Consider the following 230686-nt stretch of genomic DNA (forward strand, 5'->3'; position numbering starts at 1 on the left):
CTCTGCTCAAGCCTGTGCTGGAAGATGCCGGGGTGCTCAAGGTCGGACAGAACATCAAATACGACATGATCGTCCTGGCCCGTTACGGCATTGAAATGGCGCCCATCGACGACACGATGCTGCTTTCCTACGTCATCGAGGGGGGCCTGCACGGCCACGGCATGGACGATCTGGCTCAGCTTCACTTCGGCCACAGCACCATTAAATTCAAAGATGTCGCAGGCAGCGGAAAGTCCCAGGTGACCTTCGACAAGGTGCCCCTGGACAAAGCCCTCGACTATGCAGCCGAGGACGCCGATATCACCGGGCGGCTGCACCGCCTGCTGAAGCCCCGCCTGGTTACCGACCGGATGACCACAGTCTATGAAACGATCGAACGCCCCCTGGTGCCGGTTCTGGCCAGAATGGAACGTACTGGGATCAAGGTCGACCGCGACGTCCTGCGGCGGATGTCCAATGACTTCGCTCAGCGTCTGGCGGAGCTGGAAACCCAGATCCACACACTGGCAGGCCGCAGCTTCACCATAGGCTCACCCAAGCAACTGGGTGAGATCCTGTTCGACGAAATGAGCCTGCCGGGCGGGAAAAAGGGCAAGAGCGGCGCTTATGCCACCGGTGCGGACATTCTGGAGAGCCTGGCGGCTCAGGGACACGACCTTCCGGCCCGCGTTCTCGACTGGCGGCAGTTGGCAAAGCTGAAAAGCACCTACACCGACTCGCTGCAGGAACAGATCAATCCGGAAACGGGCCGGATCCATACCTCCTACGCACAGGCGATCGCCTCGACAGGGCGCCTGTCCTCAAACGATCCCAACCTTCAGAATATTCCGATCCGCACGGAGGAAGGCCGCAAGATCCGCGAAGCCTTCGTGGCGGAAGAGGGCTGCAAACTGCTTTCAGTGGATTACAGTCAGATCGAGTTGCGCCTGGCCGCTGAGATCGCCGACATCGAGTCCCTGCGCCAGGCCTTCCTGGAGGGTCAGGACATCCATGCCATCACCGCCAGCCAGGTCTTCGGCGTGCCGGTGGAGGGCATGGATCCGATGATCCGGCGCCAGGCCAAAGCCATCAACTTCGGCATTATCTACGGTATCTCAGCGTTTGGCCTCGCCAATAACCTGCGAATCCCGCAAAACGAAGCCCGCAATTACATCGCCGCTTACTTCGAACGCTATCCCGGTATCAAAGCCTATATGGAGCGCGCCAAGGCGGATTGTAAAAAGCATGGTTTTGTGACGACTCTCTTCGGCCGCAAGATCCATATTCCGGCCATCGGCGAGAAGAACCCGGCCCGCAAAAACTTCGGAGAGCGGGCCGCGATCAATGCGCCGATCCAAGGCACAGCAGCGGACGTGATCAAGCGCGCCATGATCCGGGTGCCGCGCGCGCTTGCCACTGCGGGCCTGGACGCAAAGATGCTGTTGCAAGTCCACGATGAGCTACTGTTCGAGGTGCCCGAAGCCCAGATCGAGGAAACCACCGCGGTGGTGCGTGAGGTGATGGAAAAGGCCTGCGATCCAGCGCTGAAGCTCTCGGTCCCACTGGTCGCCGACGCCGGCGTCGGCAGAAATTGGGCCGAAGCGCATTAGCTTGAGATGAAATGGTCGCCGGGTCGTCCTGAAAAGCTTAATCCCGGAGTCGGTTAAGAAGCTCTGGGATTAAGCCGTTCGGCTGCGCTGGCGGAGGTTATCTCAAAAGTTCTATTCGGGAGCCGGTCGGCTTGGTATCCGTGTTGCACCCATTCCAGATGAATTCAATATTCTGCCCAACGCGGGCGGCCAACGACCGCTATACTGAAACTTAGTGGGTCGTGCTGCTGCTGAAGGTCGGATTATCGGCGTAGTAGGCGTCGTCCAAAGGCGCATAGGTCATTCCCTTGCCTGTCGCAAGGAAGGCGCGATCCTGATCCTGGATATGAATGGCGTGGAATTCCTCACGCAGGCCTTCGATCAGTCGGTCGGTTCCCTCGATCAAACGGCCGGTCCAGGCAAAGAAGGAAATGGATGAAGTTTTGGTAGCTGAAAGGTGCATTCTCGGGTGTTCCTCGGTACGGGTTAAATGTCGCTGCCGACACCCACCAATTAACGCCTCAGAAATTAATGCGAGCTTAACAAACCGGCCCGAAACGTACAGGAGTTCTGCATATCACAACGATGTCACGGCTAGACCACAATACCTCTAAAATTTCATACAAATTAGGTATTTACACGACCCTGGGTCATCGCAGGCCCGTCGTGGGTTCACCTCTTGTTCGTTAGCCTTTGCTTTTCCTTGAGAATTGCATGATCACGAATATTTAAAACAAAAAACGGCCCCCGCGAGGCGGAGGCTGTTTGAACAACTCTTTTTACCAAAGGTTGTTTTGGCAAGGCTTAATTCGGAAAACTACGCGGCCTCGTGAATTCCTGCCGCTTTTATCCTCTCATCGACATAGGGTTCGAACTGTTTGAAGTTCGTCGCAAAGCGCTTCGTCAAGTCCCGGGCGGTCTGATCATAGGAGGATTTGTCAGCCCAGGTCAGCCGCGGGTCGAGGACATCCGAGGGCACTTCGGGGCAGTTTTGGGGGATCAGGAGACCAAAGTCGGGATGGCGGACCGTATTCACACCTGCCAGCTTCCCATCCAGGGCTGCCCGCACCATGGCGCGGGTATGTGCGATACTCATCCGCTGACCCGTTCCGTAGGCGCCGCCCGTCCAGCCGGTATTGACCAGCCAGCACTTGGCGCCGCTCTTCCTGATCTTGTCTCCGAGCATACCCGCATAGACCGAGGGATGCCTGGGCATGAAGGGCGCTCCAAAGCATGTCGAGAAGGTCGCTTTGGGCTCGGTGACCCCCTTCTCGGTCCCGGCGACGCGCGCCGTGTAGCCTGAAAGGAAGTGATACATGGCCTGCTCAGCGGAAAGCTCGCTGATCGGCGGCAATACACCAAAAGCGTCAGCCGTCAGCATCACGATGTTCTTGGGCTGTCCGCCCCGGCCGTTCTCGGCAACGTTGGGAATGAAGTCTATTGGATAGCTGGCGCGCGTATTCTCAGTCAGGCTGCCGTCGTCGAAATCCAGTTGCCGGCTGAGGGGATCCATCACCACGTTCTCCAGCACAGTGCCGAACCGGTGTGTCGTGGCGTAGATCTCCGGTTCAGCCTGCGCCGAGAGATTGATCACCTTGGCATAACACCCGCCTTCAAAGTTGAAGACGCCGCCATCGGACCAGCCGTGCTCGTCATCACCAATGAGAGTGCGGTTGCCGTCGGCGGAAATGGTTGTCTTTCCCGTCCCCGAGAGCCCGAAGAAAATCGCCGCATCACCGCCGGCACCGATGTTGGCGGAACAATGCATGGGCAGGACGTCTCGTTCCGGCAGCAGGTAGTTCAGTATGGAGAAGATCGATTTCTTGATCTCACCGGCATAGATCGTGCCACCAATGATTACGACACGCTCAGCGAAATTGACCACCACAAAGCACTCTGAATTGGTTCCGTCGGTCGCCGGGTCGGCGTGGAGATAGGGCGCATGCAGGACCGTAAAGTCGGGCACGAAATCCGCAAGTTCAGCGAGCGGCGGCTGAATGAACATGTTGCGGGCGAAAAGACTGTGCCAGGGACTCTCGCTCACCACGCGGGCGCGCAGCCGGTACTCGGGATCGGCCCCCGCGTAGACATCCTGAACGAAGAGGTCCCGGCGTTGAAAATGGGCCTGAACCTTGCTGTAAAGGCGCACATAGTTCTCAGCCGTCATGGCCACATTGACATCACCCCACGCGATACTGCCGCTTGTCGAGGGTTCGTCTACGATAAATTTGTCCTTTGGGGAGCGCCCTGTGTGCTGGCCGGTCTGGACAACCAGCGCTCCACCCGGCGCAATCACCCCATCACCGCGCCGCACGGACATTTCGTAAAGTGCCGGCGCATCAAGGTTCCAATAAGCGGTATCGAAATTCCGGACAGCATGCCTGTCCAAGCCGTAGGTGCTGACGGCTGGGCCTGTGTTGGTCACGTAGTGTCTCCCTTTGCGCGGCCAAGTTATGGGCGCCCTTCATTTTCATAGACTTGCTTCGACCTTGAGCCTGAAAACGGGACGCCTTGATTTCGCACATAGAGGGGTAGCGCAGAATGAAAATAGATGCGAGTCCGGATCTTAGTTAACGAAGCAGTTTTTTCTGAATTCGACCGAACGAAAACTGTCGCTCACTTTATCTCTGAAAATAAGTAATATTTTTTAGCGTAAAATAATGAGTAACGGCAGAAATGAACCGAGAAAAATCCCTGATTTTTCAGCGAAAACCCGTACAGACCTGAGAGCTATACTTATAACAAATCCAAAATTGGCGATAAGCGGGGTCGCACCCCGCTCAAAGTCGGAATGGAGACAACCGTATCAAAATCCGCGGACAACCAACGCAGATTATGAGCCGGCATCCTTCTGCCGTGCCCGCTTGGTCAAACGGACCAGCTCGACTCTGGCCCTCTCTGCATCCAAGGCCGTCTTGTCGAAGTTTGCCCGCGTGAGGAGACTGCCACGGCGCAGATCGCAGCCCTCAGGATCGACCCCGGTCAGACTCCAGGGCGCTTCTTCGCTGCCTTCGGGATGCCCCAGAATCCGTGTGGCGATCAAGGCGACCGCATCCGCGTGATCCTCGTTCATGTGCGTGACGATATCTTCCTCGGCCTCGGCAAGCGCGACGGCTGGCTGGGCATCGAAGAGGACGTCCGCAGCTTCCACCCAGTGGATCTGGCCGAAGCCCGCCACCAGATGGGCCGTCTCGACGTGAAGACGATAGAGGTTGAAGTCCTTGAAGCCGGCGTAGAGTTCCGCGCCGGGATGGCGGCGGATGAAACGTGCGAGAAGCCGTGGGTCGTGGGCGACCTCCACAGCCCCCAAAACCGAGGCACGCGGTCCTGCCAGCGGATCTCGATAGCCTGAAGTTCCGTCAAACAGCAAGGCAAGCTGCGGCTTGGCCTTGAGATTGCTGGTATGGTCCGCGAGATCGGAAAGCAGCAGCAGCGGACTTGCATCGTGATCCAGCGCGACGAGCGCCAGAGAGACGTAGGGCCGCCCGGAGCCGTCGCGCGCCAGAGCCGTCGAGAGGCTGACCTGAGCCGCGGAACGCATAAGACCCCGGATGACAGTGCCGGGTGAGGGTTCCTGTTCGGTCATATCTCTCTCGATTCTGCCTTGGGTTGGGAACTGATACGCGACGGCTCTCAGCTGACCGGCACGCCTTTGGAGGTCGAATACTCGAAATGCAGTTCACGGTCCGGATAAACCAGTGGGTGGATGGCGTGCGCCGCCATGGCCGCCTCCGAGAAACCGGTCAGAATCAGTTTCAGTTTCCCTTTGTAGGTCGAGATATCCCCGATGGCGAAGATACCCGGATGGTTCGTCTCGCTTGACGCAGGGTCCACAAGGATATGATTTCGCTCGGCACTCAGCCCCCAATCGGCGATCGGACCGAGAGATGGCAGCAGCCCGTAAAAAGGTAAAAGAACGTCAGCCTCCAGAACCCTTTCCTCACCGTCCAGGGTCGAGACGCGCACAGCTGAAAGCTGCCCATCGCTGCCTTCAAGCCCGGAAAGCTGATAGGGCACCACCAGATCGAGCTTGTCCGTCTCCGCCAGCGCATGCAGCCGGTCCACGCTCTCCGGCGCCGCCCGGAAGCGGTCCCGGCGATGCACCACATAGACTTTTTCCGCCACTTCGGCGAGGGACAGAGCCCAATCCACGGCGGAATCCCCACCGCCGGCGACGACGACCCGCTTACCCCGCATGTCTTCACGCCGCCGGACCATGTAGAACACCGACTTGCCCTCGTAGTCTTTCAGGCCTTCCAGCGGCGGGCGGTTTGGTCCGAAAGCGCCGGCGCCGGCCGCGATCACAACCGCCCTGGCAGCAATCCGCGTTCCCTTGCTGGTTTGCAGGAGCCACTGCCCATCCTCGCGGCGCGTCAGGCCATCGACCTGCTGATCCAGGTGAAAGACCGGATCGAAGGGCGCCGCCTGAATCTCTAACTGGTCAATCAGCTCCGCCGCATGAACACAGGGGTAGCCGGGGATGTCATAGATCGGTTTTTCCGGATAGAGCGCCGTGCATTGACCGCCAATTCCCTCAAGAGAATCAATGACATGACAACGCATCTTGAGCATGCCGCACTCGAACACCGCAAAAAGCCCCACGGGCCCGGCGCCGATAATGGCAACATCGGTGGTTTGGATGTCCTTGGTCATGGCGCCATCTTTAGCGCTGCGGCGCGGCATTGGCCATAGGGGAAAAGCATGGCGGGCAGAAATATCGGGCTGCGCGCAATCTCCCGGGTAGTCTTGCGGTAAGTACGGCGCACCCCGCCACTGCAGACCGGACCGCAGGTTAAAGCGGTCTTCACCAATGATCCCCGTTGCGCCCAAGACTTGCCCCAAAACCGCCACAGTGTGGCGATTAGTGAGAGATGAAAAGACACAGAAATGCCTCAGCCACACTCAAGTTGTTCCCCAGGGGCGAAAAACACTATAAAGAGAGACGATGATGCAGCCGACAATTGCCCTGGTCGATGACGACCGCAACATTCTGACCTCGGTCTCGATCGCTCTCGAGGCCGAAGGTTTCAAGGTGCGCACCTACAACGATGGAACGGAAGCCATGCGCGGCATGTCCGCCAACCCGGTGGATCTGGCTGTCCTGGACATCAAGATGCCGCGGATGGACGGCATGGAACTGCTGGGACGCTTGCGCCAGAATTCCAATGTGCCCGTCATCTTTCTGACCTCGAAGGACGACGAGATCGACGAAGTCCTCGGGCTTCGGATGGGGGCGGACGACTACATCACCAAGCCTTTTTCTCAACGCCTTCTGATCGAGCGGATCCGGGCTCTGTTGCGGCGCGAACGCGCCACGCAGGAAGGCGGGGAGCAGGAGGGCGTGGAACCGCCGCTGGTGCGGGGCGATCTCATGCTGGATCCGGCACGTCATCTCTGCACCTGGAAAAGCGAACCCATCAACCTCACGGTTACCGAGTTCCTGATCCTGAAGGCCCTGGCGCAGCGTCCTGGGCATGTCAAAAACCGCGACCAGCTGATGGACTCGGCCTATGGCGACTCCATCTATGTCGATGACCGGACGATCGACAGCCACATCAAGCGGTTACGCAAGAAATTCAAGGATGCCGACGACGACTTCGCGCAGATCGAGACGCTCTACGGCGTGGGGTACCGGTACCGCGAGCAGTGACGGAACGGCGGGCCGGCAGCGCGGGAAGCCGCCGCGTCACCATTGACAGTGACGGCGGCATGCCGCCGAAGCCGCTGGTTGCGCCGCGCCGCGCACGCGAGACTCCCGCCCGGGATACTTCTAAAGCCCGCGAAACTTCGAAACCCAAAGAGACCTCGAAGCTCCGTAACAAAGACGCCGGAGTGAAGCCGGCGGCGCCCTCGACCTTGACGGTGGCCGCGGAGGATGCAGCGGCACCCGTCACCAAACGGCGGTGGCGCCGGTCATGGCGGTCGCCCCTGACCCGGCGTATTCTGGCACTCAATTCGCTGGTCCTGCTGATCCCGGTCTTCGGCCTGCTGCACCTTACCCAGTACCAAAGCTCGCTGATTCGCTCGGAACTCGACTCCCTGCGCATTCAGGCCCGCGCCTTTTCTCTCAGCCTGGCCAACGGCGCCGTTGTGACCACTCAGGTCGGCGACGAGCAGATCGTGCCGGAGCAGGCCCGCAGCCTGATGCGGGTGCTTCTGGCCGAAACCGGCGTCAGAGCGCGCCTGTTTACCGAAAACAAAGACATCCTGGCGGACAGCTACGTCTTGAGCGGACCCGGCGGACAGGTCCAGATGATCGAGCTGCCGCCGCCCGAGGGCGGGATACCCATGGGCTGGCTCGGACGCCATCTGGACCGCCTGGCGAATTGGCTTCCCGGCCAGGACAACCTCGAGCTCTACTCGGAGGCCTCTGTTCAAAATGCCGACGACTACAGTGAGGTGATGAGAGCCCTGCAGGGTGAGAGCCCTGGCATGGTGCGCCACGACCGGTCCGCACATCTTGTGCTCTCGGTCGCGGTTCCAGTCCAGCGTTACCGGCGCATTCTCGGTGCCCTGATGCTCTCGACCAGCGGCAAGAACATCGAGGCGGCGGTGCGGGACCGGCGGATCGATATTCTGATGGTCTGCGGCGTCGCGCTCGGCATGACCATCCTTATATCGCTGTTCCTGGCGGGCAATATCGCCCGCCCTCTGGTCCGGCTCGCCGAAGCCGCCGACCATGTCCGCACCGGGAAAGGCCGCCAGCACGAAATCCCCGACTTCACGTCGCGCCGGGATGAAATCGGCGAGCTGTCGGGTGCCCTGCGCGACATGACCGAGGCGCTGTGGAACCGGCTCGACGCCATCGAGGGCTTTGCCGCCGACGTGGCCCATGAAATTAAAAACCCTCTGACATCGCTGCGCAGTGCGGTCGAGACCGTCGCGCGCATCGAAGACCCCTCGCAGCAAAAGCGCCTCATGGCAATTATCCTGGACGATGTTCAGCGGCTGGATCGCCTGATCTCCGACATCTCGGACGCGTCGCGCCTGGATGCAGAGCTCTCCCGCGCCCACACGGAATCGGTCGACGTCGGACGCCTGCTCGACGCCCTGGTCGAGGTTCACCGCGCCACCGTTCCGGAAGACGGTCCCCGCTTCCAGGTCGAGGTCTCGGACAGTCTTCCGCTGATCGTCCAGGGAATCGAGGGACGGCTCGGACAGGTCCTGCGGAACCTGATCAGCAATGCCGTCACCTTCAGTCCGCCGGGCGGGCTGATCAGTCTGCGCGCCGAGCGGCAGGAGGAGGACATCGTTCTCTCGGTCTCGGATGAAGGGCCCGGCGTTCCTGACGGCAAGCTGGAGGCTATTTTCAATCGCTTCTACACCGAACGGCCGAAGTCTGAAAAGTTCGGCACACATTCGGGACTCGGACTGAGTATTTCGAAGCAGATCATCGAAGCACATGGCGGCGAGATTTTCGCGCAAAACCGCTACAACGGCTCCGGCGAGGTTGCCGGAACCCGCTTTACGATCGTCCTGCCCGCAGAGGATGCTTAGACAATGGCCGAGTCGCTGGTTCATGCCACCTGCGTGGCAGTGCCGGAAGATCGCGGTCAGGGAACCGGCATCCTGCTGCTCGGCCCTTCCGGCGCCGGTAAGTCGGACCTGGCGCTTCGGCTGATCGATCAGGGCGCGCAACTGGTCGCCGACGACCAGACCTGCCTCTCCCTCCAAGGTGAAAAGCTCTGGGCCGAAGCGCCTGCGAGCCTTGCCGGACGCATCGAGGTCAGGGGCCTGGGTATCCTTAAGATGCCTTATGTCGAGAAAATAGAACTTTCAGCCTGTTTCAATCTCGTCGAAGCGACAAAGATCGAACGTTTGCCCGAGTTGGAAACGCGCAGTTTTCTGGGCATTTCCCTCCCGAGTCTCGATTTGTTCCCGTTCGAAGCCTCCGCAAGCCTGAAGCTGCGGCTTGCCGTGCGGGAGATGAGCGGGTTTATTATGGATCAGGATTAAGAGACTCGGCGCGCAGATGCCGATCTCGTCTTTTTTCGAAAGTGTGTGACGAAATCGGATGCCCCAAGAAACGCCCCGAATGTGCGTAATATTAGTCACCGGTCTTTCCGGCGCCGGGCGCTCCTCGGCGTTGCGCATCCTGGAGGACGTCGGTTTTGAAGCGATCGACAACCTGCCGCTGAATCTCCTGGAGACCATGATCGACGAGGGGGGCGCCGAGCGCAAAGTCGCGGTCGGCGTGGACATTCGCACGCGCAACTTCGCAGTGGCGCCCTTTCTCCAGCAGCTCGATACCCTTGAAAACCGGGACGATCTGGACCTGAAGCTGCTGTTTCTGGATTGCGATGCCGAAGTCCTCAGCCGGCGTTTTACCGAGACCCGCCGCCGGCATCCCCTGTCACAGGATCGGCCGCTCCACGACGGCATCATGGCCGAACGCAGGCTGGTGTTTCCCCTGCGCAAACGCGCCGACTACGTGATCGATACCTCCAGCTTGACCCTGGGGGCGCTGCGCCAACAGATGGTCGGCCAGCTCGGTTTGTCCGAAGGTTCCGGCATGGCGATTTTCGTGACGTCATTCTCTTATCGCCTGGGTTTGCCCAGGGAAGCGGATCTGGTGTTCGACGTCCGCTTTCTGACCAATCCGCACTACGTTCAGGATCTCCGGCCTCTGTCGGGCCGTGATGCCGCCGTGGTCGATTACATCGCCACTGATTCAGCCTTTGAGCCCTTCTTCGAGCAGCTGACAGCCATGCTGCGGCCTCTTCTGCCGCGCTATGAGAGCGAGGGCAAAAGCTATCTGACGATTGCGTTCGGCTGCACCGGCGGTCGGCACCGCTCGGTCGCCCTGGCGGAACAACTGGCCGCCTGGCTGACCGACCACTGGGGAAAGGTCAGCCTGGTGCACCGGGACATCGACAGAGAGTCGCAAAGAGAACGGGCCGCGAACCCTGCTAAACCTGATCCACAGAAGACCCTGAAGGACGAACAATGATCGGAATGGTTTTGGTCACACATGGGCGGCTCGCTGAAGAGTTTGCCGATGCGCTTGTGCATGTGGTCGGGCCCCAGGCAAACATCGCCTGCATCTGTATCGGGGCCGAAGACGACATGGAAAAGCGGCGCCAGGACATTATCGAGAGTGTCAAAAAGGTTGATCAGGGCAAGGGGGTTGTTCTGCTGACGGATATGTTCGGTGGCACACCGTCCAATCTGGCCATATCGGTGCTGGATTATGGTGAAGTCGAAGTGATTGCGGGCATCAATCTGCCGATGCTGATCAAACTCGCAAGCCTGCGCGAAACCCACGACATGCGCTCGGCGGTCAAGGAAGCACAGGACGCCGGACGGAAATACATTAACGTCGCGTCACAGCTTCTGACCAACGAGCAGTCGTGAGTGTCCTCATGGTCAGCCGAGTGGTTACAATACAGAACCAGCGGGGCCTGCACGCAAGGGCATCGGCCAAGTTCGTCAAGGTTGCCGGGGCCTACGACGCCGAGGTGATGGTCCGCAAAAACGAGACAGAGGTCTCCGGCTGTTCGATCATGGGCCTGATGATGCTGGCGGCCTCACCGGGAAGCCAGATCGAGCTCCGCGCCACAGGCCCCGCCGCCGAGGATGTGGTGAATGCCCTGACGGCCCTTATTGTCAGTAAGTTCGATGAAGACTGAAACCAAAGCTCCTGATCAGGAAGTCCCGGATAACTCCGAGGACCTGGAGGAGCGCGTCTTCGAGGGGTTGGGGGTTTCGCCCGGAATCATCGTCGGCCCGGCGCATCTGCGCGATGGCGGCGATGTACAGGTTCTGGAATACCGGTTGCCCCAAGGCAAACTGAACGAGGAGGTCGAGCGCTTTCAGGACGCCGTCGAGCGGGCGCGCCGGCAGGTCGGCAATTTGAAATCCAAAGCCGAGAGCTACCATGGAGCGGCAGCCGAAGAGCTTGGCTATCTGCTGGACGCGCATCTTCAGATGCTCAAAAGCAACAGCCTGCTCGGTGCGGTGGAGCAACGGATACGGCGGGAGATGCTCAACGCCGAAGCTTCGGTGATGGCGGAAATCACCGAGATCTCGAAGAATTTCGCGGAGATGGACGACCCCTACTTGCGCGCTCGGGCGCAGGAGGTACGCGAGGTCGGACTGCGCATCGTCCGAAACCTCACCAAGACCGAGTATGGCGGCTTCGCTCATCTCGAACCCGGCAGCATCGTCATTGCCGAAGAGATCACACCCGCCGACACAGCGCTGATGGATCCGAAGCGGATCGGCGGTTTCGCGACGGATCTGGGCGGCGCCGAGGGCCATACGGCCATTATGGCCCGCTCACTCGGTATTCCGGCGGTGCTCGGCATCACCGGTCTTTTCGCCGGCATCAAGACCGGCGACAGCGTTCTGGTCGATGGCAGCAACGGACGGGTCATCGTCAACCCGACGGCAAAACGGCTGTCCGATTACAAGCTCCGGCGCCAGGCCCTGGCGCGCGAGACCCGTTCCCTTGCCCTCTTGCGGGACGTCGATGCGCGGACAAGAGACGGCGAGAACATCAGTCTGCAGGCCAACCTGGAACTGCCGCGCGACCTGGTCCAGGCCGTCGCCGCCGGTGCGCAAGGCGTGGGTCTGCTGCGGACGGAATTCATGTTCATGAACCGGGAGGATCTGCCCGCAGAAGACGAGCAGTATGATGCGCTGCGGACCATCGTCGAAGGTATGGACGGATACACGGTCACCATCCGCACCCTCGATGTGGGCGGCGAAAAACTGGCATCCTCGCTGGGAGATCATGTGGGAACCGGGGTCAACCCGGCTCTGGGCCTGCGGGCGATCCGCCTCTCGCTCAAAGAGATTTCCCTGCTCGAAACCCAGCTCGCCGCCATTCTCAGAGCCGGCGCTCACGGTCAGGTTCGTATTCTGCTGCCCATGATCTCGAGCACGAATGAGGTCAAAGAGGTCAAGAAGATCCTGTTTTCGGTCGCCGAGAGGCTTCAGGCTCAGGGGATCAGAATTGCCGATCCGCTGCCGCCGGTTGGAGCAATGATCGAAATTCCCGGTGCCGCACTCGCGGCCGATGCCTTGGCCCAGGTGGTCGACTTCTTCGCGATCGGCACCAACGACCTGACCATGTACACCCTGGCGATCGACCGCAGCGAAGAGCAGGTTGCGCACCTTTACAACCCGCTGCACCCCGCTGTCTTACGACTGATACAGTTCTCGGTCGGTGCCGCGCTCCGCGCCCGTATACCCGTCTCGGTTTGCGGCGAGATGGCGGGCGACCCCAGGTTCACCGCCTTGCTCCTCGGACTCGGCGTGCGCGACCTCTCCATGTCCGCAACCGGCCTGCCGCGTGTGAAAAAACGCGTTCTCAAGATTGACATGCGCGCCGCCAGCCACCGCGCCATGGCGATCATGGATCAGCATGACTCCGGCCGCATTTCGGCACTGCTCGACGACTTCAACGAGAGCCATTGACAGAGTCAATCACCCCCTGATTGGTTTAAGTCGGGGATGACGCCGTCTCGGGTGTTTTGGGAAAGACAGACTGTCGTAGCGGTGAAGCTACGCTAACCCTGTGATTCCGCACTAAGCAGCAAATCAAAGCATCATCTTTGATCGTGCCATGCGAAGGATTTCTTAAGGCTCTCGAATTACACCATCACGAACGATGGTCGCAATAGGATCACGTTTTGCAGCCTTGAAGCCGCAGGTTTTCGCTGTTACATCAGCGTCCAGAATTGACACCCACTTGTTTTGGCGCCCTCAGAACCGGCGCAGCTTTCCGGAGAAAGAATCAATGGTCGAGTTCTCAGACTATAAAGTCGCCGACATATCGCAGGCCGATTGGGGCCGCAAAGAGATCGAAATCGCTGAAACCGAGATGCCCGGCCTGATGGCCCTGCGCGAGGAGTACGGCGACAGCCAGCCGCTCAAGGACGCGCGGATCGTCGGCTGCCTGCACATGACCATTCAGACGGCCGTGCTGATCGAGACCTTGACCGCCCTTGGCGCATCCGTGCGCTGGTCCTCCTGCAACATCTTCTCGACCCAGGATCAGGCCGCAGCCGCCATCGCGGCCGCCGAAATCCCGGTCTTTGCCTGGAAGGGCGAGACGGAAGAGGAATTCTGGTGGTGCATCGAGCAGACCCTGACCGGGCCCGATGGCTGGAAGCCCAACATGATCCTGGACGACGGCGGCGATGCCACCGCGATCATGCACGAAAAGTATCCCGAATTGCTGGATGACGTCCGCGGCCTCTCGGAAGAGACCACGACCGGTGTGCTGCGCCTGTACGAGATGGCGAAAAAAGGCACGCTCAAGGTCCCAGCCATCAACGTGAACGACTCGGTGACCAAGTCGAAGTTCGACAATGTCTATGGCTGCCGTGAGAGCCTCGTGGACGGTATCCGCCGCGCCACCGACGTGATGATGGCCGGCAAGGTTGCCGTGGTCGCCGGTTTCGGCGACGTGGGTAAGGGATCCGCCGCTTCCCTGCGCAACGCCGGTTGCCGGGTTGCGGTCACCGAAGTCGACCCGATCTGCGCTCTGCAGGCCGCCATGGAGGGCTACGAGGTCGTCACCATGGACGACGCCTGCAAATACGGCGATCTCTTCGTAACCGCCACCGGCAATGTCGACGTCATCACCACCGACCACATGGCCGCCATGAAGGACCGGGCGATCGTCTGCAACATCGGCCACTTTGACTCCGAGATCCAGATCGAAGCCCTGCGGAACTACAAGTGGGATAACATCAAGCCGCAGGTCGACCAGATCGAATTCCCCGACGGCAAGAAGATCATCGTCCTGGCCGAAGGCCGCTTGGTGAACCTGGGCTGCGCCACAGGCCATCCCAGCTTCGTGATGAGCGCCAGCTTCTCCAACCAGGTGCTGGCACAGATCGAGCTTTGGCAGAACCATGCAAACTACGACAACGAAGTCTACGTTCTGCCCAAGAAGCTGGACGAGAAAGTCGCCGAGCTGCATCTGGCAAAGGTCGGCGCCACATTGACCAAGCTGTCCGACAAACAGTCCGAATACATTGGTGTAGGGTCCGAAGGCCCCTTCAAGCCGGAAACCTACCGCTACTAAAACAGATCAGAGTCAGGTTGGAGTGCGCCACTCGGCGCAGGTGAATTCAACCAAAGACATACACGGGGAGGCCTTCTCGGGTCTCCCCGTTTCTTTTGCAGTGGCGACAAACCCCTGACGGCTTGTCGCGGCGCGTGTAAACCCTTAGACTCATAGCATGAATCCGACTGATGGTCGTTTACCGGCAAGGTAAGTGGTCTGATGCTGCCGGATCATGATCATAAGCTGGGAGTGCAGTCGCACTCTGGAGGCTGATTGTTTCCAAGTTTTCAACGGGAACGTGGACCAGCCTCCAAAACATGTATTTGGAGAGCCGTCGCTCTCCAGCGTGTCCTCTGATCGGGTCCGTGAGAGCGGCGGGCTCGATCCGGTTGGTTGGGGGGAAGACAACTTGGCGGGACTGCCGGTATATCTACCGGGACTCTTATTCGCGGCGATCGGGATCGCGGGCGCAGCGCTGGTGGCATTCGTCTATCGCAAGCGCTGGCTCGAGGCTGAAGCGGCCGCAGAAAAGGGAACGAAACAGGCCAGGGTGCTCGGCAGCGTGCTCTCCTCCGCGCCTTTTGCCTGCCTGGCCTATCATCATGAGACCGCCCGCCTGAACCGAAGCGGCAATCTGACCGCCGTATTGGGCGCCGGGACCGAACAGGCAACGAGCCTGGAAGATGTCAGCGGAATCTTCACCGACCAGGATGCCCAACAACTCATTGCGGCGGAGCAGGCGCTGAGAACCGCCGGCGAGAGTTTCATTCTCAGCCTGCGGCACCGCGACGGCAATCGGATCTACGAAGCGCTGGGCATTCGCACAAAGGCCGATGACGGACAGGCGGTCGCCGACACGATCTGGTTCCGCGACGTCTCGGCGCAGCAAAGTGTTCTGAACAGCGCCATGCGCGAAACCGAGGATCTCAGCACCATCCTGGACGCGCTGCAGATTCCGATCTGGCGGCGCGACAGCGACCTGAACCTGACCTACTGCAATGCGGCTTATGCCGCCGCTCTCGACACGAAGGCCGAAAACGCCATCGCGGAGAGCCTGGAGCTTCTGGGACAGTCGCAGGGGCGTATCGGCCAGGCGATCGCGCAACGCGCCAAGGAAAGCGGCAAACAGGAAACCGAGAGCCATCATATCGTCGTCGGCGGTGCGCGCCGCCTCTATCAGGTCAATGAACGCCCCTTAAGAGACGGACGCCTGATCGGATATGCCTTTGACGACACCACGCGCGAAGACCTGCAGGTCGAGCTGACCCGGCATATCGAGGCGCAGGCGACGGTTTTGGAGAATCTGGGCACGGCCATCGCGATTCTTGGTCCGGATATGCGGCTGAAGTTTTTCAACTCGGCCTACGCATCGCTGTGGCGGATCGACGAAGCCTTCCTGAACAGCGGCCCCGATATGAGCGACATCCTGGATGCCGCGCGGGACGAGCGCCGGATGCCGGAGTACGCCAACTATCCGGAATTCAAGCAGCAGCGTCTGCGCGAATTCCGGACTATGATCGAACCCATGGAGGAACTGCAGCATCTGCCGGACGGCAATACTCTGCGGATGGTGGCGACGCCGCACCCCTTCGGCGGCGTACTCATGACTTTCGAGGACGTGACGGACCGGCTGACCCTGGAACGTTCCTACAACACCCTGATCGAAGTACAGCGCGAGACTCTCAACAACCTCTACGAAGGTGTGGCGGTGTACGGCGCCGATGGCCGGCTGAAGCTGTCCAATCCGGCCTTTGCCAGGATCTGGAACCTCCCGCCTGAACTCTTGTCCGGCGAACCCCACGCCCGGCAGGTGATCGACCGCATGCACGATTTCTTCGACATCTCAGCCGAAGAGTGGCCGAAAGTGCTCGAGACCATGGTCGCGCAGGCCACCGAGGCTGAATCCATGAGCGGACGGTTCGAGCGGGCCGACGGATCGATCGTGGATTGGGCGCAGGTGCCGCTTCCGGACGGGGCCTCGCTCTATACCTTCCTGGATGTCACGGATTCGATCCACGTGGAGCGTGCCCTGCTCGAACGGAACGAGGCCCTGGAGACCGCGGATCGCCTGAAGTCCGAGTTTATCGCCAATATTTCCTACGAACTGCGCACGCCGCTCAACGCCATCGTCGGCTTTGCCGAAATTCTCGAGAACCAATTCTTCGGCAGCCTGAACGAGCGGCAGCTGGAATACAGCCACGCAATCGTGGAATCCTCGCAGCGCCTCATGACGCTGATCAACGATATTCTGGATCTGGCCTCGATCGAAGCGGGTTACCTGCATCTGGATCGCAACGAAACCTCGGTCTGCGGCCTGCTGGAGACCATCGAGACCCTGGGCCACGAACGCGCCCTGAACCGGGATATCCGCCTGAAGCTCGAGTGCGCGGCGGACACGGGAACCGCCTTCGTCGACGAGCGCCGCCTCAAACAGGCGCTCTTCAACCTGCTGTCCAATGCCATCAAATTCACCCCGCAGGGCGGTTCCGTGACCCTCGGTGCCGAGCGGAAAGACAACATGATCCGTTTAAAAGTGACGGATACGGGTCCGGGGATTCCAGCCGACGATCAGGCGCGCGTCTTCGGAAAATTCGAAACCGGCAGTGGACAAGCACGGCAATCGGGCGCGGGACTGGGTCTGTCGCTGGTGAAAAGCCTGATCGAAATGCACGGTGGCTGGGTCGAGCTGGAATCCTTGGAAGGCACGGGAACCTCCGTCACCTGCCACATTCCGATCGATCCCAGCACAGCCACGGAGCCCGCGGAGTCCCCCTTACCGAAGCCCAGCAACCTGCCCGAACCCAGCTAAGTCTTGCGAGGCTCAAGAGTGGCTTCGAGAGCGGCCACTCCTTTGTTGCCGCCTAAGGGTCCGCCGGTTAAAACCTCTCCTATCATGAGACCTCTCGACACCACCACAAGCGCCATAACACTGCCGCTCGCCGGCGAGGCGGCGACCGCGTCTCTGGCCCGGGCCTTGAGCAGGCTTGTAGCGCCCGGCGACGTGATCGCGCTGTTTGGAGACCTCGGCGCCGGCAAGACCTCTTTTGCCAGGGCTTTCATCAATGCCCTTCCCCGTGAAAACGCAGATGCCGTGGAAAGCGAAGGTACCGTAGAACGCGAGGAGGAAGAAGTTCCCAGCCCGACCTTTACCCTGGTTCAACTTTATGAGCGCGTGCCTGCGACCATCTGGCACTTTGATCTTTACCGCCTGGAGCAGGCGGAAGAAGTCTACGAACTTGGCATTGAGGAAGCCTTCGCCGATGGCATCTCACTGATTGAATGGCCCGAGCGCCTGGGTGGCCTGCTGCCCGCCGACCGGCTCGAAGTTCATCTTGGGTTTGGATCAGGCCCGGATGCGCGAACCGCAGCCCTGACCGCTTTCGGATCCTGGACCAAGCGCAGGGAGAGCCTCGCGGCGCTTCAGGGAGATCTGGCCGGATGAACCAACGCGACAGCCAGATCGAGGATTTCCTTGCGCGGGCAGGCTGGCAGAGCGCGCGGCGGCAGCCCTTGCAGGGCGACGCTTCCAGCCGTCGTTACATACGTCTGAACCGCGACGGCGATGCGGCTATGCTGATGGATGCGCCGCCGCCGAGGGAAAAGGTCGCGCCCTTTTACGACATCGGCAGACTGCTTGACGAACTCGGCTTCAGCACACCGGCATTTCTGGCCGTCGACCTGGAACGCGGTTTTCTTCTGCTGGAAGACTTCGGCGACCGGACCTTCACGAACGAACTGGCCGACGGTCAGGACGAGGGCCGGCTTTACCGCCTGGCCGTGGATAACCTGATCGCGCTTCATCAACGCTGGAAACCGCAGACCACCGGCGGTCCCGCTCTTGTGGTTCCGCCCTACTCCGACCAGATCCTGCTGGAGGAAGTCGGACGCTTTGCCGAATGGTATCTTCCAGAAGTCCTTGGCGCCAAGAAGGCAGCCGCGCTGGAGGCGGAGTTTATGGCACTTTGGCGGGCGGCTCTGCCTAGGGCCCGCGCGGTGCCCGACAGCCTCGTGCTGCGTGACTATCATGTCGACAATCTGATGGTGCTTCCCGGGCGCGAGGGCCTCTCCGCCTGCGGTCTGCTCGACTTTCAGGACGCGGTGATCGGACCGCTGACCTACGACCTCATGTCACTGGTTTGCGATGTCAGGCGCGATGTGTCGCCCACCGTCGCCCAGGACGCGGTGGCGCGCTACCTCGCAGCCTTTCCCGAACTTCCGGACGCCGCCTTCAAGGAGTCTCTCGCCGTCATGTCAGCGCAGCGGAATGTGAAGATCCTGGGAAACTTCACCCGCCTGCTGATCCGTGACGGAAAACCAACCTATCTGAAATACATTCCCCGGACATGGCGCCTCATCGAAGAGGCCCTCGGACATCCGGCGTTGCAGGATCTGCGCGCCTGGTTCGATGAAACCATCCCGGCGGAACGGAGAATCGTGCCTGCAAGCCATGACGCGGCGGGCAATGGAGGACATGAATGACGACCGAGATCCCAAAACGGGCCATGGTGCTGGCGGCAGGCCTGGGGACGCGTATGAAGATGCTCACCGAGAACCTGCCGAAACCGCTGGTCGAAGTGTCGGGCCAGGCTATGCTGGATACCATTCTGGACCGCGTCGAAGCCGCCGGCATCCAGGAGGTGGTGATCAACCTGCACTACCTGGGCGAGCAGATCGTCGCGCACCTGGAAGGGCGGCCTTCGCCGAAAATCCTCTACTCCCGCGAGGAGGAACTGCTGGAAACGGGCGGCGGTGTCAAAAAGGCGTTGCCTCTGCTGGGCGAAGATCCCTTTTTCGTGACCAATGGCGATGTCTGCTGGCTGGACGGTTACGCGTCGGCCCTGGAGCGTTTGGCTGAGCAGTGGAACGAAGGCGAGATGGATGGGCTCCTGCTGCTGCATCCCACGGTGTACGCCTTCGGATACGACGGTGTGGGCGACTTCCATATGGATGCGGCGGGACGGATATCACGCCGCAAGGAGCGCGGCGTGGCTCCCTTTATCTACGCCGGGATCCAGATCCTGCATCCCCGCTTTTTTGACGATGCGCCCGACGGTCCCTTTTCGCTGAACCTGCTGTATGATCGCGCTATCGAGAATGAGCGTCTCTTCGGTATTCGCCACGACGGCGAATGGTTCCACATCGGAACTCCGGAACAGCTGCGCGAGACCGAATGGGCCCTGAAGGAACTCTCGTTCTCGTCGGTACAGACCTGAGCAACAAGGTGGCGTCGCGATGATCCCACGAGCCGGATGAGCACAGCAGACCCGAAGGTTCTGAACATCCCCGCGGGCGTCGCCTTTGCCGACGCTCTGGCAGAGGGCGTGATCCAGCGCTGGGGTCACGATCCGCTTACGCTTGCCAAGGTCAGGATCCTGCTGCCCAACCGGCGCGCCTGCCGGGTACTGCAGGAGGCCTTTCTGCGGATCTCCCAGGCCCGTGCGCTCCTGTTGCCGCGGCTCATGCCCCTGGGTGATCTGGATGCGGACGAGCTGGAACTGACCAGCGGCGATGTGACGGTGGATGCCAGTGCCGAGACCGAGATTCCACCGGCCATCCCACCCCTGCGGCGGCAACTTCTGCTGGCCCGGCTGATCATGAAATGGGGCGAAGTGGCGGCCGCCGACGACGGGATCGACGCGCCGAGCGAGGATCAGGCCGTACGTCTCGCCGCAGAGCTTGCGAGCCTTTTGGATCAGGTCGAGACCGAGGGTCTGGATCTGCGCGATCTGAAAAACCTGGTCCCGCAGGAATATGCCAGCCATTGGCAGATCACGCTCGATTTCCTCGAAATCCTCTCGGCGCAATGGCCTGCGATCCAAGCCGAAGCCGGTTGCGTCGGGATCGCCGAGCGGCGGCGTCTCCTGCTTGAAGCGCAGGCCGCCGCCTGGCAGGAGATCCCGCCGGATTTCCCCATTGTGGTGGCCGGTTCCACCGGTTCGATCCCTGCCACAGCGGCCCTTATAAAAGTCATCTCAAGCCTGCCGCAGGGCTACGTTGTCCTGCCGGGTGCAGACTTGAAAGCCGGCGAAAGGGCCTGGCAGGCGATCGGAACCGACCCGAGCCATCCGCAGTATGGCCTGCATCATCTGCTTGCGCGCCTGGAGACCGATCGAAATGATGTCGGAGCCTGGAGCACGAGGGAAGAGAGCGCCGCCGCGCAAGAGCGCGCAGGTCTGCTCGCCACGGCATTGCTGCCCGCCGACGTGACGCCGGAGTGGCTGGATGCCATCGAAAGCATGCCAAGCGAGGACATCGCAGCCGCGCTGGAGCCCTTGCAAAGGATCGACTGCCCGGGCGCATCCGAGGAAGCGATGGTCATCGCCCTCTTGATGCGGGAGAGCCTCGAGGAAGACGGACGGCGCGCGGCTCTGGTGACACCGGATCGCGCCCTGGCGCGACGGGTTGCGACCGAACTCGGACGCTGGGGCCTGACCGTTGACGATTCCGCAGGACAACCCCTTGCCACGTCACTCGCCGGAAGCTTCCTGCGGCTTACCGCAGAAATGATCGCAGGCAAACTGGAACCCCTCGCAACCCTCGCGGCTTTGAAGCACCCCATGGCGTCCGGCGGCCTGTCCCGGGAGCGTTATCTGGACAGGCTACGCCAGATGGAAAAGCTGGTCTGGCGCGGCGTACGTCCCGCCCCTGGTTTCTCCGGCCTCCTCGCCAGCCTTGACGAAGTCAGCGGTAATCCGAAGCAGGATGAGCAAAAGGCGGACTGTCGGCGCTTTGTCGAATGGCTCGCCCAAACCGCCGCTGATTTCGACCAGACCCTCGAGGCGGCCGAGAACCTCGAGAATATCATCGACGCGCACATTGCCTTCATGGAAGCCCTGGCGGCGAGCGATTCGGAAAGCGGCGCAGAACGCATCTGGCTCGGCGAGGCGGGGGCGGCGCTGGCCAACTTCGTCGATGAACTGCGCGACGCCGCCAACAGCCTGCCTTACGTCTCGCGCTGGCGCTATCCCGCGCTGTTGAGCAGTCTGCTGGAAGGCCGGGTCGTGCGCCAGTCCTTCAGCAGTCATCCCAGGCTTTCGATCCTCGGACCCCTGGAAGCGCGGCTGCTGCACCCGGACGTGATGATCCTGGGTGGCCTCAACGAAGGCACTTGGCCCATGGAAGTGGACTCGGGCCCCTGGCTCAGCCGGCCCATGCGCGCGGACTTCAACCTGCCCTCGCCGGAGCGCCGGATCGGCCTCTCCGCCCACGATTTCGCGCAGGCGGCCTCGGCGCCGAGGGTCTATATCACCCGCGCCACACGCGTTGACGGCACACCGACCGTACCCTCGCGGTGGCTTTTGCGGCTGGATGCTCTGCTCCAGGGCCTCGGCATTTCGGAAGCACTCACCAGCGAGGCACCGGACTGGCTGGCCTGGGCGGAGATGCTTGATAAGCCGGACCGGACCTCCCGTGGCAAACCACCTGCGCCCCGGCCGCCCCTCGCCGCACGGCCGCGCCGGCTCTCGGTTACCCGGATCGAAACCTGGCGGCGCGATCCCTATGCGCTCTATGCCCGTGAGATCCTGCGGCTCCGTCCGCTGGATCCCATCGATGCCGATCCCGGTGGCGCGGAAAAGGGCACGATCATACACGAAATTCTGGAACTCTTTCTGCAGGCCTATCCGGATCGCTGGCCCGCGGACCCCGAAGGAAAGCTGCTGGAGATCGGTGCGGAGGTTTTCGAGCGTGCCGCCGTGCGGCCCGGCCTGCGTGCGTTCTGGTGGCCCCGCTTTTTGAGGATCGCCGAATGGTTCGCCGGGGCCGAGGAGGCCTGGCGGGAACAGACCCGAAGATCATACCCGGAGGAAACCGGCAGACTGGTCCTGAGCGCGCCGGGCGGCGCCTTCGAACTTACGGCGAAAGCCGACCGTATCGATGCTCTGCGGGATGGCGGCTTCGCCATTCTCGACTACAAAACCGGCCGTATCCCGACGGATCCGGAAGTCGAGATGGGATATGCGCCCCAACTGCCGCTTGAAGCGGCGATGTTCAACGCAGGCGCCTTTGGTGATCTGCGCGGCGAGGTCACCCATCTGAGCTACTGGCGTCTTACCGGGGGCACCACCGCGGGCGAGATGAAACCGCTCAAACAATCCGCCGCAGACTCTGCGGAAGCCGCGATCACGGGACTGACAAGCCTGATCACCCGCTTCGACAATCCCGAAACGCCTTATCCCGCGCAGCCGCGTCACGACCGGCGCCTGCGCTTTAACGACTACGCCCATCTTGCGCGTATTAAAGAGTGGACAGCCGGCGAAGGAGGCTCGGACTGATGGCCCCCGCGGACAGCAGAGACCTCTTCAACGTCGGGATTTCGCAGCAGAGCGACAGGATCAAGCAGAGCGCCTCCCTTGCCCAGCGCCGGGCGGCCTCTCCCGCATCTTCCGTTTGGGTGGCGGCCTCCGCCGGTACAGGCAAAACCAAGGTGCTGACCGACCGGGTCCTCAGTCTCTTGCTCGAAGGCACCGCCCCGCCGCGCATTCTCTGTCTGACCTTCACGAAAGCCGCCGCCGCCGAGATGTCGAACCGGCTGGCCCTGCGGCTCGCGCGCTGGGCAACCCTGGAAGAGACGGCCCTGGCCAGAGAACTGCTGTCCCTGACCGGGTACACGCCTGACGACGCGCTGATCGAAACTGCGCGCCAGCTTTTTGCCCGTGTCCTCGATGCACCGGGTGGCATGAAGATTCTGACCATCCATTCTTTCTGCCAGTCGCTGCTCGGACGTTTTCCGCTGGAGGCAGGCGTGGCGCCGCATTTCCAGGTCCTCGATGACCGCTCCGCCGAGGAGCTTTTGCTGCAGGCGCGCGAGGTGATCCTGACCAAGGCCGGACAGACTCCGCAGGACCCGCTGGGCCGGGCGCTGACGGAAATCGCAACCCATGCGCAGGAACAGGGATTCGGGGATCTGATCGCGGAACTGATCATGGCGCGTGGACGGCTGAGACAGAGCCTGCAACGGCACGGCGGACTCGCAAGCCTGATCACGGCGATATACGCTTGTCTGGGTGTGAAAGAGAACGAAACCGCGGATGACCTGCTCGCCCAAGCCCTTCAGGATGAGGCCCTGGACCTGATCGGTTTGCGCCTCGCCTGCGATGCCTTCTCCGCCGGTTCAAAGACTGATATCGCCAAGGGGGAGACCCTCGCGGCCTGGCTCGCGAGCGGCTTGAAAGACCGGGTCGCAGGTTTCGACGCCTATGCTTCGATCTTCACGACCAAGAAGCGGGAGGTGGCGAAACGCCTGCTGACCAAGGGCGCAGCAGCGGCCGTTCCCAGCGCCCTGCCTGTTCTCGAAGTCGAGGCCCAACGTATTCTCGAGGTTCAAAAGCGGCTTGATGCGCTCGCGGTGGCGCATAAATCGGTGGCCCTGCTGCGTCTGGGTGCGGAGATGCTGACGCTTTACGAGGCCCTGAAATCCAACCGGGCCCTCCTCGACTACGACGACCTGATCTTTCATACCCGCGATCTGCTGCAACGTCCCGAAGTCGCCCCCTGGGTGCTCTTCAAACTCGACGGCGGTCTGGACCATATTCTGGTCGACGAAGCGCAGGACACGAACCCGGATCAATGGGCGGTCATCCGAAGCCTTGCCGATGAGTTTTTTCAGGGCGAGAGCGCCCGCGAGGACAATAGAACGCTTTTTGTCGTGGGCGACGCAAAACAGTCGATCTACAGTTTTCAGCGTGCCGATCCCGCCGCCTTCGAGGCCATGCGCGGTTATTTTGCACAGCGTGTCCTTGACGCCGGGCAAAGTTGGGATGAGGTGGGGCTGGGCGTTTCTTTCCGCTCCACCTCTGCCGTTCTAAGCTCGGTCGATGAGGTTTTCGCGCAACCGGAGGCCCTCGACGGCGTACGCTTCGGTGAGGAGTTGATCGAGCATCTTCCGGCGCGTGTGGGGCAGGGCGGACGCGTCGACATCTGGCCGCCCGTCGATCCGCAGGAAGAAACCCAGCCTGAACCCTGGGAACTGCCTGTCGCCGGGCAGCGGCTCAATTCGCCACGCAGCCGCTTGGCCCGCCTCGTCGCCCATAAGATTCATCATTGGACCCTTTCCAAGGCCGGCGCGGAGGATCCGGAGTCCTGGCTGGCCTCCAAGAATCGCCGGATGGATCCCGGCGACCTGCTGGTCCTGGTGCGCCGCCGAAACGACTTTGTCGAGGAACTGGTGCGTGAACTTAAGACGCTCCAAGTCCCCGTGGCCGGCGTCGACCGCATGGTCCTGACCGATCAGCTCGCGGTCATGGATCTGATTGCCTTGGGCCGCGTCCTGCTTTTGCCCGAGGACGATTTGACCTTGGCGACGGTCCTCAAGGGGCCCTTGCTCGATCTCAGCGAAGAACAGCTCTTTGCGCTGGCCCATGGCCGGGAGGCCTCACTCTGGTCGGCACTCAGGGAACGCGCTGCAAAGGAGCCTGCGTTCCAAGCCGCCCGCAACAGACTTGAGATGCTTCTCGCGCGTGCCGAAAACGTTCGGCCTTTTGAACTCTTTGCCGAGATTCTCGGGCCCCTTGGCGGGCGTAAAGCCCTGGTTGCCAGGCTGGGTCCGGACGCCAACGATCCGATCGATGAATTTCTGAACCTTGCGCTCAACTACGAGCGCGAGCAGACACCGACGCTCGAGGGTTTTCTCCACTGGCTGGAACGCGGCGAACAGGAAATCAAACGCGATATGGAGCATGGCGGCGGGGCAGTCCGTGTCATGACGGTTCATGGTTCGAAGGGCCTGCAGGCACCCGTCGTCTTTCTGCCCGATACGCTGCAGGGTCCCCTGCCACATCGTGGACTGATCTGGCTGAAGAACGAGGGAGATCTGCCGATCTGGTCGCTGGGTCAGGACTTTGCCGGTCTCGCCGAGTCCTCGGCCCGGCGCGCCATCGCGCAGGCCAATACCCGTGAGTACAAACGCCTGCTCTACGTGGCGATGACCCGGGCGGAAGACAGGCTGTTGCTCTGCGGGTGGAACGATAAGCGGCGCACGCCTCCTGACGACTGCTGGTACAACCTGGTGCAGTCGGGAATCGCGCCTCTGGCCGAGGAAGTCGAGTACGATTTCTCGCGCAGTATTGCCGAGGGGTGGTCGGGCACAGGCTGGCGCCTGGAGAGTCCGCAAGCCGCGGCAACGGAGAGCAGGAGCAGCTCCGCAGAAGTTCGGCGCAGTCCGGTAAAGCTGCCGGCCTGGGCGCAGGCACAGCCACCTGCAGAACCCTCACCACCGCGGCCTCTTGCCCCCTCCCGCCCGTCGGAAGTCGAGCCCGCCGTGCGCTCGCCCCTGGGCCTTGACCGCGGCAAACAATTCCGCAGAGGCCGCCTGATCCACCGTCTTCTGCAGACCCTGCCCGAGCTGCCTTTCGATCAGCGGACCGAGGCCGGCCACCGGTTTCTCGCACGCGCGCTCCATGACCTGACCGACGCGCAACAGGCCGAAATCCTCTCAGAGACTCTTGAAGTCATCGACGATCCACGTTTCAGCGCCCTTTTCGGCCCGGGCAGTCAGGCAGAGGTCCCCGTGGTCGGTGTGATTCCCGAAAGCCGAAAATCCGGCAAGCCGCGCAGCGCAGAGGTTATCTCCGGACAGGTTGACCGTCTGCTCGTGACGGATGAAAAAGTCTGGATCATTGACTACAAGACCAATCGGCCGCCACCTGTAGACCCCAAAGAGGTACCTGTTATCTATTTGAAACAAATGGCGTCTTACCAGGCGGTCCTGAAGCAGATCTATCCGGACAAGCAAATTGAAAGCCTGTTGCTCTGGACAGATGGCCCGCGTCTCATGCATCTCAGCGATGCTCTGCTTGCGGATCACGCGCCTTGACGGCGTGCCCCCCCGCTCCCTACATTTGAAACATGCTCGCGCAGTGGACCGGTGAGTCCGGCGCCAACAACAGGTCATAGAGGTTACAATGGTTACCAGTCCCGTCAGTGATTCTTCCTTCGAAGTCGATGTTATTAAGGCGGATGGACCCGTTCTCGTGGATTTCTGGGCCGAATGGTGCGGCCCGTGCAAGATGATCGCGCCGGCGCTTGAAGAGATCGCTCAGGAAATGGACGGCCGCTTGACTGTCGCGAAGATGAATATCGACGACAATCCGATGACGCCGCAAAAATATGGTGTGCGCGGTATCCCGACACTCATGCTGTTTAAAGACGGACAGGTGTCCGCGACGAAAATCGGTATGGTCGCGAAAAACCAACTCATCGAATGGGTTGAAGAGGTCATCTGACCCCTTCGCACCCGAGCTATCCAAAATGAAAACACCTCCGCTGTTCGCAACGGAGGTGTTTTTTTCGGCCGAATCCAGGATGGCTCTACATCATATAAGGTAGAGCAGATTCGCCGGTGCGGCGGATCACCGAAGGCGATTCCATCTAAACCGGATCTGCTCTAGGAATTATCCGCCAGGATATGTCCAGCCAGATAGAGCGAGCCGCAGACCAGAATACGTCCGCCCGGGAACCGCGCATTGATGTCGGAAATCGCCGCTTCGACAGAGGGGCTTGAGGTCGCGGCAAAGCCCTGTGCGACCGCATGGGATTTTGCCTCGTCAGCCGTCAGCGACGCTGTGGCATCCGGGATGGCGACCGCGTGAAGGCTGGATGCCTTTTCGGCGAGCGGCCGTACGAAATCCTCGGCGACTTTGGTGTTCAACATGCCGTAAATAAGATGCACAGGACGGTCATCCCACGCGGCAATGACCTCCGCCAGCGCTTCCCCCGCCGCCGCGTTGTGCCCGCCATCGATCCAGAGTTCCCAGCGGCGGTCCGCACCATCACCGCCATCGGGTTCAACGCCTAACAGCTCCAGGAGCGGCCCTTTGGTCAGGCGCTGCATACGCGCGGGCCAGACAGCCCCTGTGATCCCCTCGGCAGTCTTCGGATGGAATTCGCCCAACTGCTCAGCACAAGCAACCGCCACAGCGGCATTGACGACCTGATGGGCCCCCGGGAGTGCAGGCGTCGGGTAATGGAAAGAGCCCTTGCGTCCCGAAAAACGGAAACCGTCTTCCAGAGCTTCAACGTCCCAATCGATGCCGCCCCGATAGAGAGACACGCCGAGTTCCGCCGCCTTGGCTTCAAACACAGCCATGACAGACGGTTCCTGCGGCGCAACCACACAGGGCACACCGGCCTTGAGAATCCCTGCCTTCTCGGCAGCAATTGTCTCTTTTTCATTGCCCAGAAACTGCACGTGATCGATCGAGATCGGTGTGATCGCCGTCAAGCGCGGACGTTCCAGAACGTTCGTTGCGTCCAGGCGGCCGCCGAGACCGGTCTCAAGCAGCAGGACATCGGCCGGTGTTCTCGCGAACGCCAGAAAGGCGGCAACTGTCGTGATTTCAAAATAGGTAATGGACTCGCCGAGATTGGCCGTTTCGCATTCCTCAAGCAGCTCGACCAGCAAATCCTCGTCGATCAATTGACCATCGAGTTCAATCCGTTCGTGAAAACGAACCAGATGCGGTGACGTATAGGCGTGCACCCGATTGCTGCCCGCTTCCGGGTCACCTCCCAGCGCCAACATGGCGCGCAGGTAGGAAATCAGCGAACCCTTACCGTTCGTTCCCGCGACATGGATGGTCGGAGGCAAACTCCGCTCCGGATGATCCAAGCGCTCCAGCAGCGTCTCCACTCGTCCGAGGGAGAGGTCGATGATCTTGGGATGAAGACGGGTAAGGCGCTCTAGGACCGCGTCACTCCGTCTTGCCATCGGCGGACTCTTCCTTGCCGGACTCGGCTTTTTCTGGTTTTGGCTTAGGCTGGACATCGGCCTCGGGTTCCGAAGCGGCGTCCTCGCTCACCGGCAGCGTGACGATTTCAGCAGAGGGCGTCTTCACGCTCAGCAGGTTCAAGATCCGGCCCAGCGTAACCTTCAGTTCCTGCCGCGGCACGACCATGTCGACCATACCGTGATCGAGCAGATACTCGGCGCGCTGAAAACCCTCGGGCAGCGTCTCGCGGATGGTTTCTTCGATCACCCGCTTGCCGGCAAAGCCGATGGTCGCGCCCGGCTCAGCAATCGCGATGTCGCCCAGCATGGCAAAAGACGCCGAAACACCGCCCGTCGTCGGATCGCTCAACAGCACGATGTAAGGGAGCCCGGCCTCCTTGACCAGATCCACGGCGATCACCGACCGCGGCATCTGCATCAGCGAGAGGATTCCCTCCTGCATGCGGGCACCACCCGATGCGGGGACCACGATCAGCGCTGCATTCTGCAGCACGGCCAGACGGGCCGCTGCCAAAAGGCCCTCTCCGACCGCCATGCCCATGGAACCGCCCATGAAACTGAAATTGAAGGCCGCAACCACAACACTGGAACCGCCGATTTCGCCGTGAGCGACAACGATGGCTTCCTTGTCCTCGTTCTTCGCCTGTGCTTCCTTCAAACGATCCGTGTAACGCTTACGGTCCCGGAACTTCAGCGGATCGACGATGGTTTCGGGCAGTTCGATCGCCTTGTAGGCGCTATCGTCGAAAAGCCAATCGAGACGCTGGCGCGCCGTGATACGAAGGTGATGATTGCAATGCGGGCAGACGCGCTGATTGGCCTCCAACTCCCGATGAAAAACCATCTGCTCACAGCTTGGACACTTCTCCCAGAGATTATCGGGTACGTCCGGCTTGTTGACCAGAGCCCGGATTTTTGGGCGGACGAAGTTGGCAATCCAGTTCATAGCGTTTCGTTTTCTATACTCAGGTGACTTTGCTTAGGCTATTTCGCTCAGCGTGGCGAACAAATTCTCACGAACGGCCGCTGACAGCTTCCTCTGCTTTTACATCCGCTATCCCTGACGGGCGGCACGTACACCCTGCGCAAGCGACGCAACGTAATCGATGACACCGTCCACCAGGCCTTCTCCCGCAAGCCCATCCGGCCCCAGTCCGGCCTTAACCTGCTCGACAAGGGCGGTCCCGACAACCGCCGCATCGGCAACGGCGGCAACCTCCGCAGCCTGGTCCGGCGTCCGGATACCGAAGCCAACCGCAACCGGCAGATCGGTGTGGCCTTTCAGGCGGGTGACCGCAGCACGCACCGCGTCACCCGAGGCCGCCTTTGTACCTGTGATGCCCATGATCGAGACGTAGTAGATAAAGCCACTGGTGTTGGTCAGGACCTTCGGCAAGCGCGCATCGTCTGTCGTGGGTGTCGCGAGGCGGATAAAATGCAGTCCCGCGGCCACAGCCGGCTCGCAAAGCTCGTCGTCTTCCTCCGGCGGCAGATCCACGACGATCAATCCGTCGACACCGGCGTCCAGCGCAGCCTTTAGGAAGGCGTCAACGCCGTAAGAGTAGATCGGATTGTAATACCCCATAAGCACGATCGGCGTCACATCGTCTTCCGCGCGGAAACCGCGGACCATGTCCAGGGTCTTTTGCAGGGTCATCCCGGCATCAAGCGCCCGCAGACTGGCAGCCTGGATCGAAGGACCGTCGGCCATGGGGTCCGAAAAGGGCATGCCCAGCTCGATCACGTCGGCACCGGCCGCCGGGAGCCGCTGCAGGATTTTGCATGCCGTGTCATAGTCCGGGTCACCGGCTGTGGTAAAGGTGACAAGTCCTCCCCGGCCTTCGGCTTTCAATGCGGCGAAACGGCGCTCTAAACGGCTCTCGCTCATATCTCGACTCCGAGCGCTTCAGCGACCGTAAAGACATCCTTGTCTCCACGCCCGCACATGTTCATGACCAGCAGATGATCCCGCGGCAGATCGGGCGCGACCTTGCGCACATGCGCGAGTGCGTGGGAGGGCTCAAGGGCGGGGATAATGCCTTCCAGGCGGGAACAGAGCTGAAAACACTCCAGGGCTTCCTTGTCGGTCGCCGAGACGTAGTTCACGCGCCCGATGTCATTGAGCCAGGAGTGCTCGGGACCGATCCCCGGATAATCCAGGCCCGCCGAGATCGAATGCGCATCCTTGATCTGTCCGTCGTTGGTCTGGAGCAGATAGGTGCGGTTGCCGTGCAGGACGCCGGGACGCCCGCCCGTGAGCGAAGCGGCATGCTCGCCGGTTGGAATGCCATGCCCCGCCGCTTCGACGCCGGTGATCTGGACATCCTGGTCGTTCAGAAAGGGATGGAACAGGCCCAGGGCGTTGGAACCGCCACCGATGCAAGCCACTAAGCTATCAGGCAGGCGGCCCTCGGCCTCCATCATCTGCTCGCGCACTTCGCGGCCGATGACCGACTGAAAGTCGCGCACCATGGCCGGATAGGGATGGGGACCCGCCGCCGTACCGATAATGTAGAAGGTGGATTCCACATTGGCGACCCAGTCACGAAGGGCGTCGTTCATGGCGTCCTTGAGGGTTCCGGTCCCGCTGGTAACCGGCACGACCTCAGCGCCCAGAAGCTTCATGCGAAAGACGTTGGGAGCCTGCCGGGCAATATCCGTGGCCCCCATATAGACAATACAGGGCAGATTAAAGAGCGCGCAGACGGTCGCGGCCGCGACGCCGTGCTGGCCGGCACCGGTCTCGGCGATAATCCGGGTCTTGCCCATGCGCTTGGCCAGCAGAACCTGGCCCAGACAGTTGTTGATCTTGTGGGAGCCCGTGTGGTTCAGCTCATCGCGCTTGAAATAAACCTTCGCGCCGCCGAATTCCTGGGTCAGACGCTCCGCAAAATAGAGCGGGCTCGGGCGGCCGGTGTAATGCTTGGCATAGTAGTCGATATCGGCCTGATAGCTCGGATCGTTCTTGGCCGCATCATAGGCCTCTTCGACCTCCAGGATCAGCGGCATGAGCGTTTCAGCGACAAATCGGCCGCCGAAGTTGCCGAAATGGCCGCGCTCGTCGGGTCCGGTGGTATAGGAGTTGGGCGTTGTCATTTTGTTACTTCGGCCTCGTGCGCGCCCCGGCACCTGAATTCGTTCCCCGAAACTCAAAGCGCAAGGCGTAAATCATGTGAATCCGGTGCGATCCCAGCGTCCCTGCTCCACACAACCAAAGCTGCCGGGGCGGGCGCGTCACACCGAAAGGACGGCGGACTTTGCCGCAAAATCACGGCTACCGCAAGGCAAGCTAGAGGCTTTTGGCCTGTCGCACGAAAGCCCGAATCTTATCCGGGTTCTTCACGCCGGGCCGGTCCTCGACGCCCGAGGAGACATCGAGCGCAGGTGCTCCTGAAAGCTCCACGGCACGGGCCAGGTTTTCCACGGTCAGGCCGCCGGCCAGCATCCAGGGTTTTGACCAGCTTTTTCCCCTAAGATAGGTCCAGTCAAAGGAGACCGCATTGCCGCCGGGAAGCGGGTTTTCCAGATCGGCGGGGGGTGCCGCATCAAAGAGAATACGGTCCGAAACCTCCAGAAAGTCCTCGACCCGGGCAACATCCTCCGCGCCGCGGATCTTTATCACTTTCATAACCGGAACGCCGAAGCCAGTACGGATCGCTTCGACGCGCTCGACGGACTCACTCCCATGGAGCTGCAAGAGATCAAGGGACGCCGCGCGCAGCACCTCCTCAATGAAAGCATCCTCTGCGTCGACAAAAAGGCCCACCTTGACGGCCCGATCGCCGACCGGCCGCATCAATTCGCCCGCTAGCCCGGAGGTCACCGACCTCGGACTCGGCGGAAAGAAATTGACCGCGACGTAGTCGGCACCGGCATCCAGCGCGGCATCCATTGTCTCCGGCGTGGAGAGTCCGCAGATTTTGACTTCGATGCTCATGCTGCGGTTTTAATCGGTGAAGGCAGCCCATGCACATGGTTTTTTAGCGGCTCAAGGCTGCCAAAATCACTTTTTGAAGCTAAAGTCCGGGTCATTAGCAGCAGGAACTCAGAAAGCTAGGGTAGATTCCGGTATTGCGGCCGGTCATCATTCGAAGCGGAAACTCCCGCAAAAATTGAATGGCCGTGGTCAAAGGACTCAAACTCCACCGGTCGTCTGAGATTTCCGTAGCTCACAGTTGAATGGGAGAGTGTCTATGCCACGTCGGGCGATCAGGCGGCTGATGAGTCTTTGCCTCGTTCTTACGCTTACCGGCGTATTGGGATTTGGCGGTTTCGCCCTGGTCACGCAGTACTATTTCCAGGAGAGCGCACCTACCACATGGAGCAGGCTTCTGCAGCCGCAACTGGAGTGGCAGAGGGAAGCGCGCCCGTCGCTCAAGCCAATTCTCGACATTCTGGCATACTTTATGGTCGAAACTGATCCTCGAGATCAATTTGGTGTCCTCAGTCGCTCCTCTGCCCCCGCACGACCGGAAGACTGGAACAATGACATACTCGGCCCTCAAACCCCGGTGGGAGCCTTCTCACGAAATGGCACCGAGACTGTTTTTGTAACGACGGCCGAAGAGTTCAAAGCGGCCGTAAAGACAGCCCGTCCCGGAAACGTCATTCAACTGCAACCTGGCACTTACAGTTTTTCCGGAAAATCCATCGTGGCCGGCGTGCCGGGGACCGCCGGCCAACCGATCATCGTTCGGGCCGCAGAATTGGGAAGCGTTCAGTTAAACTTTTCGCTTCTGGAGGGCTTCCACGTCACCGCACCTTTCTGGATCTTCGAAAACCTAATGATCGACGGAGTGTGCGAAACGGATGCACGCTGCGAGCACGCCTTTCATATCGTTGGAGGCGCAGTCGGAACCATCGTTCGCAATAACTGGGTCACCAACTTCAACGCAGCCATCAAGGTCAACGGAACGGGAAATCAATTTCCGGACGACGGGCTTGTCGCGAGTAACGCATTTTTCAATGATCGCCCCAGGCAGACCTCCAATCCGGTTACCGTTCTCGACATCGTCGCCGCCAGCAATTGGGTGGTTCGGAAGAATATCATTTCTGATTTTGCGAAAGCGGAAGGCGATCGAATCAGCTATGGCGCATTCTTTAAGGGCGCCGGAGAGAATAATGTTTTCGAACAAAACCTGGTGCAGTGCCAACAGCGTCATTACGGCGGAACCCGGATCGGATTTTCATTTGGCGGCGGCGGAACAACGCGTTCGGTCTGCCGTGACGGCGCCTGCCCCATAGAGCACCGCAATGGGATCGTCCGAAACAACATCATTATGAACTGCCCGAATGACGTGGGTATCTATGTAAACAAGAGTGCGAAAACGCTGATTCACAACAATGCCCTCATCAATACGCGAGGCATCGACATCCGCTTCCCCGAGTCAGATGCTGTTATCGTAAATAATATACTGGACGGCAGAATTCTGGCCCGTGATGATGCTAACCAATTGGCAAAAAACAATCTTCAGAGTGCGGTCGAAGCCGCGTTTCTGCAAAAGATCAGCTTCAGCTTCTACGCGGATCCACAAAACGGTGATTTCCGGCTCGTCAATGCGGACGGCATATCGGGTTTTGGTGTTCCCTTAGCCAACGGAGGCCTGGATTTATGCGATCAGGCATTGAATTCAGAGCACCCGGATATCGGGCCAGTACAGTACAGTCCGAACATGAGTTGCATTCCAGTAATCAGCCCGTAGTTTCCAACGCCACCGGAATCAGCCGCCGGAACCATTCGAGAGAGCTCCACGAGCGAAGTCTGTAGATGAGAATCACATCGACAACAGGTCCACTCGACACCCTACGGTTAGTGCCCATGATCCTGATCGGATTTTGGCTCGCGTATCTTCTACTGACTCTTGTACCGAATGATGAACCACAAACGATCTCAGAGGCGATCACCCCCTACAGCGTTTCGGCGGGCTCAGCACCAGAGTTAAGTATAAAAAAAGCAACCTACCATGCGGTTGCCTGGTTGATTGTCGGCTATCTTCTTCAGGTTTGCCTGCCGGGTAAAAGGACGGGCCGGATGTTGCCCATTCTCTTTTTCGGCACCCTGGGATTAGAGATCTTTATTGCCAACAGCGCCTTGACATCCTCGAACGCCGTTGGCGGCATCGTTGCCATAGTGCTTCACTGGACTGTCTTTACCCGCCTGAAACGGATTGAGTTATCGCTTCTGATCCTTCTGTTGGCGATCAGTGCCTGGATCGATCTCACACCCCTTATCCTTCGGTCCGAATCCATCACCTTCAACTGGCTGCCGTTCCAAGGTGTCTTGGACGGATCCTTGTTCGTCAACGCGCAAGCGGCGGCCGGGAAGTTTTTCGCCTATGGCAGCATGGTCTACCTGCTGCAGCGTATGGGTGCAGGCGACTGGATCAGCGTTCTCGCCCCGACCGGTTGGGTTGCCGGCATCGAGGTTGCCCAGACTTACGTCGTCAACCACACGCCGGAAAGCACCAATCCCCTGCTGGTCGTTTTCGCTGCGCTGGCCATTCTCGCCATCGAGGGTCTTAACGCAAAGCAATCCCGCCTTCACACGCAGGCCGGGGAGACCGCGCATCGCGACGGTCACGACAGCAGCGGATATCAGAGCGGTTCCCACGCACGCGCCCATCCCGCCACAGACCACCAGCGCAAGCACCGTGCGGTGATCCAAAAGGTTAATCTGAACGCGGCTCAGGCGGAGCTTCTGGACCAGCTTGCAGAGAAAATGCAGGTCTCGGTCTCCGAAGCCAGCAGAAAGATCATCGGCAGCGCGATTGAAGAAGCAGGGCGGGAGACTCAGAACCCTGATGAACTGGTGCGCAGACTGCGGACCCTCTCCCTGCGGGGCGCAGCCGGTTTGATCACGCGCGAGAACGAGAACAATGGCTGGCTGGCGAGAGAAATCGAACTATACCCGGATCACTATGAAGTTCTGCAGGAGCTCTCGGCCGAATCCGGCAGCAGCATCTCGCGCGTGATCCGCCGCATCGTCGATCGCTTCTTCTCTCAATTGGAGTCCGAAACCGGCTGAAACCAAAGCGGTCCGCGTTATTCCGGCACTGGTGGCGTCGCCGGGACCCAGCCGCTACAGGTTTTGAACGCAATCGACAGATACGAGACCACCGCAAGGCCGTTCAAAAGGCTAAAGACAGTTACGAAAGCTTCGAGCCAGAAGGGGCGCGGCGTGATCTGCGCCTGACCGCTTGTCGCAAGCTGAACCACCGCATCCCAATTCACCAAAAAATAGAGCGCAAACGCCGGTAAGAAGCACAGAACGAAGCCCGCGACGAGGCGGAGCTCCTGGCCGCGCGACTGTTTCCAGGCATTCAATAGACCATAGTTCTCATCAACGGCTATCGCGGGGAAAACAAATGCGAACTTCACGAGAAGCGCGATGTATACGATGGACACCAGGAACGCCATAACGGCAGGCGGCATGATCGTCGTCAGAAGAAGCACCGTGAGAAAGACCGCGATGATGACAATCGTCAATACCAGCAGGGCATTGGCAAAAAACCGCCAATGCCTGCGTCTGATCGCATAGAGAAATCTTGGCCGGCCGTGTTCGGGCCCCAGCAAAGTCAGTCTGTGCCAGGCTACGTAGAGAAGGCTCATAGCAAAGGCCTGCACGGCGAAGGCCAGAAACAACAGGAAAAAGCCGGCCAGAGGATTCGATCGGCCCGAGCCGGCAAAAACGGCCAGGATACCGGTCGTGTGCAGCAGGAGATACCAGAGGAAATAGATCAAAACCGGCAGAAAAACCGCCGCCGGAACAGCCCAAAGATTCGAAAACAGAAGCCGATAAGACTCTTTCACGCTCGCGATGATCGGCAGAGAAGTCACAGCCTCTTCAGGCGGAGTCGAAGAATGGGTCATACAAGCCTATGCCTTGAGTCAACGACGACCCCGCAGTCCCGCGGGCATCATGCCGCAAAGTCGCATGCCCGGCACAAGCAATCAACCGGACGCCTTCAGGTCGCAAGTCAGGAACTCTCACTCCCGGACCGCGCCTGCACCCAGCCGGACTGGCCCTGGAAAACGAAGGTGATGAAGGTGACGGAAACCAGACTGCTGTAGGATAGGACGAAAAGGTTCGCGGCCTCCAGCCATAGAGGTACGCCGCCGTAGCCTCTGATGAAGTCTGAGAGGATCATGTTCATCGCCAGCAGCAAGAGCCCGCCAGGCAGGAAACACAACAAAAATCCGATGGCCAGAGGCCAGGTGATATGGGTGGTCTGGTGCCAGGAGTCGGCAATGCTGTAAGGCTCGTCCACTGCAATCGCAGGAAAAAGAAACGAGAGCCTGGCAAAGAGAACCACATATGCGGCCGGAAGCATCACGAGAAAGAGGTAGTGGAAAAGCAGGGCGATGGCCCCCAGCAGGCTTGCAAGAACAGCCAACACTATACTCGCCGCAATAATAGTGAACGCGACGGATACGAGACCGGCAAGAAGGCCGCCCGTCATGTAGCCGAAGTACTTCCAATGGCGTGTGCGCGGTGGATAGAGCCAGCGCGGTTGACCCTCGCTGCCCGCAAGCAGAATAAGCCTGTGCCAGGACACGAAAAGCAGTGATGCCGGAACAAAGACGACGAGAGTCAGGGCCACACCATTGACCGAGAAGCCCACGGTGTCCCGGCCACTCGCGCCGGTTTGCACTTCATCTGAGAACTCGAAGCCCCCGACATCGATGAAAAATGAGAGTATGAGATAGAGCAGGGCCGGCTGAAACAACACAAGAGGCAGGAAAGCTTTGTTTTCGAAGACAAATCTGTAGGACGCCCGAACCAGCACCAGGAGCGGGAACCTTGGCTTGACACTGGTGTTTTGCCCGCCATCCGTCACTTTAGACTATCCCGAAAATTCTACGCCACTCCTGATGATCAGAGCGCCTCGAGCTCCTCCACGACCCTGTCCGCCGCGGCAGCGGGATCTGAGGCCGCAACGATGGGGCGCGCTATGACGATATAGTCCGCCCCGGCCGCCACGGCATCGGCTGGGGTCATGATGCGCTTCTGATCGCCGGTCGCCGCCCAGACCGGGCGGATACCCGGCACAACAAGCTTAAAGTCCGGGCCGCACAATTTGCGAAGCGCAACAATCTCGCGGGGCGAGCAGACCACGCCATCCAAACCGCACTCCTGCGTCAAAGCGGCCAGTCGCTCAACCTGCTCCGAAGCGGGGCCCCGCTGCCCCACAGCGGCAAGATCCGCATCGTCCAGACTGGTCAGCACCGTTACGCCGATCACCAAGGGTTTTGCGACACCCAGCTTTGCCGCTTCTTCCGCAGCCGCCTGGGCTGCAGCCGTCATCATGGCCCGCCCGCCCGAGGCATGGATATTCACGATCGCGGGCCGCATGCGCAACGACGAGCGAAGCGCACCCGCCACGGTGTTGGGAATGTCATGGAACTTCAGATCCAGGAAGAGTTTTTGCTCACCAATCAGCTGACGGACCCGGTCCGGTCCCTGAGCCGTAAAGAATTCCTTGCCGATCTTGATCCCGCCGACCCGGCCCGTGACACTGCGTACGAGCGTCTCCGCGCGCTCGTAATCAGGCGTGTCGATACCTACAAGGATGCGGTCTTTGGGATCCATAGATAATTTCCTTCACTTCTACTTGGTTGGCGGGCGGGGAGCGGTCTCACGCTGCGTCGAGTGTTTTGACGAATTTCCCGGCCCCGCACAACCGCAGATCCTGCATATCAGCCCCCGGCACCTGCAAAGCCGTTCAAGCCCGCTCGAAGGTCAACTGCGCGGCGGCAAGATCCTCGATTGCCGTCCCAACAGATTTGAAGAGCGTAATCTGATCATAGTAGCGCCGCCCCGCGCGCGCGCCGCGGGTCATATCGAAGAAATCCCCGGCGATGTCCTCGGGATCAAAGACGCCATCGCGGATTGGCAGCAGTAAATCGCCTGCTTCCCGCAATGCGCCCTCACGCGTATCCACAAAAATGCGCGCGCGTTTGATCACGTCATCATCGCTCTCGCGCATATCGGGCCGGAAGGCCCCGACCAGGTCCACATGCTGTCCCGGACGCAACCAGCGCCCCTGAAGCAAAGGTTTAGAACTCAGAGTTGCGCAGGAGATAACATCAGCGCCTCGCACCGCGGCTTGCAGATCCGTGGTGAAATCGACGCGAAAGTCGCGCCGGTTTAATCGCTTTGCAAGCCGCTCGGCCTTGTCGGGGTTCCGGCCCCAAATGAGTACATTGCAGATCGGCCGCACGGATGCGTGCGCGGTGATCAGGTAAGGCGCCAAAGCACCGGTTCCAATCATGAGAAGGCGCTCACAGTCGGGCCGGGAGAGATACCGTGATGCGAGTGCGGAGGCGGCTGCGGTCCGTTTGACAGTCAGCGTGGGACCGTCGATCAAGGCTTTGGGCGAACCCGTTTTGGCGTCGAGCAGAAGATAAGCGCCCATGACGGAGGGCAAGCCTTGCGCAGCATTGTTCGGAAAGACCGTCATCAGCTTGACGCCGGCGCTTTGCCCCGCCTGCCAGGCCGGCATCAGCAACAGCGAGGCCTCGCCGCCATTTCCGTCGTCCAGGCTGTGTTGATACCGTGCCGGAACAACGGTGTCGCGCCGGAAAGCCTGACGCAGGCGTTCGACCAGACTGGTGAAGTCCAGTGCGCCTTCAACTTCTGCGGCCGAGATTATCCGCATTGGATAGCTTTATTCGTCCGGTAGCTGTTCAAAAACAGGTCCGCGTTTCCCCACAGCCCGCTGACCGATTTACAAACTTGCCCAGTTCAGGCTTCAGGTCCCGGTCAAACGAGTCGGTCCGGTGCCTGCGTTGGCCTGACCCAGTTGAGATCCGTCGGAGGAAGTTTGCCCGGACAGGCCGCCCGCAGCGATCTGCCGCTGCCCCTCAGAAAATCCTGCTCCGGATCTGTGCGCGTCCCGGGCCGCCTGTTGCGATACTCTCTGCTTCAGACTGGTAATTTCGCGTTTGTACCCGACAGCTTCGAACTCCAGCCTGCGCGCCTTGCGGCGGGTCTTGCCGGCAGAGAACCAGAGCACCACTCCGCCACAGACGAAACCAATCACGAAGGTCGCAAGCACAGCAATGTATAGCGGCAGCGAGAAGGTCTGTTCGAGCGGCCAAAACCCGACCGCAATACTGTGGAGGTTGCTGACCGCAAAGATCACCGCGATGACGGTCAGAGGCAGCGTGATGATCCAGGAGAGGTATTTCACATTCGGCTCGCTGATATTGCCTAAGGAATCCAAAGCCTAATCAGGCCCTTATCGTTCGCTCCAGAGCAGATTGAGCCAGAATGCCGAATTGCGATCGCGATCACGCGCGAACCGGTTCCACTCTCGACTGGCCCTGCCCCAGGACCGATGCAGGCGACGCAATCCAGCCGCATCGGCACCGCGTCGATGCTAGCACAGCTGCAACGCCACATGGAAGCGGCACAAGCATGGCTTTTACGCCATGAACAGGACCCGGCAAAAGCCTGCGCCGGCCGAAATACGGTCTCTTCCGCTCCCGGTCAGGAATCGCCGTTGAGGCGCTCGCGCAGCTGCTTGCCTGTTTTGAAGAAAGGAATGTGCTTTTCGGATACGCTGACTGCGTCGCCGGTGCGCGGGTTCCGCCCGACACGGGCTTCCCTGTGCTTTACCGAGAAGGCCCCGAAACCGCGGAGTTCCACCCGGTCTCCACGTGCAAGCGCCTCGGAAATTTCATCAAAAATTGTCGTAACAATCCGCTCCACATCGCGATGATAAAGATGTGGATTTAGTTCCGCGATATGCTGAATGAGCTCCGACTTGGTCATAATGCCCCTTCCCCCTGGCAAGCCATGCGTATGAAGACCTTGAGTTGGTCAAAGCCTAAACGCCCCATTTATCTGTTCAACCGCCAAAGTCGGGATTTTCGCGTGCCGTTTCGAATTCAGGTGAAGCGACAGAAGCAGGGAAACCGCTTTGGCTCTTTATCGTTATACCGAAGGTTGCCAGAGCGATGCAGAGGCGTCAAGTGTAACCCACTAAGATCAAAGGTTTTTTTAACAACAGAGTTAACAAGACCTTCACTATATACAGAAACGGCCCGGCAAATCTGCCGGGCCGCTTTGTCAGAACGCGACGCAGATGCGCCGGATCAGGTCGATCAGGCCTTGTCGCCGTCTTCCGCCTCTGCAGCTTCCGCTGGTGCTTCTTCAGCATCAGCGTCGGCAGCTTTGGCCTTTGCGGCGGCCTTTTTAGCGGGCTTAGGCGCCTCTTCATCACGGCTCTCCGCCGCTTTGGAAAGGGCCGCACCAAGGATATCACCAAGGCTGGCACCGGATTCGGTCGAACCGTAATCCGCCATAGCCTGTTTCTCTTCCTCGGCTTCACGCTGCTTGATCGAGAGCGAGATTTTGCGGGTCTTGCCGTCGATCGTGGTGATCTTGGCATCGACCTTTTCCCCAACCGCAAAACGGTCCGGGCGCTGCTCGCTGCGATCGCGGGAGAGTTCGGCCTTGCGGATGAAGCCCAGAGCGCCGTCGGCGAGCTGCACTTCGATGCCGCCGTCGGTGATCTGGTGAACCGTGACGGTCACCACATCGCCCTTCTTGATGTTCTGGGTCGAACCGGCGAAAGGATCGTCGGAAAGCTGCTTGATACCAAGGCTGATGCGCTCTTTGTCGACATCGACATCGAGAACCTTGACCTTGACCATTGCGCCCTTCTCGTACTCCTTGACGGCTTCTTCGCCGGAGAGGTTCCAATCCAGATCGGAGAGGTGAACCATACCGTCGATTTCGCCAGGCAGGCCAACGAAGAGACCGAACTCGGTGATGTTCTTGATCTCGCCCTCGATCTCGCTGCCTGTCGGATAGTTGTCGACGAAGGCATCCCAAGGGTTGGAACCGCACTGCTTGAGACCAAGGCTGATCCGGCGCTTCTGCTCATCCACGTCGAGAACCATGACCTCGACTTCCTGGCTGGTCGAGACGATCTTGCCAGGGTGGATGTTCTTCTTGGTCCAGCTCATCTCTGAAACGTGGACCAGGCCTTCGATACCGGGCTCGAGCTCGACGAAAGCACCGTAGTCGGTGATGTTGGTCACGCGGCCGACGAACTTGGCACCCATCGGGTACTTCGCCGACACACCTTCCCAGGGATCGGCTTCAAGCTGCTTCATGCCCAGGCTGATACGCTGGGTTTCAGCATTGAAACGGATGACCTGAACATCGACCTGCTGACCGATGGACAGAGCTTCCGTCGGGTGATTGATGCGCTTCCAGGAGATATCGGTGACATGCAAGAGGCCGTCGACACCGCCGAGATCGACGAAAGCGCCGTAGTCGGTGATGTTCTTGACCACACCTTGCAGGACCTGACCTTCCTTGAGGTTTGCCACCAGTTCCGAACGCTGCTCGGCGCGGGTCTCCTCAAGAACGGCACGGCGCGAAACAACGATGTTGCCGCGGGCACGGTCCATTTTCAGGATCTGGAAAGGCTGCGGCGTTCCCATCAGGGGCGAAACGTCGCGAACCGGACGAATGTCGACCTGGCTGCCGGGCAGGAAGGCCACGGCGCCCGAGAGATCAACAGTGAAACCGCCTTTGACGCGGCCGAAGATAACGCCGTTCACACGCTCGTTATCGTTGAAGGCCTTCTCGAGCTGGGTCCAGGCTTCCTCGCGCTTGGCTTTTTCGCGCGAGATCATAGCCTCGCCGTTTTTGTTCTCCATGCGCTCGAGGTAGACTTCGACGTCGTCGCCGACTTTCAGCTCGGGAACTTTTCCGGCCTCGGAAAATTCTTTGAGGGCAACGCGGCCTTCCGATTTCAGGCCGACGTCGACCATGACGGAATCGCTGTCCATCGAAACGATGGTGCCTTTGAGAACGGTACCCTCAAGGCTCGGGATCGTGCCGAGGGATTCTTCAAGAAGTGCTGCGAAGCTTTCCTTCGCTGGGGTTTGGGTTTCTACGGCTGCTTCAGCCATGTGTTAAAGTCCTTTCAAATCGCACTATACGGGCCGGCCGGTTGACTCCGGCGGTCTTCCCGGGACCATCCCGGGCTTACATTATGCCGTCCCGCCCCGCGGCACTTCCGGCCCACGGAAGACCACGTACCAGGCTGAACGACGACGGGGCGGCAAAGCCTGAGCCCACTGCCGCCGGTACAGATTCAATGCCTTCTGAAACCACCCTGAGGACATCAAGCCCCCGGCGGTAAACGGCCTGGAAAAGGGCGAGGCTAAAGGCCCCGCGACCGAATGACATCCAGTGCCGTTTCCAGGACCTTCCCGGCTTCCACTGTGCTGGTATCGAGATACACAGCATCTTCCGCCGGTTTCAAAGGAGCCGTGACACGCTGCGAGTCACGGGCATCCCGGTCTTTCAGATCCTGAAGAACGCGCGCGTATATAGACTCATCGCCGCGTTCAATCAACTCTTTATGACGCCTTTCGGCCCGGGCCTCCGGTGTCGCGGTCACAAAAAACTTCAAATCGGCGTCCGGACAGACCACGGTTCCGATATCCCGGCCATCCAAAACGGCGCCAGCGGCCGGCCCATCGGCTAAATCCGGAGGATTTTTGGCAAAATCCCGCTGAAATTCCAAAAGAGCCGCACGCACCTGTGTGTTCACGGCGACCGTCGAAGCCGCCAATCCGACCGATTCACGGCGCAGATCCGGGCGCTCAAGGTCCCCGGGACCAAGGGATTCCGCCACACTGAGCGCCGCGACCGGGTCGCCCGGATCCTGATCCGCTTCGAGAATCTTCGCCCCGACGGCCCGGTAGATGGATCCGGTATCCAGGTACGCGAGCCGGAGTTCCCTGGCCAGGCTCCGGGCCAGCGTCCCTTTTCCGGCAGCAACAGGACCATCAACCGCAATAATCATGCTGATCAGGCCCCTGACGGTACCGGCGCGTTTCTGGCGAAAACATGCGCGCCCAGGCCTGTCATCAAGCGCTGAAAATCAGGAAAGGAGGTATCTATCGCCGTCGCATCGTCAACTGTGACCGGCGCTTTGGACACCAGACCGAGCACCAGAAAGCTCATCGCGATCCGGTGATCGAAATGCGTCGCAACCGTCCCGCCGCCCTCCGGCCGATAGCCGGCCGCGGCTCCAACCCCGTGCACAATCAGGCTGTCCTCGCCCTCCTCGACTTTGACACCGCAGGCCTCAAGCCCGCGCGCGGTTGCCGCCAGACGGTCACACTCCTTGACCCGCAGCTCAGCAAGGCCCCGCATGACGGTCGTGCCCTCGGCACAGGCAGCCGCCATGGCCAGAACCGGATATTCATCGATCATGGAAGGCGCCCGCTCAGCCGGCACTTCAATCCCCTGCAGAGGTCCGGCCCGGACGATCAAATCGGCGACCGGCTCGCCGCCTTCTTCGCGTTCATTCGTAAATTCGATGTTCGCGCCCATTTCACGCAACGTGATGAACAGGCCGATGCGATGGGGGTTCATACCGACAGCGCGCAGGGTGATTTCGGATCCGGGACTCAAAAGGGCCGCAACCGACGGGAAGGCGGCAGAGGAGGGATCCGCGGGAACCGTGATATACCGACCGGTCAATTCGGGCTGTCCGGTCAGGGTCGTGGCACGCCCCTCGGATGTTTCCTCGACCTTTATCCGGGCACCGAAGTGCCGCAGCATTAATTCGCTATGGTCGCGGGTATGGGCAGGCTCGATCACCGTGGTCTCGCCGGGTGTATTCAGTCCGGCCAAGAGCACCGCCGATTTGACCTGCGCCGACGCCACCGGCAAGCGGTAAGTGATCGGAATTGGGCTGTCGCTTCCCTGAATGGTCAGGGGCAAAAGATCCCGTCCCTTCCCGGAAAGATCGGAACGACCGGTGAAGGCGGCCCCCATTTCACCCAAGGGCCTGGTCACCCGGCCCATCGGCCGCCCGCGCAGGGATTCATCCCCGGTCATCGTCGCGGTCAAAGGATGGGTCGCCAGGAGGCCGAGCAGCAAACGTGCGGCAGTGCCCGAATTGCCCATATCGAGGACATTGGCCGGCTCTTGAAGACCACCAACACCACGTCCCCAGATATGCCAGACTCCATTGTCGTCCCGCTCGATCTCAGCACCGAGCGCCCGCATTGCCGCCGCCGTGCAGAGGACATCCTCGCCCTCAAGCAACCCCTCGACCCGGCTTTCACCTACCGCAATCGCGGAAAGCATCAGCGCGCGATGGGAAATAGACTTATCGCCCGGCACACGCACGTCGCCTGTCAGCGGTCCAGATGCTGTTGCAGTTAGAGGTTTGACGGTCATTTTTCTCAACCCGGTTTCGGCCCCGGCTCCTGCGTAGATTTTTGCTCACTTCCAACTGCGGCACCTGCAGGCCCGCAATGGGAAACTCCCTGGCCCCTCTCTTCCCAGCAGTCGGCATAGCGAGAAGCGGCCCTGCTCTAGCATACCGAAGCAGGATGACAAGCCTTTCAAGCAGGCACCTTCGGGTCATGGTCACCAGATCCAGTCACGAAACAGACGCAAAAACCCGTTCCGGGCTCATCGCGGTTCACCTGTCCTCTTTTTAATGAAAAAGCGGTCAGTCTTGGATTGTGACGCGCCGGAACGAGGTGATACATTCAATTACCTTTTGACAGGCGCAGTCGAACATGGCAAACGCCACGCCCGTAGCCGTGTCGTAGTTGAGTGGAGAATTGGCCGTGGCCAAGCCGGAGTGGGGTCTTAAGCGCGTCTGCCAGAGTTGCAGCGCCAAGTTTTACGATATGCAGCGCAATCCGATCACCTGCCCGAAGTGCGGCGCAAACTTCGATCCGGATGCTCTGTTGAAGTCCAGGCGCCCGAGACCGGCTGCCAAGGCAACGCCGAAGGAAGCCGTCAAGAAGCCGGTCGAAAGCGTGGAAGATGACGTTCTTCTGGACGATTCCGACGACGACGATCTTAAAACCGACGACGATGATGACGATGCTGTCCTGACCAACACAGACGACTTGGGCGGCGACTCGGACCTCGCGGATGTCGTCATCGAGGGCAACGAAGAAGAGACCTGAGAGCGGTATAGCGCCGCCGGGCCGTCAATCATGGACGAACGCGGCCTTGAACGCCGCCGGTCGTTACCTCGCCCATCGTTAGCTCGGCAAAAGCCCGCAAAGCGGCCAAAAACGCCAGCTGCCTCATTGTAACTGCCGCGGAACTGCCGCCACGATTTTTCCCTTGCCTTGATCCGGTGAGGCACATATCTTCCCGCCGACCGCGCGAGCCGTTTCCCGAACGGCACCAGAGCTTCGCGCGCGGCAGATGGGGCCGTAGCTCAGTTGGGAGAGCGCTACAATGGCATTGTAGAGGTCAGGGGTTCGATTCCCCTCGGCTCCACCAAACTTCCGTGAAATTCAGTTCCGCCTCAGGTTTGTTGGTTCGAACTCAGTTCCCGGGGCTCCACCAAATTTCCATGAAATTCGGTTCTACCTCGGATCGTTTGGTTCGAACTGAAGCCTTGAGACTCAGGCGCATTTCCCCAACACATCGCCTCGCCCGCGAGGGGCCGGATCGGACTGCGTCTGCGTGCCGTCTTCAGCCAACCGCAGATTCCGCCCCGAAAGTCGTATGACGGCCCGGCGCAGCGGCGAGCAGCGATTTTGTGTAATCGTGGCTGGGCGAAGCATAGACCTGCGCAGTGGGTCCCTGTTCGACGACCTGTCCCCGCTGCATCACCATGATCCGGTCGCAGACCTGCGCGGCCACACGCAAGTCATGCGTGATGAAAAGCATGGCAAGATCGAAGCGTTTGCGGACGTCGTCCAGCAGCTCCAGCACCTGCGCCTGTACGGAGACATCCAAGGCCGACACCGCCTCGTCGGCGATCAGGACCTTTGGTTCCATGGCCAGCGCCCGGGCGATACAGATGCGTTGACGCTGACCGCCGGAGAACTGGTGCGGGAAGCGCTCCAGCGCATCGGGTGACAACCCGACGACATTCATGAGATCCCGGGCCCTTGCGAGTGCATCGTCCTTCGAAAGGCCAAAGTTCATCGGTCCCTCGACGATCGACTGTCCGACCGTGCGCCGGGGATTGAGGGAGCGGTAGGGGTCCTGAAACACGATCTGTACATCGCGGCGGTAAGGCCGCAGGGCTTTTTCGCCGAGGCCGGCGATGTTGTTGCCCGCAATCATGATTTCGCCGTCGGTCGGATCGATCAGACGGACGATGCAGCGGGCAACGGTCGATTTTCCCGATCCGGATTCGCCAACGACGCCGAGGGTTTCGCCGCGGTGCACGACTAGCTCGACATTCTGCGCCGCATGGACCTCACGTCCGCGCTTGAACCAGCCGCCGGAGCCGTAGGTCTTGTTGAGGTTCCGGGCAGACAGTGCCGGCCGCTCCCGATCAACCGGCTCGCGGACCGGCGGCGTCAGGCTGGGCACGGATGCCATCAACATCTTGGTGTAGGGATGCTGCGGCTTGCCGATAACCTCGCCCGCCGTACCCTGCTCGACCACCTTGCCGTGCTGCATCACGATTACCCGGTCGGCGATTTCGGCGACGACACCGAAGTCGTGGGTGATGAACATGACGCCGGTGCCATGGCGGCGCTGGATATCCTTGATCAGCTCCAGGATCTGCGCCTGCGTGGTCACATCGAGGGCCGTCGTCGGCTCATCCGCGATCAGCAGCCCGGGTTCCAGCGCCAGAGCCATGGCAATCATGATGCGCTGGCGTTGGCCGCCGGAAAGCTGATGCGGAAAGGAATGGAACAGCTGCTCGGGTTCGGGCAGACTGACGTCCTTCATCACTTCCAGAACCCGCTGATTGCGTGCCTGCGCGTTCATCGGACTGTGGATCTCCAGCATCTCGGCAATCTGCTCGCCGACTTTCATGACCGGGTTCAGCGCCGTCATCGGCTCTTGAAAAATCATCGCCATGCGTTCGCCGCGCAGGCGCCGCAGCTCCGTCTCGCTCTTGGTCAGGAGTTCGTCGCCCTGCAGCAGGATTTCGCCCGCAACCGGCGTCAGGTCCTTGCGCGGGATCAGGCCCATCACGGTGTGGGCTGTCACCGACTTGCCGGAACCGGACTCTCCGACCACACACACGATCTCGCCGGGCCCGACGTCAAAGGACACGTCCTCTACGGCGAAGTCCCGGTCGGCATCGTCCGGCAGGCGGACCGTCAGGCCACGGACCGTGAGGACAGGATGCGCGCTGGCGTTCATGTTCTCGCGGCCCATTACATTTTCCTCGCGATACGGGGATCCAATGTATCCCGTAGACCGTCACCCACAACGTTTACCGCCAGAACGGTTACAGCAAGGGCGATGCCGGGGTAAAAGATGATCCAGGGCGAAAGCTGAAAATAGGTCCGGCCCTCCGACATGATGTTGCCCCAGCTGGGGATCTCCGGCGGGATACCCGCGCCGATGAAGCCCAGGATTGATTCCGTCAGCATGGCCGAGCCGCAAATGTAGGTCGCCAGTACGATCAAGGGCGCGATGGTGTTTGGCAGGATATGCCGGATCAGGATCAGCGGCAGATTGGTGCCTGACGCGATCGCGGCCTCGACATAGGGTTCCTCGCGTACGGACAGAACGACGGAACGCACGAGACGCACCACCCGCGGAAGCTCGGGAATGGCGATCGCGATCACGACCGTCATGAGTGTCGCGCCGGAAAGCGAAATCAGCGCGATGGCCAGAAGGATCCCTGGGATCGACATCAGGCCGTCCATCACCCGCATCACCACCGCGTCGAGCACACGGATGTAGCCCGAGACCATGCCGATGATCAGACCGAGAGAAACCGCGAAAAGCGAAACCGCGAGACCGACGACGAGCGAAATGCGGGCACCGTAGATGACGCGCGCGAAGGTGTCGCGGCCCAGATAGTCGGTGCCGAACCAGTTGTCGCCGGACGGGACCTTCAGGCGGTTGAGCGGATTGAGAGCAATGGGATCGACCGTAAAGAGCGGGCCCAGAACTGCGACGATAACCATGAAGGCCAGCAGAACGCCGCCCCAGAAGATCGAGCGATGCCGCAGCAGAAGCACGAAGAGATGCGGGTCGCTCGACGCCGGTGCAACGAGGAGACCTGGCGCTTTGCCGGAAGTTGAAGGTGTATCCGTCAATATCTGATCCTCGGGTCAAAGAAGCAGTAGCTCAGATCGATCAGCAGATTGATCAGGATGTAGACGAAGCTGAAGAGCAGGATCAGCCCCTGGATGATCGGATAGTCCCGCTTCAGAACGGCATCCAATACCAGCCGCCCGAGGCCGGGAATGTTATAGACGCTCTCGGTCACCACCACGCCACCGATCAGCAGGGCAATCCCCAGGCCGATAACAGTGACAATCGGTACGGCGGCATTGCGCAGCGCATGGCGGAGCAGAACTTTGAACTCGCTCTGGCCTTTGGCGCGCGCGGTTCGGATATAGTCCTCCTGCAAAACCTCCATCACGGATGCCCGGGTCATACGGGAAACAAGCGCGATGAAAATGACGGACAGCGTCATGGTCGGCAGAGCGATATGCCGGAAGAAAGGCCCAACGCCGTCGAAGATGCTTTTGTATCCCTGAACCGGCAACCAGCGCAGTTCCATGGAGAGGAAATAAATCAGAATGTAGCCAAGCACGAAGACCGGAATCGAAAATCCACCGACCGAAAAGAGCATGACGAAGCGGTCGACCAGACTGCCTGATTTCCAGGCCGCAAGCGTACCCAGCGGAACGGCAACGATAATCGTGAAAAGCAGCGTCGTGATCGTAAGGGAAATTGTCGGCTCCAGGCGCTGCGCGATCAGCGTCGTGACCGGCAGGTTGGTGAAGATCGAGATCCCGAGGTCACCCTGTGCAAGGCTGCCGATCCAGGTGAAGAACTGCACGAAAATCGGCTCGTTGAGCCCAAGCTGTTCGCGGATGCGCGCGATGTCTTCCGCGGTTGCATAATCGCCTGCAATAACCGCAGCAGGGTCGCCAGGCGAGAGGCGCAGCATCAGAAAGACAAACAAGGCAACCACGCCCATGACGGGGACAGTCGCCAGAATACGTTTAAAGATATAGCCGGTCATATTGACTCAAGTCCTTCCGCGCCGCCGGCTAACACCGCAATAGAATACTCGGGTGTTGCCGGAGGCGCGGAAGCACATCCAGTTCTGTTAAAGGCTACGTGCCGGTTCAATCAACGGAGATGTTCCAGAAGAACTGGACCGGCGACTTGATCAACCCCTTCACGTTCGACCGGTAAGCCACCGGAACGAAGAACTGCCCGAGCTGGCCGGAAGCTCCAATCGACCAGAGCCGATCCTGAACCTTGGCCGCAATCTCCTTTTGCTCCTCGACGTTGGCTGCCCGTGCGAACGCTGCGCGCTGGGTTTCGAGTTCCGCATCGGTCGGCCAGCCGAACCAACCCTTGTCCGGATTGCCAGAGAATGCGATTGCCATCGGGTTGCTGACGTCGGCACCGATCCACCAGGTGTGGAACATGTTCCAGCCGCCGTCCGCGACCGGATCACGCTTGGCGCGGCGGGAGGTCAACGTCGACCAGTCCATGGCCTGCACTTCGACCGTCATGCCGATCTTGCGCAGTTTCTCTGCAGTGATCAGCGAGAAAGCGGAGAGCAACGGAATGTCGGTCGGCTGCATGATCACAACCGGCGTGCCATCGTAGCCTGCGTCTTTGAGTGCGGCTGCCGCCTTCTCAATATCGGCCGTCTGCATGACTTCGCTGCCGCTGTCGTTCTCGAGCGGCGTGGCGCAAGGATACACGCTGTAGCAGGTTTTCCAGAACTTCTGATCGCCAACCGCGCCGGCCATGTAGTCTTCCTGCTTCATCGCCATAATCGCAGCACGGCGAACATCCGCATTGTCGAAGGGCGGCAGAAGGTGGTTGAAGCGTGCGAAACCGATGTTCCCCAGCGGGTCATTGATCTCGACTGTGATCTCTTCCTGAATCTCCATGAGCGGCGCCAGGTCGTTGGCCGGCTGCTCGAAGAAATCGACCTCACCGCTGATCAGCGCGTTCATTGCCGTGGTCTGGTCCGGGAAGTAGGTCCACTCGACACGATCGACCTTGGCAACCTTGCCGCCCGCCGCAGCCGAAGGCGGCTCAGAACGCGGCACGTAGTCGTCGAACTTCTCGTAAACGACCTTGGAACCGGGAACCCATTCGTCCTTTTTGAACATGAAGGGGCCCGAGCCGATGTATTCCTCAATCTGTTTGAAGGGATCGGTTTTTGCAATCCGCTCCGGCATCATGAAGGGAACGTTGGAGGAGATCTTACCGATCGACTCCAGCACCAGGCCGTAGGGCTCGGTGAATTTCATGACGAAGGTTTTGTCGTTGGAGGCCGTTAGACTTTCCATCGCTTCGAAAAGCTGTTGTCCCATGCCGTCGCGTTGGCCCCAGCGGTTCAAGGATGCGATGACGTCCGCCGAGGTGACGTCGGCACCATCGTGCCATTTCAATCCGTCGCGCAGTGTGAAGGTCCAGGTCAGTTTGTCGTCCGACACGTCCCAGGTGTCGACCATCTGCGGCTGCGGGGTGAAGGATTCATCCATCGCGAACAGGGTATCGTAGATAAGATAGCCATGGTTGCGCGAGATGTAGGCCGTGGTCCAAATGGGATCCAGATTTTTCAGGTCAGCGTGCGGAATCACACGCAGCACCGTCTCAGCCGAAGCCGGTGTCACAGCCTGCGCAGCGCCCAACGAGAGCGGCAGCACGACGGCGGCAGCCGTCAGGAATTGTCGTTTTGTCCAACGTAACATCTTCCGGGTCTCCTGTTTTAGCCGGGTTCGAAATCGCCCGACCATTATGATTTTTTGATTTCAGAAAAAGACATCGTTATTGCCCCAATTGTACGGAGCTAAGCTATTGCAGAGTCAATGCCGTTTTTTGCGCTTGACCGAAAGTCTCTTCGCCAACACCCTAGTTTGAGACTGAGAAAATCGCCAAAAACGAGGGTGTTAATGCGAATCCTGGCCGCCATGATGAAGCACGAAACAAATTCCTTCTCTCCGGTCAAAACGGATCTCGCACGGTTTGAAGCCTGGGGATTGCATCTAAATGAAGCAGTCCTTGATGCTTATCGCGGCACCAACATGCCGATTGCCGCCTATATCGAACTCGCCGAGCGGCGCGGCGCCGAGCTTGTGACGCCGGTTGCTGCGGAAGCCATGCCCAGCGGACTGGTCGAACGTGAAGCCTATGAGACCCTTGTGGAGTGGATTCTGGCACCGATCGAAGCGGGCGATATCGATGCGGTTTTTCTGGATCTGCACGGCGCCATGACAGCCGAGCATTTACCTGACGGCGAGGGTCATCTGCTGCAACGCATCCGTGAAATCGCACCTGACATGCCGATAGCCGTCACGCTGGACATGCACACAAATCTGACCGCGGCAATGGTGGCCAATTGCGACGTCATGATCGGCTATAAATCCTACCCCCACACGGATATGTATGATGTGGGCAGACAGATTGCCGAGGTCCTTTGGGATAAGATCGAAGGCCGTGCGGATCCCGTCATGGCCTGGGGTCCAGCTCCGGTGCTTGCTCAGACGCTCTGTATGGGAAGCGACGACGAGCCAATGAAGTCGCTGCAGGAAGCAACCCGCCGTGAAGAGAAGGCGACGCCGATCCTTGCCGCCACCGTCTTTGGCGGGTTCCCCATGGTGGATGTCGAACACGCGGGGGCGTCGGTTGTCACCGTTGCCGATGGCGACTCCGCGGCAGCGGAAGCCTGCCGAGACCGGCTGCTCAGCCAGGTCTGGTCCGTGCATGAAGACCTTGTCTATGAACACCGCCCTGTTATGGCGGCATTAAAGGAAGCCAAAGAGCGCAATGTCGCACCCATCGTCCTGCTCGATCATGCGGACAATGTCGGCTCGGGCGGAACCTCTGACGTCATGACCGTGATCAAGTCCGTCATCGACTCCGGCCTGCAGGGTGTCGCCGTGGCAACGGTTTTCGATCCGGAAGCAGCCGCGCAGATGCACGCAGGAGGCGAGGGCGCGGAAATCACCGTTGATCTGGGCGGTAAGCTGGCGATGCCGTCGCTTGGCCTCGAAGGACAGCCTTTGCGGCTGACGGGCAAGGTCCTCAAGGTCACCGATGGCCGCTGGATCGTGCGGGGCCCCATGTACACCGGCGTCGAGGTCAACACCGGCCCGACCGCCGTGTTCGAAACCGGCGGTGTAAAGATCGTCGTAACCTCGGTCCATCATGAACCTTGGGATGCCGGCATTCTCTCAGAGAACGGCATCGATCCGCTTGCCTGCCGCTACATTCTGCTGAAGTCGCGAATCCACTACCGCGCGGGCTTCGCCCCCCTGGCAAAAGCGACCTACACGCTGGATGGACAGGGCGTCACGACCTCCGACAACTCAATCCTCACCTATAAAAATATCCGCCGCCCGATCTATCCTCTGGATCCTGCCGAATCGGTGGAGCAGGCCTGATCAAGCCACAAACGGCGCACAACCAACTTCAATTTTCTCAAGCCTTCGGAGACATCATGAGCCGCCCCAGAATTGCGATTGCCGGATTTCAGCACGAAACCAACACTTTTTCTCCGGCACCGACGCGAATGGAAAATTTCGAATCCGGCGGCGCCTGGCCGGCCCTGACCAGGGGCGCAGATCTTTTCGACGTCTTTCTCGGGCTGAACATCCCGCTCGGCGGTTTCATTGATGCGGCAAAGGATGATTGCGATCTGGTGCCGATCCTCTGGAGCAACGCGGAACCCGGAGGCTATGTGGCGCAGGACGCCTTCGATAGGATCTCCGCCATGATCGCAAGCGGCCTTGAAGAGGCCGGGGAACTCGACGGGCTCTATCTGGATCTGCACGGCGCCATGGTGACCGAGGATTTCGAAGACGGCGAGGGCGAACTGCTGCGCCGCCTGCGCGCAGTTGTCGGCCCGGATCTGCCGATTGCGGTCAGTCTCGATCTGCATGGCAACCTCACGAGGGAGTTCGTTGAACTTGCCTCCGTGCTGGCGATCTACCGGACCTACCCGCATGTCGATATGGCGGCGACCGGGGCAAGGGCCCATAAACTGCTGATGGAGACTCTTGCCAACGGCCGGCCCTTTGCCAAAGCCTTCCGGCAGCTCGAATACCTGATTCCCCTGCAGGCGCAATCGACAATGCGCGAACCCGGGCGGCGCATCTACGGATTGCTGCCAGGTTTTGAGAGTCCAGGCGTCGCATCGGTCGACCTGGCCTTCGGCTTCCCGCCCGCTGACATTCATCACTGCGGAACTTCAATCGTCGCCTTTGGCAGTGATCAGGATGCCGTCGATCAGGCTGCCGACAGCCTGTTGGAAACACTGCGGAAGAGCGAAAGCGAGTTTCATAATCCGCTTGTTCCGGCAAATGCCGCCGTTCGCCAGGCCATGGACGCCGCCAACGGCGCGGAAAAACCCATTGTGCTGGCGGACCCGCAGGATAATCCTGGGGCCGGTGCCGTCGGCGACACTACCGGGCTATTGAAAGCGCTGGTTCAGGAAGGTGCGAAAAAGGCCTGTCTGGGCATGCTCTGGGATCCGGAGAGCGCCCGCAAGGCGCACGAGACCGGTGTCGGCGGCACATTCGAAGCCTCGCTGGGAGACTGCCTGCCGCAGCCCGATTGCAGCAGCCTGGACATTGCCGTCCGGGTCGAGGCCGTTTCAGATGGACAGTTTCGCTTTACCGGGCCGATGTTCGGTGGCACCCATGCGGATCTGGGATTGATGGCGGTGCTTCTGATCCTGGATGATCATAGTGAAGTGCGTGTGGTCGTGGGGTCGCGCCGGGCACAGAACGCCGATCAGGCGATTTACCGCCACATTGGAATCGATCCCACGGAGCAGAAGATTGTCGCCGTGAAAAGCGCGGTGCACTTTCTGGCCGACTATCAGCCGATTGCCGAACAGGTCATCTTCACCGAGTCGCCCGGCGCCAATCCCTGCCAGCTTGATCGGATTCCCTTCAAGCGCCTGCGCTCCGGTGTGCGCCTGGGTCCGGAGGGGCCCGCCTACGCACCCGCGGCACAATAACGGGCGGCGGAATAACGGGCGGCGGGCCAAGGATCGCCAGGCTAACTGTTTCCAGAGACCTGCCTTCGGGCTTCGAACTTGAATTGAGACCTGAGACAGGCTGATTTTAGTTTCAAATGAAACCGATGGCGCCATTTCAGCGCGATTCAGGGCTTTGGCGCCAAAGCCTGCTCGAACCAGGAAGCGATCAACTGGCGCTCTTCACCACTGATCTCAGTCACATTGCCCGGTGGCATGGCGTTCGAGCGGCCGGCCTGAATGTAGATCTCGTGCGCGTGGCGCAGGATCTGTTCGTCGGTCTCCAGCACCACACCCTTGGGCGCCACGCCGATGCCCTCCCAGAAGGGTTCCTGCGCATGGCACATGCTGCAGCGCCCGATCACGGTTTCACGGACGTCTTCGAAGGAAGCCGAGAGGTAGAGCGGGTTTTGCGTGCCGCTGATGTCATACTCCTCGGGTGTCTCCGCGGGAAAAGTGGAAAGCCAGACGATCGCCGCGAAACAAAGCGCCGCGACACCCCAGGTCCACCAGGGCCTGCCCTTCTTGGCGTGCATGGAATTGAAAAAATGACGGATGATCGCCCCCATCACCAGCACCAGGGAGACGATCACCCAGTTCCACTTGGTCCCAAAGGCCAGGGGATAGTGGTTGGAGAGCATCAGGAAGATGACCGGCAGGGTCAGGTAGTTGTTGTGGGTTGAGCGCTGCTTGGCCTGCAGCCCGAGCTTCGCTTCCGGTGTGCCGCCGGCCCTCAAGGTCGCAACGACTTTTTTCTGATTGGGAATAATGATCATGAAGACGTTGGCCGACATGATGGTGGCGACCACAGCGCCGGTGTGCAGAAAGGCCGCCCGTCCGCTGAAAACCTGCGTGAAGCCCCAAGACAGCAAAACCAAAAAGCCAAACAGCGCCGCATAGAGCAGCCAGTCGTTCTTGCCAAGCGGTGAGCGGCAAAGCAGATCGTAGATGATCCAGCCCAGCGCCAGTCCGCCCAGACTGATCAGGACCGCACCCCAGGCGGGCACGTCCAGCACCGCCCGGTCGATGAGGTAAAGCTCTGCGCCAGCGTAATAGACCACCACCAGCAAGAAAAAGCCGGTCAGCCAGGTGCTGTAGGATTCCCATTTGAACCAGATCAGATGTTCCGGCATGGCCTCTGGTGCGATCATGTATTTCTGAATGTAGTAGAAACCACCCCCGTGAACCTGCCATTCCTCGCCGGTAACGCCCTCGGGCAGGCCCGGCCGCTTGCGGAGCCCCAGATCGAGGGCGATGAAGTAAAAGGACGACCCGATCCAGGCAATCGCGGTGATCACGTGCAGCCAGCGGACACCGAAGCTCAGCCATTCCCAAACCAACGGATCCATCAAAGTCCCCCTCATGCGCCCAAAATCCGGTCCCGGAGCTTCTGCGGGCCGATTCTTCCGTATAGCGGAATCCCGGGACCTTCCCAAGCGCCCGATCAAATGAGAGGACAGAATAGTGCCGGCGGACCGCGCAAAGAAGACCGGCGGCGTTGGGAGTACTTTCAAAAAAAACCGAAAGCCGATAGCCTATCTTCGGGAGAACAAAAAGATGTCGTTGTTGGAAAATATCCGGGTTTTCGTCCGGGTGGTGGAGCTGGGCTCGCTTTCGGCGGCGGGCCGGCACATGCGCGTCTCACCGGCTGTCGCCAGCCACCGGATGAAGGAGCTGGAGAAACATGTCGGTGTCCGGCTGTTCAACCGGACCACGCGGCAGCTGTCGCCAACTGAGCATGGCCGCCTTTTCTATGAAGGCTGTCTGGAGGTGCTGCACGCCCTGGAACAGGCGGAAGCAACGGTTGCAGCTGTCGGCGGGCGGCCTCGGGGCGCGATCCGCGTGACGGTGCCTCTGGGACTCGGACGCCGGGTCATAGGCCCGGCTATTCCGGATTTCTGCGCGCTCTATCCCGAGATCGAGGTGCGTCTGCGCCTGTCCGACTACGTGATCGATCTGGCGCGCGAGGGTGTCGAGGTCGCGATCCGGCTTGCCGTGCTGGGAGACTCGAGCCTGACCATGCGCAAGATCTGCGATTGCGAGCGCGTGCTCTGTGCCGCACCAGGCTACCTGGAAGCGCAGGGCATACCCCGCACGCCCGAAGAGCTTCTGAAACATCGCTGCCTGCTGCTGCGCTATCCCGGATCGACCCAATTCCGCTGGCCGTTGCAAACGAAAGATGGTCCCGCGAAGCTCTCGATCAGCGGACCTTTTGAGTCGGACGACGGGGATATCCTGACGGACTGGGCCCTGGCCGGACAGGGCATCGTGATGAAACCCCTGTTTGAAGTAGCCGAGCACCTGCGCTCAGGTGCGCTCTTGCCGGTCCTGACCGAAACACCACCGGAACCTGTGTCGCTGGCCATACTCTATCCGCACCGGCGTCTGCTTGCGCCCAAGATCAAGGCCTTCGCCGATTTCATGCATGAGAGGTGCCTGGATGATCTGGGCAAGACCCTGCAGGGTCTGTCCCTGGCCGAGCTTCAGGATACGGCGGCGTTGTAGGAGCGCAACAGACCGAAAGACTTTCAAAAAATATGTGGAAGCTCAGGCGGGCTTCGCGATTTAATCTAAAATCCGCTGAGCATCGAGATCTTGGGAAACGAATCTGTAATGACACCGCCTTATCCCCGCGACATGACCGGTTACGGCCGCGCGACCCCTGATCCGCGCTGGCCCGGTAATGCGGCCATCGCCGTGCAATTCGTCGTGAACTACGAAGAGGGCGGCGAAAACAACATCCTGCACGGCGACGCGGCCTCCGAGGCCTTTCTCTCCGAGATCGTCGGCGCGGCCGCCTGGCCCGGACAACGCCACATGAACATGGAGTCGATATACGAATACGGCGCCCGGGCCGGGTTCTGGCGGCTCTGGCGGCTCTTCACGGAGCGGAAGATCCCGGTCACCGTCTTCGGTGTCGCAACCGCCCTGGAGCGCGGGCCGGAACAGGTTGCTGCCATGCTGGAAGCCGATTGGGAGATCGCCTCGCACGGCTTGAAGTGGATCGAATACAAAGACTTCACCAAGGATGAAGAACGGGCCCACATGGAGCAGGCCATCGAGATCCACAGCCGTGTGACCGGGTCGCGACCGCTGGGCTGGTACACGGGACGGACATCGCTCCACACAAACAATCTGGTCGCGGAGAACGGCGGATTCCTCTATGGCGCGGACAGCTATGCGGATGAGCTGCCTTATTGGACAGCCGGTAAGGATGAAAACCGGGCTCCACAATTGATGGTGCCTTACACCCTTGACGCCAACGACATGCGCTTCGCGACCCCGCAGGGCTTCAATGCCGGAGATCAGTTTTTTACCTATCTTAAGGACTCGTTTGACTGCCTCTATGCCGAGGGTCTGGCGGGCGCGCCCAAGATGATGTCGGTCGGCCTGCACTGCCGGCTTGCGGGACGGCCCGGCCGTGCGGCGGCCCTGGCGCGTTTTCTCGATTATATCCAGGGCTTCGAGCGGGTCTGGGCCGCGCGGCGGATCGATATCGCCCGCCACTGGCACCAGGAACATCCCTGCAAATGAATGCACCGCCACAGACCAGCTTGCCCAGCGAGATGACCCAAGACGCCTTCGTGGCACAGTTCGGCGGCGTCTTCGAGCACTCTCGCTGGATCGCCGAACGGGCTTATCCAGGCCTGGCGGACGAAGACTGCGACAGCGCTGAAGGCTTGCATCGGCTGCTTTGCAGTGTCTTTCAGACAGCAAGTGATGCGGAAAAACGCGGCGTTCTGACCGCGCATCCCGATCTTGCGGGGCGCCTGGCGCTGGCGGGCCATCTCACCGGTGAATCCACGAAAGAACAGGCGTCCGCCGGTTTGGACAGCCTCAGCGAGAGCGAACTGCAGGTCTTCACCGAACTGAACGACCGCTACACCTCGAAATTTCACTTCCCCTTCATCATGGCCGTCAAAGGCCGCAACAAAGACGAGATCCTGGCGGCGTTCAAAAGCCGCGTGGAGAACAATGCCGAGACCGAATTTACGACGGCCTGCGGTCAAGTCGAGCGCATTGCTCTGCTGCGCCTGAAGGACATGCTGCCCTAACCGCCTTCGCGCTGAACCAGATAACTTGGAACACCCATGACCTCTGAAGCCATCACACCGATATCTGTCACACCGGCTCCGCCGTCGCCCGAAGCCGAAGCCTTCGCCGGAGACCGGGTGAACCTTCTCGACCCAAGGCTGGGCGCGCGCGCAGTTTCCTGCAGTGACGACTTCTTTGCGTCCATGGACCGCATGCTGTCCTCCTCGGCGCCGGTCTTCGCGGCAGGCAAGTACGACGAAAACGGCAAATGGATGGACGGCTGGGAGAGCCGGCGCCGGCGGAGCGGCGGAAACGACCACTGCATTGTTCGGCTGGGTCAACCGGGCCGCCCGGAGCGCGTCGATATCGACACCTCCTTTTTCACCGGCAACTATCCCCCCTCCGCGTCGATCGAAGCCTGCCTGAGTGAAAGCGAAATTCCAGGCGACGATGCGCAGTGGGTGACGATCCTGCCCGCGGTCGAACTCCGGGGTGATTCTCACAACCTGTTCGAAATTCCCCCATTCGAACTGGCAGGCGATCGCGCCGTCACCCACCTGCGGCTCTCGATTTATCCCGACGGCGGCGTCGCCCGATTGCGGGTTTACGGCGAGGTCGCTTGCGACTGGTCGAACGCCGGCGAAGAGACAACGGACCTCGCGGCCCTGCTGCAAGGCGGACGCCCGGTCGCCTGGAATGACAGCCACTATGGCCCGCCGCACCCGCTTCTGGCGCCGGGACGCGGCGAGAACATGGGCGACGGCTGGGAAACCCGGCGGCGCCGGGAGCCGGGCAACGACTGGATCATCATTGAACTGGGACATCCCGGCACAATCGAGAGCGCTCTCGTCGACACCGCGCACTTTAAGGGTAATTTCGCCGAGAGCTGCTCGCTTCAAGCCGCGATGGTGCCCGATATGAGCAAGGCCGCCCTGATCGCCTCATCACAGTTCTGGCCGGAACTGATGGACCGCAGGAAACTAAGCGCCGATGCGGAGCACCCCTTCGACCGGCTGAAAGACATCGGACAGGTCAACTACGTGCGCTTCAACATCTATCCCGACGGCGGCATCAGCCGCCTGCGGCTCTTCGGAAAGCCGGTCAAGTGACGCGCAGCCTTCGACCCCGAGCCCTCACACGGGAAGCCTTTGCCCCCTTCGGCGACGTGATCCAGACCGAAGGTGCAAAACACTTCCAGATCAACGAAGGCACCACCACGCGGTTTCACGATCTGGCCGAGATCGACACCTTGGAACAAGGCGGCCGGCCGATCATCTCGATCTTCCGGGGCGACCCGCGCCCCATGCCCTTCGAGATCCGGATCATGGAGCGTCACCCCTTGGCCTCGCAGGCCTTCGTTCCGCTCTTCGCGCGGCCGTATCTGGTTGTCGTGGCGAGACCTGAGATCGAGGACGGCGCGGACATCACAGCGGAAGATCTGCATGTTTTCGTCGCTCAGCCCGGTCAGGGCGTAAACTATGGCCGGAACGTCTGGCATCACCCTCTGATCGCCCTGGACGCCTCCTCGGATTTTCTGATCGTCGATCGTGGCGGCGAAGGAGACAATCTGGTCGAGGTTCACTTCGACAAAGCGATTGCCAGGATCGAACTATAACCTCGCCGGGCGGGTTTTGAGGCCGGCGATATAGTTCTCGATCAGCGCGGCGGTCAGGCTTTCAGCCGTCTCCACGCCGACCAGGGTCAACTTGTTGGTCAAAGTCAAGGCACAGATCCCATGGATGCTGGCCCAGAGCACCCGCGCTGTCTGACGCAGTTCGGCTTCATCCTCACCGACGACCGGTTTTAGCCGCGCCTCGATTAACGTAAAAAGAGCGCCGATCTTCTCGCCGTACCAGTCAGGAAGCGGCATATCGGGCGCGAGATTGTGCTCGAAAAGCGCGCTCCAGCAATTGTAATTCTCGCGGGCATAGTCAATGTAGCAGGCTGCCAGGGCTCTCAGGGCCTCGTAGTCATCGAGATCCGCGCTTGCATCGCCCGAGACGCCAAAACGACTCTCCATGACAGAGAGCAGATCTTCCAGGGTCACCGCGTTGATATGCAGTATAATGTCATCGTGGTTCTCGAAAACGTTATAGAGCGTGCCGACCGTGTAGCCGATGGCCGTGGCGACCTTGCGCGCACTGAAGCCCGCATAACCCGCATCCCGGATCAATTCCCGCCCGGCGGCAACCGCCATGGTCTTGATTTCCTCCCGGGTATGGTCGCTGCGACGCGCCATGATGACTGAACCCTTGCTTCAAAATCGGTTAATTAAACACTGTTCATTATTTTATTGAACGATGTTTAATTATGCCTTATGTTCCACAAGCCTGCAAGACAACACTGTTTTAACGCTGGGAAATATCGCCGTGTTCGATTCGATCGGAATCCTCATCATTTTTGCCCTCCTGTTCCTTTTGGCGTCCAGTATCGCCTCCTGGGTGGCCTTGAGCAGGGCCGGACATCTGCGGTCGGAAGTCCTTTTGCTCAAGAAGCGGATCGATGAATTGCTGCAAGACCTTCCCGGCGCAGAGCAAGACCCTGCGCAGAGGGACAGGTCACAAACGGCGGCGACAGACGCTGCGCCTGACAGGGCTCAAGACCCCAATCCGGCGGAGCCAGGTACCCCATCAATTGGCGAACGAACGGGCACGATGGTGCCGAAGCTTTCAGACCAAGCGAAAGACCCGGCAGAAAACCCACAACCTGCGGCATCCGAGGCACCCAAGGGAGTCTGGACCAATCAGCCGTCTCAACCCGCGTCGGGCGCCGCGAGCGAGACGCCATCTCGGGAGGAACCGGAGACAGACGCAGCAGGCAAACCAGGTGACGTCTGGACCAACGCAGGCGCACCGCCCGCCGCCGCTGTCGAAACTCCCGGGCAGGAAGCGCGGAGCGCCGGGGATGAGCGTATCGCCGCACGGCAGATGGGCGTTGACTTCGAGCCGGAGAAACAGTCTTTCGAGCACAACTTCGGGGCCCGCCTGCCGGTCTGGATCGGTGGAATTGCTTTTGCGCTCGGCGGCCTCTTTCTCGTCAAGTACTCCATCGACAACAACCTGCTGAGCCCCTTTGTCCGGGTCCTGCTCGGCGGACTGCTGGGTTTAGGTCTGCTTGCGGCCGGCGATATTGTGCGCAAACGCCCGAACTTTGCCAACGGACGGCGCATCGCGCAGTCGCTTTCGGGCGCGGGCATCGCCGTGCTTTATCTGGCAGTCTACGCCGCCACGAGCCTTTACGGACTGCTTTCGCCCACAGTCGGCTTCATCGGGATGGCGGCCGTTACGGCGACGGGGATCATGCTGTCACTGCGTTATGGCAAGCCGATCGCCTTGCTCGGACTGGTCTTCGGCTTCATCACACCGGCACTGATCCAATCGGATACGCCGTCTGCCCTTATTCTCTTTGCCTACCTCATCGTCCTCTCTGCGGGCGCCATGGCCCTGATCCGGCAACAGGGCTGGTGGGACCTGGCACTCCCGACCCTTGCGGCCAGTCTGGGTTGGGCACTGCTCTGGATCGTATCTTCGTTCGGCGACGATATGTTGGTTGTCGGTTTTTTCCTCATCGCCATCGCAGGTCTGGTCGCCTTCTTCAACCAGGGCCATCACTCCAAAGCCGCAAACGCCTGGGCACCCGAGTTCGATCAACGTACCGCGTTTGGCTACCTCGGCGTCGGCGGCGCGACGGTCGCGATGGCAACGGGCGTAGGTCTTGCCGGATATGGCCTGACTGAATGGGGCCTGACCGCGATCCTGGCAATCGGCGGCATCTATCTGGCCTATAGCGATGACCGGCAATATCGGCTGATTCCCTGGATTTCACTGGCCGCGACCAGTCTTCTCCTCTTTTTGTGGAAAGAAAACGACCTCGCCCTCTACGCCGGTACTTTGATCGGCTTCGCCGCGATTTACGCGGCCAGCGGTTATGCCCTGCTTTGGAAGGCGGATAACGCGGTGCCTTGGGCCGGTCTTACCGCTGCGACAAGTCTCGGCTTCTATCTCCTCGGTTACTTCAAACTGCACCTCGCGCCGGCATCCCCTGAAACCGCGGTAGACAGCACCTTGTTCTGGGGCGGACTCGCGCTGGCACTTGCAGCCATAGCGATCTATTCGGTCAGACGGGTTCAGGAACACTTCCGCGCAGAGGCACAAAAGGAGTATCTGCTGGCGATTTTCGCGGTCGCCGCGACGGCCTTTGTCTCGCTCGCCATGACGGTCCTTCTGGACGAAAAGAACCTGCCGCTGGCCTTTGCCGCGGAAGTCCTGGCCGTGGCCTGGATCAGCCGCCGAGCAGAGATTGCCGTCCTTCGGCCAGTGACGGGCATTCTGGCGGTGATCTTCGGGGGCCTTTTGGTTCCGCAGATTCTTCTGCTGGTCCAGTTGACGGCCTTCAGCCTGATCGAGCTGAAACTTCCGCTGCAAGCCAGTGTACCATTGGTCGAGCAGCCGTTGATCAGACTCGGCCTTCCCGCGCTCTTCTTCATCGGCGCCGCGACGTTGCTGCGCCAAAAAGCAGACGACTGGCTGGTGCGCGGGCTGGAGATCGCCGCCATCGCCTTGGGCGCGGTGATGGGCTACTACCTCACCCGCCACGTCATGAATGTGGACGCGAACGTGCTCTATGTGAAAGCGGGCTTCCTGGAGCGCGGGATCATCACTAACGTTCTCTTCTTCTATGGCCTCTTCTGCTTCTGGGCGGGGCGCCGCTTCCTGCGAGCGTCGGTTTCCTGGAGCGGCGCGGTTCTCTGCGCAGTGGCTCTATTCCGGATCGGATACTTCGATCTCTTCCTCTACAACCCGATCTGGTCGAATCAGGAAGTTGTCGGCTGGCCGGTGCTGAACGCCCTGATCCTGCCCTTCGGCCTGCCCATCCTCTGGTGCCTGCTCACCGCGCGTGAGATGGCCTTCCTGAGCAAGAGCGAAAGGACAGAATACTGGGCGCGATTCCTCAAACCCGTCGCATTGTTTCTTGCCTTCACCTGGGTCACCCTGATGATCCGCCAGGGCTTCCAGGGCAGCTTTCTGGACAGCTTCGTGGCTGGAGACGCCGAGGTTTACAGCTATTCGGTCGCGTGGATCCTCTTTGGCATCGGCCTGCTTGTCGCCGGCATCGTCACCAAGGACCAGTCGTTGCGCTATGCGTCATTGGCCGTGACGCTCCTGGCGGTCGGTAAGGTTTTCCTTTACGACACGGCGGAGCTCGAGGGCCTTTACCGCATCTTTTCCTTCTTCGGCCTTGGATTCTCGCTTCTGGGCCTCAGTTACGTTTACACCCGCTTCGTATTCGGCGGGAAAGAACATGCCGGCGGCGAAATTTCTTCGGAAAAGCCCTCGGGAAACCCTCGGTAGGTGCCCTTCGTGAAGCCGCTTATCTTGTAAGCGGAACCCTCAAGGTAACAGCCGAACTCGACACCAAGGTCCGCGCTCACACGGGCGTGGACCTTGCCCTGCTTATCAAAGAAACGCTGGCGATCCTGGACCGGGAAGATACCCTCGTGCCAGATGCCCGGGTGGATGTAGAGGCCCTGGCTGCCGTCACACCAAAACGCGACCACGTCCTCGAGCTTGAGGTCGTCGCCGGGAAGGGCGAGGGGGACGACGAAGGGATTCGGCTCAAGCGGAAAGAAGAGCTGTCCGCCGTCGGGATGATAGTTGAGATGCCAGAGCAGAACCTGCCGCCGCTCCACCGTCGCCTCGTCCATTGAGGCCCGCTGCGGATCACAGCTCCAACCAAGAACGTAATCACCGCCAACCGCCGCGTTGCAGCCGGTCAGGACATCACGGTCATGACAACACGCGCTCGGAATGATCGGATTCCAAGCAAACATCATACAGCTTTTGATGACAATTCAAGGACTGCAGCGTCGAGAAAATGGGATTCAGATGAATCCACAGTTTTTGTTCCGCGATCGAAGAATAGCCGGCCCTTAAGCCGCAACCAGTGTCCGGCGTTCAGCCAGGCGTCCGCTGTCAGTCATCACTTCATAACAATCGAAGTTATGCTCCCGCGAGGTCGCAACCATTTCCTCGATGTTCGCGGCGCAAGGCTGGCGCAGACCGTGATGCTCGATCAAGCCTCCGATCGGCGCGTAGAAAATGCCGACGCGCTGCAACAAGCGAAGAAGGGCGGGCTCCATGACCGCGAGCCAGTCAGTGATGTCGTGGGCACGGCTGATCTCCATGATCGCGCGCATCAGTCCGAGGGTGATGTGCTGCATGACGAGCGGGCGGCCTGGACTGTTGTCGCCATAAGCCGTATCGGAAAAGCGGCGCCGGAAGTCGCGCGAAATGGCGAAGCGCGAAACCTCCGCTGTGTGTGCCAGGGGAAAGCGCCGCCGGTCGCAAAAGGCCGGATCGTCGCTGAATTCCTGCAGTGGGAAACTTCGCAACGGGTCGTTCGGGCGGCTCCGAACCAGCCGCACGCCGCCGGCCACGTTTCCGCTTGCGCGGTGAATCAAAAGGCCATGCAGCGAATGCCCGTCGTAGATATCGCGCTCCAGGCCCTCGAGATTCTTGGGTTCAAAGGAGTTCTCAACACAATACACTTGATAGCGTAACCGGAACGCTTTCAACTTCAATTCGTCGGTTGTTGCTTCAGCAACCTCGAAATGATGGTGAAACAGATCGACAAGTCGTAGTTCCGACATAAAAAACGAAAACCCCCTCAGATGACCGAAACCTCGATTCCGGCCTGGCTTGTACCGCTCTTCCGGACATCCCTTCCCATTCTTCGGAAAAGGCCGGATTTACAAGATGGAAGCGCCAGGGAACACGTGATCTGCGATACCCAATCAACTCAAACCTTGGTACGAGAGGAACGCATCAAACCCCACCCCAGAATCAGGAAACCATTCCCGACCAGGGCCTTTGCACTTCATGGTAGTTAATACTTTATTATTCTTTTCTTCCCCATGAAACTAACAGACGAATGAAATAGCACGATGTGTTATTTTTGTGGTACGGAGCTTACTTTACAATTGTGAAGAGTTTTTTACTTCGAATTGATTTTGTTTTTTCTCACACAAACCCAGAACACTAATAGTAATTTGAATTATTAAACGCTCAGACACACAGCTTTATAGCGCGCAACTTACATGGCGTCAGCCCAGATTATTGCATAAAAACAATGCAATTATTATGGTTAACAACCCTGAGTTCTAAGCGAAGATATATGCGTTTCCGTTACACGCAAGGGAACATGGCCGCCAAATCTCCCTAAGACTTAATTCCCGAACCCAATATACTTGTTAATAGGTTTGCTTCCGTGGTTAACGCGAAGAGCCGTTAACAGCCATTTTCCGCTGCAACGGATCCATGTGACCACCAGCACCCGGCATCAAACACAACGCGCCAAGGTTCGGCACGAACTCATCCACTCAAGGATCAGTCGGGCGTGAGGAACCGGAGGTTCAAAAAAAGGTGAGAGTCGAGACCCTGCCATCCTCGCTCGGATTAAGACGGCAGATGGCGCCGCTCCGGAAGACAGTGAGCGGTCAACCCATGTCTCTGGTCCGGACCCACGTCATTGCGACGAAGGTGATTACTAGAGCAGATCCGGTTTAGATGGAATCGCCTTCGGCGATCCGTCGTACCGGTGAATCTGCTCGTACTATATGATGTAGAGCGGGTTCACATGTTTTAGCGAAAACACTCTGTGTTTCCGTTAAAACATGACGCGCTCTAGGAACCGAATTTGGAGGAGTTATGTTTTAAGAGTTGACGCTTGCGCTCCCATTCCAGCGCCGTGCGGACGATGAAATCCAGATCGTCATGGCGCGGCGCCCAGCCAAGCACCTTCCGGATCAAACCACTCTCCGCCGTAAGGGAGGGCGGATCGCCGGCCCGGCGCCCGTCAAGCTTCACCGGAAAATCAACGCCTGAAACGCGTTTCACAGCATCGATGACTTCAAGCACGCTGCTGCCGTGCCCGTAACCGCAGTTCATGATGCGGGACTCGCCGCCCGCGGCCAGATAGGCGAGAGCATCGACATGCGCACGCGCCAGATCCTCTACATGAATGTAATCGCGCACGCAGGTTCCGTCGTCCGTCGGATAGTCCGTGCCGAATACCGTCAGTCCGGGCCGCGCGCCAACAGCTGCCTCCGACGCCACCTTGATCAAATGGGTCGCGTCGGGCGTGGACTGTCCGATCCGGCCCTCCGGATCGGCACCCGCCACGTTAAAGTAGCGCAGAATAACGTGGCGCAGCGCCGAGGCGGCGGCAAGGTCGCGGATCATGCGCTCGCTCATCAGTTTTGAAGCGCCGTAGGGGTTGATCGGCAGGAGCGGGTCTGTCTCGCCGACCATGCTCTGGTCGGGAATCCCATAGACTGCGGCTGTCGAAGAGAAAACGATCTTATCCACCGCATGCGCGTCGCAGGTCTCCAGAAGCCCCAGGGTGTTGCGCGTGTTGTTGCCATAGTATTTGAGCGGATCGGCCACGGACTCCGGCACGACAATGTTTGCCGCAAAGTGCATGACCGCATCGAAACTCTCGGCCTCAAAAAGGGCGTTCAGTTTGCCAAGATCGGAAAGCTCGCCCTCAACCAATGTGCCGGCAAGCACGGCGTCGGAGTTCCCGGTCGAGAGGTTATCGTAGACCACCACTTCATGTCCGGCCTGATCGAGCTGTAAAACGACGTGGCTACCGATGTAACCCGCGCCCCCTGTCACCAAAACACGCATCTTTAAAATCTTCCTCTGGTTTGAAACATTCGATTCGTATTCTGCCGATAGCTCTATGATCGCACATTAGAGCAGGACCCCTTATAACGAAAACAGACATGCACCCGATTTAAGCCCAGCTGTCCGGGAGTCCGGACCCATCATCCCAGCCTCGGAGATAAAGAGTCCAAAGATTGTGCAAAAAAGCGTAAGGACGAGGATTGGTAGGCGGGGATAGGAATCGAACCTTCGACTTCTCTCGTGTTGCAAGAGCGCTCTGCCACTGAGCTACCCGCCTATCGCCAGCTGAGACCGCGCTCAACCGGGAAAATCAAATGTTAGAATAAAAAAACGAATCTAATCTTAAACGGCAAGAAAGAATCCACAGCGTCATCAAACCTTCTTCACAAGCGGGTTCCGCTTATCTCACCTGACCAAGAATGCCTGCCCAAAATAGAACAATGCGCCATAGCCGGAAAGCGACAAGGTAACCAAAACCAAAAGTGCGCAGCGGCCTCTGAGACTTTTCGGCTGACGGCGCATTTCCGGTGCGCGCTCCTCGCACACAGTATTCTCTGCGCCGGACATCTCAAACGGCAAAGACAACCCCTCTGCGTGCCCCATCTTATCTCCCCCCTATTGGTGAAGGCGATTTGTTAACCAAACAAACCTCTAAGTGTCAATAGCATAGCTCAGTTCAAGATCTGTCGCCTATGGCCGACGCGCGAGGCGCAAGCGCCAGTAAGACAAGCTCCTGAAGCCAGGTTGAGGGCTGATGTTACTTTACACCCCTGAGGCAGCAATCTAGTCCCGGCCGTAGGTGTCTTCGATTCTGATAATGTCATCCTCGCCGACATAATCGCCGACCTGCACCTCGATCAGATGCAGTGGCTCCACCTCTTTATTGGCGAGCCGGTGCACGACGCCTTTCGGAATGTAAACGGATTGGTTCTCCCGAAGGCTGGTCTCCTCCTCTCCGCAGGTGACCGTCGCGGTTCCCTTGACGACCACCCAATGCTCAGAGCGATGCTTGTGCTTCTGGAGGGAGAGGATACCGCCCGGCTTCACGATGATGCGCTTGACGCGAAAACGTTCTTCCTCGTCGATATCCTTGTAGTTACCCCAGGGGCGGTAAACCCGCCTGTGGTGAACCGCTTCGCTTCGATCCGAGGACTTCAGACTTTCCACCAGATCCTTGACCTCGGCCGCCCTGTCCTTCGGCGCGATCATCAAAGCATCATCGGTCGAGACAACGATCATGTCCTGGAGACCGACCGCGGCGATCAGGCGGTCATCCTCGCCGCGGATGTAAGAGTTGGCGACATCACGCAGCAGGTTGTCGCCCGCCGACACATTTCCGTGGTCATCTTTCTCAGCTATATCCCAGAGAGCCGGCCATGCACCGACATCATTCCAACCTATGTCCGCGGGCACCACCGCAGCATTGCCGGTATGTTCCATGACGGCATAGTCAATCGAATCGCTCGGACAGGCTGCGAAAGCCGGTTCGTCGAGGCGGACGAAATCCAGGTCGCGAAAACTTTTTTCCAGCGCCAGATTCGACTGCTTAAGTATTTCCGGCGCCAAACGACCGATTTCATCGAGGTAGACCTGAGCCGGCAGAACAAACATGCCGCTGTTCCAAAGGTAGTTGCCGGCGGAGAGATAACTCTGCGCCGTTGGAAGATCCGGCTTTTCGACGAAACCGGCAACGGAGAAGGCGCCATTCAAGGCCTCGAGGCCCTCTCCCTGCTTTATGTAACCATAACCGGTCTCGGGATGGCGCGGCGTGATGCCAAAGGTGACCAGTTTGCCCGCGCGCGCCGCTGCGCCGGCGCTATCCACAGCCGATGAGAAAGCTCTCAAGTCACCGACAACATGATCGGATGGCAGCAGAACCATGATGGCGTCCGGATCCTCGCGCTGAAGCATCAGAGCGGCAACCGTTACGGCTGGCGCCGTATTGCGGCCCAAAGGCTCAAGAACAATGGCCCTTGGCGAGACATCGGCCTGCTGCAGCTGCTCGGCAACGATAAAGCGATGCTCGTTGTTGGCGATGATCAACGGCGCGTGATAGCGGGCAGGATCCGATACCCGCAGGGCCGTATCCTGCAACATCGTATTCTCGCCGGAAAGCGGCAGAAGCTGTTTCGGATAGTGCGCCCGGGACAGAGGCCAAAGCCTTGAACCGGATCCGCCGGATAGAATAACCGGATAGAGCTTCGAATCGTTTGGCATTCAGCGCATCTTCCTCAATTACCTTGCCTCACAACAAAAGGCTATCTCTCGACAAACGGGCTTTTCCGCCGCACGGGTCCAAGGCAGCAGCTTCCATGACCTAAGCTTCGCGGGAGTCTTAGCCTGCAGCAAGAGCGTCGGACGAGACAAATAAACCAGGATTAACCGCCTAACACTAACCGGATGAAGCTGTTAAATCATTACCCACTTATCGCTTTGCGTCGAGTGACGCTTTCGGGTTCCACATTCCCGCCACACGGCGTTACGCCCTGGCAGTGCGATCGCAGGATAGCACTGCACGAATTCGACCCTTTTGAGTATCGGGGCGTCAAAACTTAGGGATGGCCGGAAAAGCATCACGAGTCGGCAGAATTTACAGGCTTCGTTACGCTTTCGCCGAGTGCGATTCTCTTATCAGATTCATATGCCTACGGTAATTCTCCAGGTAAAGTTCAGCGACGGGCTCAACATCGGCTCAGGGGCTGGACGCTGCAAAGAGACGACAGGTGTTGAGAATTTTTACACCCCGGCGGAAAATCTTAACACACTGTTAATATTAACCTTATTTCGGCCTATGCCGAGATGGGTCTGGATTTCTAAAGTCTTGGCCGATTCAAGACATAAAATTTATGTCGAAATTCCTTACAAACGCCATACGCTTGTATGAATTAACAAATTAATACACTGATTCTATTCATAAAATATAGTTGGCACGCGAATTGCTTGTAAACCCCAGAAAGCCTATTAACGCTTGTATGTCGTATTTAAGATTATCAGCGAGGGTAATAAGACCAATGTTAAAGTTTAGTAAAATTCTGGGCGGCACCGCGGTTGCGCTGACGCTCATGGCCGGCGCATCACAAGCCTCCGCCGGAACCTTGATCGACGACTGGAGCTATGAGATTCAAGCTGGCTTCGTCGCCTTTACACCACAGCCTGCAGTCTCTGGATCGGGTAACAACGGCGATCTTCCGGCTCCTTTCACGAATGCACCTACAGTCCTCAGTTGGGGCACAGGAGATGACGGCCCCAGCCAGCTGGAAGTTTCCAAAGAAGTTATCAGCACGACCGGCGGTCTCTTCACCAACGACCTTAGCGGTGTGAACGGAGCTTTGCTCACACACAGAAACCGCACCATTGCTGACGGCCCTTCGCTCGAAACCGCTACGATTTTCGCGCCTCTGACGCTCACCCCCTTCTCCCCTGCGGGACCTGCTCTCGAAGCGTTTGATATTTTCTTCAATATCGTTTTTGAAGAAACGGCTAATTTCGGGCTGGATGGTAATCCCGGACCCGGAGCTGGCGATTGTACTCCAGGCACAGGCAACGAGCCTTGCGCAGACATCTTCGTACTTCAGAACCCGGGTTCGCTGTCGACGTCCTTCATTCTGGATGGCTTCGAATACACCATTTCTCTCTTCTCGGAAGACCTTGGCCCACTGAGCGACGAAGCCTGTGCCGCAGCCGGTGCAGATCCGGAATGCATTGGTTTCATCACACCTGAAGGCATGGTCAACACCCTGCAGACCCAGTTCAACATTACGGCCCGCGCTGTTCCTGAGCCCGGCACCCTGGCCCTTCTCGGCCTCGGCCTGCTTGGTCTTGGTATCGCACGCCGCCGCAAGGTTGCTGCCTAAGTCTACCCCGACTTAGAGTTACCACTAAGAAGACCTCCCGCCACTTGGCGGGAGGTTTTTTGTTTCCTGCTGTGCCCAGACTCAAGATCTCATTTCGTCCGATACAGACGGGCGCACAAGAGATGCAAGGCTCTATCAACCGCATTGTTGATAAATTTTACAGCGGCATTCAACCTGGTTAATCATTGATTTACATATATTTTTTTCGAGTTATCAAAAAAACCGCGGCAAAACGCCGTTCGTTGTGACTTTTTTGAGGCCGGATTTTGTCGGCGCACTTTACAATCAAGCAGCCTCAATTTACACAAACCCGCACAAGCCGTTGTTTACAAACACTTTTTATTCTTGGCATGTGGATTGCTATGAAGGGCAGGGTATCCACACATGATTTTAGGATCGATTAACAATATGTCTAAGTTCACAAAGTTTTTGGGCGGTGCTGCGCTTGCAGTGACGCTCGCGGCAGGCGCCACGCAGGCATCTGCCGGAACCTTGATCACCGACTGGAGCTATGAAGTCCAAACCGGCTTCGTTGCCTTCACACCACAGCCTACGGTCACGGGATCGGGCAACAACGGCGATCTTCCGGCTCCTTTCACGAATGCACCTACAGTCCTCAGTTGGGGCACAGGCGATGACGGCCCCAGCCAGCTGGAAGTCTCCAAAGAGGTGATCAGCACAACCGGTGGCCTCATCACCAACGATCTTGGCGGCGTGAACGGCGCACTGCTTACGCACAGAAACCGGACCATCGGCCCGGGCCCGACACTTGAAACCGCTACGATTTTCGCACCCCTGACGCTCACTCCCTTCTCTCCCGCGGGACCTGCTCTCGATCCCTTCGACATCGCCTTCAATATCGTTTTTGAAGAAACCACGAACTTTCCTGCAAACGGGGGTGATTGCACACCCGGCACAGGCGGCACACCTTGTGCTGACATCTTCGTGCTTCTGAACCCAGGTTCGCTCTCGACGTCCTTCATTCTGGACGGCTTCGAATACACCATCTCTCTCTTTTCGGAAGACCTTGGCGTACTGAGCGATGAAGCCTGTGCCGCAGCCGGCGCAGAAGCGGGATGCATTGGTTTCATTACACCTGAAGGTGAGATCAGCACCCTGCAGACCAAGTTCAACATCACGGCCCGCGCTGTTCCTGAGCCCGGCACCCTGGCCCTTCTCGGCCTCGGACTGCTTGGCCTCGGTATCGCACGCCGCCGCAAGGTTGCTGCCTAAGTCCACCCCGGCTTAGAGTTACCACTAAGAAGACCTCCCGCCACTTGGCGGGAGGTTTTTTTATGCCTAGTAAGCTGCTCCGAGGGAAAACGCGCAAAGCGGCACAGCCTGCATCGAAACCCTTGTCCCGCAGGCTCCCGTGGGGCTCTCCTCAGGAAGATAGCGTATGCAGTGTTTTCTGGTGACCACCGCCCCTGGCCAGCGATCTGAGTAAGCCAGCTATCTCAATAAACCGTGCAGTCGCGGCTAGACTGTTGACCGCATCGGGCTCATAACACAGAAAGATCAGTAAAACTTGTTACTGACTACCTTTACGATTGCGGCACGCTTCGTCATCGTCACTGACTGGCCCGACCCTGACGAGTTTTCACTGCCGTTCGTTGACAGCCTAGATTGGTTGCAATGACTTTAAACAAGGCAAACGGGCGCCGACGCAGCAGCGGATCTGCCCTAGCTTTCGAAGGACCTTACCCCCATGTCGAGAGCAAAGCAGTTACGTGCAGCGGAATTGATGGATCAGACGTCTGATATGACACAAGCCTCGTGGAATGCGATACCTCACAAATTGAAGGTGTTTGCACCTTGTGGTGTGCCCTGGTGGTCTGGTATCGGCCTCATCATCAGCCTCATCCTTCTGCCGGCCTTACCGTCGTCAGCAGCTGCATCGAGCAGCTTGACGCTTTGCACAGCGGAAAGCGGTCTCCAGAACTGCCAGTTTCACTCCTTCAGCGAAGCCATCGCGGCACTAAATGATGGCGATCAGCTGCACATCGAGACTGGTGATTATCGAGAAGGCGCCGTGCTAACAGCTAACAGTGTCACCATTACAGCAGCAGAAGGCGCGGCCCTGCGCGACACCGCCGTGGAAGGCAAAGCTGCACTGGTGATACTGGGGAACGACACGGTCATCGAGGGGCTCGAGTGTTCAGGCATTAACGTCCCGGACTACAATGGCGCCTGCATCCGTTTGCGCGGACGAAACCTCACGCTGCGCAATGTCCACTTCCACGATTCCCAGCAGGGTCTGTTGTCGGGCGGAGAGGTCGGGGAAGTGATCGTCGAAGACAGTGTCTTTGAACGCCTGGGCGCTATCGGGCGGGCGCATGCAATCTATATGAGCGGCGGCGATCATCTGATCGTCAGAGACAGCCGGCTCGTATCCTCACGCGACGAAGGTCACGAAATCAAAAGCCGCGCCCGCAAGACAACCATTGAAAACAGCATCATAGGCTCGGAACTCGGTCGAGACAGCAGAACCATCGACTTACCCAACGGCGGCGAAATCACGATCGTGAATAACGTCATCCAGAAAGGGCCGAACAGCGCAAACCCCGACATGATTGGCATTGCGCTTGAGAAGGAAAAAAAACAGCACCCGCAAGGCAACATCCTCATCAGGGGCAATACGCTGATTATGGACCGGCCCGGCCGCGTTCTGCACTCCCTGGTTCCCGTCGAGATGACCGGAAACGCCATTGTTGCAGGCTCCCCCCACACCGGCAATAAGTGGTATCCGGACAGGATTGCAGCAGGCCTCCCCCCCATGCCGGCCCTGGAAATGGTTGTTGCCGGCCGTGATGAAGAGCTCCAGAGAGACCTACCCAGATTCCGGCCCGGTGAAGCGCCCCGGACAGATGGAACAGCTTTGACGACAGTCGATGGTGTTGTCACCTGGCAGGGACAACCGCTTTCGCTCACGGCTCACGAGACCTCGATTGTCGACCTCCTGTCGTCCCAACCCGGGGAAACAGCGTCCATCAACGAAATCTATCGACTCATCGAACCCCACAGAAGCAAGCCGGTGTCTTCAGCCAAAGAGCGTCAGACGATCGTATTGAACACGATCAAGACGCTGCGCAATAAATTCCGCGACGTTGATCAGGCCTTCAGCGCGATGACCTTCAGGCCCGGCCAGGGATTTGTCTGGGACGAGAGCCTGTAGGCGTGGGACGAAACCGGGTCGGTGGCGTTTTCGCCCCTGCTCCGCGGCGAATTCGGTTCAATGGGGGCTGCCGCCGGGTTCGGATCTATGGCGGCCTGTCACGATCAATCCGAGATACCAGAAAAACGCCGCCATCTCGTAAAGTGGGTAGTGCCACCATCTTCGGAAGGGACCCTGGCTCCAGGCACCTGAAACGCCGCGGACCCGGACCTTGATACCAAGCGAGCGGAACACGAGTGCCGCTCGGGGCAGGTGAATACGGTCAGATACGAGAACAGCCGAATTCCAGCCTCTGTCGGTCATGATTTTCGCCGAATTTACTGCGTTTTCCATCGTATTGCGCGACGCGCTTTCGACTTCGATCCGACTCGTGTCGATGCCCTCGTCGAGAGCGATCCGCCGCATCACCTCGGCTTCCGCAGGGGGATGCCGCCCAAGACCACCGGTGAAGAGAAGGCGGTCCGCCTCACCCGCGCGGAAAAGCTCGAGGCCACGCCTGACGCGCCTGTCAAGGGTAGGGCTTGGGCGGCCACGAGACCAGACCGCGGCGCCTAAGACCACGATCACATCATATTTCCGCTTTTTTCCGTTCAGCGGCCTGCTTTGCGACATTTACATAGGTCCAAGGCGCCGACACCACAGGCAGCGCCCAAAGTCGGCCGATCAGCCGGGCTTCGGCCAGACCGCGAGCCTGGCCGTTCCCCGTTTTTTATCCGCCAAGCTCGCTCAGCAGTTTCCGCGCCTCGGCCTCTGAAGAAAAACCGCTATGGGCCTCAAGCAAAGCGCTCACCCGGGTCTTCGCTTCTTCCGTTTTTCCGGTTTCCTTCAATGCATAGGCATAGTGAAACTGAACCTCGGGATCCTCGGGCAGCTTCGCGCTGGCATCAGCCAGCATCTCGACGCCGCGGGATGCTTCGCCGCGCTGCACAAGAATCCAACCCACTGTATCCATGATCGCGGGCTGTCCCGGCGCTGCCTCCAATGCCTGCTCGCCATATTCAAGGCCTTTGGGATCATTGCGCTCCTGGTAAAGCCAGGCGAGATTATTGAGGACGATAGGATTGCCCGGGCGTTTCTGGTTCAGCGCCTCGTAATTCTTGAGCGCTTCGTCGTGCTTATCGGTTTCAAGCTGGACCCCGGCCAAAACGAGACGCGCGGCATCGTCGTTGGCGTTCGCGTCAACCCAAGCCTTGAGATCCGGCAGAGCCTCAGACTTTTCCATCACCTGCGTGCGGGCCCGGAACAGCGCAATTGCGAGCGAGCCGCTGGGCCGCTTTTCCCAGGCCACCTCGTAAGCCTTTACAGCATCGGGGAAGTTACGGCTTTGCACGTGAACGTCAGCCATCAACTGATGACCATCTGCAGCATCCGGCAATTTGTCCCGAAGGGCCGTCGCCGTCTTCATCGCCGTGTCCAGATCACCCTTTCGGATATCGATTTCGACCAGTGCGCGATGGGCATCGCCATTGTCCGGTGCAATTCGCAGAACCTGCTCGAATGACGAGCGGGCCTCATCCATTTGGCCTGCCGAAGCCTGGGTGCGCGCCAAGAGGAAATGACCATTCAAATAGTCTGGAGCTCTAGAGACAAGCGTCTCGAATTTCTCGATTGCTGCCGGAAAATCGTTTTGCTCCACATAGAACTGTCCGATCAATTGGTAGATCTGCGGACGTTCACTGTTTCGTTTCTCTAGTTCCTCCAGCACAGGCACCGCGAGGTCAAACTCGTCTTGGTTGACGTACAAGTTCGCCAGGCGTAACCGCGGAGTAATGGCGTCAGGATTCAAGTCGATTGCCTTGTTGAGCCATTCGACGGCACCCTCCGTGTTGCCCGCGACAGCATCAAGTTCCCCCAAGGCGATCATGGCATTGACATAATCGGGTTCCAATTCGAGGACCTCAAGATACCTCTTGCGAGCATCTTCGGGTTTGTTTTCCACCATATCCAATCGGGCGACATTCATCCGCGCCGGCATATAATTGCTGTGCGCCGCAATGGCTTCTTCAAAGACCCGGCGCGCCTCACCGGTCTCGCCCTTTACACTCAGCGCGCTGCCCTGCAGGTTGTAGGGAATCGGGCTGTCGGGCAAATCCTGGCGAAGCTTGTTCGCGATTTCCAGGGCCTCATCGTAGCGACCGGTTCGAATCTGCATCTGGGCCAGAATAATCTTTGACGCGGAAGCATCAGGCCCCCCGACATCCGGGGATGCCTCCAGGACCTCGATGGCCTCTGCTGTCTGACCTGACCGTAAATGGCTGACCGCCAGTCCGCGGGCGATTTTCACGTCCTCAGGCGCCAGTTCGGTCGCGCGATCGAGATAGGTCGTGGCCTCGGTGTAGCGTTCCGCACGCAAATAGGCCTCACCAAGCATCGCGATCGCCTGCGCATCGCCCGGATTGGCTTCCGCAAGCGGCTCCAGAATGCCCAACGCTCTGTCGATCTCACCCTTGCGGAGGTAAGTTGCGGAGAGAACTTTCTGCGCCGGAACGTAATCAGGGAAGCGCGCGAGATACCCTGTGAGGTAACTTTGAGCCCGCTCCAACTCGTTGGTTGCATAACTAATCGCACCCGCGAGGTAGAGCGCTGGCCCAAAATTGTCCAGATAGGGGCCGATCTCCTGTATAGCGTCCCGGGCCGCAGAGAAGTCGCGTGCCTTGGTCAGCACCAGTGCGGTCAGGTAGTGGGCCGTGGGATGCCGCGGCGCAAACTGCTTCACTGCATCCAGATCGGCCTGTGCCTCGGTGTCTTTGTTTTGTGCGATCAGGGACGTCGCACGGCCGAGCAAGGCCGGTATGCTGCTGGCATTGATCTGGAGAACTTTGTCAAATGTCGTGATCGCACCGTCGAAATCACTCGCAAAACGGCGCAGTTCGGCCTTGACCAACAGGGCATCAACCGAATCCGGCGTCAACGCCAGAGCAGCATCGATCTTCGCTTCTGCCTCCGGATAATTCCGCTGGGCACCGTAAATCCGTCCCTGCAGGATTTTGGCACGTGCGTCCTGCGGGCTCATCTCAGCTGCGGCATCGGCTTCTGACAACGCTTCTTCGAACTGCGACAAGCCGAGATGCCCGCGCCCTCGGATCAGATGTACGTCGGTCTCAAACGCATTGTCGCGGCTGCCCGACTCGATCTCACGCAAGGCATCGGCAAACTTACGCTGTAGCAGGTAGGCCTGGCCCAGTGGAACAAGAATTGTGTCTCTGGAGACCCCGCGGGATTCCGCGGCTCGCAGTTCCTTCTCCGCGGACGCACCGTCGCCGATCTGCACGTAAATCCGACCGAGCAGCATACGCGCCTCAACATTATCGCGGTCCTGCTGCAGTGCGTTCTTCAATTGAATGATGGCCGGGTTGAGCTGGCCCTGCTGAAAATAAACCAGCGCTTCCTCGTAATAGGCAACGGATTTGCTGCTGTCCGTTGCACCCTGCACAGAGATCGGCGCAAGCAAAGCCAGCGTTACGGCTGCGGTCGCCAGAAAGCGGCTCCGCTTTGTTTTGGGCTTAGATTGGTTTGACATTGTCTTAATCCCTGCTCGTTCGCTATCCGGGTCGTTATACAACCTAAAGTTGGGTTGCGTCGCCATTGCGGCGCTCAGCTTATCTGATAACAAATCATCCGACGCTTTATCGTCCTTTGCCCGAGAGTAAGTACGCCGAACTCAGAGCCTTCAAGAACGCAAGTCATTTAGTACGCCAACTGAGATGTAGGCATAGCCGCCTACTAAAACAATACAATATCCTAATATCTTACGAGAGTTTAAACCATTCTGCTCCTCAGTAAATCCCCTGCCGATGCTTAACCTTATTCATTATCCATTTCAGACTCTGCCGCATTGAGCGCAGCTTCCGGCACAACCCCGCGATGATATCGGCCGGGAGAGAAAAGCTGATTTGGATCGAGGGCCTGTTTGACGCGCTCGACTGTGCGCCAGTAAACCGAGTTCTCGCGGTCCACATACAACCCCATGGACTTGAGGTTCATGCGATACGGCAAGAACCCCCGGCGCTGTCCCTCCTCGAACAAAGCCCGGTAGCAGGCTTGCGCCTGCTCACCTTCTGTTTGTAAATCGAAGAGGATAGGCACGGTGCTGTCAAAACAACGTTCGGAAATAGTTGTCAAAGTAATCAAAGGGTTAATACCGAACTTCGGGCAGATCTCAGTAATCATATCGACATAACTGCGCACCGACCGCGCCGTCATGGGCACCAGAGGAGCGTACCACATGATGCCGCAGCCATCCCGGGCGGGATCTAGTGGTTCGTCCGGGTCACGCGCGCTGGGGACGCCACCGGACTTCCAGTACGCCAGCTTCAACGCCGTTTCCCGGGGCCGCCCGAGCAGGATATCCAGGGTTTCATCCAAAGTGCGCAGGCGCTCTTGCATCACCTGGCCGAGCGTGCCCGGAACAAGCGACATCAGGGCCTGGAGAAGGCCAAGTCTGGATTTTGAGAAAAACAGCAGCCCCTTGCTGCGTGGCCCCAAAGTCTTTTTCACCCTGCGGCGCATGGCTGGAACCGTCTCTTTGGTTCCATAGAGCGCCCCGACCCCGAACCAATAGGGAAGCCGGCGGCGCTTCGCCATCGCCTCGATCATATCGCCGGGAATGACCTTGCCCTGCGCCGCAGCCTCCAACGGGTAGGGCTCGATCATCGATAAGACCCTCAAGCGGTTGAGGATATTGATCGCCCCCAGCCCGTCGCCCAGGCTTTGGCGCAGGGCGCGCACCGCATCGACACCACTCTCGAGATCCGCTTCCTCGGGTAAACCAAAGATGAAGAGTTCCACCCGTTCGGGAACCCGCGCCAGAGCAAGGGTCATCTGAGTGACGATACCCAGGCTGGACTGGGTAAAAATGCCATCGAGATAGGGGCCAACACCCCATTTGTACGCATGATCGACGTCTTTGCCGCCCGCTTCGGCAATGGCGGACTGATAGATCTCGCCACTCGGCAGAACCGCTCTGAGCGCCATCACGGCCGCAAAGTGATCTCCGTGAGGGGTTATGCCATAGCCGCGCTCCAAGGCGTTGCCCAAAAGGCTGCAGGTTGGCCCGGCTCCGGTCACCGGCACCAGGAAAGGAAGCTGGTGCTGGTCCAGATAGTCACGCAACTGCTGCTGTGTCACTCCGGGCTCCAGGGTCACGACACCAAGGACTGGATCAACCTCCAGAACCCGGTTCATGCGGCTCAAGTCAACGATAACGCTGTCGTCGGCCGCGGGTGCGGCACTGCCATAACCCCAGTTGTGCCCGGTGCTGATCGGATAGAGTGGTATCTTCTGATCGCGCGCGATTTTAACAACAATTTCCACCTCTGCTTCTGTGCACGGGCACACCACGGCTGAGATGCGCCGCGCAACAGCGATACAGTTTCGACCATATCGATCGCAGTCTTCGCCCGTTAACACCGCGTCCTTCCCAAGCGCCTGACGCCAGGAAGTGAGGGCAAGATCGAGTGAGCTGGGGTTAGATTCAGGCATCGCGGAACTCTGCAAAGCGGAAAAGATCAAGAGAACTTAGGGACTTATAAAACTCGGCTGGCTAAAATCGCGGAAAGAACATTAAACGAACCACGCAGACTTTCTGCAGACCATATCTAAAGCTTAATAAACTGTAGGTGTTGATATTTCTTTGACTCGGGGCTGCAAGTGGGAAAAAGACTATAACGACCTCGGATCAGTCGTAGGCTGAAAAGCGTTACGGCTGGCGTTTTGCAACCGGCCAGCTCTTCACTTCCAGTGCCACGGGCATCACTGCGTGATATAAGGGGGGAATGATCTTAGAGACCACTCTCATTGGCACCATCAGCTACTCAATCGGCGCTGGTGCTTTCCTGCTCCTGACCCTGCTGCTGGCAATCAATTTCGAACGACGGCTGCAAGGCAGCCTGTTGTTTCTGGCCTGTTTCGTTACCTTTATCTGGTTATCTCTGGCCGCATACCAAAACTGGAGCGGACTCCGCCTGACCTCGTTGATAGAGGCAATGGAAAACCTGCGGTCCGTCTGCTGGATTGCGTTTCTGTGGAGTGTCCTCCAGGGCGGAAGTTCGGACACAAATAAGGGCCTAGGCCGTTATATTGTCTCTATTTTCATCGCCTTTTCAGTCTTGCTTCTAGGGTACGAGCTTTACCAGCCGCTCTCGGGGGAATCGAGCTTCACAGTGCGCTGCCTCTTGCGGCTGATGCTTGTGATCGCGGGCCTAATGCTGATCGAGACCCTGTTCCGCAACACCAGCGAGGATGAGCGCTGGAAGATAAAGTTTCTCTGCATCGGCATTGGCGGCCTCTTTGCCTACGATCTCTTTTTCTATGCGGACGCGCTGCTGTTCGGCGAGGTAAACCCGGGTTTCCAGGAAGCGCGCGGCGGCGTCCAGGCCATGGTCGTACCCTTGCTGGCGATCTCATCGCGGCGCAATCAGATGTGGCGGACCAACATCACGGTCTCACGAAAAATCGCCTTCTACTCCACAACCCTCACCACGAGCGGCCTATACATCATCGGCATGGCCGGTGTCGGCTTCTTTCTCCAGCAGTTTGACGGCGCCTGGGGCACGATCATCCAGGCGACCTTTTTCTTCGGCGCTGTTATCGTCCTGGCGGTGTTGCTGATTTCCGGAACCGTCAGAGCACACATCAAAGTGCTGATCGGAAAACACTTTTATGCTTATCGCTATGACTATCGCGAAGAATGGCTGCGCTTCACCCGGACAGTTTCGGAATCCCAGGAGACTGAAGAACTGGGCGTGCGCGTTATCCAGGCCATCGCGGACATCGTCGAGAGCCCCGGCGGCGCCTTGTGGCTTCAGCAGGATGACCGCTACGTGGTTTACGCAGCCTGGAACATGGCTGTATCGAGCCTCCGTGCCGACGAAGCAACCCCGATGGCACGCTTTCTTGAAGAACGCCAGTGGCTGATCGACGTTGCTGAAGTCCAAGAGAACCCTGCCAAATACGGTGATCTGGCCCTGCCCGAGTCCCTAAGCCAGATGAAGAATGCCTGGATCATCATCCCTCTGACCCATCACGCCACCTTCATCGGCTTTCTGTTGCTCGCACGCCCGAGGGCCGTGCGCGCGTTGGGTTGGGAAGACTACGATCTGCTCAAAACGACCGGGCGCCAGGCTGCCAGCTATCTGGCCGAGCAAAAGAATGCCGTAGCGCTTGCCGAAGCACGGGAATTTGCCAAGTTCAACCGGCGTTTCGCGTTCGTCATCCACGACATCAAGAACCTTGTCAGCCAATTGGAGCTGCTCTCCAAAAACATGGAACGGCACGGTCACAACGAACAGTTCCGTGAAGACATGACCGATACACTGAATGATGCGGTTTCCAAAATGAGGCGCCTGATGGATCGTCTGGGCAACGACCAGCCAAGCGTCGAATCCAGTAATATCGTGCAAATCGGACCTTTGTTGGAGAAATTAACTCGAATTAAACAAAGCGATTCCATAGATTTATCTATTGATTGGAATGGTATCGACGTGACCGTGGCAGCCGATCAGGAACGTCTGAGCGCGATTATCAATCATCTTCTTCAGAATGCGATCGACGCCGTCGGGTCGGACGGCTGGGTCAAGATCAGCCTGAACCGAAAAGGCGACACAGCACTGATAGAGGTGGCCGACAACGGACCGGGAATGGATAGAAATTTTGTCATGAATGAACTTTTCACCCCCTTCCGTTCGACTAAGTCCCGTGGCATGGGCATCGGGGCGTACCAGTGCCGCGAATATGCCAGAGAACTTGGAGGCGACCTTGAAGTCATCAGCAATCCCGGCGCCGGCACGACAATGCGTATTTTCCTCCCCATCGTTGATGGGACCGACGCGAAAGAACTGGCCCCTGAACCCTCGGCCGCGGACATAACCGCAATGCCTGCAAACTGACAGCTCGAGCCGCCACCAACGATAAGAAACGCCACTGTTGCAATAGTTCTATAGAGATCTTTTTTTATGAGCGAACCGACTCACAAGCTTTTGGTCGTAGAAGACGATGACGGATTGCGGCGACAACTTCGTTGGGCCTTCGATAACTGCGAGGTTGTCCTGGCGGGCGACCGTGCATCGGCGGCGGCGGCAGTAGCCGAGCACCGGCCGCCGGTCGCTCTGGTCGATCTTGGACTGCCGCCCGATCCGGATGGACCGACGGAAGGCCTGGCGACACTGCAGGAAATCCTGTCGATCGCGCCTGAAACCAAGGTTGTCATGATGTCGGGACAGACCGAACGCGAGTACGCCGTTCAAGCGGTCGCCCTTGGCGCTTATGATTTCTATCAGAAGCCCATTGAAATCGACGTTGTTAATCTGACCATCCAACGCGCATACAATCTGCATGCCCTGGAGAGTGAGAACCGTCGGCTGGCCCGCTCCAAAACCGGCGCGGTCCTGCCAGGCGTAACCACCACAAACGCCGAAATGCTCCGGATCTGCGGTGAGGTGAAGCGCTTTGCCAGCGCAAACGTTGCGGTTGTGCTGATCGGTGAAAGCGGGACCGGTAAGGAACTGCTGGCCCGCGCGACTCACGAACTCAGCGAGAAGGCAAAGGGTCCCTACGTCGCCATCAACTGTGCGGCCATTCCCGAGCATCTGCTGGAGAGTGAGCTTTTCGGTCATGAAAAGGGCGCCTTTACCGGCGCCGTCAAGACCACGGTCGGCAAGGTCGAGCTGGCCAACGGCGGCACGCTCTTTTTGGACGAAATCGGTGATCTGCCAATGTCTCTTCAGGCCAAGCTCTTGAGATTCCTGCAAGAACGGGTGATTGAACGGATTGGCGGCCACAGACAGATCCCGGTCGATATCCGTCTGGTCTCGGCGACCAACAAGGATCTGCTGAAACTCACCGAAACCAATGAATTTCGGGAGGATCTCTACTATCGCTTGAGTGAGGCCGTTATCAAAATCCCGCCCCTCCGGGAGCGCCCGGACGACGCCGTTGTCATCGCCCACCAGCTTTTGAACAGCTTCGCCGAAGAGCAGGGCCGAAGCATTACGGCCTTTACCGCCGACGCCTTGGCTTCGATTTCGAGCTACGAATGGCCGGGGAACGTCCGCGAACTGCAAAACCGGGTAAAACGCGCGGTGGCTGCGGCAGCTGGCTCGAAAATCACGGTAACCGACCTTGATCTGCCGAGCTACGAGCAACCGGCCCCAAGCGGCACTCTGCGTGAATACCGGGAACAGGCCGAACGGACGGCCCTGACAAGGGCAATGGTCGAGGCACAGGGGAATATCTCCAAGGTCGCCAAACTCCTGGATGTCAGCCGTCCGACGGTCTATGACCTGATGCGTCAGCACAACATGAAGGTCTGACCATCCGCAGGCTATTTGACCAGCAGTCTGCTTGACCATCACCGCCGATAAAAGGTTTCCCGCTCCTGTTGCTCGTTTAGGCCAAGAACCGGCCGTGAATAAACAAATCAGCGTAAATTCAACGCTTTCCTAACCTCTTTATGGTGATCTTTCCGTCTGTTTTAAGCGGACGAAATGATCATCGAGATGGGGAAGTCACGGACTTGGCGGTTCTTCGAGACCGTCACGGCATTTCCAAAAACCGTTCTTGTGATCGTGGCAATCGTAACGATCGCCACGGCAAGCTTTTTGCCGCGCCTGACCAAAGACACCAGCGCCGATGCCTTCATGCCGGCCGAGCATCCAGCCGTTGTATATCGGGACAAAGTCAAAGATACCTTCGGCCTGAAAGACCCACTGGTCGTAGCCATCGTCAATGAGGGTCCCGAGGGTGTCTTCAATCCTGAAAGTCTCAAGCTGGTCAAGTGGCTGTCCGATCGGATCGCTGAGTTGCCCGGTGTTGACGCGGATCGGATCACCAGCCTGGCCAGTGAAAAGAACATCATTGGCGTACCCGAAGGCCTCCAGGTCGAGCCCTTTTTCGCCGATCCTCCAGAAACCCAGGAAGAGGCCGACGCGATCCGCGAGGCCGTCGCGGCCTTTCCGCTTTACCGGGGCAATCTCATCGGCGAAGACGGCCGTGCAACGCTGATCGCCGCGGAGCTTCTGGACGAGGAACAATCGCAGGAAGCTTACCGCCTGCTGCGCGAACTGGTCGACACTGCGCCTGTGACGAATGGAGAAGAAATCCATGTGGCCGGCCAGGGCGGTGTCATGGGTTATCTCGGCAAATATGTCGATACCGATGCTCAACGCCTCACGCCCCTGGCAGCGGTGATTATCGTCTTCATTCTGTTCCTTTGTTACCGGAACCTGCGCGGTGTGGTTCTGCCACTTCTGGTCGTGGGCGGAACCCTGGGTGTTGCCATGGGGGCCATGGCCGCCGCCGGGAAGCCCATCTACACCATAACCAACGCGCTGCCTGTCGTGCTGATCGGAATCGCGGTTGCCGACTCGATCCACATTCTCGGCCAGTATTACGATGAACTGAACCTGCGCCCCAAGGCACAGGCCCGGGAACTGGCCATCCGCACCATGATGGCCATGTGGCGGCCGGTTACCATTACGTCCCTGACGACCATCGCGGGCTTCACAGGCATCTATCTCTCCTCTTCGATGCCGCCCATGAAAGACTTCGGTCTCTTTGCGACGCTGGGGATCGCGACCGCGATGCTGCTCTCGCTGGTCGCCGTACCCGCCGGCCTCACTCTTCTGAAGCCCCGGATGTCGCCGGCTCTGAGAGCGGCCCGGCGTGCGAGCAAGACGCCTGATGCTCAAAAACCCGGAGAAACGGGCGAGAGCCGCGGCGCAGTCATGGGACGGCGCATTGGGCGGGCAGTCGCTGAGAACCCGAAGTCGGTCCTGACCCTGGGCGGGCTGGTTATCGCCGCCGGTGTAATCGGCCTCTCCCAACTGCGCGCCGACGAAGCGCCCATCGACAACTTCCAGGCGGACGCCCCCATTGCCATCGCCGACCGGGTGATCAATGAGTTGATGAACGGCACGACGACCCTGGATGTCGTGATCGAAACCCGAGAGGCCGAAGCACTCTTCGAGCCGGAGCGCCTGCGCCGTATCGAGGCCCTGCAACGCTTCATCGAAGGCCTGCCGTCGGTCCGCTCCACCGTCTCGATCGTCGACTACCTGAAGCAGATGAACCAGGCGCTCTTCGACAATGACGCCGATGCCTATGAGCTCCCGGAGACCGCCGATCAGGTCGCCCAGTACTTCCTGCTGTACTCCATGAGCGGCGATCCCACCGACTTTCAGGAAGAAGTCGACTACGATTATCGCCTCGCAAATCTGCGCGTCACCATGAACAACGGGCTGTACAGCAACGAGGCCAAAGTCATCGCGGCCCTGGAAGACTATATCGACAGCCAGTTCAACAGCGACGACATGACGGCCCGGCTCTCGGGTCATGCGACGGTCCACTACAACTGGATGAACCAGCTTCTCAGCGGCCATCTGGTCAGCGTGCTGATTTCCCTGATTGCCGTTTGGGTGATGTCGTCCCTGACCTTCCGTTCGGCCATCGCCGGCACTCTGACGCTGCTCCCGGTCGCGATCTCGGTTTTTCTGGTTTACGCGCTGATGGGGGCCACGGGTATCAGGCTGGCGATCGGAACTTCCATGTCAGCGGCCATCGCGATAGGCATCGGCGTGGATTTCGCCGTTCATGCCCTGGACCGCCTGATCCTGCTTGCCGGCGACCGTGCAAAAAGCCTGGATGAGGCCATCGAGGACCTCTTCCCAACCACCGGACGCGCGCTTCTGTTCAATTTTCTGACCGTGTTCTTCGGCTTCGGGGTGCTGGTCTCGAGCCAGGTGCCCGGCCTGATCCGCTTCGGCAGCCTGGTCGCCGTCGCTGTTTCCGCCAGCTTCATCGCCAGCATGACGGTTTTGCCGGCGCTGGTGAAGCTGCTGCCGCCGAGTTTCCTGACCGAACAGTTCAGGATTGCCAAGGCATCACGCGACATCTCCGTGCGCTGGGAACGCCTGGGTATCAGCGATGCACCCGATCGTGCCTGAACCAGGACGTGAAACCCGGACGTGAAGCCGGACCGAGCTTGAGAAAAGGAATGCTCTAAGATGAATACGCTGACTCGACGCCCTCTCACCGGCCTCCTCGCCGCCGCAGTCCTGACCGGCGGTCTGGCGGGGCCCGTGTTGGTGACGTCCGCCTGGTCCACAACCCCGGACACGGACGCTGTCAACGAACAGGCCCTGCTCAGCGGTGACGAGATCGCGGCGCGGATCAACGCGCGCGACGACGGTGATTCCGTCGCCCGCAGCATGACCATGGAACTGGTAGACAAACGCGGAAAGAAACGGACCCGCAAAACCCGGTCCTTCCGTAAATACTTCGAGACCGAAAAGCGCATCGCGATCTTCTTTGAAAAACCCAGGAACGTGCGCGACACGGCCTTCCTGACTTTCGATTATCTGGAGGACAGTGAAGAGGACGCCCAGTGGCTGTACCTTCCCGCGCTGCGCCGGGTCCGCCGCATCTCCGGTTCCGACCGTGGCGATTACTTCATGGGCACCGACTTCACCTATGACGATATCCGCCAGGACACCAAGGTCTCGCGCAGCGACTACAACCGTACGACCCTTGGCATGGGCGAGGTCGATGGGCGCGCCTGCTACGTGATGGAAGGGATCCCGGCCAGCGAAGATATCGCCGAACAGCTGGGCTACAGCCGGACCGTCAGCTGCGTGGACGCCGAAATCTGGATGGTGCTCAAATCCGAAATCTGGGATCTCCAGGGCAAGAAACTGAAAACCATCCATACCCGCGATATCCGCCAGGTCCAGGGTATCTGGACCGCGCATCTTCTGGAAGCCGAGAACCACAAAACGGGCCATAAAACGACCTTCATCATGAGTGAAGTGGATTACCTCGCCGACCTCAGTGACGACCTCTTCACACGCAGCGCCCTGAAACGCGGACTCTGAGGGAACTGTAATTATGATGACGCATCTTCGGCATATAACATCCTCGGGCATCCCCGGATGCTCCGTCAGGCGGTCCCGCAGCGCGTTGCTCGGCTCCGTGAGCTGGGGCACCGCCGCGCTCCTCGCGGTCTCGGTCATATCCGTGCCTGTTACAGCCGAAGATGACGGACTGGGAGGTTATCTCTCCGACACACTTGACGAGGCAGTCTTTTTCTCGGCAACACTCACACATGAATCGGCCCTCGACCTGAACGACGGCAACGGTCAGAAAGTCGAGACCATTCTGCAGCCCGAGCTCGAAATCGAACTCCCGGACGGCCTCAGCCTGACGGCGATCGGCCGGGCGAGATGGGATGTCCGTGATCGCCTTGAACCAGGCAGCCCAAGTCAAGACAGCACCGCAACGATCTCGCGGCGCTGGCTGGCGAGTGATGACGTTGATTTCGAGCTCCGGGAGTTCTACGTCGATGCGCCCACGAGCTTTGCCCATTTTAGAATCGGCAAACAACAGACTGTCTGGGGTCAGGCCGACGGCCTGAAGGTTCTCGATGTCGTCAATCCTCAGGATTTCCGCGAGTTTATTCTCGACGACTTCGAAGATTCGCGTATTCCGCTCTGGACTTTTGCGGCCGAAGTTCCCGTTGATGACTTTATGGCCGAATTCCTCTGGATCCCGGATCAGACCTACAACGATCTGCCGGAAGCGGACGCGCTCTATGCCTTGACGGCACCGCGTTTCGTGCCCGAAGCCATTCCGGGTTTCACGGTCATCCAGCGGGAACCGGACCGCCCCGACGACATCATTGCCGACTCCGATGCGGGGGCGCGGCTGCTCGGTATGGTCGACGGATGGGATTTCAGCCTCAACTACCTCTTTCATTACGATGACAATCCGGTATTGCGCCGCCGGGTCCAGGGCACGACGGTTACCATCAATCCGGTGTACGAACGCACCCACCTTCTTGGTGGAACCTTCAGCAACTCCTTCGGTGATTTCGTCCTGCGCGGTGAGCTCGGCTATTCCTTCGACCGCTTTTTCCTGACCGATGATCCCACCGACAGCGACGGCGTTGAGGAGAGCGATAACGTCTCCTCGGTGATCGGTCTGGACTGGAACGGCCTCGATGACACCTTCGTCAGTGCCCAGATTTTTGGCGATTACCTGACCAACGACATCAACGGCCTGGTCCGCGATCAGTTCGAAGCCACCACCAGCCTTCTGGTCCGCCGCAGCTTCCTGGACGAAGATCTGGTGGCGGAGGTGATCTGGCTGCAATCCGTCAACAGCGGTGACGGCCTCATCCGCCCGAAGATCACCTATCAGGTAGACGACAACGTCAAGCTCTGGGCCGGTGCCGATATCTTCTTCGGAACGTCAGACGGCGTCTTCGGCCAGTTCAACGACAACGACCGCTTCCTCTTCGGCGTTCAGTTCAGCTTTTAAGACGGGCTCACGAGCACGAGTGATCGCTCCCGGAGACCCGTTGGTCCCGTGGCTTGTCACTTGGAAAGCTGAAGGCGGAGAGACTGCGCAAACCGCATTGGGGCGGACGCAGATTCCACCGCGCCCGCCCCAATGCTGTAGGTTGAAATGTGAAGTCTGGTCTTAGTGATCGCCGGTAACGTTGCCCGGCAGAAGCTGCCCGTCGTCGGTACCAACCTCCCAAAACTCGCGGCTGGCTTCACGCGAGGTTCGCAGGAGCGTCTCCAGAGAAGCATAACAGGGCTGACGCCGGCCATGATAATCCACGACGGGACCGATCGGCTCGAAATGAAGGCCGAAGCGGCTGAGCAAACGAATGAGCGCAGGCTCCATCACAGCGCAAACATGAGTGATCTCATGCTCGATACACATCCGCAGAACACTCTTCATGAGACCGAGCGTGATATGGGGCAAAACGCGGCGCTCGAGCTTCCTCTGTTCGGCAGCCTTTTGCTGGCTATCGGCCCAACTGACGTCAGCATAGCGTTCTTCACCCGCACGGCGCCGGAACTCACGGGAAATAGCATAGCGCGAGATTTCCGCCGTCGTGGCCTCAGGATAAGGCACATGGTTCGTTTCCCACACATCCTGGATCGGCAAATGGTAAGCCGCGGTCGGAGAGGGCAGGATTAAACGCACCGCGCCCATCGTCGTATTGGTCGGACGATGAATCAGCAGGCTATGGACGGAGTGCGGGTCATACTCGTCCATCTCCATTTCATTAGGATTGTCTTTTGCATCCTCGAAAGGATTCTCAATGCAATAGACCTGGTAACGCAAACGATGCGCCTGCTCGATCTCTTCCTGAGTAAGCGCGGGTTTGGTCTCGAACCAATGTTTGAAAAGCTCTGCAAGTCGAGCATTTTCTGTAGGTGCCGCGGGCAGACCTGTCACAGACAATTGGTTCGGTATCCCGACTGTCTGCGATTGAACAACGGCCATTGGGAACTCCTTAGCGGAACCTGAATACAAAGACAGACCCTAGGCTTTACATCTTAAATTATCGTAAATGGCCTCACGGCAACTTCAGGCATTCGAGTAGTTTATTCGACATTTTAGAAAATCAATAAAACTCTTCTGTAAATATTGAGATCGCATTGAACCTGTAACTTAGTTAAAGTCGAATTAAACAACTTAATTACAAGTTGTGTTACCCAGTTGTATGGTTTTTTACTTTTGAGTGTTGAGTGTATGCACTAAAGCTTCGATCCGCCGCGCATTGTTCTCCCAGGTCAACGCCTTATCGGTAATAGCAGCGCGCGCCGCTTCGCCGATACGCTGCCGCAATCCATGGTCGTTACACACGCGCTCGATAGCGTCCCTGAAGCCGGTCTCCTTTTCAGGGTCGAAAAGCAGAGCATCGACACCATCCGAGAGGATCTCTTTTATATTCCGCATATCAGGCGCGACAATCGCACGGCCCAGCGCCATATACTCGAAGAGCTTCAAAGGCGAGGCATAATTGGTGACAGCCGGCTGGAGCGCCACGTCAAAGGCGGCGATGTAATCTGCAACCTCATCACGGCCAATGACGCCGGTAAAGGTCACCCTGTCAGACACGCCCAGTGACCGGGCCTGGGCCTCGAGGCTTTCCCTCGCCGGGCCATCACCCACCACCAGGAGATGGAGCCGGGTGCCGCTCCTGTCTTCGGCGAGAAGATCCACGACATGGTTCAAACCATGCCATTCCCGCACAAAGCCTGTAAATCCCAGCACCAGCTGCTCATTCAGATTCAGGCGCTGGCGCACAGCCGCGGTGTCGATATCCTTGAGAAAGCGATCTTGATTGATGCCGTTCGGGATCACCTTGATCCGCTCTTCGGGCACCCCCGCGCGGCGCAGGTGGTCCGCCAGAACATCGGTCACCGGCAGAGCGTAATCTGCTTCGCGCCAGGCCGTCTCCTCGGTCCAGCGGGCCAGGCGTTTGAGAGCGACCTGCCCAAACTTGCTGCGTTCTTCGAAAAGAGGCGCGTTGACCTCGAGCAACATCGGCAGCTTGTAGTGGCGCTTTAGCCAAACCCCGGACAGCAGGAACAGATTACTGCGCTCGTACAGCACATCCGGGCGATGTTCCAGATAGGCCCTCTTGAGGCGGCGGTAGGCGACCAGGGAGTAGGAAAACTCCATCAATTCGTAGACGGCTTGCGGCAAATGCCGTTTCAGAGCAGCGACAAGCGCATTTTCCTCGCCGAAATCCTGCTTCTCGCTACCACCCGGCGCCACTTTGATGATTTCGTGGCCAAGCGCCTTCAGTGCGGTCATCAGTTCTTCAATGTGAACCGCCTGCCCATCGGTCGAGCCGGTTCTGTGGTGGTAAAGTATTTTCATCTTCAACGCCGCCCGAGTATCGACTGGAAAAGATCGTACTGCCCTTGTGACGTTGCCTGCCAGCTGAAGAGCTCCGCATGCGCACGGGTCGCTTCGCGCGACGGCGGGTCTTTCAGGACCCTGAGAACCATCCGGGCAATGGCGTCAGGCGTCCGCTCCGGGATCAACGCGCCGGCGGCTGGGTCGGTGATGACCTCCGGTGCACCCCAGACATTCGTTGCCGCCGCGGGCGTGCCGCTGGCCATGGTTTCCAGAAGGACGTTCGCCCAGCCCTCCCGGCTCGACGCCAAAACCAGTACATCAGCGGCGCTGTAGAGTTCAGACATTTCCTGATGTGGAATAGCCCCCAGGAACCGAACGCGATCGGTTAGTCCGAGCGAGCCCGCCAAGGCCCACAGTTCCGCGTTATCCGGGCCCGTCCCCGCAATCAACAGCGTCGCATCGGGGATTTGAGGCATCGCCTCGATAATCAGATGGTGGCCTTTGCGCTCAATCAGATGACCGACCGACAAGAGAACCTTCCCGCTCACGCCGAACTTCTGTTTCGCGGCATCCCGGTCCCTGGGTTGAAAGAGCTCCAGATCCACGCCATTGCGCAAAACCTCGACCCTCTGATCCGCAATTCCCATCTTCACCAGTTCGTCCTTGAGCGCCTGGCAGACAGTGATCAGTCCGTCGGCCTGCTCCGCTGCTTCAATGATCAGACGGCGCGGGGTCGGATAGTTCGGGATCAGGTTCAAATCGGTGCCGCGGGCCGTAATCGTCAGCGGTTTCCGGAGCGCCCGCGCCAGATAGGCAGCAGCCACACCGTCGGGATAAAAGTAATGGGCATCGATGAGATCGAAATCGAAGCCGTCACGCAGAATACCTGCGACCACCGGCTTCACCGCCCGATACATCAGGGACGGCGTCAGGTTCATCCCGACCTTCGGGATCAGCGGATAGCGCGGGTAGATCACGTCAAGACCCGACCGATTGTCGCTCCTGGGCACCTTTGCGAAGGTCGCGTAATCACCAAACAGGGACGAAGTCGAAGGAAACCAGGGGACAGGCGCAACAACGCGCGCCGTAACCTCGTTGTTTTCCATCAGGTGGCGCAAGCGATTCTCCACGAAAACGCCGTGGTGTGGCTGCGCCTTGTTCGGAAAGAGAGTCGAAAAGGTCAGGATCTTCATTCTGCGATCCCCAGAGTCTTGAGGCAGTCATTATGAGCCGTCATGCATCAAATACCTTTTCATAGGCGGCAAACATCCGCTCCGCGGCGTAGACCTCTTCCGCCTGGGCACGGTTGGCCGCACCGCTCTGCTCACGCACGGCGGTGTCGCCAAGGAGCGTTTCCAGCGAACGACGAAGGGCGACGTCGCTCTCCTTAGGCGTCACGAAGTCCTTGTTCGCGTCTGGGAGCATGGCCTTCACGTCGCCGACATCGAATGAAGCGATGGCACGACCGGACGCCATCGCCTGGAGAATGGAATTCGGCATCTGTTCGGTATCGGATGTCATGACGAAGATATCAATCCAACCCAGCAGCTTATCGATCTCCTCGCAGTGACCGGCAAAAACAACGCGGTCCGCGACCCCCAGTTCCGCCGCCAGCGCTTCGAGATGCGGCCTTTGATCGCCATCACCGATCAGCAGCAACCGTGTGGCATGAGATTCCGGAAGCTGTGCAAAAACCTGCAGAAGCCGTGCGATATTTTTCTCTGCCCGCAGAGGCGCAACGGTGCCGAGGATCAACTCTCCGGGACGCTTCTCGAATCCGGGAGGAATGCCCTCAACCGGAGCCCGGGAAAAGGTGACGCAATCCACGCCGTTCGGAATGTGTGTGATCTTGCGCCGAGGTAACTTCCAAATGTCGCTTGCAATGCGGACAAGTGTGAAGGACGGGACCACGATCTGTGAAGCTCGTGCCAGCGCAAGACGACGAAAGTAAACCCGCCGCGGTATCTGACGCTCCGCCTCCTCGACACCGAAACCGCTCTCAAGGTGCACATGACGGCAGATTGGCGAGAGGGTATTCGCTAGCGCCCATTCCGTGGCGCCCCAGTTGAAGGTCAGAAGAAGATCGGGTGCCTGGGACTTGATGTAGCGCCGGATTGCGCGCAACCGCCCCGGTAAGCCCGTCGAGGGCCCGTCGTAGGCTTCGACCTTCGCGGGAATACCCGGCTTCAGGCGTGAACGGCAGTCGGTCGGGCCGTCCAAGGACAGCACGGTATGCCGATAACGGTCACCAAAGTGATTGATGATCGTGCTGATGCGAATCGGGACACCACCGTGGGCGAAGGTTGGGAAGACGTGCAGCAGGTGCGGTTGTGCCGGCATATTCAAGCCTCACCGGCAGGGGCTGCAACAAGCGGATCCGAGGTCAGATTTAGCTGTGGGTTAGCCGAGCTCATTGAGCCAACGCTCCAGTTCGTCGACCCGTCCGTCCCAGGAATTTTCCGATGCAACGCGCTGGCGCTCGGCCGGTGTGCTGACGCCGCCGTTTTCAATGGCATCCTCGAGCGCCGACAACCACTCGGCTTCGTTACCAGCGACAGCGACCACCTCGCTGAAAAGCTTGATCACACGGATATCAGCGCCGACGACCGGCTGACCGGTGGCGAGATACTCGTGCAGCTTCAGGGGATAGAGGTCGGTCCACCAGCCGCCTTTCTCGGAGCGATAGCACATCACGTTGACGTCCATGTGCGTGTTGTAGGCGGGCAGCCCGTGATACGGCTTGAAACCCAGGAAGTGGACATTGGGAAGCGCCTTGCAGGCGCGGTAGATCTCACCGGTTTCGGGGGTGAGGTGTTCCTCATGGACCAGGCCGATAAAGACCCATTGCCATTCCGGACGCTGCTGCGCGATCGACAGCACCAACGCCATGTTGACCTTTTCATTGATTTTGCCGACATAGCCGATGCGCGGATGGGGAACCGCGGCAAGATCTTCCGGGCACTCGCAGCCCCGCGCGTCGATAAAGGCCTGAGTGTCGGCACCATTGGGCAGCTGCTTCGCGCGCGTGGGTCCGTCTTTCGGCAAGGCCTCGGCCATCCCGGGCGAGCTCGCGATGATCAGATCCGCGCGGGCAACCAGCTTTTCCTGCATGCGTGCCTGCTCATCCGTCCAGCCCGGCATGGAAGAGAAAGTGTCATCCGCGTGATAAACGACCGAGCAATCCCCAAGGGCTTCCACATAGGGCCAGAAGATCGGATGAAAGACATAGACCAGCGGCCGCCGGGCGCTCGACCAGCCGACACGTTTTTTGAGGCCACCCAGATAGCTCCTCATAACCAAACGATCCCAGAGCGGCAGCTTCGGCCAGCGCAGCTGCCAGCGGCCCGGCATGTGGACGTCGACGTTGTAGAGGCGCTTGAAAGACGCGCGCCAGCCGGACTCCCGCCACTCGTCTGTGAAGCGATCCCAGACGAAGAGAGGACCCGTCGCATAGGCAACCGGCCAGCCGCGCTCTCCAAGCCTGGAGGTGAGCTGCTGGCGGGTTTGCCAGTCGTCGCCCCAACGGTTCGTCCCCATGACGATGATCGGTCGATCACGCTCGATATCTGCCATAGTGTTCAACTCACCGTCTTTCATGACCGCGTGGGGCGGAGATTGTTGTTCAATCGGATTAGGTTGCGATTTTGCAGGCGCCTTATAGGCCGAAAACCCTCAACGAACGCCTTGCGGCCAGAGAACCACTCGTACCGTCTGGGCGATGATGCTCAGATCGAGTAGGAGGCTGTAATATTTGATATAGTAAAGATCGTACTGAAGTTTATGGCGGGCATCGTCAATCGACGCGCCGTAAGGATAGTTCAACTGCGCCCAGCCGGTCACGCCGGGTTTCACCCGATGCCGCTCCGCGTAATACGGAATGACCTCGGCGAGCTGCTCGACGAAGAAGGGCCGCTCAGGCCGCGGGCCGACGAAACTCATATCCCCTTTCAGAACATTGATGATCTGAGGGATCTCGTCGATCCGCGTCTTACGCACAAAAGCTCCGACGGCGGTCACCCTGGTATCGTTCGCTGCAGCCCACTGTGGACCGTCGCGCTCGGCATCCACCCGCATGCTGCGGAATTTGTTCAGAACAAAGGGCTTTCCCCTGAACCCCATGCGCTCCTGCCGGTAAAAGATGGGGCCGGGACTGTCCAGGCGCACCGCGATAGCGGTTGCGATGATGATCGGCATCAAAAAGATCAGGAGCGCAAGACTGACGGCGATATCCAGGCCACGCTTGAGGGTCTGCTGCAGCCGGCCACCGGGAAAGCCCTCCGAAAACAGAAACCAGCTGGGATTCAAGGCCTTGAGATCGATATGAAGACTCTCACGCTCGCGGAAGCTCATGTAGTCGGTGATGGCGGTACCGTTCAGGCGGCAATTGACGAGAGACGGCAGCGGCAGATGCCCGCGCCGGTCCTGCACGGCGACAACGATCTCGTCAACATCATTGTTTTCCACGAACTCGGACAGTTCGGTACCGTCAGGCAGTATCCGTTCCGGCGTGACTTTGACCTGCTCACCGGGGATCTGAACAAAGCCCGCACAGATAAAGCGGCAAGAGCGTCCGTCATGCTCGCGCTCTTCCAGCTGAGCCGCGCGCTCTCCGACACCGATGATGACGATCTTATGCTTGAGCTGACTGATATCGACGATCTGCAGAAACACCAGCCGCACGATAATCAATGCCGGAAAGGCGGAAAACATCGCAACCGCAAGCGCAGAGCGCCAAATCTTGAGATCAGGAAGGGTGTAAAAGATAACCGAAAGCGCGAAAGTACTGAGCACAAAGCTCACGAACAACCGCGTGAAGATGTCGGAGAACTTGGAGGAGAATTGCCAGTTGTAAAGACCGAGCGAGAACATCGCCGTCATCACAACTGTCGTGAAAATCACCATCTCCGGAATGAATACGGAGACTGTCTGCAAAAAGTCAGGTCTGCCGTCTGCAGATACGCGCAAATAAATGCCCAGGCCCACGGATGACACCAGCGTGGAGCATTCCAAAGCCGCAAGAATGACAAGGGGACGAGAAAAATGCATGAGGCAGACTTATACTTTTGTTCCCTGGACGGCAACTCAGTGTCCTGGCTATGGGACACATCGCGGTCGAGCCGGCTTTCCTACGTTCAAGTTTGTTTGCGATCCACACCGACCGGAGCCGAGTGACGGCAGACGAATAATTCGCAAAAATTGTTACACAAAGTACTTAACGCTTTAACTACATTGCAAGATCCGCAGGCTCACGACCAGTGTCAAGAAGTGAACTTCTACAACTCCAGCAATAACGCGAGTGTTCTCCTGTTGCGCGCTTGCGCTCAAATGATCAAATTTTAGGCACGGATACGTGCAGGTTCCGATGGTGGCATGGAAGCCGGCGCATGTCCGCTGCCATGTACTTTCCGCAAGAAGGACTCAAACATCACAAGCGACCAAATCGCGGCGCTGTGTTCGCGTGCGCCAGACTGATGCTGGTTTACCAGAGTCTCGATGAAATTCATATCGAACAGACCGGTGTCACCGAGCGTTTCACTTGAAAGCGACTCGCGCACACGCTCGCGCAATGGTCCCCGGAACCACTGCGCCACGGGTACGGCAAAGCCCATCTTGTCACGATAAAGGATGTCGTGGGAAAGATGCGGCTCCAGCGCTTTTTTGAAGATGTGTTTACCTTCACGCCCTTTGAGTTTTTGTTGCGGCGCAATCCGGGCGGACCACTCTATGAACTTGTGATCAAGGATCGGGACCCGAACCTCGAGGGAGTTCGCCATACTGGCCCGGTCAACCTTGGTCAGGATATCACCGGGCAGATAGGTCTTCATGTCCGCATACTGTACACGGCTGAGATAATGATCCGTCGGCGCCTCGCGCATGAAACGGCCGACGACCTCAGAGGCATGATAGCCCTGAAGCTCACGGCGCATAGAGTTCGAATAGAGGCCGTGGCGCAGATCATCGTTCAGGATCGAGACCGAGTCGAAATAGCCACCAACCGTTCCCCGCGCCAGGGCCTGGAATGTGGTCTTGGCCCGCAACGGCTTGGGCGCCCAGTCCAGCTTCGGATAAAACCGTCCAAGCGCCGAGAAAAGCGGTGCCCGCAGGCCGGCAGGCACACGGCTGCGGACCTGCTCCTCGTAGTGATGCCAGCGATAGCGCCGGTAACCGGCAAAAAGCTCGTCCCCGCCGTCACCCGACAGAGCAACCGTGACCTTCTCACGGGCCAACTTGCAGACCTGATAGGTCGGCATGGCCGAACTATCAGCAAAGGGCTCGTCGTAGAAACCGATCAGATCGTCAACCAGATCGAAGGAATCCGGATCGACCTGGCGCACGTGGTGGCGGGTCCCGAACTGTTTCGAGACCTGGTCGGCATATTTCGATTCATCATAGTCGGGTTGTCCGAATCCGATCGAACAGGTGTCGACCGGTTTGTCCGACACGCCGGCCATCAAAGCAACCACCGCGCTTGAATCGACTCCGCCGGAGAGGAAGGCGCCCAGGGGCACTTCCGCGATCATCCGGATCTTGACCGCCTCGCGCAGTTCCTCGATCAGGGACTCGCAAATGTCGTCTTCGCTGAGGTTCTCGACATCATCGAAGCGCACGTCCCAATACTGACGCGGGTTCGCCGGCAGATCGTCGCGCCGCTGAATGAGAATATGGCCCGGCGCCAGCTTGTGGACGTTCTTGTAAATGGACTTGGGATCGGGAACGTAGCCGTAACCGAAATACTCTTCCACCGCGAAGGGATCGAGCTCGCGGCTCAGCTCCGGATGCAAAAGAAGAGACTTCAGCTCCGAGCCGAAGACCAGGGTGCCGCTGGGAAGGTACGAGTAATAGAGCGGCTTGATACCGAGCCGGTCGCGCGCGAGGAAGAGCGTCTCTTTGTTGCTGTCCCACAGCGCAAAGACGAACATGCCCCGGAACCGCTCGACGCAGGATTCGCCCCACTCAGCCCAGGCATGAACGATCACTTCGGTGTCGGAGTGTGTCTTGAAGCGATAGCCGGCCGCTTTCAGCTCCTCGGTCAGCTCTCTGAAGTTATAGATCTCGCCGTTGTAGATGACGACCACAGACCGGTCTTCATTGAACAGCGGCTGTTGCCCCTCTGCCAAATCGATAATGGCCAGCCGACGGTGTCCGAAACCGACGCCCGGTGCCGTGTAGAGGCCATCCTCATCCGGGCCGCGATGAACGATCGAATCGTTCATCTTGGCGAGCAGATCACGATCTATGGTGTTTTGGCCCCGCGTTTCGAAGAGCCCGACGATCCCACACACTTACTGATCTCCATCCAGATTACGTTCGTCTTTCAAGTTTCCCGCACTTTGCCGGCTGGTCGAGGTGCTGTTTATTATCGCTTTTTCAGCTTGCATCAAGTCCGCGTCTGTCTGTTGCAACAGGGCGCTGACCGATTCCATCTGCGAGGTGAATTCACGCAGCAAGTCATGCGCATCGACAGGCGCGTCTGTATAATCCGTTGCAACTGCAATGGCCGCCGCGGAGCGCACGCCACCGAGCAGGCGTGCCTTGACCTGCAGCAGCTTTGCGACATAGGGGTTCGAGGTAAAGCGGCCATCGACCCAATACCAATACCATACAACGCGACCTCTGCGATGGGTGAGCATCCGGACGTATCTTACTTTGCGCGCTTCGCCATCAATCGTTGCCTGGTAGGTGCCGCTGCCGGCCCGGTCCCAAAACACGCCATCCTCGAAACGGTTGTTCGAGTTCACGACCTCGGCGTCCTGCCGCTGAGACGCATAGAAGGCCAGGTAGACGTCGACCTGCTGCTCGTCACGGCGATAGCTGCTGTACAATTCTACATCCGCGCCAACAAAACTGGGGTTCCAGTTCGGTGTGGCCACATCGACTTGTTCCCAGGGGGCCGAAACCGCAATCGGCCGCAGCGGGATCATGGTGTCTTCCGCGATTTGATATTCGGTCAGGCGCTGACCGGCTTCGCCACTGACCGCAATCGCCAGGATTGCGACCGAGGCAAGAACCGGCATGGCAACGCGGCCATCCGTTGTTTCGAGAATCCCCTGGGCCGCCGCCCGGCGCCGATTGGACGGCAATGCCTCACGGAACGAAAAACCGATCGCGAGCAGCAGTATGGTCACGAAACTCAGGAAAATGAAGCCGTAGGTCAGATGATCTGCGCCAACGGCAACGGTAAAATCGCTCAAATGTGCGAGCATCACGATCCCGAAAGCACGGAATCCATTGGCAATGATCGGAATGGTGAAAGACAGCGCAATGAAGGCCAGACGGCGCTTGGTGCTGCGATACATCTGATTGGCGCCGATGAAACCCAGAGCAATCGTGCTGATCAGGAACCGCACGCCCGCACAGGCTTCCGCAACTTCGAAGCTGCCCGAGGGAATATGGATGAAGAGCCCGTCCAGATAGACAGGGATCCCCACCAATTGAAGCATGTAGACAACAAAGACCGCCGTCACGTCCTGGAGAGGAGCAATCGCGAATTCGCCGAAGGGAATGGTGAAAAACAAAAAGAAGAGGGGAAAGGCAATCCGCCAGGCGATCCGCCACCCCAGAATCGTAATCACCGAACCGACCAGCATGCTCACGAAGGCGAGCTGCTGCACTGCCTGGGTCCCAGACACGGCGCCAACAAGGCCGCCAAAAGCAAGAACCGCCAGAATCGGAAAGCCAAGCTTTGCAACTCTGGGCGCTAAACCGGAGAGCCGTTTACGCCGGATCCAGACCAGATAAGCCGAAACAGGTGGAATCAGGAAGCAATGGCCGAAGAGAGTCGAGGACAGCCAGGTTTCCACCATGGACTGTCCGGTTTCGAAAAACAGCAGGATCAAACCGACCCACGAGACGAAGATCGCGCCCAGGCTCCATTGCCACTGACGGCGCAAGGCAGCTTCCGCCTCAGGGTCCGGGGCAGCGGCCTGGACGGCCTCTATATCGAGTTTGCTTTCCAACATCTTCCCGTCTTCGTCAAACCGGCATGTTTTGCGCGGTGCCTTTCAGCATCACGGTTAAACGATCAATGTTCGCACTCCAGGCATAATCGCGCATCACGCGTGCGCGCGCCTTCTTTCCTAGCAGCGATTCCTTGTCCGAGTCTAAAAGCGCGATAATTTTTCCAATAAATTCATTGGGATCATCTGCTTTAAGGACTTCTTCACCATAACTCGCATCGATACCCTCGAGGGCTTGCGACGTGGCAACCACGGGCCTGGCCATCGCCATACCCTCAAGAACCTTATTCTGCACGCCCCGGCTGATGCGCAGCGGTGCAACCACCGCGGCGGCATGCGCTATATAGGGCCTGACGTCCTCAACCCGTCCGGTTACGGTGACGGCGTCCCGACGGGCCAGGGCTTTGACTTCGTTCCCCGGTTTCGAACCGACGACATAGAAACGGACGTCTTCGCGCTTTTCGCGAAGACGGGGCAGAATCTCCTCCGCAAACCAGATTACGGCATCCGCATTGGGCCAATAATCCATCGCGCCGGTGAACACCAGCGGGCGTTCATCCGCGCTGAAGGGACTCTCGAAAGCTTGCGCGGGATCAAAAAACTCGAAATCGACCCCATTGTTGATGTGTGAAATCTTATCGCTACTCTCGGGGGCCAGTTTGCGGAAAAACGCCGCTTCGGCAGGGGACACGAAAAGACCGGCGTCACTCTGCGCCGCAATCTTGCGCTCAAACTCCAGAAGCTTCCGGCCTTCGCGGTCGTAAATCCAACTGGCGGGCCAGGGCTTGCTGTCAGCGTATTGGCGCCATTTGTCGGAGTCGACATCAACGAAATCCACGATGCGGCGGACTTTTTCGTTCAAAGATGCCGGGATGTACTGAGCGACCGCACCCGAAAAGACGAACACGGACTCGAGATCGCGCTCTCTGGCCAAGTCATCGACCCAGCGCTGCAATCCCGCGTTCTTGTAATAACTCAGCGTCAAGGGATCCCCATTCAACAGGGCGGTCGACGACCAGAGCTTCGCGGTCAGGGGATTCAGCCGGGCAAAATGACAGCGATCGCAGACACCGCGCAAATGATCGGCGTACTTCAGATCTTCCTCGTCATCGATGAAACACCCCAGATGCACCCGGTACTGCTCCGCGAGCCCCTTGAGAATGTTCCAGGAACGGATCTTGTCGCCTTTGTCCGGTGGATAGGGGATCCTGTGCGACAGGAACAGAAGTTCAGGTTGCACGCTCATCCCAGGCTTCTCGAGATTAAGGGCCCAACCAGATTGGCCACCGGCAGCGGCAATTTGCGCCAGGCCGAAATGAACAGACTGTACTTGGGATTATTGGGATTGATCTCAGGCAAGTCGTTTATGCCCAGCAGCTTATACTCGTGCACCAAGGGCTCGGGTTCGAAACCCCAGTGCTTCTTGAAATTAAAGGCTCCTGTCCCGCGCTTGCTGCGGCCGAAGTCGAAAACCCGGTAACCCGCCTCGCACGCACGGCGCATCAAATCCCAATACATAAAGTCATTGATCGCGAGCTTTCGGTCAGTCGAGGTACCGCCGCCATAATAGGGCACGACCTCGTCGCGGAAGTAAAAGCTCATGACGCCCGCAACCGGACGCCCTTCATGGGTGATGGTCAGGACTTCGCAATCCTCGCCGAACACATCTTTCAGGGTCTGAAAGTATTTACGCGAAAAGACCGGTGTTCCCAGGTTTCTGACACTCTCGGCATAGACATTGTGAAGGCGCGACGTATCCTCATCGAGTTCGCCTGCAAGGCCGGATTTCAAACCCTTGCGCACCATCGCGCGCTGTTTTCGCGGGATGGCGGCGAGATTCTTCTCCGGATCCGGGTCCATGGTTTTGCGGAAGGTCACATAGAGATCGTCTTTGCGGGCCCAATCCTCGTGAACCGGGGTTCTCAGTCTCAACTCGAGATAGTCAACCCCCAGTGAAGCCGCCAGTTTCTCGGCCTCCGCATAGAGGGCAGCTTGTGCTTCGACATCGGAAGTAGCTGCGCCTCCATACACACAAAAGGCATTGGAAATCAGAGCATTACCGAAGAGGCGGCTATGCAGGTGCACCAGAGGCAGAACGCCGCAAATCTCGTCATCGCGCTCTGCATAGAGGAAATAGCAATCGTGCCCGAAACTCTCTTCAATTACGGTCTTCCAACCGGCCCGGTGAAAAAAAGTCGCCGATTCACAAGCCGATACAAAGCTGTCCCACTTGCCGCGCGCCGAGTCATCGAGACGCTTGATTGCGATCCCCCCTACCACGTAAACCTCACGCCGCCCGTCTGTGCCGGTCAAGAAAGACCTGATCGACCCGATCCCAGGAGAAATCCTTCAGGACTGTCCGCAAACGCGATTCCATGCGGCCCAGGTTCGTGTAGTGGCGGAAGTTCGACTTCGCCGAAGCGCCGGGAACCCTCGGCTGCTCGGGATCGATCTCCCAGGGGTGGAAGTAGAACATGCAGGGCTCACCGTCCTTACGGTTAACCCGCCGCATCGCCCAACGCGAATAGCTGTAGGGCAACAAGCGGAAGTACCCGCCACCGCCGCAAGGAAACTTCTTTTTACCGAGAGTCCAGGTGGTAACCGGAATTTCGAGCAAATCGTGATTTTTCGAGGGCGTAAAGGCAAAGCGGGGTGCTGCAGGCATGCCGTAGAGGTCATGGTTGATAGGATAAACGCTTGAGCTGTAGGCGTGGCCCTCACCGGCCAGGACATCGAAGGCCCAGGGCGTTCTCTCATCGATCGAGAAACTGGCCGCCCGGTAACCTGTAACGGCGCAGCCGCCGACATCCTCCAGAATAGCCTTCGTCTTACGTACGTCTGCCCGGAACTCACCTTCGGTCTGATGATGCACGCGGGTGTGTTCGTAGCCGTGGCTGGCCAGCTCGTGTCCCGCCTCGACCATCCGGCGGATCAGTTGGGGATAGCGCTCCGCTACCCAGCCCAGAGTGAAGAAGGTCGCGCGCACGTTATGGTCTGCAAACATCTGCATGATCGCGTCGCTATTCCGTTCGACCCGGCAGCTGTGATCGTCCCAATCGCTCCGCGTAATCTGATCCGCAAAAGCAGAGACCTGAAAATAATCCTCGACGTCCACCGACATGGCGTTGACGATGCCGTGCCGGGAGGGTGCGCCGCCACCCGATCCGGACTTTGCGTCAGACGCAACCGGTCCATTGACCGCTGTATCGGGCATATTTCTATACTGCTGCATTCACCGCCTCCGTGGCGCGCCTTGCCAATTCAACTCTCGTACCTTCGGACAGATCTGCACCGGATCAGCGAAACCCCGATTCAGTCTGGCCTTCAACACCGTGGACCGGATCATATCTTAGCGAGCCACTTCGTGGTTTCGCCGAAACATGTGGATCCGCTCTCACTCAAACACTCAGAGGCGATTTACCAGGACAGTGGACGCCATGAGCGATTCCATCCAACCAAGATCACCTCTAGTATCCCGAATCTGAAATTCACTTCATTGAATTTCAGATTCAACGGGACACTAACTCATTGAATCTAATGTGCTTCAGTTTCTGAAAATCGCCACACACTATGCGGCGAACTTCAGAAACATCACACTAGGGTCGAGGTCATGTTCTTAACCCTGTTTGTCAAGAACGCTCGCTTGCTACCCTGCCTAATTGGAGAGCGTTCTACCTCACCAGCACCTCTCGCCGACAAGCACCGCACTCCTGTGCGCAACCGACTGCGCCTTTCGGTTGCAAAAAACGACAGATGGCATCGATGCCAATTGTCAGGATTAATTCTTACTGCGGCTGCCTTCCAACGCCGAGACCCGCCTGAACAGCCTGTCCAAATCCGAATTCGCGCCCGATCCACTCTCCGGCAATCCGTTTGTTCCCACCGGAGGCTCCGCCGGTGACTGCACGATGCCGGTTTCTTCGCGGGCAATCGTCATGGGTGGCAACGCCGCGCCTTCTTTGCGCATATCGAGAACCACGTCCTCAACGTCAGCCGCGGAGATTTCATGCCGGTCTTCAAGATAGCTGGCAAGGAGCAAACGGTCGCAAAGAAGATTGATCCGGCGCGGAACGCCTGCAGTTTCGGAATAGATGATCGGGTACGCAGAGTCATCGATGCGCGGGTCGTTCTGCCAGCCGACCTGGATCAGACGGTGCTCGATGTAGGAACGGACTTCATCGAGATCCAAAGGCTGCAGGTGATAGGTCGCAATGACGCGCTGGCGGAGCTGCTCGAGGCTGGCGCTCGCCAGGGTCCGCCGAAATTCCGGCTGCCCGACCAAGTAAATCTGCAGCAATGATCTGTGTTCGCTCTGGAAATTTGAGAGCATGCGAAGCTCTTCAAGCGAGGAATGCTTGAGGCTTTGTACTTCGTCGATGATCAGGAGCGGGCGGCTGCCGTCCCGATGGCACTCCAGCAAAAAGGCTTCAATCCGTTTCAGGATCGTCGCTTTGTCCGCACCCTCCTGCGACAGGCCGAAAGAGGCGGCAACCAGGCGCAGCAGGTTGTCTGCTTCAATCTGGGTCGTCACCACACGCGCCGTGATTAAGCGCTGACCTTGCAGAGAAGATAAAAAATAATCCATCAGCGTGGTTTTACCCGCGCCGACTTCACCGGTGATCACGATGAAGCCTTCACCCTTGCTCAGACCGTAGGTGACATAGGCGACAGCCTTTTTGTGCGGCTGACTCGTGTAGAAAAACCGGTGGTCCGGGGTGAGCTGAAACGGTAGCCCTGTCAGATTGTAAAAATCTGTGTACATAACCTTAGGTCGGACCCTTTTGCTGCGTCGTGGCCCTTAGCTTAACCCCTGACGCCGCGGCTTGTGTGTGAAGCTTATGCGTTGTCGGTCGTATCGCCATAACCATAGTAGCCGCCATAGTATGACCCGAACTGGGTCGCACCGAACTGTGGGCGTGCCTTGTTAAGGATCAGGCCGATATTTGGACAGGTGCTGATCAGGTCCAGCGCCGATTTAACGGCGGACCTGCGCGTTCCCTCTGCTTCAACCACGAAAACGATCTGATCGGCGTGCCGCGCCAGGATCGAGGACTCGGTGGTCGCCAGCACAGGCGGGGCATCAAACACGATGATTCTGTCCGGATAGCGTTTGGAAATCTCCTCAACCAGACGCTTCATCCGGGTGCTGGCGAGCAATTCGGTCGACATGTGGTTCGGCTTACCCGCCGGTATGATCGAGAGCGACTCGACATTTGTCTTCAGAATAACATCGCCGACATCAAGCGACGGATCCTCCAACAGGTCCAAAAGACCCTTGTTGGCGGTGACTCCCAAACGCTTCACGATACTCGGACGCGACAGATCACCGTCAATCAGAAGCACCGTCAGATCTTTCTCTGTCGAGATGCTCATCGCGAGATTGATCGCGGTAAAGGTCTTGCCTTCGCCCGGCACGGCGGAGGTCACCATGATCAGGTTGTGCAGGTTGCTGTTTTCCTGCCAACGGTTGCGCAGGACCGAGTTCTTTATGATACGGAACTCTTCGGTCGTCAGCGAACGGCCGCGGTCAGGTGTGAGAATACCCTCGTGCCGCAGACGGTCAAAATCGATCCGGACTTCCCGGCTACCGCGCGCAGAACCGGATTGAGCAGAACCGGATTGAGCAGCTGCGGGCTGGGCCGCGTGGCCAGGAGCGGGCTGAACTGGCACCGGTTGAACGGGCATTGGCTGTGCAGGCGCCGCCTGTTGCGCGGGCATCGCTTGCGCGGAAGCCGCCGGCGCTGGCTGCTCTTGCTGTGTCTCAACTGACGAAAGAACGGTTTCGACAGGTGGGAAATTCTGATGCAGAGCCGACGAACCTAGCTTCGCGGCGGCCTTCTCAACTAGCGAATCGCCGCCACGCGCCTTGGCTTTAGACGTACTGCCGTCTGGACGGTCCATAACTCAGTAACCCTTCATCTCAAAACCTTAACTGCCGCCGAAAATTAACGGCACAATCTTGTTGGAAATCGTGTCGCTGACCGCTGCAGGAATCCCTGCGCCCTGCTGCACGATATCCAGATTGCTCAATCCAACTTGCTGCTCAATGCGCATCAAAGACCCATAGGCACCGACCATGGCAATCAGAACCACCGCCGTTCCGGCAAGTTTGGATAGGCCCCAACCTCGCCTCGTGAGGTCCTGAACCGCCGTGACCGTACCCAGTACCGGCATCGCGAAGGCAGAGCCCAGATTTGTGGCGTCATGGAAGGTATCCTGGATAAAGATCATCACCCAGGCGACCCCGACGCCCGCGCCGAGTCCCACAAAGAGAACCATGGTCAGAAAGAGCCCGCGATTCGGACCATCAGGCAGAGCAGGAATTTCCGGCGGATCGACAACACGGAACTGCACCGGTTCAGCGCTGACTTCCCGTTCTTGCGAGATTCGTGCTGATTCCCGACGCTTCAGCAACTCATCATAGTTTTCTTTAATGATGCCGTAGTCACGGTTGAGCTTCTTAAGTTCCGCCTCGACGGCCGGAACATTAGAGCGCAGCCGCTCCAGCTCTGCAATCTGCCCCTGGATCTGATCGACCCGGCGCTGATTGATCTGAATAATCGACTGCTGCTCGATGAGCCGCAGCTGCAGCTGCGCATAAAGCGGATTTGGAACGCCCGTTTCCGCCGTAGGCTCTTCACCGGCGCTCAATTCATTCTGCAGAGCCGCTTCCAGCTCACGCTCGTTCTTGGCCTCCAGGGCCTTTAACCTGCGTTGGGCGATCACGACGTCAGGATGTTTCTCGGTGTAGCGGGTCAGGAGCTCCTGTACCTGCGCTTCAATCTCAATGATACGCAGGGTGGTGTCAGAGGGCGGCCCTGAACCAATACCGATATTAGTGACGCCGCCGATCAACTCCGGCACAGAAGAGAGCTCTCTCTTGATAACCGCTTCCTGCGTCACTGCGTTGTTGAGGGCGTTCTCAGCTGCGATCAAGGCGCCCTCGGCACGCTCAACGCGGCCATGATATCCTGCAGCCCCCGGCAGAATGTCGAAATTCTGCTGCTTGAAGTTGGCGAGACGCTGCTCAGCCTGCTCAAGCTGGCGCTCGTAGTCTTTGATCTGATCGTTGATGAAGCGCTGCGCCTCATCCATGTCGTTCCGGCTTTGCCCCAGGTTGCCCTCGACGAAGATTGTCAGAAGCGCATCCACCACATTGCGTGCCCGGACCGGGTCGCCATCCTCAAAGCTGACTTTAAAGAGATTCCCGCCATTGCTTTGAACACTGGTCTTGTCATTCAAACGCGTGAGCAGGCGCTCCATCTGATCGGGGGTCGTTGCCGTGATATCCAGATCGGTCATCCGCGCGACCTTCTGCAGGTTCGGACGGCTGAGAAGCGTCTGCTGCATAATCTGGATTTCGGATCGAATATTGGTGTCGACTGCCAGCCCCTGCAGCAACGGCCGCAGCATGCTGGCGGTATCAACGTACAACCTGCCCGAGGACACAAAGACGTCAGGGATCGTGGCAACGTAGAACCAACCGGCAATACAGACGACCCATGCGGTGGACAGGGCATACCAGCGACGCTGCCAAACCGCATTACAATAGAAAATAAACTGTGCGTAGATGTCGTTCATCTCGACGTTCGACCGCCCTTCAAGTCCGTCCCAATCTCATACAACACGGGATCAATTTGCAATCTGAAGCTTAGCAATAGACGCGTTTTCGATCCGATTTGTTTAAAGATTTAATATTAACAATTCCTGACAGGAAGGTGACTTTTGCCGGTTCCGAGTCCGGTACGCCCAAAGACTAAGACGCCGAACAAGAAACTTACTGACTTAAATGCCATCCTGCTTTCCAGGTCAGTTACGTCCCAATTGTGGCACGACGATGACAACACTCCGTTTACATGCGCAATAATAATCTCACGAGACCGATGCGCCGGACTTTATCCTTCCAAGACCTGCATCCAGAGCAAGTCCGCATACGCCAATCATAACGTTCGTATACGTGTTTTAGCCCTTTGGTGTATAGAAAATCGAGAGGTTTTTTCGATCAGCTTTATGTGATGCCGTGGAAAAAACCCTGTAAACCAAGGAAAACATAGGATTCGAGTGGTCTGCCATACCCTTACCTATCTGCTCTAACGCACGCCTAAAAACACGTGAGGGGCGCCAACCGGCACCCCTCGCAAGACTGTTCAGCCTGTGGCTGCCTAAAATACACTTTCCGGCACGATCAGGACGTCACCCGGCAGAATTGCCACATTCGCCGTAATATCGCCGTCCTTAATCAAGTCATCCAGGCGAACCCGGAACTCTTTTTGCTCATCGTCGACAAGCCGCACGATCGTCGCGTCATTACCATCCGCGAACTGTGTCAGCCCGCCAACCGAGATCATAACGTCGAGCGCAGTCATATTGGCCCGATAGGGAATCGCCTGCGGGCGTGCTGCTTCGCCTAAAACCCGGACCTGCTGGGTGAAGGGACCGACGAAACCTGTCACGATAATGGTGACGATCGGGTCTTGTACAAAGACCGCCAACTTTTCCTCAATCTCGCGCGCAAGTTCGCTCGGCGTCTTGTTTGCCGCATCCAGATCCTCCATCAGAGGAACCGAAATCCGGCCGTCCGGCCGCACAGGAACTGAAATGGTCAGCTCAGCATTGCGCCAGACAAAAATGTTCAAGTTATCGCCAGCACCAATTTGGTACATGGGCGCAACGGAATCAGCGCCCAACTTTGCAGCCGGCAAATCCGCCTTGTCGCTGGAACAGCCGACAAGGAGCATACCCACTCCCACCATCAAGGCAGTAAAAGCCTTTTTCGCACCCAACGGACTAAGAAGCATCTGGACCCCCTCAAGTTTCTACAGTGGGTTTTACACCCAACCTCTTCGCTGGTAAAGGCGCGGTGAGCGAAACTTACTGTAAATCTGGTGACTTAACGAAAATATAATGGCCGATTCGCCCCTTAACCTTAACAAAAGACCTCACGAAAGGCTAAAAACATGCATTAACCTGCATTACATCCGACTCGGTCACAAATTCCGAAGAATCTCATGTAGCCGCAAAAACCTTGGTGTAGACAGTTTTGCCTCATTTCCAAAGTCTTTTCGGGCTTTGATGGACAAACAATCGCCGGGTAACCGACACGACACGTCTGATATCTTGCCGGCTGGAATGCCCCCCGGAAACCATTTCATTGACCGGCCAATCCGCCAATTGCCATAGAGCAAGGCACTCCCGGTCATTCCGTAAGTCTATTCCGGAGACCCGCTTCCGGCAGAGCGGGATAAGGGGCCAGGCCCGCATCTTCTCTGGTTTTATACCATTTGTTGCTGCTATCGGGTTTTCTGCCGCCGATGATTGTGTTGTTAGAGACTTTGGCCTCAGGAACATCACGGCTATGAACAAACCTGGTTTTCCGTCTCGAAGGTTCTATGACCACAACGTTGCCGGTGATCAGACTTGAGTTGACCGGATGGCCTTTCTTATTTTTGTACGCCAATTCCAGACCGATACCGATAATGTCTTGATTGCTGCTGTTGCTGCCCTCTTGCAGAACATTATTCCGGATGATGACCTCACCCCCGTTCGGAACATCGATCAGGCGGCTATCCTTGCCGTCCAGAGAGGCAATAACGTTTTCCTCAATCGTGGTGCGTGCTGCCCGACTTTTAATGGCGTGGCCTTCATCTTTTGAAGACAGGAAAACACTGTTGCGAACCGTGAGCTCTGTCGCCATACCGATATAGATTCCATGAGACCTGCCACATTTGATGCCACAGGCTCCGCCCAGGCGTTCGAATTTGCTGTTCTCAATGAGAATGCGGCCGCCACCCCTGGACTTGGTAAGGATACCCTGCTGACTGTCACGGAAGTAAACGTCACGCAGAGTCAGATTATCCCCCTCAAGCCTGATACAGGCACCGTTGCCATCCCCAACCTTAATACCTGAACACTCTATACCCTCAACAGTCGTGTTATTGCCTTTAATGACCAGATTGGCCTTGCCTTCGGCAGCTGTTTCGAGCAGGTGAGTGCCCTTCGAACCCCGGACAGTTACATTATTCGCCCTCAAAACTGCCGCTTCATAAAATACGGCACCACCGATCGTGATCACGGCGCCATCCTGAGCTGCCTTAAAAGCTTGCCCGAGCCGCTTGAACTGCCGGCAGTCTCCTCCGTTGCACGTCGACACCACACGATTAGGATCTACGGGCGGCGGCTCCGCCGGGAGCCGGTAAAGCCAAATTCCCTTGTTCGCAGTTCCATAGGCCGCGAAAACGTCCAGGTGCTCCAGATAAATGAACTTCGAGTACGGCCGGCTTCTCTGCGGGGCCGGCCCACCATGGTTTTCATACAGCGTCCATTCGTTGGTAACCGGGTCAAGAGTGAAAATCCGCCGGTCTCCGGACCAGTAAACCAGATTCTTGTCTCTTGAATTGTAGGCTGGGCCTGCGTTCTGGGAGAATGCGGGACGTTTCGTCTCGTTCTGCAGTTCGGATATGCGGAGACCGTCGCCAAGCTTGGCCGATCGCACGCCAGCCCGGTCACTCAAGACAAACAACCGCCGGACCGGATCGATTATGGCAGTGCCATCTGTTCCGGTTTTGCGCACCTTCCGCACCGAGCTGTATTCTCTTCGTTCGACATCCAGGACCCATAAGCGGGAGCGGGAGACCAAAATGATGTTGCCGGTCGCAGGATCCAGTTCCGCAGTCCGATAGCCCGCCATCTTTTGAGTCAGCTCCGGGCTGTGGCCCGTCCAGGTCTTGGTTTTGATGTCAAACTCCCACAGCGGAGCGCCGGACCGTCCCTGGCCGCCGATGCAAAACGCGACCTGTGGCCACACAAAGATGCTCTCGGTTTTGGGACTGTAGACGATGGTGTCGTAAGTGTGACCCGGCACCGGCGCATCGAATTTTCCGTCGCCGTCAAGATCGGGTACACGCGGGCAGGGATGCTGTTTACTCTTCGGCGCATCCCACGCACCGGTCTCCGGGTTTTTATACACGAAGGGGCTGGGCTCAGTGAGCCGGGACCAGCTCAAATCGACAAAATCAAAGGCGTATACCTCGTTACCACTGTAATCCCGGTGACCCCCGCCATGGAAGTACCAGAACCGGCCGTCAAAGGTCGCCCCGTTCCACGTCTTAACCACAGATTGGGGGCCGGTTACCCCCCCGTTCTCCGGGGTCATTTCCCTCGTTGCCAGCACCTGCCTGATCGCCGTGCCGGGCAATTCAAACCATTGCCCCGGCTCCAGGTTTGCCACGATCTCGGCCAGGTCCGGCATTTCGGCCTGTTTTACGGCAAACCGCATGGGATCCGGCAGACCCGCCGCTGTCTCGGTCTTTGGGACCGGCGCCGGCTTCCCGGCTTCCACGGCTTCAAGCGGCTGCGCACGCTTCGGGGCAGGCGTTGCTTCACTTGTCGTTGCTTTCCCAGGAGAGACCGGCGCACCGGGATCTCGAGATTTGTCGGTCGGAGTCGGTTTGGTTTTCTGCTGCGGCGAGGATTGAATTTGCGGCTGGCTCGGAGGCCGCTCGATCGTGAGACCGCCATCGTCGCCACGGCGGATCGCACCATCTTTCCATGTCGACCCTGCCGGCAACTCGGTCAGAAGGATTGTGCGTCCAGAAGTATCCGCATAACTCGCACTCAAAGCGCCGACAAATCCGGTAACGATGGCGCTAGAGACAAACAACACTGTACGGGACACATTTTGCCTCATGAGGCTATTCTCTCCATTGAACCGCTGCCGGCGTCCGGGACGGTCAATAAGCGGAACCGCCGTGATTCCGCGTCCCAGTATCCCGAATCTGAAATTCACTTCATTGAATTTCAGATTCAACGGGACACTCACTCATTGAATATATTGTGACTCAGTCTCGAAAACTTGCCGCGCATCATGCAGCGAACTTCAGAAACATCACACGAGTCACTCTAGGCAATTATCGAAGCTTAAATGAAACCCTGTGTAAACAGGAAGTGGGGATATTGTGACGGGACGAAACCGGCACAAGTTTGCAGGTTATTGAATTTTTCGTTAACTGTCTGGTTTCAGGTCAGCCAAGCGGGCCATCGATGCCCGGAAAAAACAAGCGGAGAGATAACTGGGATATGCTTGCGCAAGAGGCTCACAGACCGATTGATCTGCCGGATGATATGGCACCGTGCCTCACGGTGATCATTGATACTGAGGAAGAATTCGACTGGGACGCACCTTTCTCGCGCGATAATGTGTCGGTCGAGACGATCGCTGCACAACATGCCGCTCAGGATATCTTTGCGCGCTACGGCATCGTACCGACCTATGTGATCGACTATCCGGTCGCGTCAACGGCGTCCTCCGTGGCCGTACTGAAGCCCTTGATGGAAGCCGGAGCCTGCGAGGTCGGGGCGCACCTGCATCCCTGGGTCAGTCCGCCTTACGAGGAAGAAGTCTGCGTGCGCAATTCCTATCCGGGCAATTTGGCGCGGGATCTGGAACGCCGCAAACTGCTGGATCTGACCGAGACGATTGAGCGGAATTTTGGCCATCGCCCGACAGTTTACAAAGCCGGGCGTTATGGCGTGGGAGCCAATACTACCTCGATCTTGACAGAGTTGGGCTACAAGGTGGACGTGAGCGTCGTGCCCTACACGGACTTTACCGGAGACGGCGGCCCGGATTTCCGGCGCTTCGGTTTTCGGCCCTACTGGTTCGGAGACGAAGACAAGGCCCTGCTCGAGCTGCCTCTGAGCACCGGGTTTTACGGAGCCCTGGCGCCCCTGGGTCAGCAGCTATTTCCTCTGATCTCGGGATCTCTTGGTCTCTCTGTCCGCCTGCCCGGGATTCTCTCTCGGAGCAAGTTGCTTGAACGCATCCGCCTCTCTCCCGAGGGTGCGAACCACGCGGAACACCGGCGCCTGACCAAGAGCTTGCTGGCGCAGGGTTGCAGGATGTTTTCCTTTACCTATCACAGTCCGTCCCTGGCCGCCGGCCACACACCCTACGTCCGAAATCAGGCGGATCTCAGCGCTTTTCTCGACAGTCTGGACCGTTATTTCGATTTTTTCATGAATGAGTTGGGCGGACAGGCGACAACCCCTGCGCGTTTCCACGCCCGGCTGACTGAGCCCACGGCCGAAGTGAAGCGGTCGCAGGAGAAGATCGCTACGGCATAGGTCCTGGGACCGTTTTCCCGGGGTCTGAGTTTGGCGGCAACATAGTTTCACGCAGCCGTTACGCGGGCTCTCAGACTGGCGACTACACGCCCGGCAGTCTTGCCGTCCCACATTTCGATCTTTTTGGACTTGGGCCAGTTGCCACTCAAGACTTTGTCCACAGCCGCTTCGACACTGGCGGGAACGGTGAGCCGATTCGTGCCGTCCGTGACTGTGATCGGCCGTTCGGTATTGTCGCGGACGGTGATGCAGGGAATGTCCAGGTAGGTGGTTTCTTCCTGGATCCCGCCGGAGTCGGTGATGACCAGCTTGGCTTCACGCACCAGCCCCATGAACTCCACGTAACCCATGGGCTCCACCAAATGTACACCGGTGGCACCGCTGAGTTTTTCCAACAAACCAAAATCATTGAGCTTTTGCCGCGTTCTCGGATGTGCCGCGAAGACGAGATCGCAGCGCTGCGCAGCACTGACAATGCGGTCAACAAGAATTTCAAGCTTCTGCGCATCGTCAACGTTCGAGGGCCGGTGCAGGGTTACGACGCCATAGTCGCGCGGTCTCAGGCCCAGTTTTTGGTAGGTCGCGGCCGCCTCGATCTTCTCGCGCAGCATTTCATAGGCGTCGAGCATGATGTTGCCCACCCGCTCGATCCGGGCATCGTCTACACCGACGGCCTTGAGGTGCTCGTCGCCGTCGGGCGACGGCGTCCAGAGAAGATCCGCAATCGAATCCGTGACGATCCGATTGATTTCTTCCGGCATGGTCAGGTCGCCGCTGCGCAATCCCGCCTCCAGATGAGCGACCGGAATGCAGAGTTTCGCCGCGACGAGCGCACAGGCCAGTGTCGAGTTGATGTCACCGACCACCACCACCCAGTCGGGCCGCGCCTCGAAGCAGATCTTCTCGTAGGCCATCATCACGCGCCCGGTCTGCTCGGCGTGTGTGCCGCTGCCAACTTCCAAATGATGGTCCGGTTCCGGCAACTGCAGATCCTGGAAGAAAGCATCGGACATGTTGACGTCGTAATGCTGCCCGGTGTGCACGAGAACAGGACGGCACCAGTTCTCTCCCTTCAGGGCGTGAAACAGGGGGGCGACCTTCATGAAATTCGGCCGGGCGCCTGCGATAATGTGGATCTGCGTCGGGGTTTGTTCAGACATCAGCGGGACATATCCTTATTCACCGCGTGGGGGAATGATCTCCCCCAGAAATGCGTTGAGCTTGCGGTACTGATCGTCGCGTGCCAGTCCGCTGCGCGAAGACTCGGGCAACGGCGGGATGCCGCCTTTGCGTTTCATATCGATCCAGACTTCGAGCTGCTTCGCGATTACCTCGGGGTTGGCGCCGTAGAAGCCGGCCTCCCGTTCGCGCAGGAAAGCGGCTGGGACGCCATTTTCCAGACCCAGCAGAAGAATGGGCCGGCGTGCGCCCATATACTCGAACAGCTTTCCGGGCACATTGCCCTGCTCACGCGGGTCGTTCCACTGCATGAGCAGGAGTATATCGGCGTTTTGTTGCAGTTCGACCGCCTCGCGATGGGTGACAGGCGGTTGGACCTCAACCAGAGCTTCGACGTCATAGCGCTTCGCGATCGGCCAGACATGATCCGGATTTGTCCCGTAGAAGTCGATCCGGATGCGGTCCGGGCCGAGACCGAGACTTTGCATAGCGGCGAAGAGGGGCGCCGGATCGCGTTTGCCGGGATAGATACCGCCGGTGTAGACGATGCGCAGCGCCGGCTTGTCCGGCGATCCCAGGCTTGTCGCGTCCTTGAGAACTTCCGGATCGTATCCGTTGTAGACCACCGTGACCGGCTTGCCGTACTTGGCCCGGTAGTCCTCGGCCCAAGGCTCCGAGACCGTCACCAGGGCTGATGAGCGCGCAATCACACGTCGCTCGAGGATTCCGTCGATCCGCAGGCGCCACCCGGGAGGGGGGTCGTAGGGATCGTCAACCCAGCGGTCGCGCAGTTCGGTGACCAAGGGGACATTAAACTGCTTGCTCAAGCGGTAACCGATCAGAAGGCCTGTGAAAGGCGGTGCCGTCGCATAGATCACATCTGGCGTCCACCCCGACAAGAGCGTGCGGCCTTTGCGCACCGCGTGCGGCATCCAGCCGATTCGCGCATCCGGCAGGTTGACCGCATTGCTATAGAACCCGCCGAGCGTGGAGCGCAGGCGCTTTAGAGCCCCGGGAGACTCAGATGCTCCGCGGGAAGCGCTTGCCTGGTTTGCCATTTCGGTCACAGGCCCGCCTTCCGGAGCCTTCCCGGGAGAGAGAAATGGACGGAGCACCGCCTTTGCGGCATCCGTCAGTCGATCGGGGAGAGCGTTGACGTCAGACCAGCGGGCGTAGACCACTTGCTCTTCCGCGATTTCCAGTGGCAAGGTCTTGGGAAAGGGCAAGTCCGCCGCCGCCAGAACCTTCAGATCATGGCCCTGCTGCGAGAGAAAACGCGCCATTCGCCCCATGCGAACGGCGCCGATGGTATTGGCCGGCGGGAAAAACCAGGACACCATGAGTATCTTCACCAGGGACTCCAGTCTGGCGTTCGCGGATCTGAGAAATCTAATTCTTTACTGGCCTTCACGCTCTTTTGCTTTCCTTGGACTTCTCTTCGTGCTCGGCATCAATCGATGTCCCGGTTCTTCAGAACAAGTCTGGATGACGACCGGACCTTCCGGACTTTGTGACTTTCTTGAATTTGATCGTTCTGCAGTGCATCGAAGTCTGGATCAATCAACCTCGCAGTGCTTGAGTGGAGGGCCATTCCCCCGCGCGATCGCGCCATTGGGCGGATCTCAACGCGTGCTTTCTTATCTGTTTGATACTAAGAAATCATTTCGGGTCTGATATGCGGGCAAAGGAACAGGGGCGCCACTGGTCAAAGGAGGACGCATTTTGGCTTGCAGCGTCTCGTTCAGATTCTGTTGAACGAGGATTTTCGCCACCATGATGATCGTCAGCAGGTGATACAAGAGGTCGTAAAACGCCATATTCAGGAAAGCCCCACCAACCCCATAGGCAACAAAGCTCAAGAACATCATGTTCGATAATTCGTGCGCCCATTTGAGCTCGGGACGATATTTTGTCCGGACACGAATCCACCTGCAGTAGTAAGCGGCAGTAAGGCCCAGCATTCCAAACAGCGTGAAACCGATAAATCCGTGTTCGCCCAGCACCTCGAAGTAAATGCTGTGGAATGCTCTGGGTTTGTATGCTTCCGGGACATACTCCATAAAGAGTTCATGATCGAACTGGACAAGGAAGCCGCCCCCAAAGATGGGATTTGCCTTAGCAACTTCATATCCGAACTTCCAGGCATCGAAACGGCCGGATGCCGAACCATCCTCATCATATCGCTCGATCGTGCTCATGCGCTCGATCCATTGCTGAGGGGCAAACGATGCGCCGACGGCGAGCACGACAACCAAACCGAGGCTAATCAGGAACTTTCGTCTGGCTTTGAGCAACAACATCAACGCGACAACGGTTGCGGCAAGGAAAGCGCCGCGGGAGTAAGACGCGAAAACCGCGAGACCGGTGAGCAACAGGGAACAGCCCAAAGCCCGCCGGACCCATATGTTTTCGGTTGTGACCTGCAGATAACGGATGAGCGGCAGCACCACGAGCAGAGAAAAGGCCAGCTGGTTGTTATCCGCAATAAAGGAGTTTTGCGGACCCCACACACGATAGTTGCCGGCAGTTACGATGGCAAAGATGCCGCCTTTGACGCCGTAGTACCCCAGGGACAGAACGATAATCCAGATCAGGGCCTGAAGACGCTCGCGATTTGTGACCAGAACCATCGTCATAAAGGTCATGGCCAGGATTTTTATCGTGCGATCCCACTTTTCAGCCGCATAATCAGGCATAATCGCAAAAAGTGTCGTGAGACTGACCCAAAAGGCGATCATGACGACCAGAACGGAAATCCCATTTACGGGAAGGCGTTTCGGTTCCTTCGACAGCACCGTACCGATCATCGTCAAGAGAGCTACGGCAAGTGCAAACGGGAGGTAATATGCGAATCCCCAAGTCAATCTATGCGGATTCATGTAGGACAACCAACACCACATTGTGATGCCGATGTAGGGCCGCATAAGAATGACCGGAAAGGAGGCCAATATGTTGAGGGTTATGAAGAGATCCCGCATTGCGGCGCAAATTACCCAGCGATTGAAAAATTTTCGGCTCAGCGATTAAGCATGAGTTCGATTGTAAGGCATAAGGTCTTGACGGACCATAAATACCCGCGAGGCCGTTTGTAGGCAATAGCCTCCTGCTGTTCGTCGGCCCCAGGAACCTGCATCGTGATTGCAAAACGAACCCACAAGACTAGTAGACGTTAATCATTCTTGTGATATAGATGTTCGCAGAATCGCTGAAGATGAAGTCTGGGGCAGATTGTCCACAGCACTCGTCGGCCACAGCAACCGAGTGGTATTCGCTCAGGCGATAGAGCTATGGGAGCTGAGCGCCAATGCCCCTCTCGCTAACCATGCTTTGCCGGAATGCGGCGGGACCAAGTTGAAATTCGAACCCGGGACAGTCAAAAGTGGAAGTTTTAAGCAGCTTGATGAACGCAGGACTACTGCTCTCGACCATAGGCCTTGTCGGCCTGCTGATCCACTGGAGCATCAAGAACGACGGAGCCGGTTCAATTAAAGATCAAACTGGTCTGTTCAAGATGCGTGACTTCGAGGCCGAAGAGCAACGAAAGACGGAAAATAAACTTCGGAGAGTCGAGGACAGACTCCAGAAGCAAGACTTCAACTCGTAAAAGCCAGGCCGCGTGTGGTCGCAGTACGCCGGAGTTCTCTCAAGAGTCTCTGAAATCAAGGTCGTGTTTCGAACCGTCATCAGATAAAGCCACAAAAACAACCCTATCCAAACAGCATCCGGTCAAGGCCCGGTCGATCAAGACGGTTCGGAACCTATGCGGTAAACGACAAAATCCGCATTCCGAAACACCGCTGAAACCGATTCTTTGTGCCGCTCTGCAAACGCAATATGAAGCCTGTTCACATCGACGATATCGCGCGTGCCAAAATAACTCGCCACCATTCGAGGCTCGCTGTGCCGCAAGACGAGCGTCCGAACACCTCGATCGCGGAAATGCTGCCATAAAATCCTGTCAAACTCCTGCTCGGACAGATCTGCATCAACTTCCAGCAAATTGGCCGCTCTCAAGCCGGTCTGCAACCGCACTACACCTGTAATTGCGGGAAACCCGGTGGCGACAACTTCGCCAGGCTTAACGCTTGTCGAGAGGAAGTCGTACATCGCCAGCGCACTTGTCGAGGTGGGTCCCTCGTCTAAAGTGTGAAACGGCACCCGCGTCAGATATTGAGTTCCAAAGTTGGCGATAATCAGAGCAGATAATGCAACAACCCCGAACTTTCGGATCCGCTCGCCCAGGTTCAAGACTGTGCTGCAAAAGTTTATGCCTGCGAAGGCATAGTAAAGAATAAGAGGGTATGCCGGTATCAGATACCTCTGCCAAGCAGAGGTTGTGGGCGAGATGAGCAAGCCGGCAAAATAAACTACAATAAAAAATTCGAGAATTGTCGCTCGACCAAATAATCGAGAGAGATAACCGATCGCCACAAGCCCGAGCAAGCTTAGGTACGCCACCCAGGTAAATGCCGAGAAAACAGTGTTCTCCACAAATCTCTGAATGTTGTAATGATACTGCACCACATTCGTGTATACGCGCTCCAGATATACAGACAAATCCGTTGGAAAACTGGATGCATAACGACCGTCGCCTGAGGGAACCAACTTGCTTTGAAGCACGTAGAGTCCGATACCGACAGCCAAGGTCAGAAGAGAGACCAATCGAAGCTTTTTGTGGCGCCAGATGTCATATGCCACGATTGCCGGAAACAGCGCGAGACCAACCGACCGGTACCCGATTGAAAGATAACAGACTACTCCGCAGAGCATTGCGATCAGGAAATGAATCTTTCTGCGCTCCCCATCCTGATCCATTTCCATAAAAAGAACCATGGCGAGGAAAAGCAGAAAGAAAAATTGCAAATCCGAACGAATCTCTTCTTTGAAAGAAAAGAAGTAAGGCGAAAGCCCTATAGTTATTATTATCAATACTGAGCACAAAAGCCCCACCTGATTTCGGCTCAGACGATAGATCAAAGGCAGAGCGGCAAGAAAGCATACAACACCGGGAAGCTTGGAGATCCAAAAGTTCCCGTTACTTAGCTGATAGACCAACGCAATCTGCAGAGACGAGAGAGCCGGGAACACAACCTCAAGATCTTCACGCATCCCAAGGTGAGCCTCACTCAAGACCCGTTCCAAGTATCCCCAAGAATCGAGTATCTTGAGTCCGCTCAGAATGTAATTAAACGTGTCAGTTCCGCCGGACCACATAATGTTTGGCTGCAATGTCAGGACATAAAAAATCGCGACACTGGCAACGATCACAAACAGCAGCCCGTACTCGTAAGCGGGTCGTTCGATGCGTTTCCTGACCGGTTCGTCCATGTCTGTCTCCGAAAGCGTCTGAGAACTCATTTTGTTGATGTCCCGAATAAAACTCTTAGACAGCTTCTGACACCACGGAATAGGAGCATCAGCTGCCGACCGACCGGGCATCTTTGTACAGCGACAGACTGTCCGGCAGTGATCCGGTCGCGAGGAATGTCTGGTGAAGCTACAGTCTCGGGCTCAGTCTAACTGAACAGATAGTGATAACTGCTATCATTAATCCGGTCCAACTTCGAAACTATACTTCAGGTTTACGGAACACTCCCACCCAACTCTGACCAGGCAGAAAGCGGAGATGATCAAGCAGAGACAGGGCGGGAATTGCTATATTGATCAACTTTAGTGCGCCTGGAGAGAATGTCTGTGAGAAGTTGGATTTCTTCTCCCGCTTGGCCCGGTAGGCTATCGCGCCGAGCGGGTTAATTGGCCGGATCCAGACAGTTTCCAAACCTGCGGCCTCGACTACCTGCTTCAACTGGCTTCGGTCATACCGCCGGTAATGGCCTGAAGCTTTATCGATCTCCGAGAAGAGGTCAGCCTGTGCGGGCACTTTGATCGCGACATGTCCGCCAGGTTTGACACACCGGACAACCTTCCGCATCAATTCGGCATCGTCGTCGAAGTGCTCCAGAATATCCATCATTACGACAGCCTGAACCTCTAAACTCTCCAGATCAGCCCAGTCATCTGTCAGATCAAGACGATAGGTCTGCACCTTACCGGAGGGGAAGGCGGCATCTATCCTGTCCAGCAGTTCCTGATTGTAATCGACAGCATACACACGGGTCGCATTTTCTTCGTAAAACTGGATGCCCAGTCCTGCGCCGCACCCAAGTTCAATTACCTGCCCGTGAAGAAAAGGGAGGAATTGTTTGTAAGTCCAGCGGTAATAATTCGGCAACAACTCCATTTGGGACTGGGCTTCGTGATAGGTGCGGTTAGCTGACTCACGATCTGCGACTTCACTGGAGTTCATTTTGATCTTTCGGCCTCGTAAAGATTACGACTTGATAGATGAAAAACTTAGCGACGAAGGAAACACCGACAACGACGACAAGCGCCAGCGCATAGAAGATTCCGAACCCATCATGAAGCACCAAAAATGCCGCATACTCCGTTGCGCGAAACAGAGCTCCGGTAATCAGGTATTTGACCACTTGGGATTGCCAGCGCCCCTCGCTCCGATAGACGTAGAACTTCAATGTAACAAAATTGACGACAAGCGCGAGGCTGAAGGCGAAAGCCGAGGCAACTCTGGGCGTGATGCCGGCGAGTTCGACCAGCAGAACCGGTATCGCCAAGGTTACGGACACACTCAACCCGGTCGCGAGAAGATAACGGACCGTGGTTCGCTGGTGTAAACCCGGCACCCGACCGGCATATTTGGCGAACACAGAATTGACCGGCATTCAGCCTTACCTCGCTGAACGTTTGTCGATCATATCGGCAAGTAACGCAAACATCGCTGTGTTAAATGTGGCCAGGAACAACAGCGTTGTTTTGTCCGAGAGGTTCTGAAGCACAAAGGTATCGAAGGCGAGGCTGGCTGCCGACAAAGCCGCAAAAACCCATACGAAAGGCATAAGCACGCGCATCGGGGCAAAATACGTTCCCGTCCGCATGATCAGAGCACAAAAGCGAAGCGTATCGCGTATCGGCTTGATCTTGGAATTGCCTATGCGGGCCTTGTAGTTGATGGGTTCGAATAAGACGGCGCGATAGGTTGTGAGCATCGCAAGCGTGATTGTAATGGTGAAGCTGAACGAGTTTGGCAGAATACGAAAAAACCGCTGAGCCACATCCCTGCGGAAAACCCGTAGACCGGAGTTGATGTCCGGCACATGCTGACCCGCGATCCAGGAGACCCAAGCCTGCAAAAACACTTTCGGGATCTTGCGGATCTTTGAGTAGGTAACGTTTTCGCCGACCCTGGCTCCGACCACCATGTCATAGTCCTGACACAAGTCGACGAGCTCCGGAATACGCTCATTCGGATAGGTGCCATCCGCATCGGTAATGACAACGAGATCGCCTCGCGCGCGCCCAATCCCGGTTTTAAGCCCTGCGCCGTAACCTCGATTCTTCTGATGTGTCAGAACATTGAGATTTGTATGTTTGCTGGTCAGATCAGTTAATATTTTTCCTGTCTCATCTGTAGAGCCATCATTTACCACAATAATCTCGTAGTCTCTATCTTTCGATATTAGAGACGTTAAATGATCAATTGTCTCCTCGATTGCCCCCTCTTCGTTATAGCAGGGAACAACTATACTAAATTCAGGCTTATTTATTGTCATTTAACTTATCCGGTTAGAGCAAAACTCGAATTCTTCGAGCTCCATACTGGGCATTTTGCATTGCAGCGCGATCATCGATTATTTTTCACGGGAAGACTAGAGCAGAATTGCCTTTGGCGTGATCATGTCAGAAAAACCAAAAAGGTGATTTTGCAAACGAACACCACGCTTGCGAAACTCAGATCGCCTTATCAGCCGAAGCTTGGTGTACCCGGACTACAGACCGCTAGATCCTGCATCAGGTGATTACGGCATAAAGCTTTTGTTATCATTAAAATATGCATTGAGACCTTAGAAATCCGGGATTGCTCCGAATTCACAGGCCATCAAAACCCGCACGTCACTCTCAACTTTCTGAGATTCAATGCGGCAAATCTCCTGAAAACACCTATTTCCAGTAGTCTCCACGCGCCGGGTATTCAACGAACATCATTTTCCAGTGAACATTTTTGGCATTGGCGTTCCACGTAAATCCGGATTTGCTCGACCAGTAATGCACTGCATAGAAATAGTTAAAGTTGCTGCAACCCTCACTCCTGTTCGGATTGTTGGGTTTCTTGCCTTCCACGTTCCATACCCGCCCCCAATTCTGGAAACCGTCCCGTTTGTGCAATCGCCCGTTCGCCCAAATCAGACGGTTGTATTTACAAAGATACTGAAGACCGAACCAAGACGGCTGATCGGGTTTGAACGTGTCTCGTAAAAACGAATTGGTTGCCCTGTCACGAACAACGGCGAGCCTGCCGCGCCGACCTTTATAGCTCCGCTTTGCAGCTAGCTCCTTGACTGCAAGCCAGCTGGTTTCGTTACGGGCAAAACGTCCTGGGTACTGATTTTGCAGGCTCACAAGCTCGAAATAGCTGTCGCTCGGCTCATAATAGACCGGCGTGTCCAACAGAGGCGCCGCGAAGGTTGTCGTTGCGCCACCGACCAACAGCACCAACGCCAGGACTAGTTTTCGCATGATTTCACAGCCCAATTTGTATCTGATCACACAGTATAACTTACGCGTTCGGATTTTTGAGTCAACTCCGTGATATTTCGGAATCAACCGCACCTTGGTTAACAAAAGCAAGCAAAATCAAGGCGTGACGGACTTGGATCTTTTTTTTGGGACCCACGCCGGGATTTTGGCCGTCAGCGGCCGACCCATAGTTTCAACCGGCTCCCGCCCACATGTCGCAGCGCACCAATGGCGCCCGTGAGAGTGCGCGGGTTGAACGCGACGATTCCGCGGCGCTCGCGGCGCTGGCTCAGCCATTGCTTCTTGTAGGCATCATCGCCCCGGCCATAGTCGACTTCGACGATATCGTTGTGGTTCAGAACATGCTCGAGCAGCTTCACGGTGAGAACAGAGCCTGCGGAGAGCTTTTTGAATTCTTCGTCGTAGGCCAGCTTGAAGATCGTGGCGCGCCCGCCGGACACGATCCAGATTTGAGAAGCCGCAGGCCGGTCACCGAGAAAGACGGTGCCCATGCATAGGCACGCCGCCGCCGCCGCTTCTTTTACCAGCCGCCGGGTAAATTCCGGAAAAGGCTCGGGCTCCTTCCAGCTGTTGGCGTAGATCGCATCGTAGGCATCCATGGCCCGCCCCACGCCCTCATCATCCGTGATGATCTCAAAGGAGACATCCTCCATCTTTTCCAGTTTACGGCCCTTGCGCTTGACCGTATTGCGGAGAGCCGATGGTCTGCGCGCCATAAAGCTCTCCAGACTGTCGCCCTCGGTGCTCTCGTACCAGTTGCCGAAATGGGCGTAGCTCTGGACCACGAACCCGGCACCGCGCAAAGCCGTCTCGAAGGCCGGAAAGAATGGCTCGGCCGGATCAAGAGCATCGAAATTCATGACCTGCCAGGCGGGTTTCTCCGCCGCCAGTGCGCGGGCGAAGCCCTCAGCCGCGGCCTCCGGCGTCACTGCTGTCGGGTGAATCAGCGGCAGATAGTGCGTCGTATACATAGTGCTGAAACCGGAAAGAGCCCGGGGGTCGCCGGCCCGCCCGCCCGCAATACCACCCACGCCGTTACGGGCAACCAGCAAGGCAACCGCCGCACCGGCGTCGTCTTCCAGTCCGTAGAGCTGCAGCCCGTCGCCCGCCTCGCGCGTGGTTTCCACCAGTGTCCGGAACCAGGGCCGGCTCGCATAGAAGTTCTGGCGTGCCGTCGCTTCGAACAGCGCTGCATAGCACGCCGGCAGGTCGTTAAGGTCTTTATAGAGTTTCGATTGCATACTGAAGGGAACCGGCAAAATGATTGGCTGGAAAACAAATAGAGTGACAGTGTTTTTTAGATTTTAGGACCCGGCGAAGCGATTCGCGTGCAACAAGTAAGAAACTATTCACAGATCCACATAGCATTTCGTTAACGGCCTATGCTACGACCTTTCGCGGATTTGCGCTGTGCAGATCCGTAACAATTTGATGACAGTCACCGATTCGATCCCACTCCGAATCCCATTGAACCAGAACCCCTGCTAAAACCGAGGCCATGACCGCATCTTATCAGGTTTCCTGCGACGAGATCGCCGATTTGTCCGAGTTCGGCAACGCCTGGCAGGAACTGGAAGCAGGCGGCCACGCCTCATTTTTTCAATCCTGGTGCTGGGTCGGAACCTGGCTCTCCACCCTGCCGGACAGCTTTAAAGCCAAGGCCCTTAGGATTTCGCAAGGTGACCGGTTGGCCGGTCTGGGCGTTCTGATGTTTCACGCGGGGCACCGGCACCGGATCATGCCGGTTGGCCGGTTGCTCCTGAACGAAACCGGCGACGCTCACCATGACCGCCTGACCCTGGAGTATAGCGGCATCCTCTGCGACACGCGCGAGCGCCTGGGCATCACCGAAGCCGCTTTTCGCTGGCTCGACGGCACAGATCGGAGCTGGAGCGAGCTCTGCCTGAGCGGCCTCTTGCCTGAAACCATGTCGGATGTCTCGAAGGCCGCAGACGCTGTCGGGCTCATGCCCTGGATCCAGGACCTGAAACCCTGCGACTACGTCGATCTGAGCATCGTTCGGGACCGCAAAGAGGATTATCTCACGCAACTCAGCCGCAACACCCGGCAACAGTTGCGAAAAGCGTTGCGGCTCTATGAAGCCGATGGACCGCTCTCGTTGACGGCCCCGGATAACCTGGATGAGGCGCATCGGTTTCTGGACGAACTTACCCAGCTGCATCAAAGCTACTGGATTGCGCGCGGCGAAACGGGCTCTTTCTCCAACGACTACTTCAGAAAGTTCCACAGGGCCCTGGTCACGGCCGGCTTTCCCGAGGGCAAAATCCAACTGCTGCGCGCGTCCGCGGGCGACCAGCCTATCGGGTACCTCTATAACTTCCTTCACGACGGCACTGTTTACGGCTATCAGAGCGGCTTTCGCTACGACGATGACCCGAAACGCAAGCCGGGACTGGTCACCCACTATCTCGCGATTGAGCGGAATCTGGCGCAGGGTGCCGGGATCTACGACTTCATGGCGGGATACGGGCAGCATAAGCGCAGTCTCGGCAATGCGACGCAGGACATGACCTGGCTTGTATTGCAGCGCAATATACTCAAGAATCGCGTTGAACAGCGGCTTCGAGGCCTTAAACAACAGCTTGCGGAGCGGAAGAAAGCGCAAAGGCAGCCAGATTAATCGTTGGTGACCTGCAGGCTGTTAAGACTCCCGAAGGGTCGCCGCTGTAGGTGATGGAAGCGAGGTGCGCCGCAAAACCGGCGCGCCGGATATGGATGAGAGGTCAACGCCAGGTATGAGCGGGCTTTGCGGTTGGTTGGGCAGCGCCGTCGGTGAAGGAGACGCGAAGGGCGTTCTCACGGCCATGACGGACGGACTCTATGATTTCCCGGGGTCTCAGACGCAGGCAGACTACGGCGCGGGCTACGGCCTGTCGGCCAAAGGCAATAGGGCCTGCATCAGTGTGTTCGATGACGGATCGATTGCGGCCGCCATTGAGGGCTATCCACGTTGGCTGGACGCTGAGTTGGGCGCCCTCGCCGACCGCGAGGGCAACGCCGCGGCATTGGCCGCCGCCTACAAACGCTTGGGGCGTGACGCCCTGCAGCAGGTCATGGGCGGCTGGGCGCTCGCCATCATTGATAAGGAGCGGCAAACGGCGCTGATCGCGATCGATCGGCTCGGTATCCGTCCCCTCTGCTTTGCACGGCCCGGGTCGGGCAGGGGCGTCGTCTTCGGAACCACCACCGACAGTATCATGGCGCACCCGGAAATCACCGGCAGCCTGAGCCATCAGGCGATCTTCGACTATATGTTCTTTACCCGCTCGCCGGCGCCGGGAACGATCTTTCAGGAGGTCACCAAACTCCTGCCGGGACAGTGCCTCTGGTATGAGAATGGCGAGGCGAAGACCTCAACTTACTGGCGGGTGGACTACAGCGACGATCATCGCAGCCAGGATGAACTCTCGGAAGAGCTGATGGCCGTTATGCGCCGTGCTATGGCGCGCGCCACAACAGGCCGCGACTTTGAGACCACCGGCTCCTTCCTGAGCGGCGGTATCGACAGTTCGACCGTCACCGGGCTTCTGGCCGAACAAAGCGGACGAACCTCAAAGTCCTTCGGGGTCGGCTTTGATTCCGTCGAGCATAACGAGATGGGTTACGCACGGATCACCGCCAAGCACTATGGCGTCGAACATCTCGAGTACTACGTCACCCCGGCCGATATCGTCGACTTCATCCCGAAAATCGCCGATATCTATGACGAACCCTACGGAAACAGTTCGGCGGTTGCGGCTTACTACTGTGCCAAGATGGCGCGCGGGCACGGCATCGGTCTCTTGCTCGCCGGCGATGGTGGCGATGAGCTTTTCGCCGGGAATGAACGCTACGCCGACCAGAAGATCTTCGAAGCCTACGGATATATTCCCCGCTGGCTGCGCAGCGGCGTGCTGGAACCGATCCTCATGAACCTGCCGGGCGGCGACCGGGTCATGCCCTTGCGCAAGGCCCGCAGCTATATCCGCCGCGCCAAGGTTCCCCTGCCGGACCGGCTGGAAAGCTACAACTACTACAACGAAGTCGCGTTGACCGACTGTTTCATGCCGGCCGTTGCGGACAATATCGACCAGCAGAATCCCTATCACCTGCTGCGGATGCACTACGATGACTCCGGCGCGGCCTCCTCGCTAGATTCCATGCTTTATCTCGATGTGCGCACCACCCTGGCGGACGACGATCTGCGCAAAGTCGAACAGACCACGGCCCTTGCGGGTATTGCCGTGCGCTATCCGCTGCTCGACGAGGAGGTTCTCTCCTTCTCTGCAAAGATTCCGCCTGCGATGAAGCTGGAAGGCCGCAAGTTACGGTCCTTCTTCAAGTACGCGGTGCGCAACTTCCTGCCACCTGAGACACTTACCAAATCCAAGCATGGCTTCGGTCTGCCTTTCGGACTGTGGCTCAAAACCGACCCGGGCATGCAGGCCCTTGCGTACGACAACCTGGCAAGCCTTAAAAAACGCGACATCTTTCAGCCTGCGTTCCTGGATTCAGCGATTGAGACGCACCGCAGCGGACATTCGTCATTCCATGGCGAGCTGATCTGGGTGCTGATGCTGCTCGAACTCTGGTTCCAAAAGCACCAGGACCGAAGCCGCGTCGCATCGGCCGCCTAGGATGGAAGAGAGATCGCAGGCCATTAATCAGGTATAGACCAAGCGGTACCAAAGCTGGCCGAGCCATTCGTGCAGAGCGTAATAGCTCGCGTTGAGGGCACCGGCGTTCGGAATGAAATCGCCGACGCTCAGCTCAAATGGCCCACCAAGGCGCGTGGGCGCCGGAATGACGGTAAGACCCGTCTGCTCGAAGACCAGCACCGCCCGGCGCATGTGCCAGGAATGGGTGACCAGATAGACGGTAGAGATGCCTTTTTCACGCAGCAGGGTTTCAGAGAAAGCGGCATTCTGCTGCGTATTGAAGGCCTCGGTCTCCTGCCAGACCGTTCCGACCCCGAATTCATTGATTAAAACCTTGGCCATGGCCTCAGCCAGAGACGTCTCGACGTCTCCCAGAATGCCGCCGGTCGTCACCACAGGTAAGCCAAAATCGCGATGGAGTTTGGCAGCATAGCGCAGGCGTTCGAGTGTCAGGGAACCAACTGTGTCGTCGCCGTTATACTCCGGCGCATCCCGGTACATTCCGGCGGACAAGACGACGATCGCGGAATTCTCGGCGACGGGCCGCGTCGTATCGAGAACCGGATGGACTTCCAGACTGTGCAGGATCGAGCCGGCGAAGAGCGGGAGCGAGAGAATAAAGAGACCACCGAAAGCAATCTGGATCATCCTGCGCCCCAGGCGGGGCCAGCGCTTGATAAAAAGCCAACCCGCCAACGCCAGGAGGACGAGATTCAGGGGCGGCAGGAAAAGAGGCTTTATGTGGTAAAGAAAAGAAAGCATATCCGACCTTCAGATAACCCAACTGGCCAAACAACCCGACTGGCCAAACAACCCGACCAGCAAGAGATTCGGAAACTTTCGCTTTGAACACGCGGTCGAAGGCTGAAGCGAAGCCAGCCAATGTCACTTTCTGACAGCTTGCCGTCAAACCCTTCCTTAAGAGAGTGCCTCTACCTTCCTCACTCGGCAATCATTTGGATCGGCCTCTTGTGAAGCAGGCGAAAGCGCTGAAATTCAGGAGGCCACCTGGAATCCGCTTTTGAGCCTCTTGCCGTTTACATCCGACCTGATACAACTGTGTGCGCAAAAAGACAGAGGGATTTGAAGACGATGGCCTTCGTGGATACGCGCAGCCTTGGGAACGGAGACGTCATCGAGGCCGACATCTGCATCATCGGTGCCGGGCCCGCGGGCTTGGCCATAGCGACCGCGTTCGAAGGGGATTCCACACGCATTGCACTGCTTGAAAGCGGCGATATCGGCTACGACGAAGAGACTCAATCTCTGGCAGCGGGGGAGATCGTCGGGCTTCCATATCCCAACCTGGATAGCGCCAGACTACGCATGTTGGGCGGCAGCACGAATCACTGGGGCGGCAACATCGGGCTCATGGATGCCCTGGACTTTGAAGTCAGGGATTGGATACCCCATAGCGGCTGGCCGTTCGGACGCGAGGAACTCCTGCCTTACTATAAACGCGCGGCCACTTTCTGCGGCGTTCCGAATGAAGCGTTCGAGATCGAAAGCCAGCAATCGGCACTCGACGCCGACCCCTGGCTCTTCGTGGATGACGCCATCGTAAGCCAGGTTTTTCAAACCGTTGGCGGCGAAGCGCGTGCCTTGGGCCTTTACCACGAAGAAACGCTTGAGCGGGCGGCAAATGTCACCACCTATCTCTTCGCCAATGTCGTAGACATCGTGACCGATGCGCTCTCCAATCAGGTCCGCGAACTGACCATCAAGACTCTGAACGACAAGACACTGACAGCCCGGGCAAAATACTATGTGCTGGCGGCTGGCGGTATCGAAAACCCCAGGATCCTTCTGCTGGCCAACAAGACCAGGCCGGCCGGACTGGGCAATCAAAACGATCTTGTCGGCCGTTACTTCATGGAGCACCTGACAAGTCCCGATTTTGCGTTGTTGTTTCCCTCGGACCCCCAGTTGGACTTACGATTCTACAAAGACTTCGAAGCCGACTGGGGCGAAGCCTGGGGCATCCTGACCTTTTCTGAGGAGGTTCAGCGCCAGGCCGGGCTGGTAAACGCGCGCTTCCAGGCGGCCACCATCACCAACGAATTCAACAAGAACATCGCCAATCCGGGCATGCAATCGCTGGCGACCCTGGTCCGGTCGGGGTCGAGCGGCCGGGTTCCCGACGAGCTGGAACGACACCTGGCGAACGTGATCGCCGACATCGACGACGTAGCCGAGAGCGGGTATTACCGGTTGTTTCATCACCCCGATTACCCGCTGGTGTCTATCGACCTGGTAGTAATTTCCGAGCAAATCCCCAATCCGGAGAGCCGCGTGTATCTCAGCGACGACAAAGACCGTTTCGGCCAGAACCGCTGTGTGCTCGACTGGCGCATAACCGATTTGGACAGCGAGAACCTGACGCGGATTTCAGAGCAGGTGCAGCTCCAGTTTGGCCGCAGCGGACTGGGCCGGGTGCGGATCCGTTTGCCGGAGGGCGGCTATACCCAGATCAACCCGCACCCCCATTACCACCACATGGGCACGACGCGTATGGACAATGACCCCAAACACGGAGTCGTGGACGCCAATTGCCGCCTGCACGAGGCCTCCAATCTCTACCTGGCCGGCAGTTCGGTCTTTCCGACGGTCGGCAACGTGAACCCCACATTCACGATCATCGCCCTGGCCTATCGGCTGGCGGATCATCTTAAAGGTCTGAAATCATGACCCTCTATGCTGCGCCAAGCCGCCGAGCTCTATTCTCCACGCTGCTTGCGCTTCCGGCTTTAGGCAACGCAACATTGGCCTCGGCCAGTCGGAGCACAGACCAACTGACCGATCTCTTTTCCAACCGCCACAGTGCAGCGGTCCTCGGTCAGTTGTACCTGCAGCTTCGGCCCGAAGAGGCCGACACGCAGAAGCTGGAGACGCTGTTGCTCGCACCGGCCAATCTCGAGGTTCTCGCTCCGCAAGGTCCGGGTCACCGCGGCAGACCGGACAGCAGGCGCCTTAAAGCGGCCTTTCAGGAGCTCCGGCGGAGAGACTTTGATCAAGGCGCGGTGGTGCAGATCGGCGGCTGTATGCTGTCGGTGACGGAGCTGCGGCTCTGCGCCCTGATGGCCTTGAGCTGAGCTAAGGCTTATCATCATAGCATATCGACAAAACGGCGAATCCCCATGATCTCAAAAGCCCGGCCATTTTGGCGCTTCTTCCTGCTATCCGTCGCCGCCCTCTCGTTGATCTGGCTGGCCGGTGTCCTCTATCTGGACCTGGCCAACGCCATGTTTCCGCGCGTCCTGATCGGAGGATTGAAGATCCTGGCTGTTGGCTACCTCTGTCTGCTCATCCTGATTCTGCCGGTGCTGGCCGTTCGCAAACTCCTGAAACGGACCGGCTGACCAGAAACCTCAGGAAAAAACCGTCCAGCGCTTGAGATCGTAGAGGTCCTCGTCCACCCGGCCGATAGCCTTTTTGACACCCTGCTTCAGCTGATACATCAGTTTTGGCTGGTCGCCGAAGCGCGAGCGCGGTGGAACGGTGCGGTTATTGAGCAGCGGAAGCATTTCGCGATGCAAATTCTGCTCCGCCTTTTCCCTCGTGGTGTACTCGAAAATGCAGCCTGAGCCGACGAACAGCGTTTCGTGGCCGAAGTCACTCGAGAGGGTGCGTCTGAGATAGGACGACTGCGTGGTCAGGATAACGTCATAGCTCTGTCGGTCTAGGTCTGCGAGCTTGCGGGTCGCCAGTTCGATGGACTTACCCGTCTTGCAAATCTCAATTGCGCTTTCAGCGCCCCGGATGATCACCAAAAACCGGTAATCGCCGCTATATTCGACGAGGTAGGGCCGGCAAATCTCCAAACGCTCCAATAGCTGTTCACGAAGATAATCGACGAAATCCTCATCGACCGGCTGATGCGTGTTCACCTTCTCGATTTCGCGTTCGAAAATGGCCTTGAGATCGCTTTCCTTCACATCATGGAACCGGGTATCGTTTGTGATCTTGCCGTCTTCGATGACGAAGCCGGGGCCGATATCGACCACCTCGGTCCTCGAGCCGGGGTAGGCCGTGGCGTAATAGTCGGTTGGGCGCTCGCCATTGTGGGTCGGCTCATTCGCCCAAAAGAGGTCTTTTTCGAGAAACGCGACATCCGCGGCAAAGGGAAACCCGAAACGCGGGTTCAGTTCATTGACAATGCGCGCCCACTGGCGGTTGAAGTGCTTCTGGCGTTCGATTGCGGTCTTCGCATTGTCCTTGCCCGGAATCACGTAGCAGTTCGGGAAATGCGACGCGATACCATAGCCACAGAAAACATAGTCGATACTCGGGTAGAGCTGTTTCAGGCGCGCGACGATGCTGTCCTGGATATAGCCCGGCGAGGCATGAAGCGCATCATTGAGGTTGAGGGAAACCTCGTCGCCATCCGAAAGTGCCATCAGGGTGTCGTCCGCGTAGGTCGGAATGATGCGGCATTTCACGCCATCGCCCAGATCGACCTCTTCGTCCTGCCCGACTTCAATCACCTCAAAGCCGGCGCGGGTGAGAGACGGTGTCAGATCCAGGGTATCGGAGACCAGCACTTTGGTCGTTTTCGGAAAGCGGCGCAGTGTTCCAAGATGAAGATGGTCCGCGTGACCGTGGGAAATATAGATGTAGTCCACAGGCGCGGCATCGACAGCATCGAGTGAAGGTTTCGGGTAGACCCACCATTGGGCACCGAAACAGGGCCCCTGCCACCAGGGGTCAGAGAGAATTCGCAGTGATTTGGTCTCGACAAGTACCGCCGCGTGTCCAACGAAAGTTGTCTTCATCAGAAGGCCTTTTAATGCTCTTAAGGGTCGTGAAAATCGATCCGCAGATGGGGGTGATTGCTTTGTTTCTGTAACAGTTCTTCAATATATTATAGCTACGCAACAATCATTATTATTTGATGTAAATCACGCTGGCTTTATACAGGCATTCAGCGGTCGAAAGGATATGCCAAACAAGAGCTTTAGCGTATATCTTGGCTCACCCTTGAATCAGCCGCGCGGCTCGAAGGCCTCCGAATTCCTGTGGATAAGAATGTCATCTAACGTAACGGTCATTGTGCCGACGTTCAACCGGGCGAAATACCTGCCTGCCTGTCTTGAGAGCCTGCTCGCGCAATCGGACGCGGCCGATCGAATTATTGTCGTCGATGACGGCTCCACCGACGGCACTGCGGGTATTCTCAAAACCTTTCGTGACCGGATCGAGTGCGTCCGGCAGGACAATCAAGGCAAAGCCGCGGCTTTGAACCGGGCCATGCCTATGGTCGAAAGCGAATATGTTTGGGTCTTCGATGACGACGACGTGGCTTTACCAGACGCCATTACGCTTCACCTCAATGCCCTTGAAGGCAGCGGGCACGGCTTCAGCTATGCATCCTATCAGCGGGCGACCACAAACGAAGATGGCAGCCTTCAGCCCGGACCGGTCCGGCGCGCCGAAAGCTATGATGATCGCGCTCTCTTCATCGATCTTCTGGAAGAGAATCTGTTGCCCCAGCCCTCAATCATTGTCCGGAACGAGTGCTACAAAAGACTAGGGCCTTTTGATGAACGTCTCGTGCGCTCGCAGGACTACGATATGCTTTTACGCTTGAGCCGGAGCTACACCGCGGTGGCTGTCGCTGGCATTACCTACTACTACCGGCTGCACGACGGAGCACGAGGCAGTGGCAACGATAACTTTGCCTTCAGCGCGGTGAACGACAAGTGGATAAAATACGACCAGATCATCTTCGACGGGCTCTATGAAAAACTCGCACTCTGGGAATATCTGCCCGAAGTCAGCACCGAACACACGCTCACGCCCCAGCAGCGGCAACGTGCGCTGATCAAACGCTTTAGCGTCATGATGCGTTACTGCCTTTGGGACTCCGCCGTGGCGGATCTGACGGACCTGCTCCGCGAGAGCCTTGCGGATGCAAGCTTGAGCGATGGAGAGCGGCAAATCCTCCACCGTATTTTCGAAAACCGGGCTCTCTTGATGTTTCGCTGGGGATACGACGGCAGTCGCATAAGAAAAGAATTGCGCGGTGGGAACCGGAAGCTGGCTGATCAGATCCGCGTTGAGTTGTCGAAATCGCTTTACTACGAGCTGAACCGCGATCTCGCAGGCGGCAACAGGCGCGACGCCCTCCGGATTGCAGCCAGGTTGGTCCCTTTGCTGGGTGTGAGAGGTCTTCTCGCGGCCTCAAGCGCAAAGTAGAGTTAGGGCCGCAAGCGTCGTCACGTACCGCCGCGGCAGGTTTTAAACGCGTCACGCAACGAACACTTGTCATGTAGACTACAGACCGGTCATTTGGAGTAGAGAGTGGTCATGCTGAGTAGAGATAGAAATGCGCGCCGCTTCGGCTGTTAGAGAATTAGGGCGCAGTAGACATCGTTCCACAACCCAAAACTATAAAATGCGAGACCCTGTATGCGCGTACTCTTCGGGACTGGGCACAGTTATCTGCCGCAACGGTCCGGTGGATCAGAATCCAGCACCCACGACCTCTGTATTGAAATGCAAAAGCAGGGCATCGAGCCCGGCGTACTGGCGTCGATTGAACCCGAAGGGTGGCTTGGCCTGAAGAATCGCCTGCAACGCAGGGTCTTCTCGCAACGAGAGTTTCCCGCAGATAGAACGATGGGTTACCCGGTTTACCGCGGCTGGCACCCGGAAACCGGCATCGCGGAAGTTGCGATGCGCTTTAAGCCCGATGTCGCGATACTTCAAGCGGGGAGGCCGCTGCAGTTTGCCAGTCTTCTGCTGGATCAGGGCATTCCCTCAATTGTATACCTGCGCGACATACTCTTCGACAAACTGGGCGGTGACGTCGAGAAGCTGCCAGGCCTGCGCTATATTGCGAATTCCCGGTTCACCGCCGATACCTTCGAGGATCACACCGGAATCACTGCGCCGGTCGTACCACCACTGGTCCGGCCCGAAGCCTATCGGACCGAAACCGCCCGGCAGGCCGTTGTTTTCGTGAACCCGCATCCTTTTAAAGGCGCCGAAACCGCATTCATGATGGCGGAGCGTCGCCCGGACATTCCCTTTGACTTCGTCGAGGGCTGGCCACTTAAAGACGAGCTCCTGGCCGAATACCAGTCCAGGGCCCGCGCGCTCGGCAATATCCGCTGGATTCCGCGGCAAAACGACATGCGCAAGGTCTACGCCAACGCGCGGATTGTGCTGGCGCCCAGCCAGGCCGCCTACGAGGCCTGGGGCAGGATTGTCACCGAAGCACACTGTAGCGGCATCCCGGTCATCGCGAGTAAGTCGGGCGGACTGCCCGAATCCGTGGGCCCGGGTGGTCTACTGGTTGATCCTGAGGGCGCGCCGGAAAACTGGCTCAGTGCCCTCTCAGAGATCTGGGACGATCAGGACAGATATGAGAGCTACGCGTCATCAGCGCTGGAATATGGAAAGCGGGATGCGATACAGCCGGAAACACTGATCCGCAAGGTCATCGAAATCTGCGAAGACTGCCGGAACGCTTTTCAGAACACCGCTTCGTCCTGAGAGTTCGCTTGAGACGCACACCGCCTCAAGACTTGACCTTGCCAAACATACCGAGCGCTGACTGATAGGCATTTACGATCTCTCCGCTGAAGTCGTGCTTGAAGAGATAAATGCCCCCGAGCCAGCCCAGACCCATTCCGCAGGAGGCAACCAGCAGCGGCGGCCAGAGGTTCTCGGGCCCGGGCTGCATGTAAAAGAGCGCGAACGCTGGAACGATCGAACTGGTTACGGCCACCATCGCGCTTTTCCAGGTCGCCCGGAACATATCCATGTTCGTGATATAAACCAGAGGCTTCAGGGCCCGGTAAAAAACAAAATAGGTCAGGACGTAAAAGAAGATCTGCCCGACCGCGACATGGGTGATGCTGTAGCTGGCGGTGACAAAAACGATCACGATCCGGACCGACTGGAGCAGGATCTGGGCCTTGAGCAGTTCATTGATCCGACCCATACCCAGCAGGATCTGCCCGCAAAGCGCCCAGGTGGCGGCCGCGATCCCGGCGACCGACAAGATCTGGACGAGAGGGACGGCGGCATCCCATTGATCGCCGAACATGATCCGGATGATCGGATAGGCCATCAGCGCAAGAAAGCAGTAAAACGGCCAGGCGAAGAGAGTCAGGGTGCCGACCGATTTCAGATAGGGCTCTTTCAAATCAATGCCCGCACGATGCCCCGCGGCAAAGGCGGGCAGGGCAACCTGTGCCACCGCATTGGTGAATTCGCGAGAGAACATCGAGATCAGGCCTTGGGCGCGACTGAAAAGCCCGACCGCAGCAAAGCCGAGAAGTCGGCCTCCGATCAAATCAATCGCGTTCATGCCGATCTGCGTGATCAATGCGTCCACGCTCGATTTACCGCCGAAGGAGGCGACGTGACGCCACTCGACGAGATTCGGCCAGATAATGCCCATTTTAGGCCGGTGAAAGGCGGCAATCACCGCCGTGGTGGTTACGCCCGCGAGGGAGGCCCAGGCCAAGCTCTCAAAACTGTAGCCCTGCCAGGCGAGGCCGACAGCCACACTGGCGTGAACAATCGCGCTGACGATCCGGATCTGATAGAGCGCTTTGAACGCCATATTGCGCCGGAGAAGGGCCAAAGTGGGCGAGCTGAAGGGAATAATCACGAAGCTCAGGCTAAGGATTAACAAGACTGAGCGCATTTCCGGCTTACTGTAGATGTCTGCAATAACACTACTACCCAAGGCCAGAAGAAGGGCCAAAGACCACGCCAGGAGCAACGTCAGGCCCGCCGCTGTGCGAATGCGGTTCTCGGTGAGGTCTTTTTCCTGGATCAGATAGTTGCCAACGCCAAAATCGCGCAGGGTATGAGCGATAGCCACAAAGGCCAGCCCGACCGAATAAACGCCGATTTCTAGCGGCGTGAGCAGCCGCGCGATAATAACGGTCGAGCCGATATTTATAAGTGTAACGGAGTATTTTTCCGCTAGTGAAATCAGCAGTGAGAGCCGGACACTCGTCATAAACTTTCGCGGCGCTCAAACGGAGCCGCATTCCTCAGTCAACAGGCAGGATAGGAACATTCGACCTCACGGAACCGGCCATCGAGTCCGCGAAGGTGCAAAATAGTTCGAAAATCGATTGTAAATCCAGTCCAACCCGGGAGGCGTCGAAGAAAAGAAACAAACTTTCTCCAGATCTCTGTTCAAATGGCCATCGTTTCGCTTTGCCGAAGGCGGCCCGAACACCTGTAAAAGCCCGCCGCTACGCAGCATGGCAGTCCCTATTCTTTTTTGCCGTCACCCAGGATTCCGTCAGCCAGAATTTCGTCACCCGGAGACTAGGGGAACAGCTAAGAACTTTTGGTTAAAGTTCTGAAGTGATGTTGCGGTGCCGGCGAAAAGGCCTATCGGCGCCCGTAGCTTCTGGCCGCCTTGGCGAACCAGGTTTTGGCCTCCGCGGAGTCCGTCGGCACACCGCGTCCCGTGAGATACGCCTGCCCCAGCTTCGCCTGAGCATCGGCAATACCCTGCTCGGCAGCCAAACGGTAAAGGCGGGCCGCCTCCTCAAGGTCCTGCTCAATCCCGAGGCCTTTATCATACAAATTGGCGAGACCAAGCTGTCCTTGGCCATTCCCCTGCCCGCTTGCGAGACGATAGTACCGCAAGGCCTCGGAAAAATCGCGCTCCACAACAATTCCCTGCTCGTAGAGCTTGGCCAGTTCCACCTGTGCCCAGCTGAATCCCGCTTCGGCCGAGAGCCTGAAAAGACGCAGGGCTTCGACCTGATCCTGCTCGACACCAAGACCATCCAGGTGCAGCTTGCCGAGCTCGTATTGAGCTCCGGTGCGCCCCTGTTTTGAGGAGCGGCGAAACCACTTGGCAGCCTCGCTTAAGTCCTTTTGCGTTCCGCGCCCCTTCAAGTAGGCACGGCCGAGAAAGTATTGCGCGTAATCATCATCTTTTTCGGCCGCGAGGTGGAGGAGCCGCAAGGCTTCAACTCGATCTCGATCCGGTTCATCGGCATAGGTGTAGTAATAGGCCAGCTTTCGCTGCGCGACAGCGTAGCCTTGCTCGACGGCAAGTTTGTAAAGGCGTACGGCCTCACGGGTGTTTTGCTCGACACCCAGTCCATCTTCATAAAGCTCGGCAAGACTGGTTTGCGAATACTCACTGCCCTGATCGGCGGCCTGCCGGAAAAACCGCGCCGCCTCCGCGTAATCCTGGGCGACGCCCTTGCCATCTCTGTAGAGAAACCCGAGATAGTCCTGAGCGAGAGCATCTCCGGCATCCGCCGCCAGTTGAAAAAGCCGCGCGGCCTCGGAATAGTCATGCTTGACCCCCTTGCCCGAGAAGTAAAGGGTACCGAGCCTGTATTGAGCATTGGACTGGCCCTGCTCTGCAGCGAGATTGTAAAGACGCGCGGCTTCTTCGTAGCTCTGGAGAACCCCTTCACCGAATTCGTGGAGATACCCCAGATCATACTGAGCACGCGCGTAGCTCTGATCGGCAGCCAGCTTGTAGAGCCGGGCCGCCTCAGCAAAACTCTGCGCGACTCCCTTCCCCTCGTAAAAGAGGTCGCCGAGGTTGGTCTGGGCGCTCGCACGCCCCTGGTCGCTGGCAAGCCGATAGAAGCGGGCGGCCTCCTCATAGTCTTGCTCCACGCCGAGCCCGTGCTCATAGAGATTGCCCATAAAACTCTGGGCACGTGCATGATTCTGCCCTGCGGCAAGCCTCAGCAGGCGGGCAGATTCAGCATAGTCTTGCTCAACGCCTCTACCTCGGTAGTAAAGGTCAGCAAGATTGGTTCGAGCGTTAACGTTGCCCTGTTCGGCAGCGAGACGGTAGAAGTGAGCGGCTTTTAGGTAGTCTTGGGCAAATCCCTCGCCAAGCTCGTGAAGATAGCCGAGGTAATTCTGCGCGCGCGCGTAGTCCTGTTCCGCCGCCTCAGTGAGCAAGCGCACAGCCTCGGCAAGGTCCTGCTCAACACCCTGTCCTTCGTAGTAGAGATTAGCGAGACTGGTTAGTGCAAAGGGGTCTCCCTGTTCCACGGCCAAGCGGTACAGGCGGATGGCTTCGCCATAATCCTGTGGGACACCCTTGCCGGACTCGTAAAGGTAAGCCAGCGAACTCTGGCCACGGTCAAAACCCTGATCGCTGGCCAATGTGTATAGCTGCGCAGCCTTGGCATAATCCTGTTCGACACCATGACCTTCGTAATAGAGGTCGCCAAGGTTGACCTGCGCGTAAGCTTCGCCATGGGAGACCGCAAAGCGGTAGAGCCGGACGGCCTTCTCGTAGTCTTGCGGAACGCCTCTCCCGGTCTCGTAGAGATAGGCGAGAGAACTCTGGCCGTAGTAGTCGCCCTGATCCGCGGCCAGGCGATAGAGGCGCGCCGCCTCCTCATAGTCTTGTTCGACACCTTCGCCGAACTGGTAAAGCCGCCCCAGAAGGCTCTGTGCGTCCGCATTGTTCTGCGCGACAGACAGCCGCAGGTAATGCACGGCCGCGGGCAGATTCTGCCCGACTTCCCAGGCATAATAATAATGCCGCGCGAGCCAGTACTGAGCTTCCGCATCCCCCTGGTCGGCACCACGTTTGTAAAACCCGAATGACCGCTGGTTTTTCCGGTGACTGCCGTCGTGTTCGAAATCTTCGGCGAGACCGGCCAAAAACATTGGGTTTGCCGGCTTTTCCGTGGTTGGGATGTTGTACCACGGCATGGCTGCAACCGGCGTCAAAGTCCAGACGGCCATCATCGCCAAGCCGCCGCCCAAGGCACGCAACACCATCAACTCAACCCCAAAGCCGTAACGCCGAGAAACCGTGACACACCGGAAAACCCGAAGCATCCCGAACAGCAACTATGCCGCCGGCAGACCGGTTTTGCTACCCCCCTGCAACCCTGAAGAGCTTGATAGCCGCTCAACGGAAGCCTCCAAACCCCGGCACAAGAGCTCGGATGAACGCCCCCCGCGATCAGTGGTTTGCTGCGAGAAATTTATTTTCGCCTGTAACTCTTCGCAGCCTTGCCAAACCATTTTTTTGCCTCGTCAGCGTCTTCCGGCACGCCGTGCCCGCTCAAGTAGGCCTGTCCCAATTTGGCTTGCGCGACCGCAATTCCGCGCTCGGCTGCAATACGGTACATGCGGGCGGCTTCTTCCGGATCTTGATCGACACCCTGTCCCTGATCATACAGTTCAGCCAGGTGAACATACGACCAGACCTGACCGCCATCCGCGGCAAGACGCAACCAATGAATGGCTCGCTCGATATTCTTTTCCGTGCCGCGCTCTTCGATATAGGCCATAGCGAGCAGATACTGAGCATCGGCATCATTCTGCTCCGCCGCCAACTTGAACAAACGCAGTGCCTCGATGTAGTCGCTGTCGGGGCCCTCGGCAAAGGTGTAATGACGTGCCAACATGCGCTGCGCCCGCGCGTCATCTTGGTCGACGGCAAGCTTTAGGAGACGTATCGCCTCAGGGTTGCTTTGCGCAACGCCGTGACCGGTGAAGTGAAGCTCGGCAAGCTCAGTCTGCGCATACGCGTTCCCTTGCTCGACCGCCAGGCGATAGAGACGTGCAGCCTCCGTGTAGTCACGGCGAACACCCCTGCCTGTCTTGTACATGTGTCCCAGATGGCTGTGAGCTTGCACATGATCTTGCGCTGCAGCCAGTTTGAACAGCCGTGCGGCCTCGGCATAATCCCTCTCAACACCCGTACCGTGAAAGTGGAATTTGCCGAGTTCATATTGGGCATCTACGTTGCCCTGTTCCGCCGCCAGTCGATACCAGCGCGCAGCCGTGTGGTCGTCTTGTGGCACGCCTTTGCCGAGCTGGTAGAGGTACCCGAGGCCATATTGAGCGTCGGCGTTGTTCTGATTAGCCGCCAGCCCATATAACCGCGCAGACTCGGCAAAATCGATCTCCACGCCCTCGCCGTGATAGTAAAAACCGGCCAATTTCTCCTGTGACCAGGCATTCCCGCCGTCAGCCGCCTGACGGAACAAGCGCACTGCTTGCGCAAGATCCTGTTCAACGCCCTGACCTTCGTAAAAATGCACCCCCAGTTCGGCGAAGGAAGCGGCGTGGCCCTGTTCGGCGGCGAGACGGAAGAGCACCAGGGATTTCGCAAAATCGGGGGCGACGCCACGGCCGTATTTATAACCGTAGCCCAGTTGGTACTGCGCATAGGCACTGCCCTGTTCAGCCGCCCGCCGGAAGAGGCGCATGGCCTCAACGTCGTCCTGAGGGACGCCCTCTCCGAGTCTATGGAGAAATCCAAGCGAATTCTGGGCATCTACATCGCCCGCATCAGCCGCCAATTTGTAGTACTCGGCCGCAGAATGGTCATTGCCGGCGTATCGGTAATAATTTCCGATAACACGCTGGACCCTTGCTTTAAACTGCAAGAGGCTTTGCCAGTAGGACTCGGCGACCTTGCGAAGCTTCTGAAGAAAGCCTTTGTCATCGCTGCCGCTGGCAGAGCCATAGGGCTCAGGATCGGCTGCGCCTGCAGCAAGCTGCATACGGTACTCCTCCGCAGAAAAAGGCATTTCCGCTGCTTCTATCCGAATGGTTTTTTGTCCTGATTCCGTCGATCGTATCTCACTGACGTTTCCTGCCGTGAGCATCCCCATCGAAGCCCTGGAGTGGGGATTCGCGGTCGCATCGGCCACAGTTACGACAGTCAGTATCGTCAATCCCCCCGCAAAAGCACGCAGCAGCATCCCTTCAACCCCATGGCTATGAAACACCAATAAAACAGGCGGTCTTGCGGGATTTACGCAATCCCTGGCTGAAATTATGCAATCATGGGGTTAAAATTTCTCTACCCTGTGTTGTCCTACGAACAACCTCCACGTCTGTTATGAGACGACACTGAAAAGCAAAAGATTCCAGGTTGAGAACAGACACAATTCGATCAGGGCCACCGGAGTTTAAGAGCCTTCAGCGTGAAATAATGGGTGGAGACGCCTCTGTCCTGTCCGCCGCTGCTTTCACAACCTCTGCCTTAACAGCCTCCACATCCACGCCACCAGCGCGCATCTTCTGCTCCGCCTGCTGCTTGATCGCACCGCTCATGGCCTGCAGAAACGCATCGTGGGAACAGGGTTTGTCCATCTTGTTGTAGACGAGGCCATATTCTATCTCTTCCCAGGTCGAAAGATCCGCCAGATTGTGCTGGAGTTGCACCTCAAGATTATCAAGGGCGTCGGCAAACTTGGCCTCCGGTGTCTCGCGGGTCTCGAATTCCCACCAGAGCTCGGCGAGGTGCGCACCGCCCGCTCCGCCCAGCATATCCCTGATCGTTTCCATCGCAGCCGCCTCGCGCGCGGCTTTGTTCTTTTTGCGTTCCCCTGTCTCGAAGAAGGGCACGTCGCCGACGACGGCCTCAACCAGATCGTGAACGATGATCATCTGGAGAGACCGGCTGAGATCCACCGGATGTTCCAGATGCCGGTGCATGACCATCGCCATCAGAGCCATCTGCCAACTGTGTTCAGCGACGGATTCGCGGCGGCCGTCGGACAGCCAGCTATGTCGCAGCTCGCGTTTCAGGCCTTCCGAAAGCTTCATGAGTTCCAAGATCGGTGCGACGCTATCCATAGTCTGGGCTGCCCTGATTTTGTGACGGTAGAAAGGGAGCGGCAGCATAACAAAAAAAGGCCGGCAATAAGCCGGCCTTTTCGATCTGGATTTGAGGATCCTGCTACTTGGGCAACACGACCGTATCAATCACGTGAATCACGCCATTCGACGTTTCGATGTCGGCGGTGATCACCTGAGCGTCGTCGACCTTTACACCATCCATGGCGTCGACAGCGAGTTTGCCACCCTGAACGGTCTCGACGTCGGCGGTTTTGCCGGCGATGTCACCCGACATAATCTTTCCGGGCACAACGTGGTAGGTCAGGATCGCAACGAGTTGATCCTTGTTTTCGGGTTTCAGCAGGTTTTCCACCGTGCCCTCAGGCAGCTTCGCAAAAGCCTCATCAGTGGGTGCGAAAACCGTGAAAGGGCCGTCACCCTTCAGGGTCTCGACCAGTTCGGCAGCCTCAACGGCGGCAACGAGTGTCTTGAACTGTCCCGCCTCGACAGCTGTGTCGACGATATCTGCGGCTTTGGCAGCCAGACCGCCGAACAGAAGTGGCAGGGCAGCAAGCGTGGCGATAAGGGAAAGGCGTAGCTGTTTCACGTTCGTCCTCCTAGGGATTTCTGTTTGCTTGCCAGGAGATACGAGGCGGCGGCCAAGAAAGATCACCCTGCCACAAATAGGACACAACAGACGAGAGAAATGCCTTGTTCCTGTCCCCCCGCTATCAACGCTCCCAGCGAAACTCGCGATCTGATTCGGTGATTGGAGCATCGTTGATGCTCGCAATCCGGCGCTCCATCAGCCCGTTCTCATCGAATTCCCAGAGCTCGTTTCCATAGGAGCGGAACCATTGGCCGGAATCGTCATGCCATTCGTAGCGGAAGGTCACGCCGATGCGGTTGCCGGTGAAACACCAGAGTTCCTTGCGCAGGCGATAATCCAGTTCACGCTCCCATTTGCGCGTGAGAAAAGCGCGGATTTCCTCCCGGCCATTCAGAAACTCCGCGCGGTTGCGCCACTGCGAATCGATTGTATAGGCCTTGGAGACACGCTCTGGATCACGGGTGTTCCAGGCATCTTCGGCGGCCTGGACTTTCTGTCTGGCGGTCTCTTCGGTGAAGGGTGGTAAAGGCGGGCGCTGTTCCATGATGTGGTTTTCTCCAGTCACTCAATCAAAGTCCGATCTTGAAGTGGACCTTTTGTTACACAATGTACCAATCAGTACAATTGGCGATCAAGGCTTTCAATTCAAGCCTCCATCTCATAGGAGAAGGGTGTGACATGCTTGACGCAGGGCGAAGCCGGAGAGAGGGTCTCCGCAGTTTCCTTGCGGGACCGCTTTGAACCTCCGGCGGCTTCGTGAACGACGGCCGAAGAGAGGTGAGGCCTTCAGGATTTAGAGATGGCACGACTGGTTTCGGAACGCAGCGACGCGGTCATGGCTCTGGCCGAGGTCTTCAGAACGCATGGCTTTGAGGGCACGACCCTCTCGGTTATTACGGCGCAGACCAAGATGGGCAAGGGCAGCCTTTATCACTTCTTCCCCGGCGGGAAGGAAGAGATGGCCGAAGCCGTGCTCGAGGAGATTGGCGGATGGTTCGAAGATAAGGTCTTCAAGCCCTTGCGCGAAGACCGGGATGCGGATGCGGCAATCGCGAAAATGTTCGAAGCCGTCGACAGCTATTTCCGCTCGGGACGCCGGGTCTGCCTCGTGGGCACCTTTGCCCTGGGCCGGGAATGTGAGCGCTTCGAGGATCAGGTGCGCGGTTATTTCAAGACCTGGGTCACGGACCTGGAAGCCTGCCTGATCCGTGCCGGTCACAATCAGATCGTGGCACATGATCTCTCGGAAGAGGTGGTGGGCGGCATTCAGGGAGCTTTGGTGCTGGCCCGCAGCCTGGACCAGCCGGCGGTTTTCAGCCGTGCGCTCGCGCGCCTGAAGCAACGTCTGGAAGTACAGCGATAGAACCCGGAAACATCGGGTGGGTTAGATCTGATCTAATGCCCGCCGGATGCCGCACTCTCGGCAAGGACATAGCGGCGGCCGCAATAGGGACAATCGATCTGGCCCTTGCCCTCCATGTTGAGATAGACGCGGGGATGGCCGAGCGGGCCGTTACCGCCGTCACAGGCGACGATTTCGGACTCAACGGTCAAGGTTTCGGCCGGTTCCATTGTAACTCCCCCCTCTTCTTAATGCGACAGCTTCGCAGCCCAGTTTCGTAGCCCAGCATCGCAGCAGAGCGATGCTTACTCCTTAAATCCACGCAGGTCGATACCAGAAACTCTCCACAGCGCACATTAGAAGGCACAAGGGCTTTAACCGGCGCGATTTGACCCCTATCTCTGCGGATGATACCCATTGGCGCTGCAGGATCAATGGCGTTCACTGCGCAGTACCAAAACCCCAGGAACCTCTGAGCCGCGGAGCCGGCCACCGATTCAGCTCAAGAGCCTTACGTCTGTGATCCGCCATCATGCTGCCGGAAAACGGGAAACATCAACGATTAGGTCTGATGCCTTGAACGTTCAACAACTGGATGACGTCACCATGAATGCCGACGTCACGACCCTGCCGAACTATGCCGTCGAGTTGAAAGGTCTGACCAAGACCTATCAGGCCAGCGGCAAGAGCGAAGCCAAAAAGGCGCTGATCGACGTGGATCTGGCGATCCCGCGGGGATCGGTGTTCGGACTGCTGGGCCCGAACGGCGCGGGCAAATCGACCATGATCAACATCCTGGCCGGGCTGGTGAATAAAACCAGCGGCAGCGCACGCATCTGGGACCTGGACATCAACAGCGATACCCGGCAGGCCCGCGCGGCCATCGGCGTCGTGCCGCAGGAGCTGAATGTCGACCCCTTCTTCACTCCGCGCGAGCTCCTCGAGCTCCAGGCAGGTCTTTACGGCGTTCCCCCCCGCGAGCGGCAGTCGGACGAAATCCTGGCGGCACTGGGACTTTCGGACAAAGCCAACGCCTACGCCCGCACGCTCTCGGGCGGCATGCGCCGGCGCCTGATGGTGGCCAAAGCCATGGTTCACAATCCTCCGGTGCTGGTCCTGGATGAACCCACCGCAGGCGTCGATATAGAATTGCGCCAGCAACTCTGGGCGCACGTGCGCGAACTGAACGCGAACGGCACCACTGTTCTGCTGACCACCCACTATCTTGAAGAAGCCGAGGAACTCTGCGACCAGATCGCGATCATCAACCACGGCCGGGTGATCGCTTGCGACACGACGCCGGCATTGCTGGCGCGCCTGGACAACAAATCCCTCGCGATTGTGCTGGCCGAGGACCTGCAGCAGATTCCCGACTCGCTGACAACCTTCAACATTGATCACCCCGAGCCGCGCAAACTGGTGTTTCACTACCGCGCCAGCGAGAGCGCGGTTTCCGGAATTCTCGACGCGGTCTCCGCCGCAAACCTGAAGATTGCAGACGTGACGACGGATCAGTCGGATCTGGAGGACATTTTCCTGCAGCTCACCCGCGGTGCCCACGATGAGGGCGCACATTGAGGACCCGGACTCCAGCACAGCCAAGCAGATCATCTCAAGGGACCGGGTTGCAGGTCTTTGCCGCCGCCCTGGCCATGGTGTTTCTGGCGGCCTGTGCGCCCAACCTGGCGCCCCGCGGGCCAGGCAATATCGATGGGCCACTGATTGTCGAGGACAGCTTTACAACAGCCGACGGGCTGTCTCTGCCGCTACGGAAGTGGCTGCCGCCAACCACAACTGCAGGCATAGCTGCAAACAATGACGAGACCTCTCTCGAAAAGCAGGCGGAAATCAAAGCGGTGGTTCTGGCGCTGCACGGCTTCAACGACTACTCGAAGGCCTTCGAGAACCCGGGCCAGGTCTTCGCAGCACTGGGAATCGCGGTCTATGCATACGATCAGCGGGGATTTGGCGAGGCACCCCATCGGGGACTTTGGGCGGGCAGCGACGTCCTGACCGGCGATCTCGCGGACGCCAGCCGCGTCTTGCGGCAACGCCATCCCGGCAAACCACTTTACCTCCTGGGAGAATCCATGGGGGGAGCGGTCATTCTCGCGGCTTTCAACTCTCCCAATCCGCCTGAAGCCGACGGTGTGATCCTCTCTGCGCCCGCGGTTTGGGCCCGTTCGACCATGCCCTGGTATCAGCGCACGGCGCTGTGGCTAAGCGCGCACACAATCCCCTGGGCAAAGTTTACGGGTTCAGGCCTGAAGATCCAGGCGTCGGACAACATCGAAATGCTGCGCGGCCTCGGCCGCGATCCACTGGTCATCAAGGATACCCGGGTTGCAGCCATCCACGGGCTTGTCAATCTGATGGATCAGGCACTGACCGCCGCTCCCGCCCTGAACCGCCCGGCGCTCCTGTTGTACGGCGATAAGGATGAAATCGTCCCGCGCGAACCAACTTTGCAGCTCTGGAGCCTGTTGCCTGAGGAAAGGCGTCCTGAGCAGCGCCTGGCGCTTTACAGCAACGGCTGGCATATGTTGCTGCGGGATCTGGACGCCGGTCTCGTCATGGCGGATATCCTGCAATGGATCGAATTCCAGGTCGATGAGGCCGGTGATCTGGAAACACCGGAGCCTCTGGCTTCAGGCGCCGAAGCCCTGGCACGAGAGGCTTTGGAGGCCTTTCAGGAGCCGCTCGAGGACCCAGCCAGCACGGCAAACGCCGAAACCGCGGCTGAGTCATAAACTCACTCAGCCCTCGCTTCGGTCCTTGGCCTCTTCCGGCAAGGCATAGCGGTTCATCAGGGGAATTTGCGTAAGGACAAACAGGAAGGTCAGACCCATCAGTCCGAACACCTTGAAATTCACCCAGAACTCCTCGCTTTGAGTGCGCCAGACGACCTCGTTCAGAACAGCCATGGCCGCGAAAAACAAACCGAAATGCAGGGTCAACCGCCGCCAACCTGTCTCACTCATGGGCCAGGCCGACCCCATGACCGGCTTCAGCAACGCCTTACCGAAGGCAAGACCCCCCAGCAGGATCACCGCAAACAACGCCTGAACAATGGTTGGCTTCAATTTTATAAAGGTTTCGTCGTTCAAAAGCAGTGTCAGACCACCGAACACACCGACAATGATCGCGGTGATCAGCGGCATCATGGGGACTTTCTTGATCGTAACCAGAGAAAGAACCAGCGAAACCGCGGTCGCGGCCATCAAACCTCCGGTCGCAACCAACAGATCCTTCTGGAGGTAGTAGGCCAGGAAGAAAACCGCCAGCGGACCATATTCAGTCGTTGGCTTCAGCCATTTCGGAGCTTTGTCGGCACGGGGCGCTTGTTCGGTCATAACGGTCCGGAAAGTTAAAAAAGAAACAGCAGATCGGCAGTCCCACGAGGCCTTATGTTGGGGCGGCGCGGATAATGTCCAGATATCATTAGCAGAGATGGAAGCTTTGCTCAAAACCCTCCGATGCCCTGAAGCTGCGGAAAATTAGCGCAAAAGCGCTGACCAAAGGTGAACAGCCCGCCTGCTTCGGACCGTCCCCGCATCCGTATTGACGCGATCGGGTCCCGCGCTTACCTAATGGGACTCCTCCGGAGCGTTCCGATTTCCTAGGACTCGAAGTCATTGAGCTCAACAGACGCAACACCTGCCGCCCTGCCGCTGCTCGCGGATCGGCCGCCCTTGGCCCCGGGCGACCGCCTGGGCAATTTCCTACTGCCGGCCAGCGATGGCTATCTTTGGGTTTTCTATGAAAAGACCCGTGGCTTCCGGAATCTGGTCTTCCTGTTCCCGCAGGATACGGCCCGCAACACAAAGGCTTTGGCGGAACTGGCAGCGGCTCACCCGATCCTTCAGCAGTCCCGCATCGATGTCTTTGCCATTGGCAGACTACCGGTCGAATCCGTCAAGCGGCTTGGACAGCAACACGCAGTACCATTCCTGTTTTATGGCGATCCGGAGGGTAAAGTATCCTCCGAAATCACTCAAAAAAGCGGCTTCGCCCCCGATCAGGCCTTTTGCCTGCTGCTGGACGAGAACCAGCGGCTGCTTCAGAGCATTGCCCTGACGGATATCCCTGAAGGAACGCTGGGCGAGACAGTACTCGGCTTCTACTGCGACAGGCTGCCCGCCCCGCTCGAGGCCGAGCCGCAGCGGACGGCACCCGTCCTGATCGTGCCCAAGGTACTTGATCGCGCCGACTGCGATGCTTTGATTGCACGCTGGAAAGGGAAGAACGAAGAAGGCACCGTCACTACCCGGATCGACGGAAAAGACACCAGCCAGATCGATCCCGGGATGAAACAACGGCGCGATCACCAGGTCCACGATCCTGAGCTGGATACCTGGCTGTCCCAGATGGTGGGCCGCCGCATCGCACCCGAGCTGGCCAAGGCTTTTTACTTCCAGCGTTTCCGTTTCGATCGCTTCGTGATCACCTGCTACGACGCTGCGCGGGGCGACTATTTCCGGCCGCACCGGGACAACACCACACCGAGCACCCAGGCCCGCATGTTCGCGCTGACCCTCAACCTTAACACCGACGACTATGAGGGGGGCGGACTGCGATTCCCTGAATACGGACCGGAGGCCTACCGTCCAAAGAGCGGCGATGCGATCCTCTTTTCCTGCTCTTTGATTCATGAAGCGCTGCCGGTGACCAAGGGACGGCGTTTCACACTCCTCAGCTTCCTGCGGGATCCGGTTTTGCAGGAGCAGATTGACAGACAGGCCAAAGGCGGGGCGGCATAAGGTCGCCTTCGCGCTCTTGTGACTGGCATGTTACATAAAGATCATCCTAGTTTGAGCCTTCGGTCCTTGAACCAGATGAAACGGGAACCAGTCTTTTATGGGATAAATTTGAGACTGATTCTCGTCTTCAGAAAGCGGCAACCCTGAGCCTCTAACCTGAGGCAGAGAGCCGAAAAAAAACGCCAACCACAGCGCAGAACGCCGCAGGAGAGTCCCCATGCAACAAAGCAACGTCCGTTCGATTGATGTGAACCGCCGCAATCTTCTGGCAGGCCTTCTCTCGCTGACCGCCGCGGGCTCCGTTCTTGCGTTTGCCAGGCCCTCCGTCTCCGCTGAGAAAGATCCGAACCTGGCCGCCGTCGACAGCCGGAACATTACGGGTGTGGAAGCCCTCGCACGCGCGAAACGTGGTGAAGTCACCATCGTTGATGTCCGCTCGCCACAAGAATGGAAGCAAACCGGCGTTCCCGCAGGCGCGCGGTCCGTCACCATACACGGTCCGGAAGGTATCGAAGGTTTCGTTCGTGCCATGACACGCTCGGTGAACGGCCGGCTCGATACGCCGGTTGCCCTGATCTGCGCCCGGGGAAACCGCTCGACCCGGGCGTTAAATGCCTTGCAGGCCGCCGGTTTTACTCAGGTCTTGAATATCAAGGAAGGAATGCTGGGGGGCGCAAGCGGATCGGGCTGGCTGGCGCAGGATCTGCCGCTGGATCCCTGCATAAGCTGCTGACAGCCGGAGCGCCACGACCCAGAGACGCCCTCCGGCAGACGCCGTCTCGCACACGCGGCCCGGGTCACACGCCGTCCGGAACCAGGGTTTGCGACCTGTTAAAAGCGGTGAACAGCCCGCCATCCGGATCTACTATATCTGCACCGTAATATTCCTCACTTTACGCCGCGGGGCACGACAGGATAAAACCGGCGTTAACCAACTGACTGTATACTGCAGACACATCTTATCGATTTGAGACGTCCGCAGCGCTTGCATGCCAGAGAATTAGGGAAGCCATGGAGTCCTCGACCGCAAAATTCGGTATCGGTGAAATCGTCCGCCACAGGGTTTATCCCTTCCGCGGCGTGATCTTTGACGTGGATCCTGTCTTTTCCAACAGCGAAGAGTGGTACGACGCCATTCCCGAGGATCTGCGCCCGGCAAAAGATCAGCCGTTCTATCATCTCTTCGCCGAAAACGCGGACGGCCCGTACGTTGCGTACGTTTCCGAACAAAACCTGCTGCAGGACGAAGACGGCGGCCCGGTGCGCCATCCCAATGTGGAAGATGTTTTCGAGTGCATGAAAGATGGCCGCTACCGCCTGCGCGCGGGTCAGGCCAACTAAACGACCAAACCAACTTACAACCTGAGCCAACTGAGCGCTTGGACGAACTGAACGCCCGGGCCGACTGAACGCTTGGGCCAACTGAGCGCCCGGGTTAACCGAGAGCCTGCTTGACGCCCGTCGGACGCAGGTGCCAAAAGGGACAGCCCAGTGTTCAAGCCGTCCGGTCCGCGTCATGTCCTCACATATCAGCTCGGATACCTCCGCTCCACGATCTGAAACCTCGCCATCAGACCACCTTCGCATTCGCGACGCCGAGGCGGCCGATACCATGACTGTGGCCGGCCTGCACAGTGAAAGCTGGCAGAGCGCGTATCGTGGCCTTGCAAGCGACAGCTACCTCGACGGACCCCTGGCGGGAGAACACCGAAAACGCTGGCAGGGTCTGCTGGGAGACAATCCGGAAGATGCGGTCGAAAAGGCCACAAGACCGGCGGGGTTTATCCGTCTGGCCGAACAGGACGGCGCGCTCGTCGGCTTCATCGCGCTCTGGGTCAATTACAAAGAGGGCTACGACGCCTACGTCGAGAACCTGCATGTGCGTCCAGGCCTGCGCGGCGGCGGGATCGGCAGGCGCCTGCTCCAGGATGCCGCGAGCTGTGCAGCGGCTCAGGGCTGCAGAAACCTCTCTCTGGAGGTGCTTGAGGATAACGCTGGCGCTGTGCGTTTCTACGAACGACTGGGTGCGGCCAGCAAAGAGACTGCACAGGAGATGCTTGGCGACAGGCTGCTCGACTACCGCCTGATGGTCTGGGACGACATTACGAAACTGACGAGCCCAGAGTCGTCCTAGCCACGACGCAGAAGCCCTCTTTACCAAGCCCCCGGCTTGCAGTATGTTCCGCCGCGTCGCTTAAGAGCACGGTCGTTCTTGACCGCTTCCGTCAAGAACGTGAATCGTCCTCTAGCAATATACAACCGAGGCTGCTTAACGTTTTTCAGCATAGTCGTGAAAAACGATCAGACTCCAGGGACCCGTAGCTCAGCTGGATAGAGCGCTGCCCTCCGAAGGCAGAGGTCACAGGTTCGAATCCTGTCGGGTCCGCCACTGGCTTTTGGTCCATACCGGACACAGTTTACATTCTATGCCTGAGACATCGTTCACAGCTTTGCCGGTTCGACCGGGATCGTGACCGCTTCGACACGGCCCGCCATGCGGCCGCGAGCCCTGACATCAGCCCGGTACGCTTATGGGGCTCTCTTCACGGCGCGGTACATCAGGTAGCCTCCGGGCAAGGCCCCCAGATACATCAGGATACCGTAGACAGCGGCGGGCAGAGCGATGACCGGCAGCGCTTCCGGCCCGGCATGCAGAATGCCGGCCAGGGTGATCGCCACGGTGCTGTTCTGAATGCCTGTTTCCATCCCGATGGCCGCGCGGTCCGGGGCGGACAGGCCGACGAGGCGGGCAATGACCCAACCCAGGGCCAACAGGCACAGCACCATCAAGGCCGTCATCGGGGCCAGGGTGGCCCAGTTATCGGCCAGAACACTCCAGGATGCGGCAATCGCCCCGACAACAATGACCACGAAGAGAACCGCGGCGATCACCGAAAGCACCGGTTCGATGCGCAAGGCAAGATCCTTCGCAATCGCCCGGATGATCATCCCGATCGCGACAGGCACCGTCGTGATGGCAAACATCTTCAGGGCCAGACTGGTCACATCGACGGTGACGTCGCCGGCATTCAGGAACAGCCCCGCCCAGAACACCACCAGCAAGGGCACGGTGATGACCGACAAAAGGCTGATCAGCCCGGTCAGGGAAATGGACAACGCCAGCGTGCCGCCAACCAGTTTGGTCAGGATGTTCGACGTCACACCCCCCGGGCTGGCCGCCAGCAGCATGAACCCGAAGGCGAGTTCACCGCTGATCCCGAAAGCAATGACAAAGCTGTAAACAATGACCGGCAGCAGGATGACCTGCGCAGATAATCCCGCGATGACGGCACGGGGCTGGCGGACAATGCCTGCGAAATCCGCGACAGTGAGGCCGAGCCCCAACGACAGCATGATGATGCCCAAGGAGACCGGCAGAAAAACTGAGACAACTGCGTCCACGCTTTGAATCCCTGAGATGAACCTGTTGCGCACGACCATATCCGTGGATGGGGGATCTTTGTCAAACGTGAAGCGCGGTGAGATTCAGATTTCGCGCGTAAGCCGCGGTCTCGGGACGCCTGCCAAACCTGCCCGCACTCCAGTCCCAATCACAAAATAGGATGGATACGATCAGAATTGGTGATCAATAGTTACAAAAAATGACGATTTGATTTTATACCTCGACGACTGCACTCTCGATGAACAGGGGAATGCGGAATGGCACAGCAAACGATAAAAGGCGAGGCGGAGTATTCCAGCCTCCTGAACCAGCCGCTTGAGAGCGTTCGCGACGCGATCCGGGCGCAGGCCTACCGGGGGCACACCGCGGGGCTTTGCAGCGGGAACCTGCAGTGCAATCTGGTTATTCTGCCGCGTGCGCTCGCGGATGACTTTCAGCGCTTCTGCGAGACGAACCCGAAACCCTGCCCGCTGGTCGGGGTCTCTGAACCCGGCCGGCCCTGCTTTCAGGATCTCGGCCGCAACATCGATCTGCGGACCGACGTTCCCCGCTACTACATTTACAAGGACGGGCAGCGCGCCGGGCAAAGCCACGACATCTCGGACTATTGGCAGGATGACTCCGTCGCCTTTGCCATCGGCTGCTCCTTCACCTTCGAGGGCGCATTGGCCGCGGAGGGCATATCCCTGCGTCATGTAGAGCTCAACCGCACGGTGCCCATGTACCGGACCAACATCATGACCAAACCGGTCGGCAATTTTTCCGGACCGATGGTCGTCAGCATGCGCCCGATGAAGCAGGGGGATCTGCAGAAGGTCTGTGAGATCTGCGCCCGCTATCCCCACTCCCACGGCGAACCGGTCCACACCGGCGACCCGGCCGCGATCGGCATCGGCGATATCGGCGCGCCCGACTGGGGCGACGCGGTCCCGATCGCGGAGGACGAGGTCCCGGTCTTCTGGGGTTGCGGCGTGACCAGCCAGGTCGCGATCGGAAATGCCAAGCCGGCGCTCTGCATCACCCATGCACCGGGCTGTATGCTGATCACCGAAATCAACGAAACATCGACGATGCTCAAGGAACAAGCCGTAGCTCTTGAGCATGAAACTTCACTATAACGGCAAGGAAAAATGCAATGAAAATCGGAACAGGGTTACTGGCATTGAGTTTGACCGTGGCGAGCGCGGCGGCTGTTGCAGACGACGAGCTCGCGATTGTCGGAAGCTGGAGCGGTTTGCCGCTTCATAAGCAATATGAAGCGCCTTTCTGGAACGACAAACTTCCGGAGGCCAGCGGCGGGCGGATTTCGACATCTCTGACGACCCACGATCAGATGGGCATCAAGGGTTCGGATGTCTTCCGCATGCTCGGTGACGGCGTCTTCGATGTGGGCATGACGGTGGCGGACTACGCCGTTTCCGATGCGCCTGCCCTCGAAGGTCTGGACGTTCCCCTGATCGCGACGGACGCAGCCTCCGCCATGAAAATGGTGCAGGCAGCCCGTCCGCTGGTCGACGATATCTACAAGGATGTTTTCAACGCCAAGGTTCTGGGCATCGCCCCTTACCCACCGCAGGTCGTCTTCTGCAATGCTGAAATCAATGGCCTGGCGGACCTGGAAGGCAAAAAGATCCGCGCCTCGGGCCGCATGACCGCGAAGCTGCTGGAAGCCCTGGGCGCAGAAGGCGTCACCATCGGCTTCGGCGAAGTTCCCGGCGCACTGCAGCGCGGCGTGGTTGACTGCGCCGTCACCGGGGCGGGCTCTGGTTACAGTGCCGGCTGGTGGGAAGTCTCCACCCATCTGATGCCGATCCCGCTGGGCGGTTGGGATCCGGTGGTCACCGCGATCAACCTCGACAAGTGGAACGCCATGAGCGCCGACGACCAGGCCCTGCTGGAGAAGGAAGTTGCGTCCGGTCTGGAGCAACCTGCCTGGGAGACCGCCCAGAACGCCCTGGCCACGGACATTGCCTGCCTGACCGGCGAGGGCGACTGCCCGGGTGAGAAGCGCAGCATGAAGCTGGTCACGGTCTCGGATGCGGACATCGCGAAAGCGCGCGAAATCCTGATCTCGAAGGTGCTGCCGGACTGGTCCGAGCGGGCCGGCAAGGACTGGGGCGAGCGTTGGAACGGCACGGTGGGTAAAGCCACCGGCGTCGCCATCAAGCTTCAGTAAAGACGAACGCACAGACTGATGTCTCAACTGCTCTCCTGGCTACGGCGAATGAACGAGCGCCTGGCCGTGATCGCTGGCCTGCTTCTGCTGGCCAGCGTCACCGTCACCATCCTCGATATCATTGCCCGGCGCGTCGGCCTGTCGCTCGGCGGCACGGACGAATTCTCCGGCTACGCCATGGCCATCTCGACCAGTTGGGGCATCAGCTACGCGCTGACCTGCATGGCGCACGTGCGCATCGACCTGCTGCGGGCCAAGGCGGCCCCGGCCGGCCGGGCGCTCTTTGACGCCATCGCCATTCTCTCGCTCGCAGGGACGGCCCTCGTGATCGGCTACCGGGTTTGGCCGGTGCTGGCCAAGACCCTCAAAAGCGGCGCGACCGCGAACACGCCGCTGGAAACACCACTCTGGATTCCACAGTCCCTCTGGTTCGCCGGCTGGGCCTGGTTCGCGGTTTCCGCCGTTATCATCGCGCTCGCGGTTATCCTTCATATCGCCGGGCGGAAATTCGATGCAGTGGATGAAATCGCGGGTGTGAGGACCGAAGTATGATCCTCTTCACCTCCACGGGCCTGCTGGTCCTGCTCTCGTTCTCGATCCCGGTCGGCATTGTTCTCTTTCTGCTGGCCTTCGGCATCGATCATTTCTTCAGCCCCTTTCCGCTTATGCGCGGGCTGGGACAGGTCATCTGGTCCTCCTCGAACAGCGCGACCCTGATCGCGATTCCCTTCTTCGTCCTGCTGGGCGAGGTCCTGGTGCGCAGCGGTGTCGCGCGCCGCACCTACGCGGCCCTGGACGCCTGGGTTTCCTGGCTGCCCGGCGGCCTGATCCACGCGAACATTGCGACTGCGACGCTGTTCTCGGCCACTTCAGGTTCTTCCGTGGCCACTGCCGCCACGGTCGCCTCCGTCGCCATGCCGCAGGCCGAAAAACTCGGCTACGACGCGAAGCTCTTCTCCGGCGCCATCGCGGCGGGCGGCACCCTCGGGATCATGATCCCGCCCTCGATCAATCTCATTGTCTACGGCTTTCTGACCGAGACCTCGATCCCGAAGCTTTTCCTGGCGGGTCTGGTGCCGGGTCTTCTGCTGGCCCTTCTTTTCATGGCCATGACCGCCCTTGTCTGCGGGATCAAACCCTCGCTGGGGGGGCCCGGCACGAAGGTCAGCTGGGAGCGCCGGATCGCAAGCCTGAAAGACCTGCTGCCGCTGCTTGGTCTTTTCGGTGCCATCGTGGGCTCGATCTATGCCGGCTGGGCGACCCCGACCGAGGCTGCCGCCGTCGGTGTCGGAATTTCCTTTGTAATTGCGGGCACACAAAAAGCGCTCTCACGCGAGATGCTGCTAGAGAGTCTGAAGGGGACCGTGCGTACAACGGCTCTGATCATGCTGGTGGTCATCGGCGCCTACGTGCTGAACTTCGTCCTGACCGCCGCCGGTGTCAGCCGCGCACTGCAGGATCTTCTGCAAAACCTCGGGCTTGGCGCGGTCGGCACGCTGCTGGTCATCGTCCTGATCTACATTGTGCTGGGCTTCTTTATCGAGACCCTCTCCCTGATGGTCGCGACGATCCCTATTGTGGTTCCGGTCATCGTCCAGCTGGGATACGACCCGCTCTGGTTCGGCATTTTGATGATCCTTCTGGTCGAGATGGCGCTGATCACGCCGCCGGTCGGCCTCAACCTCTATGTCGTCCAAGCCGCCCGAAAGGCGGGCAGCTTTACCGATGTCATGATTGGCGCCGCACCCTATGCGGTGGCCATGCTGGTGATGGCCGGCCTGCTGATTCTCTTCCCGGCCATCGCCCTTTTTCTTCCCTCAAATCTGTAGAGAACCCCTTCATGAAGTTTATGTCGTCGGACCAGCCGGTCGATTTGGAAATCGAGCATCTTTTCGTGGCCGGATGGACCGGGCGCGATAAAGCCGCCGTGGATCACCACATCGAGGAACTCAAGGCTCTGGGTGTCGCACCGCCATCTCAGGTTCCGCTTTTTTACCGGGTCTCCGGTAATCTTCTGACGCAAGAGACGTCAATCGAGGTTCTCGGTGAAGGCACATCAGGTGAGGTCGAACCCCTTCTTATGCGATGCGGTGGCGAGACCTGGATCGGGCTGGCTTCGGATCATACAGACCGGGACCTGGAAACACATTCCGTCGCCTATTCGAAACAGTGCTGCGCGAAACCAGCCGCAGGCGAAGTCTGGAAGTTGGACTCAGTCGCGGACCATCTGGACGATCTCGTTCTGCGCTGCTCGATCGAAGAGGAGGGCACATGGACGCTCTATCAGGAAGGGCCGCTGTCGAACATTCGACCGCTTGCCGACCTGATCAGTGCCTCGGGTTTCGGCGACAATGCGGCGATGCTCTGCGGGACACTCGGCGCAATCGGCGGTGTGCGCCCGGCGCGCAACTACCGGATGGAACTGGAGGACCCGATCTTGGCCCGCAAGATTGCGATGGCTTACAGCGTAACGCCGCTGCCGGTCGTTTCCTGAGCGAAAAGCATAACTCGTGATCTCACCCTCCGCCGGACTGACCCCTGAAACCGCCGAAGCACGCAGAGCGCAAATTCTCGCTCGCGCGACTGACGCCGGAAATGACGCAGTCCTGGTTTTCGGCTACGGCAGCGCGCTGGGGGCGGGTTCCAAATCTCATGGCACCATGCGCTATCTCACAGGATGGGACAGTCATGAGGCGACGTCACTTCTTGTCATTAATAAAGGGGACAGAGTACTTTTCATCAGCAGTCCCTTTATGGTTCCGATCGCACGGGAGAGGCTCCAGGATGTCGAGATCATCGACCTGCGCCCATCCGAATGGGCAGCCGGCTTAAAAGCCCGATTGACCGCCACAAGGAACGTTGGAACGATTGGCTTCGACGAAATGCCGGTGTCGCTGTACCGGATGCTCACCCCGGCGCTCGAGCATCTGCGGCTACAAAGCATTGACCGCTTGCTCGGCGAGATGCAACTCATCAAGGACGAGGAAGCGCTTCAGCTTCACGTGACAGGAGCAAAGATCTGCGATGAACTCTTCGCTGCACTCCAGAAGGAGATATCGAAGGGGACGCCCTGCTGGCAGACCCAGCTTGCCTTGGAGACGAAGGCGCGCGGACTGGGCGCCGACTACTGCCGGACCTGGCTGACCGCAAGACCGTCCGCCGATCACCCCCGCTATTGGCCGGAGGAGGGTTTGCATGTTCCGCAGCCGGGGGATCAGGTTTTGTTCGGGATTGCGCTGACGGTGGCAGGTCACTGGGCGCACGGCATTCGCATGGGCTCCATGGGGCCGGCGCCCGAACCTCATAAGGCAATGTGGCGGCTCGCCTCTGAAATGCTGGCGGCGGGCGTGGCAGCCCTGACGCCCGGTCAGGCTTTGTCCGGCTGCATGGCCGCGATCAACCAGGTGTTGTGTCGCCATACAAGCGCGGAGGAGCGAACAAGCCTTAGCGGCTTTCGCTATGGCCATGGCTTGGGCCTGTCGTACGAAGACCCCTTCATCACCGACTGCTTTCCCCAATCCTTTGGAGCTGCAGCACCCTCCGGAATTTCCGGACCAGCCGAAGATCAGGTGCAGCCTGATTTAACGCTTCAGCCGGGCATGTTGATGGAGTTGCATCCGAACTTTTTCTCTCCGGAAAGAGGTGGCGCGGCAATCGGCGAGATGATCGTGATCCGGGAGAGCGGGGCGGAAGCTCTTCTGAAATTTCCCACCAGCTTCATGGAGCTTTGAGCTTCACTCCGGGAAAGCGATGATAAAGTGATTGATTCAACCCGCGTAAATTCGGACATTCCTATCACTTTAAGTGATCGCGTGCGCGGGCGTGCAAACATGACATTGGATCAGCTCAAGACATTCCTCTGGGTGTCCCGGCTCGGCGGCGTCCGGCGGGCGTCCCAGGAGATGAACATTTCCCAGCCCGCGGTCTCGGCCCGCATCGCGGCTCTGGAGGAATCCCTCGGCACCACACTCTTCGAGCGCGCCCAGCGCGGCGTGACCCTGACCAAGCAAGGCGTTCTGCTGCGCGACTATGCCGAGAAGATCGCCGATCTGATCGAACGCATCAAAGCCGATGTGGTGCCCGCCGAGAGCGTGAACAGCCTTTTGCGGATCGGCGTTGCCGAAACCATCGTCCAGCTCTGGCTACCGGTATTTCTTTCCGAACTCTATGCAAAGTTCCCGCAGATCAACGTCGAGGTCTCCGTCGACGTCACCGTCAATCTGCGGCAGCAACTGCTGGAGCGCTCGCTCGATTTCGCGATTCTGATGGGCCCGGTCTCGGAATTCACGGTGGATAACATCGATCTTCCGCCGGTCGAACTCTCGTGGTTCCGCGCCACGCAGCGTGAAGAACCGGACCTGCAAACCACGCCGGTCGTGTCCTATAATCGCAATTCGCGCCCTTACCGAGAACTGCGGCGGCAACTGACGGACCGCTACGGCGACAACACCCAGATCTTTCCCTCAAGTTCGATCTTCGCGGGTCTCGAAATGGTCGCATCGGGGATCGGCGTGGGTGTCTTCCCCCGGCAACTGGGCCGGGAGATGGTCAAGCAGGGCCGTATCGTCGAGTTCGATCCCGGCTGGAAACTGACACCGCTTCATTTCACCGCATCCTATATCGGTGATCCCAGAAACGCGCTTTGCGCCCGGGCGGCGGATCTCGCTGTCGAGGTTGCCCAAGGCTATATCGAGTAGTGAGAAAGTAATGGCGTATCAAAAACCCTGGTCCCCGGAAACCGCTGAAAGCCGTCTGGCCGAAGTCATGGAGCGGGTGAATTCGGGTGCGCCCGAGCTTCGGTCGGTCTTTACGGAGACCTTTTTCGACCGGGCACAGGATCAGGTTTCCAAACTTGACGAAACTGCGAATTCTCCGCTTTGCGGCGCCCTGGTCTCGGTCAAGGATCTCTTCGACGTGGAGGGGTTTGTCACCCGGGCGGGCAGCCGCATTCTAGCGGATCAGCCGCCGGCAACATCCGACGCGCCGCCCATCAAGCTGCTGCGCGAGGCCGGAGCCATTCTGATTGGCCACACCAACATGACCGAACTGGCCTATTCCGGGCTCGGCATAAATCCGCACTTCGGTACACCGGACAATGCCCTGGCCAGCGGACGCATTCCCGGCGGCTCGACCTCCGGCGGCGCAATCTCGGTCGCTCAGGGCATTGCCGACATCACCATCGGCACCGACACGGGCGGATCGCTGCGCATACCGGCGGCCTTTAACGGCATCGTGGGCTTTAAGCCGACCCAGGACAGCGTGTCGCGGCGCGGCTGCAAAGCCTTGTCACAGAGCCTGGACAGCGTCGGCCCCATGGCACGAAGCGTCGAAGCCTGCGAGATCACCTACCGGGTCATGACCGGCGGAGAGACCGACAACTCAAAAAATCTGCAGCCGGAATTTATCATGCCGGTGAACTTTGGTTTGGACGACCTCGATCCTGTGGTCGCGAAAGCCTTCGAACAAGCTGTGTCCAAAATCTCTGACGCGGGCTACGCGGTCGTTGTGAAGAACCTCGCCTGCCTGGAGCGCTACAAGGAAATTCCGGTCTGGCAGTTCGCCGCGATCGAGTCGCGCACGGAGTACGACGCCTTTTACAACAGCACACCGGAGCTCTTCGATCCGCGCGTGCTCAGCCGCCTGCAACGAGCGGACGGCATTGACGCCGTGTCCTACCGCAAGACGCTCAATGCGCGCGATACCTTCATCGACGCGTACCAACAGGAAGTGGGGAACCGGGTTCTGCTGCTGCCGACAACGCCGATCCTGGCACCGGAACTCTCGACCTTTGACGACGACGAGGAATACTACCGGCTGAACCTGCTGACCCTGCGGAACCCCACGCTTGGCAATGTCTTAAATGGCTGCAGCATCTCACTGCCCTTCAAGTCCGGCGCGGAGACGATCGGGATCATGCTTACAGCACCCGGCGGCTTCGATCATAGCCTTTTGGAAGCCGCGAATGTCTGCGAAGGCGCCTTGTCATAGACCTGCACGACAGCGCCGGATAAATCGACGCCGGTCAATCGCCGTAGGGGCGTGTTTCAGTGAGAATTTCACGAACGATCGGCATGGCCTCATTGCGGGTCATGCCACTTTTGATCCGCTCGTCATAAAGGATGCGGAGCATCATCCAGTCAAGTTCGGTCGGGAAGAGATATTCCTTAAAGGCGTCTGTGAACATCGTATTGAACAGGGAATTGTCATCATTGAACAATCCCATAGCCTGGATCGTCTCTTCGTATGCACAGGACTCCAGTTGTTCAATCGGAATGCTCAAAAAGAATACTATGAACGTGGTTCCCAGCGACCCATCGTCGTTAACGGTAGAGAGAAAAAGGCAGGATTCGAGGTCTTCTTTCACGATGATATCGAGGGAATTGGCAAGCGTCAGAAGTGTATAGCGCCTTTCGGTTTCTGGAGGTTCATTCGATGCAAGTGCCCGGAAAAAGCCCACCACCTCTCTCATGTCGCTCTGATCTTCGACAAAGAAGTATCCCAGGACGCTTTGGAATTCTCTTCCGCCTCGAAGTGGGATGTTAAGACCGGTATTGCGGGCGATCGTTTTCACTGAGCGATCCAGGGCTTCGTAGGTTCGGGCAGAGATAACGCCACCGCGATATAAGATCGCCTGGCCGAGATCTTGCTCATACTTCGAAATTTTCCCCTCCCAGAATTCGGCACGTTCTTTCAGGTCAGGGTGCGCAAATTCGACCTCAACCCCTTCGCTGCTTCCAAGAGCAAGTTTGGCAAAACTCTCCGCAATTGCTGTATTGGTTATGAGAATCGTATGATCGACTGGCTCAGTGGGCCGGGATCGAGGTCCATCGACAATGTATCCCTCTCCATCAAGCGTAAACTGAGCAAGGATATCAGCTGGCGGATCTTGAATCAGCCGCGGGTCAGAGTGATGTATGGGATCAGGTACAAGAGTAGGCGGAAGTGCTACATACCGGTTGCCCCCAGCACAGCTCGCGAGCAGCAAACAAAGGAGAGGAAACCAGACACCTATCCTCAAAACGCCGCTCATTCCCACGCCAACCTCACATCTTAAACAGCAGCGCGATGCCGCTGACAAAGACCACCGTGCTGATGATCCGCACGTAAGCCTGCTGACTCAATTCCGTATGCACCTTTCCGCCCAGCCAGAGCCCCAGTCCGACAATCGGAAGCGCCGCGATCGACCCCAGAAACACCCCGCCCTGGAAAAGCCCAAAAATGGCGAAAGCCCCAAGGCGGATTGCGCCATCGATCAGGAAGTTGAAAGCGAAGGTGGCACGGAAGGACGTTTTATCCAGCGCGCGCAAACCCAGATAGATGACGTAAAAGGGGCCTCCGGTCCCGAAGATCGTGCCAACAAACCCACCCAGGAAACCGAAGGGCGCCGCGTAGATGCGCGACCCGCGCAGAGTGGGAAGGGGCAGGAGCTGATACACCGCGTAGATCATGACAAAGACGCCGAGGGCCTGCGCGAGCAGGGCTTCCTTTGCCATGGAAAGGAGCGCCAGACCTGCGGCAACACCTAAAAGACTAAAGGGAATCAGCGGCAGTTGTTCACCCCAGGCAATCGCCCGCCGGTTCTTCAGGCCCTGGCTTGCGGACCCGACGTAGTCCAGGAAGACAACGACCGGAACAACTTCCTGAACGGGGAAGACCTGCGCCAAGAGAGGCACGGCAATGAGTCCCGAACCGAAGCCCGCAATGCCGCGCACCATATAAGCCAGGAACAGCACGATTGCCGCATAGACCAGCGGTCCGGTCTCAAGATTTTCCGGGGCGAGCACCTAGTCGCCAGCCCCCTGGCTTTCTGCGGCTCGCGACGCTGGCACGGTCTCCGCTTCATCAGAGGCACCCTGTTGCGGCTCGAGTTCGATACCGCCCTGACGACGATTCCAGAGGCGCAAAAGATAGCGTCCGCCTCGCGTGGCATCATCCTCAAACGCGGTGCGCGCATGGGCCAGCAGATGGTTGTTGACGTATTCGATCTGACCGGGTTCGAGATGAAACTCAATCCGGTTTTCCGGCGCGGCGACAATCGCTTTCATCGTGCGGAGCGCCGCAGCTCCGTCATCATCGAGGCTTTCGCCCAGCAAAGCATAGCCTTTGTGCACATAGTCCGCGTAGTGACGCACGGTCAGTTGCCCGTCGCACAGGGTAAAGACAGGATGCCGGCTGCTCTTACACTCGTCCGGCGCATGCTCGGCCTGACGGTCCCACCAGAAAGGCTGGTAAAGCCGCTCCAGCAAGTCCGGGTGGCGCTCCCGCAATTCGTCGTGCGCCCTGGCCAGACTTGCCACCCGGCTGAGGCCGCCCGCGCTGGCCGGACGAAGGCAGACAAGTGTAACGATCGCCGGTGTCTGGGCGAGCCAGCCGCCGTCCGTATGGAAGTCCTGATCCAGGTTTGTAACCGAGCGGCGGACGCCGTAACCCAACTTAGCCCCCGAGTCCTTGACCTCGTAAAGCCGTGTCCCATCGGCCTTTTGTTCGACTACCGGACCGAGTAGAGAAGTGAGCATCCAGCCTATGGCCCTGGCTGCGGCTATGCCCCAACGCTCGACGGGGAGACGATCCAGCACAACGAAACCAATGCCATGGTGCAGCCTGTCGTCGACAGCCGCCATCAGCTCCCTCACAGCTTCGAGCGCATAGTCAGTAGCACTCAAATCTTCAACGGGCCCCTCATAACTGGCTAGCTTTCCCGCCAATTCATCCAGTTCCGCGAGTGCCTTAGGGGGAATCTTCAGGATCCAGTCGTCTGCTGTAAGTCCATCGGCCCGCCACGCCGAGGACGCAGTAATAGGCCTGTCCAACACTGCGGGAGCTCCAGAAACAGCTTTTGCGCCGCTTCGCATCACCCCTGACATGATTTTCCGTTTTCGGTCGCCGCGCCGATCAACATAATATACGCATACACACAAAAGTAGAAGAAGACCCCCAGTTTGCTCAATAATGCTGGGATTGACAACGGCGGGTTTCAGCCCGCTCGGAGCGCGAGCGGAGTCCCCGAAGAAGTGAAAAACCGGAGCCGCTCTCTATTCTGTTTAGTTAGAAAGCCTTAGAGACCTTACCTGCAATCGTAGATCCAATTGCAGAGATTTTTGACAGACTGGTCCCCCGCGCTCCTGATCTCGCTCTATCGCCGAGCAACCCCGGCGGCGTCCCAAATCTCAAGAGGCATTAGGCTGACTTTTTTGAAGAAACCTTGGACTGAGGATCACCGGCAGGGCGCTTGCGAATGCGCGCAGGGGGAAAGACGACGATCGCAGAAGTCCCCTGGCCCACGGCGCTCTTCAAGGCGAGTGATCCGCCATGCTGCTCGACAAAGGCCTTCGCCAGCGGCAAGCCGAGACCGGTGCCCTCATACTTGCGGTTCAACTCACTGTCGATCTGCTGAAAGGCTGCAAGTGCTTTGGGAATGTCGGCTGGCGCGATGCCGATGCCCGTGTCCTCGACATGGAAGATGTAGCCTGCCGAAGCATCGCAGGACACCTTTACGGTGACCGTCCCTTCAGGTGGGGTAAATTTGAGCGCGTTCGACAGGAGGTTGAGCAGGATCTGCCTCAGCTTACGGGCGTCGGCCCAAAGGTAAGGAAGATCGGCCATCGGCTCGGTTTTCAGGTGAACCCGGTTTTCGTGCGCTCGCTCGGCCAGAAGCGAACAGACCGTCTGAACGATCTCGGACACGTCGATTTCGTCTTCGCCCAAGGGTGAGTTACCGGCCTCGACCTTGGCGAGATCGAGAATTTCATTGATGATCGATAGGAGGTGTTCGCCGGCACCGTAAATGTCGTCGACGTACTCCTGGTGCCTCTGGTTCTCGATTTTGCCGGAAACGCCGCGCTTCATAAGATCTGAAAACCCAATGATCGCGTTCAGAGGCGTTCTGAGTTCATGACTCATATTCGCCAGGAATGTTGACTTACTCCGGCTGGCGATTTCAGCCTCTTCTTTCGCCTTACGCAGCTCCGTTTCCGCCTGAACCTCCGCAGTGATGTTCGTGCCGGTGCCCCGGTATCCAAGGAACTCGTCCTCCTCACTGAAGACGGGTTTCCCGCTGATCGAAAGCCACAGGGACTTGCCCTGGGGGTCTATGTACTCGTAACGGAAATCCCGGAACGGCCGCCGCATCTCAAGGTCCGTGAGGTGTTGGAGCCATTTCACATCGTTGGATTTGAACCTGGTCAGATCCTTGCGGGTTTTTCCGAGAATGTCCTTCGGCTGCAAGCCTGTCGCCTCAATCAACTGATTGGACAGATAGGAAAACCGCAGTTGTTCGTCCGTGGCCCAGAACCAGTCGGACGCAATCTCCGCAAAATCCCTAAACCGCTCCTTGTTCTGACGCAGCTTCCTCTCGTCTATGCGTGCTTGCCGCTGACGACGCCGGTGGTTCGCAAGCGCCAGGATCAGAAATGTTCCCGCCAGTGCCGGCAAGACCACGAAGATACCTACAAACCAGCCGCGCACCACCTCCAGTCCCGGACGCGCCGAGACCTCGAGGACGAAGGTTTTGCCTTGCGCAAAAAGCGGCAGCTCAAGAGAAAAAGGCTCGAACAGGATTGGTCCTGCAACGGATCGCATCCTGTCCTGTCGATAGATGTAATCGTCGTTCTGCTCATCGTCCTTCTGATCATAATCGTTCCGATCATAATCGTTCTGCCCGCTTTCATGATGTTCGTCGAAGCTGCGGACCGCAAAACGGTCGAAGTGGCGATAGGTATCATCGAAAAAGCGATCGGCGCCCAGGAACAACGCCACCAGGCCACTGACTTGTGCCCGGCGGGCTTCGACCGAGTTCGGGGAGTTGTAACCGAAGTAGATCGCCTTGAAAGCAAAGAAGCCGCGCCCGACATGCGGGATCTCGACCACTTCGGAACTCATGACCCGTCCGGAATCGATTGCCCGTCCGATTGCGGGTGCGAGCGCGGCATCAGATATAGCATCGAAACCGACCAGTTGGGCGAATTCTGGCGTGAAGGGCTCGAGCGAGAGAATCGGCATCGCAATATCTCGCTCCAAGGCCCCGACAATCTCGCCCTCGGGCGTACGCTCGGTAAGCTGAAACTGCGGGAAGCCGCCGGCGCGCATGGATTCTTCCAGGGACTGGCGGTCCTCCCGGCGCAGGAGCGACAGCTTGGCAATGGTCTGGATATGGGGATAGGCCCTCAGCAGCTCCCGGGACAAAGCGGCGAATTCATGATCGGCCAGATCGTCACTGGCATGGTGCAACTCCACCAGGGTCGTGAGCACGGCATCCGCACTGGCAAAGCGATGTGCCACCTCACGCTCGAAGGTGTAGGCCTGCTGCGTGAAGATTTCTTTTGCGTCTCCGAGATCGGTCTTGATGGCCAGACTGCTCAGGGCAGCGCAAATGGCGCCGACCAGCAGGACCAGACAGGAAACTTCCCAGGTCTTAAAGAGGCGATCGTTAAGACTTTGAGGCAAATCCGGTGACTCGCTTGGCTTTTCGCATCAGACCGCGCGGCAGGCTGATGTCGGCAGCGGAGAGAACCTCCGGATTGATCCAGATATCCCGGCGGCTGTTGGCAACGATCGGAATTTCGCCGGGCGTCATTCCACCGAGGATCCTAAGAGCCGTTTGACCGGCCCACTCGCCGTGTTCCTCGGCAACCTTGGTAATGCCAACCATCGTGTAGGGCATCATCCAATAGTGATTGGTAACGCTCAGGCGTTTCGCTGTGGTGCCTACGAACGACCGCACTTGTTCGACATCCCAGTCGTTGATTCCGGCGTTGCTTCCCATGATGATCAGATCATGGGCCTGGGCCTCGCGGTAGGCGGCCATCCAGTCCTTCATGGTTCCGGCTAGGGCGAACTCAAGCTTGATGCCACGGCGCTTGGTCGCTTCCTGAAAGCGTTTGAGGTTTTTTTCCTCCGTCAAGGTGTCCGCACCAATATAGAAAGCACGCCGGATGCCGGGCGACACTTCTTCGGCCCGGTCGAACATGGGCTCGATCGGGGCGATCTCGATCATGCCGGTCACATTGCTGTAGGGAAATCCGTAAGCCTCCACGGTCCAATTCACACCGCTGAAGACGAAAGGCATCTCGGCATCGCGGTAGTAGCGCTGGATCAGATACTTGGCGGCGTTGTCGTCGGCGGTTATGACGATGTCAGGGTCCCAGGACTCGATCAGCGCCTTGGCTTCGAGAGCTTTGCGTTGTTTTTCCGCTTCCGACTTCAGACGCTTGGTGTCCATGTCGAACTGCCGAAGATCGCAACGGCCCTCAAGCGCCGCGCGCAGGCCCCGCTCGACCCCGTCGGACCAGGCGTAGCCCTGGTGATAAGACGATACGAAAAGACACTTTGCGTCGCGGCCAACAGAAGCATCCGCGATGCTCGCAATCGCCAAAAAACCCACGACAGCCACGCCGGCGGTGAAACACCCTTTCAATTGCTGCATAAGCCCAGATCCCCATGTGACGTTATCCAAGAAGAGTCGCGACGCCGATGGATTGCCACCAACCGATGGATACCGCAGTGCGGCCAGTCTGATCACGCCTGCAAATACCCCAGGGTCATTCAACCTTACGTGAGTGAAAAATTGCTTAACGGGGTATTTTGTTAAGAGGTTTTTGACTATGTTTTTTCGTCTTTTAGTTGCTTCTTCACCTTAGCGTTCCGATATGGAATCGCTCTCTTTCCCGACCCATCAAAAGGCTCAGCACCTGCGCGGAGAGCTTGAGAGGTCCGTTCAACAAGCGGATCAAGTGCAGGATCATGCAGAGGCAGGGCGCGTGGCGCGCAAGACTCCTCCAGGTGGCAACACAAGATCAGTTCGGTCTGTGGTCCGGTGGGAATAAGCGGCTAGAAGGACAAGCCCTACACCTTCTCCGCGGCATCTGCGGCGGTATGACTGATAAGGCGCGTGCCGCCGCCGGCTGCGGCCGCCCTGACCTTCTCATGCGTGGTCGCGGGAATATCGTCATCATCCTGTTCGTCTTCGACGGTGACTTTGATCTCCGGACGCGCGAACTCGATCCCGTTAGCGGCAAAGGCCTCCTGAACGGCGATGTAGGCTTCCTTGCGGATCATGAATTGCCGTCCGGGTTTGGCAGTGAATTTAGCGCGAATCACCAGGCCGTAGTCGTCGACTTCAAAGACGCCCTGAGACTTGAAGGGCTGCAGGAAATCCTCTCCGATTTCCGGATGCTCAAGCAACTCGGCACCGATCTTCTTGAATATCTTTTTGACCGCCCGCACGTCGGTGTCGAAAGGCACCCGGAACTTGAGCTTCATGATCACCCAATCGCGCGAGTAGTTGGTCAGGGTGTCGATGGTGCCGAAAGGCACGGTATGGATCGCTCCCCGGTGATGCCGCAGGCGGAAGGAGCGCAGGGAGATTTTCTCCACGGTGCCCTGCACCGAGCCAACGTCGATGTACTCGCCCAGACGAAAGGCGTCGTCAATCAGGAAGAAAGCCCCCGAGACGATATCGCGCACCAGGGTCTGTGATCCGAAACCGATGGCCAGACCGACCACGCCGGCCCCCGCCAGGATCGGTGCGATATCGACCCCGAGCGACGACAATAAGATCATAATGACAATGATCCCCAGCACCATCTGCACCGAGCGTTTGAAAAGCGGAAAGAGGGTGCGCATGCGCGACATTCCGGTTCCGCCGATCTCGGCTTCTCCGGGATCATGACCCTGAGCGGCAAATTCGGCGTCTTCTTCGGCAATCTTACGGTCGATATAAATCCGCACCGCCTGCCAGATGCCGTAAGCGACCAGCAGGGTTGCTGCCACCTGCATCGCCGCTTCCGCTAAAAGCGTGGCGTAACCGCCGTCGCTCATGGTCAGGGGATTGATACGCCATGCCGAAGCAAGCGAGACCGTCACCACAACGAGCAGTGTGAGCCGGGCGGCTCTGGCCAATGCGGCGCGCACATCGTCCGCCGCCGCCTCGAAACGCGCAGCGTCGCGGTAGAAGAGTGCATCCAGGCTCGGAATGACGGCAAAGAGGCCGATGGTGAAGAGCGCGGCCCCGTAAGGCACGAAATCGTAAAGCAGTTCCCGCACCACGATGCCGACCCAGAGAAACCCGGTAAAGACGGCAAAAATCCACGGCCATGCGCGGGCGAAGCGGGCGCGCGGGCTCTCGGGCGGAGCGCCGCTTTGGATGTCTTTGCGAATCAGGCTGCGGCCCGAGATGATCGTGTAGATCAGCAGGGAAACCGTCGTGGTCCCCACCAGGATCAAAAAGAGCTCGTGCACGTAGCCGAGGATTCCCAAGGTCCCGAACAGCGCACAGGTGAAGAACGCAAAGGCGCCGAACCCGACCGTGATCAGAAAGGTTCGATGCATGTAGGCAGCTTCGCCATCGTCATAGAGAGGCAGCCGCAGGTTCCCGCGTTTGGGTGCGTGGAAGGCCTGCGACATCGCGATGCTGACACGGAACACGCCTGTCGCCGTCAGATAAAAGAAGAACGCGATACGGTCCTTCTGGGTGGTGTCGAAAAAGACCACAAAGACCGCCGTCGCCACGCCGACGAAGACACCGAGCAACAGCAGGCGCCTGAGAAGAACTCCGCCAAGGGTAAGGACTTTCCTGCGGGTGCTCTCGACCAGCTCCTGCGGCCCTTGACCGGGACGGGTCATAAGAACCGGCCGAAGGGCGCTTTCCGCTAAAAAACCCAGACCGAAGGCGATCGTCATGGTGGCAAAAAACCAAATCAGTCCGCCGTCCTTCCGGTCGGCGCTGAACCGCGCCCAGGCGGCGGGAAAAATCGCAGGCAGATCGACAACCGCCGCGAAGATATGCTGCACCTCTTCGCTGATCAGGCCCATGTCGCGCTGCAGGCGGTAGATAATAACGGCGGGATTGAACTCCTCCGGGCCACGGGTCTCTCTGGCCTCGGCTTCCGCCAGACGTCCGACGAGCAGTTCGCGCACCTCTCTATCCGACAAGCGGGAAATCAGAGCTTCCGCCTCGGCCTGTTTCTCGGCAGCGGTCTGATTGCTGTTCTGATTGCTGTTCTGCGCCAGGACTGGGGTCACGGTGCTGACGGAAACCAAGACACTTGCGAAAAGCGCAAATGCTACTGCTAAAGAACGCAAATCAATCTTTCGGACTTTTGTCAAAGCACCAGTCATTTCGAATAAAGTTCTCTGAGATACTATTTCCGCGACGTTGGAAACCGTCAGGCCGTGAAAACTTATACATGTCCTTGCGCCAAAATTGGCGAAAGCTCGCGATAATTTGTATCGCGGCACTGCTTTCAATTCGGTTTATTTCGCGATTGAGAGTCACTCGCATATGTGCGATAGATCAGCCTATGGAAAAGAGAAGTGCTTCGACAGCAATGATCGTGACGCGTTCAGCGATAGGGTTCGTTCTCCTGGCCGCTGTCGTGATCGCGTTGACGCCCTGGTCGTCCGCCAGATCGGAGAATGCGCCGGGCGCTGCGCAAGAAACCGGGCCCCAGACTGCACAAGAGACCGGGCCAGAGATCAAAATCGAGCTGAATAAGCTTGAAGCGTCGGAGAATGCCTGCCGCGCTTACCTCTTGCTGGAGAACCGGAGCCCAGCCTCCTTCGAGAGCCTGAAACTCGATTTGGTGCTGTTCGACAGCGAGGGCGTGGTGGCCAAGCGGCTTGCCGTGGAGGCTGCCCCCTTGCCGAAAGACAAAACCAGCTTGAAGGTGTTCGATATCGCAAGGATGCGTTGCGATGCCATCGGCCGCGTCTTGCTGAATAGGCTCACCGCCTGCGATGACAATGCTGGTGCGCGCAGCGATTGTCTGGCAATGATCTCGACAACCGCCCGCGGCGCGGTGCCCTTCATCAAATAACCTTCGCAACCCGCGAAAAAGACTTTTACAGAGGCTTAGCTGAATTATGGACGAGCAGACGGAACCCGCGCTTGGATCGGCCGGCGATCTCCAGCAGAGCGCACTCGACGGGGCGGGACGTTTCAACGATGTACTGACCTATATCGAGGCAGGCGGCCCGGTCGTGATGATCCTGATCGCGATGTCCGTGTTCGCCCTTGCAATCATTCTCCTGAAGCTCTGGCAGTTCCAGAGCACCCGGATCGGCGAGCGCCGCCAGGGGTTACAGGCGGTCGCCTTCTATCGGCAAGGCCGGGTCCGCAAGGCCTTGCAGTCCCTCCAAAACGCCCGCAGCCCGCTGTCGCAAGTTATCTCGCTGGCGATCCAGGGTCGAAGCCGCGGCGATGTGCCCGAGCGGAAAGTCCGCGAGGAGGTAATGCGTTATGGCAACAGCCTGCTTGAGGACTTGCGTAGCGGCTTCAGACCGCTGGAAGTGATCGCCAGTCTGGCGCCGCTTCTGGGGCTCTTCGGGACGGTCCTGGGCATGATCGAGGCGTTCCGTCAGCTTGAACAGGCCGGAAACCAGGTCAATCCGGCAATTCTATCAGGGGGAATCTGGGCGGCGCTGCTGACGACGGCAGCGGGCCTCGCCGTCGCAATCCCGGTCGTTGCGATCCTGAACTGGCTCGAGCGGCGGGTCGAACGAACGGCTCACGCCATGGAAGATGCCATCACCCAGGTCTTTACGGAAAGCCTTGCCGGAGGTCTTGAGGGCAGTCCGGCCGATAATCCGGCCAATCACGATCAAGAGGGCAGCACCAATGCGTCTGCAGGCATACACGCCATCGCCGCCGGCGAGTAATCGCCTTGCGCTCAGGCCGCGGCGGCGCCAGCTCATCAGCCTGACGCCCTTGATCGATGTCGTCTTTATCCTGCTGGTGTTCTTCATGCTGGCATCGTCATTCCTCGACTGGCGCTCCATCGAACTCAACACGCCCGGAACGAGCCAGGGCGGTGAGCGCCTGGAAGGCACGCTGCTGATCGACATCCGCCCAGATGGCCTACGGCTCTCCGGAGAAACGCTTTCTCCTGAAGCCCTGATCCTGCGGGTCGTCGAATTGCTTGCAAAAGACCCGGAACGGCGGATTCTTGTCAGACCGGCGGACGGTGTCGTCATGCAGGAAACGGTCACACTGCTCGACAGTCTTTCCGCCGCCGGGGTCACCGACCTCTCACTGATCGCGCCCTCGGCGAACTGAAAAGGGACGGCAGGACTCCATGCAGTTTCGGCAACACACGGGAAAGTCGAGCAACAGCGATGACAGCGTTCTGCCCCTGATCAACGTCGTTTTTCTGCTGCTGATATTTTTCATGCTGGCCGGCCAACTGGCGGCGGGCGATCCCTTCGCCATTGATCCGCCCAAATCCCAAAGTGAAGGCCAGAACAGTCCCCAGGACATGCTCATCCTGGTTTCAGCCGATGGACGCTTTGCTCTGGATGGCGTCGAGATGTCGGAGGAAAGCGTTATCGAAACCGCGAGCCAACGCCTCAAAGCCCACACAGACGCAGCAAAGCCGACTCTTCGCCTGAAAGCAGACGGCGGAACGCCGGCCAATCGCATCGTGAGACTGATGCAGCGGCTGCGCGAGGCCGGCTTCCAAAGGCTCAAGCTGCTCACGGTTCCCGAAACCTGAACAGCCGCACGCTTGAAGACTCAACTTGCCGCCATCACTTAATCATCAGACAAGGGTCCCGACGGGGGTACAGAACGTGCTTCAGCAAGGTTGCCTTCAAACGGAGTCGCACCGAAGGCAAAGCGGATCACGCAGCTTCGTGATGCTCGTGGTATTGGTCGCAAGCAGCCTGGTGCTCGCAGGCTGCAGCACAGCCACGCCCTATGGCCCTGCACTGGACGGCAAGGGATACAGCGAGCTTCAAACGGAAAGCGACCGCTTTCGGGTGTCGTTTTCCGGCAATTCCCTGACCCCGCGCGAGACGGTCGAGACCTACCTGCTTTACCGGGCCGCGGAAATCACCCTGCAGCGCGGCTACGACCACTTTCGGATGGTCGACCAGGACTTGGAGTCCACCACGAACTATTACAATACCTTTGACGCAGCTCCCGGCTATTACGGCTTTTACGGCCGGCGCTCACTGCGTCATCGTCATGGTTTTGGCGGTCTTTCCTATTCGTACTCGACGGTGACCAGCCGTCCCGTGACCAGTTATCAGGCGATCGCCAACATCATCGTGTTTTCCGAGAACAAACCGGTTAGGACAATGCCGGAGAACGACGATCGCACCTACAATGCCCGCGATGTCATCAAGCGCCTCGAACCGCTCATCGTGAGGCCGGAGCCCGAAGCCGATTAAAGCCGACAGGCCGCAGCCTTGAAACGCTGCGCCCGGGTAAAAACCCGATCCCAGCAGCTCTGTGTTAAGGTAGCCGGAGCGCAGTGAGGGGAGCCACCATGCAATTCATGATCATCGAACGCTTTCGAAACCAGGATGGTAAAGCAGTCTACCGGCGCTTTTCGGAGAAGGGCCGCATGATGCCGGAGGGCCTGACATTCATCGATAGCTGGGTCAGTGCAGATCTGGACCGCTGTTTTCAGGTCATGGCCTGTGACGACGTCACTCTCCTTCAGCGTTGGGTTGCTGAATGGTCGGATTTGGTCGAGTTCGAGATCGTTCCGGTATGCCACGGGAAGGAAACCGGGGCTGCGCTCGAAGGAAGCGGGTAAAAGCAGTCCCGCGGCAACCACATAGATGGGTCATAAGCAAACTCAATCTCAATGATAACCATGACCACCCAATCCGAAACAACTTGAAAGAGAAAAATTCCAACCAGAGCAAGGGTTTATAGGTCTTTTAACATAATTGCGCTCAAACTGGAGCGCTCAAGACACAAACCTGCCCTCGAGGATGCTCTGGAACATGCCGGGCTCGATTACACGAGAATTTCTCCGGAAACGCTACTGGACCGCAAAAATCGCGATCCTGGCCGCTTTGCTGCTGTGCATCATCGGTGGCTGGTCCGTTGTGGACTCCCTGCAGAGCGACGCGCATTTTGCCAGGGCCTTCAGCCAACTCACAGAGGCGACACATCACCTGCGCGCCGAGGTTCAGCGCGCGGTCAACCGGAGCAACGAAAGTGGGTCAGATGCCGGGCAGGGGCCGACATCGGGAAAATCGGACCTGGTACAAGCCTTTGAAGAGCTGGTGATTGTCTTCACGGCAATCAGAAACGCCGACCCGGACGGCGTGAGTGAGATCGACGACGACGCCGAGACCGACTCTGAAGAAGCGCACTGGGACCTGCTCGCGCACCGCATGTTCGAAAACCTCGACGAGGAGATTTCGCATGTCAATTTGGCCGGCCAGGAGATGCCGGACAGCCTCGCAATGATCTGGGAAGACGGTGTCGGCGATGAAGGGCCGGAGCTGGAAGAGCTGATCGGCGAGGTCCTGGAGCTCGCCGCCGTGATCGTCGAGGCTGAAGTTCAGAGCAGTCCGGCAAGCCGTGAGGCCGCAGGCGCGCTCGAGGATCTTGTCTCCGCAGAGATCAGTCCCGTCTTTCACACCATCGCACCGATCATCGACGACGAACTTACCTCCGGCGCATCGCTGATACTCTACATCCTCTTCGCGACTGCTTTTGCGATCGTTTGCGCGCTGATCTTCAATACGCTGGTGATCTTCGCCCCCCTGGAGAAGGCCGTTGTCGAGAGCCAACAGGCCATCACACAGGAGCGCGACCGCGCGATCGCGGCTGAGGAAGCCAAGCGCAGTTTTCTTGCCGTCATGAGCCACGAGCTACGCACGCCGATGAACGGCATCATGGGCTTTGCGAACCTGCTGATGCGCTCCGACCTGGAGGAAAAGCAGAAAGACTATGCCGAGACGATTTACACTTCGGGTGAGGCTTTGCTCGGCCTGCTCAACGATATTCTCGATATCTCCAAGATCGAGGCGGGCTCCCTGGAACTTGAGGAAACCGACTTCGACCTGCGTGATGTGGTCAAGAGCGTGGTCAACCTCATGGGGCCACGCGCCTATACGAACCGCCTGGAGCTCAGCACCTATATCGATCCGGGATTACCCCGATGCCTGAATGGTGACGCCGGTCGGGTCCGCCAGATCCTGCTTAATCTGGTCGGCAATGCCATCAAGTTTACCCCCAGCGGTGCCATTGCCATCGAAGTCACGGAGAACGGCGAATCACGCGAAGATGCGCGCGACATCCGGATCACGGTCACCGACACCGGAGTCGGTATTCCTCCTGAAAAACTCGATGACATATTTAAGCGTTTCGTGCAGGTCGATGATGGATCCGACCGCAAATATGAAGGTTCGGGCCTCGGTCTCGCGATCTGTAAGAAACTGGCCGCAATGATGGGTGGCCAGATCGGCGTTGAGAGCACACCGGACCAGGGCAGCAGCTTCTGGGTGACCATCCGGCTGGGTGAAGCCGATTCGACAGCGCGACGGGTTGTCGAGGCCACTCCGGAAGAACTCACCGGACGCAGAGTGCTGGTGGTGGATGACAACGCTCTTAACCGGCGCATTTTTAAGTTGCAGCTTCAAAGCCATGCAGTTCTGGCCGAACTGGCGTCAGATGGCCGCAGCGCAATGAAGCTTTTGACGGAAGCGCAGGAGAGGGGCGCGGCCTTTGAGCTTGCCATCATCGACCACATGATGCCGGAGACCGACGGTCTCGCCCTCGCCAAATTGATCCGTGCCGAGCCGAAGCTGAGAGACATGAAACTGATCCTGTCGTCTTCATCAGGCATGACGACAGATCAGCAGGCCAGGGTGCTTGGCTTCGACGCCAGCTGTCCAAAGCCCGTGCACCAGGACAAGGTTCTGAGAATTATGCAGCGCCTGCTTTCTGCCGACGAGCCCCATGCTGACGAACCCGGTGCTTACAGACCCGGTGCTCACGGACCCGGCGCCAGCGCGCCGGATGCCGACGCTAGCCTCAAGCCGCCCACGCCCGCTGCGCCGGCATCGAACTTCATCGGCAGCGACAGGCAGGGCGACGCGGCGCAACGCATACTCATTGTCGAAGACAACGCGACCAACCAGCGCCTGGCCATGACAGTGCTGACGGCGGCGGGCTACGCCGTAGATGCCGTCGCGGACGGAAGTGAGGCGGTCCGCGCCGTTCAAACGCTTCCCTACGACCTTATTCTCATGGATATCCGCATGCCGGTGATGGGCGGGGTCGAAGCCACCAAACGCATTCGAGCTCTCGATTTGCCGGTCGCAAACTGCCCCATCCTCGCCATGACCGCCAATGCCATCCGCGGCGACCGCGAGGAATACCTGGCTGCGGGCATGAACGACTACATTTCCAAACCGATCGATATTCACGGTCTGGTCCAGAAGGTTGAGGAACATATTGGAACGGCCCGGAAAACTCGCGAAAGCGGCACCCGTTCCGAAGAACTCTCTGCCACCAAGACTTGGGCCTAATCCGTTTCTCTCCCTACGACCTCTTGAGGTCCAGGTTACGCGCTTTTCGATGGAGCGTTTAGAGCGGAGCGATGACGAGGTATCATGACGACCTCACGCCGCTATCCCGATCCACAACCCTATAATCCCCTTGATCAGATCAAGTTCAGAATGAACCATCAGAGGAGATTTATCGACACTGTGAGTCTGGTCCGGCTTTAGATTGGGACCGGATCATCAGTACTTGCGAATCTTCGCCCCAAAGGACGATCATTCTCCATTGAGTCCAGTGAAAGGTAACTAAATTCTACGCTGGAAACCCATCAGAAGACCGGACAGCAGTTATTGAAGCGAGATTCAGTCCCAACTCAGCGCTCCTAAAATATCGGAGAAATCATCTGTCCAAAGCCGACCCTTGGGCAGAGCTGAAACATCTTGCCAAGCGACATAATTTTCATCTTTCGATCCGCTGTCATCAACCTGAACATCCAAAAACGCCAGATCAGCGTCACTGCGCGCGAGAACTATCCAGGACGAACCGGTTTTGTAAGTCGCCCGATTGACCATACCCGAAAACTTGGACCGGCCAGAGAGCCCGGCGTTCTCAGCCAGACGGCTGACGATCGGCGCAAGATTCAATGTCCGGTTCGAAATGTGGAAAGCGATTATGCCGCCAGGCGCCAGCTTTGCCTCATAGAGAGCTAGAGCCTCACGGTTTAACAAATGTACCGGAATGGCATCTGAACTGAAGGCGTCAAGAACAATAAGGTCGTATTTGCCTCCCGCTTCGCTCTGCAAAGAGAGCCTCGCATCACCAATGACAACAGATGCATTCTCAGCACAGCTGCTTAGGTAGCGAAAATAATTCGGATCGCGCGCAATGCGTTCCATCGCGGGGTCAATCTCGAAGAATGTCCAATTCTGGCCAGGTTCGCGGTAGCAGGCCAGTGTGCCAACGCCCAAACCAATAACGCCAACCTTCGACGGACTCCGACCAGCCGCCGTCAAACCGACAAAGACTTCACCGATTGGCCCAGAGCGTTGATAGTAGGTTAGAGGTTCTTCCCACTTCAATGGATCCACGTGTTGGGCGCCATGCAGCGTCGTACCGTGGATCAGAAGATTGAACTGTCCATCATCAGATTGGGCGATCCTGCTGATGCCAAAGAAATTACGTTCCTGATCAATCATCCGCGTAGGCTGATCGATCGTCGTTATAGCCAGGAAAACCGCCGCCGCACCCAACGCGTATCTCAGCGGACGCTCGGCAAAGCCATAGACCACCAAGGCAAAAAACACGAACACGATAAAGGAACCAACCATCCCCAGATCGGAAGGTCCGACTCCGAGGTATGGAAAGGCAAGCGCCATAGCCGCGAAAAGAAGTATCGGCAAGCTTGCATCGGTCAGCAACTTCCTGCGCCTGACGTGAGACAGCTCGCCACCGTCTTGCTGTGACGGCCTCAACCAACACGCAATCACGATCATCAGGGGATACTCGATGACCGAATTGAAAACGACGGGCGCGATCAGAGCAGCAAAGAAACCGCCGATCATGCCTCCAAACGACATCCAGAGGTAAAACTCGGTCAGGTGGGCGACGTCGGGTCGGCGGCGCGCGAGTTCACCGTGGCAGACCATAGTGGTCACAAAGAAAGCAACCAGATGCACCGCAGCGGCGATCGAGACACTGAAAGACCAGATAAAACTCGCCAATAAAGGTATCAAGACAAGCGGCTGCAGCCGCACCATCCATTCCTGCCGAAGCAGCGGTTTGCGCGAAAACACGATCACAAAGGTCAGAAGGTAGAGTGCCAGGGGGACAACCCAAAGCAAGGGGACCGCGGCTACGTCGGTCGAGATATGCGTCGTGACCCCGAGTAACAGGCTCGACGGCACCAGCGCCAAAACAATCCAATGCAGACGTTGCGGCCAGCCGGGATACGCCAGAGTCTGAGGCGCCGCGCCTGAAGGGACACTACTGGTCTCAGGCAGAGCTCCATCGCCCCTACGGGCAACGAAAACACAGGCGAGAATCAACAACGCCAGCAAGCCGTACCCCAGCATCCAGGTGAAACTTTGCTCGCCCAAGGCCAGGAAAGGCTCGACGAAGATTGGATAGCCAAGTAGCGCCATTAAGCTGCCGACATTGCTGGCTCCGTAGAGAAAGTAAGGGTCCTTCGCATGTACGTGCCCGGTTTCGGAGAACCATTTCTGCAGGAGCGGCGCGGTCGCTGCGACCGCCAGGAATGGCAAACCCAATGAGCTGGTCAACGTCCAAAGCAGCCATAGCTCCGGTTGACCGACCCACGGCTTTGCATCCGCCGCTGTACTGATAGGTAGAAAAATAAAGGCAAGGGAGAGCACCAAAAGATGCAAAAGGGCTTGTCTGCGCACGCCCAGCAGCTTCACGCTAAAGTGCGCGTAGGCATAACCAGCCAGAAGCACGGTCTGAAAGAACACCATTGAGGTATTCCAAACGCCGGGTGCTCCGCCGAGCGAAGGTAGCACCATCTTGGCGAACATCGGCTGGACAGAGAACAGCAGCAACGCACTCATGAACAGACTGAGCGCAAACAGCGGCAGCGCACCCTTCATTGCGCGGCTTGAAATCGCAGCGTCGGCTGGCTGTGCTATCTGATAGCTTGACATACTGAAACCCGTCTGGAGAGAGAAGCAGTAAGCCGTACCTCTTGGACCTTAATAATTCTCTAAGAGACAGATTTACATAGATTTTTATGCAGGTTGAAGAGAGTCACCAGCGCACCGGGCGGGATGATCTCACCACCCAAGGAACCGTCGAGCCGGAGACGGCTCAACGTTTGTTAAGTCTGCCAAAACTACATGGCCCTCCGGCCCGAGCGCAGGCTCTCTTTGATACGTGCGAGCCGGGCATGAAAGCCAGGCCCCCGGCCAAGAATGACCCCGGTCGCAAGAATGTCGAGAATCACCAGGTGGACGATCCGGGACGCCATGGGGACATAGATGTCGGCATCCTCCACGGGATCGATGCCAATCACAATATCGCAGACATCCGCCAGGGGACTTCCAGCCGCTGTCAGCGCCAGGAGTTTTGCGCCTCGGCTGGCGGCCAGCCGGGCGTTCTCGATCAGGGAGATGGTGCAGCCGGTGTTGGAAATGAACACCACCACATCCCCGTCATCCATACCCGCAGCCTGCATGCGCTGCATGACAATATCCGACTGTGCGATGGCGGGAACGTCAAGACGGACGAACTTATGTTGCGCGTCGACCGCCACAGCGCCCGAACCGCCGATCCCGAAGAAAGAGATTCTGGATGCCGACGCAAGCGCATCGACCGCCTGGCCAATTTGCGCCATATCGAGGCGGTCCTGCGCGCGTGACAGCGCCGAGGTCGTGGCGTCAAAGATCTTGCCGGCATAGGTTTCGGTCGTGTCCTCGGCGGAGACATGCCGGTTCACGAAGGGCACCCCGCGCGCAATGCTCTGTGCCAGCCGGAGTTTCAATTCAGGAAAGCCCGCGCACCCAAGCGACAGACAAAAGCGGTTGACCGTCGGATCGCTCACCCCTGCTTTACGCGCCAGAACGGCGGTGCTTGACTTCATGGCGGCGGCGGGGTCATCGAGAACCGCATCGGCGACCTTGCGCTCCGCCGGTGTCAAAGCCGGACCACGGGCCCTGATCTCTTCGATGATGTTTGCGGATTCTTCGAGGGGCGCCTGCCGCAGTGCCGGCTGTTCTATGTCACCCTCCATGACGCGCACCCCTCTTTCGAACAGGAGATGAGTGAGATCTTGAGTCGGACCTCAGGCTCAGGATTTGCCGAGTTTCGCCGCGGCGCGGGCCAGATCTTCGATCTTATCCCAATTGCCCGCCTGCACATGTTTCGTTGGGGTGACCCAGGAGCCCCCGACACAGACGACATTCGGCAGCGCCAGATAGTCTTCGGCGGACTTCGCGTCGATCCCGCCGGTCGGACAGAACTTGACCTCGGCCAAAGGCGCCGCGAAGGATTTCAGAGACGCAACACCCCCCGACGCCTCGGCAGGGAAAAACTTCTGGTGCGAAATCCCCTCTTCCAGCAGAGCCAGCATCTCACTCGCCGTTGCCGCGCCCGGCAGGTAGGGCACGGCGGCAGAGCTTGCGGCGTAGACCAGCGAAGGGGTGGCGCCGGGGCTGACAATGAACTTCGCGCCCGCTTCGAGGGAATCCACCAGCTGTTCCGGCCGGTTGACGGTGCCCGCGCCGACCACGGCGCCCGGCACAGCCCGGGAAATCTCGTAGATGGCGTCGAGCCCGACCGGCGTGCGCAACGTAACTTCGATCACCGGCAGACCGCCGCTGACCAGCGCTTCGGCCATGGGGATCGCCGCTTTCAAATCCTCAAGCACCACTACCGGCACTACTGGCGCCATCGCCATGATATCGGCCATTGCGCGACTTGGGCCCGTCATTGCTCTCTCCTTGTTTTTACTCTCTTCATCGCAGGCCCTAAGCTGCTGCGACCGTCTCGTTCCCTGGGTCCTTCAGCAGCGTCGCACCCTGTTCGGCACCATTCACACTCTGCCGGAAGACCGCAAAGAGATCCCGGCCCATACCGAACTCATGCTCCGAAAGATCCGGCTCCGCGCAGCTGCGGGCGGTCCAGACGTCAGCATCGATCTCAACCTGCAGTTCGCCCTTTTCCGCGTCCAACCGCACGACATCGCCATCACGCAGCCTGGCCAACGGTCCCCCGTCCAGGCATTCAGGCGTGACATGGATCGCCGCGGGCACCTTGCCCGAGGCGCCGGACATCCGCCCGTCGGTGACCAGGGCAACCTTATACCCGAGATCCTGCAACACACCCAAGGAGGGTGTCAGCTTGTGCAGCTCCGGCATGCCGTTGGCCTTCGGCCCCTGGAACTGCAGCACGGCAACGAAGTCACGGTTCAGTTCACCCGCCTTAAAAGCGTCCAGAAAAGCCTGTTGCGACGTGAAGATCAGCGCAGGCGCCTCAACCAAGCGATGCTCGGGCTTGACCGCGGAGATCTTGATCACCGAACGCCCCAGATTGCCGGTCAGAAGCTTCACACCGCCATTGGAACTGAAAGGCGCGGCGACCGTGGTCAGGATGGTTGGATCCAGGCTCTCGGATGCCCCGTCGCGCCAGCGGAGCTTACCCTCTTCAAGAAGGGGTTCGCTCCGGTAACGCTCCAGCCCGCCGTCGCCCAGGATGGTCCGGACGTCAGCGTGCAGCAGGCCGGCATCGAGCAGTTGAGCGATCAGAAAAGCCATACCGCCGGCCGCATGGAAGTGGTTCACGTCGGCCTGCCCGTTGGGATAAATCCGGGTCAGCAAGGGTACGATCTCAGAAAGATCAGCAAAGTCGTCCCAAGTGATCTCGATGCCGGCGCAACGGGCCATGGCCACGAGATGAATGGTGTGGTTGGTCGAACCGCCCGTGGCCATGAGGCCGACGATCCCGTTGACGACCGCGCGTTCGTCGATGACCTCACCGATCGGTGTGTAATCATTGCCCAGCGCGGTAATTTCCGTGGCGCGCTTGGCCGCGGCACGGGTCAGTGCATCACGCAGCGGGGTCTCGGGATTGACGAAAGACGAGCCGGGCAGATGCAGCCCCATGATCTCCATCAGCATCTGGTTACTGTTGGCCGTGCCGTAGAAGGTACAGGTGCCCTTGCCATGGTATGATTGGGACTCCGCCTCCATCAGCGCATCGCGTCCGACCTTGCCCTCGGCGAAGAGCTGACGGACCCGCGCCTTTTCCTCATTGGGCAAACCGGAGGTCATGGGCCCGGCGGGCACGAAGACCGTCGGCAGATGCCCGAAGCTCAGCGCCGCCATCATCAGGCCGGGGACGATTTTATCGCAAACACCCAGACAGAGCGCGGCATCGAACATGTTGTGCGACAGCGCAACGGCGGTGGAGAGGGCAATGGTATCGCGGCTGAAAAGCGAGAGCTCCATACCGGGTTGCCCCTGGGTGACACCGTCACACATGGCCGGCACGCCGCCCGCGAACTGCGCAACGCCACCGGCGTCCCGCACGGCATCCTTGATGATCTCCGGGAAGCGCTCGAAGGGCTGATGCGCCGAGAGCATATCATTGTAAGAAGATACGATCGCCACATTGGCTTTCTCTTCGCCCTTCAGGTCATGCTTGTCTTCATCGCCGCAGGCCGCAAAACCATGAGCCAGATTTCCACAGGACAAGACACCACGATGGGGTCCCTTGGACCCTGCCGCCCGAATCCGGGAGAGATAATCCTCGCGGCTGCTCCGGCTGCGGCGCGCAATCCGTTCCGTCACTTCACCGAGCTTCACGTTCATTACAACCTCCTGAGAGAGAGCGGCCGTTGACGGCGCAAATACGACAACCTGCAAATATCCCGACTCACGGCGCCCAAAAAACATCGACCGGGACGGCATCCTGGCGCAGCAGTGCGCGCACGGGCATGTCCTCGACCGGCCCGTCTTCCAGCGCCTTCTCCAGTACCGCGCGTTTTTCCGCACCGGAAATCAGCAGCACCAGGCGCCGGCAGGACAGCAGGCTGGGGAGGGTGAGGGTCATGCGCGCCTGCGCCGCACCCGGCGGGTTCGCCGCGATGCAGGGCTGGGCCGTATCGGGATCAAGCGCAGGCCCAAGATTGGCATCTCCGGGAAACAACGAAGCCGTATGTCCGTCCGTACCCATGCCCAATACCACCAGATCATAAGGCACCGGCAAGGCGGCCAGACGTTCGGCGCAGGCAGTCTCGCCTTCGCCCGGTGTCGCGTGCTCGGTCTTCAAGCTAATGAACTTCGCAGCAGCAGCCTCGCCGGTCAGGAGTTCGCGGCGCAGCATGGCCGCGTTGCTGTCCTCCGAAGTTTCATCCACCCAGCGCTCGTCGGTCAGGGTGACTGTCACATCAGCCCAGGCGATGGGGCGGGTGGCCAGCTGCTGAAAAAGGCGGGCCGGCGTGCTGCCGCCCGAGAGCACCAGACTGGCGCGGCCACGCTCCGCGATACCGGCATTGATCGCTTCGGTCACATAGTTGGCGAGAGTGTCCGCCAACTGCGCGCCGTTTTCGAAAACATGATTCTGAATCTCGGTCATCTTATCGATCATTCTCAAGGCACCCTAATCAGCGTCGTCATGCCAGGTGCGCCCATCACGCTCGATCAGCGCGATCGCGGCGGAAGGCCCCCAGGTTCCGGCGGTGTAGGCCTTCGGGCGTTCGGATCCGCGCTGCCACCCTTCCAGGATCGGCTCGACCCAGGACCAGGCGGCCTCGACCTCGTCGCGCCGCATAAAGAGTGTGGGATTGCCGCGCACCACGTCCATGAGGAGGCGTTCGTAGGCATCTGGGTAACGGACCTTGAAGGTCTCGGCAAAGCTCAGATTGAGAGGCGCCGGACGCAGGCGCAAACCTCCGGGGCCGGGATCTTTGGTCATCAGGTTCAAGGTCACGCCCTCGTCCGGCTGGAGACGGATCACCAGACGGTTCGCAACCACCTCACCCGCGCCCTGCTCGAAGATCGAATGGGGGACGGGGCGGAACTGAATGATGATTTCAGAGCTTCGCTTCGGCAGGCGCTTACCCGTGCGCAGATAGAAAGGAACGCCCGCCCACCGCCAGTTTTCCACTTCCGCCTTGATCACGACAAAGGTCTCGGTGTTGCTCTCAGGCGCGTCGCCATCCGCTTCGGCGTTCAACTCGTCCTGATAGCCCGGCACGGCCTGGCCGTCGACGGCCCCGGAACGGTATTGCCCGCTCACGGTTTTAACCCCGACATCGCCATCCGCGATGGGGCGCAGCGCCTGCAACACCTTCAGCTTTTCGTCGCGCACCGAGTCCTTGTCCAGGCGAACCGGCGGCTCCATCGCCACCAGGCAGAGCAGCTGCAGCAGGTGGTTCTGCACCATATCCCGCAAGGCGCCGGAACGATCGTAATAACCGCTGCGGCCGCCCACGCCGATGGTCTCGGCCACGGTGATCTGAATATGATCGATGGACGCACTGGTCCAGAGCGGTTCGAAAAGAGAGTTGGCGAAGCGCAGTGCCATAAGGTTCTGCACCGTTTCTTTGCCCAGATAGTGGTCGATACGGAAGATCTGATCTTCGTTGAAGACGGTTCCGACCTCGTCATTGATCCGGCAGGCGGACTCCAGGTCCCGGCCGATCGGCTTCTCCAGGACGACCCTTGCCTTCGGGGTCACCACGCCAGCGGTCTTCAGGTTGCGGCAGATCGGACCGAAGAGATCGGGCGAGGTCGCCAGATAGAAGACACGGGACCGGTCCTCACCGTCTTTGAGGTCCTGCACAAGCCCGTCCCAGCCCTCGGCTTTGGTCGCATCCAGCCTGACGTGGGCGATCCGGGCGGAAAAGCGCTGCCAGGTCCCGTCATCCAGGTCGTCCTGATCGAGATGCTGCTCAAGCCCCGCGCGCAGCCGCGCGACGTAATCCGCCGAGCTCAAGTCGCTGCGCGAAACCCCGAGAATGCGGCTGCCATCGGGAATCTGACCGTCATGATCACGCAGAAAGAGCGAGGGCATGAGTTTGCGTAGCGCAAGGTCTCCGGTCCCCCCGAACACCACGATGTCGAAAATATCGACCGGAATAATCTGAGCCATATGCTCTCCAACCAATCGCGACTGCCCGAGCACCCCCAAGCGCGTAAACCAGGAATTAAGGCCAAAGATCCTGCGCAAGTCAGGTCTTAGAGCTTCACGACTTCCAGAGGCCTGTCACGATTTTGTAATTTTACCACATTGATGCGCTACTATAGCTTGATTTTAGGGATGAATGCAAGAAATTCTGTAATTTAATTACAGACCTTGCCAGAGAAGCGCGGGGGAAGCCTGAAGCGAGCCGTAGAGGGACTTTGCCGCCAGGATTTTGCCGGTGCGGTCTTCCCGCCGCTCTCCCGAAAAGTCTTTGAGATGCGATCCTGCCTTGATGGGCGCAACCGGAAAGCTGGATCGTCTTTTGACGCGATGTTTCTGGCCAGACTCCCAGGATCTGGTATAGAGACTCTGTGGTTCCATGCCCAAGCCTGCCAATACCCAATCGGGGGAGAATGCACGCGCTATGTCAGCCCCTTCGTTGAAAACGTCCCTGCCCAGTCAATCAGCCACCTGGTCCGCCCTCAAAGATCATGCAGCGGCCATGAGCGAGGTGCACCTGAGAGATCTCTTCGCTGAAGACGCGGACCGCTTTGAGAACTTCTCGCTTCGGCTCGACGATCTTCTGGTCGACGTCTCCAAACAGCGCATCACCGGCGAGACTCTCTCCCTCTTGATTTCGCTGGCGGAGGACGCAGGACTTGGCGCCGCCCGTCAGGCGATGTTCGAGGGCAGCAGGATCAATACGACCGAAAACCGTGCCGCCCTCCATACCGCCCTGCGCAACCGCTCCGGCGGGCCGGTGCTTTATGATGGCCGGGACGTCATGCCGGATATCAAGGCGGTATTGACGCGGATGCGGCACTTCACTGATGAAGTGCGCGGCGGCGCCTGGCAGGGTTATCGCGGAGACGTCATCACCGATGTGGTGAACATCGGCATCGGCGGTTCGGATCTCGGACCGCAGATGGTGACCCAGGCCCTGACCCCCTATGGTCGGGACGGGCCGCGCCTGCACTTCGTTTCCAATGTGGACGCCAGCCACCTGATGGAAACGCTGCGCCCGCTGGATGCGGCGACGACGCTTTTCGTGATCGCCTCAAAGACCTTTACGACCCAGGAGACCATGACCAATGCGGGCTCGGCGCGCCAATGGTTCCTGAGTTCCGGCGCGGCCGAGCCGGATATCGCCAGGCACTTTGTCGCGGTCTCGACCAACGCGGATTCCGTTCGGGCTTTCGGCATTGATCCGCGGAATATGTTCGAGTTCTGGGATTGGGTCGGGGGCCGCTACTCCCTCTGGTCGGCCATTGGCCTGCCGATCGCACTCTCGATCGGCATGGATGCGTTTGAAGACCTGCTGGCGGGTGCCCACGACATGGACCGGCACTTTCTGCAGGCTCCCCTGAAGGAGAACATCCCGGTCGTTCTCGCCTTATTGGGGGTTTGGAATGCAAATTTCCTGGGTGCGGCAAGTCATGCGGTCCTGCCCTATGACCAATATCTCAGCCGCCTGCCCGCCTACCTGCAGCAGGCAGACATGGAAAGCAACGGCAAGTCGGTCACGCACGCGGGCACAGCCGTCGACTACAGCACCGGTCCGATCGTCTGGGGGGAGCCCGGCACCAACGGCCAGCACGCCTTTTATCAGCTGATCCACCAAGGCAGCCATCTGATCCCCGCCGACTTCATCGCGCCCCTGGAAAGCCATAACGACGTGGGGCAGCACCATAAGATCCTCTTGTCCAACGTCTTCGCGCAGACCGAGGCTCTCATGAAAGGCCGGACGGCAGAGGAAGCCAAGGCGGAGATGCAGGCGCAGGGGCTTGAGGACGCGACCCTTGCGCGCCTTCTCCCGCACCGCGTCTTTGAGGGCAACAAACCCAGCACGACAATCCTGTTCCGGAAGCTCACGCCCCATAGCCTGGGCCGCCTGATCGCTCTCTACGAGCATAAGATCTTCGTGCAGGGTGTCATCTGGGACATCAACTCCTTCGACCAATGGGGGGTTGAACTGGGCAAACAGCTCGCGAACAAGATCCTGCCCGAACTCGATCCGCAGGAAGGCGAAGCGGCTGCCGGACTGCACGACAGCTCAACCAGCGGCCTGATACAACATTACCGCGCCCATCTGTTGGCCAGCGGCAAACAAAGCTGAACACCGGGCGGGACAGACGTCAGGGCACATAGAATTAGGAAAAACTCGGAGGGGGACCTCAAAGGTATGGCCAATCGCCAGGACCGCCGGACAGTCACAAAGTCCCATATGGACAAGGGCGCACAGGCCTTGCGCCGCGGCGACCCCAGGGAGGCCGCCGTCTGGTTCGGAAAGGCCGTTGTCAGCGAACCCAAAAACGCCTCGGCACACCACAATCTCAGTTGCGCCCTTGCGGACTCCGGCGCTCTGGATCTGGCAATTGTGTCGTCCTGCCGGGCGCTTGAACTCAATCCCAAGCATGACAACGCCGTCAAAAGGCTGGGTTCGATCCTCAAGACGCCGGGCCTGACCCTCAATCGGCTCCCCGCCCCGAAAGGCCTACTGGTCGCATTCGGGGTCGCCGACACCGATCACACGACTCTTGGTCCCCTGGCCGCGCAGATGATCCGGCAGAATTCCGCCCTGACTCCGGCCTTTGAGCTGATGGAACAGGAGTCCGCCGATGCTGCAGCAGAGTGGCTGTGCAGCAAGGCGGGCCTGAAAGCCCTGGGCGAGCCTCTGCTCATTGCGCTGCTGACCAAGACCATCAACCGCGATCTGGTGGTCGAAAAACTGCTGACCGCCCTGCGCCGCCGTTGCCTCTTGGATCGGCCGGTGTCGGAACTGCCGCCCACGCCGCTTCAGCGCGTGCTTGCGGCTCTGGCGATCCAGGGTGCTATCAACGAATTCGTTTTCGCCACCAGCGCCGAAGAAGACCGGACGCTCGATTGCTTGCAACGGGATGTCGAGACCCAGCTGTCGGAGGGGGGACGCATCGGCGGCGAGGCCTTGCTCTATGCCCTCTACCGGCCACTCAAAGACCTCTCCGCTGCCGGCAAGCTGTTGGAGATCAACCCCAAGAAACTGCCGGAGCCTCTGCGCCGCGTGGTCGAGTTTACCCTGCGTCAGGACCAGGAGGAGGCCACGCTCAAGGCGGACTTGAAACGGCTGCGGCCCATAGATGCAGCCGGTTCGACCCACGTCGCCGCCATGTACGAAGAAAACCCCTATCCCCGCTGGCTCTCTATGGATATCCCGGTAGAGGGAAGCTGGACGCGGCAGCTGCGCGAGACCGTCGGCGAGCTTGCATCCGGCCTGGCCGACACGCCGGAGAACGTCCTCGTGGCCGGCTGCGGCACGGGCCGGCATGCCCTTTACTGCGCTTTCGGCTATGCGCCGCAAAACGAAACCCTGGCCATTGATCTGAGCACGGCATCCCTAGGCTATGCGATGCGCAAGACCAAGAGCTTCAACGCCCGGAAACTCTCGTTCCTGCAAGCCGATATCCTCGATCTGGACCTACTTGGGCGCGAGTTCGACATCATCGAATCCGTCGGTGTTCTGCATCACATGGCCGACCCCATGGCGGGCTGGCGGAAGCTCTGTGCACGCCTGAAACCGGGCGGCGTCATGCGCATCGGCCTTTACCGCGATCTTGGCCGTCAGGACATCCTCGCGGGCCGGGCCTACGTCCGGGACAAAAAGCTGACCGCAGATCCCGATGGCATCCGGAGATTTCGCCAGGCGCTGATCCGCGACGACGCCGAGCTGGCCGATCAAACCTGGCGGGACAGCCTGATGGCCACTCCGGACTTCTACAGCGCCAGTGAAGTCCGCGACCTTGTGTTCCACGTTCAGGAGCGCAACTACACTCTCCCCGAGATCGGAGAGTCCCTCAAGGAGCTCGGCCTGCTCTTCGGCGGGCTGGAAGGACCCCGTTCGCTGAAGACCGCCTTCCGTCAGAAGCACCCGGACCCTGGGGCCCCACAAGATCTCGAGGCCTGGTGGGCATTTGAACAGCAGCACCCGGAACTCTTCCGCCGCATGTACGAGTTCTGGTGCATCAAACCCACGGATTAGGAGCTTTCACCTTTGTCTTTGAAACGGCGATGATCCTACTTTAGGTTCGCCGCATTCTGAAAAACGCGCACGGAATATGGGCTTTCCACGAAGATCCAGCGTGAATTTCCGGCACTATGACGACGATTTGGATTGAGGGATTTCCATGCAGGAACTGACGGACTTCTGGAACACGGTGGTTCAAGTTTGGACACAGGGTTTTCTCGGGATCGATATTAGCAGGATACTCACGGCCGTTGGGATCCTGACCGTCGCCATCCTCCTGCGCGGCCTCTTTACCAAAATCGTGGTCACGCGCTTGCGGGCGCTCGTGCGGCGATCCGAAACCTCTATCGACGACCATGCCCTCGATGCGCTTGAAGGACCCCTCAGGCTGGTGCCGGTCGTGATCGGCATCTTCTTCGCCCTGGAGTCCCTGGAACTGGACGGTCTCGCCCTGACCGTCGGTGTCAACTTTGAGCGTTCGCTGATCGCCTTCGTCATCTTTTGGAGCCTGTTTCGTCTGGTCGATCCGCTCAGCTTCCTGCTGCATCGCCTCGACAAGATCGTGACCACCATCATGATCGAGTGGCTAGTGAAGGTGATCAAGGGCCTGTTCATCTTTCTGGGCGCAGCGACGATTCTCGAGATCTGGGGGATCCAGGTGGGACCGATACTGGCCGGTCTCGGGCTCTTCGGCGTCGCCGTGGCGCTTGGCGCGCAAGACATGTTCAAGAACATGATCTCCGGTATTCTGATTATCGCCGAGAAGCGCTTTGGGCGGAATGACTGGATCAAGGTGGACGGCATCGTCGAGGGAACCGTGGAATCGATCGGCTTTCGTTCCACCCGGATCCGCCGCTTCGACAAAGCACCCGTGCACGTGCCGAACTCCTTCCTCTCCGACAATGCGGTCACAAACTTCTCAAAGATGACCAACCGCCGGATCTACTGGAAGATTGGTGTCGAATACCACACGACCGCCGAGCAGCTGCGCCGGATCGTAAAGGAAATCGGGGACTACCTGAGTGATTCGCCGGAGTTTGAATCAAACCCCAGTCGCGCCACCACGCTGATCCATGTGGACAGCTTCAACGACTCCAGCATCGACATCATGCTCTATTGCTTCACCAAAACCACCAACTGGGGCGAGTGGATGGTGATCAAGGAGAACCTGGCGCTGAAGGTAAAGGAGATCGTCGAGGGCGCCGGAACCGGCTTTGCCTTCCCAACCACCACGATTCACCTCGAGGGCTTCCCGGGGAAGGATGTGAAAGCAGAGGGCTTGGGCATCGAGGATCCCCAATCGGTCTGACCAAGCACCGCCGGAGCCGATGAAAGGCTGCCGGCGTACAGCCGCAAATAATCCTGGCCCGCTCCTTAAACAGCTTTTCGTTTGTAGAAGTAAATGACAAGAATTTTCCACGCTGGAAGATTGCGGCGGGAACAAGGCAAATCATTGACAAAAGATAAACGCAACTATGTCAATTCAGACCTGATTCTCTACAGTATTCCCGTTCTATGACACAGATTCATTAAATCCATGTCCGGCCTTTAGTGTCGATGTGATAATTAGGTGTCATCAAAATTGAAGAATTGATCAAACGGAATTTCATGCCAACTATCGTTTCGTCAAAGCGCGAAGTGATGAAATGAGCGGCGCATTTCAGACCGGAGCAACCTGATAGCCGGCTTGGCTTTTAACCGGGGTTCGAGCCCAGGGGAAAGTCCGGCCAAAAAAATTGAAGCGAAACGTTGTGAGGATGATATGACCGCAGAGATTGAATGGGTAACGGGCGTTTTACGGGTTGGCCGGAGCTTTGAGGAGCACGGCGATCCCTATGACTTTTCCTGCACCATTAACCGCCGCGGCGATTGCGCAGAACTGATCGGCGGAAACGGCACGATCACGCCGCAGATCTGGCGCGACGTAAAGGAAGCACTGGTGGCACAGGGCGTGACACACGCCCAATGGGACCGCCTTAACAACACGCCACGCTCAATCGTGGCAAACAGCACCAACCAGCTCTCCATTCAACCCAGCGACATCCAACACTACACACTGAATAGCTAGAGCCGCGTCAGATAAGACGCATGGCGCTCACGTGGTGGAACTGACGGTCCTCATGATTCGGAGAGCCGCCATAAACGGCAGGCGTGTCGGTTCCACTATTCAAAAGATCAGGACTCCAGGTCTCAAAGGCTTTTAGAGGACCTGATCGTAGCGGAAGCAATCCACCGTGTGATCGTTGACCATTCCGGTCGCCTGCATGAAAGCATAGCAGATCGTTGGTCCGACAAAGCGGAAACCCTTCTTCTTCAGGGCTTTCGACAAAGCCTGCGACTCAGCCGTCTCGGCGGGAACCTCGGAGAGGTCCCGCCAGCGGTTGACGATCGGCTTGCCGTCGACGAAGGACCAGATGAATTTCGAGAAGGCACCGCCGTCAGCTTGAGCAGTCCCGTCCTCCATCATCTCCAGCCAGGCCTGCGCGTTGCCGATGGTCGCCGCGATCTTGGCGCGGTTGCGCACGATCCCCGGGTTCTCCATCAGCGCGGCGACCTTATCGGATCCGTAACCGGCAATGATCTCAGGATCGAACTTGTCGAAGGCTTCACGATAGCCCTCGCGTTTCCTCAACACGGTGATCCAGGACAATCCGGCCTGCGCTCCCTCCAGGATCAGCATCTCGAACAGCATGCGGTCGTCATAGACCGGAACACCCCATTCCTGGTCATGGTAGTCGATGTAAAGCTGTTCCGCGCCGACCCAGCCGCAGCGACTTTGCTGACCGTCACTCATTTTGTTCTCTTTTTGTTTTGTTTTTGTGCTTTTCCCACACTATACCGCTCGCCTCGCGGACACCACCGATTTCCGGATTACGGTCCCAGGGCCTGTTGAGGTTCGCGGAAAGCCGCGGCCGGGCAACCACACCTTCTGCTAGAATAGCCGCGACGCAGACACCCTATCTGATCGAGCGCTTTTGAAACACATGGCGGCGCTTGAAGCCGCCCAGGCCACCGCCTTCGCCGGTCACGCGAAAGGTCAGGCGCAGCTATCTGAGCGCGAGATCTTTACGATTTTGAAACCTTATGGCGGCTACCTTGTCGGTAAGTGGAAATTCCATGCATCGGGCCAGGGAGGCAAGTGTGCAAGCATCGACGGCAGCTCAAGCGGTAAACACGGCGCGCGACTACAAGCGTAAAGCTGATTCAAGCCCGAACAACGATAACGCCGAGTTCTTCCTTTCGCACTACTTCCGACGCATCGATCCCAAAGTCGCGGACTCCTTCACCGACGAGCAGCGCGCGGCCATCAAAACCATGTTTTCAAACCGGGACGTCGCAACGCACCACAGCCTGGAAGTCCGCCGCACACTCTCCTTCGGGCGCAAGCGCTTCTATCTGATCTTCCTGCTTGGGCGGGAACGCCGGGCTTACGAACGGAACGGTCGCTCCAGAAGCATTTCCCAGCGGCTCAATCTCTTCTTTTACCTTGCTGTCACGACCGCCTGGCTGGTGCCTGGCTTCCTTCTGGCAAAAGCGATTGGCTGAAACCCCCGAAGCATCAATGTGATGCGTTCCTTGCGATCAGTGTCGCAAGCTCTGCAGCGGGCAGGGCAGGGCTGAAATAATAGCCCTGATAGCTGTCGCACCCCAGAGCACGCAGCGTGTCGTATTGTTCGGCGCGCTCGACGCCCTCCGCCAGGACCGTCAAGCCCAGCCCCTGGCCCATCTCCACGATCGCCCTGAGACCTTCCATGCGGTTATGCGCCGCGCCGAGACCGGAGACGAAAGACCGGTCGATTTTGACCTTCTCGACAGGAAGCCGGCGCAGCAGTGACAGCGTCGCGTAGCCGGTACCCAAGTCGTCGAGTGCCAGACTCACGCCAAGATCGAGGATCGGCTTCAGGCGTTGGGATACCTCGTCCGGATCACTTGGATCGGATGTCTCGGTCAACTCGATTTCGATCTGGCCGGGGCTGACGCCGGAGTCCGTGATGATCTCGACGATCCGCTCGACCTGCGACTCATGCTGCACCTGGGCCAGGGAGAGATTGACCGCGCAGCGGACCGGCGGCAGGCCCTGATTGGCCCAGTCGGCCGCCTGCGCGCAGGCTGTCTCAAGCACCCATTCGCCGATGCGCGTGATGGTTCCGCTCGCTTCCGCTGCGGGAATGATGCTGCCCGGAAGCTCGAGGTTTCCACTCTCTCCGGCGAGCCGGACAAGCGCCTCAACACCGATCACCCGTCCGGTGGAAACTTCGATCTGCGGCTGGTAATGCAGCCGGAGCTGTCCCTTTTTCAGCGCCAGTTCCAGGTCTTCGAGCTCCATGAGGGGATGATTGGCCGTCGCACCGGCCTCGGCTGCCACGATCCCGAACGCTGCTTCATCGGCTTGGGCGAGACGGGTGGAGTCCGGGTCCTTCGCGCCGGGACGGCCCGCCTTCTTCGCGGCCCTGGCTGCGGCACTCAGCAAGCCATCCGGGTCTTGTGCCGTATCGGGATATACAGCGACACCGGCGCCCGAAAAACGATGGCTTTCATCCAGGGCCGCAACGATTTGCGCGGCAAAAGCCAGCGCGTCGTCAGCCTCGAAACAGTCTTCGGCGATGGCCGCGACAGCGCTGTAGTCGACACAGCACGCCGCACGCAGATTAGCAAAGCGGGTCGCCAGATCCGTCGCAATCCTCTGCATCTCCTGCGCTGAATTGCCGTCGGCGGCAAAATAAAACACCGCGAGACCGGACTCTCCGCGCTGTGCCGCCTGAAGCGAAGCCACAAGGTGATCGTGGAACAACAGACTGCCGGGCAAAGGCCGCCGCGGTCGCTTACGCCGCTCAGTCATGTGATGGAGATGAGCAAATCAGACACCCCGAGGGACCTCGTGGTGCGGTCATGAAATGACCGGTCGCGGACTAACAAAGGAATTCCACTTCAACGCCGTTAATGATGATCTGCAATGCTAGAGACGGACTCGAAACCCCACCGACGAACTCTACCAAGCAGCGTAATATCTTTAGACTACCATACTTTCCCGAAAAAAACGCTTTGCGTATACAGCAAGAGTCCACTCATCTCTCGCGAAAGCAACGAGAAAATGAATCAGTCTCTATTTCATCAAGTTAGAGACCAATTCACTCTCTCCATACTCGCACACAAAGTTTATTTCTCCCGCCTGAGAAGATCTGTTTCTGTTGCGGAACGTTCATCCAGAGCGAGATTTGGCTTTACCGCTTGTCTGCGAGCCGGTTCAGGGTCGCTGTCGTCGAATGCCCGGCTTCGAGTTGCGCCAAAACCAGTTGTCCGCCGTAAGCCTGCACTTCCTTTGCGCCCACCACCTCATCAGCCGCATAATCAGCACCCTTGACCAATACGTCCGGGCGCAGAGCCTCAATCAGCTCAAGAGGCGTATCCTCGCCAAAAACCACGACACGATCGACGTCCTCCAGCGACGCCAGCACCACAGCGCGCGCCGTCTCCGCCTGGACCGGCCGCGTGGGCCCCTTCAGGCGGGCAACAGATGCATCGCTGTTCAATCCGACGACAAGGCGGTCACAGGCAGCCCGGGCCTGGCGCAGCAATGAGATATGGCCCGGATGCAGCAGATCGAAGCAGCCGTTGGTAAAACCGACCTTGAAACCGGCCTGGCGCCAGCGCGCGACCTGATCGAGCAGGAGATCATGATCGACGAACTTGGCCTCTGCCTGGGAGAGCCGAGAGGCGTGGATTTCCTGGCGGATCTCCAGGGCTTCCGCGACCGCCGTCCCGGTCTTGCCGACCACAATACCCGCCGCAATGTTGGCCAGGCCGGCCGCATCCTTGAGTTCGATCCCCGCGGCAAGGGCGGCACCCAGCAGCGCTACGACCGTATCGCCGGCCCCCGAGACATCGAAAACCTCGCGCGCCCGCGCAGGCAGATGGGTCACATCGCCATCGGCCAGGACCAGGGACATCCCTTCTTCGCTTCGGGTCGCCAGCACGCCACCGAGGCCGGCGATTTCCGTCAGGCTGCGGCAGGCCGCGACAATTTGAGCATCCCCCTGCAGGCTCTGCCCCCCCTGCACGCCGTCACCTAAGGCTTGCGCGAGTTCCCGCCGGTTTGGGGTGACCAGCGCGGCACCGCGGTAGCAGCCGTAGTCCACAGCCTTGGGATCTACGATGACCGGACAGTCCAGGGCGTTGGCCCGGGCAATCAGCCGCGCAATCAGATCAGCCGGTAAAACCCCCTTTCCGTAGTCGGAGAGGATCAGTGCGCCTACGTCTTTAAGGGCCTCTTCAGCTTCGGCGAGGAGTTTCTCCTTGGTGGCCTGCGCCATTTCAAACGAGGTTTCCCGATCGGCGCGCAGAAGCTGCTGGCCGGTGGCGATGTAGCGCTCCTTGATCGTTGTCGTGCGCGCTTCGTCGGCGAGAAGATGGATCCACCCCGGGTCCGCACTTTCGCGCTCGACCAGTTGCCGCACCTCCTGTCCCGCGGCGTCCTGACCCACGACCGCGAAGAAGAGCGTTTTCGCCCCGACAGCGGAGAGGTTGCGCAGGACATTACCGGCGCCGCCCAGCATCGTCACCTCGCGCTCCAGCCGCAGAACCGGGATCGGCGCTTCCGGCGATACCCGGTCAACCGCACCATAGAGAAAGCGGTCGAGCATAACGTCGCCGACGACCATGACCGCCGCGCCGTCCAGCCGGTCGACAAGGGCGAGCAGGTCCGCCGGCGCGGTCTGTGTCATCTCCTCAGCCATGGCCCTGCACCAGACCGAGAGACTTCTCAAGCGCGCCGCAGAGCATCTGGCCAAGCATGATGTGCATCTCCTGGATGCGGGCGGTGGTTCTGGAAGGTACGATCAGCAGCGGGTCGGCAAGCCCGGCGAGCTGACCGCCATCTCCGCCTGACAAAGCGGCGGCAATCAGCCCCTGGTCCCGTGCGGCTTCCAGGCCCCGGATGACATTGCGGCTGCGGCCGGAGGTCGAGATGCCGACGGCCACATCGCCCGGCCGGCCCAGGGCGGCGACCTGCCGGGCGAAAAGCTCCTCGAAACCCATGTCATTGCCGATGGCAGTCAGGGCCGAGGTATCCGTGGTCAGGGCAATCGCGGCAATCGGCGCGCGGTCCGTGACATAGCGCACCGTCAATTCGGTCGCGATGTGCTGCGCATCCGAAGCCGAACCGCCGTTCCCGAAGAAAAGAATTTTGCCGCCGCCCTCGATTGCCTTGATCGAAGCCTCCAGCAGCTGCTGGAAGGGCGCCATCAGCGCCCGTTCCGTCGCGGCCGCGACGTCTTTATGTTCCGCGAATTCCGCCGCGTAAAAATCCGGCAGATCCAAGTTCTCTCCCACCAACGACATAGGGGTTCCTGTTTCTTGAATGCGATGCCCCGGAAGCCCCGTCCCGGGTACAACAAACTGAGTCTGCGCGCACTTTAGGTCATGGCCTCGTAAACTGCGATGCTCTTGAGGCCCTGCCGGGCATTTTTTTGACCGTAACAAAGCGGCGCGGGATCTGCGTGATGCGCAAGAACCGGCTGCATTCGATCTGCGGCCACGACCCAACCCTCTCAGGTGGTGTGAGGACTGCGGGCCGGGAAAAGGGCCCGTCCCCAAGCGGCAGCCCGCAGCCTGCAGAAAAGCCGGAACACCCGTGTCTGGACCAAAATACAACAACTTCTCAACCACCCGCCATAAGAGCAAATTCCGGATTTCAGTCCGGGATGGTTAACTCTTTCTCAAGAGCCCGCCCCCTAGACTGTCAGCCAGCGAAACTCAGGACGAGCTCGTTCAAGAGAGGCGAACCACTTGATGCCATCTGATGAAACCGGCCTGCTTCCCAAGCAAGAGGCCTTTTTTCACGATTATGTCCAGCGTCTACAGCGGAATCCGTCAGGACGCCGGGCTTTGCATGCGCGTCTCTCTTTGCTGCATCCCAACAATCGGCGAGAGCACCATCTGCGGGTCGCTCAAAACACTCTGGATCAGGTTCTGAGGCTTGGTGACGGCGCGCTGTTCAGGCTGGCGAACAATGACCTCGTGATCATCTGCAGCGCACAGCAGGCCGAACGGCTGGATGATGCCGTCCGGCGCCTGGCATTTCTGTTCAACAACGATCCGGTTTTGAACGGGGCCGGCAAACTCGATCTCTTCAGCGAGGACAGTTTTTGCAGGCTTTATCTGCTCGACCAGGATTACGAAGAGTTTGCCGCGCTTGCCCGAAGCCTCTCCGATAGCCGGAGAGCCCGCACCACCGGGCTTTCGGGACGGTCAACTCCGCCATCGTCCCGGATGATGCCCCTGCAGCCCAGCCAGCTGGGCGACATTGCAGCCGCGATCGCACAGGCCGATCTCTCCAGCATGATGCAGCGGCAATCGACCTTTCTCATGGAACCCGGCGAGCGGCCCGAACCGGTTTTCCGCGAGATTTATTTTTCCATGGATCACCTGCAGCAGGTTTTGATTCCGGGACACGATATCCTGGCCAACCGCTGGCTCTTTCAGGACTTTACCCGCCATCTCGATCGCCGGATGATCTCCTTTCTGGTGCATAACGACGACGAGAGCCTGCGGCAGTCCTACAGCCTCAACCTCAACATCTCGACCCTGCTGTCGCCGGACTTTCTGGCCCTGGACGAAACCCTGAGCGAGCAGGTCCGGCGCAGCATCGTGATCGAATTTCAGTTGATCGACGTCTTTGCCGATGTCGCCAGCTTTCTCTTCGCCCGCGATTTCCTGCGCGACCGCGGCTACAACATCTGCCTGGACGGCACGACCCAGCTCTCGCTTCCCTTCGTCGACCGCAAGAAGCTGGGCTTCGATATGGTCAAGCTCCTATGGGACGAGGATTTCAACCGGCATCTGCAATCGCCCCGTGGCCAGGACCTGAAAGGCGCCATAGAGGAGATCGGTCCGGAACGGGTGATCCTCAGCCATTGCGGGTCGGAAGAGGCCCTCGACACCGGCCAGAATCTGGGTCTGAGTCTCTACCAGGGTTTCCATGTCGACCGCCTCTGCGACTCCCTGCGTACGGCAGGCGAATCGGCCAGCATCCTGAGCAATGCCATGGCGCGGCACCGCGCCTCCGAGCGGGGCGAGTAAGCCCTCCGGGCAACCCGCCGAGAGGACTCCACTTCGTTAGTTTCTTGGCGCGTACTTCGCCAGAATGCGCTGCAGAGTCCGGCGGTGCATGCGCAGCCGCCGCGCAGTCTCGGAGACATTGCGGTCGCACTGCTCGTAAACCCGCTGAATATGCTCCCAGCGCACCCGGTCGGCACTCATGGGCAGATCCGGAGGCGGCGGCAGCGCCTCTCCGCTCTCCAGCAGCGCCGCTTCCACCTGATCCGCGTCGGCGGGTTTTGGCAAATAGTCGGTGGCGCCGACCTTCACTGCGGCCACCGCCGTCGCAATATTGCCGTATCCCGTCAGCACAATGATGCGCGCATCCTCACGGACATCCCGCAAGGCCTGCACGACCTCGAGACCGCTGCCGTCCTTCAAACGCAGATCCACCACGGCGTAGGCGGGCTGCAGGTCGCGCGCGAACAGCGCACCCTGCTCCACCGAATTTGCCAGGGTAACTTCGAAGCCACGGCGCTCCATGGCACGGCCCAGGCGCTCGCAAAAACGCTCGTCATCATCGACAATCAATAAAGGGCGTGGGCCTTCAGCAACCTCTTGCCCGCTCTCACCCAGCTCACCGTTATTTTGATTTTCGGTTTCGCTCATATCGTTCCTTTCGCCGGAAACTCGGTCTCCATGGCTTCCCGGGGCCAGACAATCTCTACCTCGGCACCGCCCCACTGCCCGTTATCAAAACTCACCGTCGCCCCGGTCCTGCCCAAGAGGGTCTTGGCGATAAAGACTCCAAGGCCCATGTGCCCGCCCTGTCTTCCGGCCGGCACGTTCTTGGCCCGACCCGCCGTCGCGGCAGGCCGGGATCTCCCGAATGACTTCTGCCTCACTTCACCGCCACGGCCCGTTTCGCCGGTCAGTATTTCTTTCGCCAGAGGTTCCTTCGCATAGAGATAGGGCTGGCCAAGACGTCCCATAATTGCCGGATCGAATCCGGGTCCGTCATCGATAATCACGACCGACACCGTCTCTTCGTTCCAGTCCAGGCGTGCCTCGACCCGCTTCTCCGCAAACTGCATAGCATTCTGTATCAGCAATCCCAAGCCATGCAGGATCTCCGGGCTGCGGAAAACAATCGGCTGGGTGCCTTCCTCGTCAAAGAGGCATGTCATTGCGATATCGAATTCGACACCGTCCCGTTCATATGGCGCGGCAGACGCCTCGACCAAGACCTCCAGCGGCAAACGGTTAAAGAAATCGTCATCTTCCTCTTCGGACCAGGCCGCCAGGTCGGCCAGAATCTCGCCGCAGCGGTTACTTTCGCTTAAAAGCAGTTCCACGTCTTCGCGCCCCGGGCTGTCCTCGGGCAGGTCGCGGTTCAACTCGCGCGCGACCACCGCAATGGTGGCGAGAGGACTGCCCAGTTCATGCGCCGCCGCGGCCGCCAGACCGCCCAGAGCCGAGAGACGCTGCTCGCGCGCCAGGGCCATCTGGGTCGCGGTCAGGGCGTCGGACATATCCCGCGACTCCGCCGCGATGCTGGAGACATAGGCTGCGATAAAGAGCGCCGCCACCACCAATGCCGCCCAGGCTCCACCGACATAGAGTGGCGGCAGGGCAAAACCCACCGCCGTCCAGGGCAGCGGGTAGTGCCAGAAGGCCAGGGTCGAGACGGCGGCAACCGCCAGGATCGAGAGCAGCAGGGTGCTGCGCCGCGAGAGGTTGGAGGCGGAAACCGTAACAGGCGCGAGGATCAGGATTGCAAAGGGGTTGCTCAAACCGCCGGTCAGACCCAGGAGAACCGCGAGCTGCAAGAGATCAAAGCCGAGAGTGAGGGCCGCGTCGCGGTCGCTCAGCCAGGGATCCGCCCGGCGGGTCGCGGATTGGACGACATTCAACAGCCCGGAGGCGGCCACGACCAGCAGAGCGGCCAGCACCGGCAGCTCGAAATCGAACCCGAAGTAGATGATCGCGAGCGCACCCAGTTGCCCGACCAGGGCGATCCAGCGGATCACCACCAGTGTCCGCAGCCGGACCTTGCCGCTTTGCCCGCTCTCGATAGAGGGAAAGATTGAAGTTAACAGCCTGCTCATGGCGACATATGACGGTTTGCGCCCCCTGAAGACAAGCCCCGAGAGACAAGTCTCGAGCGTGAGAACCTCTTCAGGCCGGACCGCTGACCCCGGCCTCTGCGAAGGTCGCCATCCCCGTATGACAGGCACAGGCGGCCTTCAGGACCAGGATCGCCATCGCCGCCCCGGAGCCTTCACCCAGCCGCATGCCGAAGTCAACCAACGGGGTCTGGCCGATGGTCTCCAGCAGCCTCTGATGCCCGGGCTCGACCGAAAGGTGCGCAACCATGCAGTGGTCAAGCGCCCGCGGATCGATGGCGTAGAGAACGGCGGCGGCCGCCGTGCAGGCAAAACCGTCCAACAAAACCGGTGTGCGGGACATGCGCGCGGCCAGAACCGCGCCGGCAATGGCCGAGAGTTCAAGCCCGCCGACACAGCGAAGAATTTCGAGCGGATCGGTCATGACCGCGCGATGCCGCTCCATCGCCTGATCGATCAGCTCGATCTTCCGGGCCAGGGTCGGATCGTCGATACCGGTGCCGCGCCCCGCCCAGTCGGCGGCGGTGCCGCCGAAGAGCGCGGTGCAGAGGGCGGCTGCGGAGGTGGTGTTGCCGATCCCCATCTCGCCCAGAGCCAGGACATCGATGTTATCCTCGACCGCCATCATCCCGTAGGCCATGGCCCGGACGCAGTCCTCCTCGGTCATGGCAGGCGTTTCGCTGAAGTCCGCGGTCGGCTCCTCCAGCGCCATTTCGTAGACCCGCAGGTCGGCATCACTGAGTGCGCAGAGCTGATTGACCGCCGCGCCTCCATTGATGAAGTTCGCCACCATCTGCTTGGTGACTTCCGCCGGATAGGCCGAGACACCGCGCGCGGCGATACCATGATTGGCAGCGAAGACCGCCGTATAGGGCCGGTCGACCACCGCGGGATGACGGCCTTGCCAGGTCGCCAGCCACGCCGCGATCTCCTCGAGCCGCCCGAGAGAGCCCGCGGGCTTGGTCAGCTGAGCCTGCCGGGCCGTCGCATCTGCTCCCGCCGAGATATCGGGCCCGGGAACTTCCTGCATCAGGGCACGGATCTCGTCGAAGCTGGCCAGAACCTTGTTGTCGCTCATGGGGCACTCCTTACGATTAACTGGTCTCCCCGGCTTATAGACTCTATGCCCCTCGAAGCAACCGTCTTATAACGGCGTCCTTAAACCTGCATCGAGGGCTTCCACGGCGTGAAGCGGAGCAGGGGCACTAAACTGGTGACCAGGGCAGGATGAGTAAAGACGATCGTGAAGAATTGCCCTCAAGGGGTCACCTCTGGTCAGATCTGAAATTCTGTCTGGTGTTCATGACCCGGCTTCCACTGCGTCTTGATGACAGGACCCGGAACCGGAGCCTTGCCGAGGCCTGCGCGGTTTTACCCCTCGTTGGTGTGGTCGTAGGCCTCTGGAGTGCCGCCGTGCTTTGGCTGACGCTGGCCGCCGGATTGCCATACCTGGCCGCGGCTGCAACAGCCGTTGCCGCCTCCATTCTGCTCACAGGCGCGCTGCACGAGGACGGTCTGGCCGACGTCGCCGATGGTTTTGGCGGCGGTCTCGAAAAAGCCCGAAAGCTTGAAATCATGCGTGACAGCCGCATCGGCAGCTACGGCGTAATCGCCATCGGACTGTCGCTCATTTTGCGCGTCACCCTGATCGCGGAGATCGTGGGCCGTTTCGAGAGCTTTTGGGGAATCACCGGCGCGCTGATCGCCGTCCATGTCATCGGACGGGGATTACTGCCCGCCGTCATGGCCGCTCTGCCGCTGGCACGCGGCGACGGCCTGGCCGCAGCCGCCGAGCGGCCCAGCGGCAGCCGCGCAGGCGCTGCATCGGCCCTTAGCCTGCTGGCCGCGGCCTTTTGCCTTGGCCTCACACCCGGAATTGTCGCTTTCGTTGCCGGCGGGATCGCCGTTATCATTATGGCTTGGCTTGCGCGCCGGCAGATCGGTGGCTATACGGGCGATGTCCTTGGCGCGTCGGAACAGGTGGCGGAGATCGCCACTCTTGCGGCCATTACTGCAATGCTATGAGTGAAAATATATGAGTACGACAACACGCTGGTGGTGGGTTCGGCATGCGCCGGTCACCGAAAACAACGGCAAGATCTACGGCCAGGACGATCTGAATTGCGATGTCTCAGACGCCGAGACCTTCATGCGGCTGGGCAGCCTGATGCCGCGCGACGCGGTCTGGGTGACCAGCAACCTGAAACGCACGCACCAGACCGCGGCCGCCATCGTCGAGAAGATCGACGATCATCAGGTCCCGGACCCGCTGATTGAGCACGACTTCGCCGAACAGCACTTCGGCGAATGGCAGGGCATGACCAACGTGGAACTGGCCGCGCAAAAAGCGGGGGACTGGCATCGCTTCTGGCTGGCCCCGGCCTCCGAAGCCCCCCCGGGCGGGGAGAGCTTCGTCAACCTCTTCGAACGGACCAGCCGGGCTGTCCAGCGGCTATCGAAAGCACACGCAGGCCGGGATATCGTCGCCGTCACCCACGGCGGCACGATCCGCGCCGCCATCGCCCTGGCGCTAGGCCTGGATCCGGAACGCGCCCTGAGCTTTTCAGTCGACAACTGCGCGCTGACCCGCCTGGATCACATCACCGGAACCGCCGGCACCCACGCACCTCATGAAGATGTGGTCTGGCGCATCGGCCACATCAATCTGGTGCCTAAGGGGTTGTTGTAGAGGTTAGATCCAAAGCCATGTCGGCTTTGGATAGCCGGCACCAGCCCACACCCCCTCCCGGCCACCCACATGATAATACCGATGGGTGGCCGGGAGGGGGTGTGGGCTGGTGCCGGTTTCGACGCAAGTCGAAACCTAATCAAATTCCTGCTTCGGATAGCGCGCCTGTGCTTCCAGAACGTTCAGGTCCATATGGTTGCGCATAAAGCGTTCCGAGGCCTTTTGCACCGGCTGAAAGTCCCAGGGCGCGTAGTCCCCTTTGCGCAGTGAATTATAGACCGTGAGGCGGCGCGCTTGACTTTGGCGGACGTCTTCCCGGAAAGCGGCGATGTTCCAACGCGCGTGCAGCTGTTCGGTAAAGGCCGCGAGCGTTTGCGCTTGAGCGGGATCGCCTGCCAGGTTTTTCAGCTCCAGCGGATCTGACTCCATGTCGAAGAGCTGCGGCGGATCCACTTCACAGTAATTGAACTTCCACTTGCCCTGGCGGATCATGACCATGGGATCGATCGAGGCCTCGGCAGCGTATTCCGCGTAGACCGGCGGATTGCGCTCGTCATCGCCGCGCGCGAGACCCAGAAGGCTCCGCCCGTCACCGGCGACCGAAGCGTCCGGTGTGATGCCCGCCAGATCGACCAGGGTGGCCAGCACGTCGAGCGTCGAGGTCGGCTCGGTTACGTTGCGCGGCGCGAAGCGTCCGGGCGCGGAGAGAAACATCGGAACCCTGTTTGCCCCCTCGAAAAAGCTCATCTTGAACCAGAGACCGCGCTCGCCGAGCATATCGCCGTGATCCGCGCAAAAGAGCACCACGGTATCTTCCGCCAGGTCGCAGGCCTCGAGCGCGCCCATGAGCTCGCCGATTTTTTCGTCCAGATAACTCACATTGGCGAAGTAGGCACGGCGGGAATCCAGAACGTTCTGTTCGGTGATCCTGAAATTCTCGTAGTCATTGGCGCGCAGAATCCGCTGGCTGTGAGGATCCTGTTCTGCATAGGGGATCGGCGTCACGGACAGCGGCGGCAGGTTTTCCTCCGGATAAAGCTCCCAGTATTTGCGGCGGGTGACGTAGGGATCATGGGGATGCGTGAAGCTGACCGTCAGGCAAAAGGGCTGGCTGCGGTCGCTGCGCGCATATTGATGCAGGCGCAGCTTGGCGTGGTAGGCCACCTCGTCGTCGAATTCCAATTGGTTGGAGGTTTCCGCGACCCCGGCCCCGGTCACCGATCCCATGTTGTGGTACCACCAGTCGATCCGCTGCTCCGGCTTGCTCCAGTCCGGCGTCCAGCCGAAGTCGGCGGGATATATGTCAGTAGTCAGGCGTTCTTCGAAGCCGTGCAGTTGGTCGGCACCGACAAAATGCATCTTGCCGGACAGCGCCGTCTTGTATCCCGCCCGCCGCAGGTGGTGCGCGAAGGTCGGCAGGCTGGACGGCATCTCAGCCGCATTGTCGTAGACGCCGGTGCGCGACGGCAAAAGCCCTGTCATGAAGGACGCGCGCGAGGGCGAGCAAAGCGGGCTGGGGCAGTAGCTGCGCGTGAAATTCACCGCGCCCGCCGAGAGCTTCCGCAGGTTGGGAACCTCCAGAAACCCGGCCGGACCCTCCGGAAAGAAGCAACCACTTAGCTGGTCGACCATGAGGATCAAGATGTTCGGCTGACGGCTCATCGCGATTTTCCTTCAGGTCAAGGGAGGCTCCGCGCGCCCGGCTAAGCTGCGGCATGACTCCCATATCTATAATTTTTTTGATGTCTTGAAGATTGCTCTTTGTTCACATCACTGTAAATATGGCGATCTGTAATGCTTAAGGGCGATTTTTTTTATATTATGCTTCACGCACACATCGCCGAGCTGCACGCCTTTCACGCCGCCGCGAATTGCGAGAGCTTCACCCGCGCGGCGCAGCAGCTCAAACTGACGCAGCCCGCGCTCAGCCAGAAGATCAAGCGTCTGGAAGAGCTATTGGGCACACCCCTCTTCATCCGCAAGTACCGGGGTGTGGCCCTGACCGATGCAGGCCAGCAGTTGCATGAAGCTTCCCGTGGTTCCTTCGCGCAGATCGAAGCGAATTTCCAGCGGGTTCTCGAAGGCCAGGCCCGCAAACGCGTGCGCATCTCCAGCGACTTTGCCTTCGCGTCCCATTGGCTGATGTCCCGCCTGCCGCAACTTCGGCAGGACCTGGAGGATCTGGACCTCCAACTCCTGACATCGCAGGAACCCCAGAGAATCGACGGGGTCGTGGCAGACCTCTCAATTGCGCTGGTCGAACGCCCTCAAGCTTCGGCCAACCGCAAGATTCTTTTCAACGAGCGGGTCGTTGCGGTCTGCAGCCCCGCGTTTGCGGCCCGCTACGGCCCCTTCGAAACGCCGCGGCAGTTGCTGGCGGCACCTCTGCTGACCCTGTCATCGCCCGTCAACGCCGCCTGGCACACCTGGCGCAGCTGGTTTGCCGAGGCCGGGGTCGAGGACACGCTGGAGAGTGCCAGCGAGACCCGCCTGAACAACTACACGCTGGTGCTGCAGGGCGCGGTCGAGGGGCAGGGCATCGCCCTCGGCTGGCTGGGCCTGGTCGACAGCTTTCTGGAAAAGGGCCAGTTGATCATGGCCTGTGACCGGATTGTCTCGAGCGAGCGCGCTTACATGATGGAATGCGCCCGCGACGCCCCGGTTCACGTGCGCGATACCTTCGATTGGATTGCCGCTCAAGGTGCGGGCATGGCCGATCTCGCAGCACCGGTTACAGCGGCACCGGTTACAGCGACACCGGTTACAGCGGCACCGGCTAGCACGGCACCGGTGCACAGATAGAACACAGAAGCCGTCCTTGAAGTGCAGGCGGCCTCTCCCAACCTTTAGGCTCACCCGAACTGCGCCCAACTTCCGGAGTCACCAGGTGACAGGAGGGGTGCAAAAGGCGTGTCGCACAGCGCATGTTTCACCGGATGGTAGGACGCCGGGGGATGGAAATCGCCGTTCCAGCAGACTCCCCCTCATGCTAGACTCTGTCGCAGACACAAGTATCGGCGCGGTTGAGCAGGTAATTGCTTCGCTGCTCGACCACAAGGACTGGAGAAAAAACGATGACGGCTCTTACGCTTTCCAATCTGCAGGCAAGCAGCCTGTTCAAAAGCCTTTACCGGCGAATCCTTGCGGTCGCGGCTCTCATCGGGATTGCGCTGGGAACGACCACCGGCTCCGCGGTTCAGGCCGCGAGCTCGGGAGAGGAACTGGTTGCGAAATCCCGCTTCACCATCGAGCGCCTGCTGTCGGATCCCGAGTTCTTCAACCTCAAGCGCTACATCGAACAGTCGCGGGGCGTGCTGATCATCCCCGAACTGGTCAAAGGCGGTTTCATTGTCGGCGGCGAGGGCGGATCCGGAGTGCTGATGGTCAAGGGCAGCGACGGCACCTGGAGCTCACCGGCTTTTTACACCCTGGCCGCGGGCAGCATCGGACTGCAGATCGGCGGCCAGGTCTCCGAGGTCGTCTTTACGCTCATGAACGACGGCGCGGTCAATTCCATGCTGGGCGATGAGTTCAAGCTGGGCGCGGATGCCAGCGTCGCCGTCGGCCCGATCGGCGCGGGCCTTGAAGCCTCCACCACGACAAACCTGAACCAGGACATCTACGCCTTCTCGAAGTCCGTCGGCCTTTTCGGCGGCGGTGCGCTCGAAGGTGCGAAGATCTTTGAACGTGTGGAATGGAACGAAGGCTATTACGGCAAGGGCGCAACCCCGAAGGCGATCGTCTTCGAACGCCGCTTCAGCAATCCGGACGCGGACAGGCTGCGCGCAGCCCTTGCGAGCACTGCGGCACCCGCCGCACAGACCGCGCCCGCGCCTCAAACTCAAAACGCGCCCGCCACCCAAGCGGCCCCCACTCCCCTGACGACACCGGCCCAGCCCGCCCAGCCGGCCATTCAGGCTGAGCCTCTTCAGTAAGCAAAACGACCCTGGCTACGGGCGGCTTAGGTTTTATAAACCGCCCGCAGCCAGACCAGCGCCGCCACCAGTCCGGCATTGATCAGGCAGCCCACCGCGAAGACGGCAACCGCGCGCTCGATATGACTGCGCTCCAATTGCACGGGATAGTGCTCCGACGGGGCCTGAACGTCAGAAGATGACAGCCCTAGGATGCCCCCCATGGTCGCGGCCACATTGCCGCGGCTGGCCCAGGCCCGCTGCAAGGCGCTGCCCGGGTGACAGCCTGGAATGAAGACCGCCGCCGCGATCAGAACCGCATCCGCAAGAAGCAGGGGTAAAAAGGCCAGCGCGCGGTCCAGGCGCTGGGCTGTCAGAGCAAAATCACTCTTTCCGGCGACTTGCAACTCCTGCCTCCTGCCCTGCGCAGCGGAGCCTAGTTGAAGCTGCCGAACGGAAAGGTAAGCCGCCGCGGTCCGGATCGTCTGCTGCAGGAACACTCCGGGCAGCCCCAGCAGCGCAAACCAGAAGACCGGTGCGATCACCTGGAGGCTGAAAGCACGGGCCAGACCGTCCAGCGTGGCCGCGACGACACCCCGTGCGTCCAGTTGGGAGAGCCTATCCGAGGCCACCCGTCCGATGGTGAGAGGTCTGAGCGCCTCCTGCGCCGCGATCAGACTGCCGCCGGCGAGCGCGGAGGACACCGCCCCGGCCTGCACGCAGGGTGCGCGCTGTCCGACAATCAAGGCCAGCAGCAGCACTTCAAAGAGCCAGGCGAAGGGATAGCGGATCAGGAACCACTCCAGCATCGATCCGGCGATATATGCCGCCAGCGCTAGGCCCAACGCCAAGACGGCACCGCGCAGCAGAAGATCCAAACCACCCCGGTCCGCCCGGTTCAGGCGGCGGTCCAGCTCGACGACGAGTTTGGAGATAGGCCGCCGCGGCTGCAGGTACCAGCGCTCCATGATCCAGGGGCCGCCCAGATAGGCCTCGAGCGCCAGGGCCGCCAAGAGCAGAAAAAGTGGATCAGCGGCACCGTAGGTACCCGGAGTCGAGGAGAAATTCATGGCGCGATCCTGCGGTCTGGAACGCAAACCGTCAATTGCCCGGATCTCCAATCACCCGAACCACCGATTGAAGGCATCAGCGTCCCTTATCCAGCGCAGACGGAAACCAGCCTATCTGGGGAAATGTGGAGGACATACTGCGGCATTGCGGCACATTTTCAGTTGAAGAACATTGCTTTAGGACGCACATAAAGCAAAAGCTGTCTGTGGTTCAGAACGCTGCACCCGCCTGTGGTCGGCGTTGTGTCTCACAGATGCGTGTCTTGAGTCCGAAATCAGGCTCAGTGTAGATAAGTGAAAAGCCGGAAACTTCCGGCGCCCCCGTAACGGCCGGACCAGGAAAGGGCCCTGACATGCCGCAAAGCTCCATTGCCCGCGCGATCCTCATATTCGGTGTCGGCCTCGTCCTGATGCTGGGCGCTGCGGCGGTCTGGATGACCATGAAGCCCGCGACGCAAACCAGCTCGGTGACATCCAGCGGCGAAGCGCTGATCGGCGGTCCCTTTGAACTGGTCGACCAGTTCGGCGAAGCGCGCAATGACGCCGACTTCCTGGGCGACTACATGCTGATCTATTTCGGCTACACCTATTGCCCCGATGTCTGTCCGACCTCGCTGGGCATCATGACCCAGGCGATCGATCAGCTCGAGACGAAGGACGCTGAGCGGGCCGCGCGGATCAAACCGGTCTTCATTACGGTCGATCCGGAACGCGACGACGTGGAGACCATGAAGGTCTACGCAGAGCACTTTCACCCCAACATGGTCGCCATGACCGGCAGCACGGATCAGGTCGCGAGCGCCGCGCGGGCCTACCGCGTTTACTACGCGAAGGTCGACGACGACGGCTCCTCGGACTACCTCATGGACCATTCGTCGATTTTCTACCTGATGGGACCGGACGGGAAGTACGTGAAGCACTTCACCCACAACGACGACTCGACCACGATCGCCACCGCCCTGGCGGAACTGGTGGAGACGAAGTAAGCCGCAAAAAGCACCGCTCCCGGCCGGTTTTTCCGATAAGGGATTTAAACCAGCCGCTCGCCGCTGTCCGTGCGGAATACCATGGCGCGGTCAACCTCGAAGTTCAGCTTGATTCGCTCACCCGGCGTCAGCTGCAACGCCTCACCGGCACGTACGCAGAGTTCTTCAGGTTCGGCTGAGTCAAAGCCGGAGACGGCCCCGTAGATCAAGCTGTCGGCCCCAAGCTGCTCAACCAGATCAACCGAAATTTCAATCCCGCCGTCGGGATGCTGGGCGATATGCTCCGGACGAATACCCAGCATCAGGGGCACGCCCTCCGGCAGGCCTTCAAAGCCGGATATTGCTGTCGTGCCGACCTGCAACTGCCCGGTTTCGAAGCGGGCGGGCAGGAGATTGATGTGCGGGGAGCCGATGAAGGAAGCCACGAAGAGCGTTTTCGGGTCACTGTAGAGATCCATCGGTGATCCCATCTGCTCGACCTTGCCTTCGTTGATCACCGCCAGACGGTCGGCCAGGGTCATGGCCTCGGTCTGATCGTGAGTGACGTAGATCGAGGTCACGCCCAATTCCCGTTGAAGCCGCTTGATCTCGATACGCATCTGCACCCTGAGTTTGGCATCCAGGTTACTGAGCGGCTCGTCGAACAGAAAGAGCTTCGGACTGCGCACAATGGCGCGCCCCATGGCCACACGTTGCCGCTGCCCGCCCGAAAGCTGCGCAGGCTTGCGCTCGAGATAATCCTCGATCCGCAGCATCTTCGCCGTTTCACGGACTTTCGCCTCGATTTCGCTCTTGGCCATGCCCCGGTTCGACAGGCCGTAAGCCATGTTGCGGAAGACCGTCATATGGGGATAGAGCGCGTAGTTCTGAAATACCATGGCGACATCCCGGTCGGCGGGAGAGGTCTCGTTGATGCGCAGATCATCGATCTTCATTTCGCCTTCGGTGATCGTCTCCAAACCGGCAACCATACGCAGCAGCGTAGACTTCCCACAGCCGCTGGGACCGACGAAAACAATCAGTTCGCCGTCCGAGATTTCCATATCGACGCCACGAACCGCATGGGCCCCATTGTCGTAGCGTTTGTTGATACCTGAGAGAGTCAGAGTAGACATCGTTTATTTCTCGCTTTCCACCAGGCCTTTAACGAACCAGCTTTGAAACACCAACACCACGAGCACCGGCGGCAGCACCGCCAGGATGGTCAGAGCGAAGGCCTTTTGGAACTGGGGCAGTTCGCCCCCTTCGGACAGCACTTGATAGATCTGCTTGATGCCGATTACGATGGTGTAGCTGTTTTCTTCCGTGGTCATCATCAGCGGCCAGAGATACTGGTTCCAGCCGACCACGAACATGATGATCATGATCGCCGCGACCATGGTCTTGGAGAGCGGCACAAGCACGTCGATCAGGAATCGCATCGGCCCGGCATTGTCCAGGCGCGCGGCTTCCAGCAGCTCTTCCGGGACCGATTTGAAGTACTGCCGGAAGAAGAATGTACCGGTCGCCGAGGCAATCAGAGGCAGGATCAAGCCGGTGTGGGTATTGAGCAGGCCAAGACCGGCGACGACCTCGTAGGACGGCACGATCCGTACTTCCAGCGGCAGGAGCAAAGTCAGGAAAATGATCCAGAAGAGCGGCGTGGCCAGACGGAAGCGGAAGTAGACGATGGCATAGGCCGCGGTCATGGAGATCACGACCTTGCCGATGGAAAATCCGAGCCCCAGGATCATGGAGTTCCCCAGCATCTCAAGGGCTGTGACCTTCTTCATCACCCCGCCTTCGATGAAGAGAACTTCGGTGTAGGTCTCAAAAAAATGTCCGCCGAACCAGTACTGAAGCCCCTCCCGAAAGATCGTGTCCGCGGAATGGGTCGAGGACATGAAAGCGACCCAAACCGGCGCTGACATAAAGATCGTGCCCAGGATCAGAATTCCGTGGGTCGAAAGATTGCGCCAAAAGGAATTTTTCATAATCCGAAGCTCCCCCGCGCCTAATAGTGAACTTTTCGCTCGATAAAGCGAAACTGGAATACGGTCAGTGCCAGGACCATCAGCATGAGAATAACCGACTGCGCGGAACTGCCGCCCAAATCCGCCCCGAGGAAACCATCGGTATAGACTTTATAGACCAGCGTATTGGTCGCGCCGCCGGGCGCGCCGCGGGTCGTGGTGTCGATAATGCCGAAGGTCTCGAAGAAGGCATAGGTGATGTTGATCACCATCAGGAAGAAAGTGGTCGGTGCCAGCAACGGGAAAGTGATGGTCCAGAAGCGCTTGGTCGGCGAGCGGCAATCCAGGGTCGCGGCTTCCATGACACCCTTTGGAATGCCCTGCAGCCCGGAGAGGAAGAAGATGAAATTCACGCTGACCTGTTTCCAGACCGAAATCAGGATCACGACGAAACCGGCGTCAAAGGCATCGAGCTTTTGGTTGAAGTCCCAGCCCATGGCATTCATCGCCGCGTAAAGATCGCCGATAAAGGGATTGAACATCAGGTTGCCCATCAGGCCGGCCACGGGCGGCGCAACGGCATAAGCCCACATCAGCATGGTCTTGTAGCTGCTGGAGCCATGCAGAACCTCGTTCGCCTTGACCGCCAGCAGAAGCGCGATCGCGAGCGAGAAGAAGGTGACAAGCGTGGAGAAGATCACTGTAAAGCCAGCCGACTGCAGCCAGGCATAATTCAGGATCGTGTCTTCGTAATTCCGGAACCAGACAAACTGCGAGGAGATGCCGAAAGCGTCCTCAAGCAGGAAGGACTGGTAAATTGCCTGCCCGGCGGGCCAGAGGAAGAAGACCGCGATGATCGCAATCTGAGGTGCAATGAAGAAATATGGCACCGTGCTGCGTTCGAACTGCACCCTTTTCATGGAAAAATCCTACCGGAGAAGCAGACAGGCAAACAGGCGGCAGGCTGAAGCCCGCCGCCCGCACACACCTAGTGTGGTGGAACTGCAATTCGTATCACTTATGATCATCGCTTCTGCGGTTCTCTGAAGGGCGTCACCGACGCTTGCCGATGCTTCGGCATCGCCCGCGTGACGCTTCCTGCTCGGAAAACCGCAGAAGCGACCTTTCCGGCGCCTTTGCAAGTCCCGCGGATGTCGTTGCGAAGGCTTTGTGATGCTCCACATCACCATGGCCTTCGCGCCTAACCGCGTAACAGGCAAAGGCGTCATAAATGACACGAATTTCAGTTCCACCACACTGATATCAGTTATAGGTGTCGTGGAAACGCTCAAGCAGAGCGTTGCTCTCCTTCTCCATGTCGGCGAAGGCGTCCGGAACGGAGCTCTTGCCGGTCAGGATGTTTTCGTAAGCCTTGTACATGGCTTCGCGGATCTGGACGTAATAGCCCAGACGATAGCCTTTGGTCCATTCACCGCCGGGCTGGCTGAGCTGCAGGATGCCGATCTCGGCATCAGGCGTATCTTTATAGTAGCCCTCGGTCTTCGCCAGGTCGTAGGCAGCAGTGGTGATCGGAACGTAACCGGTCTCTTTGTGCCAGGAGAACTGCGCCTTCGCGCTGGTCAGGTACTCGAAGAAATTCGCAACGCCCTTGTACTCTTCTTCGTCATGACCGGCGAAGGTAAAGAGGGCGGCGCCGCCGATGAAGGTGCCCTTAGGCTCATCGATGATGCTCTTCCAGTACGGCAGGTAGGTCGTGCCGAACTCAAAGTCCGCACTCTTCTTCAAGCCGCCAAAGGAGCCGGAAGACCCGAGCCACATGGCAACCTTGCCCTGAACGAAGGCGTCCTGATTGTCGCCCCAGGCTTTGCCGTAATAACCGTACCAACCCTTGTCGAGCCACTCCTTGACCTTGGTCCAGTGCATGATCATGTGCTCGTTGTTGTACATGATCTTGGCGTCGGTGCTGTCATAGCCGTTGTTTGCGGAGGCCAGCTGGATGTTGTGCCGGCTGTGGAAATTCTCCGAGAAGATCCAGGGGCTGTGGCTCTGTGCAAGGGCCTGATACCCGGCTTCCTTGAGCTTCGGTGCAATCGCTTCGAAGTCTTCCCAGGTTTTGGGCGCTTCGACACCGGCTTTTTCGAGCGCGGCTTTGTTGTAATAGAGCAAAGGCGTGGAGCTGTTGAAGGGCAGGCCGATCATCTTGTCGTCGGAATCGGCATAGAAGTAACGCACGCCGGAAATGTAGTCCTGGCTGTTGAAGCCAACGCCGTGTTCCTTCAGAAGATCGGCGACCGGATAGACCGCGCCCTTGGCGTTGATGATCGTCGCGGCACCGGCGTCGAAGACCTGGATGATGTGCGGGGCGTTCTTGGCACGGAACGCGGCAATGCCGGCCGTCATCGTGTCTTCGTAGCCGCCTTTGTAGGTGGCGACCAGTTTGTACTCGGACTGGCTGGCGTTGTAATCGTCGGCGATCTCGGCCACGACTTCACCCAGTCGGCCACCCATCGCGTGCCACCACTGGATCTCGGTTGCAGCGAAGCTGGCGCTGGCAGATCCGCCGACCACGGCCGCGGCTGCAAGCGCGATGATATGCTGTTTCAGTTTCATTTGGTGTCTCCCTATAGAATGCGCCGTGACTGCCGCCGCCTGGCGGTGTTCCGGATCGCGCGACCCTATCGGCGGGTCATGTTGCTTTTGTTACAAGCTTGTTAACGTTTTCATTTCCGAATGTTAACCCTTCCGACCCGAAAATATTACCGTTTTTTTTGCAGATCGGCGAATTAGGCCATAGTACAGGCCCTTCGAGACCTGCTGGGCAGCTGCGGCGAAAGTCGCGGACTTACCCTGCCGATGAGCCTATGCTTGAGGAATCACGATACGCGCGACCGCCCCGGGCCGGCTTTGTGCCTGCTTTGTCCTTGCTTTGTCCTTGCGCAAGCTTCGGATAGAAGGGCAGGGCCAAGGGCAATAGGATCATGGCCCTATCAGATCACAGGAGCCCGAATGGCGACATCCCCCAGCAATGCCCAGGTCGCGCTGGTCCGCGACGCTTGCGCCTACATAGAAGCCCGCGTGGACGAACGGATTACCCTGGACGATCTGGCGCGCGAGGTCCGTTTAAGCCCCTGGCATTTCCAGCGCCTCTTCAAGAAAATCATGGGTCTCAGCCCGCGCGAGTACGCGGCGGCCCACCGCAGCAAGCGGTTCCGGGAAGAATTGAAGAACGGTGAGTCCGTCGCCGGCGCAACCTACGGCGCGGGGTATGGGTCCTCCAGCCGTGTTTATGAATCCGCCCAGCGTCAGCTCGGCATGACCCCGGCCTCCTATGCCAAAGGGGGTGCCGGAGCCCGGATCGCCTACAGCATCATCACCACGATGCACGGGAAGCTCCTGGTCGCGGCCACGGAAAAAGGGGTCTGCTTCGTCTGCCTGGGCGAGGCCGGACCGTTTGAAGACGGCTCCAGTGAGAGTGACGATGCGCTGGAGGAACAGCTAAGACAGGAGTTCCCCAGGGCCGACGAAATCTTCCGGGACGATGCCAGGATCGGCCCGGCGGTTGAGAGCGTCGCCAGCTATCTCGGCGGCGAACGGCCCCGGATCGACCAGCCGATGGACCTGCCGCTCGACGTGCAGGCAACCGCGTTCCAGCGCCGGGTCTGGCAGGAACTTCTGGCGATTCCGCTGGGCGAAACCCGCAGCTATTCGGAAGTCGCAGAGGCCATGGGCCTGAGCAAAAGCCAGCGCGCCGTCGCCAATGCCTGTGCCCGGAACCCGGTCGCCCTGCTGGTGCCCTGTCACCGGGTGATCCGGGAGGACGGCACACTGGGCGGATACCGTTGGGGCGCTGACCGCAAGACCGCCCTTCTGGCGCAGGAAGCGGCCATGACGGAGCTCCTGCCCGCCCGCTCGTGAGGCCCCCCACGGTTTAACTGCGCGGCTCAACTGCGCGCCGTAAAGAGAGTCTGGCTCTTGCCCTGCGCACGGCCAAACGATATACCAAATAGGTGATGCAGAAGGTCATCGACCCCCAGATGTTGCGGTTTGACGAGCAGCAGATCCCACTTGAGATCCGCCGCCATGCCCGCGCGCGCCGTATCACCCTGCGTCTGACCCCGGATGGCCTCGGGGTCAGGCTGGTCCTGCCGGAACGGGTGCCCCTCAAGGAAGGCCTCGCCTTCGCGGAGCGCAACCGGGGCTGGATCCTCAAGCGCCTTTCCGATCAGCCGGGCCGGGTCGTCTTTTGCGATGGCGCGGTCATCCCGATCCTGGGGCAAACCCGGACCATCCGTCACGCGCCCGAGGCCCGCCGGGGCGTCTGGCAGGAAGATGACGTGATCTGGGTTTCCGGCTTTGCCGAGCACCTCTCGCGGCGCGTGACCGACCACCTCAAGAGCGAGGCCCGCCGGGAGATCACCACCCGGGCCCGGGCCAAAGCCAAGAGCCGGGATCTGCGCATCGCGCGCATCTCGATCCGCGATACCACCAGCCGCTGGGGCAGCTGCAGTTCCAGCGGCAATCTGAACTTTTCCTGGCGCCTGATTTTCGCTCCGGAACTGGTGCTGGACTACGTGGTCGCCCATGAAGTCGCGCATCTGCGCGAAATGAACCACGGGCCGGCCTTCTGGCATCTGACCCGGCAGATGACGGAAAATGTCGGTCAGGCGAAGACCTGGCTCACCAACAACGGGAATTCCCTGCTTCGCTACGGCTGAGTCAGGTCGCAGCGCTCTGTCTCTTTGTTACGGAGCGAATGAAAACGTTTTCATATTCTTCTGCGAAGCGCATCGAAAACGGCCCCTAAGCCGGGCGCCGCGTCAGCAGGAGCAGACCGCCGAAGAGCATCATGCCGAGGCCGGAGGCGCGCTGAAACCAATGCAGCTTTGACGCCGCGGCACGGGCCGCCAGGGCGCCCAAAGCCGCGTAGAGAGAAATCGCAATCGCCTCGAGAAGGAGAAAAACGGCCCCCAGAAAGGCATAGCTCTCGAAATATGAATCGACCTGGACGAACTGCGGAAAAAACGCCGCGAAGATCAGGATCGCCTTGGGATTGCCTACGGCGACAAGCCCCTCCCGCCTGAAAGCGCCACGCAAGCTCATCGCCGCCTGTGACAAATCACCCGGCTTCATTTTATAGGAGGACTTCCAGAGCTTCCATCCGAGCCAAATCAGATATGCGGCGCCGAGAACCTTCACCAGCGTGAAAACGAGAGACGACGCGGAGAGCACGACACCCAGTCCAAGAGCGCTCAAGGCAATCATCGGAATGAAGACCAGCAGCCGTCCGATCCCCGCCCAAACGGCAAATGCGATGCCCCTCTGCGCGGCATGCGTGAGGGCCAGCAGGTTGTTCGGGCCGAAGGCCAGGTTCAGTGCAAAACAGGCAGGTACGAAAATGAGTAAGTCGAGCATCGCTGCGATATCCCCGGAATGAGAGGAGCAGAGTCCGGGCTAAGAGATGTAAAGTCAATCTCCGCGCGGCTGCACAAGGCGGACAACCGGCCCCAGACGGCAAACAGCCCCAGACGGCCACCGGAAAAACAGCGCACCCGTCGCAGCCTGCAGCTGGCCCGGCCGGGCCCTGCTTCGCCCGCAAGCGTTGCAATCCGAACTTTCTTTCTCGCGGAGCTTTCGCTCGCGCTCACGAACGATTATAACCGCTGGTACAAATATGTCGTAAAGAACCACTCTTTCCGAGATTCGAGGTTTATGTCTAGCGCTTCGCAGCATCAACGTGCGGAACAGCTCTCCGTTATTGCTTTTCTCACGATGGTCGTGGCCCTGGGGCCGATCTCGACAGACCTTTATCTACCGTCTCTTCCCTCGATCGGACTGGACCTCGGCACGGATACTGCCGGCGTTCAGCTGACGCTCTCCGTCTTCCTGATCGGCTTCGCGGTCAGTCAGCTCATCTATGGCCCGCTCTCGGACCGCTACGGCCGGCGGCCGGTGCTGCTGGCCGCCCTGATAATCTATCTTGCCGCCACCCTTGCCTGCGGACTGGCGACTTCGATCGAATGGCTGGTCGGCGCGCGCTTCGTTCAGGCGCTGGGGGCCTGCGCCGGCCCCGTGGTCGGCCGTGCCGTCGTGCGCGATGTCTTCGGGCGGGACCGCTCGGCGCGCGTGCTTTCCTACATGGCTTTGGCCATGGCTCTGGCGCCGGCGATCGGACCGATCATCGGCGGCTACCTGGAAACCGGCTTCGGCTGGCGGATGAACTTCGCGGCCCTGGGTGTTTTCGGGATCATTTCCCTCGTCGGCATATGGGCCTTGCTGCCGGAGACCAACAGCACCCCGAATATGAGCGCGACCCAACCGGGCAAGCTGCTCTCCAACTACCTGCTGTTGGCCCGTAATCCTCTCTACATGGGCTACGTGTTCCTGAGCACCTTCTCTTATGCGGGAATCTTCTCCTTTATCTCAGGATCGGCCTTCGTCCTGATCAACATCATAGGGCTCTCGCCGAGCGACTACGGCCTCTGTTTCGCCGCCGTGGTGGTCGGCTATATGATCGGAACCTTCGCCTCGGGACGCTTCACGCGTTATCTTGGCATCAACCGCATGATCTTTTTCGGCACGCTTTTCTTGTGCGCCGGCGGCTTCTCCGGTCTCGCTCTGTCGCTTTACGGAGAGCTCTCGATCGCCTCGATCGTATTGCCGACCACTCTTTTCCTGATCGGCACCGGCTTGACCATGCCGAACGCGATGGCTGGCGCGATCGGGCCCTTTCCGCAAATGGCAGGGACCGCGTCGGCCTTCATGGGCTTTACCCAGATGACGGTCGCTGCAGCCGTCGGCATTGCCGTGGGCCATAACAGCAGCGATGGCAGTCTGGGCATGATGGCGGCGCTCGCACTGGTCTCCGTTGCCGCCTTTCTGAGCTTTACGCTTATGGTGCACCCCAGGACCAAGAGAGCCGAAGCGCGGCAAGCAGCGCTGAGCGAGTCCTAGATCAAGGTTCGATGGAATTGCCGAAGGCGTTCTATCGTGCTTGTGACTCTGATCTAGGTTGGGAACTCATATTCTTTGACGGTCTTGACGATAAAATTATGTTTTCTGGCAAGGAGTTAAGAGTGGAGCGATGCTGAAGCATCGTGCTTAGCCAGAATTGGACCGATGACACGACGCTGTCCAGAACTCATAACCTTATCGCCTGGGGACCACGTCCCAGGCGGGTCGTATTTTGCCGGGTTTTAGGCAGGCGAGGGCTCGAAAGCGGGCCTGAAGGCCCGGTAAGAGGCGTCAACGCACCTAAAACCCGGCAAAATACGATCAAGACCATCAAAGAATATGAGTTCCCAACCTAGCGATCTTCGTCGTTCCTGAAGGGATCCCAATTGCGCTGGGGCTCTTGGGATTCGCCTGACCCCGAAACTCCAAGGTTCTTCAAGATCCGGCCGATAAACCCGCCGCTTTCTTCAGCGTCGGACGTTTCGGCCTCCAGAGTTCCAGGCCTTTCCACGGCTGCAATCGCGTCACCGGGGGCCGTGGCCGGACCCACCCCGGGGACACCCTGGGGCGTCACGCCCTCAAGCGCACTCGTCATCACCCGCTGCCAGAGCTGCGCGGGCAAGCTGCTGCCGGTCACCTTTTTCATAGGTGCACCGCTGTCGTTGCCGAACCAGACACCGGCAACCAGTTCGCCGGTGTAGCCAACAAACCAGGCGTCCCGGAAATCCTGGCTGGTCCCGGTCTTACCCGCCGCGCGGCGGTCCAGCTGCGCCGCTTTGCCCGTGCCCCAGGACACCACCGAAGACAGCATGTCGTTCATCATCAGCAGGCGTTCCCGGGCAACGACACGGCCCGTACCGGTGCCGTCCCGGCGAAACAGAAGCTTGCCGCCCCGACCGCGCACTTCCTCGATCCCGTAAGGCCAGACGCCGCGGCCGCCGTTGGCGAAGGCGGCGTAAGCACCGGTCAAATCCAGCAGGGTCACTTCGGAGGTCCCCAACGCGATGCTGGCCGAGGTATCGAGCTTTGAGGAGATCCCCAGGCGCCGGGCGACTTCGGCGACGTTCTCCCGCCCACTGCGCTCCGAGACCTGGACGGCGACGGAATTCATGGAACGGGCCATCGCCTCGCGCAGGGTCACATCGCCATAGTAACGGCCGCCGTAATTTCGCGGTGCCCAGCCCTTAATGCGCAAGGGCGCATCCGTCATGCGGGTGTCGGGCGTCATTCCCTGTTCCAAACCGGCCAGAAAGACGAAGGGTTTGAAAGCCGATCCCGGCTGCCGCAGCGCCTGGGTCGCGCGGTTAAACTGACTCGACCGGTAATCCCGGCCACCGACCATCGCGCGTATGGCGCCGTTCGGCGACAACACGATCACCGCGCCCTGTTCGACCGCGCTGGCCGCGCCCTGCTTCTCCAGCAACGCCGTCAGCTCCTGCTCGGCGACCTTCTGCGTATGGGCGTTCAGCGTCGTGATGATGGTCAGATCATCATCCACGGCACCGACATAGCCTTCGATCTGGCGCATGATCCAGTCGGCAAAGTAGCGCGCCTGCCGCCCGGCCCGCGGCCGTCCGCGGGCTTTGGTCTGCAAAGACTGCCTGGCCTGTGCTTCGGAGATATAGCCGGCATCGACCATGGCGCCGATCACCAGCGCCGTGCGGCTGTCGGCGCGCGCCTGGTCCCGCGCGGGATTATAGCGCGAGGGTGCCTTGAGAAGACCGGCGAGCAGGGCGGCTTCGTAGAGCGTCACATCCCGGGCCGGCTTGCCGAAGTATTGCCGCGCCGCCGCGTCGAATCCGAAGCTGCCCGTGCCGAGGAAGACCCGGTTCATGTAAAGCGACAGGATCTGGTCCTTGGTGAAACGCTGTTCCAGGCGAATCGCCAGCAGGGCCTCCTGGATCTTCCGCTTCAGAGTCCGGTCGGGAGAGAGAAACAGGTTCTTCGCCAGCTGTTGTGTGATGGTCGATCCGCCCTGGACGAAACGGCCTGCGCTGACATTCCGGACCATGGCCCGGGCGATCCCGAGCAGATCGATCCCGAAGTGACTGTAAAAGCGCCGGTCTTCGATGGCGAGAATGGCTTGCGGCAAATGCGGCGGCAATTGATCGACGGTAATCGGTTCGCCGTAAAAATCGCCGTAGGACGCCAACTGCACGCCGTCCGCCGAAACCAGCCGGATCGAGGGGCGCCGGGTCATTTCCTCGATAGAGTCGACATCGGGCAGGTCATAAGCGTACCAGCCGACGACGCCTGCCAGGATAACACCGGCCCAGATCGTCAGAACGAGACTCCAGGACGCCAGACGCAAGCCCCAGTGCCGCGCAGTCTTGCGGCTTGCGGTCTTACGGCTGCGTCCGCGCGAGGGCTTCTTTCCGCCTGCCGTGGCTTTCTTGCCTGACGATTTAGAGCGCTGAGATTTGCTATTGGTCTTGGGTTTTGTCACAGTTTTTCCGCTACCTCACACGATGCCGCCGGTTTTACAGCATTGCGGCCGATGTCACTAGAGTCTGATCTGCCTCGTTACAAATAGCTGGAGAACGACCCACATTCCTGATCAGTGGTGTCAAGAAGGATCGCGCTCCATCCGCAGTTCGGAAGACGGCTCACACTCATAGCGCTGCTCGATAAAATCGTGCTCGCTCAGGGGTTTAGTCGCTTCAATTTGAGACAAATGAACCCATCAAAGTCTTAACCAATTGTTAAGCGGATAATCCACATCCTTGATTGATTCAATCAAGAACCACCGCGCGCCGAGGTCCTCAAAACCCCGCACCAGGGTTCTACCGGCCACCTTTCAAGCCGGAAACTATGGCCCTTTTATGGCCATGACCCGTTCAGAGCATTTGTATGCACTCAAAAGGACGATCGTACGGGTCGCCAATGAATACACAACCCTCAAGTACATACGCAGGCAATGGAGGCAAATCCGCCAGGTTAGGCGACCAATCAAATGAAGAGAAGACTTAGTGACCAGGGAAACAACGACCGAACGCTACAAAGGAAAAGAGTTATGACTCAGCAAGCTGACTATCTACAGGTCTCCCGTTACATCGCGGATATCGATTCCTTCGCCCAGTCCAAGGGGATAAGTCTGTCGATACGAACCGACTTCAACCAACTCTGGGACCTCTGCAAACGGCTGCCCGGAAAACCTGTACCTGCCGTTTTGTTTGACCCCAATCGCGTCGATATAAACACCGAAAATGCGCTTTGGATCGAGGGTGTCAACGGGCGTGGGGAAGTCGTTCATGTTCAGGCGGTGCGCTGCGACGATCTCAGCGGAACAACCCTTGCAGACGAAATCGACTCCCTTTCCAAGCACTTTGCAACGCCAGAAGCCTTGGAAAGCAATACCCAAACCAAGTTCTGCCACGCACCTTCAGCCAGCAAGATAACCGGCAAGGTTTGCTATCACGGCGAAATCTGGCTACGCGGAGGATCCAGCAATTACCGCGGCCAGGGCCTCTCTTCCGTGTTACCGCGTCTGGTCCTGGGTCTCGCCCTCGCGAAATGGGCCCCGGACTACATATGGGGCCTGGGTCATTCCTGGCTGATCGAGCGCGGTATCCCGCAAAAATACGGATACCGTCACGTCGAGGCGAAAGGCGCTTACATGGAACAGAGCAAGTTCAGTCGACCGGTCGATTCCTGGATCATGTGGATGACCCAGTCAGACCTTATTGACCTGACGCATATTCAGCCTGATCAGCATTTGGCCGCAGGAATGGGATACTGACGTCCTGAGTGATATCCGAGAGACAGACAACGACCGGAGTGCCGTCAGACAAGGTGCTGGGAAACAGCAGTCGCTGGTAAGGCGCCCAAATGGGTTCACTGCCCTCTCTTCGGAATAGAGCTCTTACGTGGTGCAGCCGGGGTTCTCCTGAGTGAAGAACCCCGGTGTAGGCTGCAGACACGGTCTTCCCGTAGCGGTCTGATGGCCGGCCGGCAAAACGCGATTGAAAGAGAACGTCGTCCAATTGCTGGGCGTTCGACGCCCGAGCAAACGCCGAGTCCATCCCGACGTGGAGACGCAAAAAGACATCTTCCATATCGCTCGCTGTGTACATCAGGGACTTTCGATAGAGCGACACGAACGTCGTATCGTCTTTGGACTCGAAAAAGCACTTTGACCTTGTCAGGTACTCGTAGCCTCGTTTGATGAGATCGCTGCTGCGATCAATCGAGTCCATACCCTGTTCTTTGATGAAGATCGTGTCGATCAATTCGACCGATCGATAGAGATCTGCTTCTCTAATGCGCTTTATGGCGGCACCGGGAGCGTAAAACGTCTCCGTAATCCAGCCGCCATAGAAGAAATCGAGCACGATCCGCCGGGGCTGCTTGTCGATCTCCAGGAAGTCGATCATGGATTCGATCGCTTCCGGCGAAGCGTACCAGACATCCCAGCGGAAGGTGACCGTTGTCGGTGTCAGAAGGGCCTTGACCAGGCCGAGCTGACGATACGCGGTTTGCTGTTCGCGTATGTCAGACCCAATGGGGATGGCAGACTCTGCCATGGCGCCGGGCAACTCGGCTGCCCGCCACTTCCCCATATCGTCTATCCACCAGTCTCCGTACATAACGCTATCCCAGGCTCACTCGCCATGGGTTCTTATGGCGAAACAAATAAGAGCGATGAACCGCGTCACACTTTTCCGCTGGTTGCCTTCAGCAGCCTCAGGAATGAAGACTTAACGTTGGTGTCCTCAATTGCACCGAACGCACGGGCCACCTCGACCATGCTGTGCGTTACCCTGGTATCTGCCAATTCGGAAGCCGAGGTCGCTGTCTTGCCCCGATCCGCCAACCCCTCGAAAAAGTACGCGATGGGAACGCCCAGCGCTACGCTGAGATCCCAGAGCCGACCGCTACCTATCCGGTTCAAACCCTTTTCATACTTCTGAATCTGTTGAAAGCTCACCCCAACCATGGAACCGAGGTCATCCTGACTCAAGCCTTTCGAAACACGGGCCTGCAAGAGTCGTCTGCCAATATGTGCATCCTTTTCACTTGCCATCGTTTTTCGCCGTTCCCTTTGCTTTCGTATTTTCAGTTTTGGCAACACCGAAAAGCCACGGCGCGCCTCGTTGAGTTACGATAAGTTGAACCTTATGGTAAAAACAACCTGTTTGTGATCATTCAATCCCGTCAGGTTGTGCTGAAACCACCTCTTTCACTCTATATCAACCCAAAAGTGCGTCACACGTCAAGGTTTGCAACCTCAAGCGCGTGGGACTGAATGAAATCACGGCGCGGTTCGACCACATCCCCCATCAGGGTGGAGAAAATATCCGAGGCGTCGTCACTGTGGGCGATCTTGACCTGCAACAGGGCCCGCACGTTGGGATCGAGTGTGGTTTCCCAGAGCTGCTCCGGATTCATTTCGCCCAGGCCCTTGTAGCGCGAGAACTTCACACCCTTGCGCCCGATCTCGAAAATTGCATTGCCCAGGCTGAGCGGACCGGCAATGGGATAGTCCCGATCCTTGGCCTTCAACACGCCGGCCATGTCATAGACCTCATGGAGCTCCGCTGCCATGTCGTCCAGATGCCGGGCTTCGACCGAGCGCAGAGCCGGCGCATCGATCACACGGCGTTCCGTCAAACCGCGCAGCAGCCGGGTGAACATCAGCCCCCCGGGCTCGGCGGCCGCTCCCTGCCAGCCCCGCTCCAGATCAAGTGCAAGGGCATCGAGGCGCGCGGCCACTCTCTGCGCCGCGGCCGCGGCGGCCTCGCCGTCTTCGGCCAGTGAAAGCCCCAATGCGCCGGCGATGGCAGCCTGTTCGACGATCAGGCTGTTGCCGACCTTGCGGATCAGAGGCTCCATCAGGTTTTTGGCCTGCACCGCGCGCTTGACGATCGCTTCCAGATCCGCGCCCGCGATCTGTGTGCCGTTGCCCGCGACGAAGGTGCAGCCCCTTGAGCCGCTCTCGATCAGATGGTCCTGTAACTCGGGATCGCCTTTGAGATAGCGCAGGGAGTCGCCTTTTTTCGCGGCATAGAGCGGCGGCTGCGCGATATAGAGATGCCCGCGCTCGATAATCTCGCTCATCTGCCGGTAAAAGAAGGTCAGCAGCAGGGTCCGGATGTGGCTGCCGTCGACGTCGGCGTCCGTCATGATGATGATCTTGTGGTAGCGCAGCTTGTCGATGTCGAACTCATCGCGGCCGATGCCCGTGCCCAGCGCGGTGATCAGCGTGCCGATCTCCTGGGAACCCAGCATCTTATCGAAACGCGCGCGCTCGACATTGAGGATCTTTCCGCGCAGCGGCAGGATCGCCTGGAATTTCCGGTCACGGCCCTGTTTGGCGGAACCACCGGCAGAGTCACCCTCGACAATGAAGATTTCGGAGAGCGCCGGGTCGCGCTCCTGACAGTCGGCCAGTTTGCCGGGCAGGGACGCAATATCCAGGGCGCCTTTGCGCCGGGTCAGCTCGCGGGCCTTGCGGGCCGCTTCACGGGCGGCGGCGGCCTCGACCACCTTGGTCACGATCCGCTTGGCTTCCTGGGGATGCTCCTCGAAATACTGGCTCAGGCGGTCATTCACCGCGCTTTCGACAATCGGGCGGACTTCGGAAGACACCAGCTTGTCTTTGGTCTGGCTAGAGAACTTGGGGTCAGGAACCTTGACCGAAAGCACGCAGGTCAGGCCCTCGCGGGAGTCGTCGCCGGTCAGGCTGACCTTCTCCTTCTTCGCAATGCCGGAAGAGGTCGCATAGGCATTGATCTGCCGGGTCAGGCCGGCCCGGAAACCCGCCAGATGCGTTCCGCCGTCGCGCTGCGGAATGTTGTTGGTAAAGCAGAGGACGTTCTCGTGATAGCTGTCCGTCCACTGCAGGGCGACCTCGACCGTGATCCCGTCTTTTTCGGAGGACATGACCACGGGAGGCTCGAACAGGGGAGTCTTGGTGCGGTCGAGATAGCTCACGAAGGCCTCGAGCCCGCCCTCGTAATGCAGGTCGTGCTCGATCGGTTCCGCATGGCGGTTGTCGGTCAGCTTCAGCCGAACACCTGAATTGAGGAATGCCAGTTCGCGCAGACGGTGCTCGAGCGTCGGCAGGTCGAACTCGGTCATGGTGAAGGTTTCACTCGAGGGGAAGAAGGTGATCTGCGTGCCGTTGCGCTCGATGTTTTCCTCGGTCACCTCCAACGGTGCCACGGCATCACCGTGCTCAAAGCGCATCTTGTGCTCCTTGCCGCCGCGCCACACCGTCAGCTCAAGCCACTCGGAAAGAGCGTTCACCACGGACACGCCCACACCGTGCAGACCGCCGGAGACCTTGTAGGAGTTCTGATCGAACTTTCCGCCCGCATGAAGCTGGGTCATGATGACCTCGGCCGCCGAGACACCCTCTTCGGGGTGAATATCCACCGGAATGCCACGGCCGTTGTCCTGCACCGAAACCGAGCCATCGCCGTTGAGAATCACACTGACGGTATCGCAGTGCCCGGCCAGGGCTTCATCGATGGAGTTGTCGACCACCTCGTAGACCATATGATGCAGGCCCGAGCCGTCGTCGGTATCGCCGATATACATTCCGGGGCGTTTCCGGACGGCTTCCAGGCCGCGGAGCACCTTGATGGAATCCGCACCATACTCGGGTTCCCCGCCAGTGATTTCCCCGCCAGTGATTTCGTTGTCACCGCTTTGCGTCATATCTCTCAACTTTCACTTATGCGTCCCGGGGTGTATCGCAGGCTGCGACCCCACCGTCCCGGACTTTGAAGAACTGGGCGCTGTCCGCCAGCTCAAGGAAAACCGACGCCTCGGTTCCCGTCAGCCAGGCCTGTGCCCCCAGTGCTAAAATTTCATTGTACAGAGCCCCGCGCCGGGATGCATCCAAATGGGCCGCCACCTCGTCGAGCAGCAGCAGCGGCGGTGCGCCGCGGTCCAGTGTCACGAGCCGCGCATGGGCCAAAACCATCGAGATCAGCAGCGCTTTTTGCTCGCCGGTCGAACAGAGCGCGGCGGGCATGTCTTTGGCAACATGATGAACCACCAGGTCGCTGCGGTGCGGTCCGACAGATGCGCCGCCGGTTTCGGCATCCCGTCCCCGCCCGGCGGCAAGACGATCGCGCAATTCATCTTCCACCGCCAGAGCCGGCTGTGACTCGAGCTGCGCCTCCAGATCCCCGGCCAGGGCCAGCCGGGCCCGGGGAAAGGCACTCACGGCCGCCGCGCCCGACCAGGCCAGACGCTCCAGAAAAGCCCGCCGGGCCGCGGCAATGGCAACGCCGTAGCGCGCCATGGTGTCCTCCAGCGATGCGACCCAGGTGGCATCGTTCCGGCCACTCTTCAAAAGCCGGGAGCGTTCGCGCATGGCATGCTCATAAGCCGAGATCCGCCCGGCATGTTCCGGATCGAAACCGTAGGTCAGGCGGTCCATGAAGCGCCGCCGTCCGGAGGCGGACTCACGAAACAGCCCATCCATCTGGGGTGTCAGCCAGACAACCGACAGAATTTCGCTCAAGGCCTGCTGGCCGCGGACAAACTCACCGTCGATCTTGATCAAGCGGCGCTCGCGGCCGGCGCCATTGTTACCGCCGGCCACATCCCGGCCGGTTCCCAACATCCGTGGCCCGTCCGGCGTTTCGACCTCGGCAGCGACCGCCCAGTTCGAGTGGCCCGGGTTATCCATCGTCGCGTTTGTCTCGGCCAGTTCCGATGTTTCGCGCCCTGATGTTCCCTGGCCCGACATTCCCTGGCCCGGTGTCCGCCGTGCGATCTCGGTCAGCTTCGCACCGCGCAGGCCGCGCCCGGGAGACAGAAAGGATACCGCCTCCAGCAGGTTGGTCTTACCCGCGCCGTTGGGCCCGGTCAGGATCACCGGGCCGGGCGCGATCTCGAGACTCACGGCTTCGTAGCTGCGAAAATCGGTCAGCATGAGACGGGAGATCGACAGCCTGCCCGCGGTCATGGCGCGCCCCCGGGGCTGCTGACCGGCAGCGCCCTGCGCAGAGACGTCCCAGACAAGACCGACGGCGTCTTCAGCCGGAGCCGGATCTCGCGGGACTGTCTGAGCCAGATCGGGGGCCAAATTAGGGGCCAAGTGAGAGGCCGAGTCAGGGGCCATATGATCCTTCTGATTGACGATCGTCATGCGGCCAGCAGCACAGGCGTTGGCGGCCATGAAGCTCGCCCCGGATCCGTCCGCCTGCAAGCAGGCAGACCCCGATCCGGAACAACGGTCGGATGATCAGACACGCATCGGCATGAGAACGTAAAGGGCGCTCGCGTCCTTGACGTCCTGCACGATCGTCGGCGATGCGGCATCGGCCATGGCGAAAACGGCACTGTCGCCTTCGATCTGCATGGCAATATCCAGAAGATAGCGGGAGTTAAACCCGATCTCGATGGCCTCGCCGCCATAGTCGACTTCAATTTCCTCGACCGCACTGCCGTTTTCCGGGCTCGTCGCCGAGAGGGTCATGCTGCTGGAATTCAGCGCCATCTTCACGGCGCGCGATTTCTCCGAGGAAATCGTCGAAACGCGATCGACCGCCTGCGCGAACGCCTTGCAGTCGACCTCAAGCATCTTGTCGTTGTTCGAGGGGATCACCCGCTCATAGTCGGGGAAGGTGCCGTCGATCAGTTTCGAGGTCAGAACCGTCGGGCCGAAGGCAAAGCGGATCTTGGTATCGGAGAGAGCGATCTCGATGGCTTCGTCCCGCTCGTCGATCAGCTTCCGGAGCTCGCCGACGGTCTTTCGCGGCACGATCACGCCGGGCATGCTCGCGGCACCGTCCGGCACGGGCATTTCGAAACGGGCCAAACGGTGACCGTCAGTTGCGACCGCGCGCAACACCGGCACGCCATCGGACTCGGTGGCATGCACGTAGATGCCGTTGAGATAATAGCGGGTCTCTTCCGTAGAGATGGCAAAGCGGGTCCGGTCGACCAGATTGCGCAGCTCGCCGGCATGCAGTGCAAAAGCCTGAGGCAGCTCAGCGTCGCCACCGGCCGGGAAGTCTTCCTTGGGCAGGGTCGCGAGCGTGAAGGTCGAGCGACCGGCCTTCAGGGTCATCTGCGACGCGTCGCCACCGGCGATGACCTCGACCTGCGCCCCGTCAGGCAGCTTACGGACGATGTCGTAGAAAGTATGAGCCGGCGCGGTTGTCGCGCCCGGTTCGCCGACCGCGGCCTCGACCTCATCCACAATGGTCAGGTCCATATCGGTAGCGGTCAGGGAGAGCTTGCCGTCGCTGGCTTCCAATAGAACGTTTGACAGGATGGGGATGGTGTTACGGCGTTCAACAACGCTCTGTACATGGGCCAGCGACTTCAGCAGCGCGGCGCGTTCGATTGTCAGCTTCATATTGTTACGAAACGTCTTTCCCGGCGAGAGTTGTCTGTCTGATTCACCCCCGGCGACGGGCCCGAAAAAAAGAGCCGTCCGGAAGCACCTATACCTACCCCGCGCCCTTTGCGGACTCTTGCCGAAAGCCCGCAGCGACTCGGGGGCGCAGTATAAACTGCACAGTGGTGCAAGGTAAATGTCTAGAGCAGCAAAAAGCGCTGATTTTGCACAAAATCAGCGCTTCACGAACGGGTTTTCGAAGCTGCCGCGAAGGGTCGAGTCCACTCGTAACCGGCGATCCCGGCACGATGTCAGGCGACCGCCACCGCCAAACGGCGTGAAAGTCCCTTCAAGACATTGATAGTTAAGACTTAATGTCAGCCCTCAAGCATGCGGCGCAGCAGTTCGACATCCTCTGCAAAGTTCGAGTCCGTCGACTTGAGCTCATCGATCTTCCGCACGGCATGCATCACGGTGGTATGATCCCGCCCGCCGAATTTACGGCCGATTTCGGGCAGGGAACGGGATGTCAGGTGCTTGGAGAGGTACATGGCGACCTGGCGCGGGCGGGCAACGGCCCGGGCGCGGCGTGCGGAATGCATATCCGCGATCCGAACGTTGTAGTGCTCGGCCACCCGCTTCTGGATTTCCTCGATGGTGACCCGGCGGTCGTTGGCCCTCAGCAGGTCGTGCAGCACGTCCTGGGTGGTCTCGAGGGTCACCGAGCGGCCGACCAGCGTCGCGTGGGCGACAATGCGGTTCAGGGCCCCCTCCAGCTCGCGGACGTTGGAGGTGATTTTGTGGGCCAGGAACTCCAGAACCTTCGGCGGGATGTCCACATCGAGCTGTTCGGACTTGGACTGTAGAATACCAAGACGCAGCTCGTAGGTGGTCGGGTGAATGTCGGCCACGAGCCCCCAGCCCAGACGCGAGCGCATGCGCTCCTCGACCCCCTCCAGGTCGGAGGGGCTCTTGTCCGCGGAAATCACCACCTGGCGGTTCTGATCGACCAGCGCGTTGAAGGTATGGAAAAACTCTTCCTGGGTCGCCTCACGGCCGCCGATGAACTGGACATCGTCAATCATCAGAATGTCGACCGAACGGAACTGCTCCTTGAAAGACATGGTGTCCTTGGTGCGCAGCGCCTTGACGAACTGGTACATGAATTTTTCGGCGGAGAGATAGATGATCCGGCGATCGGGGGTCTGGGTTTTGATCTGCCACGCGATGGCGTGCATCAGATGGGTCTTGCCGAGACCGACACCGCCATAGAGAAACAGCGGATTAAAAGGGGCGTTACCGGCTTCCGCGACCCGCCGGGCCGCCGCATAGGCCAGCTCGTTCGGCTTGCCCACGACAAAATTGTCGAAGGTGAAACGCGGATCGAGCGGTGCGGAAATATCGCGGTCGGACGCGCGCCCGGCCTCGACGTAAAGACCTGAGTCGCTCTTTTGAAGCTTATCCTTCGCCGACTTGTTCATCGTCGCGCCGCCCCGATCCGATTTGGTCAGCTTGCAGTCTTCCTGGGCAGCGTCCGCGGTCTTGCTTCGGCTGCGTCCGTTGCCTGTGGAGAGGCCTCGGGCCGCATCGCCTTCGTCACTTCTTCCATCCGGCTTCGGGTTGGGCCGGCTCGGCGGCTGCACCACGATCTCGACCGATTGAACGGATTCATTCTCGTCGCTCCAGAGCGCGTGAATCCGCTCGGCGTAGTTGTCGGCAACCCAGTCGCGCATGAATCGGGTCGGCACCGACATGCGCACCACGTTCCGTGCCTCGCTTACCAGAGTCAGCGGTTTCAGCCAGCTTCGAAAAGCAGCCTCACCCACCTCCGTCCGCAAGCGGCCACGCACCCGCGCCCATTGTTCCGTCACTCGCGCAGTTGCCTGCTCGCGCCCCATGCGTTCCCCCGAATTACCTACTATTGTGCCGACCATTGTTTTTTGATTATTGACCCGAATTTCTCACTGTCGGCACGATTCCGAGACAACGGAAGACGGAGCAACCACGCGCAGAAAATACTCGACCAGAAAATCCAATGCCAGAAAATCCTCGACAAAACCCAATACCCAACATCAAACAACACCTCGGACGCGCGCACCGCATCCTAACACTCGTTTATTTTTAGCCGATTTGTCCGCCCCAGTTATCCTCAACGCCGGACAAAAAGAAATAATCCCTGCACCCACCGAGTATTCACGAACCATTGCCGTCACGTTTCCCTTTGGCAATTCTTCAAAAAAGAAAAGCCGTAGGTATTATTACTTATAATTTTGCCGAATTTATTGACACGCCAGAACCCGGCTGACGGCAAGGAGTGTACTCGGGAGGCCGCTTTCTGGCAACAAGATCGAATCAAGAACGCTAATTTTTTTTGCCCGAAAGACACAGTGTGTACCCCAAAAATCACACTACCGCGACCTATTCGCGCGCGGCAAAGCGAAGCGCGTTAAGATGATCCAAAGCGAGTTCAACGGTTTAGCGAAGGATCGTTTTAACCCCGGACAGGGAACAGGTTTTTTCAGCCCCCTGCCGTTGCCGAACCGCAGCAGAATGAAGCCGGGAGCCTAATTCACCGATCCAGCGAAAAACATCCTGACTCCCGGTAGTATCAGGTCCGGGTGGTAATGCATGGGGGTCGAAACCCGGCCACAAAAAACCCGGCCACAAAAAAAACTGGGCCAGGAAAACGCGGGCTGTAAAAAAAACCGGGTCAAAAACTCGGGTCAAAAACTCGGGTCAAGAAAAACCGCGCCCCCAAAAAGGAGCGCGGTCTCGTTTCGTCTTTCAGCAGGCGCGGCGGAAGGCCGCAGCCGCGTTTTGAAGACTTAGGCCATCGCCTTGATACGGGCGTTCAGGCGCGAGAGCTTACGACCGACGGTGTTGGCGTGCATCACACCCGCCTGGGCACCGCGGTGCAGTTCCGGCTGCGCTTCCTTGAAAGCTGCGGCAGCAGCTGTCTTGTCGCCGCCGGCGATCGCCGCTTCCACGTTCTTGACGAACGTGCGGATACGACCGACTCGTGCGCCATTTACTTCGGTGCGCCGTGCGGTCTGGCGGATCCGTTTTTTGGCAGACTTATGATGGGCCATCTGGGAGACCTGTAATTCTATGCATGTTGAATGAGGCCGGGGTTATAACCGCCGCCCACAGCGCCGTCAAGCGATGAAACCCGGCAAATTCCTTTGATTTTCCGGGTTTCGCAGGCACCGGGGCCTCAAACCCGGCCGCCCATCGCTCAAAACTCGAAAACAACCATATCTTTCTTACAGTTAGTGTCGGTTCGAGTCTTACGGCCCATGCCGGATGGGTTAGCGGTGCTTCCAGTTGGCCGGGCGCTTTTCGGCGAAGGCAGCCATGCCTTCCTTCTGATCCTGGGTGGCGAAGGAGGAATGGAACAGGCGGCGCTCGAACTTCACCCCTTCCGCCAGGGTCGTCTCATAAGCACGGTTGACCGCCTCCTTGGCCATCATGACCGAGGGCAGGGAAAGGCCGGCAATTTTCTCGGCGGTCTTCATCGCGTCTTCCAGCAGATCCTCGACGGGCACAACCCGGCTGACCAGGCCGGAACGCTCGGCCTCTGCGGCATCCATCATGCGGCCGGTCAGGCACATTTCCATAGCTTTGGACTTGCCGACGAAGCGGGTCAGGCGCTGGGTGCCGCCGGATCCCGGAATGGTGCCGATGGTGATCTCGGGCTGGCCGAACTTCGCGTTCTCCGCCGCGATAATAAAGTCACACATCATCGCCATTTCGCAGCCGCC

184 protein-coding genes and 3 tRNA genes (2 of these 187 cut by a window edge) are annotated in these 230686 nt (G+C 59.0%); 83 read left to right on the forward strand and 104 right to left on the reverse strand.

Annotated features, from left to right (window positions below; all coding sequences use genetic code 11):
• Nucleotides 1–1589, forward strand: the 3' portion of a protein-coding gene (polA, locus tag FKG95_RS21295; protein WP_142898442.1) for a DNA polymerase I. Its footprint begins 1219 nt before the window's first position; only the last 1589 of its 2808 coding nucleotides appear in the window; the start codon falls outside the window, past its left edge; it ends in the stop codon at nt 1587–1589.
• A 211-nt stretch (nt 1590–1800) separates the two neighbouring features.
• On the opposite strand, the gene FKG95_RS21300 is transcribed toward polA, so the two are convergent.
• From FKG95_RS21300 to FKG95_RS21315, 4 genes are all read right to left on the reverse strand, one after another.
• The gene (locus FKG95_RS21300) at nt 1801–2031 is read right to left on the reverse strand and encodes a hypothetical protein (protein ID WP_142898443.1); all 231 of its coding nucleotides are present in this window, start codon (nt 2029–2031) and stop codon (nt 1801–1803) included.
• Nucleotides 2032–2385: 354 nt separating this feature from the next.
• Complete coding sequence (locus FKG95_RS21305; protein ID WP_142898444.1) at nt 2386–3993, reverse strand: phosphoenolpyruvate carboxykinase; 1608 nt, start codon at nt 3991–3993, stop codon at nt 2386–2388.
• Between the two features lie 408 nt (nt 3994–4401).
• Nucleotides 4402–5154 (reverse strand): HugZ family pyridoxamine 5'-phosphate oxidase, encoded by a 753-nt coding sequence (locus FKG95_RS21310; RefSeq protein ID WP_246116848.1) that lies wholly within the window; start codon nt 5152–5154, stop codon nt 4402–4404.
• A 47-nt stretch (nt 5155–5201) separates the two neighbouring features.
• The gene (locus FKG95_RS21315; protein WP_142898445.1) at nt 5202–6221 is read right to left on the reverse strand and encodes an NAD(P)/FAD-dependent oxidoreductase; all 1020 of its coding nucleotides are present in this window, start codon (nt 6219–6221) and stop codon (nt 5202–5204) included.
• A 295-nt stretch (nt 6222–6516) separates the two neighbouring features.
• Between FKG95_RS21315 and FKG95_RS21320 the strand changes: the two genes are divergently transcribed.
• From FKG95_RS21320 to trxA, 15 genes are all read left to right on the forward strand, one after another.
• Entirely contained in the window at nt 6517–7218 is a 702-nt protein-coding gene (locus tag FKG95_RS21320; RefSeq protein ID WP_142898636.1) for a response regulator transcription factor, read from the forward strand.
• Nucleotides 7215–9065 (forward strand): stimulus-sensing domain-containing protein, encoded by a 1851-nt coding sequence (locus FKG95_RS21325; protein WP_246116849.1) that lies wholly within the window; start codon nt 7215–7217, stop codon nt 9063–9065. The genes FKG95_RS21320 and FKG95_RS21325 overlap by 4 nt, the downstream gene beginning before the upstream one ends.
• A 3-nt stretch (nt 9066–9068) precedes the next feature.
• Nucleotides 9069–9524: an HPr kinase/phosphorylase gene (locus FKG95_RS21330; RefSeq protein ID WP_142898446.1), complete on the forward strand. Its 456-nt coding sequence runs from the start codon at nt 9069–9071 to the stop codon at nt 9522–9524.
• A 79-nt stretch (nt 9525–9603) separates the two neighbouring features.
• Nucleotides 9604–10518: an RNase adapter RapZ gene (gene rapZ, locus FKG95_RS21335; RefSeq protein WP_246116850.1), complete on the forward strand. Its 915-nt coding sequence runs from the start codon at nt 9604–9606 to the stop codon at nt 10516–10518.
• Complete coding sequence (locus FKG95_RS21340) at nt 10515–10922, forward strand: PTS sugar transporter subunit IIA (RefSeq protein WP_142898448.1); 408 nt, start codon at nt 10515–10517, stop codon at nt 10920–10922. Before rapZ ends, FKG95_RS21340 begins: the two co-directional genes overlap by 4 nt.
• Before the next feature lie 8 nt (nt 10923–10930).
• Nucleotides 10931–11197, forward strand: a complete 267-nt coding sequence (locus FKG95_RS21345; protein ID WP_142898449.1) for an HPr family phosphocarrier protein — start codon at nt 10931–10933, stop codon at nt 11195–11197.
• Nucleotides 11187–12989: a phosphoenolpyruvate--protein phosphotransferase gene (ptsP, locus tag FKG95_RS21350; RefSeq protein ID WP_142898450.1), complete on the forward strand. Its 1803-nt coding sequence runs from the start codon at nt 11187–11189 to the stop codon at nt 12987–12989. Before FKG95_RS21345 ends, ptsP begins: the two co-directional genes overlap by 11 nt.
• 322 nt (nt 12990–13311) lie before the next feature.
• Nucleotides 13312–14607, forward strand: coding sequence for an adenosylhomocysteinase (ahcY, locus tag FKG95_RS21355; protein ID WP_142898451.1), 1296 nt, complete (start codon nt 13312–13314; stop codon nt 14605–14607).
• Between the two features lie 328 nt (nt 14608–14935).
• On the forward strand, nt 14936–17398 hold the full coding sequence (locus FKG95_RS21360) for a PAS domain-containing sensor histidine kinase (RefSeq protein WP_246116851.1): 2463 nt from the start codon (nt 14936–14938) through the stop codon (nt 17396–17398).
• Between the two features lie 84 nt (nt 17399–17482).
• The gene (gene tsaE, locus FKG95_RS21365) at nt 17483–18031 is read left to right on the forward strand and encodes a tRNA (adenosine(37)-N6)-threonylcarbamoyltransferase complex ATPase subunit type 1 TsaE (protein ID WP_142898452.1); all 549 of its coding nucleotides are present in this window, start codon (nt 17483–17485) and stop codon (nt 18029–18031) included.
• Nucleotides 18028–19068, forward strand: coding sequence for an aminoglycoside phosphotransferase family protein (locus FKG95_RS21370; RefSeq protein WP_142898453.1), 1041 nt, complete (start codon nt 18028–18030; stop codon nt 19066–19068). Before tsaE ends, FKG95_RS21370 begins: the two co-directional genes overlap by 4 nt.
• Nucleotides 19065–19802: a nucleotidyltransferase family protein gene (locus tag FKG95_RS21375; protein WP_142898454.1), complete on the forward strand. Its 738-nt coding sequence runs from the start codon at nt 19065–19067 to the stop codon at nt 19800–19802. Before FKG95_RS21370 ends, FKG95_RS21375 begins: the two co-directional genes overlap by 4 nt.
• A 36-nt stretch (nt 19803–19838) precedes the next feature.
• Nucleotides 19839–22862, forward strand: coding sequence for a double-strand break repair protein AddB (addB, locus tag FKG95_RS21380; RefSeq protein ID WP_142898455.1), 3024 nt, complete (start codon nt 19839–19841; stop codon nt 22860–22862).
• Nucleotides 22862–26401 carry a double-strand break repair helicase AddA gene (gene addA / locus FKG95_RS21385; protein WP_142898456.1) on the forward strand — a complete coding sequence of 1180 codons (3540 nt, stop codon included), beginning with the start codon at nt 22862–22864 and terminating at the stop codon, nt 26399–26401. The genes addB and addA overlap by 1 nt, the downstream gene beginning before the upstream one ends.
• An 88-nt stretch (nt 26402–26489) precedes the next feature.
• Entirely contained in the window at nt 26490–26810 is a 321-nt protein-coding gene (trxA, locus tag FKG95_RS21390; RefSeq protein WP_142898457.1) for a thioredoxin TrxA, read from the forward strand.
• A gap of 161 nt (nt 26811–26971) precedes the next feature.
• On the opposite strand, the gene FKG95_RS21395 is transcribed toward trxA, so the two are convergent.
• From FKG95_RS21395 to FKG95_RS21415, 5 genes are all read right to left on the reverse strand, one after another.
• Entirely contained in the window at nt 26972–28294 is a 1323-nt protein-coding gene (locus tag FKG95_RS21395) for a bifunctional folylpolyglutamate synthase/dihydrofolate synthase (RefSeq protein WP_142898458.1), read from the reverse strand.
• Nucleotides 28278–29261 carry an acetyl-CoA carboxylase, carboxyltransferase subunit beta gene (accD, locus tag FKG95_RS21400; RefSeq protein WP_142898459.1) on the reverse strand — a complete coding sequence of 328 codons (984 nt, stop codon included), beginning with the start codon at nt 29259–29261 and terminating at the stop codon, nt 28278–28280. Before accD ends, FKG95_RS21395 begins: the two co-directional genes overlap by 17 nt.
• Before the next feature lie 108 nt (nt 29262–29369).
• Nucleotides 29370–30203, reverse strand: a complete 834-nt coding sequence (gene trpA, locus FKG95_RS21405) for a tryptophan synthase subunit alpha (protein ID WP_142898460.1) — start codon at nt 30201–30203, stop codon at nt 29370–29372.
• Nucleotides 30200–31411 (reverse strand): tryptophan synthase subunit beta, encoded by a 1212-nt coding sequence (trpB, locus tag FKG95_RS21410; RefSeq protein WP_142898461.1) that lies wholly within the window; start codon nt 31409–31411, stop codon nt 30200–30202. Before trpB ends, trpA begins: the two co-directional genes overlap by 4 nt.
• A gap of 193 nt (nt 31412–31604) precedes the next feature.
• Complete coding sequence (locus FKG95_RS21415; RefSeq protein WP_142898462.1) at nt 31605–32252, reverse strand: phosphoribosylanthranilate isomerase; 648 nt, start codon at nt 32250–32252, stop codon at nt 31605–31607.
• A 256-nt stretch (nt 32253–32508) separates the two neighbouring features.
• On the opposite strand from FKG95_RS21415, the gene FKG95_RS21420 reads away from it, so the two are divergent.
• A complete protein-coding gene (locus FKG95_RS21420; protein WP_142898463.1) occupies nt 32509–34017 on the forward strand; it encodes a NosD domain-containing protein in 1509 nt (502 codons plus the stop codon).
• A 329-nt stretch (nt 34018–34346) separates the two neighbouring features.
• Nucleotides 34347–35339: a hypothetical protein gene (locus FKG95_RS21425; RefSeq protein WP_142898464.1), complete on the forward strand. Its 993-nt coding sequence runs from the start codon at nt 34347–34349 to the stop codon at nt 35337–35339.
• A gap of 17 nt (nt 35340–35356) precedes the next feature.
• Here the strand turns inward: FKG95_RS21425 and FKG95_RS21430 are convergent, their stop codons facing one another.
• The 9 genes from FKG95_RS21430 to aroA form a co-directional block, all read right to left on the reverse strand.
• Nucleotides 35357–36184, reverse strand: a complete 828-nt coding sequence (locus tag FKG95_RS21430) for a hypothetical protein (protein ID WP_142898465.1) — start codon at nt 36182–36184, stop codon at nt 35357–35359.
• A gap of 107 nt (nt 36185–36291) precedes the next feature.
• A complete protein-coding gene (locus FKG95_RS21435; protein WP_142898466.1) occupies nt 36292–37152 on the reverse strand; it encodes a hypothetical protein in 861 nt (286 codons plus the stop codon).
• A gap of 38 nt (nt 37153–37190) precedes the next feature.
• Entirely contained in the window at nt 37191–37904 is a 714-nt protein-coding gene (gene pyrF / locus FKG95_RS21440) for an orotidine-5'-phosphate decarboxylase (protein ID WP_142898467.1), read from the reverse strand.
• 133 nt (nt 37905–38037) lie between these two features.
• A complete protein-coding gene (gene lhpI, locus FKG95_RS21445) occupies nt 38038–38973 on the reverse strand; it encodes a bifunctional Delta(1)-pyrroline-2-carboxylate/Delta(1)-piperideine-2-carboxylate reductase (RefSeq protein WP_142898468.1) in 936 nt (311 codons plus the stop codon).
• A 93-nt stretch (nt 38974–39066) separates the two neighbouring features.
• A complete protein-coding gene (locus FKG95_RS21450) occupies nt 39067–39507 on the reverse strand; it encodes a LapA family protein (RefSeq protein ID WP_179954207.1) in 441 nt (146 codons plus the stop codon).
• Nucleotides 39508–39806: 299 nt separating this feature from the next.
• Nucleotides 39807–40091 (reverse strand): integration host factor subunit beta, encoded by a 285-nt coding sequence (gene ihfB / locus FKG95_RS21455; protein ID WP_142898470.1) that lies wholly within the window; start codon nt 40089–40091, stop codon nt 39807–39809.
• A gap of 332 nt (nt 40092–40423) precedes the next feature.
• Nucleotides 40424–42247, reverse strand: coding sequence for a 30S ribosomal protein S1 (gene rpsA / locus FKG95_RS21460; protein ID WP_142898471.1), 1824 nt, complete (start codon nt 42245–42247; stop codon nt 40424–40426).
• A gap of 254 nt (nt 42248–42501) precedes the next feature.
• Entirely contained in the window at nt 42502–43149 is a 648-nt protein-coding gene (locus FKG95_RS21465) for a (d)CMP kinase (protein WP_142898472.1), read from the reverse strand.
• A gap of 5 nt (nt 43150–43154) precedes the next feature.
• A complete protein-coding gene (gene aroA / locus FKG95_RS21470; protein WP_142898473.1) occupies nt 43155–44537 on the reverse strand; it encodes a 3-phosphoshikimate 1-carboxyvinyltransferase in 1383 nt (460 codons plus the stop codon).
• Nucleotides 44538–44935: 398 nt separating this feature from the next.
• Here aroA and FKG95_RS21475 point away from each other — a divergent pair, with 398 nt between their 5' ends.
• Together FKG95_RS21475 and FKG95_RS21480 are read left to right on the forward strand one after the other, a co-directional pair.
• Complete coding sequence (locus tag FKG95_RS21475; RefSeq protein ID WP_142898474.1) at nt 44936–45283, forward strand: TIGR02300 family protein; 348 nt, start codon at nt 44936–44938, stop codon at nt 45281–45283.
• 249 nt (nt 45284–45532) lie between these two features.
• Nucleotides 45533–45608, forward strand: a tRNA-Ala gene (locus FKG95_RS21480).
• Nucleotides 45609–45803: 195 nt separating this feature from the next.
• Here FKG95_RS21480 and FKG95_RS21485 read toward each other — a convergent pair.
• The 4 genes from FKG95_RS21485 to FKG95_RS21500 all read right to left on the reverse strand — a co-directional run bounded on the left by FKG95_RS21485 (nt 45804) and on the right by FKG95_RS21500 (nt 50986).
• On the reverse strand, nt 45804–47456 hold the full coding sequence (locus FKG95_RS21485; protein ID WP_246116852.1) for an ABC transporter ATP-binding protein: 1653 nt from the start codon (nt 47454–47456) through the stop codon (nt 45804–45806).
• Nucleotides 47456–48349: an ABC transporter permease gene (locus FKG95_RS21490; protein ID WP_179954208.1), complete on the reverse strand. Its 894-nt coding sequence runs from the start codon at nt 48347–48349 to the stop codon at nt 47456–47458. Before FKG95_RS21490 ends, FKG95_RS21485 begins: the two co-directional genes overlap by 1 nt.
• Nucleotides 48346–49287 carry an ABC transporter permease gene (locus tag FKG95_RS21495; RefSeq protein WP_142898475.1) on the reverse strand — a complete coding sequence of 314 codons (942 nt, stop codon included), beginning with the start codon at nt 49285–49287 and terminating at the stop codon, nt 48346–48348. Before FKG95_RS21495 ends, FKG95_RS21490 begins: the two co-directional genes overlap by 4 nt.
• A 106-nt stretch (nt 49288–49393) precedes the next feature.
• Nucleotides 49394–50986 (reverse strand): ABC transporter substrate-binding protein, encoded by a 1593-nt coding sequence (locus tag FKG95_RS21500; protein ID WP_142898476.1) that lies wholly within the window; start codon nt 50984–50986, stop codon nt 49394–49396.
• A 201-nt stretch (nt 50987–51187) separates the two neighbouring features.
• On the opposite strand from FKG95_RS21500, the gene FKG95_RS21505 reads away from it, so the two are divergent.
• On the forward strand, nt 51188–52678 hold the full coding sequence (locus tag FKG95_RS21505; protein ID WP_142898477.1) for a M81 family metallopeptidase: 1491 nt from the start codon (nt 51188–51190) through the stop codon (nt 52676–52678).
• A 56-nt stretch (nt 52679–52734) separates the two neighbouring features.
• Nucleotides 52735–54258 (forward strand): M81 family metallopeptidase, encoded by a 1524-nt coding sequence (locus FKG95_RS21510; protein ID WP_142898478.1) that lies wholly within the window; start codon nt 52735–52737, stop codon nt 54256–54258.
• Nucleotides 54259–54404: 146 nt separating this feature from the next.
• On the opposite strand, the gene FKG95_RS21515 is transcribed toward FKG95_RS21510, so the two are convergent.
• Nucleotides 54405–55625 carry a urate hydroxylase PuuD gene (locus FKG95_RS21515; RefSeq protein WP_142898479.1) on the reverse strand — a complete coding sequence of 407 codons (1221 nt, stop codon included), beginning with the start codon at nt 55623–55625 and terminating at the stop codon, nt 54405–54407.
• A 208-nt stretch (nt 55626–55833) separates the two neighbouring features.
• On the opposite strand from FKG95_RS21515, the gene FKG95_RS21520 reads away from it, so the two are divergent.
• The 5 genes from FKG95_RS21520 to FKG95_RS21540 all read left to right on the forward strand — a co-directional run bounded on the left by FKG95_RS21520 (nt 55834) and on the right by FKG95_RS21540 (nt 59926).
• On the forward strand, nt 55834–56781 hold the full coding sequence (locus FKG95_RS21520; RefSeq protein WP_142898480.1) for a LysR family transcriptional regulator: 948 nt from the start codon (nt 55834–55836) through the stop codon (nt 56779–56781).
• A gap of 108 nt (nt 56782–56889) precedes the next feature.
• Nucleotides 56890–57810 carry an allantoinase PuuE gene (gene puuE / locus FKG95_RS21525; RefSeq protein ID WP_142898481.1) on the forward strand — a complete coding sequence of 307 codons (921 nt, stop codon included), beginning with the start codon at nt 56890–56892 and terminating at the stop codon, nt 57808–57810.
• On the forward strand, nt 57807–58331 hold the full coding sequence (gene uraD / locus FKG95_RS21530; protein WP_142898482.1) for a 2-oxo-4-hydroxy-4-carboxy-5-ureidoimidazoline decarboxylase: 525 nt from the start codon (nt 57807–57809) through the stop codon (nt 58329–58331). Before puuE ends, uraD begins: the two co-directional genes overlap by 4 nt.
• A gap of 36 nt (nt 58332–58367) precedes the next feature.
• Nucleotides 58368–59420 carry an allantoicase gene (gene alc / locus FKG95_RS21535; RefSeq protein WP_142898483.1) on the forward strand — a complete coding sequence of 351 codons (1053 nt, stop codon included), beginning with the start codon at nt 58368–58370 and terminating at the stop codon, nt 59418–59420.
• The gene (locus FKG95_RS21540; RefSeq protein ID WP_142898484.1) at nt 59417–59926 is read left to right on the forward strand and encodes an ureidoglycolate lyase; all 510 of its coding nucleotides are present in this window, start codon (nt 59417–59419) and stop codon (nt 59924–59926) included. The genes alc and FKG95_RS21540 overlap by 4 nt, the downstream gene beginning before the upstream one ends.
• Here FKG95_RS21540 and FKG95_RS21545 read toward each other — a convergent pair.
• The gene (locus FKG95_RS21545; protein WP_142898485.1) at nt 59921–60550 is read right to left on the reverse strand and encodes a TetR/AcrR family transcriptional regulator; all 630 of its coding nucleotides are present in this window, start codon (nt 60548–60550) and stop codon (nt 59921–59923) included. The genes FKG95_RS21540 and FKG95_RS21545 overlap by 6 nt on opposite strands.
• Before the next feature lie 130 nt (nt 60551–60680).
• On the opposite strand from FKG95_RS21545, the gene FKG95_RS21550 reads away from it, so the two are divergent.
• Entirely contained in the window at nt 60681–63662 is a 2982-nt protein-coding gene (locus FKG95_RS21550) for a DUF2339 domain-containing protein (RefSeq protein ID WP_179954209.1), read from the forward strand.
• Here FKG95_RS21550 and FKG95_RS21555 read toward each other — a convergent pair.
• The 5 genes from FKG95_RS21555 to FKG95_RS21575 form a co-directional block, all read right to left on the reverse strand.
• On the reverse strand, nt 63581–64144 hold the full coding sequence (locus tag FKG95_RS21555; protein WP_142898487.1) for an ureidoglycolate lyase: 564 nt from the start codon (nt 64142–64144) through the stop codon (nt 63581–63583). The genes FKG95_RS21550 and FKG95_RS21555 overlap by 82 nt on opposite strands.
• A 96-nt stretch (nt 64145–64240) precedes the next feature.
• Nucleotides 64241–64960 (reverse strand): PEP-CTERM/exosortase system-associated acyltransferase, encoded by a 720-nt coding sequence (locus FKG95_RS21560; protein WP_142898488.1) that lies wholly within the window; start codon nt 64958–64960, stop codon nt 64241–64243.
• 1033 nt (nt 64961–65993) lie between these two features.
• The gene (gene galE, locus FKG95_RS21565; RefSeq protein ID WP_142898489.1) at nt 65994–66998 is read right to left on the reverse strand and encodes a UDP-glucose 4-epimerase GalE; all 1005 of its coding nucleotides are present in this window, start codon (nt 66996–66998) and stop codon (nt 65994–65996) included.
• Nucleotides 66999–67199: 201 nt separating this feature from the next.
• Nucleotides 67200–67275 (reverse strand) — tRNA-Leu (locus FKG95_RS21570).
• A gap of 506 nt (nt 67276–67781) precedes the next feature.
• Nucleotides 67782–69215, reverse strand: a complete 1434-nt coding sequence (locus FKG95_RS21575; RefSeq protein ID WP_142898490.1) for a mannose-1-phosphate guanylyltransferase/mannose-6-phosphate isomerase — start codon at nt 69213–69215, stop codon at nt 67782–67784.
• A gap of 794 nt (nt 69216–70009) precedes the next feature.
• On the opposite strand from FKG95_RS21575, the gene FKG95_RS21580 reads away from it, so the two are divergent.
• The 3 genes from FKG95_RS21580 to FKG95_RS21590 all read left to right on the forward strand — a co-directional run bounded on the left by FKG95_RS21580 (nt 70010) and on the right by FKG95_RS21590 (nt 74027).
• Nucleotides 70010–70852 (forward strand): THxN family PEP-CTERM protein, encoded by an 843-nt coding sequence (locus FKG95_RS21580; RefSeq protein ID WP_179954210.1) that lies wholly within the window; start codon nt 70010–70012, stop codon nt 70850–70852.
• Nucleotides 70853–71260: 408 nt separating this feature from the next.
• Entirely contained in the window at nt 71261–72085 is an 825-nt protein-coding gene (locus tag FKG95_RS21585; RefSeq protein WP_179954211.1) for a THxN family PEP-CTERM protein, read from the forward strand.
• Nucleotides 72086–72656: 571 nt separating this feature from the next.
• Complete coding sequence (locus FKG95_RS21590; RefSeq protein WP_142898493.1) at nt 72657–74027, forward strand: right-handed parallel beta-helix repeat-containing protein; 1371 nt, start codon at nt 72657–72659, stop codon at nt 74025–74027.
• Nucleotides 74028–74084: 57 nt separating this feature from the next.
• Here FKG95_RS21590 and FKG95_RS21595 read toward each other — a convergent pair whose 3' ends face one another.
• The 3 genes from FKG95_RS21595 to FKG95_RS21605 all read right to left on the reverse strand — a co-directional run bounded on the left by FKG95_RS21595 (nt 74085) and on the right by FKG95_RS21605 (nt 79508).
• Nucleotides 74085–74594: a YdcF family protein gene (locus FKG95_RS21595; protein ID WP_179954212.1), complete on the reverse strand. Its 510-nt coding sequence runs from the start codon at nt 74592–74594 to the stop codon at nt 74085–74087.
• Nucleotides 74595–74736: 142 nt separating this feature from the next.
• Nucleotides 74737–77547, reverse strand: a complete 2811-nt coding sequence (gene prsT, locus FKG95_RS21600; RefSeq protein WP_179954213.1) for an XrtA/PEP-CTERM system TPR-repeat protein PrsT — start codon at nt 77545–77547, stop codon at nt 74737–74739.
• Nucleotides 77548–77831: 284 nt separating this feature from the next.
• Nucleotides 77832–79508 (reverse strand): FAD-binding oxidoreductase, encoded by a 1677-nt coding sequence (locus FKG95_RS21605; protein WP_142898496.1) that lies wholly within the window; start codon nt 79506–79508, stop codon nt 77832–77834.
• Nucleotides 79509–79801: 293 nt separating this feature from the next.
• Here FKG95_RS21605 and prsK point away from each other — a divergent pair, with 293 nt between their 5' ends.
• From prsK to FKG95_RS21630, 5 genes are all read left to right on the forward strand, one after another.
• Complete coding sequence (gene prsK / locus FKG95_RS21610; protein WP_142898497.1) at nt 79802–81913, forward strand: XrtA/PEP-CTERM system histidine kinase PrsK; 2112 nt, start codon at nt 79802–79804, stop codon at nt 81911–81913.
• A gap of 66 nt (nt 81914–81979) precedes the next feature.
• Nucleotides 81980–83335 carry a PEP-CTERM-box response regulator transcription factor gene (gene prsR, locus FKG95_RS21615; protein ID WP_142898498.1) on the forward strand — a complete coding sequence of 452 codons (1356 nt, stop codon included), beginning with the start codon at nt 81980–81982 and terminating at the stop codon, nt 83333–83335.
• A 174-nt stretch (nt 83336–83509) separates the two neighbouring features.
• Nucleotides 83510–85966 carry an efflux RND transporter permease subunit gene (locus FKG95_RS21620; protein WP_142898499.1) on the forward strand — a complete coding sequence of 819 codons (2457 nt, stop codon included), beginning with the start codon at nt 83510–83512 and terminating at the stop codon, nt 85964–85966.
• A gap of 60 nt (nt 85967–86026) precedes the next feature.
• Nucleotides 86027–86893, forward strand: coding sequence for an outer membrane lipoprotein-sorting protein (locus tag FKG95_RS21625; RefSeq protein ID WP_142898500.1), 867 nt, complete (start codon nt 86027–86029; stop codon nt 86891–86893).
• Nucleotides 86894–86906: 13 nt separating this feature from the next.
• Nucleotides 86907–88337, forward strand: coding sequence for a DUF1302 family protein (locus tag FKG95_RS21630; RefSeq protein WP_142898501.1), 1431 nt, complete (start codon nt 86907–86909; stop codon nt 88335–88337).
• A 162-nt stretch (nt 88338–88499) separates the two neighbouring features.
• On the opposite strand, the gene FKG95_RS21635 is transcribed toward FKG95_RS21630, so the two are convergent.
• From FKG95_RS21635 to FKG95_RS21710, 16 genes are all read right to left on the reverse strand, one after another.
• Entirely contained in the window at nt 88500–89348 is an 849-nt protein-coding gene (locus FKG95_RS21635) for a PEP-CTERM/exosortase system-associated acyltransferase (RefSeq protein ID WP_142898502.1), read from the reverse strand.
• 198 nt (nt 89349–89546) lie between these two features.
• The gene (locus FKG95_RS21640; protein WP_142898503.1) at nt 89547–90704 is read right to left on the reverse strand and encodes a glycosyltransferase family 4 protein; all 1158 of its coding nucleotides are present in this window, start codon (nt 90702–90704) and stop codon (nt 89547–89549) included.
• A gap of 2 nt (nt 90705–90706) precedes the next feature.
• Nucleotides 90707–91879, reverse strand: coding sequence for a glycosyltransferase family 4 protein (locus tag FKG95_RS21645; RefSeq protein ID WP_142898504.1), 1173 nt, complete (start codon nt 91877–91879; stop codon nt 90707–90709).
• A 40-nt stretch (nt 91880–91919) separates the two neighbouring features.
• Nucleotides 91920–93026 carry a glycosyltransferase family 4 protein gene (locus FKG95_RS21650; RefSeq protein WP_142898505.1) on the reverse strand — a complete coding sequence of 369 codons (1107 nt, stop codon included), beginning with the start codon at nt 93024–93026 and terminating at the stop codon, nt 91920–91922.
• Nucleotides 93027–93086: 60 nt separating this feature from the next.
• Entirely contained in the window at nt 93087–94259 is a 1173-nt protein-coding gene (locus FKG95_RS21655; RefSeq protein WP_179954214.1) for a glycosyltransferase, read from the reverse strand.
• 99 nt (nt 94260–94358) lie between these two features.
• A complete protein-coding gene (locus tag FKG95_RS21660; protein ID WP_142898507.1) occupies nt 94359–95732 on the reverse strand; it encodes a TIGR03013 family XrtA/PEP-CTERM system glycosyltransferase in 1374 nt (457 codons plus the stop codon).
• A gap of 290 nt (nt 95733–96022) precedes the next feature.
• Entirely contained in the window at nt 96023–97969 is a 1947-nt protein-coding gene (locus FKG95_RS21665) for an XrtA/PEP-CTERM system amidotransferase (RefSeq protein WP_142898508.1), read from the reverse strand.
• Entirely contained in the window at nt 97970–99646 is a 1677-nt protein-coding gene (xrtA, locus tag FKG95_RS21670) for an exosortase A (protein ID WP_142898509.1), read from the reverse strand. It lies immediately after the preceding gene.
• A 13-nt stretch (nt 99647–99659) separates the two neighbouring features.
• Nucleotides 99660–100889: a TIGR03087 family PEP-CTERM/XrtA system glycosyltransferase gene (locus FKG95_RS21675; protein ID WP_142898510.1), complete on the reverse strand. Its 1230-nt coding sequence runs from the start codon at nt 100887–100889 to the stop codon at nt 99660–99662.
• Nucleotides 100886–101956, reverse strand: a complete 1071-nt coding sequence (locus FKG95_RS21680) for a FemAB family XrtA/PEP-CTERM system-associated protein (RefSeq protein WP_246116853.1) — start codon at nt 101954–101956, stop codon at nt 100886–100888. Before FKG95_RS21680 ends, FKG95_RS21675 begins: the two co-directional genes overlap by 4 nt.
• Nucleotides 101931–102875, reverse strand: a complete 945-nt coding sequence (locus tag FKG95_RS21685; RefSeq protein ID WP_246116854.1) for an XrtA system polysaccharide deacetylase — start codon at nt 102873–102875, stop codon at nt 101931–101933. Before FKG95_RS21685 ends, FKG95_RS21680 begins: the two co-directional genes overlap by 26 nt.
• Nucleotides 102876–103421: 546 nt before the next feature.
• Entirely contained in the window at nt 103422–104405 is a 984-nt protein-coding gene (locus FKG95_RS21690; RefSeq protein WP_142898511.1) for an XrtA/PEP-CTERM system-associated ATPase, read from the reverse strand.
• Between the two features lie 74 nt (nt 104406–104479).
• Entirely contained in the window at nt 104480–105328 is an 849-nt protein-coding gene (locus tag FKG95_RS21695; RefSeq protein ID WP_142898512.1) for an XrtA-associated tyrosine autokinase, read from the reverse strand.
• 243 nt (nt 105329–105571) lie between these two features.
• Nucleotides 105572–107224, reverse strand: a complete 1653-nt coding sequence (locus FKG95_RS21700; protein WP_142898513.1) for an XrtA system polysaccharide chain length determinant — start codon at nt 107222–107224, stop codon at nt 105572–105574.
• Nucleotides 107225–107805: 581 nt separating this feature from the next.
• A complete protein-coding gene (locus tag FKG95_RS21705) occupies nt 107806–108426 on the reverse strand; it encodes an XrtA/PEP-CTERM system exopolysaccharide export protein (protein ID WP_218940314.1) in 621 nt (206 codons plus the stop codon).
• Between the two features lie 413 nt (nt 108427–108839).
• Entirely contained in the window at nt 108840–110795 is a 1956-nt protein-coding gene (locus FKG95_RS21710) for a right-handed parallel beta-helix repeat-containing protein (RefSeq protein WP_179954215.1), read from the reverse strand.
• 968 nt (nt 110796–111763) lie between these two features.
• Here FKG95_RS21710 and FKG95_RS21715 point away from each other — a divergent pair.
• Nucleotides 111764–112765 carry a polysaccharide deacetylase family protein gene (locus FKG95_RS21715; RefSeq protein WP_179954216.1) on the forward strand — a complete coding sequence of 334 codons (1002 nt, stop codon included), beginning with the start codon at nt 111764–111766 and terminating at the stop codon, nt 112763–112765.
• A gap of 47 nt (nt 112766–112812) precedes the next feature.
• Here the strand turns inward: FKG95_RS21715 and wecB are convergent, their stop codons facing one another.
• From wecB to FKG95_RS21730, 3 genes are all read right to left on the reverse strand, one after another.
• Nucleotides 112813–113925, reverse strand: a complete 1113-nt coding sequence (wecB, locus tag FKG95_RS21720) for a non-hydrolyzing UDP-N-acetylglucosamine 2-epimerase (protein ID WP_142898516.1) — start codon at nt 113923–113925, stop codon at nt 112813–112815.
• A 15-nt stretch (nt 113926–113940) separates the two neighbouring features.
• Complete coding sequence (locus FKG95_RS21725) at nt 113941–115296, reverse strand: glycosyltransferase (protein ID WP_142898517.1); 1356 nt, start codon at nt 115294–115296, stop codon at nt 113941–113943.
• Nucleotides 115297–115581: 285 nt separating this feature from the next.
• Nucleotides 115582–116922 carry a putative O-glycosylation ligase, exosortase A system-associated gene (locus tag FKG95_RS21730; protein WP_142898518.1) on the reverse strand — a complete coding sequence of 447 codons (1341 nt, stop codon included), beginning with the start codon at nt 116920–116922 and terminating at the stop codon, nt 115582–115584.
• A gap of 401 nt (nt 116923–117323) precedes the next feature.
• Here FKG95_RS21730 and FKG95_RS21735 point away from each other — a divergent pair, with 401 nt between their 5' ends.
• Nucleotides 117324–117548 carry a hypothetical protein gene (locus FKG95_RS21735; RefSeq protein WP_179954217.1) on the forward strand — a complete coding sequence of 75 codons (225 nt, stop codon included), beginning with the start codon at nt 117324–117326 and terminating at the stop codon, nt 117546–117548.
• A gap of 137 nt (nt 117549–117685) precedes the next feature.
• Here the strand turns inward: FKG95_RS21735 and FKG95_RS21740 are convergent, their stop codons facing one another.
• From FKG95_RS21740 to FKG95_RS21765, 6 genes are all read right to left on the reverse strand, one after another.
• Nucleotides 117686–119272, reverse strand: a complete 1587-nt coding sequence (locus tag FKG95_RS21740) for a hypothetical protein (protein WP_179954218.1) — start codon at nt 119270–119272, stop codon at nt 117686–117688.
• 241 nt (nt 119273–119513) lie between these two features.
• Nucleotides 119514–120251, reverse strand: coding sequence for a class I SAM-dependent methyltransferase (locus tag FKG95_RS21745; RefSeq protein WP_142898521.1), 738 nt, complete (start codon nt 120249–120251; stop codon nt 119514–119516).
• Nucleotides 120238–120684 carry a GtrA family protein gene (locus tag FKG95_RS21750; protein WP_142898522.1) on the reverse strand — a complete coding sequence of 149 codons (447 nt, stop codon included), beginning with the start codon at nt 120682–120684 and terminating at the stop codon, nt 120238–120240. Before FKG95_RS21750 ends, FKG95_RS21745 begins: the two co-directional genes overlap by 14 nt.
• Before the next feature lie 6 nt (nt 120685–120690).
• Nucleotides 120691–121572: a glycosyltransferase family 2 protein gene (locus FKG95_RS21755; RefSeq protein WP_142898523.1), complete on the reverse strand. Its 882-nt coding sequence runs from the start codon at nt 121570–121572 to the stop codon at nt 120691–120693.
• A gap of 388 nt (nt 121573–121960) precedes the next feature.
• The gene (locus tag FKG95_RS21760) at nt 121961–122536 is read right to left on the reverse strand and encodes a lectin-like protein (RefSeq protein WP_142898524.1); all 576 of its coding nucleotides are present in this window, start codon (nt 122534–122536) and stop codon (nt 121961–121963) included.
• 173 nt (nt 122537–122709) lie between these two features.
• Nucleotides 122710–123798 (reverse strand): GNAT family N-acetyltransferase, encoded by a 1089-nt coding sequence (locus FKG95_RS21765; RefSeq protein WP_142898525.1) that lies wholly within the window; start codon nt 123796–123798, stop codon nt 122710–122712.
• Between the two features lie 257 nt (nt 123799–124055).
• Between FKG95_RS21765 and FKG95_RS21770 the strand changes: the two genes are divergently transcribed.
• Both FKG95_RS21770 and FKG95_RS21775 read left to right on the forward strand, forming a co-directional pair.
• Nucleotides 124056–125198 carry a GNAT family N-acetyltransferase gene (locus tag FKG95_RS21770; RefSeq protein ID WP_142898526.1) on the forward strand — a complete coding sequence of 381 codons (1143 nt, stop codon included), beginning with the start codon at nt 124056–124058 and terminating at the stop codon, nt 125196–125198.
• Nucleotides 125199–125262: 64 nt separating this feature from the next.
• Complete coding sequence (locus FKG95_RS21775; protein WP_142898527.1) at nt 125263–127194, forward strand: asparagine synthetase B family protein; 1932 nt, start codon at nt 125263–125265, stop codon at nt 127192–127194.
• 27 nt (nt 127195–127221) lie between these two features.
• Here the strand turns inward: FKG95_RS21775 and FKG95_RS21780 are convergent, their stop codons facing one another.
• Nucleotides 127222–127977 carry a YdcF family protein gene (locus FKG95_RS21780; RefSeq protein WP_142898528.1) on the reverse strand — a complete coding sequence of 252 codons (756 nt, stop codon included), beginning with the start codon at nt 127975–127977 and terminating at the stop codon, nt 127222–127224.
• Between the two features lie 330 nt (nt 127978–128307).
• Between FKG95_RS21780 and FKG95_RS21785 the strand changes: the two genes are divergently transcribed.
• From FKG95_RS21785 to FKG95_RS21795, 3 genes are read left to right on the forward strand one after another with little or no spacing between them, the layout of a single operon-like run.
• Nucleotides 128308–129903, forward strand: a complete 1596-nt coding sequence (locus FKG95_RS21785) for an FAD-dependent oxidoreductase (RefSeq protein WP_142898529.1) — start codon at nt 128308–128310, stop codon at nt 129901–129903.
• Complete coding sequence (locus tag FKG95_RS21790; protein WP_142898530.1) at nt 129900–130307, forward strand: hypothetical protein; 408 nt, start codon at nt 129900–129902, stop codon at nt 130305–130307. The genes FKG95_RS21785 and FKG95_RS21790 overlap by 4 nt, the downstream gene beginning before the upstream one ends.
• Before the next feature lie 45 nt (nt 130308–130352).
• Nucleotides 130353–130574 carry a hypothetical protein gene (locus FKG95_RS21795; protein ID WP_142898531.1) on the forward strand — a complete coding sequence of 74 codons (222 nt, stop codon included), beginning with the start codon at nt 130353–130355 and terminating at the stop codon, nt 130572–130574.
• Nucleotides 130575–130583: 9 nt separating this feature from the next.
• Here the strand turns inward: FKG95_RS21795 and FKG95_RS21800 are convergent, their stop codons facing one another.
• Nucleotides 130584–131987 carry an MBL fold metallo-hydrolase gene (locus FKG95_RS21800; RefSeq protein WP_142898532.1) on the reverse strand — a complete coding sequence of 468 codons (1404 nt, stop codon included), beginning with the start codon at nt 131985–131987 and terminating at the stop codon, nt 130584–130586.
• 253 nt (nt 131988–132240) lie between these two features.
• Here FKG95_RS21800 and FKG95_RS21805 point away from each other — a divergent pair, with 253 nt between their 5' ends.
• The gene (locus FKG95_RS21805; RefSeq protein ID WP_179954219.1) at nt 132241–133410 is read left to right on the forward strand and encodes a glycosyltransferase family 2 protein; all 1170 of its coding nucleotides are present in this window, start codon (nt 132241–132243) and stop codon (nt 133408–133410) included.
• A 213-nt stretch (nt 133411–133623) separates the two neighbouring features.
• Entirely contained in the window at nt 133624–134712 is a 1089-nt protein-coding gene (locus FKG95_RS21810) for a glycosyltransferase (RefSeq protein ID WP_142898534.1), read from the forward strand.
• 25 nt (nt 134713–134737) lie between these two features.
• Here the strand turns inward: FKG95_RS21810 and FKG95_RS21815 are convergent, their stop codons facing one another.
• The 6 genes from FKG95_RS21815 to FKG95_RS21840 form a co-directional block, all read right to left on the reverse strand.
• Nucleotides 134738–136195, reverse strand: a complete 1458-nt coding sequence (locus FKG95_RS21815; RefSeq protein ID WP_142898535.1) for a lipopolysaccharide biosynthesis protein — start codon at nt 136193–136195, stop codon at nt 134738–134740.
• Nucleotides 136196–136578: 383 nt separating this feature from the next.
• Nucleotides 136579–138963 (reverse strand): tetratricopeptide repeat protein, encoded by a 2385-nt coding sequence (locus FKG95_RS21820; protein ID WP_179954220.1) that lies wholly within the window; start codon nt 138961–138963, stop codon nt 136579–136581.
• 209 nt (nt 138964–139172) lie between these two features.
• Nucleotides 139173–140903: an SEL1-like repeat protein gene (locus tag FKG95_RS21825; protein WP_142898537.1), complete on the reverse strand. Its 1731-nt coding sequence runs from the start codon at nt 140901–140903 to the stop codon at nt 139173–139175.
• Between the two features lie 220 nt (nt 140904–141123).
• Nucleotides 141124–141783 carry an HD domain-containing protein gene (locus tag FKG95_RS21830; protein ID WP_142898538.1) on the reverse strand — a complete coding sequence of 220 codons (660 nt, stop codon included), beginning with the start codon at nt 141781–141783 and terminating at the stop codon, nt 141124–141126.
• Nucleotides 141784–141886: 103 nt separating this feature from the next.
• Nucleotides 141887–142372 carry a fasciclin domain-containing protein gene (locus tag FKG95_RS21835; protein WP_246116855.1) on the reverse strand — a complete coding sequence of 162 codons (486 nt, stop codon included), beginning with the start codon at nt 142370–142372 and terminating at the stop codon, nt 141887–141889.
• Between the two features lie 124 nt (nt 142373–142496).
• Complete coding sequence (locus tag FKG95_RS21840; protein ID WP_142898540.1) at nt 142497–142919, reverse strand: nuclear transport factor 2 family protein; 423 nt, start codon at nt 142917–142919, stop codon at nt 142497–142499.
• A gap of 255 nt (nt 142920–143174) precedes the next feature.
• Here FKG95_RS21840 and FKG95_RS21845 point away from each other — a divergent pair, with 255 nt between their 5' ends.
• A complete protein-coding gene (locus FKG95_RS21845; protein ID WP_142898541.1) occupies nt 143175–143738 on the forward strand; it encodes a TetR/AcrR family transcriptional regulator in 564 nt (187 codons plus the stop codon).
• 32 nt (nt 143739–143770) lie between these two features.
• Here the strand turns inward: FKG95_RS21845 and FKG95_RS21850 are convergent, their stop codons facing one another.
• Nucleotides 143771–143947, reverse strand: coding sequence for a zinc-finger domain-containing protein (locus tag FKG95_RS21850; RefSeq protein ID WP_142898542.1), 177 nt, complete (start codon nt 143945–143947; stop codon nt 143771–143773).
• A gap of 376 nt (nt 143948–144323) precedes the next feature.
• On the opposite strand from FKG95_RS21850, the gene FKG95_RS21855 reads away from it, so the two are divergent.
• Nucleotides 144324–145295 carry an ABC transporter ATP-binding protein gene (locus FKG95_RS21855; protein WP_142898643.1) on the forward strand — a complete coding sequence of 324 codons (972 nt, stop codon included), beginning with the start codon at nt 144324–144326 and terminating at the stop codon, nt 145293–145295.
• Nucleotides 145296–145342: 47 nt separating this feature from the next.
• Nucleotides 145343–146467: an alpha/beta hydrolase gene (locus FKG95_RS21860; protein ID WP_246116856.1), complete on the forward strand. Its 1125-nt coding sequence runs from the start codon at nt 145343–145345 to the stop codon at nt 146465–146467.
• 6 nt (nt 146468–146473) lie between these two features.
• Here the strand turns inward: FKG95_RS21860 and FKG95_RS21865 are convergent, their stop codons facing one another.
• A complete protein-coding gene (locus FKG95_RS21865; protein ID WP_142898543.1) occupies nt 146474–147070 on the reverse strand; it encodes a septation protein A in 597 nt (198 codons plus the stop codon).
• A gap of 282 nt (nt 147071–147352) precedes the next feature.
• Between FKG95_RS21865 and FKG95_RS21870 the strand changes: the two genes are divergently transcribed.
• The 5 genes from FKG95_RS21870 to FKG95_RS21890 all read left to right on the forward strand — a co-directional run bounded on the left by FKG95_RS21870 (nt 147353) and on the right by FKG95_RS21890 (nt 150866).
• Nucleotides 147353–148477 (forward strand): prolyl hydroxylase family protein, encoded by a 1125-nt coding sequence (locus tag FKG95_RS21870; protein WP_142898544.1) that lies wholly within the window; start codon nt 147353–147355, stop codon nt 148475–148477.
• A gap of 217 nt (nt 148478–148694) precedes the next feature.
• Nucleotides 148695–149210, forward strand: coding sequence for a rhodanese-like domain-containing protein (locus FKG95_RS21875; protein WP_142898545.1), 516 nt, complete (start codon nt 148695–148697; stop codon nt 149208–149210).
• Nucleotides 149211–149488: 278 nt separating this feature from the next.
• Entirely contained in the window at nt 149489–149818 is a 330-nt protein-coding gene (hspQ, locus tag FKG95_RS21880) for a heat shock protein HspQ (RefSeq protein ID WP_142898546.1), read from the forward strand.
• Between the two features lie 271 nt (nt 149819–150089).
• Nucleotides 150090–150611: a GNAT family N-acetyltransferase gene (locus tag FKG95_RS21885; protein ID WP_179954221.1), complete on the forward strand. Its 522-nt coding sequence runs from the start codon at nt 150090–150092 to the stop codon at nt 150609–150611.
• A gap of 178 nt (nt 150612–150789) precedes the next feature.
• Nucleotides 150790–150866: transfer RNA gene (locus FKG95_RS21890), tRNA-Arg, on the forward strand.
• Nucleotides 150867–151006: 140 nt separating this feature from the next.
• Here the strand turns inward: FKG95_RS21890 and FKG95_RS21895 are convergent.
• Entirely contained in the window at nt 151007–151879 is an 873-nt protein-coding gene (locus FKG95_RS21895; RefSeq protein WP_179954222.1) for a bile acid:sodium symporter family protein, read from the reverse strand.
• A gap of 258 nt (nt 151880–152137) precedes the next feature.
• Here FKG95_RS21895 and FKG95_RS21900 point away from each other — a divergent pair, with 258 nt between their 5' ends.
• The 8 genes from FKG95_RS21900 to FKG95_RS21935 all read left to right on the forward strand — a co-directional run bounded on the left by FKG95_RS21900 (nt 152138) and on the right by FKG95_RS21935 (nt 160044).
• Nucleotides 152138–152998, forward strand: coding sequence for a putative hydro-lyase (locus FKG95_RS21900; protein ID WP_142898549.1), 861 nt, complete (start codon nt 152138–152140; stop codon nt 152996–152998).
• A 17-nt stretch (nt 152999–153015) separates the two neighbouring features.
• Entirely contained in the window at nt 153016–154056 is a 1041-nt protein-coding gene (locus FKG95_RS21905) for a TRAP transporter substrate-binding protein (RefSeq protein ID WP_142898550.1), read from the forward strand.
• Nucleotides 154057–154104: 48 nt separating this feature from the next.
• A complete protein-coding gene (locus tag FKG95_RS21910; RefSeq protein ID WP_218940315.1) occupies nt 154105–154608 on the forward strand; it encodes a TRAP transporter small permease subunit in 504 nt (167 codons plus the stop codon).
• On the forward strand, nt 154605–155885 hold the full coding sequence (locus tag FKG95_RS21915) for a TRAP transporter large permease (protein ID WP_142898552.1): 1281 nt from the start codon (nt 154605–154607) through the stop codon (nt 155883–155885). Before FKG95_RS21910 ends, FKG95_RS21915 begins: the two co-directional genes overlap by 4 nt.
• Nucleotides 155886–155896: 11 nt before the next feature.
• Entirely contained in the window at nt 155897–156550 is a 654-nt protein-coding gene (locus FKG95_RS21920; RefSeq protein WP_142898553.1) for a DUF2848 domain-containing protein, read from the forward strand.
• 16 nt (nt 156551–156566) lie between these two features.
• A complete protein-coding gene (locus FKG95_RS21925) occupies nt 156567–157787 on the forward strand; it encodes a M24 family metallopeptidase (RefSeq protein WP_142898554.1) in 1221 nt (406 codons plus the stop codon).
• Between the two features lie 99 nt (nt 157788–157886).
• Nucleotides 157887–158753 carry a LysR family transcriptional regulator gene (locus FKG95_RS21930; protein WP_142898555.1) on the forward strand — a complete coding sequence of 289 codons (867 nt, stop codon included), beginning with the start codon at nt 157887–157889 and terminating at the stop codon, nt 158751–158753.
• Nucleotides 158754–158763: 10 nt separating this feature from the next.
• On the forward strand, nt 158764–160044 hold the full coding sequence (locus tag FKG95_RS21935; protein ID WP_142898556.1) for an amidase family protein: 1281 nt from the start codon (nt 158764–158766) through the stop codon (nt 160042–160044).
• 34 nt (nt 160045–160078) lie between these two features.
• Here FKG95_RS21935 and FKG95_RS21940 read toward each other — a convergent pair whose 3' ends face one another.
• The 6 genes from FKG95_RS21940 to FKG95_RS21965 form a co-directional block, all read right to left on the reverse strand.
• Nucleotides 160079–161086, reverse strand: coding sequence for a DUF2927 domain-containing protein (locus FKG95_RS21940; RefSeq protein ID WP_142898557.1), 1008 nt, complete (start codon nt 161084–161086; stop codon nt 160079–160081).
• Nucleotides 161087–161099: 13 nt separating this feature from the next.
• Nucleotides 161100–161840 (reverse strand): sulfite exporter TauE/SafE family protein, encoded by a 741-nt coding sequence (locus tag FKG95_RS21945; RefSeq protein WP_142898558.1) that lies wholly within the window; start codon nt 161838–161840, stop codon nt 161100–161102.
• Nucleotides 161841–162869 (reverse strand): TauD/TfdA family dioxygenase, encoded by a 1029-nt coding sequence (locus tag FKG95_RS21950; protein WP_179954223.1) that lies wholly within the window; start codon nt 162867–162869, stop codon nt 161841–161843.
• Nucleotides 162870–163233: 364 nt separating this feature from the next.
• On the reverse strand, nt 163234–165498 hold the full coding sequence (locus tag FKG95_RS21955; protein WP_142898560.1) for an ATP-binding protein: 2265 nt from the start codon (nt 165496–165498) through the stop codon (nt 163234–163236).
• Complete coding sequence (locus FKG95_RS21960; RefSeq protein WP_142898561.1) at nt 165482–166477, reverse strand: ABC transporter substrate-binding protein; 996 nt, start codon at nt 166475–166477, stop codon at nt 165482–165484. The genes FKG95_RS21955 and FKG95_RS21960 overlap by 17 nt, the downstream gene beginning before the upstream one ends.
• Before the next feature lie 419 nt (nt 166478–166896).
• Complete coding sequence (locus tag FKG95_RS21965) at nt 166897–169134, reverse strand: mechanosensitive ion channel family protein (protein WP_179954224.1); 2238 nt, start codon at nt 169132–169134, stop codon at nt 166897–166899.
• A 218-nt stretch (nt 169135–169352) separates the two neighbouring features.
• On the opposite strand from FKG95_RS21965, the gene FKG95_RS21970 reads away from it, so the two are divergent.
• The 7 genes from FKG95_RS21970 to FKG95_RS22000 all read left to right on the forward strand — a co-directional run bounded on the left by FKG95_RS21970 (nt 169353) and on the right by FKG95_RS22000 (nt 175326).
• Entirely contained in the window at nt 169353–169868 is a 516-nt protein-coding gene (locus FKG95_RS21970; protein ID WP_142898563.1) for a Tat pathway signal sequence domain protein, read from the forward strand.
• 46 nt (nt 169869–169914) lie between these two features.
• A complete protein-coding gene (locus FKG95_RS21975) occupies nt 169915–170709 on the forward strand; it encodes a MotA/TolQ/ExbB proton channel family protein (protein ID WP_142898564.1) in 795 nt (264 codons plus the stop codon).
• Complete coding sequence (locus tag FKG95_RS21980) at nt 170669–171106, forward strand: ExbD/TolR family protein (RefSeq protein WP_142898565.1); 438 nt, start codon at nt 170669–170671, stop codon at nt 171104–171106. The genes FKG95_RS21975 and FKG95_RS21980 overlap by 41 nt, the downstream gene beginning before the upstream one ends.
• 19 nt (nt 171107–171125) lie before the next feature.
• Nucleotides 171126–171542, forward strand: coding sequence for an ExbD/TolR family protein (locus tag FKG95_RS21985; protein WP_142898566.1), 417 nt, complete (start codon nt 171126–171128; stop codon nt 171540–171542).
• Between the two features lie 142 nt (nt 171543–171684).
• Entirely contained in the window at nt 171685–172221 is a 537-nt protein-coding gene (locus tag FKG95_RS21990) for a CC0125/CC1285 family lipoprotein (protein ID WP_142898567.1), read from the forward strand.
• 98 nt (nt 172222–172319) lie between these two features.
• Nucleotides 172320–172592, forward strand: coding sequence for a DUF3303 domain-containing protein (locus tag FKG95_RS21995; protein ID WP_142898568.1), 273 nt, complete (start codon nt 172320–172322; stop codon nt 172590–172592).
• 193 nt (nt 172593–172785) lie between these two features.
• Entirely contained in the window at nt 172786–175326 is a 2541-nt protein-coding gene (locus FKG95_RS22000) for a hybrid sensor histidine kinase/response regulator (RefSeq protein WP_179954225.1), read from the forward strand.
• Between the two features lie 336 nt (nt 175327–175662).
• On the opposite strand, the gene FKG95_RS22005 is transcribed toward FKG95_RS22000, so the two are convergent.
• The 7 genes from FKG95_RS22005 to FKG95_RS22035 all read right to left on the reverse strand — a co-directional run bounded on the left by FKG95_RS22005 (nt 175663) and on the right by FKG95_RS22035 (nt 184318).
• Nucleotides 175663–177957 carry a fused MFS/spermidine synthase gene (locus FKG95_RS22005; RefSeq protein WP_142898570.1) on the reverse strand — a complete coding sequence of 765 codons (2295 nt, stop codon included), beginning with the start codon at nt 177955–177957 and terminating at the stop codon, nt 175663–175665.
• A gap of 188 nt (nt 177958–178145) precedes the next feature.
• Nucleotides 178146–179042, reverse strand: a complete 897-nt coding sequence (gene hexR, locus FKG95_RS22010) for a transcriptional regulator HexR (RefSeq protein WP_142898571.1) — start codon at nt 179040–179042, stop codon at nt 178146–178148.
• Nucleotides 179043–179099: 57 nt separating this feature from the next.
• Nucleotides 179100–179741, reverse strand: coding sequence for a bifunctional 4-hydroxy-2-oxoglutarate aldolase/2-dehydro-3-deoxy-phosphogluconate aldolase (eda, locus tag FKG95_RS22015; protein ID WP_142898572.1), 642 nt, complete (start codon nt 179739–179741; stop codon nt 179100–179102).
• Nucleotides 179742–179778: 37 nt separating this feature from the next.
• The gene (gene edd / locus FKG95_RS22020) at nt 179779–181620 is read right to left on the reverse strand and encodes a phosphogluconate dehydratase (protein WP_218940316.1); all 1842 of its coding nucleotides are present in this window, start codon (nt 181618–181620) and stop codon (nt 179779–179781) included.
• 64 nt (nt 181621–181684) lie between these two features.
• Nucleotides 181685–182398 (reverse strand): 6-phosphogluconolactonase, encoded by a 714-nt coding sequence (gene pgl, locus FKG95_RS22025; protein WP_218940317.1) that lies wholly within the window; start codon nt 182396–182398, stop codon nt 181685–181687.
• 12 nt (nt 182399–182410) lie between these two features.
• Entirely contained in the window at nt 182411–183904 is a 1494-nt protein-coding gene (zwf, locus tag FKG95_RS22030) for a glucose-6-phosphate dehydrogenase (protein ID WP_142898574.1), read from the reverse strand.
• Between the two features lie 195 nt (nt 183905–184099).
• Nucleotides 184100–184318, reverse strand: coding sequence for a hypothetical protein (locus FKG95_RS22035; protein WP_142898575.1), 219 nt, complete (start codon nt 184316–184318; stop codon nt 184100–184102).
• Nucleotides 184319–184361: 43 nt separating this feature from the next.
• Between FKG95_RS22035 and pgi the strand changes: the two genes are divergently transcribed.
• From pgi to FKG95_RS22055, 4 genes are all read left to right on the forward strand, one after another.
• Nucleotides 184362–186053: a glucose-6-phosphate isomerase gene (gene pgi, locus FKG95_RS22040; RefSeq protein ID WP_142898576.1), complete on the forward strand. Its 1692-nt coding sequence runs from the start codon at nt 184362–184364 to the stop codon at nt 186051–186053.
• Nucleotides 186054–186119: 66 nt separating this feature from the next.
• A complete protein-coding gene (locus FKG95_RS22045) occupies nt 186120–187952 on the forward strand; it encodes a class I SAM-dependent methyltransferase (RefSeq protein WP_142898577.1) in 1833 nt (610 codons plus the stop codon).
• A 145-nt stretch (nt 187953–188097) separates the two neighbouring features.
• Complete coding sequence (locus FKG95_RS22050; protein ID WP_142898578.1) at nt 188098–189246, forward strand: mechanosensitive ion channel family protein; 1149 nt, start codon at nt 188098–188100, stop codon at nt 189244–189246.
• A gap of 453 nt (nt 189247–189699) precedes the next feature.
• Nucleotides 189700–190005: a hypothetical protein gene (locus FKG95_RS22055; protein WP_142898579.1), complete on the forward strand. Its 306-nt coding sequence runs from the start codon at nt 189700–189702 to the stop codon at nt 190003–190005.
• 132 nt (nt 190006–190137) lie between these two features.
• Here FKG95_RS22055 and FKG95_RS22060 read toward each other — a convergent pair whose 3' ends face one another.
• The gene (locus FKG95_RS22060) at nt 190138–190731 is read right to left on the reverse strand and encodes a DNA-3-methyladenine glycosylase I (protein WP_142898580.1); all 594 of its coding nucleotides are present in this window, start codon (nt 190729–190731) and stop codon (nt 190138–190140) included.
• 347 nt (nt 190732–191078) lie between these two features.
• Between FKG95_RS22060 and FKG95_RS22065 the strand changes: the two genes are divergently transcribed.
• Nucleotides 191079–191483, forward strand: a complete 405-nt coding sequence (locus tag FKG95_RS22065; protein WP_142898581.1) for a hypothetical protein — start codon at nt 191079–191081, stop codon at nt 191481–191483.
• A gap of 13 nt (nt 191484–191496) precedes the next feature.
• Here FKG95_RS22065 and FKG95_RS22070 read toward each other — a convergent pair whose 3' ends face one another.
• The 3 genes from FKG95_RS22070 to FKG95_RS22080 all read right to left on the reverse strand — a co-directional run bounded on the left by FKG95_RS22070 (nt 191497) and on the right by FKG95_RS22080 (nt 195275).
• Nucleotides 191497–192711, reverse strand: coding sequence for a putative bifunctional diguanylate cyclase/phosphodiesterase (locus tag FKG95_RS22070; protein ID WP_179954226.1), 1215 nt, complete (start codon nt 192709–192711; stop codon nt 191497–191499).
• A gap of 448 nt (nt 192712–193159) precedes the next feature.
• Nucleotides 193160–194671, reverse strand: a complete 1512-nt coding sequence (gene rfaE1 / locus FKG95_RS22075; protein ID WP_218940318.1) for a D-glycero-beta-D-manno-heptose-7-phosphate kinase — start codon at nt 194669–194671, stop codon at nt 193160–193162.
• On the reverse strand, nt 194664–195275 hold the full coding sequence (locus tag FKG95_RS22080; RefSeq protein ID WP_142898583.1) for a D-sedoheptulose 7-phosphate isomerase: 612 nt from the start codon (nt 195273–195275) through the stop codon (nt 194664–194666). Before FKG95_RS22080 ends, rfaE1 begins: the two co-directional genes overlap by 8 nt.
• 450 nt (nt 195276–195725) lie before the next feature.
• Between FKG95_RS22080 and FKG95_RS22085 the strand changes: the two genes are divergently transcribed.
• Complete coding sequence (locus FKG95_RS22085) at nt 195726–197015, forward strand: EAL domain-containing protein (RefSeq protein WP_142898584.1); 1290 nt, start codon at nt 195726–195728, stop codon at nt 197013–197015.
• A gap of 36 nt (nt 197016–197051) precedes the next feature.
• On the opposite strand, the gene FKG95_RS22090 is transcribed toward FKG95_RS22085, so the two are convergent.
• The 3 genes from FKG95_RS22090 to cobT form a co-directional block, all read right to left on the reverse strand.
• Nucleotides 197052–197642 (reverse strand): ActR/PrrA/RegA family redox response regulator transcription factor, encoded by a 591-nt coding sequence (locus tag FKG95_RS22090; protein WP_142898585.1) that lies wholly within the window; start codon nt 197640–197642, stop codon nt 197052–197054.
• Entirely contained in the window at nt 197639–199081 is a 1443-nt protein-coding gene (locus FKG95_RS22095) for an ActS/PrrB/RegB family redox-sensitive histidine kinase (protein ID WP_142898586.1), read from the reverse strand. The genes FKG95_RS22090 and FKG95_RS22095 overlap by 4 nt, the downstream gene beginning before the upstream one ends.
• A 70-nt stretch (nt 199082–199151) precedes the next feature.
• Nucleotides 199152–200177 (reverse strand): nicotinate-nucleotide--dimethylbenzimidazole phosphoribosyltransferase, encoded by a 1026-nt coding sequence (cobT, locus tag FKG95_RS22100; protein ID WP_142898587.1) that lies wholly within the window; start codon nt 200175–200177, stop codon nt 199152–199154.
• Between the two features lie 149 nt (nt 200178–200326).
• On the opposite strand from cobT, the gene cobS reads away from it, so the two are divergent.
• Together cobS and FKG95_RS22110 are read left to right on the forward strand one after the other, a co-directional pair.
• Nucleotides 200327–201124 (forward strand): adenosylcobinamide-GDP ribazoletransferase, encoded by a 798-nt coding sequence (gene cobS, locus FKG95_RS22105; protein ID WP_142898588.1) that lies wholly within the window; start codon nt 200327–200329, stop codon nt 201122–201124.
• 10 nt (nt 201125–201134) lie between these two features.
• The gene (locus tag FKG95_RS22110; protein WP_142898589.1) at nt 201135–201788 is read left to right on the forward strand and encodes a histidine phosphatase family protein; all 654 of its coding nucleotides are present in this window, start codon (nt 201135–201137) and stop codon (nt 201786–201788) included.
• Nucleotides 201789–201923: 135 nt separating this feature from the next.
• Here FKG95_RS22110 and betC read toward each other — a convergent pair whose 3' ends face one another.
• The gene (betC, locus tag FKG95_RS22115; RefSeq protein WP_142898590.1) at nt 201924–203450 is read right to left on the reverse strand and encodes a choline-sulfatase; all 1527 of its coding nucleotides are present in this window, start codon (nt 203448–203450) and stop codon (nt 201924–201926) included.
• A 159-nt stretch (nt 203451–203609) separates the two neighbouring features.
• On the opposite strand from betC, the gene FKG95_RS22120 reads away from it, so the two are divergent.
• Both FKG95_RS22120 and FKG95_RS22125 read left to right on the forward strand, forming a co-directional pair.
• A complete protein-coding gene (locus FKG95_RS22120; RefSeq protein ID WP_179954227.1) occupies nt 203610–204590 on the forward strand; it encodes a LysR family transcriptional regulator in 981 nt (326 codons plus the stop codon).
• Nucleotides 204591–204862: 272 nt separating this feature from the next.
• Nucleotides 204863–205723 carry a lipid-binding SYLF domain-containing protein gene (locus FKG95_RS22125; RefSeq protein WP_142898592.1) on the forward strand — a complete coding sequence of 287 codons (861 nt, stop codon included), beginning with the start codon at nt 204863–204865 and terminating at the stop codon, nt 205721–205723.
• Nucleotides 205724–205749: 26 nt separating this feature from the next.
• Here FKG95_RS22125 and FKG95_RS22130 read toward each other — a convergent pair whose 3' ends face one another.
• Nucleotides 205750–206772: a cobalamin biosynthesis protein gene (locus tag FKG95_RS22130; RefSeq protein WP_142898593.1), complete on the reverse strand. Its 1023-nt coding sequence runs from the start codon at nt 206770–206772 to the stop codon at nt 205750–205752.
• 353 nt (nt 206773–207125) lie between these two features.
• Between FKG95_RS22130 and FKG95_RS22135 the strand changes: the two genes are divergently transcribed.
• Nucleotides 207126–207758: an SCO family protein gene (locus FKG95_RS22135; protein WP_142898594.1), complete on the forward strand. Its 633-nt coding sequence runs from the start codon at nt 207126–207128 to the stop codon at nt 207756–207758.
• A 44-nt stretch (nt 207759–207802) separates the two neighbouring features.
• Here the strand turns inward: FKG95_RS22135 and FKG95_RS22140 are convergent, their stop codons facing one another.
• The 4 genes from FKG95_RS22140 to FKG95_RS22155 all read right to left on the reverse strand — a co-directional run bounded on the left by FKG95_RS22140 (nt 207803) and on the right by FKG95_RS22155 (nt 212281).
• Nucleotides 207803–208873: an ABC transporter ATP-binding protein gene (locus tag FKG95_RS22140; RefSeq protein ID WP_142898595.1), complete on the reverse strand. Its 1071-nt coding sequence runs from the start codon at nt 208871–208873 to the stop codon at nt 207803–207805.
• Nucleotides 208874–208876: 3 nt separating this feature from the next.
• On the reverse strand, nt 208877–209731 hold the full coding sequence (locus tag FKG95_RS22145) for an ABC transporter permease subunit (RefSeq protein ID WP_142898596.1): 855 nt from the start codon (nt 209729–209731) through the stop codon (nt 208877–208879).
• A gap of 20 nt (nt 209732–209751) precedes the next feature.
• Nucleotides 209752–210630 carry an ABC transporter permease subunit gene (locus FKG95_RS22150; protein WP_142898597.1) on the reverse strand — a complete coding sequence of 293 codons (879 nt, stop codon included), beginning with the start codon at nt 210628–210630 and terminating at the stop codon, nt 209752–209754.
• 343 nt (nt 210631–210973) lie between these two features.
• Nucleotides 210974–212281: an extracellular solute-binding protein gene (locus tag FKG95_RS22155; protein ID WP_142898598.1), complete on the reverse strand. Its 1308-nt coding sequence runs from the start codon at nt 212279–212281 to the stop codon at nt 210974–210976.
• A gap of 396 nt (nt 212282–212677) precedes the next feature.
• Between FKG95_RS22155 and FKG95_RS22160 the strand changes: the two genes are divergently transcribed.
• Nucleotides 212678–213586 carry a bifunctional transcriptional activator/DNA repair enzyme AdaA gene (locus tag FKG95_RS22160; RefSeq protein WP_179954228.1) on the forward strand — a complete coding sequence of 303 codons (909 nt, stop codon included), beginning with the start codon at nt 212678–212680 and terminating at the stop codon, nt 213584–213586.
• 95 nt (nt 213587–213681) lie between these two features.
• Nucleotides 213682–214386 (forward strand): M48 family metallopeptidase, encoded by a 705-nt coding sequence (locus FKG95_RS22165; protein WP_246116863.1) that lies wholly within the window; start codon nt 213682–213684, stop codon nt 214384–214386.
• 85 nt (nt 214387–214471) lie between these two features.
• Here the strand turns inward: FKG95_RS22165 and FKG95_RS22170 are convergent, their stop codons facing one another.
• Nucleotides 214472–215083, reverse strand: coding sequence for a LysE family translocator (locus tag FKG95_RS22170; RefSeq protein ID WP_142898601.1), 612 nt, complete (start codon nt 215081–215083; stop codon nt 214472–214474).
• 297 nt (nt 215084–215380) lie between these two features.
• Between FKG95_RS22170 and FKG95_RS22175 the strand changes: the two genes are divergently transcribed.
• The gene (locus FKG95_RS22175) at nt 215381–216622 is read left to right on the forward strand and encodes a multidrug effflux MFS transporter (protein ID WP_142898602.1); all 1242 of its coding nucleotides are present in this window, start codon (nt 215381–215383) and stop codon (nt 216620–216622) included.
• Between the two features lie 352 nt (nt 216623–216974).
• Here the strand turns inward: FKG95_RS22175 and FKG95_RS22180 are convergent, their stop codons facing one another.
• Entirely contained in the window at nt 216975–219068 is a 2094-nt protein-coding gene (locus FKG95_RS22180; RefSeq protein WP_142898603.1) for a transglycosylase domain-containing protein, read from the reverse strand.
• A 567-nt stretch (nt 219069–219635) separates the two neighbouring features.
• Between FKG95_RS22180 and FKG95_RS22185 the strand changes: the two genes are divergently transcribed.
• The gene (locus FKG95_RS22185) at nt 219636–220361 is read left to right on the forward strand and encodes a hypothetical protein (protein ID WP_142898604.1); all 726 of its coding nucleotides are present in this window, start codon (nt 219636–219638) and stop codon (nt 220359–220361) included.
• On the opposite strand, the gene FKG95_RS22190 is transcribed toward FKG95_RS22185, so the two are convergent.
• From FKG95_RS22190 to FKG95_RS22225, 8 genes are all read right to left on the reverse strand, one after another.
• Nucleotides 220303–221208, reverse strand: a complete 906-nt coding sequence (locus FKG95_RS22190; protein ID WP_142898605.1) for a hypothetical protein — start codon at nt 221206–221208, stop codon at nt 220303–220305. The two genes, FKG95_RS22185 and FKG95_RS22190, sit on opposite strands and share 59 nt — an antisense overlap.
• 65 nt (nt 221209–221273) lie before the next feature.
• The gene (locus FKG95_RS22195; protein WP_142898606.1) at nt 221274–221645 is read right to left on the reverse strand and encodes a helix-turn-helix domain-containing protein; all 372 of its coding nucleotides are present in this window, start codon (nt 221643–221645) and stop codon (nt 221274–221276) included.
• Between the two features lie 182 nt (nt 221646–221827).
• Nucleotides 221828–224284 (reverse strand): DNA topoisomerase (ATP-hydrolyzing) subunit B, encoded by a 2457-nt coding sequence (gyrB, locus tag FKG95_RS22200; protein WP_142898607.1) that lies wholly within the window; start codon nt 224282–224284, stop codon nt 221828–221830.
• A 16-nt stretch (nt 224285–224300) separates the two neighbouring features.
• A complete protein-coding gene (recF, locus tag FKG95_RS22205) occupies nt 224301–225788 on the reverse strand; it encodes a DNA replication/repair protein RecF (protein WP_342779267.1) in 1488 nt (495 codons plus the stop codon).
• A 36-nt stretch (nt 225789–225824) separates the two neighbouring features.
• Nucleotides 225825–226943, reverse strand: a complete 1119-nt coding sequence (gene dnaN / locus FKG95_RS22210; RefSeq protein ID WP_142898608.1) for a DNA polymerase III subunit beta — start codon at nt 226941–226943, stop codon at nt 225825–225827.
• 359 nt (nt 226944–227302) lie between these two features.
• Complete coding sequence (gene dnaA, locus FKG95_RS22215) at nt 227303–228823, reverse strand: chromosomal replication initiator protein DnaA (RefSeq protein ID WP_142898609.1); 1521 nt, start codon at nt 228821–228823, stop codon at nt 227303–227305.
• 927 nt (nt 228824–229750) lie between these two features.
• Nucleotides 229751–230014, reverse strand: coding sequence for a 30S ribosomal protein S20 (rpsT, locus tag FKG95_RS22220; protein ID WP_142898610.1), 264 nt, complete (start codon nt 230012–230014; stop codon nt 229751–229753).
• A gap of 219 nt (nt 230015–230233) precedes the next feature.
• Nucleotides 230234–230686: the 3' portion of an enoyl-CoA hydratase gene (locus tag FKG95_RS22225; RefSeq protein ID WP_142898611.1), read on the reverse strand. Its footprint extends 324 nt past the window's final position; 453 of the gene's 777 nt are visible here — the last part of the coding sequence; the start codon falls outside the window, past its right edge — the gene reads right to left on this strand; the stop codon is at nt 230234–230236.

The sequence above is a fragment of the Denitrobaculum tricleocarpae genome (assembly GCF_007004665.1).
In the GTDB taxonomy this organism is placed as follows: domain Bacteria; phylum Pseudomonadota; class Alphaproteobacteria; order Kiloniellales; family Kiloniellaceae; genus Denitrobaculum; species Denitrobaculum tricleocarpae.

Excerpts from the sequence above, each read along its gene's own strand:
- FKG95_RS21300 (WP_142898443.1), bottom strand. The coding sequence starts at position 2,031 with ATGCACCTTTCAGCTACCAAAACTTCATCCATTTCCTTCTTTGCCTGG.
- FKG95_RS21310 (WP_246116848.1), bottom strand. The coding sequence starts at position 5,154 with ATGACCGAACAGGAACCCTCACCCGGCACTGTCATCCGGGGTCTTATG.
- FKG95_RS21315 (WP_142898445.1), bottom strand. The coding sequence starts at position 6,221 with ATGACCAAGGACATCCAAACCACCGATGTTGCCATTATCGGCGCCGGG.
- FKG95_RS21320 (WP_142898636.1), top strand. The coding sequence starts at position 6,517 with ATGCAGCCGACAATTGCCCTGGTCGATGACGACCGCAACATTCTGACC.
- FKG95_RS21330 (WP_142898446.1), top strand. The coding sequence starts at position 9,069 with ATGGCCGAGTCGCTGGTTCATGCCACCTGCGTGGCAGTGCCGGAAGAT.
- rapZ (WP_246116850.1), top strand. The coding sequence starts at position 9,604 with ATGTGCGTAATATTAGTCACCGGTCTTTCCGGCGCCGGGCGCTCCTCG.
- FKG95_RS21340 (WP_142898448.1), top strand. The coding sequence starts at position 10,515 with ATGATCGGAATGGTTTTGGTCACACATGGGCGGCTCGCTGAAGAGTTT.
- FKG95_RS21345 (WP_142898449.1), top strand. The coding sequence starts at position 10,931 with ATGGTCAGCCGAGTGGTTACAATACAGAACCAGCGGGGCCTGCACGCA.
- ptsP (WP_142898450.1), top strand. The coding sequence starts at position 11,187 with ATGAAGACTGAAACCAAAGCTCCTGATCAGGAAGTCCCGGATAACTCC.
- ahcY (WP_142898451.1), top strand. The coding sequence starts at position 13,312 with ATGGTCGAGTTCTCAGACTATAAAGTCGCCGACATATCGCAGGCCGAT.
- tsaE (WP_142898452.1), top strand. The coding sequence starts at position 17,483 with ATGAGACCTCTCGACACCACCACAAGCGCCATAACACTGCCGCTCGCC.
- FKG95_RS21370 (WP_142898453.1), top strand. The coding sequence starts at position 18,028 with ATGAACCAACGCGACAGCCAGATCGAGGATTTCCTTGCGCGGGCAGGC.
- FKG95_RS21375 (WP_142898454.1), top strand. The coding sequence starts at position 19,065 with ATGACGACCGAGATCCCAAAACGGGCCATGGTGCTGGCGGCAGGCCTG.
- addB (WP_142898455.1), top strand. The coding sequence starts at position 19,839 with ATGAGCACAGCAGACCCGAAGGTTCTGAACATCCCCGCGGGCGTCGCC.
- addA (WP_142898456.1), top strand. The coding sequence starts at position 22,862 with ATGGCCCCCGCGGACAGCAGAGACCTCTTCAACGTCGGGATTTCGCAG.
- trxA (WP_142898457.1), top strand. The coding sequence starts at position 26,490 with ATGGTTACCAGTCCCGTCAGTGATTCTTCCTTCGAAGTCGATGTTATT.
- FKG95_RS21395 (WP_142898458.1), bottom strand. The coding sequence starts at position 28,294 with ATGGCAAGACGGAGTGACGCGGTCCTAGAGCGCCTTACCCGTCTTCAT.
- accD (WP_142898459.1), bottom strand. The coding sequence starts at position 29,261 with ATGAACTGGATTGCCAACTTCGTCCGCCCAAAAATCCGGGCTCTGGTC.
- trpA (WP_142898460.1), bottom strand. The coding sequence starts at position 30,203 with ATGAGCGAGAGCCGTTTAGAGCGCCGTTTCGCCGCATTGAAAGCCGAA.
- trpB (WP_142898461.1), bottom strand. The coding sequence starts at position 31,411 with ATGACAACGCCCAACTCCTATACCACCGGACCCGACGAGCGCGGCCAT.
- FKG95_RS21415 (WP_142898462.1), bottom strand. The coding sequence starts at position 32,252 with ATGAGCATCGAAGTCAAAATCTGCGGACTCTCCACGCCGGAGACAATG.
- FKG95_RS21420 (WP_142898463.1), top strand. The coding sequence starts at position 32,509 with ATGCCACGTCGGGCGATCAGGCGGCTGATGAGTCTTTGCCTCGTTCTT.
- FKG95_RS21425 (WP_142898464.1), top strand. The coding sequence starts at position 34,347 with ATGTTGCCCATTCTCTTTTTCGGCACCCTGGGATTAGAGATCTTTATT.
- FKG95_RS21430 (WP_142898465.1), bottom strand. The coding sequence starts at position 36,184 with ATGACCCATTCTTCGACTCCGCCTGAAGAGGCTGTGACTTCTCTGCCG.
- pyrF (WP_142898467.1), bottom strand. The coding sequence starts at position 37,904 with ATGGATCCCAAAGACCGCATCCTTGTAGGTATCGACACGCCTGATTAC.
- lhpI (WP_142898468.1), bottom strand. The coding sequence starts at position 38,973 with ATGCGGATAATCTCGGCCGCAGAAGTTGAAGGCGCACTGGACTTCACC.
- ihfB (WP_142898470.1), bottom strand. The coding sequence starts at position 40,091 with ATGACCAAGTCGGAGCTCATTCAGCATATCGCGGAACTAAATCCACAT.
- rpsA (WP_142898471.1), bottom strand. The coding sequence starts at position 42,247 with ATGGCTGAAGCAGCCGTAGAAACCCAAACCCCAGCGAAGGAAAGCTTC.
- FKG95_RS21465 (WP_142898472.1), bottom strand. The coding sequence starts at position 43,149 with ATGATTATTGCGGTTGATGGTCCTGTTGCTGCCGGAAAAGGGACGCTG.
- aroA (WP_142898473.1), bottom strand. The coding sequence starts at position 44,537 with ATGACCGTCAAACCTCTAACTGCAACAGCATCTGGACCGCTGACAGGC.
- FKG95_RS21485 (WP_246116852.1), bottom strand. The coding sequence starts at position 47,456 with ATGGGCCGCGAGAACATGAACGCCAGCGCGCATCCTGTCCTCACGGTC.
- FKG95_RS21495 (WP_142898475.1), bottom strand. The coding sequence starts at position 49,287 with ATGACCGGCTATATCTTTAAACGTATTCTGGCGACTGTCCCCGTCATG.
- FKG95_RS21500 (WP_142898476.1), bottom strand. The coding sequence starts at position 50,986 with ATGTTACGTTGGACAAAACGACAATTCCTGACGGCTGCCGCCGTCGTG.
- FKG95_RS21505 (WP_142898477.1), top strand. The coding sequence starts at position 51,188 with ATGCGAATCCTGGCCGCCATGATGAAGCACGAAACAAATTCCTTCTCT.
- FKG95_RS21510 (WP_142898478.1), top strand. The coding sequence starts at position 52,735 with ATGAGCCGCCCCAGAATTGCGATTGCCGGATTTCAGCACGAAACCAAC.
- FKG95_RS21515 (WP_142898479.1), bottom strand. The coding sequence starts at position 55,625 with ATGGATCCGTTGGTTTGGGAATGGCTGAGCTTCGGTGTCCGCTGGCTG.
- FKG95_RS21520 (WP_142898480.1), top strand. The coding sequence starts at position 55,834 with ATGTCGTTGTTGGAAAATATCCGGGTTTTCGTCCGGGTGGTGGAGCTG.
- puuE (WP_142898481.1), top strand. The coding sequence starts at position 56,890 with ATGACACCGCCTTATCCCCGCGACATGACCGGTTACGGCCGCGCGACC.
- uraD (WP_142898482.1), top strand. The coding sequence starts at position 57,807 with ATGAATGCACCGCCACAGACCAGCTTGCCCAGCGAGATGACCCAAGAC.
- alc (WP_142898483.1), top strand. The coding sequence starts at position 58,368 with ATGACCTCTGAAGCCATCACACCGATATCTGTCACACCGGCTCCGCCG.
- FKG95_RS21545 (WP_142898485.1), bottom strand. The coding sequence starts at position 60,550 with ATGGCGCGTCGCAGCGACCATACCCGGGAGGAAATCAAGACCATGGCG.
- FKG95_RS21555 (WP_142898487.1), bottom strand. The coding sequence starts at position 64,144 with ATGATGTTTGCTTGGAATCCGATCATTCCGAGCGCGTGTTGTCATGAC.
- FKG95_RS21560 (WP_142898488.1), bottom strand. The coding sequence starts at position 64,960 with ATGTCGGAACTACGACTTGTCGATCTGTTTCACCATCATTTCGAGGTT.
- galE (WP_142898489.1), bottom strand. The coding sequence starts at position 66,998 with ATGCGTGTTTTGGTGACAGGGGGCGCGGGTTACATCGGTAGCCACGTC.
- FKG95_RS21575 (WP_142898490.1), bottom strand. The coding sequence starts at position 69,215 with ATGCCAAACGATTCGAAGCTCTATCCGGTTATTCTATCCGGCGGATCC.
- FKG95_RS21580 (WP_179954210.1), top strand. The coding sequence starts at position 70,010 with ATGTTAAAGTTTAGTAAAATTCTGGGCGGCACCGCGGTTGCGCTGACG.
- FKG95_RS21585 (WP_179954211.1), top strand. The coding sequence starts at position 71,261 with ATGTCTAAGTTCACAAAGTTTTTGGGCGGTGCTGCGCTTGCAGTGACG.
- prsT (WP_179954213.1), bottom strand. The coding sequence starts at position 77,547 with ATGTCAAACCAATCTAAGCCCAAAACAAAGCGGAGCCGCTTTCTGGCG.
- FKG95_RS21605 (WP_142898496.1), bottom strand. The coding sequence starts at position 79,508 with ATGCCTGAATCTAACCCCAGCTCACTCGATCTTGCCCTCACTTCCTGG.
- prsK (WP_142898497.1), top strand. The coding sequence starts at position 79,802 with ATGATCTTAGAGACCACTCTCATTGGCACCATCAGCTACTCAATCGGC.
- prsR (WP_142898498.1), top strand. The coding sequence starts at position 81,980 with ATGAGCGAACCGACTCACAAGCTTTTGGTCGTAGAAGACGATGACGGA.
- FKG95_RS21620 (WP_142898499.1), top strand. The coding sequence starts at position 83,510 with ATGATCATCGAGATGGGGAAGTCACGGACTTGGCGGTTCTTCGAGACC.
- FKG95_RS21625 (WP_142898500.1), top strand. The coding sequence starts at position 86,027 with ATGAATACGCTGACTCGACGCCCTCTCACCGGCCTCCTCGCCGCCGCA.
- FKG95_RS21630 (WP_142898501.1), top strand. The coding sequence starts at position 86,907 with ATGATGACGCATCTTCGGCATATAACATCCTCGGGCATCCCCGGATGC.
- FKG95_RS21640 (WP_142898503.1), bottom strand. The coding sequence starts at position 90,704 with ATGAAAATACTTTACCACCACAGAACCGGCTCGACCGATGGGCAGGCG.
- FKG95_RS21645 (WP_142898504.1), bottom strand. The coding sequence starts at position 91,879 with ATGAAGATCCTGACCTTTTCGACTCTCTTTCCGAACAAGGCGCAGCCA.
- FKG95_RS21650 (WP_142898505.1), bottom strand. The coding sequence starts at position 93,026 with ATGCCGGCACAACCGCACCTGCTGCACGTCTTCCCAACCTTCGCCCAC.
- FKG95_RS21655 (WP_179954214.1), bottom strand. The coding sequence starts at position 94,259 with ATGGCAGATATCGAGCGTGATCGACCGATCATCGTCATGGGGACGAAC.
- FKG95_RS21660 (WP_142898507.1), bottom strand. The coding sequence starts at position 95,732 with ATGCATTTTTCTCGTCCCCTTGTCATTCTTGCGGCTTTGGAATGCTCC.
- xrtA (WP_142898509.1), bottom strand. The coding sequence starts at position 99,646 with ATGTTGGAAAGCAAACTCGATATAGAGGCCGTCCAGGCCGCTGCCCCG.
- FKG95_RS21675 (WP_142898510.1), bottom strand. The coding sequence starts at position 100,889 with ATGAGCGTGCAACCTGAACTTCTGTTCCTGTCGCACAGGATCCCCTAT.
- FKG95_RS21685 (WP_246116854.1), bottom strand. The coding sequence starts at position 102,875 with ATGCAGCAGTATAGAAATATGCCCGATACAGCGGTCAATGGACCGGTT.
- FKG95_RS21690 (WP_142898511.1), bottom strand. The coding sequence starts at position 104,405 with ATGTACACAGATTTTTACAATCTGACAGGGCTACCGTTTCAGCTCACC.
- FKG95_RS21695 (WP_142898512.1), bottom strand. The coding sequence starts at position 105,328 with ATGCCCGTTCAACCGGTGCCAGTTCAGCCCGCTCCTGGCCACGCGGCC.
- FKG95_RS21700 (WP_142898513.1), bottom strand. The coding sequence starts at position 107,224 with ATGAACGACATCTACGCACAGTTTATTTTCTATTGTAATGCGGTTTGG.
- FKG95_RS21710 (WP_179954215.1), bottom strand. The coding sequence starts at position 110,795 with ATGACCCCGGAGAACGGGGGGGTAACCGGCCCCCAATCTGTGGTTAAG.
- FKG95_RS21715 (WP_179954216.1), top strand. The coding sequence starts at position 111,764 with ATGGCACCGTGCCTCACGGTGATCATTGATACTGAGGAAGAATTCGAC.
- wecB (WP_142898516.1), bottom strand. The coding sequence starts at position 113,925 with ATGTCTGAACAAACCCCGACGCAGATCCACATTATCGCAGGCGCCCGG.
- FKG95_RS21730 (WP_142898518.1), bottom strand. The coding sequence starts at position 116,922 with ATGCGGGATCTCTTCATAACCCTCAACATATTGGCCTCCTTTCCGGTC.
- FKG95_RS21740 (WP_179954218.1), bottom strand. The coding sequence starts at position 119,272 with ATGGACGAACCGGTCAGGAAACGCATCGAACGACCCGCTTACGAGTAC.
- FKG95_RS21745 (WP_142898521.1), bottom strand. The coding sequence starts at position 120,251 with ATGAACTCCAGTGAAGTCGCAGATCGTGAGTCAGCTAACCGCACCTAT.
- FKG95_RS21750 (WP_142898522.1), bottom strand. The coding sequence starts at position 120,684 with ATGCCGGTCAATTCTGTGTTCGCCAAATATGCCGGTCGGGTGCCGGGT.
- FKG95_RS21755 (WP_142898523.1), bottom strand. The coding sequence starts at position 121,572 with ATGACAATAAATAAGCCTGAATTTAGTATAGTTGTTCCCTGCTATAAC.
- FKG95_RS21760 (WP_142898524.1), bottom strand. The coding sequence starts at position 122,536 with ATGCGAAAACTAGTCCTGGCGTTGGTGCTGTTGGTCGGTGGCGCAACG.
- FKG95_RS21765 (WP_142898525.1), bottom strand. The coding sequence starts at position 123,798 with ATGCAATCGAAACTCTATAAAGACCTTAACGACCTGCCGGCGTGCTAT.
- FKG95_RS21770 (WP_142898526.1), top strand. The coding sequence starts at position 124,056 with ATGACCGCATCTTATCAGGTTTCCTGCGACGAGATCGCCGATTTGTCC.
- FKG95_RS21780 (WP_142898528.1), bottom strand. The coding sequence starts at position 127,977 with ATGCTTTCTTTTCTTTACCACATAAAGCCTCTTTTCCTGCCGCCCCTG.
- FKG95_RS21785 (WP_142898529.1), top strand. The coding sequence starts at position 128,308 with ATGGCCTTCGTGGATACGCGCAGCCTTGGGAACGGAGACGTCATCGAG.
- FKG95_RS21790 (WP_142898530.1), top strand. The coding sequence starts at position 129,900 with ATGACCCTCTATGCTGCGCCAAGCCGCCGAGCTCTATTCTCCACGCTG.
- FKG95_RS21795 (WP_142898531.1), top strand. The coding sequence starts at position 130,353 with ATGATCTCAAAAGCCCGGCCATTTTGGCGCTTCTTCCTGCTATCCGTC.
- FKG95_RS21800 (WP_142898532.1), bottom strand. The coding sequence starts at position 131,987 with ATGAAGACAACTTTCGTTGGACACGCGGCGGTACTTGTCGAGACCAAA.
- FKG95_RS21805 (WP_179954219.1), top strand. The coding sequence starts at position 132,241 with ATGTCATCTAACGTAACGGTCATTGTGCCGACGTTCAACCGGGCGAAA.
- FKG95_RS21810 (WP_142898534.1), top strand. The coding sequence starts at position 133,624 with ATGCGCGTACTCTTCGGGACTGGGCACAGTTATCTGCCGCAACGGTCC.
- FKG95_RS21815 (WP_142898535.1), bottom strand. The coding sequence starts at position 136,195 with ATGACGAGTGTCCGGCTCTCACTGCTGATTTCACTAGCGGAAAAATAC.
- FKG95_RS21820 (WP_179954220.1), bottom strand. The coding sequence starts at position 138,963 with ATGGTGTTGCGTGCCTTGGGCGGCGGCTTGGCGATGATGGCCGTCTGG.
- FKG95_RS21825 (WP_142898537.1), bottom strand. The coding sequence starts at position 140,903 with ATGCTGCTGCGTGCTTTTGCGGGGGGATTGACGATACTGACTGTCGTA.
- FKG95_RS21830 (WP_142898538.1), bottom strand. The coding sequence starts at position 141,783 with ATGGATAGCGTCGCACCGATCTTGGAACTCATGAAGCTTTCGGAAGGC.
- FKG95_RS21840 (WP_142898540.1), bottom strand. The coding sequence starts at position 142,919 with ATGGAACAGCGCCCGCCTTTACCACCCTTCACCGAAGAGACCGCCAGA.
- FKG95_RS21845 (WP_142898541.1), top strand. The coding sequence starts at position 143,175 with ATGGCACGACTGGTTTCGGAACGCAGCGACGCGGTCATGGCTCTGGCC.
- FKG95_RS21850 (WP_142898542.1), bottom strand. The coding sequence starts at position 143,947 with ATGGAACCGGCCGAAACCTTGACCGTTGAGTCCGAAATCGTCGCCTGT.
- FKG95_RS21855 (WP_142898643.1), top strand. The coding sequence starts at position 144,324 with ATGAATGCCGACGTCACGACCCTGCCGAACTATGCCGTCGAGTTGAAA.
- FKG95_RS21865 (WP_142898543.1), bottom strand. The coding sequence starts at position 147,070 with ATGACCGAACAAGCGCCCCGTGCCGACAAAGCTCCGAAATGGCTGAAG.
- FKG95_RS21875 (WP_142898545.1), top strand. The coding sequence starts at position 148,695 with ATGCAACAAAGCAACGTCCGTTCGATTGATGTGAACCGCCGCAATCTT.
- hspQ (WP_142898546.1), top strand. The coding sequence starts at position 149,489 with ATGGAGTCCTCGACCGCAAAATTCGGTATCGGTGAAATCGTCCGCCAC.
- FKG95_RS21885 (WP_179954221.1), top strand. The coding sequence starts at position 150,090 with ATGACTGTGGCCGGCCTGCACAGTGAAAGCTGGCAGAGCGCGTATCGT.
- FKG95_RS21900 (WP_142898549.1), top strand. The coding sequence starts at position 152,138 with ATGGCACAGCAAACGATAAAAGGCGAGGCGGAGTATTCCAGCCTCCTG.
- FKG95_RS21905 (WP_142898550.1), top strand. The coding sequence starts at position 153,016 with ATGAAAATCGGAACAGGGTTACTGGCATTGAGTTTGACCGTGGCGAGC.
- FKG95_RS21910 (WP_218940315.1), top strand. The coding sequence starts at position 154,105 with ATGAACGAGCGCCTGGCCGTGATCGCTGGCCTGCTTCTGCTGGCCAGC.
- FKG95_RS21915 (WP_142898552.1), top strand. The coding sequence starts at position 154,605 with ATGATCCTCTTCACCTCCACGGGCCTGCTGGTCCTGCTCTCGTTCTCG.
- FKG95_RS21920 (WP_142898553.1), top strand. The coding sequence starts at position 155,897 with ATGAAGTTTATGTCGTCGGACCAGCCGGTCGATTTGGAAATCGAGCAT.
- FKG95_RS21930 (WP_142898555.1), top strand. The coding sequence starts at position 157,887 with ATGACATTGGATCAGCTCAAGACATTCCTCTGGGTGTCCCGGCTCGGC.
- FKG95_RS21935 (WP_142898556.1), top strand. The coding sequence starts at position 158,764 with ATGGCGTATCAAAAACCCTGGTCCCCGGAAACCGCTGAAAGCCGTCTG.
- FKG95_RS21940 (WP_142898557.1), bottom strand. The coding sequence starts at position 161,086 with ATGAGCGGCGTTTTGAGGATAGGTGTCTGGTTTCCTCTCCTTTGTTTG.
- FKG95_RS21960 (WP_142898561.1), bottom strand. The coding sequence starts at position 166,477 with ATGCAGCAATTGAAAGGGTGTTTCACCGCCGGCGTGGCTGTCGTGGGT.
- FKG95_RS21970 (WP_142898563.1), top strand. The coding sequence starts at position 169,353 with ATGGAAAAGAGAAGTGCTTCGACAGCAATGATCGTGACGCGTTCAGCG.
- FKG95_RS21975 (WP_142898564.1), top strand. The coding sequence starts at position 169,915 with ATGGACGAGCAGACGGAACCCGCGCTTGGATCGGCCGGCGATCTCCAG.
- FKG95_RS21980 (WP_142898565.1), top strand. The coding sequence starts at position 170,669 with ATGCGTCTGCAGGCATACACGCCATCGCCGCCGGCGAGTAATCGCCTT.
- FKG95_RS21985 (WP_142898566.1), top strand. The coding sequence starts at position 171,126 with ATGCAGTTTCGGCAACACACGGGAAAGTCGAGCAACAGCGATGACAGC.
- FKG95_RS21990 (WP_142898567.1), top strand. The coding sequence starts at position 171,685 with ATGCTCGTGGTATTGGTCGCAAGCAGCCTGGTGCTCGCAGGCTGCAGC.
- FKG95_RS21995 (WP_142898568.1), top strand. The coding sequence starts at position 172,320 with ATGCAATTCATGATCATCGAACGCTTTCGAAACCAGGATGGTAAAGCA.
- FKG95_RS22000 (WP_179954225.1), top strand. The coding sequence starts at position 172,786 with ATGCCGGGCTCGATTACACGAGAATTTCTCCGGAAACGCTACTGGACC.
- FKG95_RS22005 (WP_142898570.1), bottom strand. The coding sequence starts at position 177,957 with ATGTCAAGCTATCAGATAGCACAGCCAGCCGACGCTGCGATTTCAAGC.
- hexR (WP_142898571.1), bottom strand. The coding sequence starts at position 179,042 with ATGGAGGGTGACATAGAACAGCCGGCACTGCGGCAGGCGCCCCTCGAA.
- eda (WP_142898572.1), bottom strand. The coding sequence starts at position 179,741 with ATGACGGGCCCAAGTCGCGCAATGGCCGATATCATGGCGATGGCGCCA.
- edd (WP_218940316.1), bottom strand. The coding sequence starts at position 181,620 with ATGAACGTGAAGCTCGGTGAAGTGACGGAACGGATTGCGCGCCGCAGC.
- pgl (WP_218940317.1), bottom strand. The coding sequence starts at position 182,398 with ATGATCGATAAGATGACCGAGATTCAGAATCATGTTTTCGAAAACGGC.
- zwf (WP_142898574.1), bottom strand. The coding sequence starts at position 183,904 with ATGGCTCAGATTATTCCGGTCGATATTTTCGACATCGTGGTGTTCGGG.
- FKG95_RS22035 (WP_142898575.1), bottom strand. The coding sequence starts at position 184,318 with ATGGAACCACAGAGTCTCTATACCAGATCCTGGGAGTCTGGCCAGAAA.
- pgi (WP_142898576.1), top strand. The coding sequence starts at position 184,362 with ATGTCAGCCCCTTCGTTGAAAACGTCCCTGCCCAGTCAATCAGCCACC.
- FKG95_RS22045 (WP_142898577.1), top strand. The coding sequence starts at position 186,120 with ATGGCCAATCGCCAGGACCGCCGGACAGTCACAAAGTCCCATATGGAC.
- FKG95_RS22050 (WP_142898578.1), top strand. The coding sequence starts at position 188,098 with ATGCAGGAACTGACGGACTTCTGGAACACGGTGGTTCAAGTTTGGACA.
- FKG95_RS22055 (WP_142898579.1), top strand. The coding sequence starts at position 189,700 with ATGACCGCAGAGATTGAATGGGTAACGGGCGTTTTACGGGTTGGCCGG.
- FKG95_RS22060 (WP_142898580.1), bottom strand. The coding sequence starts at position 190,731 with ATGAGTGACGGTCAGCAAAGTCGCTGCGGCTGGGTCGGCGCGGAACAG.
- rfaE1 (WP_218940318.1), bottom strand. The coding sequence starts at position 194,671 with ATGGCTGAGGAGATGACACAGACCGCGCCGGCGGACCTGCTCGCCCTT.
- FKG95_RS22080 (WP_142898583.1), bottom strand. The coding sequence starts at position 195,275 with ATGTCGTTGGTGGGAGAGAACTTGGATCTGCCGGATTTTTACGCGGCG.
- FKG95_RS22085 (WP_142898584.1), top strand. The coding sequence starts at position 195,726 with ATGCCATCTGATGAAACCGGCCTGCTTCCCAAGCAAGAGGCCTTTTTT.
- FKG95_RS22090 (WP_142898585.1), bottom strand. The coding sequence starts at position 197,642 with ATGAGCGAAACCGAAAATCAAAATAACGGTGAGCTGGGTGAGAGCGGG.
- FKG95_RS22095 (WP_142898586.1), bottom strand. The coding sequence starts at position 199,081 with ATGAGCAGGCTGTTAACTTCAATCTTTCCCTCTATCGAGAGCGGGCAA.
- cobT (WP_142898587.1), bottom strand. The coding sequence starts at position 200,177 with ATGAGCGACAACAAGGTTCTGGCCAGCTTCGACGAGATCCGTGCCCTG.
- cobS (WP_142898588.1), top strand. The coding sequence starts at position 200,327 with ATGAGTAAAGACGATCGTGAAGAATTGCCCTCAAGGGGTCACCTCTGG.
- FKG95_RS22110 (WP_142898589.1), top strand. The coding sequence starts at position 201,135 with ATGAGTACGACAACACGCTGGTGGTGGGTTCGGCATGCGCCGGTCACC.
- betC (WP_142898590.1), bottom strand. The coding sequence starts at position 203,450 with ATGAGCCGTCAGCCGAACATCTTGATCCTCATGGTCGACCAGCTAAGT.
- FKG95_RS22120 (WP_179954227.1), top strand. The coding sequence starts at position 203,610 with ATGCTTCACGCACACATCGCCGAGCTGCACGCCTTTCACGCCGCCGCG.
- FKG95_RS22125 (WP_142898592.1), top strand. The coding sequence starts at position 204,863 with ATGACGGCTCTTACGCTTTCCAATCTGCAGGCAAGCAGCCTGTTCAAA.
- FKG95_RS22130 (WP_142898593.1), bottom strand. The coding sequence starts at position 206,772 with ATGAATTTCTCCTCGACTCCGGGTACCTACGGTGCCGCTGATCCACTT.
- FKG95_RS22135 (WP_142898594.1), top strand. The coding sequence starts at position 207,126 with ATGCCGCAAAGCTCCATTGCCCGCGCGATCCTCATATTCGGTGTCGGC.
- FKG95_RS22140 (WP_142898595.1), bottom strand. The coding sequence starts at position 208,873 with ATGTCTACTCTGACTCTCTCAGGTATCAACAAACGCTACGACAATGGG.
- FKG95_RS22145 (WP_142898596.1), bottom strand. The coding sequence starts at position 209,731 with ATGAAAAATTCCTTTTGGCGCAATCTTTCGACCCACGGAATTCTGATC.
- FKG95_RS22150 (WP_142898597.1), bottom strand. The coding sequence starts at position 210,630 with ATGAAAAGGGTGCAGTTCGAACGCAGCACGGTGCCATATTTCTTCATT.
- FKG95_RS22155 (WP_142898598.1), bottom strand. The coding sequence starts at position 212,281 with ATGAAACTGAAACAGCATATCATCGCGCTTGCAGCCGCGGCCGTGGTC.
- FKG95_RS22160 (WP_179954228.1), top strand. The coding sequence starts at position 212,678 with ATGGCGACATCCCCCAGCAATGCCCAGGTCGCGCTGGTCCGCGACGCT.
- FKG95_RS22165 (WP_246116863.1), top strand. The coding sequence starts at position 213,682 with ATGCAGAAGGTCATCGACCCCCAGATGTTGCGGTTTGACGAGCAGCAG.
- FKG95_RS22170 (WP_142898601.1), bottom strand. The coding sequence starts at position 215,083 with ATGCTCGACTTACTCATTTTCGTACCTGCCTGTTTTGCACTGAACCTG.
- FKG95_RS22175 (WP_142898602.1), top strand. The coding sequence starts at position 215,381 with ATGTCTAGCGCTTCGCAGCATCAACGTGCGGAACAGCTCTCCGTTATT.
- FKG95_RS22185 (WP_142898604.1), top strand. The coding sequence starts at position 219,636 with ATGACTCAGCAAGCTGACTATCTACAGGTCTCCCGTTACATCGCGGAT.
- FKG95_RS22190 (WP_142898605.1), bottom strand. The coding sequence starts at position 221,208 with ATGTACGGAGACTGGTGGATAGACGATATGGGGAAGTGGCGGGCAGCC.
- FKG95_RS22195 (WP_142898606.1), bottom strand. The coding sequence starts at position 221,645 with ATGGCAAGTGAAAAGGATGCACATATTGGCAGACGACTCTTGCAGGCC.
- gyrB (WP_142898607.1), bottom strand. The coding sequence starts at position 224,284 with ATGACGCAAAGCGGTGACAACGAAATCACTGGCGGGGAAATCACTGGC.
- dnaN (WP_142898608.1), bottom strand. The coding sequence starts at position 226,943 with ATGAAGCTGACAATCGAACGCGCCGCGCTGCTGAAGTCGCTGGCCCAT.
- dnaA (WP_142898609.1), bottom strand. The coding sequence starts at position 228,823 with ATGGGGCGCGAGCAGGCAACTGCGCGAGTGACGGAACAATGGGCGCGG.
- rpsT (WP_142898610.1), bottom strand. The coding sequence starts at position 230,014 with ATGGCCCATCATAAGTCTGCCAAAAAACGGATCCGCCAGACCGCACGG.